223 protein-coding genes, 1 tRNA gene and 1 pseudogene (2 of these 225 only partly in view) are annotated in these 225,433 nt (G+C 70.5%); 100 read left to right on the forward strand and 125 right to left on the reverse strand.

Going from position 1 to position 225,433, the window contains the following annotated elements; translation table 11 throughout:
- The 3 genes in view from ASC58_RS02905 to rsgA are tightly spaced (each overlapping or abutting the next) and all read left to right on the forward strand, a layout consistent with a single transcriptional unit that may run on beyond the window.
- Positions 1-80 carry the end of a DoxX family protein gene (locus ASC58_RS02905; protein WP_056915299.1) on the forward strand. It extends 460 nt beyond the left edge of the window, so the window shows 80 of its 540 coding nt (coding positions 461-540); the start codon falls outside the window, past its left edge; its stop codon occupies positions 78-80.
- Positions 67-1,449: a 3-phosphoshikimate 1-carboxyvinyltransferase gene (gene aroA, locus ASC58_RS02910; RefSeq protein ID WP_082552863.1), complete on the forward strand. Its 1,383-nt coding sequence runs from the start codon at positions 67-69 to the stop codon at positions 1,447-1,449. Before ASC58_RS02905 ends, aroA begins: the two co-directional genes overlap by 14 nt.
- Positions 1,446-2,483: a ribosome small subunit-dependent GTPase A gene (gene rsgA / locus ASC58_RS02915; RefSeq protein ID WP_056915300.1), complete on the forward strand. Its 1,038-nt coding sequence runs from the start codon at positions 1,446-1,448 to the stop codon at positions 2,481-2,483. Before aroA ends, rsgA begins: the two co-directional genes overlap by 4 nt.
- A 141-nt stretch (positions 2,484-2,624) precedes the next feature.
- Here the strand turns inward: rsgA and ASC58_RS02920 are convergent, their stop codons facing one another.
- From ASC58_RS02920 to ASC58_RS02945, 6 genes are all read right to left on the reverse strand, one after another.
- Positions 2,625-3,668 carry an ABC transporter ATP-binding protein gene (locus ASC58_RS02920; RefSeq protein WP_056915301.1) on the reverse strand — a complete coding sequence of 348 codons (1,044 nt, stop codon included), beginning with the start codon at positions 3,666-3,668 and terminating at the stop codon, positions 2,625-2,627.
- Complete coding sequence (locus ASC58_RS02925) at positions 3,661-4,707, reverse strand: ABC transporter ATP-binding protein (protein WP_082552864.1); 1,047 nt, start codon at positions 4,705-4,707, stop codon at positions 3,661-3,663. Before ASC58_RS02925 ends, ASC58_RS02920 begins: the two co-directional genes overlap by 8 nt.
- Before the next feature lie 19 nt (positions 4,708-4,726).
- On the reverse strand, positions 4,727-5,659 hold the full coding sequence (locus ASC58_RS02930; protein ID WP_056915302.1) for an ABC transporter permease: 933 nt from the start codon (positions 5,657-5,659) through the stop codon (positions 4,727-4,729).
- Positions 5,652-6,578: an ABC transporter permease gene (locus ASC58_RS02935; protein ID WP_056915303.1), complete on the reverse strand. Its 927-nt coding sequence runs from the start codon at positions 6,576-6,578 to the stop codon at positions 5,652-5,654. The genes ASC58_RS02930 and ASC58_RS02935 overlap by 8 nt, the downstream gene beginning before the upstream one ends.
- 248 nt (positions 6,579-6,826) lie before the next feature.
- Positions 6,827-8,488: an ABC transporter substrate-binding protein gene (locus ASC58_RS02940; protein ID WP_056915304.1), complete on the reverse strand. Its 1,662-nt coding sequence runs from the start codon at positions 8,486-8,488 to the stop codon at positions 6,827-6,829.
- Between the two features lie 219 nt (positions 8,489-8,707).
- The gene (locus tag ASC58_RS02945; protein ID WP_056918281.1) at positions 8,708-9,181 is read right to left on the reverse strand and encodes a DUF2231 domain-containing protein; all 474 of its coding nucleotides are present in this window, start codon (positions 9,179-9,181) and stop codon (positions 8,708-8,710) included.
- A gap of 173 nt (positions 9,182-9,354) precedes the next feature.
- On the opposite strand from ASC58_RS02945, the gene hisN reads away from it, so the two are divergent.
- The gene (gene hisN, locus ASC58_RS02950; RefSeq protein WP_056915306.1) at positions 9,355-10,146 is read left to right on the forward strand and encodes a histidinol-phosphatase; all 792 of its coding nucleotides are present in this window, start codon (positions 9,355-9,357) and stop codon (positions 10,144-10,146) included.
- A 91-nt stretch (positions 10,147-10,237) separates the two neighbouring features.
- Here hisN and ASC58_RS02955 read toward each other — a convergent pair whose 3' ends face one another.
- The 12 genes from ASC58_RS02955 to ASC58_RS03010 form a co-directional block, all read right to left on the reverse strand.
- Positions 10,238-11,620: a pitrilysin family protein gene (locus ASC58_RS02955; RefSeq protein WP_056918282.1), complete on the reverse strand. Its 1,383-nt coding sequence runs from the start codon at positions 11,618-11,620 to the stop codon at positions 10,238-10,240.
- Positions 11,617-12,900 (reverse strand): pitrilysin family protein, encoded by a 1,284-nt coding sequence (locus tag ASC58_RS02960; RefSeq protein WP_056915308.1) that lies wholly within the window; start codon positions 12,898-12,900, stop codon positions 11,617-11,619. Before ASC58_RS02960 ends, ASC58_RS02955 begins: the two co-directional genes overlap by 4 nt.
- Positions 12,901-12,983: 83 nt before the next feature.
- A complete protein-coding gene (locus ASC58_RS02965; RefSeq protein ID WP_056918283.1) occupies positions 12,984-14,402 on the reverse strand; it encodes an NAD(P)/FAD-dependent oxidoreductase in 1,419 nt (472 codons plus the stop codon).
- 155 nt (positions 14,403-14,557) lie between these two features.
- Positions 14,558-15,760: a lytic murein transglycosylase gene (locus ASC58_RS21775; protein ID WP_056918284.1), complete on the reverse strand. Its 1,203-nt coding sequence runs from the start codon at positions 15,758-15,760 to the stop codon at positions 14,558-14,560.
- 184 nt (positions 15,761-15,944) lie between these two features.
- Positions 15,945-16,445 carry a methylated-DNA--[protein]-cysteine S-methyltransferase gene (locus ASC58_RS02975; protein ID WP_056918459.1) on the reverse strand — a complete coding sequence of 167 codons (501 nt, stop codon included), beginning with the start codon at positions 16,443-16,445 and terminating at the stop codon, positions 15,945-15,947.
- A 4-nt stretch (positions 16,446-16,449) separates the two neighbouring features.
- Complete coding sequence (locus ASC58_RS02980; RefSeq protein ID WP_082552865.1) at positions 16,450-16,872, reverse strand: HIT family protein; 423 nt, start codon at positions 16,870-16,872, stop codon at positions 16,450-16,452.
- A 66-nt stretch (positions 16,873-16,938) separates the two neighbouring features.
- On the reverse strand, positions 16,939-17,730 hold the full coding sequence (locus tag ASC58_RS02985) for a DUF1295 domain-containing protein (RefSeq protein ID WP_056918286.1): 792 nt from the start codon (positions 17,728-17,730) through the stop codon (positions 16,939-16,941).
- Positions 17,727-19,040 (reverse strand): cyclopropane-fatty-acyl-phospholipid synthase family protein, encoded by a 1,314-nt coding sequence (locus ASC58_RS02990; protein ID WP_056918287.1) that lies wholly within the window; start codon positions 19,038-19,040, stop codon positions 17,727-17,729. Before ASC58_RS02990 ends, ASC58_RS02985 begins: the two co-directional genes overlap by 4 nt.
- A complete protein-coding gene (locus ASC58_RS02995; protein ID WP_056918288.1) occupies positions 19,037-20,374 on the reverse strand; it encodes a cyclopropane-fatty-acyl-phospholipid synthase family protein in 1,338 nt (445 codons plus the stop codon). The genes ASC58_RS02990 and ASC58_RS02995 overlap by 4 nt, the downstream gene beginning before the upstream one ends.
- Positions 20,371-21,102 (reverse strand): DUF1365 domain-containing protein, encoded by a 732-nt coding sequence (locus ASC58_RS03000; protein WP_056915315.1) that lies wholly within the window; start codon positions 21,100-21,102, stop codon positions 20,371-20,373. Before ASC58_RS03000 ends, ASC58_RS02995 begins: the two co-directional genes overlap by 4 nt.
- Positions 21,099-22,415 (reverse strand): NAD(P)/FAD-dependent oxidoreductase, encoded by a 1,317-nt coding sequence (locus ASC58_RS03005; RefSeq protein WP_056915316.1) that lies wholly within the window; start codon positions 22,413-22,415, stop codon positions 21,099-21,101. Before ASC58_RS03005 ends, ASC58_RS03000 begins: the two co-directional genes overlap by 4 nt.
- Before the next feature lie 64 nt (positions 22,416-22,479).
- Entirely contained in the window at positions 22,480-23,697 is a 1,218-nt protein-coding gene (locus ASC58_RS03010; protein WP_056918289.1) for a heparan-alpha-glucosaminide N-acetyltransferase domain-containing protein, read from the reverse strand.
- 272 nt (positions 23,698-23,969) lie between these two features.
- On the opposite strand from ASC58_RS03010, the gene ASC58_RS03015 reads away from it, so the two are divergent.
- On the forward strand, positions 23,970-24,968 hold the full coding sequence (locus ASC58_RS03015; protein WP_056918290.1) for a MerR family transcriptional regulator: 999 nt from the start codon (positions 23,970-23,972) through the stop codon (positions 24,966-24,968).
- A 36-nt stretch (positions 24,969-25,004) separates the two neighbouring features.
- Here the strand turns inward: ASC58_RS03015 and ASC58_RS03020 are convergent, their stop codons facing one another.
- Positions 25,005-27,050: a DEAD/DEAH box helicase gene (locus ASC58_RS03020; RefSeq protein ID WP_082552867.1), complete on the reverse strand. Its 2,046-nt coding sequence runs from the start codon at positions 27,048-27,050 to the stop codon at positions 25,005-25,007.
- Between the two features lie 503 nt (positions 27,051-27,553).
- On the opposite strand from ASC58_RS03020, the gene ASC58_RS03025 reads away from it, so the two are divergent.
- Both ASC58_RS03025 and ASC58_RS03030 read left to right on the forward strand, forming a co-directional pair.
- The gene (locus tag ASC58_RS03025) at positions 27,554-28,363 is read left to right on the forward strand and encodes a PAS and ANTAR domain-containing protein (protein WP_056918291.1); all 810 of its coding nucleotides are present in this window, start codon (positions 27,554-27,556) and stop codon (positions 28,361-28,363) included.
- Between the two features lie 59 nt (positions 28,364-28,422).
- Complete coding sequence (locus ASC58_RS03030; RefSeq protein ID WP_082552868.1) at positions 28,423-29,340, forward strand: cation diffusion facilitator family transporter; 918 nt, start codon at positions 28,423-28,425, stop codon at positions 29,338-29,340.
- 18 nt (positions 29,341-29,358) lie between these two features.
- Here ASC58_RS03030 and ASC58_RS03035 read toward each other — a convergent pair whose 3' ends face one another.
- From ASC58_RS03035 to ASC58_RS03050, 4 genes are all read right to left on the reverse strand, one after another.
- Positions 29,359-29,877 carry a lipase chaperone gene (locus ASC58_RS03035; RefSeq protein ID WP_056915321.1) on the reverse strand — a complete coding sequence of 173 codons (519 nt, stop codon included), beginning with the start codon at positions 29,875-29,877 and terminating at the stop codon, positions 29,359-29,361.
- Positions 29,878-29,888: 11 nt separating this feature from the next.
- Entirely contained in the window at positions 29,889-30,521 is a 633-nt protein-coding gene (locus ASC58_RS03040; RefSeq protein WP_056918293.1) for a copper resistance CopC family protein, read from the reverse strand.
- The gene (locus tag ASC58_RS03045) at positions 30,518-31,252 is read right to left on the reverse strand and encodes a YcnI family protein (RefSeq protein WP_056918294.1); all 735 of its coding nucleotides are present in this window, start codon (positions 31,250-31,252) and stop codon (positions 30,518-30,520) included. Before ASC58_RS03045 ends, ASC58_RS03040 begins: the two co-directional genes overlap by 4 nt.
- A gap of 142 nt (positions 31,253-31,394) precedes the next feature.
- Positions 31,395-32,024, reverse strand: coding sequence for a hypothetical protein (locus ASC58_RS03050; RefSeq protein WP_056918295.1), 630 nt, complete (start codon positions 32,022-32,024; stop codon positions 31,395-31,397).
- Positions 32,025-32,365: 341 nt separating this feature from the next.
- Here ASC58_RS03050 and ASC58_RS03055 point away from each other — a divergent pair, with 341 nt between their 5' ends.
- Positions 32,366-34,066 carry a ribonuclease J gene (locus tag ASC58_RS03055; protein ID WP_056918296.1) on the forward strand — a complete coding sequence of 567 codons (1,701 nt, stop codon included), beginning with the start codon at positions 32,366-32,368 and terminating at the stop codon, positions 34,064-34,066.
- Positions 34,067-34,170: 104 nt separating this feature from the next.
- On the opposite strand, the gene ASC58_RS03060 is transcribed toward ASC58_RS03055, so the two are convergent.
- Entirely contained in the window at positions 34,171-36,912 is a 2,742-nt protein-coding gene (locus ASC58_RS03060) for an ATP-binding protein (protein WP_056918297.1), read from the reverse strand.
- A gap of 478 nt (positions 36,913-37,390) precedes the next feature.
- On the reverse strand, positions 37,391-38,662 hold the full coding sequence (locus ASC58_RS03065) for an ROK family transcriptional regulator (protein ID WP_056918298.1): 1,272 nt from the start codon (positions 38,660-38,662) through the stop codon (positions 37,391-37,393).
- A 146-nt stretch (positions 38,663-38,808) separates the two neighbouring features.
- Here ASC58_RS03065 and ASC58_RS03070 point away from each other — a divergent pair, with 146 nt between their 5' ends.
- The 8 genes from ASC58_RS03070 (at position 38,809) to ASC58_RS03105 (ending at position 47,680) form a co-directional block, all read left to right on the forward strand.
- Positions 38,809-39,663 (forward strand): sugar phosphate isomerase/epimerase, encoded by an 855-nt coding sequence (locus ASC58_RS03070; protein WP_056918299.1) that lies wholly within the window; start codon positions 38,809-38,811, stop codon positions 39,661-39,663.
- The gene (locus ASC58_RS03075) at positions 39,660-40,817 is read left to right on the forward strand and encodes a substrate-binding domain-containing protein (RefSeq protein WP_056918300.1); all 1,158 of its coding nucleotides are present in this window, start codon (positions 39,660-39,662) and stop codon (positions 40,815-40,817) included. The genes ASC58_RS03070 and ASC58_RS03075 overlap by 4 nt, the downstream gene beginning before the upstream one ends.
- 57 nt (positions 40,818-40,874) lie before the next feature.
- The gene (locus ASC58_RS03080; protein WP_056918301.1) at positions 40,875-42,389 is read left to right on the forward strand and encodes a sugar ABC transporter ATP-binding protein; all 1,515 of its coding nucleotides are present in this window, start codon (positions 40,875-40,877) and stop codon (positions 42,387-42,389) included.
- A 3-nt stretch (positions 42,390-42,392) separates the two neighbouring features.
- Positions 42,393-43,373, forward strand: coding sequence for an ABC transporter permease (locus tag ASC58_RS03085; RefSeq protein ID WP_056918302.1), 981 nt, complete (start codon positions 42,393-42,395; stop codon positions 43,371-43,373).
- 5 nt (positions 43,374-43,378) lie between these two features.
- Positions 43,379-44,473 carry a Gfo/Idh/MocA family protein gene (locus ASC58_RS03090; RefSeq protein ID WP_056918303.1) on the forward strand — a complete coding sequence of 365 codons (1,095 nt, stop codon included), beginning with the start codon at positions 43,379-43,381 and terminating at the stop codon, positions 44,471-44,473.
- A gap of 89 nt (positions 44,474-44,562) precedes the next feature.
- Positions 44,563-45,390, forward strand: a complete 828-nt coding sequence (locus tag ASC58_RS03095) for a sugar phosphate isomerase/epimerase (RefSeq protein WP_200947711.1) — start codon at positions 44,563-44,565, stop codon at positions 45,388-45,390.
- A 26-nt stretch (positions 45,391-45,416) separates the two neighbouring features.
- Complete coding sequence (locus ASC58_RS03100) at positions 45,417-46,046, forward strand: gluconate 2-dehydrogenase subunit 3 family protein (RefSeq protein ID WP_056918305.1); 630 nt, start codon at positions 45,417-45,419, stop codon at positions 46,044-46,046.
- Positions 46,043-47,680 carry a GMC family oxidoreductase gene (locus ASC58_RS03105; protein ID WP_056918306.1) on the forward strand — a complete coding sequence of 546 codons (1,638 nt, stop codon included), beginning with the start codon at positions 46,043-46,045 and terminating at the stop codon, positions 47,678-47,680. Before ASC58_RS03100 ends, ASC58_RS03105 begins: the two co-directional genes overlap by 4 nt.
- A gap of 305 nt (positions 47,681-47,985) precedes the next feature.
- Here ASC58_RS03105 and ASC58_RS03110 read toward each other — a convergent pair.
- Positions 47,986-48,062 (reverse strand) — tRNA-Met (locus ASC58_RS03110).
- A gap of 108 nt (positions 48,063-48,170) precedes the next feature.
- Positions 48,171-51,143, reverse strand: coding sequence for a UPF0182 family protein (locus ASC58_RS03115; RefSeq protein WP_235529063.1), 2,973 nt, complete (start codon positions 51,141-51,143; stop codon positions 48,171-48,173).
- A 299-nt stretch (positions 51,144-51,442) separates the two neighbouring features.
- Between ASC58_RS03115 and ASC58_RS03120 the strand changes: the two genes are divergently transcribed.
- On the forward strand, positions 51,443-51,997 hold the full coding sequence (locus ASC58_RS03120; protein ID WP_056918307.1) for a PPA1309 family protein: 555 nt from the start codon (positions 51,443-51,445) through the stop codon (positions 51,995-51,997).
- Between the two features lie 19 nt (positions 51,998-52,016).
- Here ASC58_RS03120 and ASC58_RS03125 read toward each other — a convergent pair whose 3' ends face one another.
- The 3 genes from ASC58_RS03125 to ASC58_RS03135 are packed head-to-tail and all read right to left on the reverse strand — an operon-like array spanning position 52,017 to position 54,693.
- Positions 52,017-53,126 carry a PDZ domain-containing protein gene (locus ASC58_RS03125; protein WP_235529064.1) on the reverse strand — a complete coding sequence of 370 codons (1,110 nt, stop codon included), beginning with the start codon at positions 53,124-53,126 and terminating at the stop codon, positions 52,017-52,019.
- An 11-nt stretch (positions 53,127-53,137) separates the two neighbouring features.
- Positions 53,138-53,602: a molybdenum cofactor biosynthesis protein MoaE gene (locus ASC58_RS03130; protein ID WP_056915329.1), complete on the reverse strand. Its 465-nt coding sequence runs from the start codon at positions 53,600-53,602 to the stop codon at positions 53,138-53,140.
- The gene (locus ASC58_RS03135) at positions 53,599-54,693 is read right to left on the reverse strand and encodes an NAD(P)H-binding protein (protein ID WP_056918309.1); all 1,095 of its coding nucleotides are present in this window, start codon (positions 54,691-54,693) and stop codon (positions 53,599-53,601) included. The genes ASC58_RS03130 and ASC58_RS03135 overlap by 4 nt, the downstream gene beginning before the upstream one ends.
- Positions 54,694-54,814: 121 nt before the next feature.
- Between ASC58_RS03135 and ASC58_RS03140 the strand changes: the two genes are divergently transcribed.
- Both ASC58_RS03140 and ASC58_RS03145 read left to right on the forward strand, forming a co-directional pair.
- Entirely contained in the window at positions 54,815-56,218 is a 1,404-nt protein-coding gene (locus tag ASC58_RS03140; protein WP_056918310.1) for a zinc-dependent metalloprotease, read from the forward strand.
- Positions 56,215-56,787 carry an NUDIX hydrolase gene (locus ASC58_RS03145; protein ID WP_235529065.1) on the forward strand — a complete coding sequence of 191 codons (573 nt, stop codon included), beginning with the start codon at positions 56,215-56,217 and terminating at the stop codon, positions 56,785-56,787. Before ASC58_RS03140 ends, ASC58_RS03145 begins: the two co-directional genes overlap by 4 nt.
- 17 nt (positions 56,788-56,804) lie before the next feature.
- Here ASC58_RS03145 and ASC58_RS03150 read toward each other — a convergent pair whose 3' ends face one another.
- Together ASC58_RS03150 and ASC58_RS03155 are read right to left on the reverse strand one after the other, a co-directional pair.
- On the reverse strand, positions 56,805-57,386 hold the full coding sequence (locus tag ASC58_RS03150) for a M48 family metallopeptidase (RefSeq protein WP_082552872.1): 582 nt from the start codon (positions 57,384-57,386) through the stop codon (positions 56,805-56,807).
- Positions 57,387-57,467: 81 nt separating this feature from the next.
- Entirely contained in the window at positions 57,468-58,292 is an 825-nt protein-coding gene (locus ASC58_RS03155) for an enoyl-CoA hydratase/isomerase family protein (protein WP_056918311.1), read from the reverse strand.
- Positions 58,293-58,423: 131 nt separating this feature from the next.
- On the opposite strand from ASC58_RS03155, the gene ASC58_RS21320 reads away from it, so the two are divergent.
- The 3 genes from ASC58_RS21320 (at position 58,424) to ASC58_RS03165 (ending at position 61,030) form a co-directional block, all read left to right on the forward strand.
- Complete coding sequence (locus ASC58_RS21320; protein ID WP_164488415.1) at positions 58,424-58,591, forward strand: DUF5679 domain-containing protein; 168 nt, start codon at positions 58,424-58,426, stop codon at positions 58,589-58,591.
- Between the two features lie 121 nt (positions 58,592-58,712).
- Entirely contained in the window at positions 58,713-59,696 is a 984-nt protein-coding gene (locus ASC58_RS03160; RefSeq protein WP_157598334.1) for a hypothetical protein, read from the forward strand.
- The gene (locus ASC58_RS03165; RefSeq protein WP_056918313.1) at positions 59,693-61,030 is read left to right on the forward strand and encodes an AarF/ABC1/UbiB kinase family protein; all 1,338 of its coding nucleotides are present in this window, start codon (positions 59,693-59,695) and stop codon (positions 61,028-61,030) included. The genes ASC58_RS03160 and ASC58_RS03165 overlap by 4 nt, the downstream gene beginning before the upstream one ends.
- A gap of 48 nt (positions 61,031-61,078) precedes the next feature.
- Here the strand turns inward: ASC58_RS03165 and ASC58_RS03170 are convergent, their stop codons facing one another.
- From ASC58_RS03170 to ASC58_RS03205, 9 genes are all read right to left on the reverse strand, one after another.
- Positions 61,079-61,255, reverse strand: a complete 177-nt coding sequence (locus ASC58_RS03170; protein ID WP_157598335.1) for a hypothetical protein — start codon at positions 61,253-61,255, stop codon at positions 61,079-61,081.
- Positions 61,256-61,257: 2 nt separating this feature from the next.
- Positions 61,258-61,854, reverse strand: a complete 597-nt coding sequence (locus ASC58_RS03175; protein WP_056918314.1) for an HhH-GPD-type base excision DNA repair protein — start codon at positions 61,852-61,854, stop codon at positions 61,258-61,260.
- A gap of 10 nt (positions 61,855-61,864) precedes the next feature.
- Positions 61,865-62,161, reverse strand: a complete 297-nt coding sequence (locus ASC58_RS03180; RefSeq protein ID WP_056915337.1) for a hypothetical protein — start codon at positions 62,159-62,161, stop codon at positions 61,865-61,867.
- A gap of 80 nt (positions 62,162-62,241) precedes the next feature.
- Complete coding sequence (locus ASC58_RS03185) at positions 62,242-63,723, reverse strand: alkaline phosphatase family protein (RefSeq protein ID WP_056918315.1); 1,482 nt, start codon at positions 63,721-63,723, stop codon at positions 62,242-62,244.
- Positions 63,724-63,860: 137 nt separating this feature from the next.
- Positions 63,861-63,992, reverse strand: a complete 132-nt coding sequence (locus ASC58_RS21780; protein ID WP_255353222.1) for a hypothetical protein — start codon at positions 63,990-63,992, stop codon at positions 63,861-63,863.
- 38 nt (positions 63,993-64,030) lie between these two features.
- Entirely contained in the window at positions 64,031-64,318 is a 288-nt protein-coding gene (locus ASC58_RS03190) for a WhiB family transcriptional regulator (RefSeq protein ID WP_056915339.1), read from the reverse strand.
- A gap of 251 nt (positions 64,319-64,569) precedes the next feature.
- Positions 64,570-64,824, reverse strand: a complete 255-nt coding sequence (locus ASC58_RS03195) for a hypothetical protein (RefSeq protein ID WP_056915340.1) — start codon at positions 64,822-64,824, stop codon at positions 64,570-64,572.
- A 137-nt stretch (positions 64,825-64,961) separates the two neighbouring features.
- Entirely contained in the window at positions 64,962-67,154 is a 2,193-nt protein-coding gene (locus ASC58_RS03200; RefSeq protein ID WP_056918316.1) for an ATP-dependent DNA helicase UvrD2, read from the reverse strand.
- Positions 67,155-67,208: 54 nt separating this feature from the next.
- Positions 67,209-67,655: a PPOX class F420-dependent oxidoreductase gene (locus tag ASC58_RS03205; RefSeq protein WP_056918317.1), complete on the reverse strand. Its 447-nt coding sequence runs from the start codon at positions 67,653-67,655 to the stop codon at positions 67,209-67,211.
- A gap of 97 nt (positions 67,656-67,752) precedes the next feature.
- Between ASC58_RS03205 and ASC58_RS03210 the strand changes: the two genes are divergently transcribed.
- Positions 67,753-68,016: a glutaredoxin domain-containing protein gene (locus tag ASC58_RS03210; RefSeq protein WP_056915343.1), complete on the forward strand. Its 264-nt coding sequence runs from the start codon at positions 67,753-67,755 to the stop codon at positions 68,014-68,016.
- 55 nt (positions 68,017-68,071) lie between these two features.
- Here the strand turns inward: ASC58_RS03210 and nudC are convergent, their stop codons facing one another.
- The gene (gene nudC, locus ASC58_RS03215) at positions 68,072-68,995 is read right to left on the reverse strand and encodes an NAD(+) diphosphatase (protein ID WP_056918318.1); all 924 of its coding nucleotides are present in this window, start codon (positions 68,993-68,995) and stop codon (positions 68,072-68,074) included.
- Positions 68,996-69,036: 41 nt separating this feature from the next.
- On the opposite strand from nudC, the gene ASC58_RS03220 reads away from it, so the two are divergent.
- Positions 69,037-70,470: a phosphotransferase gene (locus ASC58_RS03220; RefSeq protein ID WP_056918319.1), complete on the forward strand. Its 1,434-nt coding sequence runs from the start codon at positions 69,037-69,039 to the stop codon at positions 70,468-70,470.
- Position 70,471: 1 nt separating this feature from the next.
- Here the strand turns inward: ASC58_RS03220 and ASC58_RS03225 are convergent, their stop codons facing one another.
- The 4 genes from ASC58_RS03225 to moeB form a co-directional block, all read right to left on the reverse strand.
- Positions 70,472-73,825, reverse strand: coding sequence for an ATP-dependent DNA helicase (locus ASC58_RS03225; RefSeq protein ID WP_056918320.1), 3,354 nt, complete (start codon positions 73,823-73,825; stop codon positions 70,472-70,474).
- Entirely contained in the window at positions 73,822-77,013 is a 3,192-nt protein-coding gene (locus tag ASC58_RS03230) for an ATP-dependent DNA helicase (RefSeq protein WP_235529093.1), read from the reverse strand. The genes ASC58_RS03225 and ASC58_RS03230 overlap by 4 nt, the downstream gene beginning before the upstream one ends.
- A gap of 81 nt (positions 77,014-77,094) precedes the next feature.
- Entirely contained in the window at positions 77,095-77,442 is a 348-nt protein-coding gene (locus tag ASC58_RS03235) for an MGMT family protein (RefSeq protein WP_056915348.1), read from the reverse strand.
- Between the two features lie 11 nt (positions 77,443-77,453).
- Positions 77,454-78,668: a molybdopterin-synthase adenylyltransferase MoeB gene (moeB, locus tag ASC58_RS03240; RefSeq protein ID WP_056918322.1), complete on the reverse strand. Its 1,215-nt coding sequence runs from the start codon at positions 78,666-78,668 to the stop codon at positions 77,454-77,456.
- Positions 78,669-78,744: 76 nt separating this feature from the next.
- On the opposite strand from moeB, the gene ASC58_RS03245 reads away from it, so the two are divergent.
- From ASC58_RS03245 to ASC58_RS03255, 3 genes are all read left to right on the forward strand, one after another.
- Complete coding sequence (locus ASC58_RS03245) at positions 78,745-79,401, forward strand: TetR/AcrR family transcriptional regulator (protein ID WP_056915350.1); 657 nt, start codon at positions 78,745-78,747, stop codon at positions 79,399-79,401.
- Positions 79,402-79,477: 76 nt separating this feature from the next.
- Positions 79,478-79,702, forward strand: a complete 225-nt coding sequence (locus tag ASC58_RS03250; RefSeq protein ID WP_056917224.1) for a DUF3107 domain-containing protein — start codon at positions 79,478-79,480, stop codon at positions 79,700-79,702.
- Positions 79,703-79,954: 252 nt separating this feature from the next.
- Positions 79,955-80,224 (forward strand): GlsB/YeaQ/YmgE family stress response membrane protein, encoded by a 270-nt coding sequence (locus tag ASC58_RS03255; protein ID WP_056918323.1) that lies wholly within the window; start codon positions 79,955-79,957, stop codon positions 80,222-80,224.
- 95 nt (positions 80,225-80,319) lie between these two features.
- Here ASC58_RS03255 and ASC58_RS03260 read toward each other — a convergent pair whose 3' ends face one another.
- Positions 80,320-81,012 carry a ferritin-like fold-containing protein gene (locus ASC58_RS03260; RefSeq protein ID WP_056918324.1) on the reverse strand — a complete coding sequence of 231 codons (693 nt, stop codon included), beginning with the start codon at positions 81,010-81,012 and terminating at the stop codon, positions 80,320-80,322.
- Between the two features lie 238 nt (positions 81,013-81,250).
- Here ASC58_RS03260 and ASC58_RS03265 point away from each other — a divergent pair, with 238 nt between their 5' ends.
- Together ASC58_RS03265 and ASC58_RS03270 are read left to right on the forward strand one after the other, a co-directional pair.
- On the forward strand, positions 81,251-82,801 hold the full coding sequence (locus ASC58_RS03265; protein ID WP_056915353.1) for a DEAD/DEAH box helicase: 1,551 nt from the start codon (positions 81,251-81,253) through the stop codon (positions 82,799-82,801).
- 81 nt (positions 82,802-82,882) lie between these two features.
- A complete protein-coding gene (locus ASC58_RS03270; protein WP_056918325.1) occupies positions 82,883-84,418 on the forward strand; it encodes a hypothetical protein in 1,536 nt (511 codons plus the stop codon).
- Positions 84,419-84,465: 47 nt separating this feature from the next.
- On the opposite strand, the gene ASC58_RS03275 is transcribed toward ASC58_RS03270, so the two are convergent.
- From ASC58_RS03275 to ASC58_RS03285, 3 genes are all read right to left on the reverse strand, one after another.
- A complete protein-coding gene (locus tag ASC58_RS03275; protein WP_056915355.1) occupies positions 84,466-85,512 on the reverse strand; it encodes an NAD(P)-dependent alcohol dehydrogenase in 1,047 nt (348 codons plus the stop codon).
- A 131-nt stretch (positions 85,513-85,643) separates the two neighbouring features.
- Positions 85,644-85,886: a hypothetical protein gene (locus ASC58_RS03280; RefSeq protein WP_056915356.1), complete on the reverse strand. Its 243-nt coding sequence runs from the start codon at positions 85,884-85,886 to the stop codon at positions 85,644-85,646.
- A gap of 240 nt (positions 85,887-86,126) precedes the next feature.
- On the reverse strand, positions 86,127-86,915 hold the full coding sequence (locus ASC58_RS03285; protein ID WP_056915357.1) for a ParA family protein: 789 nt from the start codon (positions 86,913-86,915) through the stop codon (positions 86,127-86,129).
- Between the two features lie 196 nt (positions 86,916-87,111).
- On the opposite strand from ASC58_RS03285, the gene ASC58_RS03290 reads away from it, so the two are divergent.
- A complete protein-coding gene (locus ASC58_RS03290; protein WP_056915358.1) occupies positions 87,112-88,026 on the forward strand; it encodes a hypothetical protein in 915 nt (304 codons plus the stop codon).
- A 21-nt stretch (positions 88,027-88,047) separates the two neighbouring features.
- On the opposite strand, the gene ASC58_RS03295 is transcribed toward ASC58_RS03290, so the two are convergent.
- Genes ASC58_RS03295 through ASC58_RS03305 form a run of 3 tightly spaced genes read right to left on the reverse strand, consistent with a single transcriptional unit; the run spans position 88,048 to position 90,441 of the window.
- Positions 88,048-88,965 carry a PD-(D/E)XK nuclease family protein gene (locus ASC58_RS03295; RefSeq protein WP_235529066.1) on the reverse strand — a complete coding sequence of 306 codons (918 nt, stop codon included), beginning with the start codon at positions 88,963-88,965 and terminating at the stop codon, positions 88,048-88,050.
- Between the two features lie 10 nt (positions 88,966-88,975).
- Positions 88,976-89,593, reverse strand: a complete 618-nt coding sequence (locus tag ASC58_RS03300) for a MarC family protein (RefSeq protein WP_056915359.1) — start codon at positions 89,591-89,593, stop codon at positions 88,976-88,978.
- A complete protein-coding gene (locus ASC58_RS03305) occupies positions 89,590-90,441 on the reverse strand; it encodes a PHP domain-containing protein (protein WP_056918326.1) in 852 nt (283 codons plus the stop codon). Before ASC58_RS03305 ends, ASC58_RS03300 begins: the two co-directional genes overlap by 4 nt.
- Positions 90,442-90,547: 106 nt before the next feature.
- On the opposite strand from ASC58_RS03305, the gene ASC58_RS03310 reads away from it, so the two are divergent.
- Complete coding sequence (locus ASC58_RS03310; RefSeq protein WP_056918327.1) at positions 90,548-91,066, forward strand: SigE family RNA polymerase sigma factor; 519 nt, start codon at positions 90,548-90,550, stop codon at positions 91,064-91,066.
- A complete protein-coding gene (locus ASC58_RS03315; protein WP_056918328.1) occupies positions 91,063-92,181 on the forward strand; it encodes a hypothetical protein in 1,119 nt (372 codons plus the stop codon). Before ASC58_RS03310 ends, ASC58_RS03315 begins: the two co-directional genes overlap by 4 nt.
- A gap of 36 nt (positions 92,182-92,217) precedes the next feature.
- On the opposite strand, the gene ASC58_RS03320 is transcribed toward ASC58_RS03315, so the two are convergent.
- Positions 92,218-92,592 (reverse strand): YciI family protein, encoded by a 375-nt coding sequence (locus tag ASC58_RS03320; RefSeq protein ID WP_056915361.1) that lies wholly within the window; start codon positions 92,590-92,592, stop codon positions 92,218-92,220.
- Positions 92,593-92,777: 185 nt separating this feature from the next.
- On the opposite strand from ASC58_RS03320, the gene ASC58_RS03325 reads away from it, so the two are divergent.
- The 7 genes from ASC58_RS03325 to ASC58_RS03355 all read left to right on the forward strand — a co-directional run bounded on the left by ASC58_RS03325 (position 92,778) and on the right by ASC58_RS03355 (position 100,590).
- Positions 92,778-93,272, forward strand: a complete 495-nt coding sequence (locus ASC58_RS03325; RefSeq protein WP_056918329.1) for a SigE family RNA polymerase sigma factor — start codon at positions 92,778-92,780, stop codon at positions 93,270-93,272.
- Positions 93,262-93,918: a hypothetical protein gene (locus tag ASC58_RS03330; RefSeq protein WP_056918330.1), complete on the forward strand. Its 657-nt coding sequence runs from the start codon at positions 93,262-93,264 to the stop codon at positions 93,916-93,918. The genes ASC58_RS03325 and ASC58_RS03330 overlap by 11 nt, the downstream gene beginning before the upstream one ends.
- A 60-nt stretch (positions 93,919-93,978) precedes the next feature.
- A complete protein-coding gene (locus ASC58_RS03335; RefSeq protein WP_369796184.1) occupies positions 93,979-94,578 on the forward strand; it encodes a MaoC family dehydratase in 600 nt (199 codons plus the stop codon).
- 130 nt (positions 94,579-94,708) lie between these two features.
- Positions 94,709-96,232 (forward strand): glycerol kinase GlpK, encoded by a 1,524-nt coding sequence (glpK, locus tag ASC58_RS03340; protein WP_056915362.1) that lies wholly within the window; start codon positions 94,709-94,711, stop codon positions 96,230-96,232.
- Between the two features lie 4 nt (positions 96,233-96,236).
- Positions 96,237-97,979, forward strand: a complete 1,743-nt coding sequence (locus ASC58_RS03345) for a glycerol-3-phosphate dehydrogenase/oxidase (RefSeq protein ID WP_056918331.1) — start codon at positions 96,237-96,239, stop codon at positions 97,977-97,979.
- 63 nt (positions 97,980-98,042) lie between these two features.
- Positions 98,043-99,044 carry a DNA topoisomerase IB gene (locus ASC58_RS03350; RefSeq protein ID WP_056915364.1) on the forward strand — a complete coding sequence of 334 codons (1,002 nt, stop codon included), beginning with the start codon at positions 98,043-98,045 and terminating at the stop codon, positions 99,042-99,044.
- 52 nt (positions 99,045-99,096) lie between these two features.
- The gene (locus ASC58_RS03355) at positions 99,097-100,590 is read left to right on the forward strand and encodes an aminopeptidase P family protein (protein WP_056918332.1); all 1,494 of its coding nucleotides are present in this window, start codon (positions 99,097-99,099) and stop codon (positions 100,588-100,590) included.
- Positions 100,591-100,624: 34 nt separating this feature from the next.
- Here ASC58_RS03355 and ASC58_RS03360 read toward each other — a convergent pair whose 3' ends face one another.
- Both ASC58_RS03360 and ASC58_RS03365 read right to left on the reverse strand, forming a co-directional pair.
- Entirely contained in the window at positions 100,625-101,368 is a 744-nt protein-coding gene (locus ASC58_RS03360) for a PIG-L deacetylase family protein (RefSeq protein WP_056918465.1), read from the reverse strand.
- Positions 101,369-101,481: 113 nt separating this feature from the next.
- Positions 101,482-102,054, reverse strand: coding sequence for a general stress protein (locus ASC58_RS03365; protein WP_056918333.1), 573 nt, complete (start codon positions 102,052-102,054; stop codon positions 101,482-101,484).
- Between the two features lie 122 nt (positions 102,055-102,176).
- Between ASC58_RS03365 and ASC58_RS03370 the strand changes: the two genes are divergently transcribed.
- On the forward strand, positions 102,177-103,883 hold the full coding sequence (locus ASC58_RS03370; RefSeq protein ID WP_162246809.1) for a cell wall-binding repeat-containing protein: 1,707 nt from the start codon (positions 102,177-102,179) through the stop codon (positions 103,881-103,883).
- A 20-nt stretch (positions 103,884-103,903) separates the two neighbouring features.
- Here ASC58_RS03370 and ASC58_RS03375 read toward each other — a convergent pair whose 3' ends face one another.
- Positions 103,904-105,115, reverse strand: coding sequence for an acyl-CoA dehydrogenase family protein (locus ASC58_RS03375; RefSeq protein ID WP_056918335.1), 1,212 nt, complete (start codon positions 105,113-105,115; stop codon positions 103,904-103,906).
- 288 nt (positions 105,116-105,403) lie between these two features.
- Here ASC58_RS03375 and ASC58_RS03380 point away from each other — a divergent pair, with 288 nt between their 5' ends.
- Both ASC58_RS03380 and ASC58_RS03385 read left to right on the forward strand, forming a co-directional pair.
- Positions 105,404-106,258, forward strand: a complete 855-nt coding sequence (locus ASC58_RS03380) for a serine protein kinase RIO (protein WP_056915369.1) — start codon at positions 105,404-105,406, stop codon at positions 106,256-106,258.
- Positions 106,259-106,303: 45 nt separating this feature from the next.
- The gene (locus ASC58_RS03385; RefSeq protein WP_056918336.1) at positions 106,304-107,071 is read left to right on the forward strand and encodes an alpha/beta hydrolase family protein; all 768 of its coding nucleotides are present in this window, start codon (positions 106,304-106,306) and stop codon (positions 107,069-107,071) included.
- A gap of 10 nt (positions 107,072-107,081) precedes the next feature.
- Here ASC58_RS03385 and ASC58_RS20415 read toward each other — a convergent pair whose 3' ends face one another.
- The 3 genes from ASC58_RS20415 to ASC58_RS03400 form a co-directional block, all read right to left on the reverse strand.
- Positions 107,082-108,056, reverse strand: coding sequence for a L,D-transpeptidase family protein (locus ASC58_RS20415; protein WP_235529067.1), 975 nt, complete (start codon positions 108,054-108,056; stop codon positions 107,082-107,084).
- Between the two features lie 222 nt (positions 108,057-108,278).
- The gene (locus tag ASC58_RS03395) at positions 108,279-109,190 is read right to left on the reverse strand and encodes a CoA ester lyase (protein WP_056918337.1); all 912 of its coding nucleotides are present in this window, start codon (positions 109,188-109,190) and stop codon (positions 108,279-108,281) included.
- The gene (locus tag ASC58_RS03400) at positions 109,190-110,281 is read right to left on the reverse strand and encodes a CoA ester lyase (protein WP_056918338.1); all 1,092 of its coding nucleotides are present in this window, start codon (positions 110,279-110,281) and stop codon (positions 109,190-109,192) included. Before ASC58_RS03400 ends, ASC58_RS03395 begins: the two co-directional genes overlap by 1 nt.
- A gap of 51 nt (positions 110,282-110,332) precedes the next feature.
- Between ASC58_RS03400 and ASC58_RS03405 the strand changes: the two genes are divergently transcribed.
- Genes ASC58_RS03405 through ASC58_RS03420 form a run of 4 tightly spaced genes read left to right on the forward strand, consistent with a single transcriptional unit; the run spans position 110,333 to position 113,909 of the window.
- Positions 110,333-110,896, forward strand: a complete 564-nt coding sequence (locus tag ASC58_RS03405) for a hypothetical protein (RefSeq protein WP_235529068.1) — start codon at positions 110,333-110,335, stop codon at positions 110,894-110,896.
- A gap of 21 nt (positions 110,897-110,917) precedes the next feature.
- Positions 110,918-112,195: a magnesium transporter MgtE N-terminal domain-containing protein gene (locus tag ASC58_RS03410; RefSeq protein WP_056915373.1), complete on the forward strand. Its 1,278-nt coding sequence runs from the start codon at positions 110,918-110,920 to the stop codon at positions 112,193-112,195.
- Positions 112,188-112,754 (forward strand): DUF1003 domain-containing protein, encoded by a 567-nt coding sequence (locus ASC58_RS03415; protein WP_082552874.1) that lies wholly within the window; start codon positions 112,188-112,190, stop codon positions 112,752-112,754. The genes ASC58_RS03410 and ASC58_RS03415 overlap by 8 nt, the downstream gene beginning before the upstream one ends.
- A gap of 9 nt (positions 112,755-112,763) precedes the next feature.
- Positions 112,764-113,909: an Mrp/NBP35 family ATP-binding protein gene (locus tag ASC58_RS03420; protein ID WP_056915374.1), complete on the forward strand. Its 1,146-nt coding sequence runs from the start codon at positions 112,764-112,766 to the stop codon at positions 113,907-113,909.
- A 6-nt stretch (positions 113,910-113,915) separates the two neighbouring features.
- Here the strand turns inward: ASC58_RS03420 and ASC58_RS03425 are convergent, their stop codons facing one another.
- The 4 genes from ASC58_RS03425 to sigE all read right to left on the reverse strand — a co-directional run bounded on the left by ASC58_RS03425 (position 113,916) and on the right by sigE (position 117,401).
- Positions 113,916-114,260: a twin-arginine translocase TatA/TatE family subunit gene (locus tag ASC58_RS03425; protein WP_056915375.1), complete on the reverse strand. Its 345-nt coding sequence runs from the start codon at positions 114,258-114,260 to the stop codon at positions 113,916-113,918.
- Between the two features lie 11 nt (positions 114,261-114,271).
- The gene (locus ASC58_RS21495; protein ID WP_056918339.1) at positions 114,272-116,101 is read right to left on the reverse strand and encodes a trypsin-like peptidase domain-containing protein; all 1,830 of its coding nucleotides are present in this window, start codon (positions 116,099-116,101) and stop codon (positions 114,272-114,274) included.
- Positions 116,098-116,682: a hypothetical protein gene (locus ASC58_RS03435; RefSeq protein WP_056915377.1), complete on the reverse strand. Its 585-nt coding sequence runs from the start codon at positions 116,680-116,682 to the stop codon at positions 116,098-116,100. Before ASC58_RS03435 ends, ASC58_RS21495 begins: the two co-directional genes overlap by 4 nt.
- A 65-nt stretch (positions 116,683-116,747) precedes the next feature.
- Positions 116,748-117,401 (reverse strand): RNA polymerase sigma factor SigE, encoded by a 654-nt coding sequence (gene sigE, locus ASC58_RS03440; RefSeq protein WP_200947726.1) that lies wholly within the window; start codon positions 117,399-117,401, stop codon positions 116,748-116,750.
- A 168-nt stretch (positions 117,402-117,569) separates the two neighbouring features.
- On the opposite strand from sigE, the gene ASC58_RS03445 reads away from it, so the two are divergent.
- A complete protein-coding gene (locus tag ASC58_RS03445; RefSeq protein WP_056915379.1) occupies positions 117,570-118,202 on the forward strand; it encodes an O-methyltransferase in 633 nt (210 codons plus the stop codon).
- A 3-nt stretch (positions 118,203-118,205) separates the two neighbouring features.
- Here the strand turns inward: ASC58_RS03445 and ASC58_RS03450 are convergent, their stop codons facing one another.
- The 3 genes from ASC58_RS03450 to ASC58_RS20425 form a co-directional block, all read right to left on the reverse strand.
- On the reverse strand, positions 118,206-118,562 hold the full coding sequence (locus ASC58_RS03450) for a hypothetical protein (RefSeq protein WP_056915380.1): 357 nt from the start codon (positions 118,560-118,562) through the stop codon (positions 118,206-118,208).
- The gene (locus ASC58_RS03455; protein WP_056918341.1) at positions 118,559-120,079 is read right to left on the reverse strand and encodes a M17 family metallopeptidase; all 1,521 of its coding nucleotides are present in this window, start codon (positions 120,077-120,079) and stop codon (positions 118,559-118,561) included. Before ASC58_RS03455 ends, ASC58_RS03450 begins: the two co-directional genes overlap by 4 nt.
- Before the next feature lie 140 nt (positions 120,080-120,219).
- A complete protein-coding gene (locus ASC58_RS20425; RefSeq protein WP_082552876.1) occupies positions 120,220-120,393 on the reverse strand; it encodes a DUF3117 domain-containing protein in 174 nt (57 codons plus the stop codon).
- A gap of 178 nt (positions 120,394-120,571) precedes the next feature.
- On the opposite strand from ASC58_RS20425, the gene ASC58_RS03460 reads away from it, so the two are divergent.
- On the forward strand, positions 120,572-121,390 hold the full coding sequence (locus ASC58_RS03460; protein ID WP_369796186.1) for an enoyl-CoA hydratase/isomerase family protein: 819 nt from the start codon (positions 120,572-120,574) through the stop codon (positions 121,388-121,390).
- A 42-nt stretch (positions 121,391-121,432) separates the two neighbouring features.
- On the opposite strand, the gene ASC58_RS03465 is transcribed toward ASC58_RS03460, so the two are convergent.
- Genes ASC58_RS03465 through dapE form a run of 8 tightly spaced genes read right to left on the reverse strand, consistent with a single transcriptional unit; the run spans position 121,433 to position 127,590 of the window.
- On the reverse strand, positions 121,433-122,734 hold the full coding sequence (locus ASC58_RS03465) for a hypothetical protein (RefSeq protein ID WP_056918342.1): 1,302 nt from the start codon (positions 122,732-122,734) through the stop codon (positions 121,433-121,435).
- A complete protein-coding gene (locus ASC58_RS03470) occupies positions 122,731-123,942 on the reverse strand; it encodes a hypothetical protein (protein WP_056918343.1) in 1,212 nt (403 codons plus the stop codon). Before ASC58_RS03470 ends, ASC58_RS03465 begins: the two co-directional genes overlap by 4 nt.
- A complete protein-coding gene (locus ASC58_RS03475; protein ID WP_056918344.1) occupies positions 123,939-124,541 on the reverse strand; it encodes a DNA-3-methyladenine glycosylase I in 603 nt (200 codons plus the stop codon). The genes ASC58_RS03470 and ASC58_RS03475 overlap by 4 nt, the downstream gene beginning before the upstream one ends.
- Positions 124,538-125,026 carry an SRPBCC family protein gene (locus ASC58_RS03480; protein ID WP_056915385.1) on the reverse strand — a complete coding sequence of 163 codons (489 nt, stop codon included), beginning with the start codon at positions 125,024-125,026 and terminating at the stop codon, positions 124,538-124,540. Before ASC58_RS03480 ends, ASC58_RS03475 begins: the two co-directional genes overlap by 4 nt.
- A 4-nt stretch (positions 125,027-125,030) precedes the next feature.
- On the reverse strand, positions 125,031-125,330 hold the full coding sequence (locus tag ASC58_RS03485) for a DivIVA domain-containing protein (protein WP_056918345.1): 300 nt from the start codon (positions 125,328-125,330) through the stop codon (positions 125,031-125,033).
- A 38-nt stretch (positions 125,331-125,368) separates the two neighbouring features.
- A complete protein-coding gene (locus ASC58_RS03490) occupies positions 125,369-125,620 on the reverse strand; it encodes a hypothetical protein (RefSeq protein WP_056918346.1) in 252 nt (83 codons plus the stop codon).
- A gap of 56 nt (positions 125,621-125,676) precedes the next feature.
- Positions 125,677-126,456, reverse strand: a complete 780-nt coding sequence (locus ASC58_RS03495; RefSeq protein ID WP_235529069.1) for a TIGR00730 family Rossman fold protein — start codon at positions 126,454-126,456, stop codon at positions 125,677-125,679.
- A 9-nt stretch (positions 126,457-126,465) separates the two neighbouring features.
- Positions 126,466-127,590 (reverse strand): succinyl-diaminopimelate desuccinylase, encoded by a 1,125-nt coding sequence (dapE, locus tag ASC58_RS03500; RefSeq protein ID WP_082552937.1) that lies wholly within the window; start codon positions 127,588-127,590, stop codon positions 126,466-126,468.
- A gap of 57 nt (positions 127,591-127,647) precedes the next feature.
- Between dapE and dapD the strand changes: the two genes are divergently transcribed.
- The 3 genes from dapD (at position 127,648) to ASC58_RS03515 (ending at position 130,531) form a co-directional block, all read left to right on the forward strand.
- The gene (gene dapD / locus ASC58_RS03505; protein ID WP_056918347.1) at positions 127,648-128,580 is read left to right on the forward strand and encodes a 2,3,4,5-tetrahydropyridine-2,6-dicarboxylate N-succinyltransferase; all 933 of its coding nucleotides are present in this window, start codon (positions 127,648-127,650) and stop codon (positions 128,578-128,580) included.
- A gap of 2 nt (positions 128,581-128,582) precedes the next feature.
- Complete coding sequence (locus ASC58_RS03510) at positions 128,583-129,470, forward strand: hypothetical protein (protein WP_056915389.1); 888 nt, start codon at positions 128,583-128,585, stop codon at positions 129,468-129,470.
- A gap of 290 nt (positions 129,471-129,760) precedes the next feature.
- Complete coding sequence (locus tag ASC58_RS03515; RefSeq protein ID WP_162246810.1) at positions 129,761-130,531, forward strand: endonuclease domain-containing protein; 771 nt, start codon at positions 129,761-129,763, stop codon at positions 130,529-130,531.
- Positions 130,532-130,696: 165 nt separating this feature from the next.
- Here the strand turns inward: ASC58_RS03515 and ASC58_RS03520 are convergent, their stop codons facing one another.
- The 3 genes from ASC58_RS03520 to fdxA form a co-directional block, all read right to left on the reverse strand.
- Entirely contained in the window at positions 130,697-131,995 is a 1,299-nt protein-coding gene (locus tag ASC58_RS03520; protein WP_056918349.1) for a citrate synthase, read from the reverse strand.
- Between the two features lie 104 nt (positions 131,996-132,099).
- Positions 132,100-133,221 (reverse strand): succinyldiaminopimelate transaminase, encoded by a 1,122-nt coding sequence (gene dapC / locus ASC58_RS03525; protein ID WP_304438394.1) that lies wholly within the window; start codon positions 133,219-133,221, stop codon positions 132,100-132,102.
- Positions 133,218-133,544, reverse strand: a complete 327-nt coding sequence (gene fdxA, locus ASC58_RS03530; RefSeq protein WP_056917233.1) for a ferredoxin — start codon at positions 133,542-133,544, stop codon at positions 133,218-133,220. The genes dapC and fdxA overlap by 4 nt, the downstream gene beginning before the upstream one ends.
- 21 nt (positions 133,545-133,565) lie before the next feature.
- Here fdxA and ASC58_RS03535 point away from each other — a divergent pair, with 21 nt between their 5' ends.
- Positions 133,566-134,645, forward strand: a complete 1,080-nt coding sequence (locus tag ASC58_RS03535) for a GNAT family N-acetyltransferase (RefSeq protein ID WP_162246811.1) — start codon at positions 133,566-133,568, stop codon at positions 134,643-134,645.
- Positions 134,642-135,055, forward strand: a complete 414-nt coding sequence (locus tag ASC58_RS03540) for a VOC family protein (protein WP_056918351.1) — start codon at positions 134,642-134,644, stop codon at positions 135,053-135,055. The genes ASC58_RS03535 and ASC58_RS03540 overlap by 4 nt, the downstream gene beginning before the upstream one ends.
- Positions 135,056-135,067: 12 nt before the next feature.
- On the opposite strand, the gene ASC58_RS03545 is transcribed toward ASC58_RS03540, so the two are convergent.
- From ASC58_RS03545 to ASC58_RS03575, 7 genes are all read right to left on the reverse strand, one after another.
- On the reverse strand, positions 135,068-135,691 hold the full coding sequence (locus tag ASC58_RS03545; protein WP_056915392.1) for a hypothetical protein: 624 nt from the start codon (positions 135,689-135,691) through the stop codon (positions 135,068-135,070).
- A gap of 1,076 nt (positions 135,692-136,767) precedes the next feature.
- Positions 136,768-138,435 (reverse strand): VanW family protein, encoded by a 1,668-nt coding sequence (locus ASC58_RS03550; RefSeq protein WP_157598336.1) that lies wholly within the window; start codon positions 138,433-138,435, stop codon positions 136,768-136,770.
- 14 nt (positions 138,436-138,449) lie between these two features.
- Positions 138,450-138,953 (reverse strand): flavin reductase family protein, encoded by a 504-nt coding sequence (locus ASC58_RS03555; RefSeq protein WP_056915395.1) that lies wholly within the window; start codon positions 138,951-138,953, stop codon positions 138,450-138,452.
- On the reverse strand, positions 138,950-139,885 hold the full coding sequence (gene mshB, locus ASC58_RS03560) for an N-acetyl-1-D-myo-inositol-2-amino-2-deoxy-alpha-D-glucopyranoside deacetylase (protein WP_056915396.1): 936 nt from the start codon (positions 139,883-139,885) through the stop codon (positions 138,950-138,952). The genes ASC58_RS03555 and mshB overlap by 4 nt, the downstream gene beginning before the upstream one ends.
- A gap of 4 nt (positions 139,886-139,889) precedes the next feature.
- Entirely contained in the window at positions 139,890-141,653 is a 1,764-nt protein-coding gene (locus tag ASC58_RS03565) for an ABC transporter substrate-binding protein (RefSeq protein ID WP_235529070.1), read from the reverse strand.
- Between the two features lie 19 nt (positions 141,654-141,672).
- Positions 141,673-143,556 (reverse strand): translational GTPase TypA, encoded by a 1,884-nt coding sequence (gene typA / locus ASC58_RS03570; RefSeq protein WP_056918470.1) that lies wholly within the window; start codon positions 143,554-143,556, stop codon positions 141,673-141,675.
- A 191-nt stretch (positions 143,557-143,747) separates the two neighbouring features.
- Positions 143,748-144,182, reverse strand: a complete 435-nt coding sequence (locus ASC58_RS03575) for a (deoxy)nucleoside triphosphate pyrophosphohydrolase (RefSeq protein ID WP_056915398.1) — start codon at positions 144,180-144,182, stop codon at positions 143,748-143,750.
- Between the two features lie 185 nt (positions 144,183-144,367).
- Between ASC58_RS03575 and ASC58_RS03580 the strand changes: the two genes are divergently transcribed.
- The 12 genes from ASC58_RS03580 (at position 144,368) to ASC58_RS03635 (ending at position 155,311) form a co-directional block, all read left to right on the forward strand.
- The gene (locus ASC58_RS03580) at positions 144,368-146,041 is read left to right on the forward strand and encodes an ABC transporter substrate-binding protein (RefSeq protein WP_056915399.1); all 1,674 of its coding nucleotides are present in this window, start codon (positions 144,368-144,370) and stop codon (positions 146,039-146,041) included.
- 162 nt (positions 146,042-146,203) lie between these two features.
- Positions 146,204-147,214, forward strand: coding sequence for an ABC transporter permease (locus tag ASC58_RS03585; RefSeq protein WP_056915400.1), 1,011 nt, complete (start codon positions 146,204-146,206; stop codon positions 147,212-147,214).
- Positions 147,211-148,221: an ABC transporter permease gene (locus tag ASC58_RS03590; protein ID WP_056918354.1), complete on the forward strand. Its 1,011-nt coding sequence runs from the start codon at positions 147,211-147,213 to the stop codon at positions 148,219-148,221. The genes ASC58_RS03585 and ASC58_RS03590 overlap by 4 nt, the downstream gene beginning before the upstream one ends.
- A 7-nt stretch (positions 148,222-148,228) precedes the next feature.
- Positions 148,229-149,248 (forward strand): ABC transporter ATP-binding protein, encoded by a 1,020-nt coding sequence (locus ASC58_RS03595; RefSeq protein ID WP_056918355.1) that lies wholly within the window; start codon positions 148,229-148,231, stop codon positions 149,246-149,248.
- Complete coding sequence (locus ASC58_RS03600) at positions 149,245-150,369, forward strand: ABC transporter ATP-binding protein (protein ID WP_056915403.1); 1,125 nt, start codon at positions 149,245-149,247, stop codon at positions 150,367-150,369. The genes ASC58_RS03595 and ASC58_RS03600 overlap by 4 nt, the downstream gene beginning before the upstream one ends.
- 172 nt (positions 150,370-150,541) lie before the next feature.
- Positions 150,542-150,850 carry a 4a-hydroxytetrahydrobiopterin dehydratase gene (locus tag ASC58_RS03605; protein WP_056915404.1) on the forward strand — a complete coding sequence of 103 codons (309 nt, stop codon included), beginning with the start codon at positions 150,542-150,544 and terminating at the stop codon, positions 150,848-150,850.
- Positions 150,843-151,568: a VIT family protein gene (locus ASC58_RS03610; protein WP_369796189.1), complete on the forward strand. Its 726-nt coding sequence runs from the start codon at positions 150,843-150,845 to the stop codon at positions 151,566-151,568. Before ASC58_RS03605 ends, ASC58_RS03610 begins: the two co-directional genes overlap by 8 nt.
- Before the next feature lie 176 nt (positions 151,569-151,744).
- Positions 151,745-152,398, forward strand: coding sequence for a fasciclin domain-containing protein (locus tag ASC58_RS03615; RefSeq protein WP_056918357.1), 654 nt, complete (start codon positions 151,745-151,747; stop codon positions 152,396-152,398).
- Positions 152,399-152,441: 43 nt separating this feature from the next.
- Positions 152,442-153,254, forward strand: a complete 813-nt coding sequence (locus ASC58_RS03620) for a DUF4397 domain-containing protein (protein ID WP_056918358.1) — start codon at positions 152,442-152,444, stop codon at positions 153,252-153,254.
- 18 nt (positions 153,255-153,272) lie between these two features.
- On the forward strand, positions 153,273-153,968 hold the full coding sequence (locus tag ASC58_RS21500) for a class F sortase (RefSeq protein WP_235529072.1): 696 nt from the start codon (positions 153,273-153,275) through the stop codon (positions 153,966-153,968).
- Positions 153,969-153,993: 25 nt separating this feature from the next.
- Entirely contained in the window at positions 153,994-154,566 is a 573-nt protein-coding gene (locus ASC58_RS03630; protein ID WP_235529073.1) for an RNA polymerase sigma factor, read from the forward strand.
- Positions 154,550-155,311, forward strand: a complete 762-nt coding sequence (locus tag ASC58_RS03635) for an anti-sigma factor domain-containing protein (protein WP_056918359.1) — start codon at positions 154,550-154,552, stop codon at positions 155,309-155,311. The genes ASC58_RS03630 and ASC58_RS03635 overlap by 17 nt, the downstream gene beginning before the upstream one ends.
- 11 nt (positions 155,312-155,322) lie before the next feature.
- On the opposite strand, the gene ASC58_RS03640 is transcribed toward ASC58_RS03635, so the two are convergent.
- Positions 155,323-155,526, reverse strand: coding sequence for a hypothetical protein (locus tag ASC58_RS03640; RefSeq protein ID WP_056915410.1), 204 nt, complete (start codon positions 155,524-155,526; stop codon positions 155,323-155,325).
- A 94-nt stretch (positions 155,527-155,620) separates the two neighbouring features.
- A complete protein-coding gene (locus tag ASC58_RS03645) occupies positions 155,621-156,730 on the reverse strand; it encodes a DUF1524 domain-containing protein (RefSeq protein ID WP_082552881.1) in 1,110 nt (369 codons plus the stop codon).
- A 156-nt stretch (positions 156,731-156,886) separates the two neighbouring features.
- On the opposite strand from ASC58_RS03645, the gene ASC58_RS03650 reads away from it, so the two are divergent.
- Positions 156,887-157,120: a hypothetical protein gene (locus tag ASC58_RS03650; RefSeq protein ID WP_056915412.1), complete on the forward strand. Its 234-nt coding sequence runs from the start codon at positions 156,887-156,889 to the stop codon at positions 157,118-157,120.
- Here ASC58_RS03650 and ASC58_RS03655 read toward each other — a convergent pair.
- From ASC58_RS03655 to ASC58_RS03670, 4 genes are all read right to left on the reverse strand, one after another.
- Positions 157,117-157,761, reverse strand: a complete 645-nt coding sequence (locus ASC58_RS03655; protein ID WP_082552882.1) for a DUF1989 domain-containing protein — start codon at positions 157,759-157,761, stop codon at positions 157,117-157,119. The genes ASC58_RS03650 and ASC58_RS03655 overlap by 4 nt on opposite strands.
- Entirely contained in the window at positions 157,758-158,498 is a 741-nt protein-coding gene (gene gntA, locus ASC58_RS03660) for a guanitoxin biosynthesis heme-dependent pre-guanitoxin N-hydroxylase GntA (RefSeq protein ID WP_056918360.1), read from the reverse strand. Before gntA ends, ASC58_RS03655 begins: the two co-directional genes overlap by 4 nt.
- Positions 158,499-158,500: 2 nt before the next feature.
- A complete protein-coding gene (locus tag ASC58_RS03665; protein WP_056915415.1) occupies positions 158,501-158,998 on the reverse strand; it encodes a hemerythrin domain-containing protein in 498 nt (165 codons plus the stop codon).
- A gap of 433 nt (positions 158,999-159,431) precedes the next feature.
- The gene (locus ASC58_RS03670; RefSeq protein ID WP_056915416.1) at positions 159,432-159,725 is read right to left on the reverse strand and encodes a WhiB family transcriptional regulator; all 294 of its coding nucleotides are present in this window, start codon (positions 159,723-159,725) and stop codon (positions 159,432-159,434) included.
- A gap of 95 nt (positions 159,726-159,820) precedes the next feature.
- Between ASC58_RS03670 and ASC58_RS03675 the strand changes: the two genes are divergently transcribed.
- On the forward strand, positions 159,821-160,207 hold the full coding sequence (locus tag ASC58_RS03675) for a MerR family transcriptional regulator (RefSeq protein ID WP_056918361.1): 387 nt from the start codon (positions 159,821-159,823) through the stop codon (positions 160,205-160,207).
- On the opposite strand, the gene ASC58_RS03680 is transcribed toward ASC58_RS03675, so the two are convergent.
- Positions 160,110-161,099 carry an EamA family transporter gene (locus tag ASC58_RS03680; RefSeq protein WP_200947713.1) on the reverse strand — a complete coding sequence of 330 codons (990 nt, stop codon included), beginning with the start codon at positions 161,097-161,099 and terminating at the stop codon, positions 160,110-160,112. The genes ASC58_RS03675 and ASC58_RS03680 overlap by 98 nt on opposite strands.
- Positions 161,100-161,170: 71 nt before the next feature.
- Here ASC58_RS03680 and ASC58_RS03685 point away from each other — a divergent pair, with 71 nt between their 5' ends.
- Positions 161,171-162,067: a LysR family transcriptional regulator gene (locus ASC58_RS03685; protein ID WP_056918362.1), complete on the forward strand. Its 897-nt coding sequence runs from the start codon at positions 161,171-161,173 to the stop codon at positions 162,065-162,067.
- A 471-nt stretch (positions 162,068-162,538) separates the two neighbouring features.
- Here ASC58_RS03685 and ASC58_RS03690 read toward each other — a convergent pair whose 3' ends face one another.
- On the reverse strand, positions 162,539-163,270 hold the full coding sequence (locus ASC58_RS03690; protein ID WP_056918363.1) for a TetR/AcrR family transcriptional regulator: 732 nt from the start codon (positions 163,268-163,270) through the stop codon (positions 162,539-162,541).
- A 141-nt stretch (positions 163,271-163,411) separates the two neighbouring features.
- On the opposite strand from ASC58_RS03690, the gene ASC58_RS03695 reads away from it, so the two are divergent.
- Both ASC58_RS03695 and ASC58_RS03700 read left to right on the forward strand, forming a co-directional pair.
- Positions 163,412-164,269, forward strand: coding sequence for a hypothetical protein (locus ASC58_RS03695; RefSeq protein WP_082552883.1), 858 nt, complete (start codon positions 163,412-163,414; stop codon positions 164,267-164,269).
- Positions 164,270-164,390: 121 nt separating this feature from the next.
- A complete protein-coding gene (locus tag ASC58_RS03700) occupies positions 164,391-165,206 on the forward strand; it encodes a PRC and DUF2382 domain-containing protein (RefSeq protein ID WP_056918474.1) in 816 nt (271 codons plus the stop codon).
- A 549-nt stretch (positions 165,207-165,755) separates the two neighbouring features.
- Here the strand turns inward: ASC58_RS03700 and ASC58_RS03705 are convergent.
- Together ASC58_RS03705 and ASC58_RS20870 are read right to left on the reverse strand one after the other, a co-directional pair.
- Complete coding sequence (locus ASC58_RS03705; protein WP_157598337.1) at positions 165,756-166,124, reverse strand: ANTAR domain-containing protein; 369 nt, start codon at positions 166,122-166,124, stop codon at positions 165,756-165,758.
- 246 nt (positions 166,125-166,370) lie between these two features.
- Positions 166,371-166,526: a hypothetical protein gene (locus ASC58_RS20870; RefSeq protein WP_157598338.1), complete on the reverse strand. Its 156-nt coding sequence runs from the start codon at positions 166,524-166,526 to the stop codon at positions 166,371-166,373.
- A gap of 169 nt (positions 166,527-166,695) precedes the next feature.
- On the opposite strand from ASC58_RS20870, the gene ASC58_RS03710 reads away from it, so the two are divergent.
- The gene (locus ASC58_RS03710; RefSeq protein ID WP_056918365.1) at positions 166,696-167,160 is read left to right on the forward strand and encodes a hypothetical protein; all 465 of its coding nucleotides are present in this window, start codon (positions 166,696-166,698) and stop codon (positions 167,158-167,160) included.
- A gap of 473 nt (positions 167,161-167,633) precedes the next feature.
- On the opposite strand, the gene ASC58_RS21785 is transcribed toward ASC58_RS03710, so the two are convergent.
- From ASC58_RS21785 to ASC58_RS21885, 3 genes and pseudogenes are all read right to left on the reverse strand, one after another.
- Positions 167,634-167,882 (reverse strand): ANTAR domain-containing response regulator, encoded by a 249-nt coding sequence (locus ASC58_RS21785; RefSeq protein WP_255353233.1) that lies wholly within the window; start codon positions 167,880-167,882, stop codon positions 167,634-167,636.
- Between the two features lie 12 nt (positions 167,883-167,894).
- Positions 167,895-168,254: pseudogene (locus tag ASC58_RS21790) on the reverse strand (GAF domain-containing protein); the annotation flags it as partial.
- A gap of 280 nt (positions 168,255-168,534) precedes the next feature.
- Entirely contained in the window at positions 168,535-168,717 is a 183-nt protein-coding gene (locus tag ASC58_RS21885) for a DUF6328 family protein (RefSeq protein WP_056918367.1), read from the reverse strand.
- 388 nt (positions 168,718-169,105) lie between these two features.
- On the opposite strand from ASC58_RS21885, the gene ASC58_RS03725 reads away from it, so the two are divergent.
- A complete protein-coding gene (locus ASC58_RS03725; RefSeq protein ID WP_056918368.1) occupies positions 169,106-169,801 on the forward strand; it encodes a GAF and ANTAR domain-containing protein in 696 nt (231 codons plus the stop codon).
- 84 nt (positions 169,802-169,885) lie between these two features.
- Here ASC58_RS03725 and ASC58_RS03730 read toward each other — a convergent pair whose 3' ends face one another.
- The 8 genes from ASC58_RS03730 to ASC58_RS03770 form a co-directional block, all read right to left on the reverse strand.
- Positions 169,886-170,707, reverse strand: a complete 822-nt coding sequence (locus ASC58_RS03730) for a hypothetical protein (protein ID WP_157598339.1) — start codon at positions 170,705-170,707, stop codon at positions 169,886-169,888.
- A complete protein-coding gene (locus tag ASC58_RS03735) occupies positions 170,707-171,936 on the reverse strand; it encodes an Nramp family divalent metal transporter (RefSeq protein WP_056918370.1) in 1,230 nt (409 codons plus the stop codon). Before ASC58_RS03735 ends, ASC58_RS03730 begins: the two co-directional genes overlap by 1 nt.
- Positions 171,937-171,952: 16 nt before the next feature.
- The gene (locus ASC58_RS03740; protein WP_157598340.1) at positions 171,953-172,474 is read right to left on the reverse strand and encodes a hypothetical protein; all 522 of its coding nucleotides are present in this window, start codon (positions 172,472-172,474) and stop codon (positions 171,953-171,955) included.
- 436 nt (positions 172,475-172,910) lie between these two features.
- A complete protein-coding gene (locus tag ASC58_RS03745; protein WP_056918475.1) occupies positions 172,911-173,135 on the reverse strand; it encodes a DUF3263 domain-containing protein in 225 nt (74 codons plus the stop codon).
- A 161-nt stretch (positions 173,136-173,296) separates the two neighbouring features.
- The gene (locus tag ASC58_RS21890) at positions 173,297-173,695 is read right to left on the reverse strand and encodes a hypothetical protein (RefSeq protein ID WP_369796193.1); all 399 of its coding nucleotides are present in this window, start codon (positions 173,693-173,695) and stop codon (positions 173,297-173,299) included.
- 448 nt (positions 173,696-174,143) lie between these two features.
- Entirely contained in the window at positions 174,144-175,049 is a 906-nt protein-coding gene (locus ASC58_RS03755; protein ID WP_056918476.1) for an alpha/beta fold hydrolase, read from the reverse strand.
- 551 nt (positions 175,050-175,600) lie between these two features.
- Positions 175,601-176,068, reverse strand: a complete 468-nt coding sequence (locus tag ASC58_RS03760) for a nuclear transport factor 2 family protein (RefSeq protein WP_056918477.1) — start codon at positions 176,066-176,068, stop codon at positions 175,601-175,603.
- Between the two features lie 581 nt (positions 176,069-176,649).
- Positions 176,650-177,141, reverse strand: a complete 492-nt coding sequence (locus ASC58_RS03770; protein ID WP_056918374.1) for a MarR family winged helix-turn-helix transcriptional regulator — start codon at positions 177,139-177,141, stop codon at positions 176,650-176,652.
- A 460-nt stretch (positions 177,142-177,601) separates the two neighbouring features.
- Here ASC58_RS03770 and ASC58_RS21895 point away from each other — a divergent pair, with 460 nt between their 5' ends.
- The 11 genes from ASC58_RS21895 (at position 177,602) to ASC58_RS03815 (ending at position 192,100) form a co-directional block, all read left to right on the forward strand.
- Positions 177,602-178,600, forward strand: a complete 999-nt coding sequence (locus ASC58_RS21895; protein ID WP_369796194.1) for a molybdopterin-dependent oxidoreductase — start codon at positions 177,602-177,604, stop codon at positions 178,598-178,600.
- Complete coding sequence (locus ASC58_RS21900; RefSeq protein ID WP_369796195.1) at positions 178,507-179,523, forward strand: molybdopterin-dependent oxidoreductase; 1,017 nt, start codon at positions 178,507-178,509, stop codon at positions 179,521-179,523. The genes ASC58_RS21895 and ASC58_RS21900 overlap by 94 nt, the downstream gene beginning before the upstream one ends.
- Positions 179,405-180,013, forward strand: a complete 609-nt coding sequence (locus ASC58_RS21905; RefSeq protein WP_369796197.1) for a molybdopterin dinucleotide binding domain-containing protein — start codon at positions 179,405-179,407, stop codon at positions 180,011-180,013. The genes ASC58_RS21900 and ASC58_RS21905 overlap by 119 nt, the downstream gene beginning before the upstream one ends.
- Before the next feature lie 13 nt (positions 180,014-180,026).
- Complete coding sequence (locus ASC58_RS03780) at positions 180,027-180,533, forward strand: hypothetical protein (RefSeq protein ID WP_056918375.1); 507 nt, start codon at positions 180,027-180,029, stop codon at positions 180,531-180,533.
- 44 nt (positions 180,534-180,577) lie between these two features.
- Entirely contained in the window at positions 180,578-181,603 is a 1,026-nt protein-coding gene (locus tag ASC58_RS03785; protein ID WP_235529075.1) for a sodium:calcium antiporter, read from the forward strand.
- Between the two features lie 481 nt (positions 181,604-182,084).
- Complete coding sequence (locus ASC58_RS03790) at positions 182,085-184,232, forward strand: catalase (RefSeq protein WP_082552888.1); 2,148 nt, start codon at positions 182,085-182,087, stop codon at positions 184,230-184,232.
- Between the two features lie 327 nt (positions 184,233-184,559).
- A complete protein-coding gene (locus tag ASC58_RS03795) occupies positions 184,560-186,512 on the forward strand; it encodes an amino acid transporter (protein ID WP_200947728.1) in 1,953 nt (650 codons plus the stop codon).
- A gap of 282 nt (positions 186,513-186,794) precedes the next feature.
- A complete protein-coding gene (locus ASC58_RS03800; RefSeq protein ID WP_056918377.1) occupies positions 186,795-187,511 on the forward strand; it encodes a GAF and ANTAR domain-containing protein in 717 nt (238 codons plus the stop codon).
- Between the two features lie 1,254 nt (positions 187,512-188,765).
- Positions 188,766-189,809: a methylenetetrahydrofolate reductase C-terminal domain-containing protein gene (locus tag ASC58_RS03805; RefSeq protein WP_200947715.1), complete on the forward strand. Its 1,044-nt coding sequence runs from the start codon at positions 188,766-188,768 to the stop codon at positions 189,807-189,809.
- Complete coding sequence (locus ASC58_RS03810; protein WP_056918378.1) at positions 189,806-190,573, forward strand: class I SAM-dependent methyltransferase; 768 nt, start codon at positions 189,806-189,808, stop codon at positions 190,571-190,573. Before ASC58_RS03805 ends, ASC58_RS03810 begins: the two co-directional genes overlap by 4 nt.
- 1,164 nt (positions 190,574-191,737) lie before the next feature.
- Complete coding sequence (locus ASC58_RS03815) at positions 191,738-192,100, forward strand: ANTAR domain-containing protein (RefSeq protein WP_162246812.1); 363 nt, start codon at positions 191,738-191,740, stop codon at positions 192,098-192,100.
- A 187-nt stretch (positions 192,101-192,287) separates the two neighbouring features.
- On the opposite strand, the gene ASC58_RS03820 is transcribed toward ASC58_RS03815, so the two are convergent.
- The 4 genes from ASC58_RS03820 to ASC58_RS03830 all read right to left on the reverse strand — a co-directional run bounded on the left by ASC58_RS03820 (position 192,288) and on the right by ASC58_RS03830 (position 195,528).
- On the reverse strand, positions 192,288-192,449 hold the full coding sequence (locus ASC58_RS03820) for a hypothetical protein (RefSeq protein ID WP_157598341.1): 162 nt from the start codon (positions 192,447-192,449) through the stop codon (positions 192,288-192,290).
- 226 nt (positions 192,450-192,675) lie between these two features.
- Positions 192,676-192,945 carry a DUF2795 domain-containing protein gene (locus ASC58_RS21910; RefSeq protein ID WP_162246813.1) on the reverse strand — a complete coding sequence of 90 codons (270 nt, stop codon included), beginning with the start codon at positions 192,943-192,945 and terminating at the stop codon, positions 192,676-192,678.
- Positions 192,946-193,305: 360 nt separating this feature from the next.
- Entirely contained in the window at positions 193,306-194,367 is a 1,062-nt protein-coding gene (locus ASC58_RS03825) for a YihY/virulence factor BrkB family protein (protein WP_235529077.1), read from the reverse strand.
- A gap of 36 nt (positions 194,368-194,403) precedes the next feature.
- Positions 194,404-195,528 carry an AI-2E family transporter gene (locus ASC58_RS03830; RefSeq protein ID WP_082552889.1) on the reverse strand — a complete coding sequence of 375 codons (1,125 nt, stop codon included), beginning with the start codon at positions 195,526-195,528 and terminating at the stop codon, positions 194,404-194,406.
- Between the two features lie 295 nt (positions 195,529-195,823).
- Between ASC58_RS03830 and ASC58_RS03835 the strand changes: the two genes are divergently transcribed.
- A complete protein-coding gene (locus tag ASC58_RS03835) occupies positions 195,824-196,762 on the forward strand; it encodes an ATP-binding protein (RefSeq protein WP_056918383.1) in 939 nt (312 codons plus the stop codon).
- 360 nt (positions 196,763-197,122) lie between these two features.
- On the opposite strand, the gene ASC58_RS03840 is transcribed toward ASC58_RS03835, so the two are convergent.
- Entirely contained in the window at positions 197,123-197,317 is a 195-nt protein-coding gene (locus tag ASC58_RS03840; RefSeq protein ID WP_056918384.1) for a hypothetical protein, read from the reverse strand.
- 176 nt (positions 197,318-197,493) lie between these two features.
- A complete protein-coding gene (locus ASC58_RS21505) occupies positions 197,494-197,799 on the reverse strand; it encodes an AlpA family transcriptional regulator (RefSeq protein WP_235529078.1) in 306 nt (101 codons plus the stop codon).
- Between the two features lie 227 nt (positions 197,800-198,026).
- Here ASC58_RS21505 and ASC58_RS03850 point away from each other — a divergent pair, with 227 nt between their 5' ends.
- Positions 198,027-199,145 carry a site-specific integrase gene (locus tag ASC58_RS03850; RefSeq protein WP_056918385.1) on the forward strand — a complete coding sequence of 373 codons (1,119 nt, stop codon included), beginning with the start codon at positions 198,027-198,029 and terminating at the stop codon, positions 199,143-199,145.
- 20 nt (positions 199,146-199,165) lie between these two features.
- On the opposite strand, the gene ychF is transcribed toward ASC58_RS03850, so the two are convergent.
- From ychF to ASC58_RS21240, 3 genes are read right to left on the reverse strand one after another with little or no spacing between them, the layout of a single operon-like run.
- Positions 199,166-200,251 (reverse strand): redox-regulated ATPase YchF, encoded by a 1,086-nt coding sequence (gene ychF, locus ASC58_RS03855; protein ID WP_056918386.1) that lies wholly within the window; start codon positions 200,249-200,251, stop codon positions 199,166-199,168.
- Positions 200,252-200,263: 12 nt separating this feature from the next.
- Positions 200,264-201,115 (reverse strand): thioesterase family protein, encoded by an 852-nt coding sequence (locus ASC58_RS03860; RefSeq protein WP_200947716.1) that lies wholly within the window; start codon positions 201,113-201,115, stop codon positions 200,264-200,266.
- Positions 201,116-201,172: 57 nt separating this feature from the next.
- On the reverse strand, positions 201,173-202,084 hold the full coding sequence (locus ASC58_RS21240; RefSeq protein WP_082552890.1) for an NUDIX hydrolase: 912 nt from the start codon (positions 202,082-202,084) through the stop codon (positions 201,173-201,175).
- A gap of 64 nt (positions 202,085-202,148) precedes the next feature.
- On the opposite strand from ASC58_RS21240, the gene ASC58_RS03870 reads away from it, so the two are divergent.
- The gene (locus ASC58_RS03870) at positions 202,149-203,378 is read left to right on the forward strand and encodes a DNA recombination protein RmuC (RefSeq protein WP_056917238.1); all 1,230 of its coding nucleotides are present in this window, start codon (positions 202,149-202,151) and stop codon (positions 203,376-203,378) included.
- On the opposite strand, the gene ASC58_RS03875 is transcribed toward ASC58_RS03870, so the two are convergent.
- From ASC58_RS03875 to ASC58_RS03885, 3 genes are all read right to left on the reverse strand, one after another.
- Positions 203,282-204,595 (reverse strand): cytochrome P450, encoded by a 1,314-nt coding sequence (locus ASC58_RS03875; protein WP_157598342.1) that lies wholly within the window; start codon positions 204,593-204,595, stop codon positions 203,282-203,284. The two genes, ASC58_RS03870 and ASC58_RS03875, sit on opposite strands and share 97 nt — an antisense overlap.
- 68 nt (positions 204,596-204,663) lie before the next feature.
- Positions 204,664-205,689 (reverse strand): 4-hydroxy-3-methylbut-2-enyl diphosphate reductase, encoded by a 1,026-nt coding sequence (locus tag ASC58_RS03880; protein ID WP_056918388.1) that lies wholly within the window; start codon positions 205,687-205,689, stop codon positions 204,664-204,666.
- A 50-nt stretch (positions 205,690-205,739) separates the two neighbouring features.
- Entirely contained in the window at positions 205,740-206,111 is a 372-nt protein-coding gene (locus ASC58_RS03885) for a DoxX family protein (protein ID WP_056918389.1), read from the reverse strand.
- A 99-nt stretch (positions 206,112-206,210) separates the two neighbouring features.
- On the opposite strand from ASC58_RS03885, the gene ASC58_RS03890 reads away from it, so the two are divergent.
- The gene (locus ASC58_RS03890) at positions 206,211-206,915 is read left to right on the forward strand and encodes a TetR/AcrR family transcriptional regulator (RefSeq protein WP_200947717.1); all 705 of its coding nucleotides are present in this window, start codon (positions 206,211-206,213) and stop codon (positions 206,913-206,915) included.
- Here the strand turns inward: ASC58_RS03890 and ASC58_RS03895 are convergent.
- Entirely contained in the window at positions 206,903-207,274 is a 372-nt protein-coding gene (locus ASC58_RS03895) for a DoxX family protein (RefSeq protein WP_056915424.1), read from the reverse strand. The genes ASC58_RS03890 and ASC58_RS03895 overlap by 13 nt on opposite strands.
- A 79-nt stretch (positions 207,275-207,353) precedes the next feature.
- On the opposite strand from ASC58_RS03895, the gene xseA reads away from it, so the two are divergent.
- Both xseA and ASC58_RS03905 read left to right on the forward strand, forming a co-directional pair.
- Positions 207,354-208,628, forward strand: coding sequence for an exodeoxyribonuclease VII large subunit (xseA, locus tag ASC58_RS03900; RefSeq protein WP_056918391.1), 1,275 nt, complete (start codon positions 207,354-207,356; stop codon positions 208,626-208,628).
- A gap of 11 nt (positions 208,629-208,639) precedes the next feature.
- The gene (locus ASC58_RS03905) at positions 208,640-208,876 is read left to right on the forward strand and encodes an exodeoxyribonuclease VII small subunit (RefSeq protein ID WP_056915426.1); all 237 of its coding nucleotides are present in this window, start codon (positions 208,640-208,642) and stop codon (positions 208,874-208,876) included.
- A 23-nt stretch (positions 208,877-208,899) separates the two neighbouring features.
- Here ASC58_RS03905 and ASC58_RS03910 read toward each other — a convergent pair whose 3' ends face one another.
- Entirely contained in the window at positions 208,900-209,457 is a 558-nt protein-coding gene (locus ASC58_RS03910) for a DUF4245 domain-containing protein (RefSeq protein ID WP_056915427.1), read from the reverse strand.
- A 97-nt stretch (positions 209,458-209,554) separates the two neighbouring features.
- On the opposite strand from ASC58_RS03910, the gene glpX reads away from it, so the two are divergent.
- Genes glpX through ASC58_RS03930 form a run of 4 tightly spaced genes read left to right on the forward strand, consistent with a single transcriptional unit; the run spans position 209,555 to position 213,796 of the window.
- Positions 209,555-210,607: a class II fructose-bisphosphatase gene (glpX, locus tag ASC58_RS03915; RefSeq protein WP_056918392.1), complete on the forward strand. Its 1,053-nt coding sequence runs from the start codon at positions 209,555-209,557 to the stop codon at positions 210,605-210,607.
- Positions 210,604-211,521 carry a carbohydrate kinase gene (locus ASC58_RS03920; protein WP_056918393.1) on the forward strand — a complete coding sequence of 306 codons (918 nt, stop codon included), beginning with the start codon at positions 210,604-210,606 and terminating at the stop codon, positions 211,519-211,521. The genes glpX and ASC58_RS03920 overlap by 4 nt, the downstream gene beginning before the upstream one ends.
- Positions 211,522-211,577: 56 nt before the next feature.
- Complete coding sequence (locus ASC58_RS03925; protein ID WP_056918394.1) at positions 211,578-213,281, forward strand: fumarate hydratase; 1,704 nt, start codon at positions 211,578-211,580, stop codon at positions 213,279-213,281.
- Entirely contained in the window at positions 213,278-213,796 is a 519-nt protein-coding gene (locus ASC58_RS03930) for a carbonic anhydrase (protein ID WP_056915431.1), read from the forward strand. The genes ASC58_RS03925 and ASC58_RS03930 overlap by 4 nt, the downstream gene beginning before the upstream one ends.
- A 108-nt stretch (positions 213,797-213,904) precedes the next feature.
- Here the strand turns inward: ASC58_RS03930 and ASC58_RS03935 are convergent, their stop codons facing one another.
- A complete protein-coding gene (locus tag ASC58_RS03935) occupies positions 213,905-214,333 on the reverse strand; it encodes an Ohr family peroxiredoxin (RefSeq protein ID WP_056918395.1) in 429 nt (142 codons plus the stop codon).
- A 152-nt stretch (positions 214,334-214,485) separates the two neighbouring features.
- Between ASC58_RS03935 and lhgO the strand changes: the two genes are divergently transcribed.
- The 4 genes from lhgO to ASC58_RS03955 all read left to right on the forward strand — a co-directional run bounded on the left by lhgO (position 214,486) and on the right by ASC58_RS03955 (position 217,732).
- The gene (gene lhgO, locus ASC58_RS03940; protein ID WP_056918396.1) at positions 214,486-215,694 is read left to right on the forward strand and encodes an L-2-hydroxyglutarate oxidase; all 1,209 of its coding nucleotides are present in this window, start codon (positions 214,486-214,488) and stop codon (positions 215,692-215,694) included.
- Between the two features lie 90 nt (positions 215,695-215,784).
- Entirely contained in the window at positions 215,785-216,144 is a 360-nt protein-coding gene (locus ASC58_RS03945; protein WP_056918397.1) for a GntR family transcriptional regulator, read from the forward strand.
- The gene (locus tag ASC58_RS03950) at positions 216,141-217,043 is read left to right on the forward strand and encodes an ABC transporter ATP-binding protein (RefSeq protein WP_056918398.1); all 903 of its coding nucleotides are present in this window, start codon (positions 216,141-216,143) and stop codon (positions 217,041-217,043) included. The genes ASC58_RS03945 and ASC58_RS03950 overlap by 4 nt, the downstream gene beginning before the upstream one ends.
- Entirely contained in the window at positions 217,040-217,732 is a 693-nt protein-coding gene (locus tag ASC58_RS03955; RefSeq protein WP_056918399.1) for a hypothetical protein, read from the forward strand. The genes ASC58_RS03950 and ASC58_RS03955 overlap by 4 nt, the downstream gene beginning before the upstream one ends.
- Positions 217,733-217,822: 90 nt before the next feature.
- Here ASC58_RS03955 and glmM read toward each other — a convergent pair whose 3' ends face one another.
- The 3 genes from glmM to rplM form a co-directional block, all read right to left on the reverse strand.
- Positions 217,823-219,178: a phosphoglucosamine mutase gene (glmM, locus tag ASC58_RS03960; protein ID WP_056915433.1), complete on the reverse strand. Its 1,356-nt coding sequence runs from the start codon at positions 219,176-219,178 to the stop codon at positions 217,823-217,825.
- A gap of 236 nt (positions 219,179-219,414) precedes the next feature.
- Entirely contained in the window at positions 219,415-219,915 is a 501-nt protein-coding gene (gene rpsI, locus ASC58_RS03965; RefSeq protein ID WP_056915434.1) for a 30S ribosomal protein S9, read from the reverse strand.
- A gap of 42 nt (positions 219,916-219,957) precedes the next feature.
- The gene (gene rplM / locus ASC58_RS03970) at positions 219,958-220,401 is read right to left on the reverse strand and encodes a 50S ribosomal protein L13 (protein WP_056915435.1); all 444 of its coding nucleotides are present in this window, start codon (positions 220,399-220,401) and stop codon (positions 219,958-219,960) included.
- A gap of 235 nt (positions 220,402-220,636) precedes the next feature.
- On the opposite strand from rplM, the gene ASC58_RS03975 reads away from it, so the two are divergent.
- The 3 genes from ASC58_RS03975 to ASC58_RS03985 are packed head-to-tail and all read left to right on the forward strand — an operon-like array spanning position 220,637 to position 223,199.
- On the forward strand, positions 220,637-221,251 hold the full coding sequence (locus tag ASC58_RS03975; RefSeq protein ID WP_056915436.1) for a winged helix-turn-helix domain-containing protein: 615 nt from the start codon (positions 220,637-220,639) through the stop codon (positions 221,249-221,251).
- Positions 221,248-222,531: an MFS transporter gene (locus ASC58_RS03980; protein WP_056918400.1), complete on the forward strand. Its 1,284-nt coding sequence runs from the start codon at positions 221,248-221,250 to the stop codon at positions 222,529-222,531. The genes ASC58_RS03975 and ASC58_RS03980 overlap by 4 nt, the downstream gene beginning before the upstream one ends.
- A gap of 17 nt (positions 222,532-222,548) precedes the next feature.
- Positions 222,549-223,199, forward strand: coding sequence for an LmeA family phospholipid-binding protein (locus ASC58_RS03985; RefSeq protein WP_056915438.1), 651 nt, complete (start codon positions 222,549-222,551; stop codon positions 223,197-223,199).
- A gap of 69 nt (positions 223,200-223,268) precedes the next feature.
- Here ASC58_RS03985 and pulA read toward each other — a convergent pair whose 3' ends face one another.
- Positions 223,269-225,433, reverse strand: partial view of a pullulanase-type alpha-1,6-glucosidase gene (gene pulA / locus ASC58_RS03990; RefSeq protein ID WP_056918401.1) — the end only. The gene runs 3,643 nt beyond the window's last position; only the last 2,165 of its 5,808 coding nucleotides appear in the window; its start codon lies off the right edge, out of view — the gene reads right to left on this strand; its stop codon occupies positions 223,269-223,271.

Here is a 225,433-nt window from a genome sequence, read left to right on the forward strand (position 1 = left end):
GCGAGGCCAAGCACGCGGCGCGTGCCGCCCGTCGCGAGGCCAAGCTCGCCGCGTCGCAGGCCCACGATGCCCTCACCTGATCCCGTCCGACCCCCCACCCGCCCCTCGGACCCGTCGCTGAGCGCCACGTCCACGGCGCCTGCAGAGGGCGACTGGTCCGTGCCCGCGGCCCCGGGACCCGTCGACGCCGACGTCGTCCTCCCCGGGAGCAAGTCGCTCACCAACCGCTTCCTCGTCCTGGCCGCGCTGGCCAACGGCCCGTCCCGGCTGCGTCGCCCGTTGCGCTCGCGCGACACGTTGCTCATGGCCCAGGCGCTGCGGCAGCTGGGAGCCGGGATCGAGGACACGACCGCGCACTCCGGCGAGCTGCCGGACTGGGTCGTCACGCCGGCGACGCTGCGCGGCGGCGCCCGGGTGGACTGTGGGCTCGCCGGCACCGTCATGCGCTTCCTGCCCCCGGTCGCCGCCCTGGCTGCCGGGCCGGTGGCGTTCGACGGCGACCCGCAGGCGCGCGTGCGGCCGATGGGGCCGGTCCTCGACGCCCTGCGCGCCCTCGGCGCCGACCTCGACGACGGTGGCCGTGGCACGCTGCCCTTCACCGTCCGGGGCCGGGGCAGCCTCCCCGGTGGCGCGGTGACCCTGGACGCCTCGGCGTCGTCCCAGTTCATCTCGGCCCTGCTGCTCGCCGGCCCGAGGTACGACCGGGGCGTCACGATCCACCACGACGGGAAGCCGGTCCCTTCCGAGCCGCACATCGAGATGACCGTCGAGACCCTGCGCGACGCCGGTGCCCTCATCGACGACAGCGACCCGGACACCTGGCGCGTCGAGCCCTCGGAGATCAACGCCCTCGACGTGCAGGTCGAGCCGGACCTGTCCAACGCCGCACCGTTCCTCGCCGCAGGGCTGGTCACCGGCGGGCGGGTGACGGTCCCCGGCTGGCCGCACCACACCACCCAGGCCGGCGACGCCATCCGCGACATCCTCGACGCCATGGGTGCCGACGTGAACCTCAGCCGCGAGGGGCTGACGGTGTCGGGCACCGGCGAGGTGTCGGGGATCGACGTGGACCTGCACGACGCGTCCGAGCTGACGCCGGTCGTGGCGGCCGTGGCCGCGCTCGCCGACTCCCCCAGCGTGATCCGCGGCGTGGCCCACATCCGGGGCCACGAGACCGACCGCCTGGCAGCCCTCGCCCGCGAGCTCGGAGCCCTCGGCACCGTGGTCACCGAGACCGAGGACGGGCTGCGGATCGAGCCGAAACCGTTGCGGCCCAGCCTCTTCCACACCTACGCCGACCACCGCATGGTGATGGCCGGTGCGGTGCTGGGGCTCCGCTGCCCGGGCCTGGTCATCGAGGACGCAGGCACCGTCGCCAAGACGCTGCCCGAGTTCACCACGCTGTGGCACCGCCTCGTGTCGCCGGGCACCAGCGCAGCGGACGCATGAACCGCAAGGCCACCGACTACGACGAGAGCGACGTCCGGGTCCGCCCGAGCCGGAGGGGTTCGCGTCCGCGGTCGAAGGACCGCCCCGCCCACGAGGACGCGGTGCCGGGCTTCGTGGTGGCCGTGGACCGCGGCCGCTACACCGTGCTCATCCCCCGGGGCACCGGCCGCAAGGCGGCCCCCGAGCGGCTCGTGACGGCCATGAAGGCGCGCGAGCTCGGCCGCAAGGGCATCGTGGTCGGCGACGACGTCGGGCTGGTCGGCGACACCACCGGCAACCCCGACGGACTGGCCCGCATCGTCCGGCTGACCCCACGCCGTTCGGTGCTGCGGCGCAGCGCCGACGACACCGACCCCGTGGAGCGGGTCATCGTCTCGAACGCCGACCAGCTGGTCATCGTTTCCGCCCTGGCCAACCCCGAACCCCGGCCGCGCCTGATCGACCGCTGCCTCGTCGCCGCCTACGACGCCGGCCTGGAGCCCCTCCTCGTCCTCACCAAGGCCGACCTCAAGGACCCGTCGGAGTTCCTCGGGAGCTACGCCCCGCTCAACGTCCCCAACGTCGTCACCTCGACGGGCGAGTCCGGCTTCGACGGGCTGGAGGGCCTCACCGAGCGCCTCGTCGGCCGGGTGAGCGTCTTCGTCGGCCACTCCGGCGTCGGCAAGTCCACGCTGGTCAACGGCCTCGTGCCCGACGCACGACGGGCGGTGGGCATCGTCAACGACCACACCGGCCGTGGCCGCCACACCTCCTCCTCCGCGGTCGCCCTGCGCCTCCCGGACGGCGACGGGTGGGTCATCGACACCCCCGGTGTGCGCTCGTTCGGCCTGGCCCACGTCGACCTGGGCCGCATCATCCAGCACTTCCCCGACCTCGAGGCCGGCACCGGCCTGTGCCCCCGCGGCTGCACCCACGACGAGGACGAGTGCGCCCTCGACGCATGGGTCGAGTCGGGCCAGGCGGGTCCGGCAGGGGCGTCCCGGCTCGAGTCGCTCCGCAGGCTCCTGCGGGCCCGCTCGGGCGAGGCCGACTGAGTCCCGACGTGTTCCGGGCGCGGTCCCGCCCACGGCGACTCCTGCAGCGGGAGCCACCCTCACGGCATGGCAACCAACGACCGCGCCGCCCCCCGTCGAGGGGAGCGGCGCGGTCGTTCGTGCGTATGCCGTGCGGGGACGTCAGACGGCGTTGCCGGCACCCTGCTCGGTGAGGTCGATCGTCTCGATGATCTCGCGCGGCTGGGCGAAGTGGCAGGCCGACAGGTGCTCGCCGGCGCCGTCGGGGCGCAGCTCGAGCAGTGGGATGTCGGTCTTGCACTTGTCCTGCGCCTTGAAGCACCGCGTGTGGAACCGGCAGCCCGAGGGCGGGTTCGCCGGCGAGGGGACGTCGCCCTTGAGGACGATCTGCTCCTTCTTGTCGCGCAGCGTCGGGTCCGGCACCGGCACGGCCGACAGCAGGGCCTGGGTGTAGGGGTGGGTGGGACGACCGTAGATGTCGTCCTCCTCCCCCAGCTCTGCCATCTTGCCGAGGTACATCACGCCGACGCGGTCGGAGATGTGACGCACCACGGACAGGTCGTGGGCGATGAAGATGTAGGACAGCCCGAGCTCGTCCTGCAGCTTCTCCATGAGGTTGACGACCTGCGCCTGCACCGACACGTCGAGAGCCGAGACCGGCTCGTCGCAGATCAGCACCTTGGGGTTGAGCGCGATGCCCCGGGCGATGCCGATGCGCTGGCGCTGGCCACCGGAGAACTGGTGCGGGTAGCGGTTGATGTGCTCAGGGTTGAGGCCCACCAGGTCGAGCAGGTCCTGCACGGCCTTGCGGCGGCCCTTCTTCGGCACCACGTCGGGGTGGATGTCGAACGGCTCCCCGACGATGTCGCCGACCGTCTTGCGCGGGTTGAGCGACGTGTAGGGGTCCTGGAACACGATCTGGATGTCGCGACGCAGCTTGCGCATCGCGCGACCCTTCTGCGCGTACATGTCGACACCGTCGAACACCACGGAACCCGAGGTGGGCTCCTCCAGGCGCATCAGCAGGCGGCCCAGCGTGGACTTGCCACAGCCGGACTCACCGACGATGCCCAGCGTCTCGCCCTTGAGGAGCTCGAAGCTGACACCGTCGACGGCCTTGACGTGGCCGACGGTGCGGCGCAGGACGCCACCCTTGATCGGGTAGTGCTTGACCAGGTCGGTCGCGGTCAGGATGGCTTCAGCCATTGAGGACCTCCTCGGCGAAATGGCAGGCGGACTCACGGCCGGGAGCAACGAGCCGCAGCGCGGGACGGTCCTCACGGCAGACGTCCTGGGCGTACTTGCAGCGCGGGTTGAACGCACACCCTTCGGGGATGCGCATGAGGTTCGGCGGGAGACCGCCGATCGCCGCGAGCTGCTGGCCCTTCTGGTCCAGTCGGGGAATCGACTCGAGCAGGCCTTTGGTGTACGGGTGGGCGGGCTGGCGGTACAGGTCGTACACGTCCGCGCGCTCGACGATGCGGCCGGCATACATGACCGCGATCTTGTCGGCCACGTCGGCCACGACGCCCAGGTCGTGCGTGATGAGGATGAGCCCCATCTGGCGCTCCTCCTGGAGCTCCTGCAGCAGCGCCATGATCTGGGCCTGGACGGTCACGTCGAGCGCGGTGGTCGGCTCGTCCGCGATGAGCACGGCCGGGTCGAGCGCGATGGCCATGGCGATCATGATGCGCTGGCGCATCCCGCCGGAGAACTGGTGCGGGTAGGCCTTCACCCGCTCCTTGGCACCCGGGATCTGCACGCGCTGCATGAGCTTGATCGCCCGCTCGAGCGAGTCGGAGCGGTTCATGCCGCGGTGCACGCGGAACATCTCGGCGATCTGCCAGCCCACCGGGAAGACCGGGTTGAGCGAGGACAGCGCGTCCTGGAAGACCATCGAGATCTCCGGGCCACGGGTCTTGCGTCGCTTCTCCGCCTGCATGGTCAGCAGGTCCTCACCGCAGTAGCGGATCTGGCCCTTGGGGATCACGGCAGGCGGCACGTCCAGGATGCCCATGATGGCCTGCGCCGTCACGGACTTGCCGGATCCCGACTCGCCGAGGATGGCCAGCGTCTGGCCCTCGTACAGGTCGAAGTTGACGCCGTTGATGGCCCTGGCGATGCCGTCGGCGGTGTGGAACTCGACGTAGAGGTCCTCCACCTCGAGCAGCAGCCCGTCCTTGGCGTGGTACTCGGAGCCGGCCGCGGCCTTGCCGCGGCGCGTTCCGGTGTCAGTTGTCGTCATCTGTGTGTGTCTTTCCCGCTCAGCGCGACTTCGGGTCGAAGGCGTCGCGCACGGCGTCACCGAGCATGATGAAGGCCAGCACCGCAAGGGAGAGGAACAGGCTGGGGAACAGCAGGATGTGCGGGTAGGTCCGCACAGCCACGAGGGCGTCCGAGATCGCGACACCCCACGAGACGGCCGGCGGCGTGAGCCCGATCCCGAGGAAGCTCAAGGTGGCCTCCGCGGTGATGAACACACCGAGGTTGATCGTCGAGACCACGATGACCGGCGCGAGCGCGTTGGGCATGACGTGGGACCGGATGATCCGCCAGGGGCTGGCGCCGAGGGCCCGCGCCGCCTGCACGTAGTCGTTGGGCTTGACCTGCAGCACCGACGAACGCATCAGGCGGGCGATGCTCGGCCACCCGAAGACGGACAGCACCAGCACGACCTTGCCGACCACCACGAGGTAGGGCGTGTTCTGGTCGTTCGGGAAGGTGGACATGAACAGGATGCCGCCGAGGAGCAGCGGGATCGCGAAGAAGATGTCCGTCACGCGGGAGACCAGGGTGTCGAGGAAGCCGCCGTAGTACCCGGCGAGGACACCCATGACCAGGCCGATGACCACCGTGGCCAGCGTCGAGAAGACACCGACGAGGATCGACGCGCGGGCACCGTAGACGGTGCGCGAGTAGATGTCGTAGCCCTGGATGTCGCGACCGAACCACGCGTCGGCCCCTGGTTCCGCACGGGCCTCCTTGAGGACGGCTGCGCCGGGGTCGACGTTGGTGAACAGCTGCGGCACGAGTGCCATGACCACGAACAGGGTGATCAGGCTGACGGAGACCCAGAAGATCGGGTTCCCCTTGAGCTGGCGCCAGGCGTCGGACGCGAGCGAACGCCCCTCGTCCGCCTGGCCACCCACCGGCTGACCGGCCTCTGCGGAGACGGCGATGGTCGATGCCTCAGTCATGGCTGATCCTCGGGTCGAGCACGCCGTACAAGAGGTCGACGAGCAGGTTGGCGATGAGGAAGACGAGCACCAGGACGGTCACGGTGCCGACGACGCTCACGGGGTCGCGGTTGCGGATGCCGGTGAAGAGGAACCCACCGACGCCCTGGATGTTGAAGATGCGCTCGGTCACGATCGCGCCACCGAGCAGGCCGCCGAAGTCGGCGCCGATGAAGGTGACGACCGGGATGAGGGAGTTGCGCAGGGCGTGCACGCTCAGCGTGCGCCGGCGGGTCAGGCCCTTGGCGGTCGCGGTGCGCAGGTAGTCGGCCCGGAGGTTCTCGACGAGGTTGGTGCGCGTCAGGCGGGCCACGTAGGCGATCGAGGCAGAACCGAGGACGAAGGCCGGGAGCAGCAGCTTGTAGTACGTGACGTCGGAGCCCACGGTCGCCGGGAAGATCGGGTACTTGAGGCCGAAGTAGTACTGCAGCGTCACACCGATGACGAAGATCGGGATGGAGATGACGAAGAGCGTGCTCACCAGGACCAGGTTGTCGATGAACCGGCCCTTGCGGATGCCGGCCAGCACACCGGCGATGATGCCGATGACGGTCTCGAAGACGATCGCCATACCGGCCAGCTTGGCCGTGGTCGGGTAGCGGAGCTTGAGCTCGTCAACCACCGCGAGGTCGCGGAAGTTGGTGCCCAGGTCACCGTGGAGGAGGTTGCCCATGTACGTGAAGTACCGGACCAGGAACGGGTCGTTGAGGCCGTGCTTGTCACGGAACTCGGCCACGAAGGCAGCCGGGCACGGACGCTCGCCGCAGAGCCCGATGGTGGGGTCGCCGGGAAGGGCGTAGACCATGACGAAAATGATGAACGTGGCTCCAAGCAGCACCGGGATCATCTGAATCAGTCGCCGAAGGATGTACTTGTACACGTCACCTCCTTGGGTTTGACGCCAGCGGGATGGGGTGTTCCCGGCAGCGTGGCTGGACGAGCGGGGACGCTACCTCAGGTTGGCGTCGCTGCCCATCACAACATAGTCGTATAGGGGGTGCTGGGGGCATCAGGCGGGTCACGCCACGACTGTCCCCGGACAGGCCATCGGCCTGCCGACACTGGGCCGGCAGGCCGACGACCTGTCTGGATCCGCTCACCCGATCAGGGTGGGCGAACCGGGTCGACTTACTTCAGCGCGAGGCTGGAGAAGTCGATCGTGCCGAACGCGGTGATCTTCACGCCGGTGACCTTGTCGGACCAGCCGAAGGTCGCGGTGGAGTACCACATCGGGATGGCCGGCATGTCGTTGGCGAGCAGTGCCTCGGCCTCCTGGTACTTCTGGTTGGCCTGAGCAGCGTCCGTCGAGGCAGCAGCCTCGGTGAGGAGCTTGTCGAACTCAGGGTTGCTGTACTTGCCATCGTTCGAGGACGCGCCGGTCTTGAAGATCGGGGCGAGGAAGTTCTCGATCGACGGGTAGTCCATCTGCCAGCCGGTGCGGAACATGCCCTTCTGCTTGCCCGCCGCGATGTTGCCGCGGAAGGTGGAGAAGTCCACGACCGGGGTGGCGACACAGTCGACACCGAGGGCACCCTTGATGGAGTTGCAGGTCGCCTCGACCCACGCCTTGTGAGAAGCGTCAGCGTTGTAGGCGATCGTCATCTTGCCGCCCTTGAAGCCGCCGGCCTCGTCCAGCTTGGCCTTGGCCTTGGCAGCGTCGAAGGTGCAGTACTCGCCACAGGCGTTGGCCTTGTAGCCGTCGACGACCGGGGAGACCCAGCCGGTGGCGGGCTGACGGGTGTTGTTGAAGATCTGCTTGATGATCGTCGGACGGTCGATGGCCATCGAGATGGCCTGACGGATCTTCGGGTCGGCGTAGTTCGGGTCGACCTTGACCGGCGCGAACGTGATGGTCTGGATGACGCCAACGGCCTTCTGGGCGTTGCGGTCAGGCAGGTCCGTCTTGTACTTGTCGTCGATCATCGCCGAGGAGGGAACCTCGTCGGTCACGTCGAGGTTGTTGGCCTGGACGTCGGTGTAGGCAGCGTCAGCGTCCTGGTAGATCTTGAACGTGATCGCGTCGAGCTTGCCACCGAACTTGCCCGAGTAGTCAGCGAACTTGCTGAGCTTGATCTCGGTGTTCTTGGTCCAGGAGTCGAGCTTGTACGGGCCCGCGCCGACCGGCTTCTCGCCGTAGGCCTTCGGGTCGCTGAAGAAGGTGTCCGGCAGCGGCGAGAACGCCGAGTAGCCGAGACGGACCGGCATGTTGGAGACCTTCTCGGTGGTCTTGATCGTGAAGGTGTAGTCGTCCTTCACGGCGAGACCGGTGAGGGTCTTGGCCTTCGGCGTGAACCCCTTGCAGGGGTCCTCGGCGTCGGTGCCGGCGCACTGCATGTCACCGAAACCCTCGATGGGCTCCATGAAGTACCCGGAGGACTGGGCGTTCGGGCCGTAGGCGGCGTAGTTCCAGGCGTCGACGAAGTTCTTCGCCTTGACCTCGGTGCCGTCCTGGAACTTGTAACCCTTCTTGATCGTCACCGTGAAGTTCTGGTTGTCCGTGGTGTCGATCTTGTCCGCGATGTCGTTCTCCGGCGCACCGGTCTCGGGGTTGTAGTGGACGAGCTTCGCCGTGATGGCGTCGAGCACGTTTCCACCACAGGTCTCCGTGGTGTTGCTGGGAATGAGGGGGTTCTGGGGGTTGCACCCACGGACCGTGACAGCGCCGCCGGCCTTGCCGCCTGCACTGGAGCTGGTGGCCTTGTCGCCGCTACCGCCACCACAGGCAGCTGCGAGCAGCGCCACGGTGGAAATACCAGCAACCATGGTCACCGTGCGAGTAAGTCCTCGCATTGATGTCCTCCTACTTAGGGTCTGCCGTTCGAGTGAACGGTCGGTCCGGGCTGCACGCCGGTCGGAGTGCAGCCCTGTAACGCCCAGGGCGTCGTGTTGTGGCACCCATGAAAGAGCAAGGAGGGAGTAAAGGCGACGTTCTGAGCCAACCCGAGACAAAAACGTGATCGTCCCGCAGCCGACCTGAGAGCAGATCTTCGGCGTGAGTGGCTTTTCGACCTATTGGGACGTGTTCCTCACGATCTGCCCCCACACGGCCTCGGCGCCCGAATGACCCACCCGGATGGTCCACACGACCACGACCCCGGCGGCCGCCGTGACCAGCACGGACAGGGCCGTGCGCACCTGCTGACCGGTGGTGGCGGAGGCCGACACCCGGATGCGGTGGACCTGCACGAGGACCGCGGCCAGGAGCAGCGCACCGGCCATGAGGGGCAGTGGTCCGGCGAGGTGACCGTGCTCCACCGCGGCCTGGCCACCGAGCCGTCGCTGGAGCGCCTCCCCCGACTGCTTGGCCACGAAGGTCATGACCATGACGACGGCGTCGGCGGCGACGACGAGCCACCCGGCGGTCGCCCGTCCCGGTCGACGCCAGGCCCAGACCAGCGTGACGAGGGCCATCAGCGGCAGGAGCACCACGACGCCGTGCACCACGAGGGCGTGGACGGGGAGTCCGAGGACGGTGTCGAACACGGCAGGCTCCTGCGGGTCGGTCGGGTCCGGTGCGGACGGGCTGTCGGGACCTCAGGTCCGCCGACGCTAGCGGTGGACAGCTCGGGCCGACACCCCTTCGCGGCTGGGAGATTGCTGTGAGTGCACCCGTGGCGGTCCCTCGCCGCACCGGGGGGACGGGCTAGCGTGGCCGGGTGCCCTACGACGACGACCTGCGCCTCGCCCATGTCCTGGCGGACGCCGTCGAACGCATCACCATGGCGCGGTTCCGCGCCGAGGACCTCGTCGTCGAGTCGAAGCCGGACCTCACCCTGGTGAGCGATGCGGATCGCTCCGCCGAGGAGCTCGTGCGTTCGCAGCTCAAGCGCACCAGGCCCCGCGACGCCGTCGAGGGCGAGGAGTTCGAGACCACGGGTCACGGCCCGCGACGGTGGGTCATCGACCCGATCGACGGCACCCACAACTTCGTCCGTGGCGTCCCCGCGTGGGCGACGCTGATCTCCCTGGTCGACGAGGGGCAGCCGGTCCTCGGCCTCGTGGCCGCACCGGCGCTCGGCCGGCGGTGGTGGGCTGCAACGGGATCCGGCGCCTGGTCCGGTCGCAGCCTGACCGCCGCGAAGCGCATCCACGTGTCACGGGTGTCCCGGATCGAGGACGCCTCCCTGTCGTACTCGAGCCTGTCGGGATGGCGTGCCCTCGATCGGCACCAGCAGTTCCTCGACCTCACGGACGAGTGCTGGCGCACGCGCGCCTACGGAGACTTCTGGTCCTACATGCTCGTCGCCGAGGGGGCCGTCGACATCGCGGCGGAGCCCGAGCTCGCGGTCTACGACATGGCGGCGCTGGTCCCAATCGTCACCGAGGCCGGCGGCCGGTTCACGTCGCTGGCGGGCACCGTGGGTCCGTGGGGTGGCAACGCCGTGGCCACCAACGGGCTGCTGCACGACGAGGTCCTCGCCCGTCTGGGTACCGACGCGCGCGCCTGAACCGCTGACGAGGCACCTCGTTCGCGCCGCGCCGCGCCCCGGACGCCGGACAGCGCCCGACGGCCCGGCGCCATCCGGCGTCCGGCTCACGTCAGTTGGGGACGACGGTGACCTCGCCGACGCCCAGCTCGCGGATGGCGTCGGCATACGTCGAGGCGTCCCCGACCACGACGACGGTCCACTCCCCCTGCACCCACCGGCGGTAGGCCTCCTGGAGGTCCTTCGGACCGAGCTCGCGCATCTGCTCGAGGTTGCGGGTGGTGAACTCCGTCGTGAGCCCCTCCAGGGCCATGGTCGAGGCCTCGTCGGCGACCGCGTCGGCCGTCGCGTAGCGGCCGGGTGCGGTCTTGCTGACGAAGTCAACCCCGGAGCGCACCTCCTCCTCGCCGAAGCCTTCGCGACCGCTGCCGAGGATCTCGAGCAGGAGCTGCACGGACTCCACGGTGGCGTCGGCGCGGACCGACCCCGAGGTGAGGAACAAACCGCCGGAGCTGCGCGGCCGGAAGACCGAGCGGATGCCGTAGGTGTAGCCCTTCTCCTCACGGAGCACCGCGTCCACCCGTGCGTTGGGCGAGCCGCCGACCACGAACCCGAGGACGGGGTATGGCGCCCAGCCACCTTCGACGCGTCGGTCCGGGCCCGCGCAGCCCACGAGGACCTCGCTCTGCACCGAGCCCGGCCGGTCGACCAGCACGATCCGCGCGGCGTCGGCGGCGCGGAGGGCGGGGACCGCGTCCGGTACGGAGGCCTCGGCGGTCCAGGTGCCGAGGGTGCGCTCGACCATGCCGAACACGTCCAGGTCGGACAGGTCGCCGGCGACGACCGCCGTCATGCCCTGCGGGCCGACGTGCCTGGCGTGGAAGTCCACGACGTCCTGTCGCGTCAGCGCTGAGATCGACGTGGCCGTGCCGGCCGACGGCCGCGAGGCCCGGTCCTGCGCGTCGTAGAACGTCGCGACGAACGCGCGCGCGGCGCGCTGGGGCGCGAGGGCCCGCTCCTGCTCGATCTCGGCGAGCCTGGTGCGACGGATGCGGTCGACCTCGGTCTGCGGGAAGACCGGCTCGGAGAGTGCGAGCCGCAGGAGGTCGAGGGCCTCCTCGAGGCGTCGCTTGGGCACGTCGAGGTCGACCCCGACACCGGCCTCGTTGACCGAGGCCCCGAGCGCGATCCCCTTGCGCTCCAACAGCTCTGCGAACTCCTCGGGCGAGTGCTCGGCGGTCCCCTCGTCCAGCAGCCGTGCCATCACGGTGGCCACGCCCTCGACCTCGCGCGGCTCGGCGGACAGGGGAAGGGGCAGCGCCGTGCGCACCGAGATGACGTACTGCCCCGGGATGTCGTACGCCAGCACCTCGATGCCGTTGGAGAGGGTCTGCCGGGTGGGGACCGGGAAGCTCCACGGACCCGGCGGCGTGACCTCGGGGCGCGGGGCACCATCCTGCTGCGGGGTCTCGGGGGTGGTGTGTCCGGTGCTCATGCTGCGTCCTCCTGCGTCGCCACGAGGTGGCGCACGACCGCCCTGCTCTCGGGTGCCAGCCACGCCTGCGCCGCGGCGCGCACCTGGTCGGGGGTCACCTGGCCGATGCGGTCCAGGAACGTGTTGATGAACTGCGCGTCGCCGTGCAGGAGTGCGTGCTGGCTGATGAGGTCGGCCCGCTCCTCCTGTCCCGCGAGTGCGGACAGCCAGCTGCGCTCGGACTGCGCCATCGCGGACTCGGCCTCGACCTCGGTCGGGCCCTCCTTCGCGAACCGCTCGAGCTCCTCGACCACGGCAGCCTCGATGGCCTGCGGGTCCTGCCCCTCGGCGACGTCCACGACGAAGAACCCGAGGCTCACGCCGTCGACGAACCCCATCGCGTGGGCCTGCACTGCGTTGGCGACCTGCTCGCGGCGCACCAGGCGCTGCACGAGGCGCGAGGTCGACAGCCCACCCAGGGCGTCGATCGCGAGCGCCGCCGCGAAGAACTCCTCGGTGTTGTCGGCCGGCAGCCGGAACGCGATGTGCAGCCGGTCGTTCGGCACCGGTCCCGGCCGGTCGACGTGCACCGGCGCGGGCAGCGGCTCGAGCTGCGGGAGGTTGGCGCGTGGCGTCTCGGCACTGGCCGGCAGGTGACCGAAGTAGCGCTCGGCCGCGGCGAAGCCCTCCTCGGGGGTCAGGTCGCCGACGAGGGTGAGCACGGTGTTGTTCGGCCCGTAGTAGCGGCGGAAGAACTCGTGCACGTCCTCGACGCTGGCCGCGTCGAGGTCCTCCATCGACCCGATCGTCGGGTGGTGGTAGGGGTGCCCCTCGGGGAACACCGCGGCATACACCTCGATCAGGGCCTTGCCGTAGGGCACGTTGTCGTAGCGCTGGCGCTTCTCCTCCTTGACGACGTCCCGCTGGTTGTCGAGGTTCTCCTGGTTGACCGCGTCGAGGAGGTACCCGTGCCGGTCGGCCTCCATCCAGAGGGCCAGCTCGTACGCACCCTTGGGGACGGTCTCGAAGTAGTTGGTGCGGTCGAACCACGTCGTCGCGTTGAGGCGTCCGCCCTCGGCCATCAGCCGGGTGAAGTGCTCACCGCTGGCGATGTTGCGCGAGCCCTGGAACATCAGGTGCTCGAAGAGGTGCGCGAAGCCGGTGCGTCCGGCGACCTCGTGGCGCGAGCCGACGTTGACCCAGAGGTTGACCGTGACGTTCGGGACGCTGGTGTCGGGAGAGACCACGACACGCAGGCCGTTGGGCAGCGTGAACTCGTGGATCGGGTAGTCCAGGGGCATGGCTGCACCCTAGGCGAACGCCCGCCCGCGTGCCTGCGTGCGGCGAACTTCCTCCCCCGCCAACGCCGCCCGGACGGCCGGTCTCAGAGGACGCGGCTGCCCTGCTCGCGCGCCTGGGCCACGGACTGCGCCGGCGGCTTGCGGTCGGCTGGGACGCGCGGCAGGGACGGGGCGTAGCCGTCGCCGAGCTGTTCGATCGCCGTGCGGGCGAACACCTGCTGCTCGGTCACCGTGCGTTCGGACCGCCCACGGCCGACGAAGCTCACCGCCCAGTGCAGGAGCGTCGTCAGGCGGTGCTTGAACCCGATGATGTAGACGAGGTGCACGGCCAGCCACAGCAGCCACGCGACGAAGCCGCTGAAGTGGAGCCTGCCGATCGAGGTGACGGCGCTGAAGCGCGAGATCGTCGCCATCGATCCCTTGTCCTTGTAGACGAAGGGGCCGGCCGGCGCCTTGCCCGCGAGCCGTCGCTTGATCTGGTCAGCGGCGTAGCGCGAACCCTGGATCGCCACCTGCGCGACACCGGGATAGCCCTTGAGCGCGGCCATGTCACCGACGACGAACACCTCGGGGTGGCCCGGGAGGGTGAGGTCGTCGTTCACCTCGATGCGTCCGGCCCGGTCGAGGCTCGCGCCGGACTGGTCCGACAGCTGGGCGGTCAGCTCGGAGGCCTGGACCCCGGCGGCCCAGACCTTGGTGACGGACTCGATGCGACGCATGGAGCCGTCGGAGTCCTTGACGTCGATGCCTGTCGCGTCGACCCCGGTCACCATCGCACCGAGCTGGACCTCGACCCCGAGGCTGCGCAGCTTCTCGGCGGCCTTGGCGCCCAGGTGGTCACCGAACGCCCCCAGGACGGTCGGTGCAGCGTCGAGCAGCACGATGCGCGCGCGGGTGGGGTCGATGGACCGGAAGTCCCGACGCAACGTGCGCCGCGACAGCTCGGCGATCTGGCCGGCCATCTCCACCCCGGTCGGTCCCGCGCCGACGACGACGAACGTCATGAAGCGCTCGATCTCCTTGGGGGTGGTGGCCAGCTCCGCCCACTCGAACGCACCGAAGATGCGTCCGCGCAGCTCGAGCGCGTCGTCGATCGACTTCATGCCGGGCGCGTACTGGGCGAAGTGGTCGTTGCCGAAGTACGACTGGCCGGCCCCCGCCGCGACGAGCAGCGAGTCGTACTCGGTGACGGTCTCGCGGTCGAGGACGCGGGAGGTCACCGTCCTGGACTCCAGGTCGATGTGTGTGACGTTGCCCAGGAGCACGCGGGCGTTGTCCTGTCGGGCGAGCACCTCACGGGTGGCAGGCGCGATCTCGCCCTCGGACAGGATGCCCGTGGCCACCTGGTAGAGCAGGGGCTGGAACAGGTGGTGGGTGGTCTTGGCGATCAGGGTGATGTCGACGTCGGAGCGCTTGAGCGCCTGCGTGCCGAACAACCCACCGAACCCCGAACCGACCACGACGACGCGGTGACGTTGCTGGGTGTGGACCTCGTGCGACATACCGACACTCTCCTGTGAAAGACGAAGGACGGCCACCCCTGGTCGGGGGTGCCGTCCTCCATGACGCCTGCATCTGCGTCAACAACCCTATCGGCGCACGTATGCCGTGGCCTCACCTCGCTGCGTGGGCTGCGATGCGCATCACGTCGTCGGGTTCACCCCGTCGTGGGAGTCGACACGTCGCCCGACGGATCGGGCGGAGGGACCGTCGACGCCGGGTCGGGGGTCGAGGGCGTGGGGTCCGGGACCGGTGTGGTCGTGGAGGGATCGGGGGTCGTGGGCCCCGAGGTCGTCGGGTCGGGCACCGGCGTGGTCGGCACCGGTGTCGTCGGGGACGGAGTCGGCGTGGTCGTCACGGGACCCCGGTGCGGCGTCGTGGGTGACGCCTTGACCGGCTTCCTCACCGGCTTCTTCGCAGGCTTCTTGGCCGGCTTCTTCGCCTTCTCGGGCTCGGCGACCGCCAGGTCGCTGGCGCGACCGCCGGAACCCACCCGGAAGGCGACGTCGGTCATCGGGGCCAGCCCGTGCCGCGTGAAGAAGGTGACCCACTGCGAGACCGCGGCGACGTACTCCCCGGACCAGTTGTACGTGAGGATCGCCGAGCGCAGGTCACCGCTGCGGGACAGGTCGCGTCCGTCGCGGCACAGGTAGTCGGCGGTCGCCCGGGCGGCGTCGAAGACGTTCTGCGGGTCGCGGCGACCGTCGCCGTCACCGTCGCGCCCGGCCCAGCGCCAGGTGCCCGGCAGGAACTGGAGGGGACCCACGGCACGGTCGTAGTCGCCGGCCCCGTCGTAGGCACCCCCGTCGCTGTCGTGCACGACCGCGAAGGGTCCGCCGTCGAGCAGCGGGCCGTAGATCGCCGGGGTCACCCGGTGGTCGGCGTCGACCTGGCGACCACCGATCGAGCCGGACTCGACCTGGCCGATGGCAGCGAGGTGGGCCGGGCGGAGGTGGCAGGAGGCCGGGGCGGCGGCCGCGGCCCTGACGTAGGCGGCGGCGAGGACGGCCTGCGGTGTGCCCGCCCGCGGGAGCGCGCCCGAGGAGGCCCTGGTCGGGGGTTTCGGCGGCTTGGGCGGTGCGACGGTCCGGCGGACGGCCACGACGACCCGGCCGGCAGCACCGGCGGCCGGCGCGAACGCACCGTGCGCGTCGTCGAAGGACCACGCGTCGGGGACGGCAACCACGGGAGGCGTCAGCGCTGGCCCGACCGACAGGTCGACCGGCAGGACCGCCGGCGTGGTGGAGGCCTTCTCGGCGGACCCGGCCCCCGCGGTCAGCTCGTGGGCGGACGCCGTCTGGGCCACGACCGCCGTGACGAGGGCGGACAGCACCCCGAGCTTGACCAGCTGGACCCGCACCGACCTCTCCCTCCCGCGCGTGGAGCGGCCGGACCCGGCCGCAGCAGACCCGCCCACCCTGCCGGTCCGCGTCGCCGCCTACCTGGCCGCGCGGGGGGAACGGCACGAACGGACGAGGCGCAGACCGGACACAGGCCCCACGAGCCACAGGCGCCCCACGTCGTCCCAGGACGTGGACGGCCGGTCAGAACAACCGTGCGGCCCGGGTCTCCTCGGACTCCTCGAGGGCGAGGAGGAACCGCTTGCGGTCCAGGCCACCGGCATAGCCGACGAGGCTGCCGTCCGCGCCGATCACGCGGTGGCACGGGACGATGATGCCGAGCGGGTTGCGTCCGTTGGCGGCCCCGACCGCCTGGCTGAACCCGACGTCGCCCAGTGCCCTGGCCAGGTCGCCGTAGCTGCGGGTCTGGCCGTACGGGATCTCGCGGAGCAACGCCCACACCTTCTGCTCGAACGCGTTGCCCACCGGTGCCAGGGGCAGGTCGAAGGTGGTCCGCTCGCGGGCGAAGTACTCGCCGAGCTGCCTGGTGGCGGTGTCGAAGCCGCTGTCGTCCCGCTCCCCCAGCTCGGCCGTGGAGCCGGGTGCGTGCTTCGCCCGGTCCATGTGCAGCGCGACCAGGACGCCGTCCTCGGCGATGAGGGTGAGGTCGCCGATCGGCGAGGGCACGACGGTGTGGGTCCTCATGGCGTCACCGGGGTGCAGGCGCGAGCGCGGCAGCGACCCGCCCTGCATACTCCTGCGCCTCCTCGTCCGAGGCGTACTTCGTGCGGGGCCAGAAGAAGCCGCGCAGCCCGTCGCCCTTGGTGCGCGGCACGACGTGGACGTGCAGGTGCGGGACCGACTGCGAGACGACGTTGTTCACCGCCACGAACGACCCCTGCGCACCGAGCCCGGCGACGACGGCGCTCGCCGTGCGCTGGGCGGCGCCCATGAGGACCGGCAGGAGCTCGGCCGGGAGGTCGGGGAAGGTGTCGACGTGGATGCGGGGAACGAGAAGGACGTGCCCCTTGAACACGGGCCGGGTGTCGAGGAACCCGAGCACGAACGGCTCGTCGACGACCACGGTGGCGGGCACCGAGCCATCGATGATCTGGCAGAAGAGGCAGTCCACGCCAGCGACCCTAGCCGCCGTGTCCGACACGGGCGCGACGTCAGCCGCGGCAGTCGGGCGGGGGTCTCAGGCCTGCTTCGGCGGGCGGGGCAGGAAGTAGCTCGTGCGCCGACGGTACTCGGCGTACCCGGGGCGCTCGCCCATGTGCTTCTCGAGGAGCTTGGCCCCCGTGGCGAAGACGAGGAAGTAGGTCATGACGACGGGCGAGAGGACGGTGAGGACACCGGGCCACGCACTCGCGGCGACGAGGTAGATCCCCCACCAGACGCAGGAGTCCCCGAAGTAGTTGGGGTGGCGCGTCCACGACCAGAGGCCGCGGTCCATGACCTTGCCCTTGTTGGAGGCGTCGGCCTTGAACGCCTTGAGCTGGGCGTCACCGACCGCCTCGAACGTGAGGCCGACCGCCCACAGCAGCAGCCCGAGGACGGCGACCACGGTGATCCCGGGTCCGGACGCAGCGCTCACCTGGATCGGCAGGGACACGAACCAGACGGCCAGGCCCTGCACGAGGTAGACCTTCCGGATGGCGACCCACGTCGGGTTCCCGGGCTCCTTGTCGAGCATCTCCGCGTAGCGCGGGTCCTCGCCCTTGCCCGCGTTGCGTCGCGTCACGTGCCACGCCAGGCGCAGACCCCACAGCGCGACGACGACCACGAGGGCGAGGCGGCGCCACCCCGTGCCGTCACCGACGAGGGCGGCCACGACCGCCACGACCACGAACCCGAGGCCCCAGGTCGTGTCGACCACGCTGACGCGCCCCTGCCTCGCGCCGACGACCGCGGTCGCCGCCATGAGGACGACGACCGTGAGGAGCGAGAGACCGGTGACGGCCAGGAAGTTCGAGCTGTCGAAGGTCATGACCAGATCGTAGGGCGCTGCGGCGGGAGGCCGGACGAACCGTGGTCCGGGCGGACCGACAGGATCTGGTCGACGCCCATGCGACCGTCGCGGAAGGCCATCGAGCCACCGACCAGGTAGAGCCGCCACACGCGGGCGACCTCTTCACCGACCAGGGCGACGGCCCGGTCCCAGTTGGCCTCGAACGTGTCGTGCCAGGCGTCGACGGTGCGCACGTAGTGCTCGCGCAGCGCGTGCACGTCGCGCACCTCCAGCCCCGACTCCTCGATGAGGTCGACGGTCTGGCCGACGGGCCGCATCGTCATGTCGGGGGCGATGAACGACTCGATGAAGGGACCCCCACCCGGGTGCCGGCCACGCCGGGACATCTGCTGGATGAGCACCCGGCCACCGGGGCGTACGCGGTCGTGGAGGACCGAGGTGTAGGTGCGGTAGTTGCGCTCCCCCACGTGCTCACCCATCTCGAGGGAGACGACGGCGTCGAAGTCGCTGTCCGGCACGTCGCGGTAGTCCTGGAGCCGGATCTCGACCCGGTCCTGCAGTCCACGCTCGGCGATGCGTGCGTCGATGAACTTCTTCTGCTCGGCGGCGATGGTCACCCCGGTGACCTGCGCGCCGAAGTGCTCCGCGGCATACAGGCTCATCGATCCCCAGCCGCACCCGACGTCGAGCAGGCGCATGCCCGGCTGGAGGCCGAGCTTGCGGCACACCAGGTCGAGCTTGTCGCGCTGGGCGTCCTCGACCGTGTAGTCGGGGTCGTCGGAGGTCCAGTAGCCGCAGGAGTAGGCCATGTGCGGGTCGAGGATGAGCTCGTAGAACTCGTTCGACAGGTCGTAGTGGTGGTGGATGGCCTGCTTGTCGCGACCCAGGCTGTGCAGGCGCCCCTTGAGGACGGCCTGGCTCGCCGGCGGCCGGAGCGGGATCCCCAGTGCCCCAGCGCTCTTCGCAACCTTGACGATCGCGGCGATGGCCGCCGGAGTCGGGCGTATGGCGCCCAGGCCGCGTTCGTGCGCGACGGACCACACGTGCGTGAGGGCCGCGTCGAGGTCGCCCTCGACGTCGAGCTCGCCGGTGACGTAGGCCTGCGAGGCGCCGAGCTCACCCGGGTGGCGCAGCAGCCTGCGCAGGGCCCGCGGCGACCGGAGGACGACGTGGGGAGCGTCCTGCGGGCCGGCCGCGCTGCCGTCCCAGGCGGAGAGGTGCACCGGCAGGGCGCCGCCCACGAAGGGGGCGAGCGCCGCGGCGATCTCGGCGGCGACGCCCGGCTGGGTGGCCGTGGCGGTGCTGGGGGTGGTGTCTGTCGCGGTCATCGGCCGCCTTCCCTCTGGAGAACGAGCTGCTGGACATCGAGGTAGCCGGAGCGGAAACCCGCCCGCGAGTACTCGAGGTAGAAGTGCCACATCCGGTCGAAGACCTCGTCGAAACCGAGCTGGTGGACCCGCTCGAGCGCACCGAGGAACCGCTCGTCCCAGAGGCGCAGGGTCTCGCCGTAGTGCTGGCCGAAGGACAGCCGCTCCGAGACCCGCAACGAGGTCTGGGCACGGTTGACGTCCACGATGGCCTGGGTCGACGGCAGGAAGCCGCCGGGGAAGATGTACTTGTGGATCCACGTGTACGTGTAGCGCGTCGCGAGCATCCGGTCGTGCGGCATCGTGATCGCCTGGATGGCGACCTTGCCGCCGGCAGCGAGGACGCTGTCGATCTTGCGGAAGTACTCGCCCCAGTACTCGTGCCCCACGGCCTCGATCATCTCGACGGAGACGACGGCGTCGAACTTGCCCTCGACCAGGCGGTAGTCGAGCAGCTCCACGTCCACCTGCTCGGCGAACCCTGCTGCGGCGATGCGCTCGCGGGCCAGGGCCTGCTGCTCGGACGAGAGGGTGACCGACAGCACGGTCGCGCCCCGTCGGGCGGCGCGGATGGCGAGCTCGCCCCAGCCGGTACCGATCTCGAGGACGCGGCTGCCCTCACCCACCCCCGCGGAGTCGAGCATGCGCTCGACCTTGCGACCCTGCGCCTCGGCCAGGTCGTCCCAGGCCGGGGCGGACGCCGGACGGCTGACCGTGACGGCCTCCCCCGCCACCGGTCCGCCGCGCTGCTCGTCCCCGGCGAACAACGCCGACGAGTAGCTGAGGGTGCTGTCGAGGAACGTGGCGAACATGTCGTTGGACAGGTCGTAGTGCCTCGCGATGTTGTTGCGGGTGTTGGCCGTCGAGTTCTTCTCCGTGTGCGGCATGCGGGCGACGTAGACCGCGCGCAGCTTCTGCAGCGGCTCGGGGATGAGCGTGGCCATCTGGGCGGCGAACACCTCGAGCAGGCCGCCGAGGTCCTCGGCGTTCCAGTCGCCCGCCATGTAGGACTCACCGAAGCCGATGAGGCCGTTGGCACCGACGGCCTCGAAGAAGGCGTCCGGGCGCTCGATGACCATGAGGGGTGCGGTCGGGTCCACGGCCGCTCCGCCGACGATCGCCTCGCGGCCGAGCTGCACACGCACGGGCAGCCGCTTCACCGCGGACAGGAAGATGCGTCGGGCGAGGGCACCCTCGACGACCCGGCGCGCCCTGGCGCGGCGGGTGGTCAGGCCCGGCCAGCGGACGGGGTCGATGGCGGGGCTCATGGAGAGCCCGGCGGTGGCGGTGGTCACTGGACTGCCTCCTGGTGGTGGGACGGACGGGGTTGGACCGGCAGGCGACGCAGCCACAGCCAGATGCCGTGGAGTCGGATCCGTGCCGAGACGGAGAGAGGTTCGAGGGGCTGGGTCAGCGCCAGGCGCAGGACCGTGCGGGTCGTGACGGGGAGTGCGCGCCCGGTCATCCCGGCGACGAAGGCGGGGCGTCCGGGGCGTCGGAGGACGACCTGGACCGACACCCGGTCGTCGGGTTCGGGGACGGTGAGGCTGTAGGAGCCCGACACGTCGTTGAACGGGCTCACGTAGAGGGCCTTGTCGACCTCTGCCCGGCCGAACTCGTCGGCCTGCACGAGGTAGGCGTGCCGGTCGCCGTAGGTGTTGTGGACCTCGACCACGGTGCACGCGAGCGTGCCCTCGGGGTCGTGGCACCAGTAGACGCTGATGGGGTTGAAGACGGTTCCGAGCACCCGGGGCATGGCGAGCATCAGGATCCGCCCGCCGCGCAGGTCGACGCCCTTGGTGGCGAGGAAGGTGTCGAGGTTCTGGCGCAGGGTCCGCGCGGGGTCACCGAGGTGGTCGCGCGACTCGAAGCTCGCAAGGCGCTGCAGGCCACCCAGGCGCGGCAGGTCGTCGAGGTCGACGAGCCAGCTGTGGCTGCGTGTGCGGAACCGGTGGGCGACCGGCTCCTTGCGCGCGTGGTGGACCGACGTCGCGTAGATGCGCGTCGCGGGCGAGGTCCTCATCGGGCGACGACCTCCTCCGGCACTTCCTCGACGACCGCCTCGTCCCAGTCGACGCCGAGGGCAGCCGCAGCCTTGGCCCCGGAGAGCGCGCCGTCCTCGTGGAACCCCCACCCGTGGTAGGCGCCGGCGAAGGCGACCCGCGAGGTGTTGATCTCGGGAAGACGTCGTTGCGCTGCAACGGATTCCGGGGTGTAGAGGGGGTGCTCGTAGCTCATCGTGTCGATGACCTTGTCCTGGTCCACGCAGTCCACGCCGTTGAGTGTGACGAGGAACCGCCGTCCCGGCACGTCGAGGCGCTGCAGCCGCGTGAGGTCGTAGGTCACGAGGACACCGGTCCCACCGGCGCGCTCGGGGCGACGCCAGTAGTTCCACGAGGCCCGGGCACCTGTCGTGCGCGGCAGCACCGACTCGTCGGTGTGCAGCTGGGCCACGTTGCTGGAGTAAGGGATCGCGCCGAGGACGTCGCGCTGGAGGTCGGTGGGGGTGCTCAACATGGCGAGCGCCTGGTGCGGGTGGGCTGCGATGACGACGGAGTCGTACGTCTCGCTGTTCCCGCCGGCGTCGACCACCAGCACGCCGTCAGGTGTCTCGGTGACCGAGCTGACGGGGGTCGCGAGGCGGATGTCGTCGATGCCTGCGGCGAGGGCCTCGACGTAGCGCTTCGAGCCGCCGGTGACGGTGCGCCAGGTCGGCGACCCGAAGACGGTGAGCATGCCGTGGTGGTCGAGGAACTCGAACAGGTAGCGGGCGGGGTACTTCAGCGAGACGTCCGGGTCGCAGGACCACACGGCTGCCACGACCGGCTCGAGGAAGTGGCGGGTGAAGTACGCGCTGAAGCCGACCCGGCGGGCGAAGGCGCCCAGGGTCTCGTCGCGGTCGGTGTCTGAGGAGTCGCGGGCCAGCACGTCGCGGGCAGCACCGTGGAACTTCTTCACCTCCGTGAGCATGCGCAGGTAGGACGGGTTGGCGAGGTTGGCGACGCGGGGGAACAGCCCCTTGGCCTTCTTCGCGCCGGCGTACTCCAGGCCGGACTCGTCGTCCCGGACCGACATGCTCATGTCGGAGTCCTGGGTGGCCACACCGAGCTCGGCGAACAGGCGCAGCAGCGTCGGGTAGGTCCGGTCGTTGTGCACGATGAAGCCCGTGTCCACGCCGACCACGCGACCGTCCACCTCGACCTCGTGCGTGTCCGCGTGACCGCCGAGGCGGGCGTCGGCCTCGTACAGGGTCACGGGGCCGCGCGTGCTGAGCACGTGGGCGGCGGTGAGGCCTGCGACTCCGCTGCCGATGACGGCGCGGCGTGGTGCTGACATGGTGGTCCATCCGTTCAGGGGGTCGACGTGCAGGTCATTCGGCGTGCGGGGTGGGACGGATTGCCTATCGCGGGGCCGTGCCCGGCAGACGGGCAGGGGCTACGAGCCAGAGAGCCGCCCGCCGGGAGGTCACCGACACCACCGTCTCCAGCGGTCCCCGCAGGGGCACGAGCGCGAAGAACGCGCCGACGACACCGACCACGAGGACCTGGTCGCCGTAGTGGTCCGGCGACTCCCAGTCGGGCCACCAGCCCTGGGCCATCATCAGCACGTGCAGGGTGTACAGCGACAAGGTCATGGCGCCGGCCCCGAACACCGCCGCCCACACCCTCGGGTGGATCCGGGTGGCGAGCACGCAGAGCCCGGTCACGGCCATGGCGGTGCCGATCGTCTGGGCCAGGTCCAGCGGCGCGCCCGAGTGCGGGGCCACCACCGCCAGCCACCACCACGAACCGGTGGGCGTGGTCCCGCCCAGCCCGTGCGTCAACAGGGCGTCGAGGGCCCCGGGGTCCGTGGCGAGGGAGGGGTCGGGCGTCACCGTGTCGGGATAGGTCGCCGCGAGCGCCGCCCGCGCTCCCGGCTGCCCCAGCAGGAGCCGGGAGCTCGCGGTGGCCGCCACCGCGAGGACCACCCCGACGGCGAGCACCCGGGCCGCGACCACGGGCCGGGCCAGCGGGAGCCGGCCCAGCGCCATACCGGCGAGCAGGTAGGCGACCCACACGGCGGCTGGGTAGTAACCGGTGAGGAGCAGCTCGCTCAGGAGGTGGCCGGGGCGCAGGAGGTCCTCGGGTTCCGGGCTGCCGACCTCGTGAGGTGGGAGCAGGGGGCGCAGGAGGTGGGCGCCGACGGGGGCGAGGGCGACCCACGCCACCGCCCAGGCCGCCAACGAGCGGGGGCCCAGCCCGAGGAACGGCAGGCCGAGGAGGAAGAGCACTGCGTACGAGGCGAGGATGACCGCGATCACGGTGGGCACGGCACCGAGCGCCAGGCCGAGGGCGCCGATGAGCAGGGCACGGACGGCGAGCCGCACCGACGCGGCGCCGCGCTCACGGCCTCGCAGCGGCTCGGTCCGGCCGCTCGCGAGGGCGACGCTGACCCCGGCCAGCACCGCGAACAGGGCCGACGCGCGACCCCCGGCCACCTGTTGGGCCCAGGGCACGTCGTTCCCGATCCGACCGGGCAGGAGGTGGGTGGCCATCATTCCCGCGAGCGCGAACGCTCGGGCGACGTCGACGCCGACGACCCGCCCCGGCGCGATGTCCGGGAGGACGGGCTCGCTCATGCAGTCATCCTGTCAGCAGGCTTTTGGTTCCGCGCGCCCGTCGGCCCCGACGGGTGGACCCCGACGCGCCGGAGCAAGGTCTCGGCACGTCGGGGTCGGTCGGGTGGTCGGTCGAGCCGACAGCTCCGCGGCCGCCTCGCCCCTGGTCGAGGAGGCCAAGCAGGCCCAGACTCTGTGAACAATGTTTGTCCAAGGTTGCACCCTGGAGTGATCCTGCCCGCCGCAGGAGCTCTTGTCCATACTTTGACCAACGTCGGGGCTACGCTGCGCGGGTGTACACGATCAGCCACGCCGCGCGGCTGACCGGTGTTCCGGCCGCCACCCTGCGGGTCTGGGAGCGGCGGTACGCGCTGGTCGAGCCGCTGCGCACCGACGGTGGCTACCGCCTCTACGACGAGCGCGCCCTGCAGGTCGTGCGCGCGATGTCCTCGCTCGTGGCCGCCGGCTGGGCGCCGCGCCAGGCCGCCGACCACCTGCTGTCCGAACAGCCCGGCCGGGACACCGGGGGCACCGACACGACCGTGGCCCTCGAGACGATGACGGGCCTGCGGCCCGCACCGGGTTCGGCGCCGGGATCGGGTCGGGGCAGGAGTCCTGCACCGGTCGCGGCTCCCGCGCCGACGGAGGTGCCGGACGGGGACCCCCTGGCCGCGCTGGCGCGGGGGGCTGCCGCGATGGACCCGGGGGCGGTCTCCGCCGCGATGGTGGAGGCCTTCGCGGGCGGTGCCTTCGAGGACGTCGTCGACACCTGGCTCATGCCGTCCCTGCAGGTCGTGGGCGCCTGGTGGCGCGAGGGCCGGGTCGACGTCGCCGGCGAGCACGTCGTGAGCGCCACCGTGCACCGTCACCTCGGCGCCGCGATGGAGGCCTGCCCGCGCCAACCCGGCGGACCCCTGGTGGTGGTCGGCCTCGCCCGCGGATCGCACCACGAGCTCGGGGTGCTGGCGTTCTCGGTGGTGCTGCGCCGACGCGGGGTCCGGGTCGTCTACCTCGGCACCGACCTGCCGGCGCAGGACTGGGTGCAGGTCGTCCGTCGGCACTCCCCTGCGGCCGTGGTCGTCGGGGTGCCGATGCAGGCCGACGTCATCGCCGTCCGCGAGACCGCCGAGGCCCTGCACGCGCTCGACGCCGGGTTCCCGGTGTACGTCGGCGGGGCTGCCCAGGAGGACGTCGCCCACGGGACCCTACCCCTCGGGCACACCCTGCGGGACGCCGCGGACCTGATCGAGCTCGCGCTCGCCACGCACGGCTCGACGGTCCCCACGCGCTGACCGACGAGCCCGCCGGGCAGACGGCCGACCGTGCGGTCAGACGGTCAGACGGGCCTGGAGCGCGTCGGTGAGCAGCGCCACGAGGGCCTCGAGCTGGATGTCCTCGGAGGAGGACACGTCCTCGTCCGACCCGTCGAGAGCGCGCGCGGCCAGGCCGGCCTTGGCGTCGATGAGCTGGGCGACCTTGGAGTCGATGGTCTGGGCGGCGATGATGCGCCACGCAGTGACCGGCTCCTCCTGCCCGATCCGGTGCACCCGGTCGATGGCCTGGGTCTGCTCGGCGTCGGTCCACGAGAGCTCGGCGAGGACGACGTTCGAGGCCACCTGCAGGTTCAGGCCGACCCCGGCCGCACTCAGCGAGCACACGACGACCGCAACCTCGGGGTCGTTCACGAACGCGTCGATGTTGGCCTGGCGCTGCTTGGGCGTCTGGTCACCGCGGATCGAGGAGTAGCGCAGCCCCCGCTTGGCGAAGGTCTCCTCGGCGACGTCCATGACGTCGATGTGCTTGGCGAAGAAGACGACCTTGCCGACGCTGCGCGCGAGCTGGGCGGCGTAGTCGGCGGCGAGGCCGGCCTTGGCCTGCCCGATGCGCCGCATCACGCCGAACACGTTCTCCTCCGAGGCGGAGGAGTTGGTGTCCTCGCGCTCCCAGCGAGCCACCCTGCGGACCAGCTCGTGGTCGATGCCCTCGACGAGGACGCTCGAGCGGCGGTTCTCCAGCGCGGAGTCGTAGCGGGACACCAGGCGCCGGGCGAGGTCGCGCTCGGCGGCGCGGATCGACCGACCAGCCTCGTCGTCGAGCTCGACCGGGAGGTCGGCGATGCGCCGGGCCGGGATGTCGGACGCGACGTCGACCTTGCGGCGGCGCACGATGCCGAGGTCGATGACGCTCGTGCGCGCAGCCGTGTAGAAGCCCGGGTCGGCCGGCGTCAGCCCGGTCTCCTCGAGCGCGTGCATGAGCGGGGCCAACGGCTTCTTGTCGTCGATCCAGCCGAGGAACTGCCAGATGGCGCGGAAGTCCTCGATGTCGTTGATCAGGGGCGTCCCGGTGAGGGCCATGAGCAGCGGCCGCACGGTGCGCGAGCGGATGCGCTCGGAGAGCTGCAGGACGTGCTGCGAGCGCTGCGACGTCTTGTTCTTGATGAAGTGCGCCTCGTCGACGACCATGCCGCGGAACCCGAGGTTGCCGAGCCAGCCGACGTGGCGGTCCAGCACCTCGTAGTTGACGACGACGATGTCCGCGAACCCGTCGATGGTGTCGCCGTTGCCGTGGACCACGGTCGCGGTGCGGCGGGGGGTCCAGAGGGCCGCTTCCCGGGCCCAGTTCGTCTTGACGACGTTCGGGACGACGACGAGCAGCGGGTAGGCGCCTGCGGCCTCGGCGGCGAGCAGGGCCTGGGCGGTCTTGCCGAGACCGGGCTCGTCGGCGAGCAGAAAGGTGCGGTGGCCCGCTGCGGCCGCGCCGACGAGCTGGGCCTGGTGGTGCATGAGCTCGAGCCCGGCAGGGGCCTTGACGGGGGCGTCCTCCGGCAGCTCCATGCAGGACGACGCACCGCCGTACTCGAAGGAGCGGAACAGCGGACCGAGCAGCTCCCAGCTGCTGAGCCGGCCCGTGGGGCGCTTGTGCTCCACGGCGGAGAAGTCGGGGGCGAGGAACGGGTTGGCGAGCTGGCGGGCGACGACCGAGCGGGGCACGACCCGCCGCTCGGGGACCGGGGCTGCGGAGTCGTCGACGGGTTCGGGCTCCGGCTCGTCGGGCACCTCGAACCCTGCGGCCAGCTGCATCTCGCGCTTGAGCGTCGCAGCGTCGTCGGAGACCGGGGTGTCCTCGGGCAGCAGGACCAGCAGGGAGGTGTCCCGCGCCGCGGTCTTGGCGAGGATGGTGGCCACGCCGTCGAGCCGCTTGAGCTGCTCCGTGCGTTGCGCCTCGGTGCTCTCGGCGTCGCTGCGGATCCGCGCCCGCTCCTCGCGGACCAGGAGGGCGACGACCTGGAACTTCGTCCGGCCGGACGGGCGGACCTTTCCACGCTGGGCGGCGGCCTCGACCTCGCGCACGGCGCGGGCGAGGACCGGGATCATCCCCTCGTTGTCGAGGTCACGGACCCGTCGGGGCGACCGCTGACCCCCCTGGGCACCTCCGCGACGCGCTCCGCCCGAGCGGGCGGGACCACCACTGGCGGCACCACTGCGCGTGGCGCCGGGCTGGCGTTGGCCTCGAGCCAAGAACTTCTCCTCCGAAGGACCGCGGCGAGCGGACGGGCGGACCCGGCCTGGGACGACCGGGACGATCAGGCGACGGCAGGCGTCCCTCCCGGGACCCCTCGACGCGACCCGGACCCGCCGGTCGAGCGACCGGGGCGGGGACGGAGCAGCTGCCCCCGCGGTGGGACCGGGGACCCCGGGGTGCCGCGACCGCCGTGCACCGAGCTGAGTCGGTGCGAGAGGGACGGTATGGCGCCGGGGCCGGTACTGCGCCCATCCTACCGTCCGCGGCGCCCGTGCGGGCGGCGGCCCGCAAACCCCCGGCGGGCACCCCGGCTGTGGTACATCTTTCGCACCATCCTCCGAGGCGAGAGAGCACGATGAGCACCGTCACGCCCAGCTCCCCCGTCGACCGACCCCTCCGGACGGAGGGATCCTCCCCCGTCCCCGGTGAGGCCCTCGCAGGCGCGGTCCACAGCAAGCCGGTCAACGAGGCACCCACCCAGCCGGGCCGGGCCACGGGCACCGGTGCCGCGGCCTGGGACCCGCTGACCGCCCTGACCGCCGGCACCGCCGAGCCCGCCGCGCGCTTCCGCTACGACGTCCGCAGCGGTGACTGGTGGTGGTCACCGGGCATGTTCGACCTGCACGGGCTCACCGAGGGCGAGGTCGAACCCACCACCGAGCTGCTCATGAGCCACAAGCACCCCGAGGACCTGGTCGCGACGGAGCAGACGCTGCGCAGCGTCCTCTCGACGGGCGAGCCCTTCTGCTGCCGGCACCGCGTCCTCGACACCCACGGTCAGGTGCGCGAGGTGCTCTCGGTGGGCGAGGCCGTCTGTGACGCCGACGGACGGATCGCCACGGTGCAGGGCTACTTCGTCGACCTCACCTCGGCCTTCGCCGTGGCCACCTCGCAGGCCGCCGCCGAGGTCCTCATGGTCGAGGCGCGTCGCCCGGCGATCGATCCCGTCATCGAGCAGGCCAAGGGCGCCCTCATCGCCGCCTTCCGGCTCACGGCCGGCGCAGCACTCGAGCTGCTCACCTGGCGTTCGGAGGAGACGGGCACGGACCTGGCCATCGTGGCGCGCGGCCTCGTCACGGAGTTCCACTCCGTCCACGACGACGACCTCAGTGCAGCACGAAGGGCTTGCGCCTACCTCGGACTCACGGCCCTGGACGAGGACTGAGCCTCCGAGACCCCCCGGGTACGATCGGGACATGACCTCCACGGACGGTTCCTGACGCCGTGGGCGGCTCCCACTCCCACTCGCACGCGCCGATCCCCGGTCACGCGGGCGCGGCGCACCGGTGGCGACTGCGGACCGCATTCGCCCTCGTCGCAGGGTTCTTCGTCGTCGAGCTCGTCACGGGCATCGTGTCGGGGTCGCTGGCGCTGCTCTCGGATGCCGGGCACATGGCCGCGGACGTGGTGGCCCTCGGCGCCGCCCTCGTGGCGACCCGCATCGCCGCGCGGCCCGACACGACGGGAAGGCGCACCTTCGGCTCCTACCGCGCCGAGGTGTTCGCGTCAGGGCTCGCCGTCCTCCTCATGCTCGGCGTCTCGGTCTACATCGTCGTCGAGGCGCTGGGACGGATCGGGACGCCGGCCCAGGTCGCGGCGACACCGATGTTCGTCGTGGGCTTCCTCGGGCTCGTCGTCAACGTCGTCTGCCTCGTCCTCCTGCGCGAGGGCGCCTCGGAGTCCCTGAACGTCAAGGGCGCCTACCTCGAGGTCGTCGCCGACACCGTCGGGTCGCTCGGCGTCCTGGTGGCCGGGGTCCTCGTGGCCGCCACCGGCAACGCCTGGTGGGACACCGGCGTGGCCCTGGCCATCGCCGTCTTCGTCGCCGTCCGGGCCGTGGCCCTCGGTCGTGAGGTCCTCGTCGTCCTGGGTCAGCACGCCCCCGCGGGCATGGACCCCGACCAGGTCGCCAGCGCGCTCGGTGCCGTGGCGGGAGTGCGCGAGGTCCACGACCTGCACGTGTGGACGCTCACCTCCGGCATGAACGTCGCCACCGCCCACCTCGTCACCGCACAGAGCACCGACGCGCACGCCGTGCTGGACGACGCGCGCCAGGTGATGCGCAGCCGGTTCGGGGTCGAGCACGCGACCCTGCAGGTCGAGCCCGACACCCACACCGGCTGCGCCGAGGTCACCTGGTGATGCCGCCGTCCAGCTGGCTCACCGCACCTGCACCTTGAGCAGCCGCAGCGCCGGGTGGTGCGTCTCCACCTCGTAGGTCCCTGGCTGGTCCGTGACGAGGTCGAGGGTCGTCGCCGTGCCGGCCACGAGCTCGGCCTCCTTCTCGAAGCCGTGCGCGTGCAGCTCGTCCGCGTGGTCGCTCGTGACGGTCAGGCGCAACACCTGGCCGACCCGGAGCTCCACCACCCCTGGTGACGGCGAGACCTTCTTGCCGGTGACGGTGACCGACAGCTGCTTCGCTCCGGCCGGCAGGTCACCCGCGGACGAGGTCGTGGTGGTCGGCGGGCTCGTGGAGGAGGTGGACGACGTCGGGTCTCCACCGCTGGAGGCGGCGGACGTGCTCGTGGCCGCCGCCGTGGAGCTCGAGCCCCCGGTGGTGCTCGAGGACCCCGAGGTGCCGGACCCCGAGGAGCAGCCGGCGAGGGCGACGGCGATGGCGGCAATACCCACGGTGGCGCGAACGCCATGGGACGGGCGCGGGTGCTGGAAACGGGTCATGGGAGGGGCCTTCACTTTCGGAGATGACGGGTGGAGCGGGTGCGCGCGAGGGCGAGAACCCCCAGCGCCACGGCTACGAGGGCGGCGGCCAGGACCAGCCACCGGCTGGCCGTGCCGGAGGTGGCTTCGGGGGGTGTGGGGCGCGTGGTCGCCACAGTGGGGGCAGCGCCGGGTGTCGCGGAGGTCGTCGACGGCGCCGACGACGCCGACGACGACGACGCGGCACCGTCCCCAGCCACGGTGAAGGCGAACTCGTCCGAGACGGGGTGTCCGTCGTCGGAGGTCACCCGCCAGGCGACGTGGTACGCCCCCCGGGCGAGACCGTCCGCGAGGGTCTGGTGGACCTCGTCGTCCACCACCCGGACGGCACCGACGGAGACGACCCGACCGTCCGGCGCCTCCACGCGGACGACGGCGCCGACGCCGATGGGCGGCTCGTTGAACGTCAGGACGACCTCCTGCGGCGCGGTCGTGAGCGTGGCCCCCGCAGCCGGGACCGTGGAGCGGACGCGGGCATGGGCCTGCGCCGACGGCGCGAGCGCGAGCGCGAGGCCGACGGTGCCGGCGGCCACGAGGGCCACCAGCACCGCCCGCACCCCGGGGAGGGCGCGCCGGGTGCGCCCTCCCCGTCGCGGGCCGGTCACGCGAAGACCTCACGTCGTCGCCGTGCGAGCACCTGGCCGGCCAGGGCGGCCAGGGCCACGAGGAGCGCACCACCCGCCAGGAGGCGGCTGACGAGGTCGCCCTCGTTGCCGGAGGTCTGTTCCGCGTGCGCGGCCCGCCCGTCCCCCGCCCCGGCTGACACGCCAGCCGTGCCTCCCGCCGTGGCAGCCGTCACCTCGAACTGCGGCGCCGGGTGCTCAGGCTCCTCCTGCCCGGGAGCCAGGGCCGTGGCCCAGTCGACGACCTCGCCGTCCGAGTAGGTCTGGGTGACGGGCAGCACCAGGGTGCCGGGGGCGGGCAGCGGGCCCGCGCTGATCGCGAACTCCTGGTACTGGCCCGGGGCGATCGCCTGCCCACCCCCGGCCGTCCACGTGACAGTGCGAGCGGCCTTGGTGAGCGTGCTGCCGTCGAGCGTGACGGGTGTCGGGAGGGGGGCCTCGGTGACGGCTGCGGTCCACCCCGGGACCGGTCGCACCGAGACGTGGCGGAAGGGCGTGTCCCGGGGCAGCGTCAGGACCACCTTCGTCGTGGACGCGGTGTCGGACTCGTTCGGCACACGGAACGTGAGCCCGGAGTAGCTGCCAGAGACCGTCGAGTCGGGTTCGACCCTGACGTGGGCCGCGGCCGGCCCCGCTGACAGGGAGACTGCAGCAAGTCCGCCGAGGACGACGGTGGTGGTGCGCGCACGAAGGCGCGCCGGGAAGTGGTTCATCGATGAGGTTCCTTTGCGTGGGTACGCCGGAACGCCCCGAGGCGTTGCGGACGCAGGGAGTTCGGGGGGTGGTGGGCACCCGGCCCGTCCGCGCGCCATACGCCGTCGTCGCGTCGTCGACGCGATGGGGAGGTGCGGTCGCTCAGGAGGTGGCCGGGGTGTGGACCCACGGCGGGCCCCGGCGACCCACGCTGCCGGGCACGACGGGCTCGGCCACCGCGAGGAGCAGCCGGGGCAGGACGGTCAGCGGTCGGCGCGCCGCCGGCAGCTGCGCCGCAGCGGGCGGCGTCGGCCACACCAGACCGGCGAGGAACCACACCGCCGCCTCACCGCGCGCCAGCACGAGGGCGAGGAGGACGGCGGCGAGAACGTGGGCGGCGACCATGGCCGCTCCCGACGGCCCCTGGTGCGACATCGGGCCCATGCCGTTCATCCCGGCAGCGCTGCACACCGTGCTGGCGCCGTCGACGAGGTGACCGGCGTGGGCGTGCACCACGGTGACGCACGACCCAGCGGTCCCGGCGACCAGGAACGCCTGGTGCAGGAGGACCTGGGACAGCGCCAGCACCGAGACGAGCGCGACCCGGCCGAGTCGGCGGTGCGTGACGAGCACACAGGCCCACCAGGTCACGAACAGCAGCACGCCGGTGCCAGCCGGCGAAGGAGCACTGCCCCCGCCCACGAGGTGGGCGGCGAGCGAGAGTCCGTATGCCGCGACGGCCAGGCCGAGGGCACGGGTCAGGCGCAGAGCACCCGCGCCTGCCGAGACCATGCGGACCAGAGTACGCACCCGGGTGCCGGCGGCCCCTCCGGCAGCCTGCGTAGGACGCCCACCACCAGGGCTGCCACACCGCCACGAAACCGGTCGAGCCACCCACCGACACGGGTGGACGAGGGCCGCGCGGGCGCCCCCGGATGGTCGTCGGGGCCACCTGTGCGCACCATCCCGCCGCGGACAGAGGACACTGGCAGGTGACCGAACCGGTCGGGAGCCCAGCGGGCGCCCGGGTGGCTCACCCCGCAGCACCGTTCAACCCCATACCGAAGGACATCGATGAACACTCCCCAGCAGGCACGTCGTGCCTCGTCCACCACGATCCCCGGCGCGGCGCGATGAGCCGCCGCAGCTCCGGACGCGGTCGCCGGACCAAGGACACGCTCGCCCCCCTGCCGAAGGGTGGCCTGCGCGTCGTGCCGCTCGGCGGCCTGGGCGAGATCGGCCGCAACATGACCGTCTTCGAGCACGAGGGCCGCCTGATGATCGTCGACTGCGGCGTCCTCTTCCCCGAGGAGCACCAGCCCGGCGTCGACGTCATCCTCCCGGACTTCACCTGGATCCGGGACCGCCTCGACAAGATCGACGCCATCGTCCTCACGCACGGCCACGAGGACCACATCGGCGGTGTGCCGTACCTCCTGCGCGAGCGGGCGGACATCCCCGTCGTGGGGTCCCGGCTGACGCTGGCCTTCCTCGAGGCCAAGCTCAAGGAGCACCGCATCACCCCGAAGACCGTCGAGGTCAAGGAGGGTGACCGCCGCACGCTCGGGGCGTTCGACTGCGAGTTCATCGCCGTCAACCACTCCATCCCGGACGGCCTGGCCGTCGCCATCCGCACCGAGGCCGGTCTGGTCCTGCACACGGGCGACTTCAAGATGGACCAGTTCCCGCTCGACGGCCGGGTCACCGACCTGCGCGCGTTCGCCCGGCTCGGCGAGGAGGGGGTCGACCTGTTCCTGTCCGACTCGACCAACGCCGAGGTGCCCGGGTTCACGATCTCGGAGGGTGAGCTGTCCCCCGCCATCGACACCGTGTTCCGGACCACCAAGGGCCGGGTCATCGTGTCGAGCTTCGCCAGCCACGTGCACCGGATCCAACAGGTCCTCGACACCGCCCACGAGCACGGCCGCAAGGTCGCGTTCGTCGGCCGGTCGATGGTCCGCAACATGGGCATCGCGTCCGAGCTCGGCTACCTGAACATCCCGCAGGGACTGGTCGTCGACCTCAAGAAGCTCGAGAACCTCCCCGCGGACAAGATCGCGCTGATCTGCACCGGGTCGCAGGGTGAGCCGCTGGCCGCCCTGTCGCGCATGGCGAACCGTGACCACCCCATCGAGGTCACGGAGGGCGACACCGTCCTGCTGGCCAGCTCGCTCATCCCCGGCAACGAGAACGCGATCTACCGCGTGATCAACGAGCTCACCCGCTGGGGCGCCAACGTCGTGCACAAGGGCAACGCCAAGGTGCACGTCTCCGGCCACGCCAGCGCCGGCGAGCTGTCCTACTGCTACAACATCATCAAGCCGCGCAACGTGCTCCCGGTCCACGGCGAGTGGCGTCACCTGCGCGCGAACGCCGACATCGCGATCCGCACCGGTGTCGACCCCCGCAACGCCCTCATCGCCGAGGACGGCTCGGTCATCGACCTCGTCCGCGGCAAGGTGAGCATCACCGGCAAGGTGTCCGCCGGCATGGTCTACGTCGACGGCGGCCGGGTCGGTGGGGCGACCGAGGAGACCCTGCACATCCGCCGGACCCTCGCGGAGGAGGGCGTCCTCACGATCGTCTGCATCGTCGACCCCGACTCGGGCAAGCTCACCGAGGACCCCGACTACATGGTCCACGGCCTGGCCACCGACACGATCGACTTCACCGACGCCACGTCGGCAATCCAGCAGGCGCTCTTCAAGGCGTCCAAGGACGGCGTGGACGACCTCGACCAGATCGAGGAGCTCGTCCGCAAGGCCACCTCCACCTGGGTGCACCGCAAGCACCGCCGCAGCCCGCTGATCATCCCCGTGATCGTCGACGCCTGACCAACCCCCCCGGTATGGCGCGCGGGTCACCCGCACGCCGCCGCGAGCCCACCGCACACGTGACGACGCCCCACCCGAACCGATCGGGTGGGGCGTCGTCACGTTCAGGCCAGGGGCACGGTGAAGGTGAAGCGGGCCCCGCCACCCTCGGTGCCACCGGCGTGCATGTCGCCGCCGTGCAGGCGCACGATGTCGCGGGAGATGGCCAGGCCCAGGCCCGAGCCCTGGTGGGACCGGGTGTCGGTCGCGTCGACCTGCACGAACGGTTCGAAGATCTTCTCGACCATCTCCGCAGGGATGCCGCTGCCGTGGTCGCGCACCTCGAAGGTCGCCCAGTGGTCGTCGGCGCGGACGTCGAGGTCGATGGACGCGCCCTGGCTGGAGAACTTCGAGGCGTTGACGAGCAGGTTCGCGAGCACCTGGACGATGCGGTCGGAGTCCACCCGCACGGTCAGCGGGGTCGGCGTGTACTCCAGCGCGACGGCCGCCCGCTTGAGCGCGGCCGCGGCGTCGAGCGAGGCTGCCGAGACCAGGTCGTCGACGGGAACCTCCGCCGGGTGCAGCACGAGACGGCCCGTGCGCAGGCGTTCGGCGTCGAGGATGTCGCTGACGAGCCGGACCAGCCGGTCGGCGCTGGTCGTCGCGAGGGCCACCATCCGCGCGGCGGCTGGTGGCAGCTCGCCGGCCGCTCCCCCGCTCAGCAGCCCGAGCGACCCGCGCAACGACGTCAGCGGGGTGCGCAGCTCGTGGCTGACCATGGCGGTGAACTGGTCCTTCATCCGCTCGACCACCTGCACCTGGCCGATGTCCCGGACGATGACCACCGCTCCGGAGCGGGTGCGCATCGGTGACACGACCCACTCGGCGTCGAAGCTCGAACCGTCCGCCCTGACGTGGGTGCCGCGTTCGGGCAGGCCCGGCCTCACCTCTGGTGGCACGGCTCCGGCCGGTGTCGCCACCGCCCGCGCCGACCGCGTCGCCGGGACGCAGGCCAGGCTGAGGACCTCCACGTCGGTACGCCCCAGGATGCTCGTGCGCGGCAGCCGCACGAGGTCCTCCCCGGCGCGGTTGACGAAGGTGATGACCCCGTCACCGCCGACCCCGAAGATTCCCTCCTCCACCGAGTCGAGGACGGTACCCATCTGGTCGGTGAGCTCCTGGAGCGCCGTGGACTGCGACGCGAGGTCGTCCTCGGCATAGTGCCGCTCCACGCTGCGCCCGAGGTGGACACCGACCTGGCTCATCACCTCGGTGACGGCTGCGTCCTCCTCGACGACGGACCGGGAGAACATCTCCAGCACACCCACCGCGTTGTCGCGCACGCGGATCGGCAGGGCGACCGCCGTCCGCAGACCCACCGACTCCGCGGTGCGCAGCCAGGCCGCGCTGCTCCACTCCCGGGTGTCGCTCCACACCGGGACCCCTCGTTCCATGGCCAGGCCCACCACGGGGAGGTCGGTCAGCTCGGTGCTCTCGGTCTGGCTGCGGAACGAGTCGTCGTCCGGGCCCGCCGAGGTGGTCCACATGTGGGTCGACGCCGTCGCCGCCGACCGCGGGGCCAGCCACGCGTGCGCGACGTCCCACTCCCCGAACTCGCAGAGGGCGTCGAGCGTCTGCGCCACCGCAGCCTCCACACTGACGGCCGAGTTGGCTGCGGCGGCCACGGTGCCGAGCAGCTCGAGCACGCGCTGCTGCCTCTGCAGCGTGTCCGCCGCGGTGGCCAGCTCCCGCTGCAGCTGCCGCCCTGCCGTGACGTCGCGGAAGCTCCACACCCGTCCGACGACGCGGCCCTCGAGGCGTTGCGGCTGCGAGTAGCGCTCGAAGATCCGACCGTCCGTGAACAGGATCTCGTCGAAGCTCGTCGCCACCGTGTCCTCGTACAGAGCCGTCACCCCGGCCTGGAAGGCCGCCGGGTCCACGAGCTGCCCGAGGACCGAACCCATGACCGCTTCGTCGTCACCGGCCTCGAGCAGCCCCGGCGGCACCCGCCACATCGACGCGAACTTCTGGTTGTACCCGACCACGTGACCCGCCTGGTCGACGACCAGCAGCCCGTCCACCGTGGACTCGAGGGTCGCGGCGGCGAGGGCGGCCGCCCGCAGCGAGCGCGAGCGGTCGGCGAGCATGCGTTGCGCCTGCACCGTCGTGTCCGCCAGCCACGCCAGCGTGTCCTCGACGTCCGGCGAGGGCGCGGCCAGGATCGACGCCGCACCGGGGCCGTCGAGGCCGCAGTGGCGCACGTGGTCGACGGCCTCGTGCTCGGTGAGGATCGGGCCGGATGCCGCGAGCTCGTGGGCCACCGTGGTGTCCGCACCGACCGACACCCGGCAGTGGTGGGCCATGCACATCTCGCCGGCGGCCCGGACCAGCGGTTCGAGACAGTCCGCGAGCGGCGCCCCGGCGCTCACCTGCTCGACGAGGAGGCCGTGCGCGGCCACCTTGAGCTCGGACCGCCGCAGGGAGGTCACGTCGACGAAGACGCCGTCGAACACCGGCCCCTCGACGGGGTCCTCGACCACGTTCGCCTCGTCGAGCACCCACACCAGCCGGCCGTCCTCGCGGACGATCCGGTACTCCGAGACCAGCTCTCCGTTGCGGAAGCCGATCTCCTCCTGCTCCAGCGCTGCCGCCTGGTCGGCGGGGTGCAGGTGGCGGGACCAGTAGTCGTCGTCGGCGAGGATCCGGCTCGACGGCGCCCCGAGCACGTCCTTCACGCCACCGGCGACCGACAGGAACCGCCCCTGCTCGCCGGGCACCGCGCGGTAGGTGACCACGCGCCGTACGGGGGAGGTCACGACCGCGCCGGACGGGTCGAGCTGGCAGGCCACGCCGGTACGCGACTCCATCCGAACCCTCCCCTCCACCGTCCCAGCGATCCTCTCGCACGCCGATGGTAGAGGCGTGGGGTGCCCACCGGACGGAAGTCACACATTTGCCGGTGGCGGGGGCCAGCGAGCGACGAGCAGCCTCGGAGGGGCGTCCGCTGCGGCAGGGGGAGCGCCGCGCACAGCAGAAGGCCCGGACCAGTGGTCCGGGCCTTCTGTCGCTGACGCGTTGGTAGCGGGGGCAGGATTTGAACCTGCGACCTCCGGGTTATGAGCCACCCCAGCCAACGTCTCACACGTCCCGCAGCATCTCCCCCGCCGCACGAAATCTCGGCACTGTGTCCCCGGTGTTGCGCCGCGTCTCAAGCCGTCCCGCCTGCTCCCGGTTACACATTTGGCTACACCTCCACGGAGCGGACAGTGCCGGTCAGTGTCCGACGTGGCTCCCCGCCCGAGGATCCATTCACCGCCCTGCAAATCGCCCCCGGCGGGGGACGCATCACTGGGCGGCCAGCTCGGCGCGGCCTGCGGGAGTTCCTTGATCCAGCCATGTCGGGAGGATCTCAGGCGACAGCAGGGCGTCCATGACCATGTGAGCCGCGCCGCGCAGACCGGCCCGGTCGCTCAGGCCTGAGCGGACGATCTGGAGCGAGCGGGTCGCGAGGGGCAGCGACCGGCCGATCACGGTCTGCCGAACCTCCGCCAGATAGTAGTCGCCTGCCTCCGAGACCCCCCCTCCGACGAGGATGAGAGAGGGGTTGAAGAAGTTCACGATCCGCGCCAGGGTCTGCCCGACCAGTCGGGCGGAGGCTGCCAGGAGCTTGATCGCCACAGGGTCGCCGTGGATGGCGGCCTCGCTCACGGCGCGCGCATCGATCGTGTCCCCGCTCGCGAGCAGATCGGCGAGATAGGCACTGTCACCTTCCCGGGCGGCGGTCTCGCCGTCCCGGCCCAGCGCTGCGCCCCCAGCCAGCGCCTCGAGGCAGCCGAACTTGCCACACCGGCAGAGCACGGTGGATCCCTCCTCCACAATCACGTGCCCGATGTCGCCCGCGCAGCCCTGGGCCCCCCGGTGCAGGACGCCCTGGGAAACGAGTCCTGCGCCGATACCGGAACCGATCTTCACGTAGACGACGTCGCGCAGGCCCTTGGCCTGCCCGGAACGCAACTCCCCCAGCGCCATCACGTTGACGTCGTTGTCGACCCAGACCGGCGCCTGAAACCGTCCCGCGAAGAAAGCGCGCACGTCGAACCCGTCCCAGCCGGGCATGATGGGAGGCGCAACCGGCCGACCAGTCGCGAATTCGACGGGGCCCGGGAGGCCGATCCCCAAGCCCCAGATGGGCGCGCCGGCACCGAGCTGCTGCAGGAGCTCGTCAAAGACTTCGGCCACGCGGGTGAGCACCGTGACCGGCCCCATCGTCACGTCTGCGTCCTCTTCGTACTGGGCCAGAAGGGTCCCCTCCAGGTCGCTCACAGCGGCCCCGATGCTCGTCGCGCCAAGTTCGGCCACCAGCATCCGGCCTGCATCGGCGGGAAACCGCAGTGCACGCGGGGCGCGACCACCGGTCGACCGCAAGGGCGGACCCTCGACCAGCAGGCCCGAGTCCATCAGACGGGCCACCCGCTGGGTCACGACATTTCTGCCAAGACCCGTGGCCTGGGCGAGTTCCGGGCGTGTGCTGGCCCGGCCGGAGCGCACGGCATCCAGCACACGTACCAGGTCGACGACGTGATCGGGGGCAAGAGGCCCTTGAGTTCTGGCATCCATGTCAGCCACCTCCTTCTGTCTGTGACGTAAATATATCAGCACGTTTACTCTTGACTTTTGCACGGTACATGCAGAAGTATGCACCTCACAGGAAAAACCGGGCAGCGGCTGAGACACCCCACACTGCAGACAGAACGGACTCGACGATGAGGCTCGGTTACCACACCATCACCTGGGGTGGCGTCGTGGGCGACGCCACCGGCGTGACCAGCGTCAAGGACCTCTTCTACCGCGTGAATGGCCCCATGGACCGTGCCGTAGCGGACATCGCGAGCCTGGGGTACGAGGGCGTCGAGATGTTCGACGGCAACGTGGCGGACTACGCCAACCGGCCCGACGAGCTGGCGGACCTGCTGGCCAACGCAGGCGTGGTGCTGGCAGCCGTCTACACCGGGGGCAACTTCATCTACCCGGACATCCTGAGCGACGAGCTGCACCGGGTGCGTCAGGCGGCGGAACTGGCTGCCCGCTTCGGAGCCGACAACCTCGTCGTGGGCGGCGGCGCCCGCAGGGCGTCGGGTACCACAGACGGGGACTACTCCGCGCTGGGCGCTGCGCTCGACCAGGTCACCGACATCGCCGAGGAGCTCGGGTTGGTGGCCTGCTACCACCCGCACCTGACCACCATCGTCGAGAGCCCAGATGAGCTTGACCGGCTGATGGCGCTGACCCGGATCGGCTTCTGTCCCGACACCGCCCACCTGATCGCCGGTGGCGGTGACCCCGCGGAACTGATCCGCCGGTATGCAACACGCCTGCGTCACGTGCACCTCAAGGACGTGGACGTGGCGACCACCCAATTCCTCCCCTTGGGCCAGGGGGACGTCGACTTCGAGGACGTCATCGCGGCCGTCAACGAGGTCGGCTACGACGGCTGGATCGTCGTCGAGCTCGACTCATACGAAGGCGACCCTCGTGAAGCGGCCGCCACCAGCAAGAAGTACCTCGACACGCTGCTCGCAACCGCTGGCGGCACCATCCCCTCAGGAGAGATTCGATGAAGAAGAGCACCTACCGCCTGGCGGGCTTGGCGACCGCCATCGCCTTGGCCACGGCCGGCTGCAGTTCAGCCTCCAGCGCGACCACCGGCGTCGACGCCGGAGTGTCGTCCAAAGCCGATGATGCGCTGGCGAAGATCAAGGGCACCGTCCTCAGCAAGGGGCCCAACGGCGAAGAGCCCTCCCCTGCCTCGGCGGCAGCCCTCAGCGCCGAGGAGATCACGAAGGTCAAGGGAATGAAGGCCAAGGCGGCGATCGTCATGCACTACGGAGGCAACGACTGGGCCAACGCGCAGGTGGACGGCCTGAAGAGCGAGTTCGGCAAGCTGGGCATCGACGTCGTCGCTGTCACCGACGCCAACTTCAAGCCGGACAAGCAGGTCTCCGACCTTGAGACCGTGCTCAACCTCAAGCCCGACATCATCGTCTCGATCCCCACCGACCCGGTGGCCACGGCGTCCGCGTTCAAGAAGGCCGCCGCAGCAGGGGTGAAGCTCGTCTTCATGGACAACGTCCCCCAGGGCATGAAGGCCGGCACGGATTACGTCTCTGTCGTGTCCGCGGACAACTACGGCAACGGTGTCACCTCCGCCCACCTGATGGCCAAGGCCCTGGGCGGCAAGGGCGAGATCGGCCTGGTCTTCCACGAGGCCGACTTCTTCGTCACGAAGCAGCGCTACGACGGGTTCAAGTCCACCATCACCAAGGACTACCCCGACATCAAGATCGTGGAGGAGAAGGGAATCGCGGGCCCCGACTTCGCCGGCGACGCGCAAGGTGCGGCCAACGCGATGCTGAGCAAGCACCCCACCCTGGCCGGAATCTGGGGCGTCTGGGACGTTCCCGCCGAGGGCATCATGGCCGCGGCACGTGCCTCCGGTCGTGCGGACCTGAAGATCGCCACAGAGGACCTTGGCAAGAACGTCGCAATCGCCTTGGCGAAGAACCAGCTCGTGGTCGGTCTGGGCGCACAGCTGCCCTACGACCAGGGCGTGACCGAGGCCCTGCTGGGCGCAGGTGCCTTGCTGGGCAAGAAGGCCCCGCCCTACGTCGCCCTGAGCTCGCTGCCTGTCGACCACTCGAACATCCTCGAGGCGTGGAAGCAGGTCTATCACCAGGAGCCCCCGGCCGACCTGAAGAGCTCGTACAAGAAGTAGACATCCCGGCGGGGCGGACCAGCAGCGATCCGCCCCGCCACCAGAAGGGAGTACGCGATGGGCGAGCAGAGCAGTACCGCGACAGCGGTAGAGATGCACGGCATCACCAAGGCATTCGACGGGGTGGTCGTCCTGGACAACGTCGACTTCGAGGTCCGCCGCGGCGAGGTCCATGCGCTCGCGGGGGGCAACGGCGCAGGAAAGTCGACGCTCATGAAGATCCTCCAAGGGGTCTACCGGGCCGACGAAGGGGACATCCGCGTCGACGGCGAGCCCGTAGACATCAACTCCATCCAGAGCGCGCGAGCAGCGGGCATCGGCATGGTGTTCCAGGAGTTCAGCCTGGTGCCGACTCTGACGGTGGCACAAAACATCTATCTGGCCGACGAGCCCGCTGGAAGGTTCGGTCTCATTGACGACCGAGCTGCCGTCGCGAAAGCCGCGGAGGTCTTTGCCACCATGGAGGTCTCAGTCAACCCGAAGGCGATGGTTGCCAGCCTCGGAACTGCTTACTGGCAGCTCACCGAAATCGCCAAGGCGCTGGCCCAGAATGCCCAGATCCTCATCATGGACGAGCCCACGGCGAGCCTGGCCAAGCACGAGACCGAGGCGCTTTTCGACCTCATCGGCCGGATCAAAGAGCGCGGAATCTCGATCATCTACATCTCCCACCGGATGGACGAGATCTACCGAATCGCCGACCGCATCACCATTCTTCGCGATGGGAAGCGCCTCCTCACCGAGCCGCTGGCTGCGGTCACGCCCGAGCAGATCGTCGAGGGGATTGTCGGCAAGAAGATCGAAGGTCAGATGAACTACCGCGAACGGGAGGGTCTCGACCAGCGGGAGGCCCTGCTGGAAGTATCCGGGCTGACCAGTGGTCCCCTGGTGCAGGACGTCTCATTCACCGTCCACGCAGGCGAGATCATCGGGCTCGCCGGCCTCATGGGAAGTGGACGCACCGAGCTCGCCCGGACCCTCTTCGGGATCGACAAGGCCACGAGCGGAACCATCCGCCTGCGGGGCAGGGAGATCACCGTCAACGACCCCCGCGCCGCGATCGGTCACGGACTCGCGCTCATCCCGGAGGACCGTCGCGAGCAAGGACTGGTCCTGGACCATTCCGTACGCGAGAACCTGCTCCTCCCCCTGCTGGGGAAGCTCAAGAAGGGTCCGCTGCTCGACGGGAAGGCGGGAAAGGCCATGTCCTCCAGCCTCATTCAGCGGTTTGCCATCAAGGCAACCAACCCGAATCGGCCCATCCGTCTGCTCTCGGGCGGCAACCAACAGAAGGTCGTGATCGCCAAGTGGCTGGGCACCGAACCCGACGTCCTCATCCTTGACGAACCCACCGCGGGAGTGGACATCGGGACCAAGTCCGAGATTCTCGACATGGTCCGCGCCCTCGCTGATGTCGGCAAGGCCGTCATCCTCATCTCCTCGGAGTACCCCGAGCTCCTCGCGGTCAGCGACCGCATCCTCATCCTGCGTGACGGCTCTGTGACCCGCGATCTGCGGCGCAGCGAGATCGCCGACGAGGAATCCCTTCAACTGGCCGTTCAAGGAGTCTGACCCATGGTCACCATCGCACCGAACCAAGAGAACACCGCACTGGGCTCATTTCAGAGCCGCATGTCCACGATCGACTGGCGCCGCTACGTCATCTACATCGGCTTCCTGGTCGTCTTTGCCTTCTTCGCAGTCCTGTTGCGGGACCAAGGCTTTCTCTCCTCCAACAACCTGCTCAACATCTTCCGCCAGACCGCGACGATCACGGTCATCGCTGTGGGTATGACCTACGTGATCGCCTGTGCCGAGATCGACCTGTCCGTGGGCTCAGTGGCAGGACTGTCGAGCGTCGTGACCGCCATGGCTATTTCCAGCTGGGGTCTCATCCCGGGCGTCCTCGCCGGACTCGCGGTGGGCCTTGCCGTGGGCACGGTGAACGGTGCCCTGGTGAGCCTGCTCGGTATCCCGTCCTTCCTTGTGACGCTGGGCATGCTCGGCATCGCCGCAGGGGTGGCGCAATGGATAACCTCCTCGGCGCCGCAGCCCATCCTGAACGACACGTTCAACCTGATCTTCGGTGGTGGAAACTTCGGTCCAGTTCCCGGCCTGCTCGCGTGGAGCGCCATCTTCGTGACCATCGGCGCCATCGTGCTGGCCAAGACGCGCTTCGGCCGTCAGGTGCTCGCGACAGGCGGCAACCGCACCGCGGCTCAGTTCACTGGGGTGAACACACGCAGGATCAAGTTCCAGGTGCTGCTCCTCTCCGCCACGGTCGCCAGCTTTGCCGGAATGCTCTATGCGGGCCGGCTGCAGTCTGGACGGTTCCAGTGGGGCGCAGGCGACGAGCTGTCCGCCATCGCGGCGGTGATCCTCGGCGGCACCAGCCTCTTCGGGGGCGCAGGATCGGTGGTCGGCACGCTCGTCGGTGCGCTGCTCATCGGCCTGATCAACAACGGCCTGATTCTTGCCGGACTCGACAGCAGCCAGCAGCAGGTCGTCCGCGGCGTCATCATCATCCTGGCTGTCGCGCTCGCGCGGAAGAAGTGAGTCGCATGCCCGCACTGCGAGCTGGAATCATCGGCGCCGGCTTCATCGGCGGTGTGCACGCGTATGCCGTGCGAGCAAGCGGAGGAGTGGTGACGCAAGTCGCCGACCACTCCCCCGAGGCAGCCACCCACGCCGCGGTTCGGCTCGGAGCCAGGTCAGGCGCCGAGTCCCCCGAGGCACTCATCGCCTCCGACGACGTCGACGTCGTGCACATCTGCACACCGAATGACACGCACTACGACCTGGCGCTCGCCGCAATGCAGGCCGGGAAGGCGGTCATCTGCGAGAAGCCGCTGGCCACCTCGGTGGAGCGCGCCGCCCTGCTGGCCGAGACGGCCGAGTCCACGGGCGCGGTCACCGCAGTGCCGTTCATCTACCGCTTCTACCCCTCCGTCCGTGAGGCGAGGCACCGCATCTCCAGCGGACAGGCGGGAGACCTGTGGATGCTGCACGGCTCGTATCTCCAGGACTGGCTCTCCGGCTCACAGGAAACGAACTGGAGGGTGGACCCGGCCATCGGCGGTGGGTCGCGAGCCTTCGGCGACATCGGTGTCCACTGGTGCGACGTCATGGAGTTCACCACCGGACACCGCATCACACGTCTCGTGTCCCGGATGTCCCAGGCCCACGCCAGCCGGGCAGGCACCGACGGCAGTTCGGTGGTGGGCACCGAGGACGGCGCGACCGTGATGTTCGAGACCGACCGCGGCGCGACCGGCTCGGTGGTAGCCAGCCAGGTATCGCTGGGCCGCAAGAACCGGCTCTGGTTCTCCTTCGACGGGACCGAGGCGGCTTACGTCTTCGACCAGGAGCTCCCGGACTCTCTGTGGATCGGTGGGCGGTCCTCCAGCCAGATAGTCCCCCGTGGGCCGGATACGTTCACCGCCGGTGGCGGCGCCGACTACTCGCGCCTGCCTGCCGGGCACCCACAGGGGTACCAGGACAGCTTCACCGCGTTCATGGCGGATGCGTATGCCGCGGTGTCCGGCCCGCGGCCCGAGGGGCTTCCCAGTTTCAGCGACGGCCACCGGGCCGCCGTCATCACCGAGGCCGTCCTGGCCTCGGCTGCGAAGGACTCCTGGGTGGAGGTGCCCTCGTGAAACTCGGGTTCCTCACGGCCTGCCTTCCGGACCGGCCCCTCGAAGACATTGCCAGGTGGGCGGCGGAGCACGACTATGAGGCGCTGGAGGTGGCAGCTTGGCCGGCACTTGGTGATCGACCGTTCACAGCGAGCCACATCGTGGCTGAGTCGTTCACCGACGGCGACGCCGAGAAGATCCGTGCGCTGTTCGAACACCACGATCTCACCCTGTCGTCCCTTGCGTTCTACGACAACAACCTTCACCCTGACCTTAGGGAACGACAGGCGATCAACGACCACGTCATCGCGTGCATCGATGCTGCCGCTCTCCTCGATGTCCCTACCGTCGGGACGTTCATCGGCCGCCATCCTGGCCAGAGCGTGGCGGACAACCTTCGCGAGGCCGAGAGGATCTTCCCGCGACTCGTGGACCACGCCGGCCAGAAGGGCGTCAAGCTCGTCATCGAGAACTGCGTCATGGAGGGCTGGCACCCCGACGGTTATCCCGGAAACCTTGCGTACTCCCCTGAGCTCTGGGAGTGGATGTTCGGGCTGGGCCTCTACCTGAACTACGACCCGTCCCACCTGGTCTGGATGGGCATCGACCCTGTGGAGGCGCTGCGCCCCTACGTGGACCGCGTCGCGCACGCCCAGGCCAAGGACATCGAGCTGTTCCCGCACAAGCGGAACCGGTTCGGCTGGCCCGGGATCGCAGACAAGAGCGCGGACCCGTGGGACGTCGGTTGGTGGCGGTACCGCATCCCCGGTCGCGGTCAGGTCGACTGGAACGGCGTCGTGGACACGCTCTACGAGGGCGGGTTCGACGGCGTGCTGTCGGTGGAGCACGAGGACCCGGTCTGGGGCGGCAGCGAGGCCCGGATCGAAACCGGGCTGCTCGTCGCACATCACACCTTGCGACCACTCATCATCGCCTGACCCCCACGACTCGAACGGAGGCCCCCATGGCTGACATCTTCCTCGACGCCCACCAGCGGGAGACGACAGAGGCGGCAATGGCCCGGATCATCCCGACTGACGACACACCCGGCGCACGCGAGGCCGGCACGATCGACTTCCTCGACCGCTACCTGTCTGGCATCGACTACATCTACGCCCTTCCCGACGGGACCGGGTTCGAGACGCTCACTGGACTGCGCGCGCAGGCCTGGCAGCAACGGGTCGACCACGCGCGTGCGGTGTACGTCGCAGGGGTCGTCGAGCTCGACAAGCGTGCCAACGACGCCCACGGAAGGTCCTTCGTCAAGCTCGATGACGCCGAGCAGGACGACATCCTTCGCGGGCTCGAGCATGGCACGAGCGCTCCGACCATCAACTACGGGGGGCCCGAAGAGCCGGCGCTGCAGCAGACCAGCGCCGAGTCCGACCTCGACTTCTTCGGCCTGCTCGTGACGCACACCCGCCAGGGCTTCCTGGCAGATCCGATCTACGGCGGCAACCGTGGCCAGGTCGGCTGGCAGACCATCGGCTTCCCCGGGCCGAAGGATCTCGCGGAGGTGCACACCGGCCGCTACACCACCCACCAGTACTTCTCTGACAACCCGACCCACCGCAGCCTGGAGGAGTCCTCATGACCATCCCCGCGACCAAGCCCGAGAGAGTCGATGCCGTGATCATCGGCGCCGGCGCCTCCGGGGCAGCCGCGGCCAAGGTGCTCACCGAGGGTGGCATGCGCGTGGTCGCCCTCGAGAAGGGGCCCTGGCGCACCAAGGAGTCCTTCGGCGGAGACGAGCTGGCCAACGTCAACCGCTACAACCTCTGGCCCGATCCACTGCTGAACCCCCGCACATCGCGGCGCGACACCGAGAGCGAGGCGGAGGTCGACCTCTTCTGCCCGGTTCCGCAGATGGTCGGTGGCGGGACGGTCCACTGGCAGGGGTGGCTCCCCCGATTCACCGAGAACGACTTCCGCCTGCGCAGCATCGCGGGCGAACTGCCCGGGACCTCACTTGCCGACTGGCCGATCACGTACGCCGAGCTGGAGCCCTACTACGACAAGGTCGAGTGGGCCTTCGGAGTCTCGGGACAGGCCGGAGCGAACGCGTTCGAGTCCTTCCGTTCCCGGGGCTACCCCTGCCCGCCGATGCCCCAGTCCCGCTACGCCGAGAAGTTCCACCTCGGCTGCGAACAACTCGGCTGGAACTCCTTCCCGACTCCGCAGGCGGCCCTGTCTCAGCCGTTCAACGGGCGGCCCGCCACGGTCATCAGCGCCTTCGCGCAGCAGCACGGCGATCCCAGTGGCACCCGGTCCAGCGCACTGAACGTGTTCATCCCCGATGCTGTCGCCACGGGCCGGTACGACCTTCGGGCGGACTCCTACGTTCGCGAGCTCACGGTCGACTCTCAAGGTCGCATCCAGAGCGCCGTGTACGAGGACTCCGCGGGTCGACTCGTGGAGCAGGAGGCCGATGTCTTCATCCTTGCCTGCGGCGCCGTGGAGACCGCCCGGCTGATGTTGCTGTCGACCTCCTCGAGGTTCCCCAACGGACTCGCCAACGGCAACGACCTCGTGGGGCGCAACGTCACCTTCCATGAGTACAGCGCGTCGGTCGGCACCTTCGAGGACCCGATCAATGCCTGGGCCGGCGGCGGCTATGTCAGCGCGAGCAGCTTCCAGTTCTACGAGCACGACGACTCCAGGGGGTTCGTCAGTGGTGGGCACATTGCTGCCGCCGGAGTCGGCATACCACTGCCCATCAACTGGGGACTGCCGGGTCGACCCACCTGGGGCGCCGAGGCCAAGCAGAACGATCGCGACTACTTCAGCCACAGCATGGCGGTCGCCATGGTCCTGCACGACATGCCGCAGCACGACAACCGGGTCGACCTCGACCCCAACGTCAAGGATGCCTGGGGACTGCCCGTCGCCCGCATCACCCTTCAAACCCACCAGAACGACATCGACCAGGGCAGGTTCCTGGTCGACCGGTGCGGGGAGATCCTCGACGCTGCGGGGGCCAAGCAGGTCGACCGCGTCTACGCCGAGAAGGTGACAGGCAACTGTTCTCACCAGCACGGCACCGCCCGGATGGGTGACGACCCCGCATTGTCAGTACTGGACCGCAACTGCCGCGCCCACGAGGTCGACAACCTGTTCGTTGTCGACGGCTCTCCGTTCCCCACGGCAACAGGAGCGAACCCGACACTCACCATCATGGCCAACGCCTGGCGGGTCTGCGACCACATCTTGTCGAACCGAGCGAGCTAGTCAGAGACAGGAAGACTCCGACCGGGTACTGCACGTCACAGGAGCACCACCCAAGGAGAAAATCACCCAAGGCTCTGTGGCGGGCGCTGACTGGCGATCGCCCGGATATCGACCCGGCGACATCCCGAATTGGCGGCATCCGGCGTCCGGCCGGGCGTCTCATGCGTTTCTGCCTCGTCCCAGGTGTCCCAAGCGGTCCCGCTCGTCCCGGAGCCCTCGACGCCCGCTGGCTACGCATTTGGCTACAGGTGCCAACGCCAGAGGCCCTCTCCTCGAAAGGAAAGGGCCTCTGACCTGCTACTTCGTGGTAGCGGGGGCAGGATTTGAACCTGCGACCTCCGGGTTATGAGCCCGGCGAGCTACCGAGCTGCTCCACCCCGCGTCGGTAGACCCAACCTTACGGGACGGCCCGCGCCATCTCCAAATCGTCCCCGGCGGGTGCTGCGGGGCGGCCGCCGGAGGACTCGGGCGAGTCCCCCGGCAGCCCTCCTCACGGGGTCGTCGCGCTCGGAGCCGGCGTGGTCGTGGTCGCCGACGGGGACGGCGACACCGTCGCGCTGCCGCCCTTCGGTGACGCGGCCACGGCCCGCTTGATCGCGTCGTCGAGCTTCTTCTGCGCCTCGCCGTAGGCGGCGAAGTCGTTCTTGCGCAACGCTTCCTGACCCGCGGCATACGCGGCCTGGAGGTCGGAGAGCGCCTGGGCGAGCGCCGCCGGGTTGGCGACACCGGTGCTGCTCGGGCTGGGCGTCGGCGTGCTGCCGCCACCGGTGCCGCTCGGGCTCGGCGTGGGGGTGGGGGTCGTGGCCCCACCGGTGCCGGAGTCGCCCGCGGTCGCGCCCGAGTTGCCGCCGAAGAGGCCGTCGAGCGCCCCGTCGAGGGTGTCGGACCACGCCAGCTTGTTGCCGAACGCCACGACCGTGGCCCGTGAGAGCGGGAACGCCGTCGTGCTGCTGGCGCTGACGTAGATCGGCTGGACGTAGAGCAGTCCGCCACCGACCGGCAGGGTGAGCAGGTTGCCCAGCGTCACGCTGGAACCCGGCTGCCGCGCGTTGTTGAGGAACTGCGACAGCGTCAGGCTGAAGGCCGCCGAGGTCTGGTTGGACGACCCGATGTCGTTCTGGACCTGTCCGGGACCCTTGACCTGACTGTCCTTGGGCAGCTCCAGCAGCCGCAGCGTGCCGTAGTCGTTGCTGGGTTGACCCGCCGTCCGGCCGGCATCGGCGTCGACCGCGAGGAAGCCCGAGAGCACCTGCCGGTCACCGACCGGCTTGAAGGTCGTCGTCAGCGAGAACTTGGCGGCAGCCTGCTCCGGCATCTTCAGCGTCAGGTAGTACGGAGGCTGGTCGACGTTGCGCGCCTCCTGCGCCGGGTCCTCCGGGACCTCCCAGAAGTCCTGGCCGCCGTAGAAGGACGCTGCGTCGGTCACGTGGTACTTGGTGAGGATCTTGCGCTGCACCTTGAACAGGTCCTCGGGGTAGCGCAGGTGCGCCATGAGGTCGCTGCTGATCTGCGACATCGGCAGGACCGTGTTGCCGAAGGCCTTGCTCCACGCCTTGAGCACCGGGTCCTTGTCGTCCCACGAGTAGAGCTTGATCGAGCCGTCGTAGGCGTCGACCGTGGCCTTGACCGAGTTGCGGATGTAGTTGACCTTGCCCGCGCCGATCGCCTGCACCGCGCTGGAGCGCGCGGTGACCGAGTCGGACGTGGCCGTGTCGACCTCGGTGAGCTTGGAGTACGGGTAGTCGGCCGAGGTCGTGTAGCCGTCGATGATCCACTGGATCCGGCCGTCCACGACGGCGGGGTACGGGTTGCCGTCGGGGGTGAGCCAGGGGGCGACGCGCTCGACGCGCTCGAGCGGCTCGCGGTGGTCGAGGATCCGGCTGTTGTCGGTGACCGCGTCCGAGAGCAGGAGGTTGAGCTCGCGGTACTTGAGGGCGTAGGCCGCCTGGCGCGCGAACGAGCTCAGCGCCACACCACCCTTGCCCGCGTAGGTGTTGTTCTTCTGCCCCGCCGTGCTGTTGTCCGGGTAGTCGAACTCGCGCGGCGATGCACCCGAGGCTCCACCGACGATGGAGTACGACGGGGACTTCTCGCCGAAGTACACGCGCGGCTCGTAGTCGCCGAGCTTCCCGGTCGGGGGGATGTTGCGCTCGTAGAAGACCGGCTCGCCGTCCGCGGTGCGCTGGTTGCCGTAGGCCGCCACCACGCCGTAGCCGTGGGTGTAGACGGTGTGGTCGTTGAGCCAGTTGCGCTGGTTGAGGGGCACCCCGGCCAGGTCGAGCTCGCGCACGGCGACGACCGTGTCGCTGACCTTGCCGTCGACGTTGTAGCGGTCGACGTCGAGGGCGTCGGGGAAGGCGTAGTAGGACTTCACCGACTGGAGCTGCTTGAACGTCGGCGACACCACGATCGGGTCGACGAGGCGGATGCCGGGGATCGTCTCGGCGTCGTCACGCAGCTGGCCCTGGCTCGCCTCGGTGGTCGCCGTGTACGGCGTGGTCTTGACCGACTCGATCCCGAACGCTGCGCGGGTCGCCTTGATGCTGCGCTCGATGTATGGCTGCTCGAGGGACTTCTCCGAGGGCTTGACCTGGAAGCGCTGCACGAGCGCCGGGTAGATGTTGCCGACGACCAGGGACGTGATGACGAGCAGGGCGACACCGACGACCGGCAGGCGCCAGGAGCGCGTCCAGATCGAGGCGACGAAGATGCCCGCGACCATGACCGCCGCGACGGCGAGGATCGCCTTGGCCGGCAGGACGGCGTTGGCGTCGGTGTACCTGATGCCGGTCAGAAGCGTGGAGTCCTTGACGGACAACGAGTACCGGTCGAACCAGTAGGTCGCCGCGCGGACGAGGACGAGCACCGCGACGAGGATCGCCAGGTGGGTGCGGGTCGCCCGGGTGGTGCGCTCGGCGCGCGTCTGGATCTGCAGGCCGCCGTAGACGTAGTGCGTGAACGCGGCGGCGAGCAGGGCCATGACCAGCGCCATGGTGAAGAACCCGAGGAGGAACCGGATCCACGGCAGGGTGAAGACGAAGAAGGACAGGTCGAGGTTGAACTGCGGGTCCTTGGTGCCGAACGAGCTGCCGTTGCGCCACAGCAGGAAGGTCTGCCACTGGCCCGCGGCACCGGTGCCGGCGAGCAGCCCGAGCACCGCCGGGACCGCGAAGATCGCGATCTTGCGCAGCGGCTCGATTGCCTCGCGGTACTGGTCGAGGTTCTGCTGCTGCGCCGTGACGGGGGCGTAGATCGGCCGGGTCCGGTAGGCGATGAGCAGGCTGGAGGCGACGAGCGCCGCCGTGATGACGAACCCGATGACGAACAGGACGATCTTGGTCACGAGCTGCGTGGTGAACACGTTCTCGTAGCCGACCGACTTGAACCACAGCACCTCGGTCCACAGCGAGGACCCGATCGAGATGAGGAAGCCCAGCGCCACGAGGATGAGGATCGTCGGCACGAGCGGGCCTCGGCGCCTGCCGAAGCTCAGGGTCGGGGGTCGCCGACCGCCGGCCCCTGCCCCACCGGGGCGCGGGGCACCGTCGCCCCGACCCCCTTCGCCGCCCGGTCCGTCCTGCCCGAACCACTCTGAAGAACTCACTCCACGCCCGATCTGCCGCGCCGCCTCCCACGATGGGGGCCTGCTGGTAGTGGGACCAACTTACCGAGCGCGCCTGTGGTTCCCACGGCAACCTCGGTCACGCCTTGGCGTCGGCTGGCAACCCGCTGGGAATGCCGCGTGCGCGCCCCCGGTCGGCGATGCGGCACGATGGGCGCGTGAGCCAGACGTCCCGACCTGTCGCCGACCCGCTGTCCATCGCCGCCCTCGACACCGAGAAGCACGTCGCGGCGTCGGGCTGGGACCAGAACCCACGCCTGTTCGCCCTCGTGCCGACCTCGGACCTGGTCGCGCGCGAGCCGCACCTGCGGGCCCAGCTCAAGGGCGCCGACCTCGCCGAGGGCGCCCTGAGCGCCATCGAGCAGGAAGACCTCCCGAAGACCTCGAACCTCGAGTCGCTGCTCGGCGGCATCGCCTGGCCCGAGAGCGTCGTCGGGGCCGCCCTGGCCGTCGAGCGGATCGTCGTGCCCCCGGAGGCGGAGCGCGACCTCCCGGTCCACGCCGAGTCGGCCGTCGACGCCCTGGCCGCGCACCCGAAGCGGCAGGACGTGCGCCTCCTCGTCGCGGTGACCAGGGACGGGCAGAGCCGGTGCCTGCTGCGCCAGCGCGCCCATGACAGCGACGACCAGGTGGCGCTGGGCGAGGACATCGCACCCGGTCTGGTGCACGCGCTGCGCGCGACGCTCCAGGACTGACCGGGGCCGCCCGCCTCGCCTACTTGGTGCAGGTCGGCAGGCTGGACGCCTTGCCCGCGGCGATCGCCTCGACGGAGCTCCTCGCCTCGTCGAAGGTGCTGATCCTCACGACCGTCAGGCCGTCCGGGACGTGGCCGACGACCTCGTCGCAGTTCTGCGCCGGCGCGAGGAAGAACTTCGCGCCGCCGTCGCGGGCTCCCACGAGCTTCTGCCGGATGCCGCCGATGGGACCCACCGTCCCGGCCGCGTCGATCGTGCCGGTGCCGGCGATCTTCTTGCCACCGGTGAGCGCGCCGGGGGTGAGTCGGTCGTAGACACCGAGAGCGAACATCGTTCCGGCAGAAGGGCCGCCGACGTTCCCGGCGTCGATCTTCACGTCGAACGGGAACTCGAACTTGGTCCCGAGGAAGATCCCCACGGTCACGCGGCCGTCGGAGTCGCGCGTCTTGGCCGCGACGTCGACGGTGCTCCCGTCGCGCTGGAGCTTGAGGTCGACGGTCTCCCCCGCCTTGTGGGCGCTGACCGCCTTGCGGATCGAGTCGGGCCCGTCCACGGTCTTGCCGTCCACGGCGAGCACCTCGTCGCCGGCCTTGAGCAGGGCGGCCGACGGCGCGTCCTTGGCGACCTGCCCGATGACCGTGTGGGTCGTGACCTTCTGCCCGGTGGCCTTGAGCGCCACGGCGATCGCCTCCTGCTGGGAGTCGATCATCTCCGCGGTGCTCTCCTCCTCCACCTGCTTGTCGGTGACGCCCTTGGGGAAGTACAGCTCCTCGTCGACGACCTCCTCGCTGGGGTCGAGCTTGCCCTTGAGCACGTCCCAGATGGTGACGCGGAAACCGGGCCCACCGGAGACCCGCACGGTGGTGAAGTCCAGCGCACCCTCGGTCGGGTAGGTCTGGGCACCCGAGACGGTGATGAGGTCCTTGCCCGACAGCTGCCCGAGCGTGTTGGTGATCGGGCCGGGCTTCATGACGACGTAGGGCAGGCCCACGAGGGTCGACAACGCCCCGAGGGCGATCGCGAGGAACAGGGCGATGAGGCTCGCCGAGGAACGCCGCCCGAGGCGGTAGGGATCGGTCTGGCCGGGACCGCCGCGCTGGCCGGCCTCCACGATCGGGGACGGCGTCATGCCGGGAGTGGTCACGGGAGGCCCACCCACTCGTCGGACCCGTCGGTGAACTGCTGGTGCTTCCAGATCGGCACCGTGGACTTCAGGGTGTCGATGAGGTCGCGGCAGGCGTCGAAGGCCTGCCCCCGGTGCGGGGCGGACACGGCGGCCACGACCGCCATGTCGCCGATCTCGAGGTGCCCGACGCGGTGGACCGCCCCGAGCCGCGCGACGGGGTGGCGCTCGGCGACCTCGCGGCAGACCTTCGCCAGCGCGTCGACGACGGTCGGGTGCGCCGAGTAGTCCAGCGCGGTGACCGGGGCACCGTGGTCGTGGTCGCGGACGACGCCCACGAACAGCGCGATCCCGCCGCACTGCGGGTGCCGGACGACCCCGAGCACCTCGTCGACGCTCAGGGGCTCGTCCCGGACGTCGCACAGGACGACCTCGGCACTGGTCGACAGCTCGCTGGTCGACCCGGTGGTCGGCTCGGTCATCCGGTCGCACCCTTCCTGCGGCGACGCCGCATGATCGCCGCCGTGCCCACGAGGGCGACAGCGGCACTGGCCGCCCCGAGGGCGGCGTCCTTGCGGTCCAGGCGTCTCGCCGCGACCGCGTGTGAGCCCCGGATGGCGTCCAGGAGGACACCGAGGCACGTCTCATTGTCATGGACCGGCACCCAACCGCGACCCAGCAGGGTGTGGGAGGAGACCGCCCACGGGAAAGCCACGAAGGCCAGGTCGCTGGCGGGTGCCGGCAAGACACCAACGCGGTGGAGGCGGTCGGCAGTTCCCATCGCGGCGCCCAGGCTCAGCTCGACCTGCCGCATCCCGGTGAGGCGCTCGAGGTCCGCCTGGGTGAGGTGACCGGGGGCGCCTGCGGCCACCGCCCCCTCGATCCCGCGGGCGACCACGAGCGCCACCGCCGACCCGAGGTCGTCGACGTGGCAGAACTGCCAGGCGGGGGCGGCACCACGCACCGTGAGCAGCCGCGGCGCCTCGAAGTGCCTGGTCGCGACCGTGTCGACCCCGTCCCCGACGAGGGCCGCGGGGCGGACCACGGTCAGCTTCAGCCCGGGGTGCACGTCGCGGGCGACGGCCACGAGCTGCTCGACATCCATGAGGTCGCCGACCTGGCCCTCGTCGGCCGGCGCGCGCAGCGGGGCGTCGTCGGCGAGGGGCACCGGGTTGTCCGGCAGGGCGCCGTACACCTGTGCGCCGGTGACCACGACGAGGTGGCGCACCCCCGCAGCGGCTGCCGCGGTGATGACGGTCTGGGCGCGGCGCAGGTTGCGCTCGCGGCGCGGACGGGTGCCGAGGGCGAGGTCCTGCTCGAGGTCCGTGCTCGCCGCCACGTATGCCGCGGCGTGGACCCCCGTCAGCGCGCGCACCAGGGCGGGGTCGGCCGGGTCGGCGAGGCGGAACTCGACCCCACCGACGGCCGGGCGTTCGGTGTCCACGGCCACGACGCTGCCGATGCGCGACTCGGAGCCCGGCTCCCCCGGTGCCGCGTGGCCGCGGGCGGCGGCGGTGACGAGCGCGCGCAGCACGGCGTGGCTGGCGGCGTCGGCGGTACCCACGACGGCCACGTCGATGGCGCTACGCCGCGAGCGAACGCCGCCTGCTCCGGCGCGCGCAGGGGAACTCACCATGGCCTCCGCGTGGTTGTCTAGGGAAAGCCCATCCTCTCAGGACTGCCGAGGAGCCGTTGTGCCCGACCACCCCCAGACCCCCGACGAACCCACCGAGTCGGGTCTGCCGCCCGAGCTCGAGCAGATGATCGCCAGGATCACCGGCGGACCGATCGACCCCGAGATGGCGCGCACCCTCAAGGACATGGGGATCGACCAGGTGGACCCGGCGATGCTGCAGATGATGATGGGCCAGGTGCAGGCGATGTTCGCCAGCACCGACGAGGGACCGTTCAACGTCGCCCTCGCCACCGACACGGCACGCAAGACCGTCTCGGCCGCCGGCGACGCCAGCGTCAGCGAGGCGACGGCGCGCCAGGTCGCCCAGGCCGCCCAGGTCGCCGAGCTGTGGCTCGACGAGGTCACGGCGTTCGAGGCGCCCGGCATCACCACGCACGCCTGGAGCCGCGCCGAGTGGGTCGAGGCGACGATGCCCACGTGGCGCACCCTGGTGGAGCCGGTGGCCGAGGGTGTGGGGCGCGCCGTGGGCGACGCCATGCGCGCGCAGATGAAGGAGCTGGGCGACGGGGCCGCCCTGCCCGAGGGACTCCTGCCGGCGGGGATGGACCCGTCCGCGCTGATCGGCCAGATGGAGCCGATGATGGCCAAGATGAGCGGGTCGATGTTCGGCCTGCAGGTGGGTCAGGCGCTCGGCGCACTGGCCACCGAGACCGTCAGCGGCACCGAGGTCGGTCTCCCGCTGGTGGCGGACCGGTCCGTCGTCCTGCTGCCGGCGAACGTCGAGGCGTTCGCCGAGGGCCTGGGCGTCGACCTGGACCAGGTCCGGCTCTACCTCGCCGTGCGCGAGGCGGCCCGGGTCCGGCTGTTCTCCGAGGTGCCGTGGATCGGCCCGCAGCTGCTGGCGGCGGTGCGCGACTACGCCCGCGACATCAGCATCGACACCGACCGCATCGAGTCGGCCCTGACCTCGGTCGACACCAGCGACCCGACTGCCCTGCAGTCTGCGCTGCAGGACCAGCTCTTCCGCCCCGAGCCGAGCGCCAGCCAGCGTGCTGCCCTGGGACGACTGGAGACCTACCTCGCCCTCGTCGAGGGGTGGGTCGACGTCGTGGCCGACCGCGCCACCCGCGACCACCTGCCGCAGGCAGCCGCCCTGGGCGAGGCCGTCCGCCGTCGCCGGGCCATCGGTGGCCCGGCCGAGAAGGCGTTCTCCGGTCTCGTCGGACTGGAGCTGCGACCGCGTCGCCTCCGTGACGCGGCCAACCTCTGGGCCGCGCTGGAGGACCGCCACGGGCAGAAGGGCCGGGACGGCGCGTGGGGCCACCCCGACGTCGCGCCGACCGCTGCCGACCTCGACGACCCGCTCGGGTACGTCGACCGTGTCGGTGGGTCCAGCGACTCCGAAATGGACGCCGCGCTCGACCAGCTGCTCAGCGAGGGTGAGCAGGGCCCCGAGCAGTGACCGACCAGATCCCTCCCGGCTACCTCGTCCTGCGGGACGACGCCGTCCGGGTCCTGCAGGCCTGGGCCGCACCCGACGACCAGCAGGAGACGCTGCGGGTCGAGCTGCTCGAGCACTGCCGGTCCCATCCCGACGCGCTGTCGAAACAGGGTCCACCCGCCCACCTGACGGCCAGCGCCCTCGTGCTCAACGCCTCACTGGACAAGGTCCTGCTGACCCTGCACGCGAAGGCGGGCCTGTGGCTGCAGTTCGGCGGCCACTTCGAGCCCGGCGACCGGACCGTCCTCGGAGCCGCCACCCGCGAGGCCCGGGAGGAGTCGGGGATCGCCGGCCTCGAGCTGGCACCGGAGCTGGTGCACCTGGACCGGCACCGGCTGCTGGCCGCGGGGTTCGGCAGGTGCAGCGAGCACCTCGACCTCCGGTACGCCGGTGTCGCCCGCGACGAGAGCGCCTACGCCGTCAGTGACGAGTCGCTCGACGTCGCCTGGTGGCCGGTCGGTGCGCTGCCGCCCGAGAGCGCCCACGAGATCGGACCCCTCGCGCGCGCCGCCCGCAGGCAGCTGGGCTGACCGACGCGCGGGACGGGTCAGTCGGTGGCCACGACGTCGAGGGCGGCCTGCTCGGCATCCCCGTCGACGCCGTCCACGACCTCGTCGTCCTCGGACAGGTCGAGCCCTGCCGTGGCGGCGACACCCTCGAGGTAGCCGCGGGCGCGCTCGGTGCGCGGGTAGGCCTTCAGCAGGCGCCAGAAGTCCGGCCCGTGGCCGGGGGCCAGCAGGTGGGCGAGCTCGTGGAGGATGACGTAGTCGAGGACGTAGGCCGGCATGCCCTTGACCCGCGCCGAGATCCGGATCGTGCCGTCGGCGGGGGTGCACGAACCCCACCGGGAGTTCTGGTTGGTCACCCAGCGGATGCTCGACGGCTTCGCCAGGCCCCCGAGGTAGCGCTGGGAGAGGTCGGCCGCCCGCTTCTGGAGCTGGCTGTCACTCGGCCGGCGGCGCTGGTCGCCCTTGTCGAGCTTGTCGACCATGGTGGCGACCCACTGCTGCTCCTCGGCGCGCGTGAACCGCGCGGGGATGAGCACGATGGTGCGACCGTTCTCGCGGTAGGCGCTCACGGTGCGACGCCGGCGCCGGCTGCGCCTGACCTCGATGTCAGTACTCCCCATGTGACCACGATAGGTGACGGATCTGACATCGCCGGTGATCTGCGCCGCGACACCCGTGCAGGTCAGCGGGCCGGCGCCCCCCTACTTCCCCTGGAACCGCGGGGTGCGTCGCCCGGCCGCAGCGTCGATGCCCTCGTGGACGTCGTCGGTCGCCAGCGTCGTCGCCTGGGCCAGCGCCTCCCACTGCAACGCCGTCTCGAGGTCGGCGTGACCGCCCCCGCGAAGCGCCTGCAGCGTCAGCCGGGTCGCGACCGGGGCCGCAGCGGCGATGCGGTCCGCGGCCGCGAGCGCCTCGTCCAGGACGTCCGCGGCGGGCACGGACCGGGAGACCAGCCCCAGGCGAAAGGCCTCGTCGCCGTTGATGATCCGGCCCGTGAGCAGCAGGTCGCGGGCCACCGCCTGACCGGCGACGTCGGGCAGCGACCACGTCGTGGCCATGCCCGGGTGCAGCCCCAGGGAGGTGAACGGCACGCCCAGCTTCGCGTCAGCGGCGGCATACCTCAGGTCGCAGGCGAGGGCGATCGCGAACCCGGCCCCGATCGCCGACCCGTTGACGGCCGCGATGGTCGGCACCTCGAGGTCACGGATCGAGAGCCAGGAGCGGTAGAAGGCGAGCATCCGCGAGCGCAGGTCGGAGACGGCCGCGTCCGGTTCGGAGACGATCCAGGAGAGGTCGCCGCCGGCGCAGAACGCCGGAGGCGCACCGGTCACGACGACCGCTGCGAGGTCGGGGTCGAGGCGCAGCAGGCCCATGAGGTCGACCCACGACGCCGTCATGGCGGCGCTCATCGAGTTGCGGCGGTCCGGCAGGTCGAGGGTGACCACCGCGACCCGGCGTCCGGCGCTCTCACGGCTCGTGACCTGCAGATCTTCGAACGTCTCGTCCCGCCACTGTCGACCCGTCATGGCGCGAAGCCTAGGGGCGGAGCTGAGCACGAGGGACACACCCCCCTTGCGCGATTTTGTGCTCAGCATGGTCTACGGTGGCCGAAGTCCGACGGCGCAGCGTGCGCCGAGATCGACAAGGAGACATGGCGATGGCTGAAGAGACCCAAGAGACCTACAAGGGCGAGTTCTACTGCGTGAAGTGCAAGGAGAAGCGCGAGGCCGAGGGCCGTGTCGTGGAGACGAACGGCCGCCGCATGGCCAAGGGCGTCTGCCCCGTCTGCGGGACCAACCTCAACCGCATTCTCGGCAAGGCCTGATCCAGGCCGACCCCATCGCGAGGGGCGGGTCCGACCACACGGTCGGGTCCGCCCCTCGCGGCGTTTCGTCCCCTGTGGATGGCGCCCGGCGGCCGCCATCGGCTGTGCCACCCTGTCGCAGGTGACCCGCCGCCCCCTCCTGCGCACCGTGTGGCCGGCGCTGCGACGAGGCCCCGGACAGGTGCAGTTCGGCACCGCGGCCGAGCACGCGGTCGTCGTCGGTGGGCTGACCGAGCCCGAGGTCGTCTCGCTGGAGGAGCTCGACGGCACGCGTGACCTCCCGGTCGCCCTGACCAGCGGCACCGGCGCCACCCTCCTCGAGGAGCTCGTGGCCTGCGGACTCGTCGTCGAGGCCGCACCTGCCTCGACCGTGCCCCCGGTCGTGCGGGCCGTGCTCGCACCGGACGCGGACGCCCTCGTCCGGACGAGCTGCCCACCCGCCGCCGGGTATGCGGCGCTGTCCGCCCGCCGCGCGGCCCACGTCGTCGTCGCCGGCCGAGGGGACCTGCCGGCCGCCCTCACCGCCGCGCTCCGGCGGGCCGGGATCGGACGCGTGTCGCACGGTCCGCGCTCGGCCGACGACTGGGAGCACGTGGCCCTGCGCGAACGGCCGCCCGTGCCCCGACCGGACGTGGTGGTGCTGCCCGCCTCGGGCGCCCTCGAACCGGCTGCGGCGCACTCGTGGCGTCGTCGCGGCACACCCGTCCTGCCGGTCCTCATGCACGACGTGGAGGCGGTCGTCGGCCCCTTGGTCGTGGCGGGCGGGCCCTGCCTGCGCTGCCTCGACCTGACGCGGGCCGACCTCGACCCGGCCTGGCCGGCCCTGCTCGGCCAGCTCACCCGACCGGGTGTCGGCGCCGGGCACGACGTCGGCGGTGAGACGACGCTGGTCGGGATGGCCGCGGGCATGGCGGCGATGGTCGTGCTCGGGGTGGTCGACGGGCAGCCCCTCCCGGCGGGTCGATCCCTCGAGGTGGGCCTGCCGTGGCCCCGCGTCCGGCAGCGTGAATGGGCCGTCCACCCCCGCTGTTCGTGCGCCGTACAGGTGACCTACGACCCACCCGCCGACGCGAATCCTGCGAGACAGGTGAGAATGGCTGGATGAACGAGCTCCCACGCCGTGCTGTCACCCGCACGGCCCGTCTGGCCAGCCTGCCCCTCGGCTTCGCAGGTCGTACGGCGGTCGGGCTCGGCAAGCGCGTCGGGGGCAAGTCCGCAGAGGTCGTCGCGGCCGAGCTGCAGGCCAGGACCGCGGAGCAGCTGTTCAAGGTGCTCGGCGAGCTCAAGGGCGGCGCGATGAAGTTCGGCCAGGCCATGTCCGTCATGGAGGCCGCACTGCCGGAGGAGATGGCCGCGCCCTACCGCGCCACCCTCACCAAGCTGCAGGAGGCCGCTCCCCCGCTCCCCGCGGCGACGGTGCACGCCGTCCTGGCGGAGGAGCTCGGCCCGCGCTGGCGCACGGCGAAGTTCGAGTCGTTCAACGACACGCCGGCCGCCGCTGCCTCGATCGGGCAGGTCCACAAGGCCGTGTGGCGCGACGGCCGCGAGGTCGCCGTGAAGATCCAGTACCCGGGAGCCGGCAAGGCCCTGCTGTCCGACCTCAACCAGCTCGCCCGGGTCGCCCGGCTCGCCGGTGGCTGGATCCCCGGCATGGACATCAAGCCGATCACCGACGAGCTGAAGTCGCGCATGTCCGAGGAGCTCGACTACAACCTCGAGGCCGCCAGCCAGCGCCGCTTCGCCAAGATCTTCCGCGACGACGAGCGGTTCGCCGTGCCGGACGTGCTGGTCAACAGCGAGCACGTCATCGTCTCGGAGTGGATGGACGGCATCCCGCTGTCCACCATCGTCGCCAAGGGCACCCGCGCCCAGCGTGACGCCGCGGCCGAGCGCTACATGGAGTTCCTGCTCGTCGGTCCGGCCCGCGCAGGCCTGCTCCACGCCGACCCGCACCCGGGCAACTTCCGCCTCCTCGAGGACGGCCGCCTCGGGGTCATCGACTACGGCGCGGTCAACCGGCTCCCCCAGGGCCTGCCGCCCGCGATGGGTTCGCTCGCCGCCGCCGCGCTGTGCGGTGACGCCCGGGCCCTCGAGGCCGGGCTGCGCTCCGAGGGGTTCATCAAGCCCACGATGTCACTGGACGCCCAGGCCCTGCTGGACTACCTGCAGCCGTTCATCGACCCGCTGCTGCACGAGGAGTTCACCTTCAGCCGCGAGTGGCTGCGCAACGTGGCGGCCCACGTCAACGACGTGCGCCGGCCCGAGTTCCTCGTCGGCATGAAGCTCAACCTGCCGCCGTCGTACCTGCTGATCCACCGGGTCTGGCTGGGCGGCATCGGAGTGCTGTGCCAGCTGAACGGCACCATCCCGGCACGCGACATCGTCATCGAGCACATGCCCGGGCTCAAGCTGCACACCCTGCCGCCGCCCATCGACTGAGCTCCACCGCACCCACCCGCGCACGCACGTGCGGCCGCGGCGGTGAGGTCACCACCAGGCGCTGTCGAGCTTTCCCTCGATGCTGCGCAGGTGCTCGCGGCTGCACCGGTCGCAGGTCCAGACGTCCCGGCCGTTCTCGATGCCCCGGGTCCAGGTGATCGTGGCGAGCGCCGGGTCCGGAGCCGTGGCCCCGCAGGTGGCGCAGACGGGCGACTCGTCCGACACGCTCAGCCCTTGCTGCCCTTGCCAGCCGCCTTGGCCTTGGCCTCCGCCTTGGCGGCCTGCTTGAACTCGCGGACCTTGGCCAGCGACTGCGCATCGACGACGTCGGCCACCGAGCGGTAGCTGCCGTCCTCGGCATACGGGCCGACGGCCTCCTGCCACCCGGCAGGCCGGACGTCGAGCTGCTTGCCGACCAGGGCCGCGAAGATCCGTGCCTTCTGGTCGCCGAACCCGGGCAGCGCCCGCAGCCGAGCCAGCAGGTCCCGGGCGTCCTCGGCGTCCTGCCAGATCGACTCGGCCCGGCCGCCGTACTCGTCACGGACGACCACAGCGAGCTGTTGGACCCGCCCGGCCATCGAGCGGCCGTAACGGTGGATGGCCGGCGGCGTGGAGCACAGGTCGGCGAAGGCCTCTGGTTCGGCCTCCGCGATCGCTGACGGCGACAGCGTCCCGAACCGCTCGAGGATCTTCCACGGACCGCGGAACGCGTGCTCCATGGGGTACTGCTGGTCCAGCAGCATCCCCACGAGCAGGGCGAACGGGTCCGAGCTGAGCACCTCGTCGGCGGCGGCGTCCTGGGCGATCCGGATCTGCGTGGCCATGCCCACCAGCCTAGCCAGCCCTCGACCGGTCGGCCCGGGCCTTCGTGTCACGACGTTCGGCGTCCCTGCCGTCCAGTCGGCGTGCCCGGCCGAACGCGAAGACCTGGGCTCCGATCATGCAGACCCCGAACAGCAGGCCCGGGGCCGGGTCGCGACGGAGGTCGTACCACCCGAGCAGGTCCTCGACGAGGAGGATCACCACCAACAGCCCCACGTTGCTGACGAGGAGTCCGCGCCAGGTGCTCGGCTTCCAGGCCAGCGCCCGTCCCACGGGGGACCCGACCACCTTCACCCACCACTGCGCCATGGGATGAGTCTGTCTCGCCCGAGCGGGCGGCACCACGGCGATGCGTGACCACGCAACAGCCGGCCTCGCGCTGCGAGCGGTCAGAGGAGGTAGACGAACCCGGGGCCCTCGTCGCGGTAGGGGATGCCGAGCGACTCGAGGACCGGGGTCCACGAGCCGGTGACGTCAGGGTCGGCTGCCTCGAACCCATGGTCTGCCGTGAGCAGGAAGGTGACCTCGTCCAGGACACCCAGTCGCTCGAGGTGGTCCAGGAACGCCACCAGCCGCGCGTCGCTCTGCCGCAGCGAGTCCCTGGCCATCTCCGAGCGCGGTCCGCCGCCGTGGTGACCTGCGTCGGTGACGACGTTCGCCCACCAGGTCAGGGTGGGGGCGCTGTCGGCGTCCTCCCACAGCTGGAGCACCTGCTGGAGGCCCAGGTCGTCGACCTGCACGCCCCAGGAGAAGTAGGCGTCCTCCAGGTGCTCGGGGTGGGCAACGAACGGGGAGGCCGTGGGGTCCGGCAGCAGGTCGCCCAGGCCCGTGGTCGCCGCCTCGAACCCGCCCGCCTGACGCAGCAGTGCCATCGTTCCGTAGTCGGCCCCTCGGTCGATCGCCTCGTCCACGCTCGCCGTACGCGGCGAATCTCCTTGCTGCACATGCTCGTTCACCATCTCGAACACGGTCCGCACCGAGGGCCGCAACCACTCGGCGCTGCGGTGCCACGTCCCCGCGTCGTTGGGCACGACCTGGTCACCGGTCGAGCGGTCGTAGAAGACGTTGCCGAGCACGCCGTGCCTCCCGGGGCCGACCCCGGTGAGGATCGAGGTGTGGTTGGTGAGCGTGACGCTCGGGAACTCCGCCACCGCTCCCCCGTCCAGGGCGAGGCCTCGGTCGATGAGCCGTGCGACCCCGGGCAGCTCCCCCGACTCGGCCAGGGCGAGCAGCTCACCGCAGTGCGCCCCGTCCCAGAGGATCCCCACCACCCGTGGGCGGTGCCCGGAAGGAAGGTCCTCCAGGTATGCCGTCAGCGCGCGACCGTCCAGCGGTGCGCCGTGGGCGTCGACGAGGTCGGTGGGAGGCACCCCGGACAGGACGGCGAGCGTGGGACCCACGTCCACGAGCCGGGCGTGGTCGTCCACCCGGCCGAGTCGGCGTACACCCGGCCCGGACATGACGAGGGGCGCCCGCGACTGGATGACGTCCAGCGAGCCGTGCTCCCCTGCGTGCCCACCCTCGTCGGGGAAGTGGTGACGTGGCGTGTGGACCACAACGAGGTCGGGGCTGCGGTCGGGGTCGGCGAACAGCGAGAGGATGCGCTGCGCCGCATACGGGTAGGCGTTGTCGGTGGACACCAGCGGGCCCGGGGCCTGCAGCTCACGCTCGTAGGGCAGGAAGGCCATGGGACTGGTGTCGGGCACCGGGTCGATGCCGGACATGACCTCGTGGTGGCCGTCGGGGTGCAGCCGCACGCAACCCAGGTGGTTGGCCGCCATCGCCGCGCCGTCCTCCACCCACACGACCAGGTCGACGACGCGAGCGAGGTCCGGGACGGTCAGGGCGGCCACGACCTCGTCGAGCGACATGCGGCGAGCCTAGGGGGACGGCCGCCGCCGGGCAGGAGGTCGGGCCCGGACGCCACCGCGAGCACAGGCAGCGGGACAAGGAAGAACCCGCCGGGACCTCCCCAGAGCGGGGGTCCCGGCGGGTTCGCGGGCCGGGGTCACCGGGCCAGCATGCGAGGCATGGCGAGCAGCATGTCGTGCTGCGCCTGTGCCTCGAGCCGGCGCTGGTACTCCCGTTGGCGACGCTGTCGATGAGCGCGCGCCAGGTCGGCGTACAAGGCCTGGAACATGGTGGATCTCCTGGTGTGGTGACGAAGGAAGGTGGTGGTCATGCGGCCACCGGGTTCTTGCGCGGACGGCCACGCGGACGCTTGCGGGCGACGATCGCTCCCTGGACGAGGAGCTCACCACCCCAGACGCCCCACGGCTCGGCACGGTCGATGGCCCCTGCGAGGCAGGCCAACCGGGCTGGGCACGTGTGGCACAGCGACTTGGCGAACTCGACGTCGGCCGGGCTCTCGGCGAACCACATCTCGGCGTCGTTCTCTCGACACGGGATGCCGGCGCCTGAGGTCGCGGCCTGCTCGTTCAGGTCGTGGAGTGCGCTCAACTGCATCGGGTGTCACCTCCCTCTTCTCGTCCCGCCACGGTGGTGGCGAAGGTTTTCGTTGCGTTCTGGCCGGTTGGTCCCCGGTCGGGGGCCGGCCTGTTCTCTTCGGTGGTGTCGTGCTGCTTCATGTGGTGCTGCTTCTTCCTGCAGTGCGTGGAGCGTGCGTGGAGCGGAAGAAATCCGTGGGGACAAACAAAAAGGCCGCGGATCCCGGATGTCGGGTTCCGCGGCCTTGGAGGGGCCTGCTGGCTGGTGGCCTAGACAGGTGGCTCTCCGAAGGGACGGAACGCGAGATCCTTGGTGCTGGGGGTGGCGTCGAAACCGCCGATGTAGCCCACCGGGGCCTGGACATCGGCATTCGCGCGGACGGCGACGGACGCGGGCACAGCGATCCCCTGGAACTGGGAAACCCATCCACGCGTGCTGACGAGGAGCTGACGGCCGGCCTCGGGGCACACGGAACGGACGCGGGACATGTGCGTCGCGTCGATCGTCATCGTGATGTTCTCCATGGGGCCAACCTCCTTCGTCATGTCGTGGTGACCGGGTCGCTGTACCGCCCGGGCGTGCTCGTCAAGGGTAGGGCAGCGGTTGCGACGACAGCAACGGATTTAACGAGAAATTCGGGAACAGATTGGTGAACGACTGGCTATTCGTCGGAATCCGTTGCAGCAGAACGACTTTCGAGCACCTCATCCGCGGTGGCGCCGCCGAGGACAGCCAGCACCTGCTCGCCGTACAGCCCGAGCTTGCGGGCGCCGACCCCGGAGATCTGGGCCAGCTGCCCCTCGGACGTGGGGACCCGCTCGGCGATCGCGGTCAGGGTGGCGTCGGTGAAGACCACGTAGGCCGGCACGCTGCTCGCGCGGGACACGGCCAGCCGCCACTCGCGCAGGCGCTCGAAGGTGGCCTCGTCGTACGTGGGCGGACAGTCGTCGCAACGACCGGTCTTGCGCTGGGCCGCGGTGGTCAGCTCCGTGCCGCACGAACGGCAGTGCGCCGGCAGCACCGGCTTGCCTGCCTTGCCCCCGGAGCGGCGTCCTCCCGACGCGTTCTTGGGCTGGGACCGCGCCCCGTCCCCCAGGATGCTGGCCGCGCCGTCGAGGAAGCGGGAGGGCCGCCGGCTGGCCCGGGCACCTGGCGTGCGGGCCCCGGACCACGAGAGCCGCAGCTCCTTGCGGGCACGGGTGACGCCGACGTAGGCCAGGCGGCGCTCCTCCTCGATGGCCTCGGGGGTGTCTGCCATGGTGATCGGCAGGTACCCGTCCGAGACGCCGGCGAGGAACACGACGTCCCACTCGAGGCCCTTCGCCGCGTGCAGGGACGCGAGCGTGACGCCTTGGACCGCGGGAGCGTGCTGCGCTGCGGCGCGCTCGTCGAGCTCGCGGAGGAAGTCGGGCAGACGCGCCTCGGGACCGGCGGCCACGAGGTCGTCCGACAAGGCGGCGAGGGCGGCCAGGCTCTCCCACCGCTCCCGCGCGGCGCCTCCGGCGTTCGGGGCCTCGCGCGTCCACCCGGCTCCGAGCAGGACGTCGCGGACGAGCTCCGGCAGCGGGACCGAACCGTCGTCCGAGCGCGCCGCACCCCGCAGCAGGAGGATCGCGTCGCGCACCTCCTTGCGGGCGAAGAACCGTTCGCCACCGCGCACGAGGTAGGGGATCTCACGCTCGGACAGCGCCGACTCGAAGGCCTCGGACTGCCCGTTGGTGCGGAACAGCACCGCCATCTGGCCGGGCGACATGCCCTTGGCGACGCGGTCGGCGATCTCGGAGGCCACCGCGGCGGCCTCCGCCGGGTCGTCCGGGTGCGCCGTGAGGGACGGCGTCGGGCCGTCGCCGGCCTGGGCCTGGAGCTGGACCGCGTTGCTGCGCATCGCCCCGGACGGCCCTCGCACGATGAGGTTGGCGAGACCGACGATCTGGGGCGTCGAGCGGTAGTTGCGCACCAGTCGCACGACCTTGGCGGTCGGTCGCGCCGTCGGGAACTCCAGCAGGTGGCGGGGACTGGCGCCGGTGAACGAGTAGATGGTCTGGGCCGGGTCGCCGACCACGCACAGGTCGTCGCGCTCCCCCACCCACAGCTCGAGCAACCGCTGCTGCAGGGCGTTGACGTCCTGGTACTCGTCGACGACGAAGTGCCGGTACTGCGAACGCACGGCGCGGGCGATGTCGTCACGCTCCGCGAGGATGCCGACGGTGAGGAGCAGGACGTCCTCGAAGTCGATGACCCCGCGCTGGGTCTTGACCTGCTCGTAGGCCTCCAGCACCCGTGCCATCGCCGTCGCGTCGAGGCCGGGCGGCTCCCGGCGCGCGGCGCGGGCCCCGGCGGCATACGTCTCCGGGGTGAGCATGGAGACCTTGGCCCACTCCACCTCGGCGGCGAGGTCACGGATGGCGGTGCGGTCGCGGGCGAGGTCGAGGCGCAACGAGGCGGCGGCCTGGGCGACGGCGGCGGCCTTCTGCGCCATCACCTCCGGCGCGGCTCCGCCGATGGCCTGCGGCCAGAAGTAGTGGAGCTGGCGCAGTGCCGCCGCGTGGAACGTGCGGGCCTGCACCCCGACGGCGCCGAGGTCGCGCAGCCGCGTGCGCATCTCGCCCGCGGCCCGCGCCGTGAAGGTGACGGCCAGCACGCGCTGCGGCTGGTAGGCGCCGGAGTGGACGCCGTAGGCGATGCGGTGGGTGATCGCGCGGGTCTTGCCGGTGCCGGCACCGGCGAGCACGCACATCGGGCCGAGCGGGTGGGCCGCGACCTCGCGCTGCTCGGGGTCGAGCGCGGCGAGCACGTCGTCCGGGGAGGGAGCGACCGCACCGAACGGCGTCAGGGGCGAGGGGAGGTTGGGCATCGCCCGCGATCCTGTCAGACGCCGCCGACGCCGCCCACGTGAGGCGGGGCCGCGCTACTGCTGCAGCCCGTAGACGCGCGTCACCCGCAGGCGCAGGACCAGCCGACCGTCGGCCACCATCGCCGCGCGGTACTCGGCCCAGTCGGGGTGGTCCTCACCGCGGATGGTGCGGAAGAGCTCCACGAGCTCGTCCACCGTCGCGTCGTCCTCCGCGCGCGCGACCGGTGACAGCTCCGCGTCACCCTCGAGGACGGCATACGACCACCCGTCGGCCGAGGTGACCAGCAACGACGCCCTCGGGTCACGACGCAGGTTCGCGACCTTCGCCCGGCCGTCGACGACCGACACCCGCACGGTGGGGCCGCCGTCGGCAGCCGGGTCGAAGGCGTAGTTGACCATCGACAGCTGCGGGCGGCCGTCACGCTTGAGGGCGGCGAGCGCACCGAGGTGTCCGGCGGCGGCGAGGGCGAGGAGGTTCGGGTCGAGGGCTGTGGGGCTCATGGGTCATCATGGACACAGACCGGCGCGCGCGGAAGATTGTGCGGCCCGTCGGCGTTGGACCCTGCGACCACTCCCGATCGAGAGAGAGCACCTCCAGATGTCGTCCCTCAAGGCCCCGGCCCCCGGCTCCGTGACCATGTTCACCACCTCCTGGTGCGGTTACTGCAACCGTCTCAAGGCGCAGATGGGGCGCGAGAACATCCCGTTCACCGAGGTGAACATCGAGGAGGTCCCGGAGGCCGTGCAGTTCGTCATGGACGCGAACGACGGCAACCAGACCGTCCCGACGCTGCTCTTCCCGGACGGCACCGCCGCCACCAACCCCTCGATCAACGAGGTCAAGAAGCGCCTCGCCTCCTGATCCCCGGGCGGGCGCGACGTGCCGCCCCCACCGGACCGACCTTGCCGACGCGCCCCTAGGGGACGTCGGCGATCTCGTGCCCGAGCCAGTGCTCGACGATCCGCCGGGCGATCGACACCCGTGGCGACACCGTGAGCGAGCCGTCGGCGACCGCCGCCAGCAGCTGCTCGCGGGTGTACCAGCGCGCCTCGGCGATCTCCGACTCCTGCAGCGTGAGCTCGGCGGTGGTGGTCCTGGCCGTGAAGCCGACCATGAGCGAGCTGGGGAACGGCCAGGCCTGGTCGCCGAGGTACTCCACGGCGTGGACCTCGACCCCGACCTCCTCGCGCACCTCGCGCGCCACCGCCCCGGCCAGGCTCTCCCCCGGCTCGAGGAACCCCGCTAGCACCGAGAACCGCCCTTCGCCCCACCCGGCCCCACGGGCCAGGAGCAGGCGGTCGTCGGGGTCGACGACCGACATGATCACCGCGACGTCCGTGCGCGGGTAGTGCTCGCTGCCCTCGACCGTGCACCGCCGCAACCACCCCGCCGACGCCGCCTCGGTCGGAGCGCCGCACCGCGCGCAGAACGGGTGCGCCCGGTGCCAGTTGGCCAGTGCGAGCGCCGTGGTGAACAGCGCCGCGTCCCGCTCGCCGAGGAGTGCGCCGACCTGGCGCAGGGTGCGGCCGTCGTCCTCGTGGTCGCCCGCCTCGGGCGGCGGCTCGCTGACGACCGCGACGTATGCCGTCTCGTCGCCGTCCGCACCCAGGAACAGTCCCAGCCGGGTCAGGTCGTGCGGTGCCGGCGGGCGCAGCCGCAGGTGCAGGCCCGGACCGTCCTCGACCAGGTCGACCCGGTCACCGCGGAGCTCGAGGACCCGCGTCGACGGGTCCGCCAGGAGCTCACGGAGGAGGTTCTCGTCCGTGCGCCGGTCCGCAGCCCGGTCCAGACCGGGTCCGGCGAGCGCGAGATTCGGGAGAGTTTTCGCGTAGGAGCCCACGCCTCCACCCTAGGCGTGGCAGATCGGCATACGGTGGGCGCGTGGACCGCAGCCCCCTCTTCCTTGCCGCGCTGGCCAGTGCGGCCGTTCCGGGCCTCGACCCCGCCAGCGTCGAAGCCCTGCCCGGGGCACCCGACCACCAGTACGACGTCGCGTTCGTCCAGGACACCCAGCACCGTCGGTGGGTGATCCGCGTGCCCCGCAGCCAGACTGCGGCGGCGCAGATGGAGTCCACCTTCGCGTTGCTGGCGCTGCTGGCCCGACGCCTGCCGTTCAGCGTGCCGACGCCCAAGGGCTTCGCCGCCCTCAAGGAGGGCGGTCGCGCAGCGATCTACCCCTACCTGCCGGGTCGGAACCTCGACTTCGGGGCCCTGCCCGCCGGTCCCGGGCTGGCGGCCGAGCTCGGCCGGTCGATCGCGGCGTTGCACAACACCGACCACGGGCTGTTCGACGAGGCCGGCCTCCCGGCGTACGACGCGGACACCTACCGGACCCGCCGCCTGACCGAGCTGGACCGTGCAGCCGCCACCGGCCACGTGCCGACGGGACTGCTCACCCGGTGGGAGAAGCTCCTTGAGGACGTCGTGCTGTGGCGGTTCGCGCCCACGCCGACCCACGGTGACCTCACCGGGGACCAGGTCCTCGTGGTGTTCGACGACGACCAGGACGCCTCGACCGGCCGGGTCAAGGCCATCACGGGCTGGGAGGACGCCAAGGTCGCCGACCCCGCCGACGACTTCTCGGCCCTGGTGACCCAGGTGCCCGAGAGCGCACTCGAGACGCTCATGGAGGCCTACGCCCACGCGCGCTCCGAACGACCCGACCCCCACCTGCTCACCCGAGCCCGGCTCGCGTCCCAGATGCGTGCGCTCGGCGACCTCATGGTCGCCGTCGGCGGCGGCGACCGACTGCTCGTGGAACGCCACGCCGCCGGGCTGCGCCGCCTCGACGAGCAGCTGCACGCCGAGGACGAGGCCACGAACGACTACCGCCGCCAGGCCGAGGCCGCCGCCCGGCCTGTGAGCCCCGTCGTCGTTCCCCCGGTGGTCGAGGACGTGGACGAGGACGACGAGGACGTCGCCGTGATGTTCGCCCGCACCGCCGACGCAGACAGCGACACGAACGGTCCCGCGGCGGACGACGGTGCCGCGACGGACGACGACGCAGCGGTCGACCAGCAGCCGCCGACGGACGAGGCGTCCTCGGCTGACGAGGAGTCCCTGACCGACCAGCAGGCGGAGGACGACGTTCAGCCGGCGGACGACGATGAGGACACGGACGCGTTCGCCGTGCCGGTGGACGAGGACCCGACGGACGCCGACCCCGAACCGACCGACGCCGAATCCGCCGACCACCGCGGCGCGGCGACGACCGAGATCCCGGTGCGCACAGGCGGACCGGCCCAGCCGGACCTGCTCGAGTTCGACGAGGACGACCCGGGACCGGAGCACGAGCCCGGCTACACCAGCCGCTGACCTACTCGGGAACTGCCGACAGCAGCGTCGCGAGGTCCTGGTCGTCGGGCAGGTCCGGCCACACCGTCTCGCCGGTCCCGGCGTAGTAGAACGCGGCGTCGACCTCGTCGAGCTCCAGCCCGCGGAGCCGGGCGAAGGCGACCCGGTAGGCGGCCAGCTGCAGCGACCGCACCCGGGCCGCCTCGCCGCTCGGCTTCGCCCCGGTCTTCCAGTCCACGACGCTGAAGCCGCCGCCCTCGCGCGGGAAGACGGCGTCGATGCGGCCACGTACGGCGATCCCGTCGATCACCGTCTCGACCGCGATCTCGATCTCGCTGGGCACGCGCCCGGCCCACTCGCTGGCGAGGAAGTGCTCCTTCATCACCGGGAGCTCGGCGTCGTCACCGGGGTCGTCGTCGGCGCTGCCGGGGAGGTCGACGATGTCGACCATGGCGGCCTGGGCGTAGTGCTGCTCCACCCAGGCGTGGAAGGCGGTGCCCCGACGGGCGGCCAGCGCGGGTGGCTCGGGCATGGGTCGGCGCAGCGTCGACGCGAACCGGTCCGGGTCCTGGGCGAGGGCGACGACGGCCGAGGCCGACAGGTGGCGCGGCAGCAGGACCGTGACGTGGCTGCGCGCGCCCAGGCGGCGCCGCTCCTCGAGCAGCAGGTCCAGCTCCTCGAGCACGGTGAGCTCGGCCCCGGGGATCGGCAGCAGGCCCTGCTCGGACACGTCATCGGCGGGTGACCCGGCGGCATACTCGTCGATCGCGGCCTCCACGAGCCGGGCCCCCTCCGCGAGCGCCTCGCGGCGCGCCTCGAGGGGGTCGGCCGGCCACGGCACCGACACGGCGACCGCGGTGGCGGGGTTCTGGGTGGCCTCGGGGTCGAGGGGGTCGGGCAGGTCGACCCAGGCCAGGCGGCGGACCCGCAGGTCGAGGTCGTCCACGACCTCGGTGAGGAAGCGCGAGGTGACCTTCGGCGTCTTGCCGTCGGTCCACACCGGCGCCGTGAGCAACATGTGGGTCTTGGCGCGGGTGAAGGCGACGTAGGCGAGGCGGCGCTCCTCGGCCACCCCGTGCTCACCGCTGGCCAGCAGGAAGTCCTCGACGCGGGCGTCGATGTCCTTCCAGTCCTGCGCGCCCGGCCAGTCCAGGTGCGGGAGCCCGGACACGTCACCGCGGAGGGCGTACGGGATGCCGCCGTCCTGGAGCCCGGCGATCCACCCGCGCCCCTTGGGGGTGGACAGGGTCCACGTGCCGTCGTCGCCGACCCGGCTGGCGGCCGATGCCAGGGCCGGGAACGACCCCTCCACGAGCCCCGGGACGGCCACGGCCTCCCACTCCAGCCCCTTGGCCGCGTGGACCGTCAGGACCTGCACGGCATCGGTCGACGCCTCGATGTAGCCCTTGTCGAGCCCGCGCTCCTCCTTGAGGGCGGCGGTGAGCCAGGCGAGGAACCCTCCGAGGTTGGGGCGGTCAGCGCTCGTGGTGAAGGTGGCGGCGACGTCGGCGAAGGCGTCGAGGTGGGCCCGGGCCGCGGCCGGCGTGTACCCCTCACGGGCCAGCACCTCGATGTCGAGGCCGAGGGCGCGCTCGGCCTCGCCCACGAGGTCGGCCAGTGGCAGGCTGCTCAGCGAACGCAGCCGGCGGATGGCGTGCTGCAGGCCGACCAGCCGGTGCAGGGCGACCTCGCTGACCGCCTTGTCGTCCCGGCTGCGCCAGCCGAGCGGCGGCAGGTCGTCGACGGCTTCGACGATGCTCACGGTGTCGGCGCTGTCGGGCGACTGGTCGTGGACTGGTGCGGGGGCGCCGCTCGCCTCCCGGTGGCGGACGTCCTGCTGCTGCCGGACGTCCTGCTGGTGGCGAGTCCACGCCATCAGGCCGTCGAGGTCGGCCGCACCCAGGCGGCACAACGGCCCGGTCAGCAGGCGCATGAGCTGGTCGCCGCGGGTGGGGTCGTGGACCACGTGCAGCAGCGAGGTGATGTCCTGCACCTCGGCGGTGAGCAGGAGGCCGCCCAGGCCGACCACTTCGTAGGGGATGGTGCGCGCCTCGAGCGCGTCGATGACGGCGGCGAACTGGGACCGCTTGCGGCACAGCACCGCTGACGACTTCGCACCTGACGCGCGACGGTCACCCAGCCACTGCGCCACCATCGCAGCCTCGTCCGCAGCCGTGAGGACGCGTGCGACCTCGACCGTGCCGGGGCCCGCTCCCGGGCGGGCACCCAGCTGCTCGACCGGCACCGCGGACCTCTCGCGCAGGGGGGTGGCCACGGCGTTGGCCACGTCGAGGATCGTCGCGTCGTTGCGCCAGCTGGTGGCGAGCGGGCGGACCGGCGCAGGGTCCGAGCCGTCGCGGAACTGGTCACGGAAGGCGCTGAGCGTCGTGGCACTGGCGCCTCGCCAGCCGTAGATGGACTGGTGCGGGTCACCGACGGCCGTGACGGGCACGGGTTCCCCGGGAGCCACGAAAAGGGCGCGGAGCAGGTCGAGCTGCGCGGCGGAGGTGTCCTGGAACTCGTCCAGCAGCACGGCACCGAAACGCTGTCGTTCGATGGCACCGATGTCCGGGAAGGTCAGGGCGAGCTGGGCGGCGAGCGCCATCTGGTCGGCGAAGTCCATCGCGTCGCGCTGTCGCTTGAGGGCGAGGTAGCGCTCGACCATGGGCAGCACCCCCGCTCGCGCCCTGAGGGCCTCACGCATCTTCTTCGCCTCACCCGGGAGGTCCTTGGCCCTGCTGGCGCCGGGCGGCAGCGCCGCGAGGGCGGCCAGGACGGTCTCGATGTGCTCGCGCACCTGGGCGGGGGTGACGAGGTGCTCGGCCATCTCCCCGGCGAGGTCGACGACGGCTGCGGTGACGGTCGACTCCGCGTTGGGGACGTCGTCCATGGGCCCGTCGTAGGCCGCCACGACCTCGGAGGCGTACTGCCAGGCCGCGGCCTCCGACAGGAGCCGGGACTCGGACTCGAACCCGAGACGCAGTGCGTGCTCGCGCACCAGCCGTCCCGCGTAGGAGTGGTAGGTCGAGACCGTGGGCGTCCCGCCGAGCACCTCGGCGTCGCTCTCGCCGTCGTCGGGGCGCGGGGTCCAGATCTCGCGCTGCTGCAGCAGCCGCAGCCGGGAGCCGATGCGTTCGGACAGCTCGGTGGCAGCCTTGCGCGTGAAGGTCAGGCCCAGCACCTGGTCGGGCTCGACGAACCCGTTGGCCACGAGCCAGACGACCCGGCCGGTCATCGTCTCGGTCTTGCCCGAACCCGCTCCGGCCACGACCAGCAGCGGCGACATCGGGGCCTCGATGACGGCGACCTGCTGGGGTGTCGGCTCCGGCTGGCCGAGGGCCTCGGCGACCGCTCGCGCCGACCACCGCGGCGTCACAGGACCCTCCCCTCGGGCTGGGCCGGGCAGGAGGACCGCACCTGGCACTGCTTGCACCAGTCCCCCACGCTCGCGAGGAAGGTCGCACCGGCCATCCCCTCAGCGGTCCGCGCGACGAGGTCTGCGGCCCAGGTCGGGTCCTCGTCCGAGGCGAGCGGCTTCTGCTCCTGCAGGGTGGTCTTCACCAGCGCCGCCTTGCCCACCTGGAGCAGGGCGGCGCCGACGGAGGTCGAGCCGTGCTCGGGGAAGGCGCCCTGTTCGACCCCGAGCTGGTAGGCGCCGAGCTGGGGGTGCCGGTCGATCTCGTCGTTGCGGGGCTTGCTGCTGCCGGTCTTGTAGTCGACGACGCGCAACCCGGTCGGTCCCCCTCCGGGCACGGTGACCTCCTCGAGGCGGTCGACCTTGCCGCTGAGCACCGCCCGACCGAGCGTGACCTTCATGTCCAGCTCCGCGCCGAGGCGCACCCAGCCGTGGGACCGCGCCTCGTCGAAGTAGCGCGCCAGCCTGCGGACCATCTCGTGCGCCTCGACCCGCTTGCGGTCCGAGACCCAGCCCGACGGCATGCCGAGCCTGGCCCAGCGGGCGTCGACCTCCGCGACGAGCTCGTCGGCGGCGACGTCGCCCAGCTCGGCGGCGATGTCGTGCACGAGCGTGCCGATGTCTGCGGCCCCGACCGACGGCCCGTCGCCGCCGACGGAACCGAGCAGCCAGCGCAGGCCGCACTTCCCGAACGACTCCACCTTGCTCGGCGAGACCCGCACGAGCTGGTCAGCCGTGCGCAGGGGTCGCTCGTCGGACACCGAGCGCATCACCCACCACTGGCCGGGATCGGCGCCCGGCACCCGCTCGTGCGTGAGCCGGGCGAGGGCCGCGACCGCGGTGCGGCGCGTGCTGCCGTCCTCGGACAGCAGCTGGCGGCGCAGCTCGCCCACCAGGGTGGGCAAGGTCATCGTGCGGGCGACGTCGGCGAACGGCCGGTCGCCGAGCTCGGTGATGGTGTCGGGGTCGACGACGTCGAGGTAGACCGACGGCTGCTCGTCGTCGCTGCGGACTGCGGTCATGACGACCCGGTCGGTGGCCCGGGTCAGGGCCACCAGCAGCAGGCGGGTCTCGTCGTAGCGCACCGCCGCCTGGGCCGCCCGGAACGTCGAGGTGCGCCCCGCGACGACGTCGACGAGTCGCTCGGACCCCAGCAGCGAACCCCGCAGCCGCAGGTCTGGCCAGACCCCTTCCTGCACCCCGGTGACGAAGACCTGGGACCACTCCCGACCGGCGGCGGCCTGGGGGGTGGTGATGGTGACCGCCTCCCCGACGGGTGAGCGGGCCACGAGCGTGTCGCCCGGGATGTCCTGGCTGCCGATGTGGGCGAGGAAGGCCTCGGGGCCGGCCTGCGGCAGGCGGTCGACGAACTTGGCCGCAGCGTCGAAGAGCCCCACGACCGCGTCGAGGTCGCGGTCGGCCCGGGCCGCGGCCGGTCCGCCGGACAGCGCGGCGCTCTGCCACTCGGGTGCCAACCCGGTGGCCGACCACATCTCCCACATCACCGACTCGGCGCTCACGCCGGGCTCCCAGCGCCAGGTGCCTCCCTCGGCCCGGCCGCGCGCGGCCTTGACCCCGGCGGCGATGGTCCGGGCGACCCGTCTGGCAGGGCCTCCCTCCGGCCCGAGCTCGACGAGCGAACCCGGCACGGTCAGGGCCTCCGCGAGCAGCTCGTCGCTGGTGCGGCTGCCGCCCGCGGCCAGCTCGACGCGGCGCAGGGCACGACGCAGCCGGCGCAGTCCCACGGCATCGGCGCCACCGATCGGGGACAGCAGGGCGTCGACCGCCACCTGGGGGGCGATGCGGGGAACGGCGTCCTGGGCGAGGTCCACCCGCACGATGCCGAGGACCACCTTGAGCAGGGTCAGCAGCGGACGTACCGCCACCTCGTCGCGCACGGGGAGGTCGGTGGCGCTGCCGGCCACCGGCACGCCCGCCGACATGAGGACCCGGCGCAGGGTCGAGGTCCGCCCCTGACCGCGGACGACCACCGCCATCTGCGACCACGGGACCCCGTGCCGCAGGTGGGCCTCGCGAAGCTCGGCGGCGACGAAGCTCGCCTCCTGGCTCACCGCCCGCAGCAGCCGGACCTCGACCTGGCCTCCCGGCCGGCCGGGTACGGCGCCGCGCTGGCTGCCACCACCGAGGGCACCGATCTTGGGCGCCACCCGTGCGGCTGCGGCGTGGACGGCTTCCGGGAGGCGGTGGGCCGTGGGGAGGACGAGGGTCGGGCCCTCGCCGAGCGCGGTCCAGCCGTCGGCGAGGTAGCGCGGGTCGGCACCGCGGAACGTCTGCACGGCGCTGTCGGGGTCGCCGAGCAGGACGACGTCGATGCCTGGCGCGGCGACGGTGCGCAGGAGGCGGGTCGCCGCCGAGGTGAGCTCCTGGGCGTCGTCCACCACGACCAGGCGCAGTCCCCTGCGCAACCGGTCGAGGGCGTCGGGGTCCTCGACGAGCAGGTCCGCCGCGGCGCCGAGGATCCACGCGGGGTCGTAGGCGCCGGGCGCGGAGAAGGCGGTCACCTCGTCGTACTCGGCGAGCACGTCGGCGGCGGCCACCCACTCGGGGCGGTCGTGCTCCACACCGAGGCGGGCCAGATCGTCGGGCTCGAGGTCGAGCTCGACGGCCCGCATGAGCAGGTCGCGCAGCTCCGCCCTGAACCCACGGGTGCCCAGGGCCGCGTCGAGCGCGGTGGGCCACGACGGGGCCGGCGTCGCCCCGGCCACGAGCCCGGTCTCGGCCGCGGCGTGGCCGGCCAGCAGGTCGCGCAGGATGACGTCCTGCTCGGGTCCGCTGAGCAGCCGGGGAGCAGGGTCGCCGCGCAGCGCTGCGGCCTGCCGCAGGATCCCGAACCCGAAGGCCTGGTGCGTCCGGGCCAGCGGCTCGGTGGACGTGCGACCGAGCCGCGCGGTGACCCTCTCTCGCAGGCTGCCGGCACCGACGCGCGAGGAGGTCAGCACCAGGCACTGGTCCGGCGTCGCCTCCGACGCCTCGACCCGGGCCACGACCGTCTCGATCGCCACCGTCGTCTTCCCGGTGCCCGGGCCGCCCAGGACGCGCAGCACCCCGCCCCGGTGGGCGACCGCCGCTCGCTGGACCTCGTCGAGCGCGGGCGCGTCGACGACCAGGCTCGGGGCACGGCGGAGCATCAGCACGGGGCCGATTCCATCACCCCGGGCCGACATCGGCGGTCACGCCCCACCGGCGCGGGGCCGACGAACGCGATGCACTCACGCCGAGGGACGGCGGGCGTCCTTCCAGCGGGCGACGGACAGGTCCACCCGGCGGCCGTCCACCTGGCCGCGCACGAGCGGGGTTCCCTCCGACCGGTAGTGGGCGAGCGCCTCGTCCTCGAGCCCTTGGGGGAAGTACCCCCCGGAGCGCAGCACGCGCCACCAGGGGACGTCCGAGCCGTACCTCGCCATCACCGACCCGACCCCGCGCGCACCGCCGCGTCCGAGCACCTCGGCGATGTCGCCATACGTCATGACCATGCCCTCGGGGATCTGGTCGACCACCTCGAGGACGTCGTCGGCGAACTCGCTCGGCTGCCCGAATCCTGTTGCGTCCGTGACCAACTCGGTCCTCCTCAGTAGACGGGAAGAGACGGGTCGACGTCGCGCACCCACGCGAGCACCCCGCCGGTCAGGTTGCTGACGTCGTCGCGTCCGGTCGCGGCGAGCAGTCCCGCGGCTTCTGCCGACCGGGCTCCCGACTTGCAGTGCACGACCACCGGTATGTCGCGCGGGAGCTCGTTCGCGGCCGTCCCGGAACGGAACTCGTCGAGGTGCACGGCGCGGGCGCCGGGGATCGACACGATCGCGCGCTCGCCGGGTTCACGGACGTCGACGAGCTCGAACCTCGTCTCCCCCCGCTCGCGGGCGGCCAGCAGGTCGGCCAGCTCGGTCGCGGACACCTCCGCGAAGGCAGGCGTCGCCGCCCGCTCGGACGGTTCGCCCTCGACCACGACGGCGCCCGCCGTGCCGCAGAACTCCTCGTAGTCGACCAACGCGGTGATCGTCGGGGACTCGCCGCACACGGGGCAGTCGGGGTTGGCGCGGACCGTGAGCGAGTCCCACGTCTGGCGCATCGCATCGTGCACGAGCAGCCGGCCGACGAGGGTCTCGCCCCGACCGACGATGAGCTTGACCGCCTCGGCGACCTGCACCGAACCCACCGCCGCGCACAGCACCCCGAGCACGCCACCGGTCGCGCAGGAGGGCACGGCGTCGGGCGGGGGCGGCTCCGGGAACACGCAGCGGTAGCACGGGCCGTACCCCGCGAACCACACCGACACCTGCCCGTCGAACCGGTAGATCGACCCCCACACGTGCGGGAGCCCGAGCAGCACGCATGCGTCGTTGACGAGGTACCGGGTGGCGAAGTTGTCGGCGCCGTCGAGGACGACGTCGTAGTCGGCGAGGACCTCCAGCGCGTTCTCCGAGGTGAGCCGCAGGTCGTGGCGGACCACGGTCACCAGGGGGTTGATCGCCGCGACGGTCTCGGCGGCCGACTCGGTCTTGCGGCGCCCGACGTCGGCGACCCCGTGGACGACCTGGCGCTGGAGGTTCGAGGCGTCGACCACGTCGTCGTCGACGACGCCGATCGTGCCGACACCGGCCGCCGCGAGGTACATCAGCGCGGGCGACCCGAGCCCGCCCGCACCCACGACGAGCACGCGGGCGTTGGACAGTCGTTGCTGCCCCTCGAGGCCGATGTCGGGGAGCAGGATGTGCCGCGCGTACCGACCCTTCTGCTCGACCGTGAGCTCGGGACCGGGCGCAACCAGCGGTGGGATGGCCATGTGACTCACGTTACCCACCCGTACGATGTCCCCGACACCGCCGCCCGGCGGTGACCTCCCGACCTGAGAGGCACGCATGTCGCTTCGCGCCGACACCGGCACCGACGCCGCCCGCGGACAGCGGATGCCGCGGTCCGCACGCCGTGCCCAGCTCCTCGAGGCCGCGCAGGCGGCGTTCGTCGAGTCCGGCTACCACGCTGCCGCGATGGACGACATCGCCGAGCGCGCGGGCGTGTCCAAACCCGTCCTGTACCAGCACTTCCCCGGCAAGCTCGAGCTCTACCTCGCGCTGCTCGACAAGCACAGCGAGGCGCTCGAGATGCTCGTGCGCGAGGCGCTGGCCTCCACGCACGACAACAAGGAGCGCGTCTACGCCTCCATCGCCGCCTACTTCGACTTCGTGTCCCGGGACGGCGCCGCCTTCCGGTTGATCTTCGAGTCCGACCTCACGAACGAGTCGGCGGTCCGCAACCGCCTCGACGCCGTCGGCCTGGTCTGCGCGGAGGCGGTGGCCGAGGTGATCGCCGAGGACACCAGCCTCCCCGACGAGGACGCCTCGCTGCTCGGTATGGCGCTCACCGGGCTCGCCCAGGTCAGTGCCCGCCACTGGCTCGCCCAGGGGTCGGACGTGCCCAAGGACGAGGCCGCCCGCCTCGTCGGCACCCTCGCCTGGCGCGGTCTCGGCTCCTTCCCCAAGGTGGGCGGGGAAGGTTCCCCCGAGCACGCTGGTTAGCCTTACCGACAAGTCAGACCGACAGTCCGCACCGGCAGCTGTGCCGCGTGCTCCGTCCCACAGAAAGGCCATGACCGTGGAGGTCCGGATCGGCGTGCAGAACGTCTCCCGTGAGGTCGTCATCGAGTCCGCCCAGAGCCCCGACGAGGTCGCCAAGGCCGTGGCGGCCTCCATCGACAAGGGAGCTTCCCTGTCGCTCACCGACGACAAGGGCCGCGTCACCGTGGTCCCCGCCGGCGCCCTCGGCTACGTGCAGATCGGCGAGTCCGAGAAGCGCGGCGTCGGCTTCGGCAACAGCTGACCCACCGGTCGCCGGGGCCCGCCACGGGCGCCCGGCGACCACACCGGGCGACCACACCCGGCGGCGTCGGCCGGCGCCATACCGCAGGCCGCTGACCTGCGCAAACTCGGGAGAATCGTTCCCGGTCCGTAATCTTCCCGTCCCGCTCCCCAGGGTGCGATTCCGCCCATACCGGTGTTGAGTTGTCCCCGTGAGGGCCGCACACGCGGCCCAGCAACAGCACCGGTGAACCCGGTGCAGAAGGAGCGGGAAATGATCACTGGAATCATCGGCACCATCATCTTCGGTGCCATCATCGGGGTCTTGGCTCGCCTGGTCCTCCCGGGCCGCCAGAACATCAGCACTCTTGTCACCGTGATCCTCGGCATCCTCGGCGCCCTCGTGGGTTACTGGGTGTGGGGCGCTCCCAAGGACGACGGCAGCATCGACTGGCTGCGCTGGATCACCAGCATCGTCGTCGCCGCCGTATTCGTGGTCGTCTACGAGCGCGTCACCGGTCGCAAGGGCAGCCACCACGCCTGACGTCACCCCTGACGCCGAAAGGGCCCGGTCCAGCTGGACCGGGCCCTTTCGTGTGCTGTGGCCGAGCCGTCGGCCGGCTGGTTGGGTGGGCGGACTCAGGCAGCCAGGCCCAGGCGTCCCATCCGGCGGGTGTGCTCGTCGGTGAGCCGGGCGAACATCCGGCCGAGCTCGGCGAGGTCGGCACTCGGACGGTCGGGACCCCCCGCACCACCCACGAGCAGGGAGGCGAGCGCATCGCGCTCGACCGCCACCTGCTGGGCCTGCGACAGGGCCTCGCCCACGAGGCGACGACCCCACAGCGCGAGCCGCCCGGAGATGCGGGGGTCGGTGCGGATGGCCTCCCGGACGACCTTGACGACGAAGTCGGCCTGGCCGACGTCCTGCATCGCCGAGTGCACGAGCGCCTTGGTCGAGGGGTCCACGTACGCGGCGACCTCGCGGTAGAAGTCGGTGGCGATGCCGTCCCCGACGTAGGCCTTGACCAGGCCCTCGAGCCACGTGCTCGGACGGGTCCGCTCGTGGAAGGCGTCCACGGGGGCGATGAACGGGGCCATGGCCGTCTGGGGCGCCACCCCCATGTCGTCGAGGCGGGCGACGATCATCTCGTAGTGCCGGAACTCGGCGACGGCGAGCCCGGCGACGGCGGCCTTGAGGGGCTGGGTGGGCGAGAGCTCGGAGTCACCGGCCAGTCGGGTGAACGCGGTGAGCTCGCCGTAGGCAAGGGCACCGAGGAGGTCCGCGACCGCCTCGCGGTACTGCGGATCAGCCAGCCAGTCGTCCTGCGTCATGTCCGTCACCCTAACGGCGCGACCGCACCCACCGACGCCCGACGACCCACCGCCGGGGACCGACGATGAGGGGATGGGAGGGCCCCGGCGGTAGACTGGACGCGTCAAAGGTGCCCGGTCGGCACGAATCAGCCGCGGACGTGGTCCGCGCAACCGCTCGACGAGCATGGAAGACCTCCGATCGGCCCGCTGCGCGACGGCCTCCCCCGTGGGGAGCGCCCCCGATCGAGAGAACTTCATGACCGAGACCACCACGGACGCTGCTGCGCCCGCAGAGCCGACGTTCGCCGACTTCGACGTCCACCCCGACATCGTCGCCTCCCTGAGCGCCGCCGGCATCGTCACCCCCTTCCCCATCCAGGCGATGACCCTCCCGGTCGCCCTCGCCGGCCACGACATCATCGGCCAGGCGAAGACCGGCACCGGCAAGACGCTGGGCTTCGGCGTCCCGATGCTCAACCGCACGATCGCCCGCGTCGACGACGCCTGGGACGGCTTCAAGCACGCCGGCAAACCGCAGGCCTTGGCCGTGGCACCGACCCGCGAGCTCGCGGTCCAGGTCGCCGCCGACCTCGAGCGCGCCGGCAAGGGACGCGGCATCCGCGTCCTCACCGTCTACGGTGGCCGCGCGTACGAGCCGCAGGTCGAGGCGCTGCGCAACGGCGTCGAGGTCGTCGTCGGCACGCCCGGTCGCCTCATCGACCTGGCCAAGCAGGGCCACCTCGACCTGTCCCACGTGAAGTCCGTCGTCCTCGACGAGGCCGACGAGATGCTCGACCTCGGGTTCCTGCCCGACGTGGAGAAGCTCCTCGCCATGACGCCGCCGAACCGCCAGACCATGCTGTTCTCGGCGACCATGCCGGGCGCGGTCGTGGCGCTGGCCCGTCGCTACATGAAGCAGCCGACCCACATCCGGGCCATGGGCGACGACCAGGAGAACGCCCACACGGTCAAGGCCGTCGAGCAGTTCGTCTACCGCGCCCACGCGATGGACAAGGTCGAGATGCTGGCGCGCATGCTGCAGGCCGAGGGCCGTGGCCTGACCATCATCTTCAGCCGCACGAAGCGCACCGCCGCCAAGGTCGCCGACGAGCTCGTCGACCGCGGGTTCGCCGCCGCCGCGATCCACGGTGACCTCGGCCAGGGCGCCCGCGAGCAGGCGCTGCGCGCGTTCCGCAACGGCAAGGTCGACATCCTCGTCGCCACCGACGTCGCGGCCCGCGGCATCGACGTCGACAACGTCACCCACGTCATCAACTACCAGTGCCCCGAGGACGAGAAGACCTACCTGCACCGCATCGGCCGCACCGCCCGCGCCGGCAACACGGGTATCGCCGTCACCTTCGTCGACTGGGACGACATCCCCCGCTGGGGCCTGATCAACAAGACGCTGGACCTGGGCATCCCGGACCCGGAGGAGACCTACTCCTCCTCGGACCACCTCTACGAGCAGCTCGACATCCCGCGCACCGCCAAGGGCCGCCTGCCGAAGGCCGCCCAGAAGCTCGCGGGGCTCGACGCCGAGGTGCTCGAGGACCTCGGCGAGACCGGCAAGGCCAGCGGTCGGCGCCCCGCCGGCGGTGGCCGCAGTGGTCGTGACGGCGCCCGAGAGGGAAGCCGCGACGGTGGTCGTGGACGCGAGGGTTCGCGCGACGCCGGTCGCAGCGAGCGCCGCCCCGACTCGGCGCCCAAGGACGGTGACGCAGCCACCAAGCCGCGTCGCAACCGCAACCGGCGGCGCACCCGCGGCGGCACGGGCGACGCCGCCCCCGCCGGCCAGGAGGGCTGACCCCACTGCCGGGTACGGCGCCGCGTTGCGAATCGGTCACGTCGGCGCCATACCCGTGGGCACTGGTGCCATCCTCACGTCGTGGGGGACTTCATGCACCGTTCCGGGCGCCGGACCGTCGCGATCCTGCTGGTGGCCGCGGTCGCGGTCGTCGCGGTCGTGGTCGCGGTGCTGCGGCCGAGCGAGCAGGAGCGCTTCCGGTCCTGGTTGCGTGACCAGCCCGACATCGTGTCCGTCGACGAACCCGCCCGGGCCGTGGCCCTCGGCGTCGCCGGGGTGGCCGGCCGGGTGTTCGAACCCACCGACCGTGCCGTGGTGGCCGTGCCGCTCGACGTCGCGGTCGTCGACCGCCTGGCTCGCGCCATCGTCGCGTATGCCGCCACCCACCCGTCCCTGAGCGGTCCAGCCGTGGAGCTGCGGCAGGGCCGGGACGTGGTGCTCGTCGGTGCGCGCCCGGGTACCAATGCCACGACCCTGCGGGTGCTCGGCGCGATGCGTGACCTGCCTGGTGTCGTCGCGGTTCAGATCGCCGTGCGATCGGGGTCCGCGCCCTTCACCGCCACCGTGGAGACCGGCTCCGACCTGCCTGCCGCTGTGACGACCCTGGCCGGCGCCGTGCCGCACCCGGACGAGTCGTGGGTCAACGGACCCCCGTCCGTCGCGGTCCGCGACCCCGAGGGCCACGAGGTACGGATCCTCGACGGCGGCACCGTCAGTGCGTCGGACCGGCGGGCCTTCGCCCTGGCGGTGCGACTGGCCCCGGCCCGAGCAGTCACGCTCACGGTCTCCGGGACACCGAGCACGGACCGCCGGAGCGTGATCAGGCTCCCGGGCCCTGGTCTGGTGGCCGAGGACGTCGACGCCCTGCACCGGTCGGGTTTCGGCCTGAGCCGGTTCGGTGAGGTCGTCGAGGGCCCTGTCGGTCCGGTCACCATGGACGAGCAGGCGTGGGCCACCTCCGCGGCGGCCCAGCTGCGGCGGGACTCAGGAGCCGTGGCAGTCACCGTGGACCCCGGCACCTCCGACACCAGGCGTCCCGTCACCGCCGACCTGCGGGTCACTCCCGACGTCTCGTTCCCACGGGTCCTCGCGGCCCTGCCGGAGGCTGTCGAGCAGGTGGAGCTGCACACCTCACCCGCGCCTCCCGACTACGACCGCGACGACGCCCTCGCCCCCGACCCCGAGGTCGACTGCCCCGACGTGGGCCACGGCCTCAACCTCGCGTACACGGGCCCGCCCGGACGGCTCGGCAAGGCCGCCAACTACCTTGCCGCCCTGCGCGCGGGCGCGAGCGGTGCGACCTGCGTCCACTGGGCGGAGGCCGACGAGCACGGACGTCGCCCGACCACCCAGACCCTGCTCGTCCGGCTCCCCCTGCGCGAGGCGAGCTGGCGGCCCCTGCTGGACGTCGTCCGGGCCCGCCGGGCGGACCTGGGGTCGGCCCATCCCACCGTGCTCCTGCTCCTGCCGGTCCCCGGGACGTCGGTCACCGGGCTCGTCGACCTCGCCGAGGGCCAGGCGCCCTCGGTCAGCGCTCTGGACACGGACAGCCAGGGGCAGACCCGCGCGGTCCAGGACGCACTTCAGCCCCTGGTCCGGTACTGGGCCAGGGGCTGAAGGCTCGCCGTGCGGGAAGCGTGGCGCGCCGCGCGTCGGGCGGGGTGTCAGGCGCCGATGGTCGCCGTGTCGATGACGAAGCGGTAGCGCACGTCGGAGTTCACGACGCGGTCGTAGGCCTCGTTGACCTTGCTGGCGTCGATCGTCTCGATCTCGGCGGCGATGCCGTGCTCGGCCGCGAAGTCGAGCATCTCCTGGGTCTGCGGGATCCCGCCGATGTTGGAGCCGGCCAGTGCCTTGCTGCCACCGATGAGCGAGAACGCCACGAAGGTGCTCGGGTCGCTCGGGGCGCCCACGTTGACCATGGCGCCGTTCGCCTTGAGCAGCGACAGGTAGTCGTCGAACGGCAGGTTCGCGCTCACCGTGTTGAGGATGAGGTCGAACGAGCCGCGCAGCTTCTCGAAGGTCTCCGGGTCCTTGGTGGCGTAGTGGGCCACAGCGCCGAAGGCCTTGCTGTCGGCCTCCTTGGAGGTCGTCTGGCTCAGCACGGTGACCTCGGCGCCGAGGGCGGCGGCGAACTTCACGCCGAGGTGACCGAGGCCACCGAGTCCGACGACGGCGACCTTCTTGCCGGGCCCTGCGCCCCAGCGCTTGAGCGGGTTGAACGTCGTGATGCCGGCGCACAGGAGCGGTGCGGCGACGTCGAGCTCGAGGGCGTCGGGGATGCGGACGGCGAAGCGCTCGCTCACGACGACGGACTGCGCGTAGCCGCCCATGGTCTTCTCGCCGTCGTAGCCGGTGCCGTTGTACGTCATGACGGCACCCTTGAGGCAGAACTGCTCCTGGCCGTCCTTGCAGTACTCACACTCGCCACAGGAGTCGACCATGCAGCCGACGCCGACGCGGTCGCCGACCTTGTAACGGGTCACGCCGCCACCGACCTCGGAGACGACTCCGGCGATCTCGTGGCCGGGCACCATCGGGAAGATGGCGCTCCCCCACTCCTCACGGACCTGGTGGATGTCGCTGTGGCAGATTCCGGCAAATGCGATGTCGATGACGATGTCGTCATCGCGCAGCTCGCGGCGCTCGATCGTGGTCGCCTCGAGGGCGGCTCCGGCGGACGCGGCGGACAGTGCTGCAGTGCGGGACATGATTCTCCTTGGGGGGTCGGGGTCAGTCACCGTCAAGGGACAAGTCCCTCGCGGACGTGACTATTCCGAGCCCGCCGGCGGGGCTGGTGCGCGACCGCGCCGCGAACGCCGGGGAGAATGCTTCGGACGAGCTACCGCGACTGCCCGGAGACCCGGTATGCGGCGGGGACGGCGGACTGCGCCGACGTGGAGTTCCCGACCTGCTGGAGCTGGACCGCCGGGGCGCCCGAGCCCGTGGTGGCGTCGGAGGTGTCGTTGATGCCCACGGACCAGTAGAGGACGCACACGGCGATCGCCGCGAGGATGGTCTGCAGCGGTCCGGCGTGGGCGCCGGTCGAGCGGGTGGTGGATGTCGGCTGGGGGGTGGACGACATTGGGGGACTCCTCGGATCTGCGCCGCGCTCGACGACCAGCAGGGGGTCTGGTCGTGCTCCGTGGCGGATGCAGAGATCGTCGCAGCGCATCAACGAGCGGTCACGACCTCTTTGCCAGTTCCATAACTTCCGACACGCCGACGGCGCCGTTTCCGGCCCGATCGGCTCAGTAGGGGGTCGTCCGTTCGGTTGAGGTGCGGTAGCCGCGTCACAGGCGTCTCACAGGCAACGCACGCCACCTCAGAGCGTGGCGAGCTGCTTCGCGAGCGCCTTCGCGACCTCACGGTAGGCCTTGGCCCCCTTGGACGTGCGGGAGGTAGCCAGGATGCTGCGGCCCACCGCCGGCGCCTCCGCGAACCGCACCGTCTTCGGGATGGGCGGGCTCAGGACCGGCAGGTCGTAGCGCTGGCCGACGTCGGCGAGCACCTCCTGGGCGTGGTTGCTGCGGCCGTCGAACATCGTGGGCAGGATCCCGAGGACCCGCAGGTCCTTGTTGAGGATCTTCTGCACGTCGGCGACGGTGTCGAGCAGCTGGCCGACCCCGCGGTGGCTGAGCATCTCGCACGGCATCGGGATGACCAGCCCCTGGCTCGCGGTCAGGGCGTTCAGCGTGAGGACCCCCAGGCTGGGTGAGCAGTCGAGCAGGATGACGTCGTAGTCGCCGCGCACGTCCTCGAGGGCGGTGCGCAGCACGTACTCGCGTCCGGGTCGCGGGAGCAGCTGGGCCTCGGCGCCCGCGAGGTCGATCACGCTGGGCACCAGGTCGACACCGTCGTCGCAGGCGACCCGGACGTCGGCGATGGTCGCCTTGCCCAGGAGCACCTCGTTGACGGAGGCCTCGACCTCGTCGGGGTCCACACCGAGGCTGAACGTGAGGCACGCCTGGGCGTCGAGGTCGACCAGCAGCACGCGCTTGCCCTGCTCGGCGAACGCCGCCCCGAGGGAGGCGACCGACGTCGTCTTCGCGACGCCGCCCTTCTGGTTGGCCACCGAGACGATGGCTGCGGGCCGGGTGCGAGCTCTGGCCAACGGGAGGGCCCTTCCGTGCGAGGTGGGTGTGCCGGGGGCGCCAGTCTGTCAGGTACGAACGGTGACGATGCGGCGGCCGTACGGACAGGGATTGTCCGGTCCCCGCGCGAAGAGATAGTTGAACGCTTATCGTGTTGGGCGTAGCGCAGGGCTACGCAAAGGGCGGCGCGGACGTGCCGACAGGAGAGGTTTGGCTGTGGCGACGCCGCAACACCGGGGCCAGGGGGGCCCCCAGGGACTCGACGATGCCACCTTCCCTGCAGCCCTCCGCACGGCCGTCAAGCGCAGCGGCCGCAGCCTGGAGTCGTTGCGTCGCCGCCTCGACGAGCGCGGCACCCCCGTCAGCATCGCGACCCTCAGCTACTGGCAGTCCGGGCGCAGCCAGCCCCAGCGGGTCGGCTCGCTGGAAGCCGTCGCCCACCTCGAGGAGATCCTCGGGGTTCCGCGCGGCCACCTCCTGAGCAAGCTCGGCCCTCGACGCCGGCCCGGTCCGCCCCGCGAGCTGCCCCGCGCCGCCGACCTCCCGGTCGAGATCCCGCTCGCGACCCAGGCGATGGAGCAGCTGGGGTTCGGCGACACCCTCGAGCTCGTCGACCTCACGGTGCACGACACCCTCGACGTCGACGCCCACGGCGTTCAGCGCGTGCGGACCATCCGCAACGTCGTCCGTGCCATGCGCGACGGCGCCCAGCGCATCCCTGCCCTCCTCGCGACCGACCAGCCGAGCGGCGAACGGGCCGAGTTCCGGGCGGTCAGCGGCTGCCGCGTCGGGCGCACGATCTCCCACGACGCCGACGGCGTGTTCGCCGCCGAGATCATCCTCGACCGGCCCCTGCGCGTCGACGAGACGGCGGCAGCCGAGCACCAGGTCGTGCTCCCCCGCGACCTCGACCCCGAGCAGTCGATCGAGTACTTCCTCCTGCACCGGGTCACCGAGCTGATGATCTGGGTGCGGTTCCACCCGGCCAGGCTGCCCGTCACCGTCGAGACCTACAGCGTGCTCGACGGGATGACCACCTCGTCCCTGATCGACCTCGGCGACTCCACCAGCGTCCAGCACGTGGTGCACCGGGTCGGGCCCGGACGCGTCGGCATCCGCTGGAACTTCTGAGAGCCGCCCTCGACGAGGCGGTCAGGCGCCGGTGCGCGAGGACGGTGCCGCCGGTCGCGCGGGGTCCTCGAGGGCGGCCCAGCTCGACTTCTCCGGCCCGAACGCCTGGCCGGCCGGGCAGTGCGCCCTGAAGTCGCACCACTGGCACAGCGGCCCCACCGTGGCGGGGAACCGTCCCGAGTCGACGCCGAACTGCGCATAGTCGTCCTCGGCGCGACGGGCGTCGCGTGCGATGGACTCGGCCTCCGCGATCTTGCGCTGCAGCGACTCGCCGCTGTGCTCGTGCGTGGCCACTGCGCCGCTGGGCAGGTGGTGCAGCTCGACCCGGACGCAGCGGCGGCGGAACATCTTCCACGCCGCCGCGGCATACAGGGCGAGCGGGAGCGAGGTGCGCGCGTCGTCGTCGGTGGGCTCCCACCGGCTCGTCTTGTAGTCGACGACCGCCAGCTCGCTGCCGCGGTCGTCGAGCCGGTCGATGCGGCCCTGGAGGGCCAGCTCCTCGGTCTTGAGCGACACCGTGCGCTCGATGCCCAGCGGCTGGTCGACGGGGTCGACGTCGGAGAGGTAGGTGCGCACCTGCCCCTGCGCCCGCTGGCGCCACTCCAGCGACTGGTCGGCGTCGCGGAAGCCCGCCTCGATCCACGAGGTCCGCACGAGCTCGGCACCGGCCTCCGGGGTGCGCTGCTCCGGGGCGAGGTCCCACCAGTCGCGCAGGGCGTTGTGCACCGCCGTGCCCACCGAGGTGTGCGCCCGCTGGGGACGCTGGGGCGGGGAGGGTCGGTCGAGGTACTGCATGCGGTACCGGCGCGGGCAGTCGACCCACGCGAGCAGGCGGCTCGGGCTGGCGCGGAACAGGCGCCGCGGCATACCGCCGAACGACTCCTGCACGAACGCGGACCGGGCGGCCGACGCCGGCCCCGCGGGGCTCCCCTGCTGCATGCCCGCCACGTTAGGCGCTGCCACTGACGAAGGCCCGGATGCTATCCGCGACCATCTGGACGGCGATCGCGGACAGGAGCAGTCCTGCGATGCGCGTGATGAGGACCGTGCCACTGTCCTTGAGCACCCGGTGGACCTGCCCCGCGAACCGGAAGAACAGCCACACGACGAACATCGTGGCCATCAGGCCCAGCGCCACCGCGACGTACTGGCTGAGGCCGTCGGCACGCTTGACCTGGAGCATCGTGGCGACGATCGCCCCCGGTCCGGCGAGCAGCGGGGTGCCGAGCGGCACCAGGGCGACGTTCACGCCTGCGTCCGCGTGCTGCTCCTGCTCCGAACCGGTGAGCAGCTGCAGGGCCACGAGGAGCAGCAGCAGGCCACCGGCCCCCTGCAGCGCCGGCAGCGAGATGTGCAGGTAGGTGAGGATCTGCTGCCCGAACACCGCGAACAGCACGATGACGCCCAGCGCCACGAGCGAGGCGCGACGGGCGGCGGCGATCTTCTGCTTCTGCGTCAGGGTGCCGGTGAGGGCCAGGAAGATCGGCAGGGCGCCCGGCGGGTCCATGATCACGAGCAGGGTGACGAAGACCGAGCCCAGGACCTGCAGGTCGACGATGTCGTTCACGGCCTGACCGCCTCGATGTCGCTCCGTGCCTGGTCCTCGATCTCGGCGAGCACCAGGGGGTCCGTGGTGTTCTCGCCGAGCACGTTCTGCTTGCCGGTGCCGTGGTAGTCGCTCGAGCCGGTCGTGAATAGTCCCAGCTGCGCGGCGAGGTCGACGGCGTGCGCCTTCTCCCGCGGGGTGTGGTCACGGTGGTCGGCCTCGAGCCCACCCAGCCCGGCCCGGGCCATCGACTCGATGACCTCGTCGCCGACCGTCCAGCCGCGACCGTTGGCGAACGGGTGCGCCATGACCGGCACCCCGCCCGCCGCCCGGACGAGCTCGACGGCGCGCACCGGGTCGGGCGCGTAGTGCGAGGCGTAGTAGCGGCTTCCGTTGCGCAGCAGGTCCTCGAACGCCTCGTCGCGGGTGCGGATCACGCCGCTGTCGACGAGGGCGTCGGCGATGTGCGGCCGGCCCAGGGTGGCACCGTCACCGGCGAGCCCGCGCACCTGCTCGAGCGTGACCGGTATGCCGTCGGCCGCCATGGCGTGCACCATGCGTGCAACCCGGGTCTCGCGGGAGTCCTTGGCGTGGGCCAGCTCGGCGCGCAGCTCGGGGTGGTCCGGGTCGACGAGGTAGCCGAGCAGGTGGACGCTGATGCCCCGGTGCTGGCAGCTGATCTCCACGCCCCGGACCAGGCCGACCCCGACCTCGAGGGCGGCGTCGACGGCGGCCGGCCACCCGGCATACGTGTCGTGGTCGGTCAGGGCCACCACGTCCAGTCCGGCCAGTGCGGCCGACCGGACCACGTCGGCGGACGGCTGGGTGCCGTCACTCGCCGAGGAGTGGGTGTGGAGGTCGATGAGCACGCCCCAAGGGTAGGGGCAGGCCCGGCGTGTCCTCGCCGCCCTGCGCGCGGCAACCTTTCGGACGCTCCTGCCGTAGTGCAGGGTGTCGACCACGGGAGGGGTGAGCATGAGCAGGAGCGACAAGGCGGCACGCGATGCCGCCTTCGCCGACTTCGTGACGCGGTCCACACCGTCCCTGCTGCGCACTGCCTGGCTGCTGACCGGCTCGCACGATGCCGCCCACGAACTGGTCCAGGGCGCGCTGGTGAAGACCTACGTCGTCTGGTCCAGGGTCCACGAGGACGAGGCCCTCCCCTACGCGCGCAGGATCCTCATCAACCACCGCACGGACACGTGGCGCAAGACGAGGGGCGAGCACCCGGTGGCCGAGCCTCCCGAACGCCCCCACCACGACGGAACGACCGCCGACGACCGGGACCGCGTCGTGCGGATGCTCGCCGCACTGCCCGACCAGCAGCGACGGGTCGTCGTGCTGCGGTACTACAACGACCTGTCGGAGCACGCCGTGGCCGACCTGCTCGGCATCTCCGTCGGCTCGGTGAAGAGCGCCGCCTCACGAGGACTTGCCACCCTTCGGGCCTCCTACCCCACAAACGAGTCGACCACCGAGGGAAGCCTGCGATGACCAGCACCTTCGAGGACCGCGTCCGCGAGGACCTCCACGCGGCTGCCGGCGAGGTCGCCTTCGACCACCTCGACCCGGCCTCGGTGATCGGGCTCGGTCGGCGCGCCGCGAGACGACGTGGGCTGTCGCGTGCAGCGGCCGCGACCGCCGTGTCGCTCGCGGCCCTGGCGGTCGGGGTGGCGCTCGGCGACACCGCGCCGAGGCGGGCCGTCGCGCCCGTGGGCACGGCCACCTCCTCGACACCGTCGACTGCTTCGACAGCCACGGCACGGGTGAATGCGGGCGCGTTCGGGTCCCGCTCCGAGCTGCGGCCCGCCGGCTCGACCATGGCCTACACGGTCCGCGGCCTCGTCTCGGACGGGCATCGCTTCGCCGCCCTCGAGAACTCCGTCGAGGGGGTCCCCCGGACGGTGGCCGGGCTTCGCCTCGACCGGCCGGAACTCGCAGACGTGGCGTACACCGACGGGCCGCTCGCGATCCTGGTCACGCAAGGACCGGTGGACTCGATCCGGATGGGCTCGACGGGGTTCGCGCTCGACCACCTGGGGTCGGCCCCGGTGGCCGGGACCTCCCAGTGGCTGACGGTCGCGTCGATCCCCGCGTCGTGGACGAAGCCGTGGCAGGACCTGGCGTGGACCACGGGAACGGGGCAGCGAGGCGCCGCCCGGATGCCGGCGTCGTTCACGGCAACCATCCCCGCCAAGGGGGGCGGGGCAGGATGGTCCCCCCTTCCGGTGCGCTTCACCGCCCGGCCCACGCCCACCGGCACCGCCCTCGTGGAGGTGGAGAAGGCGGACTCCCCCACGCTGGGACTGCAGCACCTGGGCCTCCTCACGCTCGACCCGGGTCAGTCACAGGAGTTCGCCCGCGGCGACGGCGGCGCCTACGCCACCCTCTACGGGCTCACCCGTTCCAAGCCCGTATCCGTCGCGCCCCGGGGCGACACCGCTGCGCGCTTCGTCGACGGGTGGACCTTCACGACGGTCGAGGTCACGGGCGGCGTGTGGGCAACGGCGATCCAGCTGACGGGGATGGACGACAGCAGCCCCGACCCCGTCCCCTCCGTCAGCTGGACGGACGGAACCGGGGCCTCGCACTCTTTCGACCTGCCGTGAGTTCAGGGGGCGTCGCCCCTTCAGCGACGACCCCGCTCACTCTGCGACGGGGCGCAGCTCGACGGTCTCCCCGGGTCCTGCGAACTTCAGCACGACCTCCTCGGCCCGTGCGCGGTCGGCGACGTCGATGAGGAAGAACCCCGCGAAGTGCTCGGTCGTCTCGGCGTAGGGACCTTCGGTCACCTTGCGCCGGCCACCCTCGAACCGCACCAGGGTCGCCTCCCGCGGATCGCCCAGGGCCTGGCCGCCGACCAGCTCGCCGCGTTCGGACAGGTCCTGCATGACCGCCTCGAAGTCCGCGTTGAGCCGCTCCCGCTCGGCGGCCGGCATCGCCTGGTGCTCGGCCAGGAAGTCGGCCGTCGGGTGACCCCAGGGCTGGGGGTTGGAGTGGATGAGGATGACGTACTTCATGTGGGGCTCCCTGTCTGGGTGCTGGTGGCCGTGCGGCCCGGTCACCACCATGACGCCCGGAGCCCGGCGTGCTCGACATTTCGCTCAGGATCTTTTCCTCGCGGGTCAGGGCCGGGACTCAACCAATCAGGCACCCTCTCCGTTGGAGGGGTGCACGACCGGGCACACACCAAGGAGGGGGCGCTATGTCTGGGCAGGACGACGAGGAGTTCGTGGACTTCGTCCGCGGCGCCTCACCACGCCTGCTCAAGACCGTGTGGTTCATCTGCGGCGACCCGGTCCAGGCCGAGGAGCTCGTGCAGGCGGCCCTCGAACGCGTCTACGTCCGCTGGGCGCGCATCAGTGAGGGCGATCCGCTGGCCTACACCCGTCGGATCCTGCTCAACCTGCACATCGACGACCGCAGGCGCAGCAAGCGCGAGACGGTCGTCGAGGCGATGCCTGAGTCATCCACCCGCGACTCCGGGCCCGAGGACGCCGACCATGTGGTTCGCCTGCTCGGTCGCCTGCCGCTGCGCGAACGCCAGGTCGTCGTCATGCGGCACTACGCAGGCCTCCCCGAGGTCGAGGTCGCAGAGCTCCTCGGCATCAGCCTCGGTTCGGTCAAGTCCAGCGCCTCACGCGGGTTGGCCAAGCTGCGTGAATCCCTTGAGCGAGAGGAGAACTCCCATGTCCGTTGACCTCAACGAGGTTCTGGAAGGCACCAGCGCTCCCCCGATGGGCATCGACCCGTATGCCGTGGTGCATGGCGGCCGTCGCCGCGTCCGTCGCCGCCGCCTCACCGCCGTCGCCTCCGGCACGGCCGTGGTCGCGGCCATCGGCGTGGCCGCCGCGGTGGCGGACGGCCCCGGCACGGCACCCCTCACGCCGGTCGCCTCGGCCCGCACCTCCGCCTCGCCGGACGCCCTGCTCCGCGCGCCGTCCACCCTCGAGTTCACCCAAAGGGGCGCAGACGGGGTCGTGCGCAGCTACCGGGTCACGGTCAGCCCGGACCGGGGACTCGACCGCAACCAAGCGGTTCTCGAGGTTCTGGAGCCGGGCGGCGGCGCGACCCTCATCGGTGCCATCGCGATGACCCACCCCGAACGTGGGCCGGTGGCTGGAGAGGACGTGCCCGCCAGGGGCACCACCTGGTCGCTCGACCGGACCGCGTCCGGACACACGCGCATGAACACCGCACTCCAGGACGGCACCGAATTCTCGGTGCCGTTGCGGCACATCCCCGCCACACCGTTCACCGTCGCCGTGCTCGACGGGCTCAGCACCGTGCAGGTGGGCCAGACGATGTCCTCGAGCAACGACAACGGCATCCCGGCCCTGAGGTGACGGCGCTGTGAGGGAACCCACGCGGCATACCGGTGTCGCCGTCGGTCCCCGATCGGCAGGATGGCCACCATGCAATTCGGACGCAGCTACGAGGAGTTCGAGGTCGGCGCGGTCTACAAGCACTGGCCCGGCAAGACGGTGACCGAGTACGACGACCACCTGTTCTGCCTCTTGACCATGAACCACCACCCGCTCCACCTCGACTCGAACTACGCGGAGAACACGACGCAGTTCAAGAAGAACGTGGTGGTCGGCAACTACATCTACTCGTTGCTGCTCGGCATGTCCGTCCCAGACGTCTCGGGCAAGGCCATCGCCAACCTCGAGGTCGAGTCGCTGCGCCACGTCGCACCGACGTTCCACGGCGACACGATCTACGGCCAGACCGAGGTCCTGGACAAGTGGGAGAGCAGGTCCAAGGACGACCGCGGAGTGGTCCACGTCGAGACCAAGGGCTACAACCAGGACGGCACGCTGGTCTGCATCTTCCGCCGCAAGGTCATGGTGCCCAAGGAGAGCTATCTCGCCGCCCGCGGTGGTGAGCAGCCCGGCCGCCCCGAGCTGGTCGAGCCCGCGCCGACCCCCACCCCCGCGCCGACCCCCACCCCCGCGCCGACCCCCACCCCCGAGCCGGCCCCCACCCCCGCGCCCGAGGGCTGAGCCCTCCGTCACTCAGTGAGCACCAACTGTCGCAAAGGCCCAGCCTTGCCGACCGTTCGCGCTCACTGAGCGCGGATCGGGTCCCGAACAGCCCCCGTCGGGTCGGTCACTGCACCGCTAGGGTCTGGGCATGGCCGATTTCGTTGGCGCGGTGGACCAGGGGACGACGAGCACACGGTTCATGGTGTTCGACCACTCGGGGGCCGAGGTGGGCCGCCGTCAGCTCGAGCACGAGCAGATCATGCCGCGCGCCGGGTGGGTCGAGCACAGCCCGCTGGAGGTCTGGGAACGCACCCAGACCGTGATCGCGTCCGCCCTGGCCCACCTCGACCTGCAGGCCAGTGACCTGTCCGCCCTCGGCATCACCAATCAGCGCGAGACCACGGTCGTGTGGAACCGCCGCACCGGTCGCCCCCTGTACAACGCGATCGTCTGGCAGGACACCCGCACCGACAAGATCGCCCGGGCGCTCGACCAGTCGGGGAAGGGCGAGGTCATCCGCGAGCGCGCGGGCATCCCGCCGGCCGCCTACTTCGCCGCGGGCAAGGTCCAGTGGATCCTCGAGAACGTCGACGGCGCACGCAAGGCGGCCGACGACGGCGACGCGGTCTTCGGCACCATCGACACCTGGCTGCTGTGGAACCTCACTGGCGGCACCGACGGCGGCGTCCACGTCACCGACGTGACCAACGCCAGCCGCACCATGCTCATGGACCTGCGGACCCTCGACTGGGACGACGAGCTGCTGTCCTTCTTCGACATCCCGCGCTCGATGCTCCCCGAGATCCGGCCGAGCTCCGACCCGGCGTTCTACGGCACCACCCGCCCCGGTGGCCCCCTGGGTGGGGAAGTCCCGCTCGCCGGCGACCTCGGTGACCAGCACGCGGCCACCGTCGGCCAGGTCTGCTTCAGCCCCGGCGAGGCGAAGAACACCTACGGCACCGGCAACTTCATGCTGCTCAACACCGGTGAGGAGATCGTCCGCAGCGAGTCCGGGCTGCTGACGACGGTCGCCTACCAGTTCGGCGACGCCAAGCCGGTCTACGCGCTCGAGGGGTCCATCGCCGTCACCGGCTCGGCCGTCCAGTGGCTGCGCGACCAGCTCGGGATCATCTCCGGGGCCGGCGACGTCGAGCGCCTCGCCCGGTCCGTGCAGGACACCGGCGGCCTCTACTTCGTCCCTGCCTTCTCCGGCCTGTTCGCGCCCTACTGGCGCCCCGACGCCCGCGGCGCCATCGTCGGCATGTCCCGCTTCAACACCGGGGCCCACCTGGCCCGGGCCACCCTCGAGGCGATCTGCTACCAGAGCCGCGACGTCGCGGACGCGATGACCAAGGACTCCGGCGTCGAGCTCGAGGTGCTCAAGGTCGACGGCGGCGTCACCGCCAACGGCCTCTGCATGCAGCTGCAAGCGGACATTCTGGGCGTGCCCGTCTCACGCCCGGTGGTCGCCGAAACCACCGCCCTGGGTGCGGCCTACGCTGCAGGTCTGGCCACTGGCTTCTGGTCCGGCACCGAGGAGCTGCGCGCCAACTGGCAGGAGTCCCAGCGATGGTCGCCGACCTGGAGCGACGAGCAGCGCACCGACGGGTATGCCGGGTGGCGCAAGGCCGTGGAACGCACCCTGGACTGGGTGGACGTCGACGAGGGGTAGGGCAATGACCACGGTAACCGCCACCGGGACGACCGGGAACGCCCGGACCACAGGGCTCTCGCCGCAGTCCCGCCAGCGCGCCATCGAGGCCCTCAAGTCCGGCGAGGAGCTCGAGCTGCTCGTCATCGGCGGCGGGGTCGTCGGCAGCGGCACCGCCCTCGACGCCGTGACGCGGGGCCTGTCGACAGGCCTGATCGAGCAGCGCGACTTCGCCAGCGGCACGTCGTCACGGTCGAGCAAGCTCATCCACGGCGGCCTGCGCTACCTCGAGATGCTCGACTTCGCGCTGGTCCGGGAGGCCCTGCACGAACGCGGCCTGCTGCTCACCCGCCTCGCGCCGCACCTCGTGCGCCCGGTCCCGTTCCTCTACCCCCTCACCCACCACGGCTGGGAACGCGCCTACGTCGGCTCGGGCATCGCGCTCTACGACGCGATGGCCATGGCGGCCAGCGGCGGCGCCGGGCTGCCCCACCACCGCCACCTCACCCGCCGCCAGGCGCTGCGGCTCATGCCCAGCCTGCGCAACGACGCCCTCACCGGCGCCGTGCAGTACTACGACGCCCAGGTCGACGACGCCCGCCACACGATGGAGCTGGCCCGGACCGCCGCCCACTACGGCGCCCACGTCGCCAACCGTGTCGCCGCCATCGGGTTCCTGCGCCAGGGTGAGCGCGTCACCGGGGTCCGGGCGATCGACAAGCTCACCGACGAGGAGTTCGTCATCAACGCCCGGCAGATCGTCAACGCGACGGGTGTCTGGACCGACGACACCCAGGCGATGGTCGGCGAGCGCGGGCAGTTCCACGTGCGCGCGTCGAAGGGCATCCACCTCGTCGTGCCGCGCGACCGCATCCACTCCTCGACCGGCCTGATCCTGCGCACCGAGAAGTCCGTGCTCTTCGTCATCCCGTGGGGCCGGCACTGGATCATCGGCACCACCGACACCGACTGGGCACTCGACAAGGCGCACCCCGCGGCCACCCGTGCCGACATCGACTACATCCTCGACCACGTCAACCGCGTCCTCCAGACGCCGCTCACCCACGAGGACGTCGAGGGCGTGTACGCCGGGCTGCGCCCGCTGCTCGCCGGCGAGTCCGAGTCCACGAGCAAGCTGTCCCGCGAGCACGTGGTGGCCCACAGCGCCCCCGGGCTCGTCGTCGTCGCCGGAGGCAAGTACACGACCTACCGCGTGATGGCCAAGGACGCCGTGGACGAAGCGGCACAGGCGATCTCGCGACGAGTCCCCGCGTCCACGACCGACACGGTTCCGCTCGTGGGGGCCGTCGGCTACGCCGCGATCTGGAACCAGCGCCACTCCCTCGCCGCCGACGCCGGGCTGCACGTCGCCCGCGTGGAGCACCTGCTGCAGCGCTACGGCGTCCTCACCCAGGAGGTCCTCGCCCTCGTCGCCGAGCGCCCGGAGCTGGGACAACCCCTCGACGGCGCCGAGGACCACCTCCAGGCCGAGGTCGTGTACGCCGCGTCCCACGAGGGAGCGCTCCACCTCACCGACATCCTGACCCGCCGCACCCGCATCTCGATCGAGGCCTGGGACCGCGGGGTCTCGGCAGCACCCGTGGCAGCGGCCCTCGTCGCACCCGTGCTCGGCTGGGACGAGGCCCGCACGCAGGAGGAGATCGCGATCTACCTCGGCCGGGTCGAGGCCGAACGGGTCAGCCAGACCATGCCGGACGACGCCTCCGCCGACGAGGCCCGTCGCAGCGGGCCGGACAGCACCCTGTAGCGCGGCCGCGCCAGACGCCCTCTCCAAGGGGCCTGACCTGCGCTTTTGGCTTAGGGTCCCACCATGGCTCGCCTGCGCACCGTCTCCCCCGCCTCCCGTGGCTGGACCCGTCGCCGGGCCGGCAAGGGGTTCGTCTACCTCGACGCCGACGGCGCCCGTCTCCCCGCCGCCGACGTCGAACGCATCCGCGCCCTCGTCATCCCCCCAGCGTGGGAGAACGTCTGGATCTGCCCCGTCCCCAACGGCCACATCCAGGCCGTCGGGAGCGACGCGGCCGGCCGTCGGCAGTACCTGTACCACCCGGACTGGCGGATCAAGCGGGACGCCGCGAAGTTCGACCGCGTGCTGGGCGCCGCCGCCCGCCTGCCGGCCGCGCGCAAGCGGGTCCTCGCGGACCTCGCGCTGGAGGGTATGCCGCGCGGCCGGGCGTCCGCCGTGGCCGTCCGGCTGCTCGACCTGGGCTACTTCCGCATCGGCAGCGACGCGTACACCGAGGACAACGGGTCGTTCGGGCTGACGACCCTGGAGCGCCAGCACGTCACGCGCAAGGGTGACGTCATCGTGTTCTGCTTCGTGGGGAAGTCGGGGATCGAGCACTGCATCGAGATCGACGACACGGCCGCGATGGAGGCGCTCGACCGGCTGCGCAAGCGGCGCTCGGCGAGCAGGCGGCTGCTGGCCTACCAGGACGCGAAGCGGTGGTCCGACCTCGACGCCACCACGGTGAACGCCTACCTCGCCGAGCTGCTCGGCGGCGAGATGACCGCGAAGGACTTCCGGACGTGGCACGCGACGGTGCTGGCAGCGGTCGCCCTCCGCTCCAGCAACGAGCCCGGCGACACCAAGACCTCACGCAAGCGCGCCATCAAGGCCGCCGTCGAGGAGGTGGCCAGCTACCTCGGCAACACTCCCACCATCGCCAAGAACTCCTACATCGACCCGCGCGTCCTCGACAGCTACGAGTCGGGCACGACGATCGACGTCGACCCCAGCCGGTTCCGCAGCCCCGAACGCCGTCAGGCCGCCATCGAGAAGGCCGTGCTCGCGCTTCTCGCGCCGAGCTGAGGGCCCGCCCCGGGGGCTGCGACACGTCATACCTCCATGGCACGATGGCGCCGTGAGCAGCGAAGAGCAGACCAAGCCGGAGAACCGCGCCCGCCCGACGACCGACGAGTTCCGCGCGTTCGTCGCCGAGGACTGGGCACCGCGCACCCCGGGTGCCACCGGGCTGAGCGAGGCCGCCCGGTATGCCGCGGACCGGCGTGCCGCCGTGAGCGCCGCCTACGAGGGCGACCGCCTGGTCATCCCCGCCGGGGGCCTCAAGGTGCGCAGCAACGACACCGACTACGTGTTCCGGCCCCACACGGCGTTCGTCCACCTGACCGGCCTCGGCGGTGACCGGGAGCCGGACGCCGTCCTCGTCCTCGAGCCCCGCGACGACGGCTCGCACGAGTCCATCCTCTACTTCCGTCCCCTCGCGGGTCGTGACAGCGACGAGTTCTTCGCCGACTCCAGGTACGGCGAGTTCTGGGTCGGCGCACGCCCCACCATCGAGGACATCGAGACCGAGCTCGGCCTCACCGCCCGCCACATCGACGAGTTCGCCGATGCCGCGGTCAAGGACTCGGGCGAGGTGACCGTCCGCGTCGTGCGTGACGCCGACCGCGACCTCACCCGCCAGCTCGACGCCGCACGCGCCTCGGAGAACACCGATCAGGACGAGCTCACCGAGAGCGACGACGAGCTCGCCCACTTCCTCTCCCACCTGCGCCTGACCAAGGACGAGTGGGAGGTCGAAGAGATGCGCAAGGCCGTCGAGGCGACCCACCACGGGTTCGAGGCGGTCATCGCCGACCTGCCCGAGGCGCTGGCCAACGGCCGCGGCGAGCGCTGGGTCGAGGGCGTCTTCGGCCTCACCGCCCGGCACGAGGGCAACGGTGTCGGCTACGACTCCATCTGCGCCGCCGGCGACCACGCCACCACGCTGCACTGGATCAAGAACACCGGGGAGATCAACGACGGCGACCTCATCCTGCTCGACGCAGGGGTCGAGGTGGACTCCCTCTTCACCGCCGACATCACCCGCACGCTCCCCGTCAACGGCACCTTCTCCGACGCGCAGCGCGAGATCTACGACGCCGTGTATGCCGCGCAGGAGGCCGGCCTCGCAGCGGTCAAGCCCGGCAACAAGTTCTCCGACGTGCACGCCGCCGCGATCCGCGTGATCGCCGAGCACCTGCACTCCTGGGGTCTGCTGCCGGAGGGCGTCGACGTCGAGGGGACCCTCGACAAGGAGCACGGTCAGTACCACCGCCGCTGGATGGTGCACGGCACCAGCCACCACCTCGGCCTCGACGTGCACGACTGCGCGCTCGCGACGCGCGAGGAGTACATGGACGCCGAGCTCGTGCCCGGCATGGTCCTCACCGTCGAGCCGGGGCTCTACTTCAAGGCTGACGACCTCAAGGCACCCGAGCGGTTCCGTGGCATCGGGGTGCGCATCGAGGACGACGTCCTGGTGACCACCGACGGCCACGAGAACCTGTCCGCCGGCATGCCGCGCACGTCCCAGGACGTCGAGGCCTGGATCGCCGAGGTCCAGTCCCGCTGAGTCGCTGAGCGAGGCGCGACGTGTCGTGCCTCGTTCAGCGGCGGTCCACCACGTCGAGGGTCAGCGCCTTGTCGACGCCGGCCGCCTGACCACCCCACCCGAGGATCATGCCGATCAGCTCGGCCGGCTTGGGGAACGTGTCGGGCAGGGCCGCGTTGTAGGCCGCGTGGGCCTCGAGCGAGGCCACCGACTGCTCGACGTGGTCGGTGACGTCGACGAAGTGGGTGGGGGTGGGTGAGCCGCCGAAGCAGAGCCGCTTGACGTTCCAGGGTTCGAACCCCTCGTCGACCAGCTCGGGGAAGATCCAGCGGTTCCCGGCGTCGGCCACCGCGTCGACGCAGGCGAGCCCGACGGCCCGGTGGTCGGCCTGGTTGAGCATCCCCTGGACGAACCGGTCCCCGTAGTGACCGGTGACGACCACGTCCGGCTTGCGGCGCCGGATCTCGCGGGCGATGTCCCGGCGCAGTGGGAGCCCGTACTCGACGTTCCCGTCGCGGTGGTCGCCGAAGTCGACCTCGGTCACCCCCACGAGCGCGGCGCCGTCCCGTTCCTCCTGCTCGCGGACACCGGCCGCCTGGTCGGGGTGCATCGTGTCGATCCCCGCCTCGCCGCGGGTCAGCAGGAAGTAGGTGACGGTCTTGCCGGCCGCGGTCCACTTCGCCACGGCTGCCGCGGTGCCGTACTCGATGTCGTCCGGGTGCGCGACCACGCACAGGACGGAGGAGAAGTCGTCACCGAAGTCGACGAGGGCGGGTCGGTCACCGGCGGGCTCGCTCATCCCGGCAGCGTACGACCCGGCGTCCGTCCTGCCCATCCCCCGAGGTCACGCATCCAGGGACCGGCTGCGGGTGCGCCGCCGGGGACCGGCTGTGGGTGTGCCGGGTGGCTCCGTCAGGCGGGCGGGGGTTGCTGACCCGGGTGCGCCTGCTGCTGCCGAGCAGCCTCGAGGTTCGCCGGGGCCTGCGCCTGGGCAGCGGCCATCGGGTCCATCTGGGTGAGCAGCTCACGGGCCTGGGCGGCGAACTTGTGCTCGACGAGGACCTCGTACTGCGTGGCCACGACCTGCATGACCGAGGTGAAGTCCCTCGGGCCCCGGGCGATCTGGTAGCCGAGGAGGCTCCACACGACGCCGAACAAGGCGCCGAAGGCCACCGTCGCGAGGATGCCGGACAGGCCCTGGTTGTCGAACAGGGCGAAGGCCGCGCCGACGAACAGGCCGAGCCAGGCGCCGGAGATGAGCCCGCCGAGGGCAGCCCGTCCGCGGGTCAGGCGTCCGGTCACCCTCTCGAGCTGCTTGAGGTCGGTGCCGACGATGAGGACGTTCTGCACCGGGAACTCGTGGTCCGACAGGTAGTCGACCGCCCGCTGCGCCTTGTCGTAGGTGTCGTACCGGCCCAGGGACATCGGGTACTCCAGCGCGAGGACGGCGCGGGAGCGACTGAGGGCGGTGGGCTGCGTGCTCATGCCCCCAGTGTGTCAAAGCCCGCTGGACGTTGCCTGAACGGCCGGGGTCCGGTCCTCCCCTGTTCAGCCGTGACGGGGACACCACCCTCGCGCCCGTTCGGGGAAGGTGTCACTCTGGAGTGGTGTCCCCGGCCAGCACTCTCCGTCGCGCCAGGGCGGTCTCGGCCTGTGCCGCGATCGCCCTCCTCGCCGTCCCGGCAACGGCGCACGCGGCACCCAGGGCCGATCCCGACGCCCGCGCCGGCAAGGCCACCACCCGGGACGTCGGTCCCGACGCCGGCCCGGTGCCGTCTCCCGTCACCGCTGCCGCCGCCCCGACCACGGACCGCCTCGCGGGCGCCGACCGCTACGCCACCGCCGTCGCCGCCTCCCGGGCTGCCTTCCCGAGCGCGAACCCGGCGGGCCTGACCACCGTGTACCTCGCCTCCGGGGCCGACTACGCGGACGCCCTGGCTGCCGGCCCGACCGCGGTGGCCCGTGCCGGCGGGCTGCTCCTCACCCAGCCCGACCGACTCACCGCATCGACGGCGACCGAGCTGCGTCGCCTGGCGCCCGACCGTGTCGTGGTCGTCGGCGGCGCCGGGGCGGTCTCCGCCAAGGCGATGCGGGACGTCAGCGCCCTCGGCCTCCCCGTGAGCCGGATCTCGGGGGCCGATCGCTACGCCACCTCCGCGGCGGTCGCGCGGGAGGGCTTCCCGTCCGGCGCCCGCACCGCCTGGGTCGCCACCGGCCAGGGGTATGCCGACGCCCTCTCCGCCGGCCCCGCGGCCTCCGCCGCAGGCGGTCCCGTCGTCCTCGTCGACGGTCGTTCGCGCACAGTGCCCGCTGCGACCAGCCAGCTGCTCAAGGACCTCGGTGTGACGACGGTGCGGATCGCGGGCGGCAGCGGGGTGGTCTCCAGCGGCATCGAGTCGGGTCTGCGGTCCCTCGTCGGCTCCTCGGCGGTGACCCGCTCCGCCGGCGCCGACCGGTACACCACCACGATCGCCGTCAACAGCCGGGCGTTCCCGTCCCTCTCCCGGGGGGACGCCTACGTGGCCGCGGGGAACGGCTTCGCCGACGCCCTCGCCGTCGGGGTGCTCGCGGGGCGGTCCAAGCGACCCCTGTACCTCTCCTACGCCTACTGCGCCAACGGTTCCGTGCGCACAGAGCTGAGTCGTACGGCCATCTCGAGGGTTCGGCTCGTCGGCGGTCCGGCAGCGATCCGCGGGTACGTCGGGACGCTCGGAACCTGTGGGAGCCTGACGGCCGCGGACAGCCTGTGGGTGGTCGCCAACAAGCAGCGACGCCTCAGCCCCAAGAGCTATGCACCCAGCGGCCTCGTCCAGCCCGACGTCGCGACGATCAACGGCCACAAGCTCCGCAGGGACGCTGCCGCCGCGCTCAAGACGATGATCGACGCCGCTAGAGCCGAGGGCGCCGGTCGCATCGCGCTCCTCAGCGGCTACCGCTCCTACTCCTACCAGGTGCAGGTCTACAACGCCGAGGTCGCACTGCGGGGCGTGGCCGCCGCCGACAAGGTGGTCGCCCGGCCCGGCTACAGCGAGCACCAGACCGGACTCGGCATGGACCTGTCACCCGTGGGTGACCCCAGCTGCAACGACTACCGCTGCATCGGCAACACCCCGCAGGGCCGCTGGCTCGCGGCCAACGCCCCCCGGTTCGGATTCGTCCTGCGTTACGAGAGCGGGCGCACCCCGACCACGGGCTACAGCCCCGAGCCGTGGCACTTCCGCTACCTCGGCGCCGCGACGTCACGCGACTACAAGGCCGGTGGGTTCCACACCATCGAGGACTACTTCGGGTTGCCGGCAGCACCGAGGTACTGAGCCCGCTCCCGGGTGCGCTGCTACGTCTTGAGCGCGAAGTCCTCGAGCAGGCGCCGACCGATGATCATCTTCTGGATCTCGGCGGTGCCCTCGCCGATGAGGAGCATCGGGGCCTCGCGGTACAGCCGCTCGATCTCGTACTCCTTCGAGTACCCGTAGCCACCGTGGATGCGGAACGACTGCTCGACCACGTCCGCGCAGTTCTCGGAGGCGAGGTACTTGGCCATCCCTGCCTCGAGGTCGTTGCGCTTGCCGGCGTCCTTGAGCCGGGCGGCCTTCACCATCATCTGGTGGCTGGCCTCGACCTTGGTGGCCATGTCGGCAAGGCGGAAGAGGATGCCCTGGTGCTCGGCGATCTTCTTGCCGAACGTCTCGCGCTGCTGGGAGTAGGCGATCCCGAGCTCGAAGGCCCGCATCGAGACGCCGCAGGCGCGGGCCGCGACGTTGACGCGGCCCACCTCGACGCCGTCCATCATCTGGTAGAAGCCCTTGCCCGGCTCGCCACCGAGGATCTGCGCCGACGTGGTGCGGTGCCCGTCGAGGACGAGCTCGGTGGTGTCGACACCCTTGTAGCCCATCTTCTCGATCTTCCCGGGGATGGTGACGCCCTGCGCGGTCTCGCCGAAGCCGGGCTCCTTCTCGACGAGGAAGGTCGTCATGTTCTTGTAGACCGAGTCGGCGCCGAGGTCCGACTTCACCAGCACCGCAACGAGATTCGCGCTGCCGCCGTTCGTGAGCCACATCTTCTGGCCGGTCAGGGTCCACTCGGTCGCGTCGCCCTCGCCGCCGCCCTTGACGGCCTTGGACTTGATCGCCGAGACGTCCGACCCCAGACCCGGCTCGCTCATCGAGAACGCCCCTCGCACCTCACCGGTCGCCATCCGCGGCAGGTACCGCTGCTTCTGCTCCTCGGTGCCGTGCTGCAGCAGCATGTAGGCGACGATGAAGTGCGTGTTGATGATGCCGCTCACGGACATCCAGCCCCGGGCGATCTCCTCCACCACGAGCGCATAGGTCAGCAGGGACTCGCCGAGGCCGCCGTACTCCTCGGGGATCATCAACCCGAAGATCCCCATCTCCTTCATGCCCTCGACGATCTGCGTCGGGTACTCGTCGGCGTGCTCGAGCTCCTGCGCCACCGGGATGATCTGCTCGTCGACGAACTCCTTGACGAGCTTGACCAGCTCGACCTGCTCGTCGCTCAGTCCGTCGGTCTGCTGGAGTCGGGACATCCGGGGATCGCCACCTTGCGTTCGCGGGAAAGGAAACCTCCCGCGAGTATGCCGAGCGGCTCGGTCCCGGCACAGGTTCAGCTCGTGTGAGCCTCCCCACCCGCGGGGAGGTGCAGCGTCGGTAAATCGGTGGCGGGGCGGCATACCGGTCTGTCACGCTCTCACCGGAAGCGCTGGGCAGCCGAGCCCGCGCCCGAGCTCCACACCGGAAGAGACGGAGGGTCGAGATGTCCACGACGGTCCCGGGCACCACCTGTGCCCTCTCCCCTCTTCCCTTGGAGTTCACCCATGCAGTTCAAGGAGTCCGCGGCCCTTCCAGGGGCTGACCTCTTCTCGTTCGACAGCCTTCCCGACGACCCGCCCGAGGGCGAGCGCTGGTCGAGCTGGGACGGTGCCACGCACGGTCCGAAACCCCGACCCGACTGGGTCATCACCGCGCTCGGCGCCGTCGAGACCGACCTCGGCGTCCTCAAGACGGGCAAGGAGGCGGACGTCCACATCGTCCGTCGCTGGATCCCCGACGGCACGACCGAGCCGGCGGTCGACAGCTTCCTCGCCGCCAAGCGCTACCGCACCGGCGAGCACCGGATGTTCCACCGCGACGCCGGCTACCAGGAGGGACGCCGGGTCCGTCGCAGCCGCGAGATGCGAGCCATGGCACGACGCACCGAGTTCGGCAGGGAGCTGCTCTCCGGGCAGTGGGCCATCGCGGAGTTCGAGGCCCTGGGAACGTTGTGGGAGATGGGGATCCCCGTTCCCTACCCCGTGCAGCTCAGCGATCGCGAGATGCTCATGGAGTTCATCGGCGCCGACGGAGTGGCCGCACCGCGGCTGGCCCAGGCGCGACCGGAGGCGGCCCTGCTGCCCGAGCTCTTCGAGCAGCTGCGTTCGGTCATGGTCGTCCTGGCGGAGCGGGGCTGGACCCACGGCGACCTCTCGCCGTACAACGTCCTGCTCCACCACGACCGCCTCGTCGTCATCGACTGGCCCCAGATCGTCGACATCATCGGCAACCCGCGCGGGTTCGAGTTCCTGGAGCGCGACGTCACGAACATGTGCCGCTGGTTCACCACCCGGGGCCTGGCGGTCGACGAGGGCGAGCTCCTCGGTGACCTCGTCGCCGCCTCGACCGCCCGGTGGTGAGGCGCGGCGACCGAGCGCCCAGCGGGGCGCGGCTAGGCTCGCGGCATGTCCACGGTGAGCCGGCGCGGGGTGCTCCTCGGCGCAGCCGGAGCAGCTCTCGGCCTCGCGGGGTGCGGCGCCAGCGGCCCCCGGCGCCGGTCCGGGACCCTGCGCAGCCGTCACTGGCCGGACCACGACATCCGGTGGGAGATGGCCCTCCCCGACTCCGGGCGCGGCGCCAGCCCGCTCGTCGTCGTCCTGCACGGCAAGAGCGGCAGCGCGCGCTCGGCGTTCGACTCGCTGCACCTCGACGAGCACGTGGCGGCGACCGGGCTCACCATCGCCTCGGTCGACGGCGGCGACTCCTACTGGCACCGGCGCCGCAGCGGCGTGGACACGGGGGCCATGGTCGTCGACGACTTCCTGCCGCTCGCCCGCAACGAGGGCGGGTACGGCGGCCCGGTGGCCCTCCTCGGGTGGTCGATGGGCGGCTACGGGGCCCTGTTGCTGGCGTCACAGCTCGGTCGTGAGGGCGTGGGCGCCGTGGTCGCCGAGAGTGCGGCCCTCTGGACCGGCCCGGGCGCGAGCGCCTCGGGTGCGTTCGACGACCGGGAGGACTTCGTCGCGCACGACGTGTTCGACCGGGCCGACGTCCTCGCGGGCCTCCCCGTCCGGCTCGACTGCGGGGACCGCGACCCCTTCGTGGCGGCGAACCGTGCCTTCGCGAAGGTACTCCCGTCAGCGACCCTGACCGTCGACGCCGGAGGCCACACGAACACCTACTGGCGCGAGCACGCCCGGGGCCAGCTCGAGTGGATCGCCAAGCAGCTCTGAGCGATCCGCGTCAGTAGACGACGACGCGGCTACCGATCGGCATCAGGTTGTCGGCCCAGATCATGTTCATCGCCGGGTTGCTCACGCGGGCGCAGCCGTGCGACGCCGGGTATCCGGGGATCGACGCCGCCCCGTGGACGGCGATGCCACCGTTGAAGTACCGGGGGCGCCAGAGGTCGCCGAGCGGGCCCTTGTCGAGGTGGTCGACGGAGCGGAAGGTGCTGAACGTCCCGGCCGGGGTGTTCGCGACGTGCTGGCTGCCCCTCGAGGTGTACGTCTCGCCGCTCCCGGTGCTGGTGTTGAGGATCGTCGTGACGCGCCCACCGCGGACCACGAGCAGCAGCTGTCGGGCCTTGTCGATCTCGATGCCGGTGCCACCGATGCGCGACTGCGGGCGGGTCCCCGCCTGGAGGGCCTTCCGGGTCGAGGGCCCGTACACACCGTCACGGCCCAGGCCGGCGGCCTTCTGCAAGGCCATCACGGCCTGCGACGTCAGCAGGCCGAACTCGCCGTCCGCGGTGCCGTTCCAGTAGCCGAGCGATGAGAGCCGCTGCTGCACCGACTTCACGTACGGCCCCGAGTCGCCGACGTGGAGGGTGTCGCCCTCCGTCGGGACCGGCTGTGGCTTCGGCGCGGTCGGAGTGGGGGCGGGCTTGGTGGTCGGCTTCGGCGTGGTCGGCGCCGGAGCCGGCTTCGTGGCCGGCTTCGTCGTCGGCGTGGCCGTTGCCGTGTCGCTGGGGACGGCCGGCGTCGCCTCGGTGGGCTCGCTGGTCGTGGGGTCGGCGCTCGGGGTGTCCGCGGAGGGGGTGTCGGCGGACGGCTGGTCCGAGGAGGACGGTGCCGCTCCGGCGACCGGTCCGCTCGACGAGGCGCTCGCGCTCCCGACCGACACCATGCCGCACCCGCTGAGGGCCGTGGCGGCAACCATCAGGCCCGTGGCCAGGACCGTCGTCGAACGGCGTGGGTCGAGTCGGTGGTGGGTCATGGTGTCCCTCTCGTCGCTGCGCGGTGAGGCCGTACCTGCGGAACCTCACACAGGGTGACGCACCAGCACGCAAACCGGTTGTCCCGGATGCGTGTCGTTGCCGACTCGAGACCTGGCCCACCGGCCCCAGACATGGCGCGGTCGCCCTCCCCCCGAGGGCGACCGCACTCACCTAGACGCGGAGCGGGGGCCAAAGGTTGCCTGCCGATTCGAGTTGATTTCTCAACTTGTCGAGGTGGACCCCGAGACCGCTTCGTGCACCGTCAGCACCCGGCGGGCGGTGTCGACGTGGAGGCTCTCGATCATCCTGCCGCCGTAGGTCACGACCCCTGCTCCGGCCCCGTCCTCCCATGCGCGCAGGATGCCCTTGGCCTCCTCCACGGCTTCGGGGCTCGGCGCGAACACCGCGTTGCAGGGCTCGACCTGTCCGGGGTGCACCAGCGTCTTCCCGTCGAACCCCAGCTGCCTGGCCTGCAGGCACTCCGCAGCGAAGCCCTCTGCGTCACGGACGTCGTTGTAGACGCCGTCGAGGATGACCGTGCCCGTCGCGCGGGCTGCGAGCAGGCACAGCCCGAGCCCGGTGAGCAGCGGCTGCCGCCCGGGCACGTGCTCGGCCTGCAGCTCCTTGGCGAGGTCGTTGGTCCCCATCACGAGGACGGTCAGCCGCTCGGAGGCGGCCGCGATCTCCTCGCAGTGCAGCATCGCGGCGGGCGTCTCCACCATCGCCCACAGCGAGGTGCGTGCCGGGGCCCCGGCTGCCTCCATCGCGGCAACGAGGTCGCGCACCTCCTGCGCCGACCCGACCTTGGGGACGACGACCGCGTCGGGGCCTGCCGCGCACGCCGCCGCGAGGTCCTCCTCGTGCCACTGCGTCCCGCTGCCGTTGATGCGGATGGTCACCTCGCGCGGCCCGTACTCACCGGATCGTGCTGCAGCACAAGCGTTCTCGCGTGCCTGGACCTTCGCGTCGGGGGCCACCGCATCCTCGAGGTCGAGGATCAGCGCGTCCACGGGAAGCGTCTTGGCCTTCTCCAGGGCCCGCTCGTTGGACGCGGGCATGTAGAGGACCGAACGACGAGGCCGGTATGCCGCCTGCGCACCCTCGTCGCCTGCACCCGGTCCGAGGTCACCCATCAGGAACCCTCGCCCTCGAGAGAAGGCGACTTCACGGCATACGCCTGCGCGAGTGCGGGATCGGTCCTGGCGAGCCGCTCGGCGAGCTCGAGCACCACCTGGCACTGCTTGAGGCTCGCGTCGTCCTCCATCTTCCCGTCGAGCATCACCGCACCGGTGCCGTCACCCATGGCGTCCACCACGCGCCGGGCGTGGGCCACGTCCTCGGGCGACGGACTGAACACCCGCTTGGCGATCTCGACCTGCACCGGGTGCAGCGACCACGTGCCGACGCAGCCGAGCAGGAACGCGTTGCGGAACTGGTCCTCGCACGCGACGACGTCGGCGATGTCACCGAAGGGACCGTAGTAGGGGAAGATCCCGTGCATCGCGCAGGCGTCGACCATGCGCGCGATCGTGTAGTGCCACAGGTCCTGCTGGTAGGTGGCGCGCGCGGCGTGCACGGCGTCGTCGACGCCCTCGGGAGGGTCCTGGCGGACGAGGTACCCGGGGTGCCCACCACCGACGCGGGTCGTCTTCATCCGGCGGTCGGCCGCGAGGTCGGCCGGTCCGAGCGACATCCCCTGCATGCGCGGGCTGGCGCCGGCGATCTCCTCGACGTTCGCGACGCCGCGGGCGGTCTCCAGGATGGCGTGCACCAGGATCGGGCGGGTCAGCCCGGCCCTGGCCTCGAGCTGGGCGAGGAGGCGGTCGACGTAGTGGATGTCCTCCGGGCCCTGGACCTTCGGCACCATGATGACGTCGAGCTTGTCGCCGATCTCGGTGACCAGCGTCGTCAGGTCGTCCAGCACCCAGGGGCTGTCGAGGCTGTTGACGCGGGTCCACAGCTGGGTGGAGTCGCCGAAGTCGGTCGCCTTCGCGATCGCGACCAGGCCCTCGCGGGCGGCGACCTTGCGGTCGGCCTTCACGGCGTCCTCGAGGTTGCCGAGCAGGACGTCGACCGTGCCGACCATCGCCGGCACCTTGGCGGCCATCTTCTCGTTGCTCGGGTCGAAGAAGTGGATGACCCGGGAGGGCCTCGAGGGCACCTGCGTCAGGGGGGCCGGGGCACCCACGGCAAGGGGGGCGAAGTAGTCCTTGGGGCTGCGCACGCGGCGACGCTAGCAGCGACAGTCACGCGGGGGTTATGACAGAGTTCACGTGTGACCGAGACCGCTCCCGACCAGCCCGGGACGGCACCAGCGAGCCCGCCGCTGAACGTGACGGCGCTGTTCGCCGAGGCAGCCTCCAAGTCAGGCCTGATGTGGGTGCAACCCCCCGGCGACCGGGCCTGGCCCTTCTGGCACGCCTGGGCCGAGGACACGGTCTACGTCGTCTCCGGTCCGGGCGAGCAGACGTTGCCGTGGCTGCCGGAGGAGGTCACGCTCGTGGCCCGCAGCAAGGACACCGGCGGACGCCTCCTCACCGTGTCCGCGAGCGTGCGGGAGATCCGGCCCGACGAGGAGCGCTGGGCCGTGGCGACCGACGCCCTCAAGGCGGGCCGGCTCAACGCCGCCGCCGACGCGCTGGACCGCTGGGCCCGGGAGTGCACGGTCCGGGCGCTCACCCCCTACGGAGCACCGCTCGAGGCACCCGGCAGCTACGACACCGGGTCGGGCGCCGCACCGGTGCCGGTGTCCGAGGCGACGACCTCCACGTGGCGTCCGTGGCACTGGCGCGGACGGCCACGGCGCCGTCGCGGCAACCGCCTCCCTGACGGCGGCTGACCAGCCGGATAGCCTTGCGGCGTGAGCACTCCGTCGCGTGTCTTCGTGGGCCGCCTGACCAGCCTGAGCGTGTTCGACCCGCTCGGTGACCAGGTGGGTCGGGTGCGCGACGTCGTCGTCACCTTCGGGGCCTCACGGCGCCGACCACGCGTCATCGGCCTCGTCGTCGAGGTGCCCGGCCGACGTCGCGTCTTCGTGCCGATGACCCGCGTGACCTCGGTCGACGGCGGACAGGTCATCACGACCGGCCTGGTCAACATGCGCCGCTTCGAGCAGCGCACCAACGAGGTCCTCGTCATGGCCGAGATCCTCGAGCGCCCGGTCACGGTCGCCGACCCGGAGGGCGCGTACTCCGCGACCGTCGAGGACGTCGCCATCGAGCGCGAGCGCAGCCGCGACTGGTCGATCTCGAAGGTGTTCGTGCGCCAGGGCGGGAGCAGCCGGACCGCGATCGGGCCGTTCCGCCGACGCCGCGGCGCGACCGTGCTGGTCCCTGTCGAGGACGTCACCGGCATCCACCAGTCGTCGAGCAGCCAGTCCGCGGCCCTGCTGCTGGAGACCTACGACGACCTCAAGTCCGCCGACCTCGCCGACGTCATCCACGACCTGTCGCCCAAGCGCCGGGCCGAGGTCGCCGAGGCGATGGACGACGACAAGCTGGCCGACGTCCTCGAGGAGCTGCCCGAGGACGACCAGGTGGAGATCCTCGACTCGCTCCCGGTGGAGCGGGCCGCCGACGTCCTCGAGGCCATGGAGCCCGACGACGCGACCGACCTGCTGCACAACCTCACCACCGAGAAGCAGGAGGAGCTCCTGCAGCTCATGGAGCCCGACGAGGCCGCCGACCTGCGGCGCCTCCTCACGTACGACGAGGAGTCCGCCGGCGGCATGATGACCACCGAGCCGGTCATCCTCGGCCCTGAGGCGTCCATCGCCGAGGCCCTGGCCGTCGTGCGCCGGGTCGAGCTGTCCCCCGCCCTCGCCGCCACGATCTACGTCTGCCGCGCCCCGCACGAGACCCCGTCGGGCAAGTACCTCGGCATGGTCCACATCCAGCGCCTGCTGCGCGAACCCCCGCACGGCTCCATCGGCAGCATCCTCGACAAGGAGATCGAGCCCCTGACGGCCGAGGCGCCCCTGGGCCAGGTCACCCGGATGCTCGCGACGTACAACCTCGTCGGGGTGCCCGTGGTCGACGAGGACGGCCGCCTCGTCGGAGCGGTCACCGTGGACGACGTGCTCGACCACATCCTGCCCGACGACTGGCGCGAGGAGCGGCACGAGGTGACCCGTGGCTGAGCGCCAGAATCGCGCCCCCGCCCGCCTGGACCAGCCACGCGAGACCCGTCGCACGCTGCTGCCCCGGCCGTCGGTCAACCAGGAGACGTTCGGCGTCTGGAGCGAGCGCTTCGCCCGGTTCATGGGGACGCCGCGCTTCCTGATCTACATGACGTTGTTCGTCATCGCGTGGATCGGCTGGAACGCCTTCGGCCCGGTTGACCTGCGCTGGGACCCCTACGCCTTCATCTTCCTCACGCTCATGCTCAGCCTGCAGGCCTCGTATGCCGCGCCGCTCATCCTCCTCGCGCAGAACCGCCAGGCCGACCGCGACCGCGTGGCCCTCGAGCAGGACCGGGCCCGAGACGAGCGCAACCTCGCCGACACCGAGTTCCTCACCCGCGAGGTGGCGGCCCTGCGCCTGGCGATGCGCGACACCGCGACGCGCGACTTCGTGCGTTCCGAGCTGCGCAGCCTGCTCGAGGAGCTCGACGAGCGGGGGTTCGAGTCGCGCCGGCGTGAGGGAGATGACAGCCGCGGCGGCCCGACCGGTTCTTCGCGGGACGGGTCCTCGACCTAGCATGGGGGCATGCCCCACCCCGCAGCACCTGTGACCGACGAGGCCCTCCACCAAGCGCTGGCGACGGTCATCGACCCCGAGATCCGCAAGCCGGTGACCGAGCTCGGCATGGTCGAGAGCTGCACGGTCGACGAGAGCGGCCGGGTCGCCGTCACCATCCTCCTGACCGTGTCGGGCTGCCCGATGAAGGACACGCTGACCAAGGACACCACCGCCGCCCTGGCGAAGGTGCCCGGCGTGACGTCCGTCGACGTCACCCTCGGCGTCATGAGCGACGAGCAGCGCACCGCCCTGCGACAGCAGCTGCGCGGGGGCGTCGCCGAGCGCGAGATCCCGTTCGCCCGCCCCGGCTCCCTCACCCGTGTGTATGCCGTGGCCTCCGGCAAGGGCGGCGTCGGCAAGTCCTCGGTCACCGTCAACCTCGCGGCCTCCCTGGCCCAGAGCGGGTTGCGGGTCGGGGTCGTCGACGCAGACGTCTACGGGTTCTCGGTGCCGCGCATGCTCGGTGTCGAGCACCGCCCCACGCAGGTCGACGACATGATCCTGCCGCCCATCAGCCACGAGGTGAAGGTCATCTCGATCGGCATGTTCGTGCCCGGCAACCAGCCGGTCGTGTGGCGCGGCCCGATGCTCCACCGGGCCCTGCAGCAGTTCCTGGGCGACGTCTTCTGGGGCGACCTCGACGTCCTCCTGCTCGACCTGCCGCCGGGCACCGGCGACATCGCCATCTCGGTCGCCCAGCTCATCCCCGGTGCCGAGATCCTCGTCGTCACGACCCCGCAGCAGGCAGCCGCCGAGGTCGCCGAGCGTGCGGGCTCGATCGCCCTCCAGACGCACCAGCGCCTCGTCGGGGTCATCGAGAACATGTCGTGGCTCGAGCTGCCGGACGGCTCGCGGCAGGAGATCTTCGGCTCCGGTGGCGGTCAGCGCGTCGCCGACTCGCTCACCCGCGCCGTCGGGGCGGACGTGCCCCTGCTGGGCCAGATCCCCCTCGACACCAACCTGCGCGAGGGTGCTGACGAGGGTGTGCCGGTCGTCCTGCGCAACCCCGACTCGGCTGCCGCCGTGGCGCTTCGCGGGATCGCGCGCGGCCTGGGCACGCGCTCGCGCGGCCTCGCTGGTCGTTCGCTGGGCCTGTCGCCCGTCGGTCGCTGACGTCCCTCAGGTCGCGTCGACGTCGTACGGCGTGGCCCGTGACGGGTCGTGCGCGACGACGTCGGGGGCCGTGGAGCCGACGTGGTCGTCGTCCGCGTCCGGCTCCATCAGCGCCTCGCGCACGATGCGTCGCGGGTCGTACTGCCGCGGGTCGTACTGCTTCCAGTTGATGTCGTCGAACTCCGGGCCCATCTGCTCACGCAGCTGACCCTTGGCACCCTCGGCCATCGACCGCGCCTGGCGGACGAACTGGCCCAGCTTCGCGGCATACTCGGGCAGCCGCTCGGGGCCGAGGATGACCACGGCGAGAACGATCAGGGCGATGAACTCCCACCCGTTGATGTCCATCATGTGATGTCGTCCTAGCTGCCCGAGGTACCGGTCAGGGTGACCGTGACGCTGATCGTCTCACTCCCGCGGCGCACCTTCATCGGCACCTTGTCCCCGACGCTCTTGGCACGGATCGCCACGACGAGGTCGTCGGGGTCGGACACGGGCCGTCCGTCGAACTCGACGATGACGTCACCGGGCTTGATGCCCGCCTTGCCGGCGGGACCGTCGGGCGTGACGGGGTTGGCGCTGGCTCCGGACCCGGAGGCCAGGATCTTCACCCCGCTGCCGGTGTACTGGCGGTCCAGGATCACCCCGATGACGGGGTGCTCGGCCTTGCCGGTCTTGATCAGCTGGGCCGCGGTCTTGGCCACCTGGTCGCTCGGGATCGAGAAACCGACACCGATGTTGCCGGACTGCACGTCCGCGGCGCCGGGGATCCGGGCGATGGCGGAGTTGATGCCGATGACGTGGCCCTGCATGTCGAGCAGCGGACCGCCGCTGTTGCCGGGGTTGATCGCGGCGTCCGTCTGGATCGCGTTGATGAAGGACTGCTGGTCGCCGTCACCACCGGGGCTGACCGGCCGGTTCAGGGCGCTGACGATGCCCGAGGTGACGCTGGACTCCAGGCCGAGGGGGGCGCCGACGGCGATGACCTGGTCACCGACGACGACGTCCTTGGACGCCCCGATGACGAGCGGAACGAGGTCGGTCCGGCTGGTCTTGAGGACCGCGAGGTCGTAGGAGCTGTCGCGCCCCAGGATGGTCGCCTCGATCTCGGTGCCGTTGGACAGCTCCACCGCGATGGTGCCGCCTGCGGCGGCACTGGCGACCACGTGGTTGTTGGTGATGATGTGGCCGTCCCGGTCGAGCACGAAGCCCGACCCGGTCCCGGCACCGTCGGCGCCCTTGACCTTGATCGTCACGACGCTGGGCAGCGCCTTGGCCGCGATGTTGGCGATGCTGCCCTCGGGTCGGGCGGTCGCCCCGGCGCCGACCGTCGGGATCGAGGTACCGGTGCGGTCGAGGTTGCCAAAGCCGAGCCGGTCGGTCGCACCGAGCCAGCCACCGAACATCCCGCCGAGGGTCGCCGCGACGAGCGCGGCGACGGCCGCGACCCCGACGAGGGCACCCCAGCCCGGGCCCTTCTGGTGCGGGGCACTGGGGGCCAGCGGCTGACCGCCGACCCAGTGCCCCTGCTGGCCGCCGTACCCGGCATCGGCGCTCGTGGCCGAGATCGGGTCCCAGCCCCTGCCCTGGGCCGAGGGCGCAGGCGCATCCGCAGCGCCCAGGGTTGCCGCGCCGAGCGCGGGCGCGCCCGCACCGGCGGAGGCGTCGCCGGGCCCGTGCTCACGGTCGGCCTGGCTCGGCCAGCCGGTGGGCTCGCTCGCCCAGGCCTGCTCCCGGGCCGGAGCCTGGGCAGGAGTCTGGGCCGGGGTCTGGGCCGGGGTCTGGACCGGGTCCTCCGCCGACGCCGTGGAGCCGGAGAGCTCCTGGGTGTGCGAGAGGTCGACCGGCTGGGTGTGGTCGGGAGCCGAACCGGCGCCATACCCCTGCTGGGGCTGGGCCACCGGCTGGTCGTCGCGCGGCGGCGCCCAGAGGTCCCACGCGGGCTCCACGGGCGTGACGTCCCGCGGTGACGCGGGCTCGGGAACGCTGGCCCCGTCGGGGACAGGCCGGCCCGGGTGTGCTGGGGTCGCCTCGGACCACACCGGCTCCGGCGCCGGTTCGGGGGTGTCCGCGGGTTCAGGAGTGGGGTCGGGGGTGGCGACGGCCTCGGTCTCCTGCGTCTGGCCGTGGCCCTCGTGCTGGCCCGCCTCGTGACCGGGCTGGTCGCTGCTCGGGGGACGCTCGTCGCTCATGGGGTCGATTGTGCCGAACCCAGCCGCGCCGCGCCCACGTCGGGGGTGGACGAGGTGGGCTGCGTGCTGCGCGGCGGCGCCGCGGTCACCCTCGTCCCGAGGGACGGGACGGTGAACGCCGCGGTCGCGAAGCCCGGGGTGGCCGGACGGGCCCGCTGGACCGTGCCCGGTGTGACGGGCGTCGGCGCGGGAGAGGTGAGGCTCCCACCGGTGACGACCAGGCTCCACGCGGCGGCAGCCGTGGCACCGGCTGCGAGACCGGCGAACATCGTGGCCCGACGTGCGGACCGGTGCATCGCCGGGGCGCCCCGGTCCATCACCGGGACGGGAGCGGTCGGGACCGGCGGGACCATGGGCAGCGACCACGCCGAGCGGACGTCCGCGCCGGCGGCGGACGCGTCTTCGGCGCGGACGGGATCGTTCGCCATCGCGAGGAGCAGCCCCCGAAGGTCGCGCGAGACCTCCGGTGCCGACGGCGAGCGCAACGACGCGAGCACGCGCCGCTCGTCGTCGACGGCGGCGCGGCAGCAGGTGCAGGCCACCACGTGCCGGTCCCACTTGAGCAGGGTGGCGGCGTCCATCGCCCGATCCGCGTACGCGGTCAGGTCAGCGCCCAGGCACCGGGCGCCCGGCAGGCCCAGCCGGCTCACCGCGACCCCGGGACCGCGCGGCGGATCACCGGGAGACGCCGATGGGAGACGGGGGCGGGGGTGCGGTCGATGTCGAGCGCGGGGCGGTCGAGGGTCGGGTCGCGGTGGGCGAGGGCCTCACGCAGCTGGGCCCGGCCGCGGTGGATGCGCGAACGCACCGTCCCCAGCTTGACGCCCAGCGTCGTCGCGATCTCCTCGTACGACAGCCCCTCGATGTCGCACAGCACGACCGCTGCACGGAAGTCGGGTGAGAGGGCGTCCAGGGCGCGCTGGACGTCGTCGTCGAAGTGGGTGGCGTCGTAGGCGGCCTCGGGGCCGGCCTCGCGGGTGGGGAGGCGGGCCGCACTCTCGTCAGACAGCGCGTCGAACCGGATGCGCTGCTTGCGCCGCATCTTGTCGAGGAAGACGTTGGTCGTGATGCGGTGAAGCCAGCCCTCGAACGTCCCGGGCTGGTAGCTGTGCAGCGACCGGAAGACGCGGATGAACACGTCGTGGGTCAGGTCCTCGGCGTCGTGCGGGTTGCCGGTGAGACGGTAGGCCAGGCGGTAGACGCGCGCCGAGTGCTGCTCGACGATCTCCTCCCACGTCGGGGGCACCCAGGCGGGGGCCTCCTGGACGTCACTCTGGACATCCTGTCGGGCCGGGCCGATCGTGTCGGTCGCGGTCACGTCCCTCACCTCCGTCGGGCGCCGTTGCGGCGCTCACACCATGCATTCGGTCCAGACGACCGAGTGGCTTGCATGGTTCCCCAACAACCTGAGCGTTTCCTGTATGCCGCGGGGCCGGCGACGCGTGTTCGCGGCAGTAGGGTTTCCCGCATGAGTGCACAGAAGCCGGCCAGCTGGGCCTACGCCGAGGAGTTCGTCACCGAGAACGAGGTGATCGAGAACGCCCGCCGCCGCGGCGAGGAGCTCGGCGCGACCCCCGTCGGCAACGGTGCCGGAGTCCTGCTGCGCCTGCTGGCAGCAGCCGCCAAGGCGCGCTCCGTGGTGGAGATCGGCACCGGCGCCGGCACCTCGGGCCTGTGGATGCTCCAGGGGATGCCGGAGGACGGCATCCTCACGACGATCGACGTCGAGGCCGAGCACCAGGGCGTCGCCAAGAAGGCGTACGCCGAGGCGGGCGTCGCCCACCAGCGGACCCGCGTCATCACGGGACGGGCGCTGGACGTCCTTCCCCGCATGACCGACGGCGCCTACGACATGGTGGTCGTCGACGGGGACAAGGCCGAGTACCCGGAGTACGTCGACCACGCGATCCGGCTGCTGCGCTCCGGTGGCGTGCTGGTCCTGGACAACATGTTGTGGCACGACAAGGTGGCCGACCCGGCTGCCCGGGACGCCCAGACGACGGTGCTGCGCGACCTCGGCAAGAAGCTGCGCGACGACGACCGGCTCGTCCCGGCCCTGCTGCCCGTGGGCGACGGCGTCCTCGCGGCCGTCAAGCGCTGACCCTCAGGCGGTGCCGGGTCCCGGGCCCCGGCGGAAGCGCTCGGGTCCCTCGGCGATGGCCACGACCTCGAACGGCTCCATGAGGATCGGCGCCGAGCCGATGATCGCGCTGCCCGCGGACTCCGCGGCGGTCTCGGCGAACTCCTTGAGGAAGTCGTCGCGGTAGACCTGCTGGTCGAAGACGTACGTGCCCTCGAACCACTCCCCCTCGACCATCCGCCAGGTCTTGAACGCCAGCCCGTCGAGGAACATGAACTTCGCCATCGACGTGCCGACCACGTAGTCGCGCAACGACGTCGCGACGTCCTTCGGTGCGTCCTCGAGCGACCAGCGCACCGACAACCCGTATCCCGCGTTCATGCCATCTCCTCCAGCCAGGTGAGCAGCAGGCGGGCACCGAAGCCCGTCCCACCCTTGGTGAGGAGTCCGCGGTCGACGTCGGAACGACCCACCCCGGCGATGTCGAGGTGCGCCCAGCGTCGCTCGCCCACGAACTCGCGCAGGAACAATGCTGCCGTGATCGAGCCGGCGCCGACAGGAGTGCCCGCGATGTGGTTGACGTCGGCCACGACGCTGTCGAGGGCGAACCGGTAGTCCTCCACCAGGGGGAACGGCCACAGCAGCTCGCCGCTGGCCCGGCCGGCCGCCACCAGGGCGTCGCTCAGGGCGTCGTCGGTGGCGTACACCGGTGCCATGCTGCGGCCGAGGGCCACCCTCGCGGCCCCGGTGAGGGTGGCGATGTCGAGCAGGACGTCCGGCGCGAGGTGGGCGTCCGCGTAGGCCAGGGCGTCGGCCATGACGATGCGGCCCTCGGCGTCGGTGTTGCCGATCTCGACGGTGCGACCGCCGTACATCGTGATGACGTCGGAGGGCCGGTAGGCGCTGCCGCTCACCGCGTTCTCGGCGAGCGCGAGCAGTCCCGTGACCCGTACCGGGAGGTCGAGCGCGGCGCAGGCCGCCACGACGGCGAGCACGATGGCCGAGCCCGACATGTCCGTCTTCATGGCCAGCATGCCCTCGGCGGGCTTGATGTCGAGGCCACCGGTGTCGAAGGTGATCCCCTTGCCGACGAGGACGACGTGCGGGGTGCTCGAGGTGGCGCCGGCGGGTTCGTGTGACAGCTGCACCAGGCGCGGCGGCGTGGCCGATCCGCCCCCGACCGCGAGGAGCCCACCGAAGCCCTCGGACCTGAGGTCGCGCTCGGTCCAGACCTTGACGTCCAGCCCGGCCCGACGCCCGATGGTGCGCGCCTGGGCGGCCATCCACGCCGGGTTCTTGGTGTTGGAGGGGACGACCGCGAGGTTCCGGGCCACCATCGTGGCCCGGGCCCGGGTCACCGCACGTCGGCAGGTCACCTCGTCGAAGGTCCCGACCAGCGTCACCTCTGCCACCGGTGCGCTCGAGGGCGTGGCATCGGGACCACGCCAGCGCGGCGAGGTGTACCCACCCAGGGCGATGCCCTCCACGAGAGCTGCCTGGGCCTGCGCGTCGAGGCCCGTGACGGCGACCACGAGGTGGGCCCGGCCGCGTCCGGCCCGACCGAGGGCGGCGCCGGCGCTGCGCAGGTCCGCCGGACCCGCGTCACCCAGCCCGACCAGCAGCACCGTGCGGGCGGCGCGCTCCCCGGGCACCAGCGGCAGCCGGGTGACGGCGCCGGGTTCGCCGGAGGGCTCGTGGGCCGCCTGCACGTCCGTGGCGTCGAGACCGACCACCGGCAGCCACCCGGCCGCGTCCGAGTCCGCGCGCAGGCCGCCCCGGTGGACCGGGACGGCAAGGAGCAGGTCGGTCGGGTCGAGGTCGGCGAGGACGTCGGCGAGCGCGTCGGGCCGGACCGACCACGAGCTGGACGGGGGGTCGAGCAGTTCTGGAGCAGGCACGGCCCGACCCTACCCACCCGACCGGAGTCGGCGGCATACCCGTGGCCCTCGGTGGACCGGTCGACCCGTGCGGCCCCGCACAGGCGAGGACCCCCTCCGGCAGGCGCCGGAGGGGGTCCTCGAAAGCTGTGGAGGCAGGACTACTTGAGGCCCTCGCAGTTGTCGATGGCCTCGCCCAGTGCACGGACCTCGTCGGGGGTCATCTCGACGACGAGGCGCCCACCACCCTCGAGAGGCATGCGCAGCACGATGCCGCGACCTTCCTTGGTCACCTCGAGCGGGCCGTCGCCAGTCCTCGGCTTCATTGCCGCCATGGGTGTGTCCCTTCCGTATGGCGTGGTTTGCTGCTGGGCACGCGGGTCCACGCCAGTGCTTGAGTTCCGCCCGTGCGTGCCAGATTTGCTCCATTATCCCGTGAACCTGCTCACAGGCGAAATCCGGTCCGGGGTGCAGCCCCGGGCGACCCGGTGGCCGCAGGGCATGATGTCCGGCATGACCCAGAGTCCTGCAGCGCCGCAGCCCCCTCACCTGCCCGTCGTCGTCGAACGCGAGGGTGCGGTCGCCACCGTCAGGCTCAACCGGCCGGAGGCGATGAACTCCCTCGACAGCCCCACGAAGGAGGCCCTGCTCGCGGCCCTGACGGAGGTGGCCGCCGACCCCACGGTCCGGTGCGTCGTGCTCACCGGCAGCGGTCGCGCCTTCTGCGTCGGCCAGGACCTCAAGGAGCACATCCGGCTCCAGCAGTCGGACGACCCGTCCCTGTGGGAGACCGTCCCCAAGCACTACAACCCGATCGTCGAGCTGCTGACGACGATGAACAAGCCGGTCGTGGCCGCGGTCAACGGGGTCGCGGCAGGTGCCGGCGCCGCCTTCGCGATGGCGGCGGACTTCCGGGTGATGGTGGACACGGCAGGCTTCAACCTGGCGTTCGCCGGGATCGCACTGTCCTGCGACTCGGGTTCGTCCTGGAGCCTCCAGCGGCTCGTCGGCCCGGCCCGCGCCAAGGAGCTGCTCCTGCTGCCGCGCACGGTCCCCGCCGACGAGTGCCTCTCCCTCGGCCTGGTCACCCGGGTCGTCGCCGCGGCCGACCTCGACGCCGCCGTGCTGGAGCTGGCGACCACCCTGGCCGACGGCCCGACGCTGGCGTACGGCTCGATCCGCCAGGCCGTCGCGTTCGCCGCCGGCCACGGCCTGGGCGAGTCCCTCGAGCGGGAGGGCGAGTACATGGCGCTCACCGGTGCCAGTGCCGACCACAAGGCGGCGGTGGCTGCGTTCCTCGCGAAGGAGAAGCCGGTGTTCACCGGCGAGTGACCGGCTGACGGACCGGCGGGCGGCCAGCGACCGGCGACACGGTCAGGGCGGGGCTGCCGCCCACGGCGTGTACGTCAGCAGGGTGCAGGTGAACCAGAACATGCCCCCGAGCAGGACGAGGGCCACGACGGCGACCCGGCGCCGCCAGTGCGGCACCACCCGCTCCCCCGTCGAGGTCCGCATCGCCACGGACGCCACGAGCGCGGCGATGGGGAAGTCGAGCAGCAGGAACCGCCACATGCTCGTGATCGGCCGGACGACCGCCAGCAGGTAGAGCGGGTAGGCCAGGGCCCAGACCCGCAGCTCGATCGCCAGCCAGCGGCCGTGGCGGCCGACGATGAGGGCGATGTACGTCGCCACGAGGCCGACGAGGACCGCCACCCCGACGACGCCGTGGCCGTCCCACGCCCACGACAGCCACAGCACGAACGGCCCCGACTCCGGCCTCTGCCCCCAGGCGGCCTGCACGTCGAAGAACGCCATCGGCAGCCCGCTGGCGATCCCGACGACGACGGGCCAGGCGATGGAGGAGGCGGCCGTCGCCAGCAGCATCAGGGCCGCGGTCGTCCGCTGCCCGGTCAGCGGCCGGGTGCCCGCCGCCCGGTCCTCGCGCCAGCGCAGGGCGAGGTGCGCGATCGCGGCACAGGCGATCGCAGGGGCGGCGGCACGCGTGAACCCGAGCCCGATCGTGACCAGCGCGACGAGGGCGTACTGCCGCCGCATCAGCAGGAGCAGCGACCCGGCGATGAGCACGCCCGCGAGGGCCTCGGTGTACGGCATCACCAGCACCGAGGTCGCGGGGTAGAGGCACCAGAGGATGCCCGCGACGAGGGCCAGCCGCTCGCGGGCCGGCTGCGGGGCCGCGTGGAGGGCGAAGTTGAGGCACTTCCAGACGAGGATCGTGCAGACCGCACCGAGGACGAGGTTGAGCAGGACCGCGGACACCTCGAACGACATCCCCGTGACCATGAGGGCGCGGACGAGCATCGGGAACGCCGGGTAGAACGCCCATGCGCTGTAGGTCAGCAGCCCGGTGTCGGGGTCGGCAGGCAGTGGCACGGGGTAGCCGTCGACGGCCACCCGGCGGTACCAGACGCTGTCCCACCCACCGAGGACGTCACCGATCGTCGGGTGGAGGTGGCCCACCCCCGCAGGGGTCTGGAACCACGTCGCGGCGACCGCCATGGTGACGAACACGAGGACCCGCGTCACGGCATACCAGAGGAGCAGGAAGACGACGGGGCGGCGCAGGGCCCACCCGGCGGCGGCGCTGCGGCCGCTGGAGGTGAGCAGGGAGGAGGTCAGCAGGGACGGGACGCTGCGGACGCGGGCGACGGCGGTCACGGCGGGTAGTCCGCCGGCGCGTGGTAGACGAGCAGCTTCCAGATCCAGGCGACCTGGCCCACGATGCCCGCAGCCACGAGGAAGCCGACGCGGACGGTCAGGTGGCGCGCGGCCCGCTCGAGCCAGCCGCCGCCGAGCACCACGACGATCAGCGGGAAGAGTGGCAGGGCGTAGCGGAAGATGCTCGTGAAGGGGTCGAGGACGACCGCGAGGTAGGCGGGGTACGCCAGGCACCAGACCCTCAGCTCGGGGCCGAGCCTGGTCGCCCAGGGGCCGCACGTGAGCACGACGATCGTCGTCACCAGGGCGGCCAGCCCCACGGGGCCGTAGACGGCGGCACCGTCGAAGTCGCGGAAGGCCCACTGCGACATGCCCAGCCAGGGCTTGAGCGGGGTGATCTCACCTCCGGCGCGCCACGCGGCCATGGTGTCGGTGTATGCCGTGCGGGACCCGGTCACCTGCCAGGCGATGAGGGGCCACAGCACTGCGCCCACCGCGGTGGTGGCGAGCGCGGCCAGGGCCGAGACGAGCTCACCCCGGGTGACGTTCTGCTGGCGGCGCCTTCGCCACAGCAGGAGCACGGAGACACCGACCACGACGACCACCGGCACAGCGATGGGCCGGGTGAGGCCCAGCAGCAGCGAGAGCCCGGCCACCATCCCCCAGCTGCGTCGGACCAGCGCCCAGAGCAGGCCGCACAGGACGACCATCGCGAGCGACTCGGTGTACGCGAGCTGGAGGGACACCGCCGCAGGGAACGCGGCCCAGACGGCGACGGCGCCGAGGGCGACCCTGTCGCCCACCTTCTCGGCCAGCAGGCGGGCCATGAGGACGCTCGCGCCGAGCCCGGCGAGGAGGGCCAGGGTCGAGGCCACCACGGGGAACCCCAGACCCGTGGCCGACATGAGCATCCGCGCCAGGAGGGGAAAGAGCGGGTAGAACGCCCAGGCGTTCTGCGCGACGTGTCCGCTGGCCTGGTCGACGGGCAGCGGGTTGGGGTAGCCCTGCTCCGCCACGTTGCGGTACCAGCTGCCGTCCCAGAGGACGGTCATGTCGATCGGCTCGACGGTCGGGCCGGTCCAGTCCGGCATCACCGCCTGGTCCCGGCTGGCCAGCACGAGGAGCAGGCCCGACACGGCCCGCAGGGCGAGGTAGACCAGCGCTGTCCTGACGGTCAGCGACCTGAGGAGGACGGCGCCCCTGCTCATGCGGGGCCCTGGTCCGCCCCGGCACCGACCCCCGACCGGTGGCAGCCCACGACGTGGTCGTCCACGAGGCCGCACGCCTGCATGGCGGCATACATCGTCGTGGGGCCGACGAACACGAACCCCGCCTTCTTGAGGCCCTTGGCGAGGGCGACGCTCTCCGGGCTGGTCGACCGGAAGTCCTCGGCCGACCTCGGCGGTGCGTGGTCGGCCGGCGCGTGCGACCAGACGAGGGCGTCGAGCCCGCCGCGCTCCCGCAGCGCGAGCACGGCGGCGGCGTTGTGGATGGCGGCATCGACCTTGAGGCGGTTGCGGACGATGCCCACATCGGCCATCAGCCGGGCCCGATCGGCGTCGCCGAAGGTCGCGACCACCTCGGCGTCGAAGCCTGCGAACGCGGCGCGGAAGGCCTCGCGCTTGCGCAGGATGGTGATCCAGGACAGCCCGGACTGGAAGGCCTCGAGGGTGAGGCGTTCGTACAGCGCCTGCTCGCCGTGGACCGGCACACCCCACTCGGTGTCGTGGTAGGTGAGGTAGTCCGGGGTCGACCCGGCCCACGCGCAGCGCGCCAACCCGTCCGAGCCGACGAGGAGGCCGCTCACCGTCGGGACCCGGCGGCCCGCGCGAGCATGGCGTCGACGGCACGTCCGTAGAGCCACGTGCTGGCGCGGTCCAGCGCCGGCTCGAACAGGCGCTTGAACGGCAGTGGACGCACGACGACGTCCTCGACCCAGTCGAGCCGGGAACCCAGCACACCCGGGCTGCCGATGTGTGGTTCGGGGGTCACCGTCACCTCGGCCCACCCACCGAGCAGGCGTCCGGTCTTGACCACCCGGAACACCGCGGGGGCGGCGGGGTCGCTGTCGGGCGATGGTGGGTCCCACCGGGTGACGAGCATGGAGTCGGAGAAGACGAGCGGACCGGGCCCGCTGAGCCCAGCGAACCCCCAGCCGACCCGCGGCTCCCCCGCGTCCGTGGTCATCCGGGTCATCGGCATCCAGTCGCCGTAGCCCGCGAAGTCGGCGACGACGTCCCACACGGCGGCAGGACTCGCCGCGGTGTGCCGGGTGAGGTGGAGGGTGGCCATCTGCTCAGCGCACCGTGTCGCGGGGGCTCTCCGGCTCGGTGGCCGCGCGCGGACCCTCCAGCTCGGCGAGGCGGGACTGCAACCGGTCGAGGACGGCATCGACCTGGTCCATGCGGTAACCGCGCAGGGCGGTGTCGAAGCGCACGGCGGAGATCTCGTCGGACGCGAACCCGTCGGACAGGGCTGGTGAGCTCTGGGTGCTCGTCGCGTCCGCCATCGGGTCGTAGCCCAGCCGGCCCGTCACGAGCGCGGCGAAGCCGCCGATGAGCAGCACGGCGATGACGGTGAAGAAGACCCAGATCACGCAGGTGATCGTCGCACGAACTGCTGGGAGCGTCCTATTCAGCCTGCCGTGTCGAGGGCGCGGGCGTCCTCCCCCGACGCGGCGGGGGTCAGCGCACTCCGCGCGAGCATCTCCACGACCGCGGGGACGTCCTCGGCCAGGAGGCGGACCGTCGCCCTGCACACGGTGTCCTGCCAGATCGACAGCACCACCCGCCCGCTCTCCGGGTGACCGGAGATCCGCAGCGTCCGGCCGGCGACGTCGCGACCGACCACGACGTCACCCTGCCGTGGCAGCGGTGAGATGTTCACGGGTCCATCATCGCCCCCGGCCGGCCCCGGAGTCCATGGGTCGATCGGGCCGGACGTCACTCGGGACGCTTGGCGGCCACCGTCTGGTCGGTCGAGGTGACGATGCGGACGGCCTCGTCGACGTCGTCGGTGAGGTGCAGGAGGTCGATGTCCTTCTCGCTGACCGTGCCCGCATCGAGGACCGTGCCGCGCAACCAGTCCAGCAGCCCGCCCCAGTACTCGGTGCCCATCAGGACGATCGGGAAGGACGTGACCTTGCGGGTCTGCACGAGGGTGACGGCCTCGAACAGCTCGTCGAGGGTGCCGAACCCGCCCGGCAGGACGATGAACCCCTGCGCGTACTTGACGAACATCGTCTTGCGCGCGAAGAAGTAGCGGAAGTTCACCCCCAGGTTCACGTGCTCGTTCAGCCCCTGCTCGAACGGCAGCTCGATCCCCAGGCCGACCGAGGCCCCGCCCGCCTCACGGGCACCCTTGTTCGCCGCCTCCATGGCGCCGGGCCCGCCACCGGTGATCACGGCATACCCGGCCTCGACCAGGGCCCGCCCCACATGGGTGCCGAGCTCGTAGAAGGGCGTGCCGGGCTTCGTCCGGGCCGAACCGAACACGCTCACCGCCGGGCCGAGCTCGGCGAGCGCCCCGAACCCCTCGACGAACTCGCTCTGGATCCGCATCACCCGCCACGGGTCGGTGTGCAGCCACTCGCTGGAGCCGCGGCTGTCGAGCAGTCGCTGGTCGGTGGTTGTCCCGGGGACGCGCGAACCCCGCAGGGTCACCGGGCCGGTGTGGTACTCGTAGTCGCTCGCGCTGGTGATGTCCGTCGTCTCGTCACTCACGCGATCAACCTATGCGAGCCAACGCAGCAGGGCCGCCTCGGCGGACACGAGCTGCGAGACGGGACACCGCTCGTCGTCGTGGTGCGCGAGGTTGGGGTCACCGGGGCCGAAGTTCACCGCGGCGATGTCCATGGCCGAGAAGCGGGCGACGTCGGTCCAGCCCTCCTTGGCGATGACGGGCAGCCCGAGCGCCTCGACGAACGCCTTGGCGGCCGGGAGGTCCAGGCCGGGGCGGGCGCCGGGGGCGTTGTCGAGCTCGACGAGGTCATAGCCCTCGAACAGCTCGGCCACGTGGGCCAGCGCGACCTCCGGCGACTTGTCGGGGGCGTACCGGTAGTTGACCGTGACGACGCACTCGTCCGGGATGACGTTGCCCGCGATGCCGCCACGGATCCCCGTGGCGTTGAGTGCCTCGTGGTAGTCCAGGCCGTCGACCGTCACCGTGGCCGGCTCGTATGCCGTGAGGCGGTTCAGCAGGTCGGCGGCGGCGTGGATCGCGTTGCGCCCGTTCCACGGTCGGGCCGAGTGCGCCGCGACGCCACGGGCGGTCACGTCGACCCGCAGGGTGCCCTTGCAGCCACCTTCGACCTGGCTGGCGGTCGGCTCGAGGAGGACGGCGAAGTCGGCGTCGGCGATCAGCTCGGGGCGCTGCTGCTGGACGTGCAGGAGGCCGTTGTGCTCGCTGTCGATCTCCTCCCCCTCGTAGAAGACGAAGGTGAGGTCGCGGCTCGGCTCGGTGACCAGGGCGGCCTTGAGCTGGACGGCGACGCCGCCCTTCATGTCGACGGTGCCGCGGCCCACGAGGTCGTCGCCCTCGCGACGGGTCGGCAGGTTGGCGGGAGCCTTGGTCAGCGGGACCGTGTCGATGTGGCCGGCGAGGACGACGCGCTCGTCACGGCCGAGCTCGGTGCGCGCGACGAGGGTGTTGCCGATGCGGGTGACCGTGAGGTGCTCCAGCGGCACGAGCGCCGCCTCGATCGCGTCGCACACCCGTCGCTCGTCGAGGCTGACGGACTCGATGTCGCACAGCGCCGCGGTCAACGTCACGACGTCGGCGGACAGGTCCAGCGGGACGAGGTCGTGGGCGGTGTCCTGGGGGCTGTCCTGGGTGGTGTGCTGAGAAGGGTTCGCCATGCCCACGACCCTATCCAGCGTCCGGATCCTCAGCCTCGCTCCCCTAGGCTTGTCCACATGAGCAGTGAGCGCAGCGCTTGGGGTTTCGGACTGGCCACCACGACCGTCGACGGCGTGGTCCTCGACACCTGGTACCCCGAGCCGGCGCTCGGCGCACGCCCTGCCGGTGCGAGCGTCCCCGAGGAGCTGCGCGCCCTCGCCGGCGCCGACGAGCTCCGTCGGGTGCGACGCACCGTGGTGGACGTACAGGTCGACCTCGACGCGGCGCCGGCCGACCCCTCCGACGCGTACCTGCGCCTGCACCTGCTCTCGCACTGCCTGGTCGAGCCCAACAGCATCAACCTCGACGGCATCTTCGGGGTCCTCGCCAACGTCGTCTGGACGACCCAGGGCCCGTGCGCGGTCGACGGTTTCGAGATGACGCGCGCCCGGCTGCGCCTGCGCGGGACGGTCAACGTGCTGGGCATCGACAAGTTCCCCCGGATGGTCGACTACGTCGTCCCCACGGGCGTCCGCATCGCCGACGCCGACCGGGTTCGCCTGGGCGCGCACCTGGCGCCGGGCACCACGGTGATGCACGAGGGGTTCGTCAACTACAACGCCGGGACGCTCGGCAGCTCGATGGTCGAGGGCCGGATCTCCCAGGGTGTCGTCGTGGGCGACGGGTCCGACATCGGTGGCGGCGCCTCGACGATGGGCACCCTGTCGGGGGGCGGCACCGAGCGCGTGCGCGTCGGTGAGCGCTGCCTCCTCGGCGCCGAGGCCGGTCTCGGGATCGCCCTGGGTGACGACTGCGTGGTGGAGGCGGGCCTCTACCTCACGGCGGGTACCAAGGTCACCCTCGCGGACGGGCGGGTCGTCAAGGCCCGCGAGCTGTCCGGTCACGACAACCTCCTGTTCATCCGCAACTCGGTGACCGGCACCGTCGAGGCCAAGGCACGGGACGGGCACGGCATCGTGCTCAACTCCGCGCTGCACGCCAACGACTAGCCGTGCCCAGCACCAAGCGGGGCACCGTCCTCTCCGAGCACAGGCCCCCGTCGCGGACCCGGCGCCTCGTCACCCGGGTCGTGCTGCTGCTGTTCGTCGCGGGACTCGTGGGTGCCGGCTGGATCGGGCTGCGCGGCACCCTGCACAACCTGGGCGGCCCCCGGTGCCAGGCCACCGCGCTGGGCACCAGCGTGGACTTCGACCCCAGCCAGACCGCATACGCCGCAACGATCGTGGCCATCGCGGAGAAGCGCGGCCTGCCCGCCCGGGCCGGCACGATCGCCATCGCCACGGCGATCCAGGAGTCCAAGCTGCGCAACCTGACCTACGGCGACCGGGACTCGGTCGGGCTGTTCCAGCAGCGGCCGAGCCAGGGGTGGGGCACGGAGAAGCAGATCCTCGACCCGGTCTACGCCACGAACAAGTTCTACGACGCGCTCGTCAAGGTCGACGGGTACGAGCAGATGCGCATCACCGAGATCGCCCAGAAGGTGCAGCGCTCGGCCTACCCCGAGGCGTACGCCGACCACGAGCAGGAGGGCCGCCTCATGGCCTCGACGCTCAGCGGCCACTCCCCCGGCGGCCTCGGCTGCCGCCTCGACGACTCCACGGGTGGCCGGCCCGCCGACCTGAGGGCCGCGTTGTCGAAGGAGCTCGGGGTGAAGGGCTCGGTCAAGGGCAGCGTCCTCACCGTCAAGGCGGGCTCCGAGCGGCAGGCGTGGAGCACGGGGTCGTTCGCGGTCGCCAAGGCGGCGCAGTACGGCGCCACGAAGGTCCGGGTCGGCTCGAAGGAGTGGACCCGCACCCGCGACACCGACGGCTGGACGTGGAAGTCGGTCAAGGGCGGCGCCGGCACCACCGTGACCGTCACCTTCCCGACCACCAGCTAACCGTCCGCCGGCGCCCGCACCTGCCCACTCCTGCGCGTCCGCCGGCGTTGAGTGAGTGGGAAGTGTCGGTATGCCGTGCGGATGCCGACACTTCCTGCTCACCGAGTGGGGCTGTGGATGACGGGCGTCCGGCTCCGCCGCACTTCGCCACGATGGGTGTCGTGTCCCGCCCACCGTCACCCCTCCCGTCGCCGCTGAGCGGATCTGCGTTCCGTGTGGCCGACGCGCGCGGGCTCGGGGTGTCGGAGCAGCGGCTCCGACGGCCGGACCTGCGCCGACCGACTCGAGGCGTGCGAAGCCTGCGCGACGCGGTCGACGCCGACGACCACGCGCGTCAGGTCGCGCTCGTCCTGCCCGAGCCCTGGGCCTTCTCCCACCTGACCGCAGCCCGGTTGTACCGCCTTCCACTGCCCCGGCCCTGGACGCCCGACGAACCGTTGCACGTGATCCGCCCGACGGGTGCGGCACAGGTCCGACGAGCAGGCGTCGTCGGCTTCCGCGGGCTCGAGCGTCGCAACCTCCGTGACCTGCGCGGCCACCGCGTGACGACGGAAGCATGGACCTGGGCGGACCTGGCTTCGCTGGACGGCATGTCGCTCACGGACCTCGTCATCGCCGGAGATGCTTTCGTGGCCAGGGTCCCGTCCCTCCTCCCGGAGTTGCATGCCCTCGTCGCCGGACGGTCCGTCCGCCGCGGAGTGCGCACGCTCCGCCAGGCGGCGGGACTGATTCGTGTGGGTTCCGGCTCGCCGATGGAGACGCGCGCGCGACTGATCTTCGCCGAGGCTGATCTGGTCGAGCCGGAGCTCAACGCCGTGATCAGCGGGGAGGACGGGCAGTTCATCGCCAGGGCCGACTTCGCCTGGCGGGTGGCGAAGGTCGTGGTCGAGTACGAAGGCGACCAGCACCGGACCGACCGGCGCCAGTGGCAGGGCGACATCGCGCGGACCCGTCTGCTCGAGGCACTGGGGTGGCGGGTCATCCGCATCACCGCCGCCGACCTGCACGACGCCCGACTCCGCCGAGAGCTCCTCACTCTGCTGCGGTCGCTCGTCGGCTGAACTGGTGCGCCCCCTGAGTGAGCAGCATCTGTCGGAACCAGTGCGCCATACCGACAGATCGCGCTCACTGAACGCACGTGCCCCCGGCAGAGCAAGGACTGGTATGGCGCGAGGCCCGGTTCCGTGGGGAACCGGGCCTCGCGCCGTACCTGATGGCGGGGTGGGTCAGCGGGCGCTGAAGTCCACGTAGTCGCGCTCGGTGTGACCGGTGTAGATCTGGCGCGGGCGACCGATCTTGGTCTGCGGGTCCTCGATCATCTCGCGCCACTGGGCGATCCAGCCCGGCAGGCGACCGAGGGCGAACAGGACCGTGAACATCTTGGTCGGGAAGCCCATGGCCTTGTAGATCAGGCCGGTGTAGAAGTCGACGTTCGGGTAGAGCTTGCGCTCCACGAAGTAGTCGTCCTCGAGGGCGCGCTGCTCGAGCTGCAGCGCGATGTCGAGCAGCGGGTCCTTCACGCCGTCCTTGTTGATGATGGTGTCGGCGGTCTTCTTGATGATCGCCGCGCGCGGGTCGTAGTTCTTGTAGACCCGGTGGCCGAAGCCCATCAGCTTGACGCCGTCCTCCTTGTTCTTCACCTTGCGGACGAACGCATCGACGTCGCCACCGTCCTTGGCGATCCCGTCGAGCATCTCGAGGACGGCCGAGTTGGCGCCGCCGTGCAGCGGGCCGGACAGGGCGTGGATGCCGGCGGAGACCGAGTTGAACAGGTTGGCCTGGGCGGATCCGACGAGGCGGACCGTCGACGTCGAGCAGTTCTGCTCGTGGTCGGCGTGCAGGATGAGCAGGAGGTCCAGCGCCTTGACCATGTCGGGGTCGAGGTCGTACGGCTCGGCCGGGAAGCCGAACGTCATGCGCAGGAAGTTCTCGGTGACCGACAGGGAGTTGTCGGGGTAGAGGAACGGCTGACCGACCGACTTCTTGTAGGCGTAGGCCGCGATGGTCGGAAGCTTGGCCAGCAGGCGCACGGTCGAGATCTCGACCTGCTCCTTGTCGAACGGGTCCAGGCTGTCCTGGTAGAAGGTGCCGAGCGCGGACACGGCTGACGACAGCACCGGCATCGGGTGCGCATCACGCGGGAACCCACCGAAGAAGGCCTTGAGGTCCTCGTGCAGCAGCGTGTGGCGACGGATCTTGGAGTCGAAGTCGTCGAGCTCGGTCTGCGTCGGCAGCTCGCCGTAGATGAGCAGGTAGGAGACCTCGAGGAAGCTCGACTTCTCGGCGAGCTGCTCGATCGGGTACCCGCGGTAGCGCAGGATGCCCTGGTCGCCGTCGATGTAGGTCACCGCACTGTTGCAGGAGGCGGTGTTGACGAACCCGATGTCGAGGGTGGTGTTGCCGGTCTCCTTCATCAGCTTGCTGATGTCGTAGCCGTCGTTGCCCTCGGCTGCCTTGACCAGGGGGAGGTCGAGTTCCGTGGTGCCGGCCTTCAGCGTGGCGCCGGTGGATCCGTCATTGCTCATGCGTAACCATCCTCAAATGTCCCGGGGCGGGCACCCTTCACACGGCGTGCCTCGCGCACGCTCGACGCTACCCCAACCCACCGCACGGGCGGAAAACGGGCACCTCAGGCGAGGAGCCTGCCGACCGCGGCGTCGATGCGCTCGTCGGTCGCGGTCAGGGCGATCCGCACGTGCTCGCGCCCGGCGTGACCGTAGAAGGTGCCCGGTGCCACCAGGATCCCGCGCGAGGCCAGGGCGTCGACCGTCTGCCAGGCGTCCTCGCCCCGCGTCGCCCAGAGGTACAGGCCCGCGTCGGAGTGGTCCACGCGGAGGCCGAATGCCTCGACAGCTTCGCGCAGGGCGGCACGCCGCGCGCCATACCTGGCCTTCTGCTCGGCCACGTGGGTGTCGTCACCGAGCGCGGCCGTGAGGGCGGCCTGCACCGGCCACGGCACGATCATGCCGGCGTGCTTGCGGACCTCGAGCAGCTGACGAACGAGGGTCACGTCCCCCGCGACGAATGCGGCGCGGTACCCGGCGAGGTTGGACTGCTTGCTCAGCGAGTAGACGGCGAGCAGGCCCTCGTGGCTGCCGCCGCAGACCCGTGGGTCGAGGATGCTCGGGGTGGTCGGCTCGGTCGAGTCGCTGCGCCAGTCCAGCTCGGCGTAGCACTCGTCCGAGGCGACGACCACGCCGTGCTGGCGGGCCCAGGCCACGACCTTGGCGAGGTGGTCGATGCCGAGGACGCGACCGGTGGGGTTGCTGGGGGTGTTGAGCCACAACAGCTTCGGTGTCGTGGCGGCCGTCAGCGGCCCGAGCGCGTTGAGCCCGTCGACGACCTGGGGGGTCGCCCCGGCGAGGCGGGCGCCGACGTCGTAGGTCGGGTAGGCGATGCCGGGGAACCCCACGACGTCACCCGCGCCCAGGCCGAGCAGGGTCGGCAGCCACGCGACCAGCTCCTTGGACCCGACGGTCGGCAGGACACCGTCGGGGTCGAGGTCCGGGACCCCCCGGCGACGGGCGAACCACGTGGCGACCGCTTCACGCAGGGCCGGGGTGCCGTAGGTCTGCGGGTAGCCGGGAGCGTCGGCGGCAGCACGCAGCGCCTCCTGCACGACACCCGGCGTGGGGTCGACGGGGGTGCCCACCGACAGGTCGACGATCCCGCCCGGGACAGCGGAACTCGCCCGCTCCTTGTACGGAGCGAGCGAGTCCCAGGGAAAGTCGGGGAGCGAGCGGATGCTCACTCGTCGTGCTCCTGCGGGGGCAGGTCGGCGATGATCGGGTGGTCCTTGTTGATGATGCCGAGCTTGGCGGCACCGCCGGGGCTGCCGAGGTCGTCGAAGAACTCGACGTTCGCCTTGTAGTACTCGGCCCACTGCTCGGGCACGTCGTCCTCGTAGTAGATCGCCTCGACGGGGCACACCGGCTCGCAGGCGCCGCAGTCGACGCACTCGTCCGGGTGGATGTAGAGGGACCGCTCACCTTCGTAGATGCAGTCGACCGGGCATTCCTCGATGCAGGCCTTGTCCTTGAGGTCAACGCAAGGCTGGGCGATCACGTACGTCATGGCGGACATACTATGCGGCCTGTGCCAGCAGACGTGCGGAGGATCCCCCTCGGGTCCCGAGTGGTGGTCAGGTGGCGCCTCGACGCCCCCGACGAGGCCACCGGGGCGACCCTGACCGACAGCGTGGGAACCCTTGCGGAGCGCGACGCGCAGCACGTGGTCGTCGAGACCTCGCGCGGCCCCGTCACCATCGCGCTGGCGCGGGTGACCACCGCCAAGGAGGTCCCCCCGAAGCCGTCGCGCCGCGGCGCACCCCACCTGGCCCTGACCATCGAGGACCTCCAGCGCGTCATGGTGCCGGCCTGGGGCGCGGTCGAGCGCGGCGCCCTCGGTGACTGGCAGCTGCGCGCCTCGGCGGGGTACACCCAGCGCGGCAACTCGGTCGTCCCGGTGGGAAGCCCCGGGAGGCCCCTCGCCGCCGCGGTCGAGGAGGTGGAGCACTGGTATGCCGGGCGAGGTCTCCCAGCGAAGTTCGCCCTCGCGGGACCTCAGGGGTTCGAGCCCGCCGATGACTCGCTGGGGGCGGTGCTCCTGGCCCGTGGCTACACCGTCGGCAGCCGCACGCTGAACCTCACTGCCGCCCGGGAGACCATCGCCGCTGCCGACCCCGGCGGACCGGCGGTCACGATCGCGGACGACCTGTCCCCTTCGTGGCTGGAGGCCTACCACCGCACCCGGGCCACGGTGCCGGGCGCCACGGAGGCGGTCCTGGGCGGCAGCCCGCGCGTGCTGTTCGGCAGCATCACCCCCGGTGGCGGGCTCTCCCAGCAGTTGGGGCTCAGGGCTGGCGATGCGGCCGGTACCGCACCGATCGCCTTGGCACGACTGGGGATCGGCGCCGGGTGGGGCGGCCTGGGTGCGGTCTGGACCGACCCGGCATACCGGGGGCGTGGGCTGGCCGCGCACCTCACCGCGCGCCTCGCCGTCGCGCTCCGCGAGGAGGGCGTCTCGCTGCTCCACCTGCAGGTGGAGCACGACAACGAGACGGCAATCCGCCTGTACCGACGGCTGGGGTTCGTCGTGCACTCGTCCTACGCGTACCTCACGTCGCCGCAAACCGGTGGCGCACGGCAAGGGTCGGCGGGAAGAGTGGCGCCATGACGTCACGCATCTCGCACACCACGTTGGACTCCCGCGACGCCCACGCCCAGTCGGTCTGGTGGGCCTGGGTCCTCGGCTTCGGCGAGGACCCGCAGGACCCCAACCTGCCGGGGCACGAGGAGTGCATGATCTTCTCGCCCGACGGGCGTCAGCGGGTGCTGTTCATCGAGGTGCCCGAGGCGAAGACGGTCAAGAACCGCATCCACTTCGACCTCTGGCCCACCGACCGGACGATGGACGAAGAGGTCGAGCGCCTGCTCGGCGCCGGGGCCACGATGGTCCACGACCTGCGGGACCACCGTGGCCCGGGCACCGGCTGGGCGACGCTCGCCGACCCGGAGGGCAACGAGTTCTGCGTGCTGCGCAGCGAGTCCGAGCGACCGGACCCCTACGCCCACCTGGTGCGGTAGGGCACCCAGCCGTCAGGCTGCGGCGACCGTGGCGTCGGGGACGAGCGTGCCACCGGTCCGGACCACCTTGGGCTTGCCCGCCCAGTTGCCACCCATACCCATGACGCGGGAGACGTAGGCGGCGCCACCGGACACGGCGACGACCGGCACCGACTCCGGCGTGGCCGTGGCGCGGTTGGTCCACGTGTTCGTGATCAGTGCGGTGCCGCCCTGGACCATGATCAGCGCGGTGTCCTTCTGGTCCTTGAAGTCGGTGGGGCGGGCCATGCCGAAGTTGAGCTTGGTGTTCGTCAGCGAGACGCCGCCGCCCTTGACGACGATCAGGGCACCCATGGCGGGGTCGCCCGCGTTCTGGCCCTCGATGACGCAGTCACTGATGTCCAGGCCGCCCTGCTGGGAGGCCGGGCCCTCGACGAGGACCGCGCGGGAGCCACCGCGGGCCGTCAGGTAGAGGTGGCGCACCGCGGTCTTGGCCAGGTTGCTGAACCGCATGAGGTACTTGCCTCCGTTGGCGCCGGCCCAGCCGTAGTTCATGTCGCCGGCGACCCACAGGAAGTTGTCGGAGCCGCGCAGGGAGAACTGCGTGTCCTGCACCGCGACGCAGGTCCAGGAGCCCTTGGTGGTGACCAGCGTCATCGAGAACGGGTCGGCCGGGGTGCCCAGGACGTGCTTGAACCCGTAGAACGACAGACACCGCGACGCAGGTCCAGGAGCCCTTGGTGGTGACCAGCGTCATCGAGAACGGGTCGGCCGGGGTGCCCAGGACGTGCTTGAACCCGTAGAACGACAGGGTGTCGAAGGTGGCGGCGTAGCACGTCCCGGCACTGATCGGGTGGTGGTAGAACTGCGTCACGGCGTTCGAGGACTTGAACGTGATGCCGGCGACCATGACGTTGTACGTCGTGGCGGTTCCGACCAGCCACGACTTCGCGCCGTTGCCGCAGTTGAGCGTGACGGTGCACTGCGGGAGGCAGCCACTGGTTCCGGCGATCTCGGGGTTCTGCCAGCCGACGTTCGGGCCGAGGATCCGCAGGCCGGAGAACGTCGTTCGCGTCTGCGTGAACGTGTGGGCGCGGCCGGCGAGCCGGATGGCTCGACGGGGACTCGACGCCTTGGCGACCGCGAGGGCCTTGGTCAGCCTCTCGTCGTCGGTGCCGGTGAACGAGTCGAGCAGGATGTCGTCCTCGGCGACGGCGGCGGAGGCCGAGGAGGCTCCGACGACGGCCGCTCCGGAGGAGACGAGGGCTGCGGCACCGAGGTGCTTGAGGACGGTACGACGGGGGGTGGACATGCTTCTCCTTGCGCGCGGGGGGACGCTTGGGGGGACGCCCGACTCCCGCCGGAGCGGGCCTGAGGGGCGCCTGTCTGCCCCACGCAGGAGCGTGGGTCGCACGGAGCAGTGGTGCATCACGGCGGACGCGGTACCGGCAGGCCACCTCCCTGCAGGGGCGCTCCGGTCACTGTCTCCGGCTGCGTGGAACGGTTCCACGCGCAGACTCGAACAGGGCGAAACCGTAGCCCGACAGCTCCGGGTCGCGAAATCGAGGACACACGCAAACGACACGAAAATGGGTTCATATCGGGACAGAACCACCCAGCTCGAACTGGCGGGTTCCCGACGATCCGGACCACCCGACACCGGGTGTGGCGCCCTCCCGACACGGCCCGACCCCTGTCCCCGGATCGGGACGTTTCGGCTGGTCAGCCGTGCGTCACCCGCCGGTGCAGGTGACCTTGTCCTCGGGGATGTAGTGGGTGTTGAACTGCGACGTCCGCACCGTCTTGCCGGCCTTCTTGAAGATTCGCGTCACCGTGACGTCGAAGCCGGGCGTCGGGGTCTGCGTCACGCAGCCCTTGGAGTCGTCGACGATGGTCTTCGGCTGCACGACGTTGCGCCGATCCCCCTTGGAGGCCTCGACGTCCCAGACCTTGGTGCCGTGGAAGGTCACCGTCACCGAGCTGCCCGACACGTACGCCTGGATGAGGATGCCGTAGCCGCTGTCGTTGGTGAACCGGTTGTCGACGTCGGGCCAGGAGATCGTGGCCTCGCGTCCCTCGGGGTAGCGCGAGATGTAGAAGCTGTGGGGATGGTGCTCCTCGATCTTCACGCCCGAGAAGAACACCGCGTTGAACAGCGTGGTCGACAGCTGCGAGATGCCGCCGCCGTAGTCCTTGGTCAGTCGGCCGTTGACGATGACCGGCGCCGAGTTGTAGCCCTTGGCCGCCGTCCGCTGGCCGAGTCGCTGGTTGAGGCTGAACGTCTCCCCCGGCGCGACGTACGTGCCGTTGAGGGTCCGCGCAGCGATGGTGATGTTCTCGGTGCGCGGGGGGTTGAACGGGAAGACCGAGGTGAACGAGGAGATGATCTCCTTGGGCTTGATCTTGTTCGCCTGCGCGGTCGTGAGCTTGGGCTGGACGGCCTTCGCGGTGACGGTGGCCGTCCGCGACGGTGACGTCAGGGCCGGGACCACGGCGGCGACGACCGAGGCGTCGTCGAGGGTGGAGCCCGTGGCGGACGGTATGACGACGGGCTTGGTGCCGCTGAACGTGATCTTCGCGTCGCGGGCCTTGGTCTCCAGACCGGCGGCCGAGGCGGCCGCGCGGACGGCGGCCACGAGCTTGGTGTCGTCCACAACAGGGACGAGCTTGCCGTCCTGGACCTTCATCGACAGGGCCGGAGCGTAGTCGGCCGGCTTCACCGGGAACTTCTTGTCGGCGACCTCGACCGTGACGGGACCGGACATGGCCGGCGTCGCGAACTCCGTTGCGGCGCGCTGCACCTCGTCAGCCGACACGTCGGGCTCGACGGTGTCGAACTTGGCCCCGATCGGTCCCTTGGCGGGCCACCGGGCGGCCACCTCGTCAGCGGTGCCGGGCACCGAGAGGGTCGCGCCGGCCACCGGCTGCACCACCGCGGCCCTGCCATCGGGGAACGTGATGGCGCCCTGGACGACCTGGGTGTCGAGCGTCGACTCGATGCCCTTGACGGCCGCCTCGAGCTTCGCGCGGTCCACTGACGTCTTGAGCTGCTCCGCGTCCCCACCGGTGAGGTGGTTCCAGAGGTCGGAGGGTTTGAGGCTGAACCCTGTGAGCTCCCCCACCGTGCCCGGGAGGTCGAGCGCGAGGCCGGCGTCCGTGGGGCTCAGCTGGGCCGACTTCTCGCCGGCGGTGACGGTGATCGCGGCGTCCTGCCGGGCACCCAACGAGCGCGACAGGGTCCGCTCTGCGGCCGCCGGCGACATCCCGCCGATCGGCACGCCCGACACTGACGTGTTGGCGGGCACGTGCCGCCCGAGGAACCAGGCCGTGCCGAGGTAGGCGGCGAACAGGACCGCCAGCGCGACCCCGAACCTCAGACCGGCGGAGCCGCTCTCCTTCACGCCCTGCCCTCCCATCACTTCAGCGCCTGGTAGCGGCTGCGGTAGTACACCAGCGCGGCCGCGGGGTGCTCGTTGCTCGAGAGGGACACTACTTCGCCGACCACGATGCTGTGGTCACCGGCGGGGTGCACGTCCGTGGTTCGACACTCGATCGTTGCCATCGCGCCGTCCAGGAGGGCCACGCCCGTGGCCGCACCGCGGTGGTGGGGTATGCGGTCGAGCTGGCCGTGCAGGGGTCGGCCCTGGGTCGAGAGCCACTGCGCCACGGGCCGCTGCTCGGCCCCGAGGATGCTCACACCCCAGATGCCTGCGTCGGTGACGGCCTCGTGGAAGCGCGCGTCGACCTCGACGCACACGAGCACCAGCAGGGGGTCGATCGAGACGGAGGTGATGGCGTTGGCCGTCATCGCGTGGTCGTGCTCGCCGCTGCGGGTGGTCAGCACCGTCACACCGGTGGCGAACCGCCCCATCGCCAGGCGGAACTGGTCGGTGTCGACGGCCGGGAGGTCGGTGCTCACGCGGGAGCTCCTGTCAGGTCGGTGCGACGGGACCCCGGCGGGGCGCCCGTCCGGGAGTGGTCGACCGGGCGCAGGTCCGCGCCGGTGACGAGGTGTCCGGTCTCGGGGTCGAGCAGGGCGAAGCCCTCACGCCCCGACAGCCGGGCCGCGATGTCGTTGGACAGGGCGTAGGTCTCACCGTCCACGGTCACCTGGGTGGCGTGGGCGCGAAGCGCCCGGGCCTGGACCGGGACGAGGGTGGGCTCGACGACCTCGTGGGTCACGAGCTCGTCGGCCACCACCGACGGCGGGTACTCGCCGTCGGGGTCCGGCAGCGACCACGGGGAGTCGGGTGGGAGGTGCTCTGCCAGCCACTGCCGGTCCTCACGGGCCCACGAGCGCGGCGTCAGCACGGCATACAGGAGGGGGCGCTGCTCGCGGGGCAGGGAGGCCACGGCCGCACACGTGATGCGGTGGGTCTGGACGTGGTCCGGGTGGAGGTAGCCACCGTGCTCGTCGTAGGTGACGACGACGGCGGGCCGGACCCGTCGCAGGACGTCGACGACCAGGGACACGGCCTCCTCCGGGTCGGCGCGCACGAAGGTCCCGGGGCCGGGTGGCGAGTCCAACCCGGCCATCCCGGAGTCGCGGTAGGCGGACAGGCGGCTCTCGTCCTCCCCCAGCACCTCGTGGCTCACGCCGAGGGCGGCCATGGCGGCGCGCAGCTCCTCGCGGCGGTACGGCCCGAGGGCGTCGTCGTGGTGCACGTCGAGGTGCAGCAGCTCGGGCGGGATCACCTCGCCCTCCTCCCCCAGGGTGCAGGTGAGGACGTGGACCGGGTGCCCCTCCTGCGCATGACGGGCCATGGTGATGCCCGTCGTCAAGGTCTCGTCGTCCGGGTGCGCGTGGACGAACAGCAGGCGTGCCGCGGGCGCAGGGTCGGGGGTCGTCACCTGGCTATTCCACACCGATGGTCGCCAGGTCCACGAACCCACCCAGGGCCTCGTTGGCGCTGAGCCCGCTCACGGCGCTCCCGGCGATGAACAACGAACGGCGCTGCGCCAAGGCGATGTAGGCGCCACGCTTGGCCAGCGAGGTGTCGAGGTCGGCCCACGCCGCCGCCTGCGCCGCAGGGTCCTTCACCGTCGAGATCCGGGTGATCTCCTTGTCGACGCCGTCGTCCGCGAAGGCGCCCAGGTCGCGGCCGGTCCCGCTGTCCGAGAGGTTCAGGCGGCTGTCGAACAGCGGGGGGATCACCGTGGAGGCCGCCGGCCAGGCCGGCGCCCAGTTGGCCCAGAAGACATCGGTGTCGGCCGCGCGGCCGGGCCTGGACGCCGCCGAGAAGTAGTCCTTCTCGATGGGCTGCAGCGTGACCTGGAAACCGGCCCGCTCCCAGCCGTTGAGCAGCGCCGCCATCGCCTTGTCCGCGGTCGGGGTCGAGCGGTAGGCGACCGTGATCTTCACCGGGAGCGTCAGCCCCGACGCCTGGAGGGCCGCCCGGGCCCCGGCCGGGTCGCCCGACGGTGAGGCACCGAGCGGGTCGGTGTCGCGGTGACCGGCGATGGCGGGGCCCAGCAGGGTCGACGTGGGTTCGGCTGCGCTCGTTCCGCCCAGGGCGGTGACGTACCCGTCACGGTTGGTCGCCAGCGCCAGGGCCCGTCGCACGTCCGCGTTGCGCATGACCGGGGAGGCGAAGCTCGGCGCGAGGTAGTCGACGAACTGCGCGGTGGGGTTGATCGAACGGCGGGTCAACCCCTTGTCGGCGAGCACCTGCTGCTGCATCGCCGGCGGAGCCGAGTCGAGGGTGACGGCGCGTCGGCGGTCGCCCTCGTCGTTGATGACCTGCTGGACGGCCGTCTGGGACTCGGTGCCCTCGACGTACCGGATCGATTCAGGCGCGGCGCGGCGGATGGGGTCGGAACCCTTGTCCCACTTGGGGTTTCGCTCGAAGACCCCACCGGTGCTGGGATCCCACTCGCCCTTGAGCTGGTAGGGCCCGTTGGAGAACACGGCATACGTGGCGTCGGCCTTGCCGTCCCGGGACTTCTTGACGGGCGCGAAGGCGGGCAGCGCCACGACCTGGTTGAAGTCGACCATCGGTGTGCTGAGGCGGAAGGTGATCTTGGACCCGTCGCAGGTGACCGCCTTGTCGAACGCCGCCTGGCCCGAGCCGCCGAACGGTCCGGCGTAGGTCGACGTCCCGTCGGCCTTGCGCGGGATGTCGAGGTAGGCCAGGGGGTAGTTGAGGCCCTCGTCGGCCCACGGCTTCGCGAACGACCGTGAGACGCCGTAGCGAACGTCCTCGCAGGTGACCGGCGAACCGTCCTGCCACGTGGTCCCGCTGCGCAGCGTGAACGCCCAGACCTTCAGCGAGTCGTCGGGTCGGCCGGCATCGGTGGCGAGGTCGCCGACGACGTCCCGCTGGGCTGCCGCGTCGGTGCCCGCCGGGTGGGCCGTCAGGGTGCGGATGAAGGTCCGCCCCGCGAAGGCGACGTCCTGCGGCGTGGTCATGCGCTGGGGGTCCCAGCTCGCCACTGGGCCCAGGGACAGCACGGAGAGCTGCCCGGCCACACCCGTGTCCGGCGCCGAGGCGTCGCCGGCGGTGCACCCGGACACCATGAGGGCGACCGCCACGAGGGCGGTCACCACCCCGGGTCGCCGGAAGGGCCTGCACGGGGGCAGGCCCGACCGGCGTGATGGCAGCAGGCGTCGGTGGAGCACGCTCACCAGCCTGCCGCGATCAGGCGTTGCGCGCCCGGGACGCGGCGCGGGCGCGCAGGGTCTGGTCGAGCTCGACCTTGCGGATGCGCACGGCCTCCGGGGTCACCTCGACGCACTCGTCCTCGCGGCAGAACTCGAGCGACTGCTCGAGGCTCAGCTTGCGCGGGGGCACGATCTTCTCGAAGTTGTCCGAGGAGGAGGCGCGCACGTTGGTGAGCTTCTTCTCCTTGGTGATGTTGACGTCCATGTCGTCGGCGCGGGAGTTCTCGCCGATGATCATGCCCTCGTAGACCTCGGTCGTCGGGTCGACGAACAGCGTCCCGCGCTCCTGGAGGTTGACCATGGCGTAGGCCGTGACGACACCGGTGCGGTCGGAGACGAGCGAACCGCTGGTGCGGGTGACGATCGGGCCGAACCACGGCTCGTAGTCCTCGAACACGTGGTGGGCGATGCCCGTGCCGCGGGTCTCGGTGAGGAACTCGGTGCGAAAGCCGATGAGCCCGCGCGACGGCACGAGGAACTCCATGCGGATCCAGCCGGTGCCGTGGTTGGTCATCTGCTCCATGCGGCCCTTGCGGGCAGCCATGATCTGCGTGATCGGGCCGAGGAACTCCTCGGGGGTGTCGATCGTGAGGCGCTCGACCGGCTCGTGGGTCTTGCCGTCGATCTCGCGGGTGACCACCTGGGGCTTGCCGACCGTGAGCTCGTAGCCCTCACGCTTCATCTGCTCGACGAGGATGGCGAGCGCGAGCTCTCCACGGCCCTGGACCTCCCACGCGTCGGGACGCTCGGTCGTCAGGACGCGCAGCGACACGTTGCCGATGAGCTCCTTGTCGAGGCGGTCCTTGACCATGCGGGCGGTGACCTTCGAGCCACGGACACGGCCCACCATCGGGCTGGTGTTGGTGCCGATGGTCATGGAGATGGCCGGCTCGTCGACGGTGATGACCGGAAGCGGGATGGGGTTCTCCGCGTCGGCGAGGGTCTCGCCGATCATGATCTCGGGGATGCCGGCGATGGCGATGATGTCGCCGGGGCCGGCCGACTCGGCGGGCTTGCGCTCGAGGGCCTCGGTCATGAGGAGCTCGGTGATCTTCACGCGCTCGACGGTGCCGTCGACCTTGCACCAGGCGACGTGCTGGCCCTTCCTGATCGTGCCGTTGTGCACGCGCAGGAGGGCGAGGCGACCGAGGAAGTTGGAGGCGTCGAGGTTGGTGACGTGCGCCTGCAGGGGCGCCTCGTCGTCGTACGTCGGCGCGGGGATCGTCGACAGGATCGTCTCGAAGAGTGCCTCGAGGTCGTCGGCGTCCGGCAGGCCACCGTTCTCGGGACGGGTCATCGACGCGCGGCCGTTCTTGGCGGAGGCGTAGACGATCGGGAACTCGATCTGGTGCTCGTCGGCGTCGAGGTCCATGAACAGCTCGTAGACGTCGTCGACGACCTCGGCGATGCGCGAGTCGGGGCGGTCGACCTTGTTGATGCACAGGACGACGGGCATCTTGGCGGCGAGCGCCTTGCGTAGCACGAAGCGGGTCTGGGGCAGCGGGCCCTCGGACGCGTCGACGAGCAGGACGACACCGTCGACCATCGACAGGCCGCGCTCGACCTCGCCACCGAAGTCGGCGTGGCCGGGGGTGTCGATGATGTTGATCGTGGCGCCATCGGCGAGGCCGGCCTCTGCGGCGGCCTTGCCGGCGTAGTGGATCGCGGTGTTCTTCGCGAGGATGGTGATGCCCTTCTCGCGCTCGAGGTCACCGGAGTCCATCGCGCGCTCGTCGACGTGCTGGTGCTCGCCGAACGCGCCGGCCTCCCAGAGCATCTTGTCGACCAGGGTGGTCTTTCCGTGGTCGACGTGGGCAACGATGGCGACATTGCGGATGTCACCGCGGGTCTTCATGGGCATGAGCGCCATTGTCTCAGGCTTTCGAGCACGTCAGGACCACCCCGCCCGTACGTGGTGACCACCCCCACAAGCGGGGTGTGCGGCGGGCCCGCCCGCCGCCATACCTCCCGGTGGTGCCGGCTCACCACCGGACGGGTCCCTCAGCGCCCGGGAGGCGGCGCTGTCGGTTGTTTGGCTGCGGTTGGCGCGACTCAGCGCAGCCGGGTGGCGATCACGTCGACGATCGGGAGGTCGGCGGGCAGCCACGGCACGTCGTGGAGGTCGTCGGCGGTGAGCCACCGGAGGGCGTCGTGGTCCTCCAACGGGGCAGGTTCGCCCGACTCGACCACGGCCCACCACACCGTCATCGCGTACGCCTCCCCCAGCGGCCACCGGCCGTCCCGGGGCCCGCGGAGCACGGCTCCGAGGCGCACCGTCACCCCCAGCTCCTCGCGCAGCTCGCGGTGCAGGGCCTGCTCGTCGGTCTCGCCCGGGTCGACCTTGCCACCGGGGAACTCCCACCCGCCGGCCAGCGCCGGGGGCTCGGTCCGACGGGCGCTCAACAGGCGCGTCGGGTGGTCGAGGTCGTCGACGATCGCGGCGCCGACGACGGCGCGCACCAACGGGAACCGTGCTCTTTCCGGCATGTGTCTCACTTTTGTTAATTTCCGCGGCGGAGCGGTGCGGGCACCGCAGTTCTCGCTAGGGTCTCGCACCAACCGTAGAAGGTTTGCGCACGCATGCCCCTTCGGACCGCACCACCTGCACCACCCCTGCTCCACCCCTGGCGCCCGACCGGGTCGACCAAAGTTCGCACACAAGCGAGGTATTCATGAAGCTCACGCGAAGGACGACTCCGGTCGTCTTGGCGACGACGCTGGCCCTCACCCTGACGGCCTGCGCCCAGTCAGACCGCGGGTCTGGCAGCGGTTCCTCCAGCGGTGGTGACACCAAGGACACCATCACGTTCGGCGCGGCAGGCGCCCCCGAGCTCTTCGACCCCTTCTACGCCACCGACGGCGAGACGTTCCGCGTCACCCGCCAGATGATGGAGGGCCTGGTCGGCATCAAGCCGGGCACCGCCGACATCGAGCCCGAGCTCGCCACCAGCTGGGAGGCCTCGGCCGACGGCAAGGAGTGGACGTTCAAGCTCCGCGAGGGCGTCAAGTTCTGGGACGGCGAGGCCTTCAACGCCGCAGCCGTCTGCTACAACTTCGAGCGCATGTTCGACCAGAACGAGGTCGCCCAGGGCGGCCCCGCCGGCTACTGGGCCGACGTCATGGGTTCGTTCAAGACCGACGCGGCCAACGCCCTCTACCAGGGCTGCACGGCCAAGGACGACATGACCGCGGTCATCAAGATCCTGCGCCCGACGTCGAAGTTCCCGACGGCCCTGTCGCTCGACTCGTTCTCCATGCAGTCGCCGAAGGCGCTCAAGGACGGCGACGCGAACAACGTCACCAAGCAGGGTGAGGGCTTCGGCTACCCCGCGTACTCGAAGAACCCGGTCGGCACCGGCCCGTACAAGCTCGACAAGTACGACGAGGCCAACAAGACGGTCACGCTCGTGCGCAACGACGCCTACTGGGGCGAGAAGGCGAAGACGGCCAAGCTCGTCTTCAAGATCATCCCCGACGAGAGCACCCGTCGCCAGGAGCTCGAGGCCGGCAGCATCGACGGCTACGACCTCCCCAACCCGGCTGACTGGAAGGGCCTGAAGGACGCCGGCAACGACGTGCTCGTCCGCCCCGCGTTCAACATCCTCTACATGGGCCTCAACCCGGCCAAGAACCCGAAGCTGAAGGACCTCAAGGTCCGCCAGGCCCTCTACTACGCCCTCAACCGTGAGCAGCTGGTCAAGACCCAGCTGCCCGAGGGCGCGACCGTCGCCACGCAGTTCGTCCCCGAGACGATCAAGGGCTACAACAAGGACCTGCAGCCGTACGCGTACGACAAGGCCAAGGCCATGTCGCTCCTCAAGGAGGCCGGCGCCGAGGGCATGAGCCTGACGTTCGCCTACCCGTCCGAGGTGTCGCGTCCGTACATGCCGGACCCCCAGAAGATCTACGAGGCCCTGCGCACCGACCTCGAGGCCGTCGGCATCAAGGTCAACGTGGTCACCAAGCCGTGGAACGGTGGCTACCTCGACACCGTCGACAACGGTGGCTACGACGCGTGGCTGCTCGGCTGGACCGGTGACTACAACTCGCCCGACAACTTCATCGGCACCTTCTTCGGCAGCCTGAAGACCAACGACTTCCACACCAGTGCGACGTCGTACGGCGCCCAGCTGTCCAAGGACCTCGAGGCGGCCGACGCCATCGTGGACGAGGGCCAGCGCACCGCTGCCTACGAGAAGCTCAACAAGACGATCATGGAAGACGACCTGCCGGGTCTGGCGATCAGCCACTCCCCGCCGGCCCTGGTCGTGAGCAAGAAGCTCAAGGGCCTGGTCGCCAGCCCGCTGACCGCCGAGACGTTCTCCTCGGTGACGGTGAGCAAGTGATCTGAGGTAGACCTCGGACAGCACTTCCTAAGACTGTGGCCGTCCCAGCAGAATCGCTGGGACGGCCACAGTCGTGTATGAACGTTCGTCGAACATGCACTTCCCCCCGTGCGAACCCGTCCGTCGACGCCGATGGTCGACCGTGAAGGAGATTGAGCCCCTGTGCTGAGATTCATCCTGCGAAGACTGCTGCAGATGGTGGGGGTGGTCGTCGTCCTGTCCCTGCTGGTCTTCCTCTGGCTGCGTTCGCTGCCGGGCGGCACCGTGTCCGCCATCCTCGGCGAGAAGGCGACACCGGCCCGACGGGCCGCCCTGGAGAAGGCCCTCGGCCTCGACCAGCCCCTCTACGTCCAGTACTGGCAGTTCCTCAAGCGGGCCGTCCAGGGCCAGTTCGGGTCGAGCACCGGCGTGCAGCCGGGTGTCGACGCCATGCAGGTGTTCGTGCAGCGGTTCCCCGCGACCCTGGAGCTGAGCTTCTTCGCCCTGCTCTTCGCGATCGCCGCCGGCATTCCCCTCGGGTACATGGCCGCTCGGCGCCGCACGTCGTGGTTCGACAACCTGTCGGTGGTCGGCTCCCTCATCGGTGTCGCCGTCCCGGTCTTCTTCCTCGCCTTCCTGCTGAAGTACTGGTTCGCGATCAACCTGCACTGGCTGCCGGTGTCCGGTCGCCAGGACCCGAGCCTCGACGCGACCCGTGTCACCGGGTTCTTCGTCCTCGACGGGCTCCTCACGCGTGAGTACGACGCCGCCTGGGACGCGCTGAAGCACCTGATCCTGCCGAGCCTCGCGCTGGCGACCATCCCCTTCGCGGTGATCTTCCGCATCACCCGCGCGTCCGTCCTGGACGTCATGGACGAGGACTACGTGCGCACCGCGGAGTCGAAGGGCCTGACCAACAAGGTCATCCGCGGCCGGCACATCCTGCGCAACGCCCTCCTGCCCGTGGTCACGACGATCGGCCTGCAGACCGGTGGCCTGCTCGTCGGCGCGGTGCTGACCGAGCGGGTGTTCTCCTGGGGCGGGATCGGCGAGGCCGTGGCGGTGGCGTTCACCCGTCGCGACTACGCCGTCCTGCAGGTGTGCATCCTCATGGCGGCGATCACGTTCGTCGTCATCAACCTTCTCGTCGACATCGCGTATGCCGTGATCGACCCCCGAGTCCGGACGAGGTGACCCCGGTGTCCAATCCCCTCAACCCTGACAACCTGGACCCCAGGAACAAGAAGCAGCGCATCGACGAGCTCGCAGCCGGCTCCGGCGGCACCGCGACGCTCACCGTCGACGACGCCGGTCACATCGAGGAGAGCACCGGCGTCTCGCTCATCGCGAGCGCGTGGCGCCGGCTGCGGCGCAACCCGGTCTTCCTCCTCGGCGCCGGCATCACCCTCCTGTTCGTCCTGCTGGCGATCTTCGCCCCCCTCATCGCGCCGCACGACCCCACCAAGGGGCTGCTGCTCGACAAGGTCCGTCCGCAGAGCAACCCCGTCCCGGGTCCGGAAGCCGGCTTCCCCCTCGGCGCCGACACCTCAGGACGTGACGTCCTCTCCCGCCTCATCGTCGGGAGCCGCCAGACGCTGATCGTGGGTGTCTTCGCCACGCTCTTCGGCCTGGCGGGCGGCATGTCGCTCGGTGTCCTCGCCGGTGCCTTCAGCGGGTGGGTTGACTCCCTCGTCATGCGCATCGTGGACGTGATGCTCTCGATCCCGTCGCTGCTGCTCGCGGTGTCCATCGCGGCGCTGGCCTCGCGACCGAGCCAGTGGACGGTCATCATCGCCATCGCGACGGTCCAGGTCCCGATCTTCGCCCGACTGCTGCGCGGCTCGATGCTGGCGCAGCGTTCCAGCGACCACGTCCTCGCAGCGAGGGCGCTCGGCGTGAAGCGGTCGGCCATCGTGTTCCGGCACATGCTGCCCAACTCGCTCGGCCCGGTCATCGTCCAGGCGACGCTCGTCATCGCCGGAGCGATCATCGACGCCGCGGCGCTGTCCTTCCTCGGTCTCGGCAACCCCGACGACCGGCAGCCCGAGTGGGGCCAGATGCTGGGCAAGGCCCAGAACAACATCTTCGACAACCCGGCCCTGGCCATCTGGCCGGCGCTGTGCATCATCGTCGTGGCGCTCGGCTTCACCCTCATGGGTGAGTCATTGCGCGAGGCCCTCGACCCCAAGAGCAGGAGATGAGGGAGGCATGACCGAAACCATCGAGAACACCCGCACCCGAGGACACAGCGAGGAACCGCTGCTGTCGGTGCGCGACCTCACGGTCACCTTCACGCGGCAGGGCGAGAAGCCGTTCGTGGCCGTCGACGGCGTGAGCTTCGACGTCCGCCCCGGCCAGACCGTCGGCCTCGTCGGCGAGTCCGGCTGCGGCAAGTCCGTCACGTCCCTGGCGATCATGGGGCTGCTCCCCCAGCGCGGGGTCCGCGTCGAGGGCGAGGTCCTCTACGGCGGCACCAACCTGCTGACCCAGTCCAAAGAGCAGATGCGCGACCGCCGTGGACGCGACCTCGGCATGATCTTCCAGGACCCGTTGTCGTCGCTGAACCCCGTCGTGCCGATCGGCGTCCAGGTCACCGAGGTGCTGGAGCGCCACAAGGGCCTGTCCCGCAAGGCGGCCACGCCGCTGGCCCGCGAGATGCTCGACAAGGTCGGCATCCCCGACCCGAACCGCCGCCTCAAGGACTACCCGCACCAGCTCTCCGGCGGGATGCGCCAGCGCGCCCTCATCGCGATGGCGCTGGCGTGCGCCCCCAAGGTCCTCATCGCCGACGAGCCGACCACGGCCCTCGACGTGACGATCCAGGCCCAGATCCTCGCCCTGCTCAAGGAGCTGGTCGAGGACAGCGGCACGGCCCTGGTCATGATCACCCACGACCTCGGCGTCGTCGCCGGGCTGGTGGACCGGATCAACGTCCTCTACGCCGGTCGCATCGTCGAGCGCGGTGACCGCCACCCGCTCTTCGCGCAGCCGCGGCACCCGTACACGCACGGCCTGCTCAGCTCCATACCCCGGCTCGACGGGGAGCGGGGCACCAAGCTGACCCCGATCCCCGGCTCGGTGTCGGACAACCTGCCGTGGGCGAACGCGTGTGCGTTCGCGCCCCGGTGCTCGCAGCCCATCGACGTCTGCGTCGAGAAGACCCCTGAGTTCGTGGAGGACGGCCCGCGGGCGCTCCGCTGCCACAACCCCGTGGAGGTGTCCCGGTGACCGTCAGCGACGAGATCCTCGTCGACGTCAAGGACGTCAAGGTCCACTTCCCCATCAAGCGGGGGGTCATCTTCGACAAGACGATCGGCCACGTCTACGCCGTGGACGGCGTCGACCTGCAGATCCGCAAGGGAGAGACCTACGGCCTGGTCGGCGAGTCCGGCTGCGGGAAGTCGACCCTGGGGCGGGCCATCCTCAACCTCGAACCGCCCACCTCGGGCTCGGTCGAGTTCGACGGGATCGACATCGCCGCGCTCAAGGGCGAGGAGCTGCGGCACAAGCGCCAGGACATCCAGATGGTGTTCCAGGACCCGATGGGCAGCCTCGACCCGCGCCAGACCGTCGAGTCCCTGCTGCTCGAGGGCATGAAGGCGCACGGGCTGACCAAGGACGAGAAGCAGGCGGCCACACGGCTGCGGGACCTGCTCAAGGCCGTCGGCCTGCCGGTGGCGGCGCTGAAGAAGTACCCCCACGAGTTCTCCGGCGGCCAGCGCCAGCGCATCGGCATCGCCCGGGCCCTGTCGGTGAACCCCAAGCTCATCGTCGCCGACGAGCCCGTCTCGGCGCTCGACGTGTCGGTGCAGGCGCAGGTCATCAACCTCCTCGAGGAGCTCCAGGACGAGTTCGGGCTGACCTACCTCGTCGTGGCCCACGACCTCGCCGTCGTGCGCCACATCAGCGACCGCATCGGGGTCATGTACCTCGGGGCGATCGCGGAGGAGGCCGATGCGGAGGACCTCTACACGAAGCCGCTGCACCCGTACACGCGGGCGCTCATGTCCGCCGTGCCGGTCCCCGACCCGCTGATCGAGGACCGACGCGAGCGGATCCTGCTGCAGGGCGACCTGCCCTCCCCCGCCAACCCGCCCACCGGCTGCCGGTTCCACACGCGCTGCCCGTGGCGGCAGGACACGAAGTGCGACACCGAGCGCCCCCAGCTGCGCACCCTGCAGATCGCCGGTGTCCCCGACTCGCACCGGGTCGCCTGCCACTGGGCCGAGCAGATCGAGTCCGGCGAGGTCGCGATGCACACCGTCAAGGCCTCCCTGACGTCGCAGACGGACCACACCTCCGGTGGGGACGACTTCCTCGGGCCGGCCTCGGTCCAGGAGGCCCTCTGAGGAGCCACCGGGCCTGACCGGCCGACCGAAGACCGCGGGTATGCCGCGTGTGCACCTCGCGCACGCGGCACACCCGTCCCCGGGGGGGTGGTCGCCCGTCGGCCTGCGTCGGGTGGGTGAGGTGAGGCTGGGCTTCGGTGACAGAGGGGGCGTTCCTTGCCAGAGTGGGCGCATGTCCAGGTTGCTCACGCACGAGGAGATCGACCGCCAGCTGAACGACCTGCCCGGGTGGGCGGTCGACGGCACCCAGATCGTGGCGACGTTCGAGGCTCCCGACTTCCCCGCCGCGATCCGCCTCGTCGACGAGGTAGCCCTCGACGCCGAGTCGATGAACCACCACCCCGACATCGACATCCGTTGGCGCTCGGTGCGGTTCGTGCTCTCGACCCACGACCAGGGGGGCCTGACCCAGCTCGATGTCGAGCTCGCCCACCAGATCAACCAGGCCGCGGACCGGATCGGGGCGCAGCCGCGTGGCTGAGGTGGAGACCGACGTCGTCCCCCACGAGGGCGAGGAGCACGACCAAGGCATCGGCGCGAAGCTCAACTGGCTGCGGGCGGCCGTCCTCGGCGCCAACGACGGCATCGTCTCGACGGCCGGCATCGTGATCGGCGTGGCCGCCGCGACGACCGACCGCGGCGCCATCGTGACGGCCGGTGTCGCAGGCCTGGCTGCGGGTGCGATGAGCATGGCCGCGGGCGAGTACGTCTCGGTGAGCACCCAGCGGGACACCGAGAAGGCGTTGCTGGACAAGGAGACCCGAGAGCTGCGCGAGATGCCCGAGGAGGAGCTGCGCGAGCTCGCGGAGATCTACGAGGGCAAGGGTCTGTCGTCCGAGCTCGCCCACGAGGTAGCGGTGCAGCTGACGAAGCACGACGCCCTGGGCGCCCACGCCGAGGCCGAGCTCGGCATCGACCCGAACGAGCTGACCAACCCCTGGCACGCGGCGTGGGCCTCGATGTCTGCCTTCACGGGCGGGGCGCTGCTCCCCCTGGTCGCGATCCTCCTGCCGCCGCGGGGTGCCCGGGTCGTCGTCACGGCGCTGGCCGTCGTCGTCGCCCTCGCCGTCACCGGCGCGGTGAGCGCCGGCCTCGGGGGTGCACCGCGACAGCGCGCCGTCCTGCGCAACGTCGCGGGAGGCGTCCTCGCTATGGCGGTCACCTACGGCATCGGCGCCCTGGTGGGCACCCAGCTGTAAGGACGCGACGGACGCCACGCCCGTACCGAGGTACGGGTCGGGTCCCACGGTGGCACGGGCCCGGGAGCGGGTCGTCGACCAACTTCTCGCGCCCGAGTGCATCCCGGGACGGGGGTACGGCGGAAGTAGGGGCAGGCGGCCCACGACGGACCGCCCCGAGCCCTGGAGGTCCACCGATGTACCTGCGCCGCAGAGTCAGCTCCGTCCTCGCCACTGCCGCCCTCGCCACCGCGCTCGTCGCGCCAGCGGCGAGCGCGGCACCGACCACGACCGCGTCCACCGGGACGAGGAGCCTGGCCGCCGTGCTCACGGCGGACGGCAACACCTTCGACCGCAACTGGTACGACTACGACATCCTCACCGAGGCGGTCCTCGCCGTGCTCGCTGCCAAGCCGGACAGCCCGGTCGGGGTCCTCGCCGACGGCACCGTCCCCCTGACTGCGTTCCTGCCCAACGACCGCGCGTTCCAGGTCCTCGTCGCCGACCTCACCAGGTCGTGGCCGAGGACGGAGCAGAAGACGTTCAGCACGCTGGCGAGCACCGTGGGCATCGACGCGATCGAGAAGGTGCTGCTCTACCACGTCGTCCCGGGCGTGACGATCGACTCCCGGACGGCGCTGCGGTCCGACGGGGCCTCGCTCCCGACCGCCCTCCCGGGCGCGTCCTTCACCGTCGACGTCCTCTCCGCCCGCTTCAAGCTCGTGGTGCTGCGCGACAACGACAAGAACGACGTCAACCCGATCCTCAACCCCCGCGCCCTGGACATCAACAAGGGCAACCGGCAGATCGCCCACGGCATCGTCTTCGTCCTCCGACCTGTCGACCTCTGACCAGACCATTCCACCGAACCCTTCGAGAGCTGAGGAACCCCCCATGAAGATCACCCGCTTCCTCGCCGCCGCGCTCCTCGCGGTGGCAGCCACCGGGTCGGCCCTGCCGGCGCAGGCCGCCGGCGAAGCCACCGTCACCGTCGTCCACGGCATCCCCGGCGCCACGGTCGATGTCTACGCCAACGGTGACGCGTTGCTCACCGACTTCAAGCCCGGGACCGTCACCGACCCGGTGAAGCTCCCGGCCGGCACGTACGACCTCAAGGTCACCGCGGCCAACGCCGGTGCCGACGGCAAGGCCGTCGTCGAGGCCAAGGGTGTCGCCGTACCGGCCGGGGCCAACGTGTCCGTGGTCGCGCACCTCACGGCCGACGGCAAGCCCGTCCTCACCCCCTTCGTCAACGACGTCTCCAGGGTGGCGGCGGGGAAGGCCCGCCTGACGGTCCGGCACACGGCTGCCGCCCCGGCGGTGGACGTTCGGGCCAACGGTGCGGTGGCGTTCAAGGGTCTGACGAACCCCAAGGAGGCCAAGGCCGATCTCCCTGCCGGCACGATCAGCGCGGACGTGGTGCTCGCAGGCACCGACACGGTCGCGATCGGACCCGCCGACGTGACGCTGGCCGAGGGGAGCAACACGATCGTGTACGCCTACGGCAGCGCCACGGACGACACCCTCGCCCTGGCCGTCCAGACCATCTCCGGACTGCACTCCTCGCCCGGTGGCGTCCCTGCCGGCAACGGTGGGCAGGCGGCCGCGTCGGCGGACCTCTCTCGCGCCGCCCTGGTGGCCGCGGCAGCGGTCGTCGCCGGTGGCGTGGTGCTGCTGCGTCGTCGCCCCGCCGTCGCCCGCGGCTGAGGCGGGCCGACGGTGTTCGTGAGGGCCTCCCACAGGAGGGTGGCGGCCGCGGTGGTCGCCGCCCTCCTCGCGGGGGCCCTCACGGCCTGGCTGACGCGCGACGCCGGTGAGGACGACCCTCGGGCGCTCGCGCGCACGGCCTCGACGGGCACGACGGCCGCGCCGCTATACCGCCCGTTGCCCACGTCGTCGCCCACGCCGACACGCTCGGAGACGGGGCGCGACGCCATACCCGCCGCCGGAGTGGGCGCGACGGTCCGCTCCACACCTCCACCACCCACCCGCATCGTCGTCCCCCGGCTCGACGCGACCATGCGGGTGGCTCCCGTCGGGGTGGACCAGCGCGGCGACATGGTCATTCCCGCGGACCCGCGCGTGGCGGGGTGGTACCGGTTCGGGGCCGCACCGGGGAGCTCGTCCGGGGCGACCGTGATCGCGGCGCACGTCGACGACGCGCGCCACGGCATCGGTCCCCTGGCCCGCCTGGGGACCCTGCAGCGCGGCGACACCGTGACGCTGACCGCCGGAAGGGACGAGCTGCGCTACCGCGTCACCCGGGTGCTGCGTCTCGACAAGGGAAAGCTGGACACCGACGACCTGTTCGACCGGGACGGACCGGCTCGCCTGCACCTGGTCACCTGCGGTGGCGCGTTCGACCGAACCACCGGGCACTACGAGGACAACATCGTCGTCGTGGCGACACCGGTGGGCTGAGATCCCCATGACTACAGTGGAAGGCGTGTTGGCCCTGGACGAGCTGGTCGCGGAGCAGGACGACCTCGCCGCCCGGTTCGCCTCGGGTTCGCGCGAGGCTCTCGCCGAGGTCTACGAACGCTGGTCGGCACTCGTCTACACGGTGGCCTTGCGGGCCCTGGACGACGCGCACGACGCGGAGGACGTCACCCAGCAGGTCTTCGTGTCGGCGTGGGGAAGCCGCCACACCCTGCGGCCGAGCGAGGGCGCCATACCGGCCTGGCTCGTGGGCATCACCCGCCACAAGGTCGCCGACGTCCGCACCCAGCGCTACCGCAGGGCTCGCAACCTGGCCGCCGTCGCCTCCGTCACGCCCGAGGCCGGCTCCCCGCCACCCGAGCCCGACATCGCCCAGCGTCTGCTCGTCGCCCACGAGGTCGACCGCCTGGGCGAGCCACGGGCGTCGGTGCTGCGGCTGGCCTTCATCGAGGACCGGCCGCAGGAGGAGATCGCCGAGCGGCTCGGCTTGCCGCTGGGCACCGTGAAGAGCCACGTCCGCCGAGGACTGGTGCAGCTGCGATCACGACTGGAGGAGGTGGACGATGACTCACCCCGATGAGGAGACCCTGGCCGGGCTGGCCCTGGGTGACGCCGCAGGGGCGTCCGACGACCTCGCCCACGTGGCCACGTGCCCCTCCTGCAGCGCCACGGTGGCCGACCTCCGCCGCGTGGCCGACGCGGTGTCCGTGTCGCCCCGACGCCTCGACCTCGCTGCTCCCCCCGCCGGCCTGTTCGACCGCATCGAGGCCCAGATCGACGACGAGGAGCGGGACTCCGAGGTCCTCGACCAGGCTCACGCCGTCGCTCCGTCACCCGCCATCGCGCAGTCCCCTCCCACGCAACCGGTCGCAGCCCGGGCGAGACGCCGCTGGGGCCCGGTCGGGCGGGCGGCGGGCGCCGCTGCTGCCGGGATCGCCATCGGGTTGCTCGCGGGGTACGCGGTGTGGAACGAACCCGCACCCCCGGCACCCGTGGAGGTCGCGAGCACCCGGCTCGACACCCTCGACACCCGGCAGTGGCAGGGGATGGCCACGCTGTTGCGCGAGGACGACCAGGAGCTCCTCTCGGTCCGGACCGAGCGACTCGACGCCGGCTCCGGCTACCTCGAGGTGTGGCTGCTCAACCGCGACGGAAAGCGGATGGTGTCCCTCGGGGTGCTCCGGTCCGACGGCCGGTCGTCCTTCCCCGTCACCCAGCAGCTGATCGACGAGGGATACGTCATCGTCGACATCTCGCGGGAGGGGTTCGACGAGCGACCCGAGCACTCCGGCGACAGCCTGGTCCGGGGGACCCTGAAGAGCTGACCCCCACGTCGTCAGACGTCGAGCTTGCCCATGGCCGGCAGCGACAGGAGGGTCGAGACCGCGGCGACCCGGACCTGCGGCGGCGCGTGCACCGCCTCGATCGAGGAGCCGGTGCCGGTGACCGGCACGGACAGGGCTGCGGCGAGGACCGCGGCGGACGTGAGCCCGCGCGCGGTCAGGTGGGGGCGACGGAGGGTGGCTGCGGCGATGTTCATGGCACCACCGTGGTGGCAGGCGCTGGCGCGCGGGTGTGCCGCCACTGTGCCGTTCCTGTGAGGGGCGGACCACCGCGCGGGGCCCGCCTGCGCTTCAGCGTTCGCAGGCCAGCCCGTCGTGGTCACGGTCCTGGTACCAGTCGTACTCCGGGTCCACGCCCTGCCGGTAGGGGCCGTAGCCGGCGGCGTTCGCCTCCCGGCACGTCCCGAACCGCGGGTCGGTGTGGGAGGGCTTGGGGGTCGACGGCTTGGGGGTGCTCCGGCTGCGGGCCGGGGTCGGTGTCGGGGTGGGGGTGGCCCCGGTGGGTCCGCCACCGAGCGGGATCGCCCTGGCCGTCGGCAGCGCCTGGCCGGGGCACGCCCGGAGCACCCGGATGACCGCGTCGCGCTCGGCCGCCGTGACCCACAGGCCGTACCGGTGCTTGACCGCCACCTGTCGCGCGACGTAGGAGCAGCGACCGGCCTTGCGCGGAGGCAGCCAGGTGGCGGCGTCTCCGTCACCCTTGCCGGCGTTCGTGGGGCCGTCCACGGCAAGGAGGTTGAGCGGGTCGTTGGCGAACGCCGTTCGCTTGGCGGTCGACCACTGCTGGGCGCCCTTCTGCCACGCGTCCGAGAGTGCGACGACGTGGTCGATCTGGACGGCGTTGGAGGTACCCCGCCCACGGACGAAGTCGATCGCCGTGCCGGTGTAGGGATCCGCGAGGGTGCCGGCCAGGACCAGGCAACCGTTCGTGCCCGCCTTGAGGGTGAAGCGCGTGAGGTCGCGCCGGAGGATGTCGTTGCGGGTGTCGCAGCCGTTGCGATCGACGTCGGCCCAGGCCTGGCCGAACCGGTCGCGGTCGTAGCCCGTCCTGGGCGCCCGACCCTTGACCGGCAGGGTGGCCAACGTCGTCACGGCGGTGCCCGGTCGTACCGTCGCGGTCGCCGCGTCCGGGGCAGGGGTGGTCGAGGCGGCGGGACGGGAGGTGTCGGTCGTCGCCGAGCGCGCCGGGTTCGTCGTCGGCGTCGTGGTGGTGGTCGGCGCCGGGGCCGACGCCGGCTGCGCCTCCTCGCCTGGCGGCGTGGAGCCCGTGGAGCTCGTGGGGCCCGTGAGCGTCGAGAAGGCCGGGGAGTCCGCGTTCGCCGGCACGCAGCCCGAGACCGCGACGACGAGCAGGACCCAGCCTGCGGCCGCTGGCCAGCGGAGCTCGGGACGGCGAATCATGAGGAGGGACAGACACTTTCGATGGGGGACGGTTCACGCTACGTCCTCACCGACCCTCGTCCCTGCGAACCCGACAAGCCTGACCGAAGAGACGAGGATCGGATGGTCCGGCCGGTCCGCTCCCCCCGGCCACGCCCAGGCGCTACACATGACCTCATGACGGACAAGGTGCAGCTGCTCTGGGAACGCGCAGTGATCGGCGGTCTGGTATGGGCCGTGGGTGTGGCCGTGGTGGTGTGGGCGCTCGTCAGCGTCGGCGGGGGCTGGGGGGTGTTCTGGACGTTCGTCGGCCTCGTGATCGTCGTGGCGGGCGGCACGTTCGCCCTGATCGGCACGATCGCCCTCGGCGTGAAGCTCGGGCGCGAAGCCGCCGAGCTCGACGAGCCCTAGGACGCCCGGACCGAGTAGTCGATCGGCTTGCACGTCCCGCCGTTGGACTTCTCCGCCGAGCAGGCCGTCAGGCCCACGTGCAGGTCCATCTCGGCCCGGACCGTGAAGCGGTCCCCCGCGGACGACGTGGGAGGGTCGATGTGCAGCTCTCCCGAGGGCTCGGGCCAGACGTTCATGAAGATGTTGAGCGTCGTGGACACCATGTCGGAGGTGATCCCGAACGGCGACAGGCCGGTCACGAGGTTCTCCAGGCAGCTGGGGTGGTAGGCGCCCTCGAACTCGGGGTAGAGCAGGTCGAAGGTCTGCTGGCTGCACGGCGTGAGCAGGAAGTCGTGCCGGCCGCAGGTGTCCTCGACGACCGTGAGCATGGGAGTGCTCCGGTTGCTGTAGAGGGTGTGCCCGGTGGTCAGGAAGATCGTGTTGGCGAAGTCGATCGTCCGGCCGCTCGACAACCACTCGTCGTGGTCCTCGGCGTTGAAGCAGAAGAGGTCGCTGACCTGGCCGCCGGTCGGGTCGACCACCGTGAGCTGCTCCCCGGCGCGCAGCAGGAAGCCCGTGCCCGTCTGGGGCGCGAGTCGCTCGAGGCCGGTTCCCCCGTCCCGAGTCCCGGTGTCCTGGCCGTCGGTGTCGTGCGTGGTCACGGGCTCTCCTCGTCGAAGCTCACTGGGGCGGCCCAGTCGGTGGGGACCTCTCGGCCCGAGTACTGCCGGGCCTCCGAGCCGGCCCCGTGGTCGGCGACCATGGGGTTGACGTGGCCCTGCAGGGCGGTGTCCCGACGCCGGATGGTGTCACGCATGCGCTCGAACCGCTCGGACGCGCGAAGGTCCTCGAACTGCTGGTGCAGGTTGAACACCAGCGTGGGCAGCGGGGTCCGCCGGGCGATGCGCGAGGCGGCGGGGTGCAGACCGACGACGAAGTACGCGGTCCCCGCGACGCTGAACGCGAAGTGGGGGTTGGCCGGGTCGTCGGACACGTGCGGGCTCCACGGCTGCTGGTCGGCCTCGTGCAGCTGCTCGAGCTGACGCCACAGCAGCGACTCGAAGGCGGTCTCGCTGTCCACCACCGTGTCCGGGAAGACCGCCACGAGGGACGCGAACCCCGCCCCCTGGTCGGTGTCCCGGCCGAAGGCGCACAGGGCGCCGTACAACAGGGCCGTCGCGCCCTCGGTCGCCATCTCGCCGAGGGCGACGACGGTCGCCCGGTCGCGGTTGAAGACCGAACGAGCGCCCAGGCAGGGGTAGTCCGGGTGCAGCACCATCGTCTCGAGCGCGCCGGCCACCTCGTGCGGGCTGCGGCGGTCGGGGTCGAGGGCCAGCTCACGGGTGAGCTCGTCGAGGCCGGGCTCGCCGCCGTGGTTCGGGTGGAGTGCCTCGGTCACCGTCAGGAGACCACCGCGTCGACGACCTTCTTCAGCGCACTGGGCTGCGCCGGGGACCGGGGAGCGGTCTTCCTGGCCTCGAGGAGCCGCTCGCCGAGCTCGCTGAGCTGCTTGCGCCCCAGCCCTTCCCGGACCTTCGGGAACCAGTCGTTCTCCTCCTCGTCCATGTGGTGCCGCACGTTCTCGATGAGGACGGTGGTCTTGGCGTGGAACCGCTCGTCCGACGGCTTCATCGGCATGAGCTCCATGACCAGCACGTCCGCGACGTGGTGCTCCTCGTAGGACTCGAGGACGTCGTCCTCAAGGTCGGGCAGCAGGCGACGCACCTCGGGGTACATCACCTCGTTCTCGATGTAGGTGTGCATCGTCAGCAGCTCGATGCACTTCTTGACGATCGCCCCTTGGCGGGCAGGCGTCGTCGTCGACTTCTCGAACTCGCGGAAGAGCGCTCGGACCTCTTTGTGGTCGGCTCGCAGGATGGTGATGGCGTCGGTCGACATGGGGGCTCCAGACGTGAAGGGGTCGGGCCACGCGGCCCGACCCTGTGTCCTTACCCCCGCACCCCCACCCCAAACCCCCGGGTATGGCGCGGGGACCGGGACCTTGGCCCCTGCCGGTACGCGTGGTGGGCGTCGAGGCGGGGCCCCATGGCCTGCCGTGACGGGTAGCACCCTCCACGAGGTCGCCGGGCCGCGACCGAACGGCACGCGGGGGGTTTCCCTTCAGGAGCCCGCCCAGCGCCCCGCTCGTCGAGGCGGCGAAGCCGTGGTTCTACCGCCTCGTGGCCACGCCCCCGGCAAGCCCCTCGCCGCCTCCGCGGTCGCACGCGCACGGTCGGCACCGTCGCGCAGCACGGTTCACCGCCCGTGAGCGGCTGCGGCCCTGCCGGCCGGACAGCGCTGGCGCGCAGCCCGGACGCCTTCCCTCGAAGGGTCAGACGGCCTGGCGCGCGCTCTGGCCGAGGCGGATGAGCTCGCGCTCCTCCGGCGTCGTGCCGCCCCACACGCCATACGCCTCACGCACGGACATGGCGTGCTCGAAGCACTGCTTGACCACGGGGCACTCGCGGCACAGGGCCTTGGCCCGCTCGTCGCGGCTGAGGCGTCGGTTGCCGCGCTCGGCCTCCTCGGCGAAGAACTCGTTGGGGTCGGTGTCGCGGCACGCGCCCTCGACCTGCCATTCGTAGGAGCTCAACAGCGGTTGGGGCAGTCGCTTGATGCTGGCCATGTCTGAACTCTTCTCATGTGGCGGTGAAGTGGTTCACAACTTATGCAAAACCTATTCAACATGCAACCCGCCTGAACAAGTTCTACAGTCGAACCATGCCCAACGACGTCACCGCCTCCATCCCGGGGCAGGCACCCGGGCTCCGAATCGCCGGCTCGACACCGCTCCTCGTCCGCCCGCCACTGCTCGTGGTCCGCACCGACGACACGGCACCACCTGAGGTCGAGTGGTCGGTGGGCGCGGTCTCCGAGCAGTGCGGCATCCCGACGGCGACCCTGCGCAGCTGGGACCGCCGGTACGGCATCGGACCGTCGCAGCGCACCAGCGGCGGCCACCGCCGCTACACCGACCTGGACATCTGCCGGGTGCAGGTGGTGCAACAGCTCAGCGACCGCGGAGTGCCCACCCAGACCGCGGCACGCGTCGCCCTGTCGATGGACGCGGGCCGCCTCGCTCGCGAGACCGCCGCCCCCTCCGCCTGACAGCCGCCCCCGCCCCTCGCGCGCCGGACGCCCCGAGCAGGACCCCCGCGACCACGACCACCCCTCCGGCCACCTCGACGAGCGTGGGTCGCTCGTGCAGGACCAGCCCCGCGGTGGCCATCCCGACCACCGGGACGAGCATCGAGAACGGCCCGACGACGCCCGCAGGGTGCCGGGCGAGCAACCAGGTCCAGATCCCCGAGCCGACGACCGTCCCGACGAGCACGGTGTAGGCCAGCCCGGCCCAGGCGGGGGCTGCCTCGGCGGTGAACGAGGTGGACAGCGACCGCCCGATCGCCTCCGGACCCTCGAGGGCCAGGGACAGCGCGAGCATCGGCACGGGCACCACCACGGACATCCACAGCGTCAGGTGCAACGGGTTGGGTGGCGCCGCGAGCCGGCTGGACAGGTTGCCCAGCGCCCACCCGAGCGCACCGAGCAGCACCAGGACGTAGGGAACGAGCTGGGCGACGCCCGCTCGCGACACCCCCACGACGAGCATGCCGACCGCGGCCAGGGCCACCCCGAGCCACTGCCGTCGCCCCACCCCCTCCCCCAGCAGCAGGGCGCCCAGGACGAGGGTGAACGGGCCGGAGGCCTGCAGCACCAGCGACGCCAGACCGGACGGCATCCCCGCAGCCATCCCGGTGTACAGGAAGGTGAACTGGAGGACCCCGAACCCCAGGCCGTACCCCACCAGCCAGCGCGTGGGCACCTGCGGGCGAGGCACGAAGAGCAGGGTCGGGACCGCCAGCAGCGCGAAGCGCAGGGCCACGAGGAACAACGGCGGGAACTGCGCGAGCGACAGGTGGATCGCCAGGAAGTTCACGCCCCAGATGGCCGCGACCACGCAGGCCAGGACACGGTGCAGCGGTGGCAGTCCCTGGGTCATGACCCGAGCATGCGTGACGCGACGTCGTAGCACAATCACAGACTTCTGCAGAGACACTTAAGGTGCACTACATGGACGTTCGTCACCTGGACCTGCTGCGCGAGCTCGCCGACCGTGGCACCCTCACCGCCGTCGCCACCGCGACCCACCGGACCCCGTCCGCGGTGTCCCAGCAGCTGCGCGCGGCCGAGCGCGAGGCCGGTATGCCGCTCGTGGAGCCCCACGGGCGCGGCGTGCGGCTGACCCGGGCCGGGCTCCTGCTCTCCGAGGGTGCCGTCGACGTCGCCACTGCCCTCGCCCGGGTGCGCGCGCAGCTCGACACCCTGCGGGACGCCCCGGTCGGCACCGTCACGATCGGGGCCCTGCCCAGTGCCGCCGAGGTCCTGGTACCCGAGCTCCTCGCCCGCCTCGAGGGCAGCGGGCTGCTCGTCACGCTCGATGACTTCGACGTGGCGGAGTCGGACTTCGCGAGACTCGCGGCGGACCACGACATCGTCATCGGCCACACCATCACCGGCGACGCTCCCGAGGGCTCGGCCCACCTGCACCACCGCACCCTGGCCGAGGAGCCCCTCGACGTCGCCCTGCCCGTCGACCACCACCTCGCGCGGCGACGACACCTGACCCCTGAGCTCGTGGTCGGCGAACGCTGGGTCGGCGTGCCGGAGGGCTATCCATTCGACACGGTCCTCGTGGCGATGGAGAACGCCACCGGGCGCCGGATCGAACGGATCCAGCGCCTGCGGGACAACCGGGTGGTCGAGGCGATGGTGGCCCACGGCCTCGGGATCGCCCTGCTGCCCCGGTTCACCACGCGCCCCCGGGCCGGCGTGGTCAGCAAGCCGCTGGTCGGGGTTCGCGCCGCCCGACGGATCGTCGCCCTCTCGCGCCGGGACGTCGCCCAGCGAGTGGCCGTGCGAAGCGTCCTCGACCTGCTCGCCGACATCGGTGCGAGGGCGTCGCGCTGACCCGCCGCTGCCGGACGTCCTCGTCAGACGTTGAAGCGGAACGTTGACGCGCGCTACGAAGCATTGCGGTTTTTCGGCGTGCATGGCCTCTGACCTGCGGAAACAGTGCTGATTGGCCTCGCGTCCACTGTGGACGATCCCGGTTGATTCCGATGCTGGTGAGGGCAGATTGAGGGCACAGCGTTCCTCCCGCTTCGACTCTCGAGGAGGCCGGGCCAGCCCGACTCACTCGAGACGGCGGCCGCGCGGGAGTTGCTGCACACGGCCCCCTATGGGCGCCCCTCTTTGCCGTCCAATCGGAACCCCGCAGGGGTCGGAGCCGCTCGCGTAGGTGTGGGCGTCGTTAGCTGGCGCCCTGCGATATCTACCAATGTTGGTTGTTGATGCGGGGAGACGCGCAGGCGGGATGCGGAATCTTGCTGTGGGCGGACGAATGGGCGCTTCGCGACTGGCAACGGCGTCAGGCTTGGACTACTGGCTGAGTTCGAGATCCAACCGGTTGAGGAGGCCTTCGAGCGCTTCCTCGAACTCGATCTTGGTGCGGTCCTCGGAGAGAAGTGTCTGCATGCGTAGGACGGTCGGGAAACGTTCGATGGGCAGTTGAGCGGCCCCGTTCGAGATGTCCGCGCCCCCCTCGTCCAAGGGTTCCTCGACGGGTGACGTCTCGGCACCCGACGTGGCTGCTTCCAAGAGGAGATGTCCGAGCAAGAAGCTGGTGAACGATCGGTAGGCGCGGGCTGCTTGGACGTCGGTGAGGCCGCGTGCGGTCAGAGCGCGCAGGAACTCTTCGACGACTCGCAGGCTACGCAGGGGTGGTCGCAACCATGGGGCGGCGGGGTGCCTAGTCGCGATGAGCGGGAAGATCTTGGGGTGGGCCAGCGCGAGCTGGCGTACCTCGTGAGCCAGCAGCTGCATGACGGATTGCCAACCGCTGTGGGGGGGCTGGGTGGACTCGGGGGCTACTCGGATCTGGTCCACGAGCTGGTCGACCACGCCTTCCAGCAGATCTTCGCGGCCGTTGACATGGTGGTAGAGGGACATGGCCTCCACGCCGAGGGCTTCCCCCAGCCGTCGCATCGTCAGTCCCTGTGCTCCCTCTGCGTCCATGAGCTCGATCGCAGTACTCAAGATCAGTCGGCGCGAGAGTGGATGGCGGTCCTCCGTTCCGGGCGTGTCGCGCTTCGTCACTGCCTCGCGTGCCATCGGACCTCCCTGTTGACGATCCCTGATGTTTACCAGACCGACTCGACGGGCAGTACTGCAGTCAGGCGGCCATTCGGTTTGCACTTTCAGCCTTAGTCCATAAGTCTCTTATTGTCCGTTTACCTCATAAGGGAGACTTCAATGACCCAAGCACTCAACGATGCGCTACGGAGCGTCGCGCTTTTCGTGCCCAAGCTGGTGGCCTTCCTTGCCATCCTGATCATCGGCTACTTCATCGCCAAGCTCATCGGCAAGGCTGTCGACAAGCTCCTCGAGCGCGTCGGCTTCGACCGCGCCGTAGAGCGTGGCGGCGTCAAGAAGGCGCTGTCCAAGAGCAAGTACGACGCTTCTGACATCGTCGGCAAGCTCGTGTTCTACGCACTGCTTCTCTTCGTGCTGCAGATGGCGTTCGGGGTCTTCGGACCCAACCCCATCAGTGACCTGCTGACGGGCGTCATCGCCTTCCTGCCCAAGGTCATCGTGGCGATCGTGATCATCGTGGTCACTGCGGCGATCGCCACCGCGGTGCGCGAACTGATCTCCAACACGTTGGGCGGCCTGTCCTACGGCAAGACCTTGGCCAACATCGCCGCGTTCTTCATCATCGGTCTGGGTGTCATTGCTGCACTCAACCAGGTGGGCATCGCCACCACGGTCACCCTGCCTGTCCTGATCGCCGTTCTGGGCACCATCAGCGGAATCCTCATCGTCGGCGTGGGCGGCGGGCTCATCAAGCCCATGCAGTCACGTTGGGAGGGTTACCTCAACACGGCGGCCGCAGAGGCCGACACGATTCGCAACCAGGTCCGTCAGGCCCCGTCGGTGGGCCAGCAGGCACGAGCCGCAAAGGAACGCCTCGACGAGCAGGACCCCACCATGTCCCCCCAAGGTGGCACCGGTGACGCCTACATCGGCCACGACACGACCGTCTATGACCAGACCTCCGCCGGTGGCTCGACCCGCGCCGACGGCACCGGTGCGGGTTCGCCGCGCAACTGATACCGGCATCGAGCCCTCCCGCCGCTCAGGCTGAACGGTGGGAGACCGGGGCGGGGGTCCGCCTTCACAACTGACCCCCGCCCTCTGACCCCAACCCATCACAATGAAGTGGAGCTCGATCATGATCGCAGAGAACGACATCCAGCAGGTCACGGGGGCCGACGTCTACGACTCCGACGGCGACAAGATCGGTCGCGCCGGCCAGGTCTTCCTGGACGACGAGACCGGCCGCCCCGAGTGGATCACCGTCAACACGGGTCTGTTCGGGACCAACGAGAGCTTCATCCCGCTGGCCGGGGCAGAGCTCGGGGATCGGGGCCTGACCGTCCCGTTCGCCAAGGACGCCGTGAAGGACGCCCCGAACGTCGACACCGCCGACGACCACCTGTCACAGGACGAAGAGCGAGCCCTCTACGAGCACTACGGCCTCAAGTACTCAGAGCGTCGGTCCGACTCCGGCCTTGCGTCGGGACAGACGACCGACGCAGACCGTCACGGCGACACACGCGACCTCGCCTATGGCGACGGATCCGATGGGCACGACACCTCCGGACCCGACACGGATGACGCCATGACCCGGTCCGAGGAGCAGCTGAAGGTCGGGACCGAAACGCAGGAGGCCGGTAGGGCGCGCCTGCGCAAGTACGTCGTGACCGAGCAGCAGAGCGTCACCGTGCCTGTCACCCGGGAGGAGGTCCGCATCGAGCGTGAGCCGATCACCGAAGACAACCGCGGCGACGCTACCTCTGGCCCCGACATCTCTGAGGAGGAGCACGAGGTGACCCTCCACGAGGAGCGCCCCGTCGTCGAGACCGAGGCGGTACCCGTGGAACGAGTCAGGCTGTCCAAGGAGCAGGTCACCGAGCAGCAGACCGTCACCGGTGAGGTGCGCAAGGAACAGATCGACACCGACGGCGTCAACGACCGCAACAACTAGGAGCTACTGAGGTGCTGGGGCCGGTATTGCACCCGGCCCCAGCACCCAGCCAAAGGACCACAGCACGAGCAGCTCCCCGAGCGCTGATGAGGTCACGCCCACGTGCCGCGTCGTCGGGAGGCCAACGCCTAGATGGTGCAAGGCGCATGATGGCAGGAACCAGGGCCGGACTTAGCCCAGGTGAGTACCGGGGAGCTTTGCCAGACGTGTTGGCGAGTTGGACGGAGCCGATACGGGCGATCAGCACGATGCTGCGGTGTCCTCGCTAGGTGGGGACCAGTTCAGCTGCGATGGCGACCGGGTCCTTGCCGAAGCGGTGCGATCCGGTGGCTGGCGCCAATCGCAAACCCTGTCCCGGGCGAGTAGTACTAATTGGAGGACCCTCCGTCCGTCGGGTCCATAACGGCAGGGTCGCCCACTCCTGACGTGGTCCAGTCCTCATGTCCCCACATCTGGGGCCGAACCGCGGCTGTTGAAGATTTACCCTCAGTCGAGGTGACCCAAACGTCGGCGGCCCTGTTTGGAAGCACCGGAATGTGCGCCGACGTCCTACAGGTGCGGGAGGGCGCCCGCATCGCCCGACTGGACGACGTCGTCGGCGATGTCACGAAGCTTACGGTTCGTGTCTTGGCTGGCTTTGCACAGGACCGCGAAGGCGTCTGTCTCGCCCAACTTGCGTTCGGCCATGATGATGCCCATCGCGGCACCAATTCTTCTCGACGTACGCAGGGCGACCTGCAGCTGAGAAGCACGCTCCAGACCCAACGCTGCCTGAGCGTCGATCGCGGCGATCAGCTCCTGGTCCACGTCGACCCGGGTTCGCAAGGCCTCGATGTCTGCACGGTTGGCGTTCACCTTGGCGCTGAGTTCCTTGAAGCGCTGCTGTGACACCAGCTCGTCCTGCTTCTCGTCGCTCATGGGCACAGTATGTCTGCGCTCGTCGGATCAAATGGTGACCTTGGTCTGGTACCACGGCAAGGTCGATGCCGATACGTGAGGTCACGGAATCAGGGCTGCCCAACCCATCGGTTCTGGCCGGCCGTAGACGTCAACGCCCCCGCTCATCAGAGGATGAGCGGGGGCGCGGCCGCGGCGCAGGGGTGCCCGGCCCGACCAGCATGACAGCCTTCAATGGCTCGGAGGCACTGCTCTCTCAGGCGCTGCTCAGGGTCGCATTAATCGTTGACGCGCGAGCTCGGCCTTGAGGTGGTGGGCGTCGCGGACGAGGTGGATACGGAAGACGCGGCGGCCGTTGATGGTGGTCCATGTCCCAGCGGTGCTGGCCCAGGTGTGCCAGTCCTTCGCAATCGGCCCCCGCATCGACTGCGCCGACCACCGGGGGTCTCAACGTTGCCCAGTCCAATCCGAAGCCCCCGCGACGGCTGGCTTGCGCGGATGTGGCAGCGGCGGCTCGGCGTGCCAGGGCCCGGGCACGGGATTACGGTCAAGGGGTGGTCGGCACCCGGCCACCGGGACCAGGAGGTTCGAGATGGACACGAGCACCATCATCTGGATCATCGTCGCGGTTGTCGTCCTCGCCCTCCTCGTGGCGGTGGTCGCTCGCCGTGCGTCGGCCCGTCGGGTCGAGTCGCGACGGGCCGAGGCGGGCAGTCTCCGCGAGGAGGCGCGCGGACATGATCGTCAGCTGCGTGAGCGTGAGGCCCGCGCCGAGGAGATCGAGGCGCAGGCCCGTGCTGCTCGCGCTGAGGCCGACCGAAAGGCGGCGGAGGCGAAGCGGCTGGAGGCGGAGGCCGAGCGACGCGGGGAGAGCGCTGAGGAGGTCCGCGCCGAGCGTGACCAGCACCTGCGCCGGGCCGACGAGACCGATCCGGACGTCGAGACCGACGACAGCGGTCGGCGCGTTGACGACGTTGAGGCGGACGAAGGGGGGGGCATCCAAGACGGCAAGGTGGGCGGCCACGAGTCGCGGCGAGGCGAGTACCGACGGGACTGAGCGCTGCAGTCGGCGGGCTGGCAGCCGCGGTAGTGGACGACGGCAGACCGGTCGGGGCGGGGCAGCGCTTAGTCGGGTCGCCATCGCACGGCGTTACCGCCCGCCACTGGCTGCGAAGGAGGCCGAGTCCGCGGCCAACCATGTCCCACCGCAACTCCGCAAGGATCCCAAAGGAGTTGCCAGTGGTGTGTTCCTGCCAAGCCCTCGCACGGTCGGCGAGGACTGTGTACGCCGTGCCCGGGCATGGTTTGCTCCGGCGGGATGGGGGGACTTGGTTTCTCGGTGCCCACGAGTGATGAGCCGACACAGAGTTCCGCCGTCCTTCGTGCGGCGTCGGCGACGGTGTCCGACTCACGCCTGCAGTCGGCACCCTCAACCATCGCTCAACGTGCAGTCGTCGTCACTGCCCCGTTGTGGCGCGGACTGCCCTGTACTCCGATCTACCGCGATCCTGCTCCACTGGCTGGCGCCAATCAACCAGTTGGCAGACTTCCCTTGTTTCCCGCGTCCATGGTCGAGCGCACGATCGCGGAGGCCAGGTCCCGCAGCTTCTGGTTCCGGTTCTGCGATGCTCGGGACAAGATCGTGAATGCCGCGTCCGGACTGCAATGGTGGGCCGACATGAGGATGCCGAGCGCCATGTCGATCACTTTGCGCGACTCCAGCGCCTGGCGCAGGTTTTGCACCTCGTTGGTGGCCTCGGAGTGGGCGTCTGCGTTCATCACGGCAATGGCGACGTGCGCGCAGATCTCTTGTGCCACCTGGATCGACCGATCGTCGAAAGCGCCGGGGCGAGCCGAATAGTTGTTGAGGCCGCCGACGGTGGAACCTTGGAACGGCAGGGGTACGGACATCGAGCTGTGGACTCCCACCTCCGACACGACCCGCGGCGCGTACTGCGGCCACCGGTCGTCGTCCAAGAGGTTGTTGGCCACGAGGAGCATCCCGGTCCGACCCGCATCCAGGCACGGGCCGTGCCCGGTCTCGTACTGCAGGTCGTCTGCGTCCTGGGCTATGGCTCCCGAGCACGCCGCGGTCCAGGCGCGGTCACCGCGCACCAGTGTGATCGAGGACGCGTCCGCACCGGGCAGGCGGCGCGCGCGATCTCCGAGATCTCCTGCAGTACCTCACCCAAGGCGCGGTCGACTAGGACGACTGAAGACAGAGCAGCAAAAGGGTTGTCCATCGGGGTTCCTCCTCATCGTGGGACGGGCACCGCCCCGCCCGCGCTGTTGGAGAAGGACGGCCCCGCACCCGCTGCATACCCCGTGCGGCTTCGCCCAAGCCCTCTGATGGCCCCTGAATGCATTTCGTCGATGACGCGCGCGTCCTGCTTCACCGGGCCGCCTCCTCGGTGGCGGGCGTCGTCCTCGGTCACCTCGGCGGCAGGGCCGATAGGGAGTGCTCAGGAGCCACGCCAGGCGTGCCGACCGAGGCCATCAGGAACCCGAGGACGATCTGCAGACTTGTCTGCGTGACACGCAGGTACTGCAGAAGCTCGTCCAACTTGCGGTCAGACAATTGGGCGGGTTCCTCGTCCCGTTCAGGCGCGGGCATTGTTCACTCCGCCCCCAGATTGGGCCGTATCACCAGTGGACCCATGCCATCGTTTCGTACGCCACATCCCGAGGGCCGGTTTTGCGCACGGTCACCAAGTGCCCCGCAAGATAGCGGGCGCCGGATGCGATCCCCAGTGCGACGAGAGCGACCACAGTCCCTCGGCGGTGCCGCCCTGTCAACGTCGGACATGCTCGCCCCTGAAACGAATTCCTGCTGACTTGGGCGGCCGCACCCTTTCGTGTCACTGGTGGCTGGGGTGGGGCCGGACTGCTCGTCGGGGTCGCGGGCACGTACCACCTTCGCGTCTTTGTGGACTGCGTTGCGCTTGGGCCCTTTGTCGGGTAAGTCTGGTCGAAGTCGACTTCCCCGAAGGACTGGAAGAGGTATGGAGCCGATCCGCGAGACCCGTTTCGCATTGACCGAGATGTCCCGTTTCCGGGCTGACGATCTCACTGCTCGATTCACCGCGACGGCCAACAGGGTGGCGCTCATTGCCCCCGACTGCATGGGCATGACGTTGTCCTATGTGAAGGAGGGCCACGCCTTCACGTGGGCTGCGAGCAGCTTGGACGTCGCTGCCCTCGACGCGCTGCAGTACCTCGACGACGGACCTTGCCTTCAGGCGATGGACACCGGGGACATCGTGGCGGCTGCGAGCAACGATCCGCTCGATGAGGAAACGTGGCGGCTGTTCTCGCGGGCGGAGAATTCTGCCGGTGTGGAGAGCACGCTATCCATCCCGCTGTTCGCGGACGGAAGGGTGACCGGTGGAGTCAACTTCTATGGAAGAACTCCGGCCGCCTTCGACGGGCTGCACGAACAACTCGCTGCGGAGTGGGGCGGCTGGGCTCAGGGGGCGGTGACCAACGCCGATCTGTCATTGACAGGCGTTCGCCGAGCGAAGGAGACGCCTCAAAAGCTGTTGGACGGGTACGTGACCGACCAAGCCATCGGGATGCTCATGGCCGTTCATCACGTGCCTTCCGAGGCTGCGGCTCAACGGCTGAGCGACGCCGCACACAGGGCGGGCATCCACGAGGTTGAGCTAGCACGCCTCTTGGTCAAGAGCCGCATCATCTGAGCCACGCGCACAGCCGGCATGACTCGTGAGGTCAAGGCGGGCCTTGCGTGTGGGAACAACTGGATGCACCAGCAAACGGCCCCGCTAGTTGCCCGGGTCGCTGATGGCGAATGGGTGAGGTAACCCCTCGACCGGTGCCAGCGTCACGAGGCGTTGGTCCCACCTCACCGTGGCTATGTCGTTCCACTGCGCCTCACGGTCTCGACGGTGCCACCACCGGAAGGCCCGTGCCAGCAGCCACGGCCCTTGATCCTTCACGGTCGTGTAACCGAGCTCGCCGCCGAGGCGGTGCGGCCCGAACACCAAGCTCATCACCTGGAGCCGCCCAACTTCCAGACCCGTCTGCTCGAGGGGGCGCGCCCGAAGTTCGATGACGGTACCCAACGATCGGCCCGAACCGTCGACTACCGAACCCCCGAGCAGGTCGCTGAGCAGTTGCGTATTGGGCGGACGGGTGAGTTCATGGTGGCCCGCAGCTGAGGCCGAGATGGTCCCGGTCAGTCGGTCATCTCCACCACCCTTGGCTCCGGGTAGGGCTGAGATGACGTGACGTCGAAGCCACTGCTCAAGCCCACTGGTCTGCTGCAGAGCGCGCTCAGCGTAGTCACTGACCGTGATCGCCGACCCGATGTCACGCACGTGAGACATCGGCACCATCAGCGGTCTGGGGTCCTCGTCGGTGCTCAACCTCTTCCACACTGCCACGATCCATTCACCGAACAGACCGGGCTGGCGCGGGCCGAACCCGCCGGGTCCGGCGAGAAGGCCGACGACCGTGAGGGCTTGGTCGTCTTCGCGCAGGACGAGGTTGTCGACGTTGCCGAGGAGGGCGCCACTTGGACCGACGAGCTGGTGGTCCATCACGCGAAGGACCAGATCCAGGTTGCCGTTCTTGGTCTTGCTCATCACTGGCCAGCTTTCGTCATGACCATCAAGGGGATGGCGGCCACCGAGGCCACGATGACCAGCAGCATGTATAGCGTTCCGAGGAGGTTTGCCAGCCGTCCGTTGACGTGGTCACCCATGTAAGTCCGGTCGTTGGCCACGACCAAGATCGGGAAATAGGTCAGTGGCAACGCAATGGCGCTGAACACGACGGAGTACTCGGTGAGCATGACGGGGTCCACCGTCGTCAGCAGCAACGCCACACCGCCGATGCATGACAGGAGCAGGACGGTGTGGAACCGCGCGGCGCGTAAAGGTTCCACGAACTTGCCCCACTGCCAGCCCAGATACTGCGCGATGCTGTAGCCAACTGACAGGCCGGTCTCACACGCGGCTCCGAAGGTGGCTGCGAAGAATCCGAGCAGCACGAACGCGAGCCCCACCTTCCCGACTGCCACGACGACTGGCAAGCCGGTCTGACCGAGAGTGTCAACGGTGATGCCATGGGGCAGGAACACCAACGAGGTGCAGGCGGCGATGGCCAGCGAGAGGAGTCCGCCAAGTGGGAATCCGATAAAGACGTTGGCACGCATAGTGCCCAGGTCCTTTGGGGTCCATTTCTCCTCAACTCCGCCGGAGCTGAAGAAGAAGACTTCGTACGGGGTCATGGCGGCGCCGAACAGGGCGATGGCGTAGTAGAAGTACACCGTGTGGGACTCGTTGGGCGGAACGACCGGGTTGAGCGCGTGCTCGGCAAGTGAGCCCCAGTCCGGACCTAGCTTCCACACCGCCACGGCGAAGACGATCAGGGACAGCCCGGCCAGACCGAACGCATTTTCCAGCACGGCAAACTTGACCCACCACAGGACCAGCCACACAGCGGCACCAGCAACGGGCATCCACAAGAAGCGGTTGACGCTGGTGGCCAGTTCCAGAGCCAACGCGACGCCACCGATCTCAGCGGCGAGAGTCAGGAACGTCACCAACATCGAAGCGACCAAGTTGGTCAGCCCGACCCGCGGTCCCAAGCGCTCACGGATCAGGTCGAACGTCCCACGTCCGCTGACGGCGGCGACGCGACCACTCATCTCCGCGAAGACACAAATCCCCACCACGCCGACGACAACCACCCAGACGAGCGACAGCCCGAACCTTGATCCGACCAACGCGTTGGTGATCAGGTCGCCGATGTCCACGAACCCGCCGATGGCCGTCAGAATCCCCAGCGCGACCGCGAAGATTTTCTTCATGGCAGCGCCTCCCCGTTCATTTGAGGTCAGCCCTCGCGGACTCCAGGTCGGCACCCGCCTTTTCGAGCTCTTTGCGGGCCTCGGTCAGGTTGGAGGGGTCGCTCCGACGGATGGCGATACGGGCGTGGGACAGGGCGTCCTCCGCGTCACCGAGCAGAGTAAGAACCTGATCGCGCAAATGGTCCTGAGTTGGTGATGGCGGGTCGACCACGCCGAAGCTGGTCTGGATGCCGCCCATCGCATTTTCGCTGTCGGTGACAACGGTGTCGGCGTAGGCGTTCGTCGAGTTGCCGGACGCGAACACGTCCAGTGCGATCTGCGCGGTCGAAGTCTCGCTCGCGGCCGACTCCAGCGCGCTCTTGGCGTTCTGCTCGAATGCCCCGGAGTCCAGAGCCGGAGTAATGCATCCGCTCAGCGCCAGCACGGCGATGGCTACTGCGACCGGTCGTCCCCATGTCATGAGCGTCTCCGCAAAACGGTGATCGCCAGCGCAGCGAGCATCGCTAGGAAGATCATCCAGCCGATCCCCAGTGCCCATCCCTCGCTCATTGCGGATCACTTCCTCGTGTCGCAACCCGAACACAGTCCCTCACCATGAGGTTTAGCACATGCCGGACCCTCCACGCAGGACTCAAACGAGCGCGTGGTACTCATAGCCGACCGCTCCCCGACGAGTGAAGTGAGTAACCATCGGCGGGACGCTGGGTGGGTAGGCTGATCTGCTCGCGCACCGTCTGCTACGGGAGGCACGCCGCGACCATTGACGTGTTCGAAGAACCCCCGATGCCCCGGCGCCGACAAACCAATCATGCAGTCACGTCTGAGTCAGGGTTGCCTGCGCTCGAGACTCGCGGATTGGCTCACAGACATGGCATCTCTCACCACCTGACTCTGATCGGGAGTGACTCTCCCCACGGATACGACAGGACATCCCTACATTTCTGCAGCTCGCCCAAGCCTTTCGGGTGTGGTGACTAACAAACTCCCCGAAGGTCCGGACGAACGAGGCGTCTGCGAACGCGTCGCACTGTGGTCGCGTCGTAAAACAGCGCCTCGGGGCTCGCGGCGATCGCGAACAGACGGCGGTCGTACTCAGCCGCTTTAATTCCCCAGCGCTGAGCAACGTCATCGTCCTTCGCGCCAGCGTGGCGCCACCACTCACGCTCGAAGTCCAAGAACGCCATATCCATGTCGGTCATCGAGACCCCTTCCACTCAGACGGTCTACCACCGCGTTGCCTCATCCATACCCGCAAGGTGTCCTCATCAATCACAAGGCGGCGGCGGTTTCGAACAAGGGTGGGCCAGGTGCATCACCAAGGTGTAGATGCAGTTGCCTACCCGACTGTGTGGGCAGCATGTCAACAGGATCGCAGCGGTCTCAAACCTTCGCTCGAGGGACGGAGCCCTGGCGGTCTTGGCCGGTCCTGAGGGGCATCCGCTCGACACGTCGCCGAACCGGCTCGCTGGCCGACCAAGTGCCTTGCGTGGCCCAGCTCGCCCTGGCGGCCAGGCCTGCCAAACCGCTGCTGAGTTGTCCGGATGCTCGCACGACCTGGTCCGGCCTTTTCCCGGGGCCGCAGCCCGCGCCACACGGGATGTTGCAGCCGCCCTTCGCGCGTCCACTCCGTGAACCGGATATCACCGACCCGCTCTGGCATTCGAGTGTTGCGGGTAGCGGGTCGCCGATTTGACGCATGCTTGTTACTCGCATGAGCGTCAAGTACCCGAACCCCCCTGCGATGAGGGTTTGTCGCCACCGCCTTGCGTCGCAGACCAGTGTCGCCAACGGACCCGAACGCGGGGAGTCTGGGTACGTTGGCGAGGTGACTTCCCCTGCGACGATCGAGACCGTGTCCGCACGCCTGACCTCACCCTCTTGGTGGTTCCGCTCCTCGGACGGGCGGTTGACCCTGTGGCAGCCGCCGAACGCGGCGTTGTGCGTTTGGCTGATTACCTTGGGGCTAAGGAGGTTCGACCTGTCCCCCGCGCACGCGACGACAGTGGACGGCATAGGGCACGGGGCCCTTCTCGTGTGGGGACTCGACGAAGTCGTTCGGGGCGCGAGTCCGTTTCGGCGCGTGATTGGCGGGGTAGCGCTCACCGCTCAACTCGTGTCGCTCGTCCACGGCTGAACCGCGCGTCAAACTGCCGCGAGCAGAGCGGGTCCCGTGCATGGTTACCAGGGCAGTCCGGGTGAGTGGGCGGTCAATCTCGGTCGCGCGTCGGGCTGGTGGTGGAAGTCAAGAAGGCACTGAGGACTGTCGCGAGCTGCTCCGGGTTCTCCTCCGCCATGTGATGCCCGCTGTCGATCCGTGCCGTGTGTATCGGGGCATCGACCCAGCCTCTCCAGATCGCAGACGGGTCGCCGTACAGATCCTCCATGTCGTCATGGATGGACCAGGCAACCAAGGTGGGGCATGTGATTTTATGTCCGCGTTCGCGGTCGGCAAGGTCGTTGGCATTGTCCACCGACAGACCAGCTCTGTAATCCTCAAGCATTCCACGCACCGTGTGGGGATCCTGTAGCGCGGCTGCGACATAGGCGAAGTTCTCCGCTCCCATCGCGGCCCGTTTGTCGTCGTCCAATCCGTACCAAGCGAATGGATCGGCCGTGATGACTCGTTCGGCGTGAGGTGAGCCGGCGAAGAAGAACCAATGCCACCATTCGGTAGCGAACCTGGCGTCGGTCCGCTCGACCGCTTCTGCCATAGGCACCCCGTCCAGCACCACCAGGCCACGGACGAGCTCGGGATGGTCCAGGGCACAGCGATAGGCCGCTCCTTGGCCCCGGTCATGTCCGACCATCGCGAACTCGTCGTGTCCGAGTTGCTGCATCAGCGCCACCACGTCACTGGCCATCGATCGGTCGCTGTACGTCGTGTGGGCGGGATCGGGAGTCGGTTTCCCCGAGCGGCCGTAGCCACGCAGGTCAGGGCACACCACCGTGAAGCCTTGTTCGACCAGAAGAGGCGCGACGCGGTACCACGTCGTGTGAGCGCGGGGATGCCCGTGCAAGAGCAGCACCGGTGGGCCATAGCCACCCGACCGCCCGTGCACGCGGATCCCCGTGCGCAGCTCCTGGTCCCACTCATCGAAACCCGGGAAGAACATGCCCTCCACCCAAGCAGACTCCCGGGCGGACTGCGTGCCGGCCTGGCCAGGGCGCGGGCAGCTGATGCCGCTCCACGTCGCTCGCGGACCGCGGTCGCGTGCCACGTCCTACTGCCGCGAGGTCGGCGAGGGTGTCGCGGAATCGCAAGAGGCTGCTGGAATCTCGCGTCACATCAGCCCTCATTCGCTGCGGCACACCGCCTTCACCAACGCACTGCATGCCGGCGTACCGCTACGCGACGCGCACATTCTCGCCCGGCACGCCGACAAGGACCAAAGAGCACTACGACCGAGCCCGAGGCAACCTCGACTCGCGCGGCGTCCGTTCCCCACCACTTACGTCACCGGCGTCTGAGCCCCCCAGCCGACAGTCATGATCCAGGTGCGTGTCGCATCGCCGCTGGAGCTGTTGGCCACATTGTTGCGCTCGTTGTCACCCGGGGCGGCGGCGACAAGTTCCGTTGATGGGAAGGTACTTGGTCGCGCGAGGCCCCTCAAGGACCAGCTCTCGCTCATGGGGCCGAGTGCCGCGGCAATCCTTGCGTGGCGCCCTACTGAAGGGGGATTTCCCATTCGGGGGTGCGCTCCCCGTCGTGGCGGGGTCCCTGAAAGCGGCGCTCGTGCTCCTCGATGGCAACATCATTGATGGATGCCTCCCGACGGCGCATGAGACCGCGGTCATCGAACTCCCACAGCTCGTTGCCGTAGCTGCGGAACCACTGTCCCGACGTGTCGTGACACTCGTACTGGAAACGCACGGCGATCCGGTTGTTGTTGACGCTCCACAGGCTCTTGCGCAGCGCGTACTCAAGCTCGCGTTCCCACTTGGCGGTGAGGAATTCGACGATCTGCTCACGTCCGGTGACGAAGACATCACGGTTTCGCCAGATGGAGTCCGGCGTGTATGCGAGGCTGACGCGTTGAGGGTCGCAGGAGTTCCACGCATCCTCGGCAGCCTGCACCTTCTGTCGGGCGCTGTTCTCATCGAAGGGCGGGAACGGTGGGCGGTCTTCGGTCATCATTTCCAAACCTTTCTGGGGGTCGTGGATTCATGATCCTCCTCAGGCCTCGCCTCCGCCCGGCTCCCCCGGACCACCGGTGAGAAGTCGCGTCACTTCACTTACTTTGCATCACGTCCCGGTCTCGTGATGCGCCGCCTCGCAACGCTGGGAGGGAGCGCTCCGCCGGTGTCTCGAGTCCCACCGAAGACAACGCGAGGGCCCCGGCCCCCCGTCTGCGCCACAACGCGGACGCGGCAGCCCTGGCTGGACCTCCCCGCACCGCCAGACCCGGAGCCAGTGCTCGTGATGGCGGACACAGACCTGTCGCGTGAAGCCGCGCTACGAAGGCGGCACCGGCACGAACATCAGGGCGCGCTGCGCGAGGTGCTCGCGAATGCGCGCGGCCTCACCCTCGAGGAGACCCAGGCAGTCCGGGTGAGCGCTCTGGACGCCCGAGGGCTCGCAGTGCCACCCGGGCCTCGGCTGGAGGCTGCCGCGGTCGACTGATCAACGGCAACATCTGTGTCGTGAACGGTCCGGCCATGCGGGACGTCGGTCTGGAGCTCCCGCCACGCGGACCCAACCCACCTGGCGACGGCTCAGGTCGGCAGCCCCAGAACATAGGCATCCTCACCCTCGGACGGCTCCCCCGCGGCCTTCGCGAACGATTCCAGTGTCCGGGCCAGAGCACGACGGCTCGTGAGGCTCATGTTCCCCATCACCGCCAGAATCGACTCGCGGCGATAGGCCATCACGCGCTCAACCACGTCATGTCCGCCCTTGGAGAGCTCTAACGCGAGGTAACGACGATCCGCGGGGTCCTCGGTGCGCTCAAGGAGCCCTGCGACCACCAACCGTTCCACCGTGCGAGTCGCGTTGGACGGGTGGACACCCAGAGCCTCAGCGACCTGCCCGAGGTTCAGCCTTCCGCGACTGGCGACGAGGACCAGGACGCGCAGCTGCGGCAACGACACGACGTCCTCCACCTCGGCCACGGACCGTGCGATCACCCCTACCAGCACCCGCGCCGCACGCATGACCGCGTCGGCCTGCCGGTCTGGGTCGTTGACACTTGCCACCGAATCACTCATGACACGAGTATGACAGCCGTTGCGTTCAACCAATCGTTGCGCTTTAGGACTCATTCGGTCATGACTTCTGCAGGGTAATTGCATCTTCGCAGTCGTTGTTCCTAAGCACGAACCTGTCAGCAGCCTCCTGTGCTCGCGTCATGACCACCGCTCACCCAGCGCCTCGCATGGGATCGATCGCCTGGTGCGAGACGTCATTTCGCGGTTCGTTGGAGCGGAGCCTGTCTGCCGTGACCGCCGCAGTAGCCTCCCACCCAGCCGCGGAGGCCTACGTCGAGCATGGAACGAGTGGCGGCGCATACCGCCTCCGGCGCCACTGACTCCCTGCCGCACAAATTAGCATGCGCAATCGCATCTGTTGCGCCCGCGCACATAATTGGGCAGGCTGGATTCAGGCCTTCCGGGAGTGCATTTGCCCACCAGGCACGGGGCGGGTGACGACGACGACAAGGAGCGGACGATGACCGACTCGATCGATCGGATTGCGGACATCTGGGGCCCGCTGACCCCGCACGCGCGCGGAACGGCGTGGCCCGCTCGAGTCGATACTCACCTCGAGGAAGGCATCATCCCGGACTCCGTGGACCGTTGGGTCCAGTCGGCGTGCGTGCTGTGCAGCAACGGGTGCGGGTGTGACATCGCCGTCAAGGACGGCCGCATGGTCGGGGTGCGGGGGCGTGGCGGCGATGTCGTCAACCATGGGCGTCTGGGGCCAAAGGGCTTGTACGGCAGCACGCCGTGGGCATCGTCCCCAGATCGCCTGACCCGACCGATGGTGCGTCGGGACGGGGTCCTGGTGGAGACCGATTGGGCGACCGCAATGGGCGAGGTCGTCGAGGTGAGCAAGCGCCTGCTCGAAGAGAAGGGACCTCTGTCACTCGGCTTCTACACCTCGGGGCAGCTGTTCATCGAGGAGTACTACGCGCTGGCCGTCATCGGCAAGGCGTGTCTGGGGACACCGCACATGGACGGCAACACGCGGCTGTGCACGGCTACGGCTGCGGCGTCGTTCAAGGAGAGCTTCGGCGCCGACGGACAACCTGGCTCGTACACGGACATAGAGCACTGTGACGCCATCTTCCTGTTCGGCCACAACATGGCCGAGACGCAGACGGTCCTGTGGACGCGCATCCTGGACCGCACGCGTGGCCCGAACCCGCCGACCATCGTCTGCATCGACCCGCGTCGCACGCTGGTCGCCGACGAGGCCATCCGCACCGGTGGCGTCCACCTCGCGGCGAAGGTGGGCACCAACCTGGCGCTGATGAACGCGTTGACCCGTGAGCTGTTCGTCAACGACTGGGTCGACCACGAGTGGGTGCAGGCGCACACCGTCGGGCGCGAATCTTCGGTGAGAGCGACCGCGTGCTGTCCACGGTCCTTCAGGGCTTCTACCAGTCTCACCAGGCGACAGCGGCGTCGGTCGCGGTCAACAACCTGCACCTTCTACGCGGGCTGATCGGCAAGGTGGGGTCCGGTGTGCTGCAGATGAATGGCCAGCCCACGGCCCAGAACAACCGCGAGTGCGGGGCCGATGGCGACCTACCGGGCTTCCGCAACTGGGACAACGCTTCCCACGTGCAGGAACTCGCCGCCCTGTGGGACGTCGATGCGTCCGTCATACCTCACTGGGCTCCTCCAACGAACGCTATGGAGATCTTCGGCCACGCCGAGGAAGGCACCATCGGCATGCTGTGGGTGTCGGCGACCAACCCCGCGGTGTCCATGCCCGAGTCGGCCCGGATGCGCAAGATCCTCGGCGGTGAACAGTGCTTCGTCGTGGTGCAGGACCTCTTCCTGACCGAGACCGCGCAGATGGCCGACGTGGTGCTCCCGGCCGCGGGCTGGGGTGAGAAGACGGGGACCTTCACCAACGTCAACCGCACCGTGCACCTGTCGGAGAAGGCTGTCGAACCGCCGGAGCAGGCGAAGAGCGACCTCGAGATCTTCACGATGTATGCGGAGCTGATGGGCTTCACTGACCGCTCAGGTCGACCGTTGCCGTCGTTTCGTACCCCCGAGGAGGCATTCGAGGCCTGGAAGGAGGCGACGGCAGGACGCCCGGTCGACTACACCGGACTGAGCTATGAGAAGCTCCGGGGCCCCACCGGCATCCCCTGGCCGGTGAACGCGCGGACTGCACCCGACGGCACCGACCGTCTCTACACCGACGCTGTCTTCCCCACCCAGACGGACGAGTGCGAGACCTACGGACACGACCTGCTCACGGGAGGTGCCGTCACTGAGACCGAGCACCGTGCCCTTGCCCCAGCCGGCAGGGCCTTCCTCAAGGGGTGCGAGTGGACCCCCGCCCACGAGGTCCCGAGCGACGAATACCCGTTGCTGTTCACCACAGGTCGGACCGTCTACCAGTTCCGGTAGGGCGCGCAGGCTCAACGAGGCCGCACCCGATGCCTGGGTCGAGCTCAGCGCCGAGGATGCGGCCGGTCTCGGTGTCACCGAGGGCGACGTCGTGCGCGTCGAGTCACCCCGAGGCGCCATCGAGGTTCAGGCACGCGTGGGCCGCGTCATGAAGGGAGCGGTGTTCGCGCCCTTCCACTACGGCACCTGGGACCTCACCGACGCCGAGGTCGACAGCCCTTCACGGCAGGCCAACGAGCTGACCATGACCGTGTGGGACCCCGTGTCCAAGCAGCCGTACTTCAAGACGGCCGCCTGCCGAGTGGTCCCTCCCCTGCCCCCACCACGGCCGCCTCCGCACCCGCGGAGACCGACCTGCCACCGACCCGGGGAGGGACGCCCACATCCAGCGTCGTGCTCGACTCCATACCCGTCTATCCCAATGACCCTGCCCAGGCCCCCCGTCCTGGAAGCGGCACCCCTGCACCTGAAGGGGACGCCGGCACGTTGAACGAGGATCGGTCATGAGCACCCACCTCGCGACCTACGTCGCACTCATCCACGCCAGCGAAGCCACCTTGGCCGACTCCTTCGACACCATCGGCCAAGGACATGCGAACCATCCGGACGTGCTGTTCACCTGCCAGGCCCTGGCCCAGATGAGCCGGAGCCACGTGGCGAAGCTGCAACCAGTTGTGGCCAGGTACGGCGAAGCCTCCGACGTCGAAGAACCACAACACCTGCACGCTTCGGGGGTCGGCGAGGCTCGCAGCGGAGCCGTCGGCCTGCTCCGCGACCTGCAGGACCTCCACATGCTTGCCACCCTCGTCGACAGCACCTGGACGGTCATCGGACAAGGGGCGCAAGGACTTCGTGACCAGGAGCTCCTGTCCATCGAACAGGCCGCACGCAAGGACGTCTCGCGCCAGCTGGCGTGGCTGGTAACCCGGATGAAGTCTGCCGCTCCCCAGGCCCTGATCGTGGCTCCCCCGGTCGCCCCCGCGGCATCCGCCACCATCCGGAGGTCCTGAACGTGTTGCCACACCTACCCTTGTGGGCGGAGCTCTTGCTCTTCGTGGCCAGCGCAGCCGTGATCTGGGTCGCGGGCATCCCGCTGTCCAACTACACGGACATCTTGGCCGACCGGCTCCACCTCGGTCAGGCGCTCGGTGGTCTCATCCTCCTTGCTGTTGCCACCAACCTGCCTGAGATCGCCATCACCTACAGCGCAGCGGCCAGCGGGAAGCTGGACGTGGCCGTGAGCAACATCCTCGGCGGTATCGCGATCCAGACGGTGGTCCTCGTCGTGCTGGACGCCTTCGGTGTTCGAGAACGACGGCCGCTGACGTACCAGGCCGCGAGCCTCACCCTGGTCATCGAGGGCGCGATCGTCCTTGCAGTGCTCGTCGTCGTGGTGATGGGCACCCAGCTGCCCAAGGGCCTCGTTGTCGCCCGGCTGACGCCCGACGTCGTGCTCATCGCGCTGGTCTGGGTCGCGGGGCTCATGCTGACCCAACGAGCCGGGGGGACGCTGCCGTGGTCCAACAGCGGTGAAGCCCCCGACAGCCAGCCGAAGCCCCGTGGCCACTCAAAGACGACCCGCTCAGCCGAGGCGACCCGAAAGGGCGTCAGCACCACCCGCGTCGTCCTCATCTTCGGTGCCGCAGCGGTGGCGACCCTGGTTGCCGGGGCCGTCGCCGAGGAGAGTGGCGCGGCGGCGGCCGACCAGGTGGGCCTGTCCGGGGTGCTTTTCGGTGCGACTGTGCTGGCGGCTGCGACGTCGCTGCCGGAGCTCAGTACGGGCTTGAATGCGACCAGGCAGGGTGACTACAAGCTCGCGTTTGGTGACATCTTCGGTGGCAACGCTTTCCTGCCGGTGCTCTTCTTGCTGGCGGTCCTGGTCTCGGGCAAGGCCGTCCTGCCCAACGCCCACGCTGCCGACATCTACCTCACCGGCCTGGCTGCACTTCTGACAGTCATCTACATGGCCGGCCTGATCTTTCGTCCCGGGAAGCAGCACGCCCGTCTCGGCATCGACAGCATCGCCGTGCTGGGGTTCTACGTCGTCGGTGTCATGGGGCTGGTCGTCCTCCCGCAGTAGCACCCACGCCGCGCTTCCCGGCTCGTCCGCGGCACGGAGCGTCCCCGTCCCCCTTCGGACTCGTGAACCGAGTGCTTCGCCTACCCTCCATGGGCAGAACTTACTCAAACTTGGGAGCAGCTCTGCGAAAGCGACTGCGTGTGCGAAACGCGGGCATCCTCGACCCGAGGTGGATCGGGAGAGGAGCCGCGCTGCCGGTCATCTTGCTCCCGACCCCGCGGAAGGAGTCTGCGTGATCACTACGGGCGGTTCACCGGCGACACCTTCGTCATCCATATGACCGATGACAGGGAAGGATTCAACAGGTTCGAGTCCGCGTGCCGCGCTGGGGCTCGGGGCTGGGCGAACGCCTTGGTCAGCCCCGGTCTGGGCAGGACGACCGAACTTGTGGTCTCGTGCGATGCCTGGTCTCGGTATTTCACGGCTTGACCTCGAGTCCTGACTACGTTTGCGGACGGCTCGCGCTGGGCACTCTTCTGACATGGCGAAGAAGAGCACGAAGCAGGGTGCCGAAGGGGCGACCAAGACGCAGGCGGCCACCGCGGACGGTGCAGCTGGGCAGCCACGCGAGCAGCGGACTGCGGTGACCGGTTCGGGGGGTGAGCTGCACCAGTCCGTGGATGATGGCGACGTCCTTACGACGGCGCACGGCACCCCGCTGTCTGACAACCAGAACAGCCTCCGGGCGGGCCAGCGGGGTCCCACCCTGTTGGAGGACTTCGCCATGCGGGAGAAGATCTTCCACTTCGATCATGAGCGGATCCCTGAGCGCGTCGTTCATGCTCGCGGTTATGGGGCGCACGGTACCTTCGAGACCACTGCCGACCTGTCTGACATCACTCGAGCGGCGATCTTCGCCACACCCGGCGCCACGACTGAGGCCTTCGTGCGGTTCTCCACGGTCGCCGGCGCAAAGGGGTCCTTCGACCTCGCGCGTGACGTGCGCGGGTTCGCGGTAAAGCTGTACACGACCGAGGGCAACTGGGACCTCGTCGGCAACAACATCCCGGTCTTCTTCATCCAGGACGCCATCAAGTTTCCCGACCTGGTCCACGCCGTCAAGGAGGATCCGGACCGCGGTTTCCCGCAGGCGCAGTCCGCGCACGACACATTCTGGGACTTTGTGTCCTTCACGCCCGAGTCGATTCACATGACGTTGTGGCAGATGTCCGACCGCGCCATTCCCAGGTCTTTCCGCTTCATGGAGGGCTTCGGCGTCCACACGTTCCGCTTCGTCAACGCCGATGGCAAGTCGACCTTCGTCAAGTTCCATTGGCGGCCCCTGCAGGGCCTTCAGTCGGTGCTGTGGAACGAGGCAGTCAAGATCAACGGCGCCGACCCCGACTTCCACCGTCGAGACCTCTGGGACGCCATCACTGCCGGCGACCTACCGCAATGGGACCTGGCCGTCCAAGTGTTCGACGAAACCTTCGCAGACGAGTTCGACTTCGACGTGCTGGACGCGACCAAGCTCATCCCCGAGGAGCTCGTCCCGCTGCGGGTCGTCGGCCGCCTGACCCTGGACCGGGTAGTCGACAACGACTTCGCCGAGACGGAGCAGGTTGCCTTCCATACCGGCAACGTCCCGCCAGGGATCGACTTCTCGGACGACCCGCTCCTCCAGGGCCGCAACTTCTCCTACCTTGACACCCAGCTGTCGCGCCTCGGCACACCCAACTTCACGCAGCTACCAGTCAACGCTCCTCGCTGTCCGGTCGCGCACTTCCAGCGTGACGGACAGATGCAGACGAACGTGCCTATGGGGCAGGTCAACTACGAACCCAACGGCTTTGCCGGACCGCAACGCGGTCCCCGCGCTGATGCGCAAGCCGGGTTCCGGTCCTACGCACAGTCCCTTGACGGTGAGAAGGGCAGGGTTCGTTCGGCGACCTTCGCCGACCACTACAGCCAGGCGCGCCAGTTCTACGTGAGCCAGACCCCGGTCGAGCAGGACCACATCGTCAAGGCCTACACATTCGAGCTCAGCAAATGCGAGCTCCCGGAGGTGCGGTCGCGCATCCTTGCTCATCTGCTCAACGTCCACGAGGACCTGGCGAATGCTGTGGCTGCCGGACTCGGGATGCCACTGCCCGAGCCTGCGATCGCGGCAGTGGAGCCCCGCACCGACCTGGCCCCGTCGGACGCGCTCAGCATCCTCAAGAAGGGGCCGAAGAGCTTCGCCGGTCGCAAGCTGGGCGTCATGGTCACCGACGGCACCGACGCGGCCGTCCTGCAGGCCCTGCGCGAGGCGGTCACGCAGGCCGGCGCCGTCCTCGAGACGATCGCCCCGGTCGTGGGGGGCGTCGTGCTCAGCGACGGCTCCACGCTGCTGGCGGACCAGATGATCGATGGCGGCCCGTCGGTGCTGTATGACGCCGTGGCACTGCTTCCTTCGACCGCCGGAGCCAAGTGGCTGGCCGGCCGCAGCACCGCGAAGGACTTCGTCGCGGATGCCTTCGCTCACCACAAGTTCATCGGCTACACCACCAAGGCACAGCCCTTGCTCGCAGCCGCCGGTGTAGCCGACTCGATTGACGCCGGGTGCGTCAAGCTCACGAAGTCCTCGGCGGTGAAGTTCATCAAGACGTGTGGCGCCCTGCGGCACTGGGACCGGGAGGTCCAACCGTAAGCAGGTCCCACGGGAGCGCGGACAAGGCCGCACAGGCGCTCGTGCACGGTCGGGAGTGCCGCTGGACAGGGGCAGCACGAACCCGGAACGGGGTCAGGACAGGTCGTGCCAGTTGGCCTACGTCGCCCGTACGCGGAGCGACAACACGTTCGGACGCCGTGTTCTGTTCGCTCCACCGCTCGCCTCCTGCCGCGACCGTAGCGGTGGTCTTGCGTCCCGTAGGTGGGGCCGGTGGCGGCTGGCAGCGTCCCGGCCCGCCGACCGTAAGGTGGCCTCGCCCCACATTCAGAGTTGAGAGACACCGTGAACGCTTCTGACCCGCTGGTCATGCCCGCCCGAGTAGCCAGCCCTGCCAAGCGCGTCGATCCCACCAAGCCCGGCGCAAAGTGGTTGCTCGAGCACCGGGTGCAGCCCGTCGGTCCCGAGTCCGGCGAGGAGCACACGACGCCGCACGCGTGGTGGAAGGTGATGACCCTGACCGGGGTCGACTACTTCTCCACGTTGGCGTACCTGCCAGGTATCGCAGCCTTGGCCGCGGGGGCGTTGTCGCCGTTGGCGACGCTTCTCATCGTCCTGCTGACCCTGCTGGGGATGCTGCCGATGTACTCGCGGGTCGCCAGGGAGAGCCCGCACGGGCAGGGGTCGGTCGCGATGCTGGAGGACCTGCTGCCTTTTTGGCGCGGCAAGGTCTTCGTCCTGGTGCTGCTCGGCTTCGTGGCCACATCCTGGATCATCACCATCACTTTGTCCGCGGCGGACGCGTCGGTGCACGTGCTGGAGTCCCCGTTCTTTCCGTCCGGTCTGCACGGGCACGCGGTGGCCATCACGGTGTTCCTGCTGCTCGTGCTCGGCGGGGTGTTCCTGCTCGGATTCAGCGAGGCCGTCAGCGTGGCCATCCCGCTGGTGGCGGTGTTCCTGGCTCTGAACGCGGTCGTCGTGGTCAAGGGCCTGGTCGAGGTCTTCACTACCGACGGCGCCCTGTCCGCGTGGACGTCCGCCCTGTCCGATAGCGGTGGCGTGAGTGGTGCCATCGGGCCGGCAGTCATCGCCTTCCCGCTCCTGGTCCTGGGCCTGTCCGGGTTCGAGACCGGGGTGTCGATGATGCCGCTGGTCGCCGCAGAGGGTGAAAGCGCTGCCGAGAAGCTGGCCTCCCGGATCCGCAACACCCGCAAGCTCCTGGCCGGTGCGGCGCTGATCATGAGCGTGTACCTGCTGTCCACCAGCTTCGTCACCACCGTCCTCATCCCGACGAAGGAGTTCAAGGCCGGAGGGGCAGCCAATGGTCGCGCCCTGGCGTACCTGGCCCACGAGATGTTCGGCGACGGGTTCGGCACCGTCTACGACATCAGCACCATCCTCATCCTGTGGTTTGCGGGTGCCTCGGCGATGGCCGGCCTGATCAACATCGTGCCCCGGTACCTACCCGCGTACGGCATGGCACCGGAGTGGGCCCGCGCGGTGCGGCCGGTCGTGCTGGTCTACACCGTGATCTGCATCGTCATCACGTTCGCCTTCGGCGCCGACGTCAACGCCCAGGCCGGCGCGTACGCCACGGGGATCCTGGCGATGATGGTCTCGGGCGCGGTCGCGGTCACCATCTCCGCGTACCGGCACCGGCAAAGAGCCGCCGCGGCAGGGTTCGCCGTCCTGACCCTGATCCTGCTGTATGCCTTGGTGGAAAACATCCGCGAGAAGCCGGACGGTATCGCCATCTCCGGGCTGTTCATCCTCGGCATCGTCGTGGTCTCGCTGATCTCCCGCATCAGCCGCACCACCGAGCTGCGCGTCGAACACATCGAGTTCGACGAGGATGCCCGGCGCATCATCGAGGAGTCCGTCGCCCATGACGGGCTCCTGAACATCATCGCGAACAAGCGCCAAGCCGGCGACGAGGCCGAGTACGTCGCCAAGGAGGCCGAACAGCGATCGATGAATCCGGTTCCAGGACGGTCCGACGTGCTGTTCCTCGAGGTCGACATCGACGACCCCTCCGACTTCGCGGACGTCCTCCGAGTGCATGGGGTACAGGTGGGCGGGTACCGCATCCTGCGGGTGGCCAGCCCCGCCGCACCCAACGCCATCGCCGCAGTCCTTCTTGCCTTGCGGGACGCGACCGGACTGCACCCGCACTGCCATTTCGAGTGGGCCGAAGGGTCCCCGGTCGCCCACCTGCTGCGCTACCTGCTCCTGGGCCGCGGGGACACCCCACCCGTCGTGCGCGAGATCATCCGCAAGGTCGAGCCGGACCCGACGCAGCGCCCCAGCATCCACGTCAGCTGATCACTTCCCCGACGCAACGGACGACCCAACGTCCCGCTCAGACCACCGCAGCTCAGGTGTCACCTATCCGTGCAGGAGACCCCTCCATACCTCCAGGCGCCGGCCGTCCCGCCGAAGGCACCTCTACCCGCCAAGGTGGACGTGGTCTGGCCATGCCCGGCCGCTGTCTGACCTATCTCCGTTCACGGACAAGGTGACATCTCGGCATAGACCGAGTTGAATCGCGGCAGCGACCATGCGCGGTCGGCCACCCGCCCGCTTTGGGGCAGAGAGGGAGCCCTAATGCCCCGGGAGTTGGACGAGACCTGGCAGATGCTGGACGATTTCGCCGAAGTAGCGCGCCTCGCCCACATGCAGGACGACCACAAGCAGGCTCTCGCTGCACTGTGCGAGCTCGCCATGAAGGTAGTCGAGGGGGATCACGCGTCCATCACCACCGTGAATCGAGGCAAGTTCGCCCCTGTCGCGAGCACCAGCGACCTGCCGAACCAGGTCGACGGCATCCAGTACACGAGCGGTGAGGGACCCTGCCTCGACGCCGCGCAGATCGCTGACGGAGTCCGCATCAACGACCTGGCCACTGACACACGCTGGCCCACCTTCGGACACAAGACATCCAGCGAGCTCGGAATGCACAGCATGGTCGCCGCCGTGCGCCCCGTGAGTGAGGACGTCGTGAGCGCGGTCAACGTCTACGCCGCCCGCGTCGACGCGTTCACAGAGGAGCACGAGACGTTGCTGTCGATCTTCGCCTCTACCGCAGCGGGCACCTTGCGCGTCGCGCACCATGACGACAGGGCCAAGCACCTGGAACGGGCCCTGCACACCAGTCGCCGCATCGGAGTGGCGCTGGGGATCCTGATGAACAGCCGTCGCGTCAGCCTCGAGCAGGCCTGGGACCTGCTGTCCAAGGCGAGCCAGGATCAGAACATCAAGCTGTCCGTGCTCGCCGCGCAGGTCCTCGAGACAGGAAGCCTGGAGCCGCCTGCAGGTGACTGAGGGAGCCCGCTGTTCGACTCCCCCAGCCATCCGCGCCATACCCATCCGTTTTGTCGACATGCACCAACGGACACACAGGCAACGGCGATTCTCGCTTTCGCATGACCGGTCGCCGCCCTGCACCGCCCCAAGCGGTCCTTCCCCTGGCTCGAAGCGGACGGGCCTCGCAGAGTTTCACAGTCAGCCATTGACCCAGCGCGCAAGAAGAGGAGGACGTCCTGTCGAGTCGGCAGCCGAGGCTGCGACGCTCCTGTGCGGCAGGACTTCGATGAGACGCATCCGACGCCGCTGACGCCGGGAGTCAAGCTCCCCTGATCGGGCGCCCGCCGCCCTTTGCGTACGGCTACAGCGGTGCCGACAGCCAGCCCGGGGAGACACCCGCGAAGGGTGTCAAAGCAGGCAGGGCAGGGTAGAAACCCCCCATGCGTATAGGAAGAGTCAACGTCCAGCCCCTCGGGGGCGCAGCCGGGTGCCTCACGATGATCCTCGTGTCAGTGATTCTCTCGATCGTGCTGACCGTCGGACTCAACCTTCTCTTGCACTGATCTGCGAGGTGTCGGCGTTTTTAACCGCTGGATTCATCCGCGCCTCTCCGCCGACTCGTAGTTCGGGCATCGCGGCGCCCGCTGTGACTACGCCGCGTGTTCGACCGTGAGTTCTGTGATGTAGGCCCAGCATATCGCGCCTGTCACAAGCGATCGCACCTGATAGATCCGGCAATGCTCCGCCTGAAGGCAACGGTCGTGGGCATCCTCAACGACCTCAACGAGACCGGCGCAGGCGCCTACGCGATCGCACACTCGCGTGTGCGGAGTGAACCTGAGCGTCTGCATGTGTCCAGTATCAACGGCGGCGGTCGCCGCCGCCCATGGCTACTTTGAGTCGTTTGGCCCGTGATGCGGTCTACTCCAAGTGGACCAGGCGAAGGTGTACGCCTTCCGGCTCACGATGCACGTGTTCATACCGCCGTCAATTTGCACACTCGTTCAGGACCGTGGGTCAGTCGTAAAGGAACCGAGCGACGAGCGGGAAAGTCCGGCTTCACGCCCATCGCCCGGGATGGTCGAGTCGCGGCGGTGGCCGGCAGACCAAGCGGTCGTGCAGGCTGGCACTGCGCCACTGATGGCGTTGAGAGCCAGTCGCATGGCGACTATTTCACGCGCCTCCAGGGCAACGAGGGGCCCTGTAACCGCGCGCAACGCCCCAGCGGTTGTCTGGTTCGCGCGGTCGCTAGCGGCCTGACAGTCTTGAGATGTGCAGTTGTTGTCTCAGCAACGGGTCCCTGGTTGTCCCAAGCGGATGGTGTACGGCCCATGCGGTGGAGTTCGCGTCGACGGTGAATGCGAGATGATCCCGCATCCGTGTGTCTTCGACAGGTTAGCTGACCTTCCGGATCGCCTTCTCGGCGATGGCGAGGCACTGGCCGTCGATCGGCTCATGACGCCGTCTGCCCGGTGGCAACCACCGCTCGTCTTGACGGATCTGAGCGTGCCGCCGGCCGACGCTGCGACTCTGCGCTCCACGGCCCGCCTGCTGGCGCCGAGCTGTGACGCTGTCTTGGTAGGCGACCACCAGGACCGCGTTGACTTTCCGCCGAGCACGCTTGCCCGGCTGATTGCCGACGCTGACGCTGTTCCGTGGGTGACGCTGGCCTGCCGGGATCGCAACCGGGTCAGCCTCGAGCAGGAGCTGCACGCCCTTGCACTTGACCAGCTTGCAACAGTGCTGTGCGTCACCGGCGACGGCCGGGCTTACGACGTGCGCCCCGAGGTGAGCCAGGCTTTCGATCTCGACGGTACCCGGCTGGCCGCGCTGGCCGCGCGCTTAGGGCTGTCCGTGGCGGTGGTGGAGACTCCAACCGCGCGCCCGGTGGCCTTGCGGCCAAGGAGGTTGGTGCACAAGCAGCAGGTCGGCCAGGCTGGAGTGGGCGTGCTGAACCACGTGCCAAGCGCGGCCATGCTGGTCGAGTTCCTGGACACGGCCCGAGCGGCCGGGCTGCAGATTCCCGTGATCGCCTCGGTCGTGGTGTTCACCGACGAGCGTTCAGCGAAGGCGCTGGCTGCGCTGCCGGGTCTGGAGATCGCACCGGAGCGCCTGGAGACCGTGCTGACGGCCGACGACCCGGTCGCGGCCGGTATCGCGGCGGCGGTGGACGAGGCAGTCGAGCTGCTGGGCTTGTCCGGCGTGGCGGGGGTGAACTTGTCCGGGCTCGCGTCGGCCAGGGGCGTGCAAGCCGCCGCCGAGATCCAGGCCGAGATCGGCCACCGAATCCGAGCGGCGCGAGGTGTACGCCGGTGAGCGACTCCTTCGACGCGATGGACGCCGAGTTCGACACGGTCGCGGCCTGGACTGCGGAGGTCGTCGCTGGCCTGGCCCTACCCGATCGGATTCCGGCGGGATGCCGAGGCAGCGGTAGCCCTGGGGCGCTGCACTGGTTGCTCGACCACCTACAGCCGCAAGCCCAGGAGACGTTCCTGGACTGCGGCGGTGGCATCGGCGGACCTGCCGCATTCGCGGCACGAGAGACCGGCGTACGCCCCCTGTTGACCGACCCGGAGCGCGGGGCGTGTAAAGCCGCACGCTCCCTGTTCGGGCTGGCCGCGCTGCAAGCGGGGAGCCAGCTGCCGATTGCGACAGGGGCCATCGGAGCCGGGTGGAGCCTCGGAGTGCTGTGCACTGTGGACGACCAACCAGCGTACCTAGCCGAGATCCGGCGGGTGCTGCGGCCGGAGGCGCGCTTCGGCATGATTGTCTACTGCGCTGCTCACTCCGGAGACCTTCGATTGGAACCGCCTGAGGGCAACGCATTCCCGACCGTTGAGGCCTTGGAGAGGCTGCTCGCGGAAGCATCGCTGCGGGTGCTGAGCAGTGGCTGGACCGACCACTTCGCGGCGTTCCCAGCCAACTGGGAAGACGTCATGGCGACCGTCCAGGCGGAACTCGAGTGCCATCACAGGGACGATCCCCGGTGGAAGACGGCTGAGGAACAGTCGAGCAAGATGGGTGCGCTGCTTGGGGCCGGTGAGGTACGCGGGAAGATGCTCGTGCTCAGGCCGGTCTGACCGTCGGGTGGGGGTTGTGCTGCCACAACACGAACGCGACGACGGACGGCCTGCTACCGCAGGAATGAAGCAACGGACGCCCGTGCGTGCGGTTTGTCCTTCAGGGGAGGCACACGACTGGCCCTCGAGAGTGCTGACGGCGTACTAACGCCACGTGGGTGCCTTCGACGAAGGTCCTGGGGATCGGGGACGTTTCTTGCTGACGTCGCCTCCCTCGGATCCACGCGGCCTCTTCCGCTGATCGATCAGACAGTCTCGAGATGCGTCTGGCCACGAACCGAGTCATAGGGACAGCCGTGGGTGTCCTTGTGGAATGCCACCGACTCGAGCAGGCACCGCAGTCGACGTGTCGCCTCCGTCAGTAGTCGTACGAACCGAAGAGTGGGTGACGTCGCAGACGAACCGCTCCGCACCGGCAACCTGGCGACCCCCTCGAAAGGGTCGTGGGAGGGGATGTTGCGTCTAGTCCGCATTCACTGACGGCTCCGTAGCGGCGGCCCCAGCGTCGCCCTGACAGTCGGGACACATGACACGAACCTCATGACCACTGCCCATCGCGAAGTCCCAGCCCACCTGGCCTTCATAAGGGTGGCGGCACCCTTCGCAGCGCAAATCTCCGCTGGCCACCCGTCAAGGGTTCCAGCCCGTTCTCGCGAGCGCTATAGCCAGAGCGGGCCATACCAAATGAACCAAAGAGGGCATCGCCGCTTGACCCTTACCGGTCTCGCGCGGCAGCAAAGTTCGGCTGCGCACCGAGGGGATGTGCGACCCTCCAAGCCCCCTTGCTGAGGATCAGGTCGTTTGTTGAGGCCATGTGGCATTCTGGTGTTCGGTCAAGGAGCGGCCACCCCTTACACCGCGAACTCCTCGAGGGCGCCTGTCGGTAGGAGGTCTCCTCATGAGCCTTCCTCGAGTTGATGAGCCAACTCTGGCCTTCGAATACGACGTGCCGTCCGGGTGCTGGCGGTGGTCAAGTGGCCTGCGGGAACTTCATGGGCTGTCCCCCGATGATCAGCCTACGACGACGACCCTCCTTGACCTCATGGTCGAGGAGCACCGGGACGAGATGGTCCAGCATTCAAGGCGCACCTCGTCACGCCAGGTCCATACACCTGCGTCTATGACATGCGCGACCCCCACGGCCACCTGCACAGGCTCCGGTACGTGGGCCACGCCGAAGCGGACGAAGGACAGGTGACGCGCCTCTACGGTTTCGTCGTCGACATCACCGACATGCTGCGCGAGACGGCAGCTGCCGCTGTCGCCGGCGCACTGGAACATCGAGCGGTCATCGAGCAGGCCAAGGGCGCCCTCATGCTCAGTTTCGGCATCAATGACGAGGCTGCCTTTGAGTTGCTTCGCACCTACTCCAGTCGCTCCAACATCAAGCTCGCCGTCGTAGCCGAGCGCATTGCGCAAGGTCTGTCGGACCCGCAGTATTCGAGCCTGGAACCGGGCCGAAGCCTTCTCAACGTGCTCATGGCGCTCAACCCGCACCCCGACCAGCGAACTGGAACCGAGGGCTGAGCCCCCGTCCACGCGTGCGTAGAGCGCTCTGGCGGCATTGGCTGCCAAGAGGGAGTTACGGGCCACCGCCAGGCCGAGCGGTCGGCAATGGGGCTTGCAGGCCCGATCGGCGCGAGCCACCGTGTGACCGCATCTCCGAGGCCGGACCGTTCGCGTTGGGCAGACGCCTCCCGTTGCAACGACCTAGTCACATCGGGCCATTGTCGATGGCCAGGGAGAGGGTCACGATCAACAGGAAGGATGACTCTTCGGGAGGGCCTAGAAGCGTCAGCCCGCGCGACGCGGGGAAGATCGTCGCGAGGAGCCGCTCGCCACTCAACCAGGGGATCGTGGCGAGCGGCTCCCACACGTAGGAAGCGTCAAAAATCGCCCTCACCCTCCGTGAGGAGGATGAGGGCGCTGCCGGCCGCTCAGGGGATACAGCCAACGATTGAACCTTGACAGGTCAGGCGGTTGTCACCGTCTCGTTGACGACTGAGGTGCCGCCGCCTGATGGAACGCACCGCGGGTTGGCCTCTTTAGGCGTCACGCTCTCAACGGCATGCATCACTCGGAGTGCTGGTGCAGCTTCGGACTCAAATCGGCTCGGTGACAAAATCCGGGCACGTGCGTGCCTCTAGGTCGGCACAGACCTGGTCAACGCTGTCGTATCGGCGATGGGGCGCGAGACGCCCCAGCTCCCACAGCAGGGCCGTGGGAGCATGTCGACGTGCCAGCGCCGCCAAAAAGTGGTCACGTGTGCCTGGAAAATACCCCTCCGACAGGTGCTCCCGGAGATCGTTGTGATCTGGTGGCTCCGAAGTCCTGGGGGCCGAACGGTTCTCAGGTGTGTGGGTCGTGGTCACGATGGCTCCTCGCCGAACAGGTAGGCCCTACGCGCGCCCACGTGACAGACCAATTCCCCGGGAACGCCAGCAACAAACCATTTGCTCGGTCAACAGACGGTAAAAGCGGGCATCGCGGGTGGCACCGAGCGATCTGATCGCGGTGACGATCGAGCCGACCTCCTCGGCTAGTCGCCCCGACGTCTTTGCTCGCGCGAACGGTCTGTCGCAGCGCGGCGGGAGCTCTTGACGCTCCTGGCCCAAGCAGCCGACACGGCCGAGGCCGCCGAACGCATGTCTCTGTCCCCGCACACGAGCGGTTCGCCTCTTGGCCGAAGGCGCCCACGAGATCGGTTGTCATGGCGTTGGGGACGGGCCGCGTCATGCGGGAGGGTTGTTCGTGGGCCCGCTCTGGCGGGTCGCGTTCTGACCCTCGTTCTGGAAGCTGACGTCAACGGTCTCGAAGCCCTTGGCTCGCTGGGCCTTGGCAGCGTCGGTGTAGCTGCGGCGGTCGCCGTGGGTCAGGTTGACGTCATCGGTGAACGGCGTGAGTAGCGCGCGCGGCCACAGTCGCTTGGCCAGCACCACGTTGAGCTCGACGGACAAGGCGATGGTCAATGCCGTCGCGTACAGCCATGCCAAGAGCCCGAGCACGAGACCGAAGACCCCGTTGACAGCGGTGGCGTGCTTCAAGACGTTGCCGACGAGCAGGGCGCCGAAGACCTGCAGGACCTGCCAAGCCACAGCCGCGCTCAGAGCGCCCGGCGCTGAAAACCGCCAACTCACCTGCTGGGCCGTCGCGATCCGGAAGGCCAGCAGGAACACTCCGGCGTTGACCGCGACGGAGATGAGCAACAGGAGCGCCTTCACGCCCCACCCCAACGAGGTGGCTCCGAAGGATGCTGCGGTCGCCCCCAGCGCGGACAGGACCGTGGTGGTGATCACCGCGGCTCCCGCTGTCGCCAGCAGCAGCAGGCTGCGGACGCGAGCGGAGATCGGGTTGGGTCGCCGGTTGCGCGGCACCGCCCATGCCACGTTCATGAGGTTCTGCACGGCCTGGGCGACCCCCAGCGCGCCGTACAGAGAGCCCAGCAGGCCGACGATCACTCCCATCCCGCTCCCGCGCAGCCCGGTGCTGCGCAGCTGTGCTCCGATGACGGGGAACTGGCTCAGCGTCGAGGACAAGATGTCCAGCTGCAGGCGCGGGTTGCCTTGGAGGGCGAAGCCGAGCAGTGAGGACAAGAGCAGGAGGAGTGGAAACAGGGAAACCAAGCCGTAGTAGGCGATCAAGGCGGCCAGGTAGCTGCCTTGGTCGTCGAAGAACTTGTATGCCACCGCGATCGGCAGCGCGACCCAGCGCCTGCGCCGCTGAAAGCGGTCGACTCGATCCACGACCCTCATCGCTGGCTCCGGATGCGCCTCGCGCAACGCGTTCTGCTGCACGAGCGGCGTTCTTCCTTCAGTGTGGGCCGGGGCACGTCAATCCACGGCTTCGGTGGGTTGACGTGCCCCTGGAACGCTGCCGGCTCGTCGTCGCTCCCGTTCTTCCAACACCTCGACGATGATCACCTGGACAGAACCCGCGATCGGGATGGCGGCCAATGACCCCAGGATGCCGGCGACTTCGGTGCACAGGATGATCGCAATCAGGACCGCCAAGGCCGAGAGCTGCAGGGCCCGGCCGTAGATGAGTGGGCGAAGGGTGTGGCCCTCGATCAGGTGGTAGAGGAGCATGACGACGAAGACGATCGCGGCGGCGACCGGACTTTCGGTCAGTGCGACGAGGCTGAGCAGGATCGTGACGACCGCCGGCCCGATGTAGGGGACCAGCTCGAGGATGGCCGTGAACAGACCGAGCGGTAGGGCGTACGGGACACCGACGAGCAGCAGCGTCACCGTCGCCACGACCCCGGCAATGAAGCTCGCCAGCAAGTTGCCGGTGACGAATCCCCGGACGGACCGGTACACCCCGGCGCCGATGCGCTCAGCCGGGAGCATGTGGGTCTCAGGTATCAGGTCGGAGACACGTCGCCGCCATTCAGGACCCTCGAGGAGCATGAAGAGAGTCAGGAAGGCAATGATGACCGTGCCGGTGAAGGTTGTCGCCACGCCCTTGACGATGCCGAATGCGGGAGTGGCCGCCCCGCTCAACGTCCCGGAGGTCGGCTTTGTCGTCGCCTCCCGAACGCTTTCGACGACGTGGTACCTGCGCTCGAGGAACCCCAGCTGTCCGTGACCCTTGGTGAGGTCATCGACCAGCACCGGCAGGGCGGTGACGAGGTGCGAGACCTGCGTGACGAGCGGTGGGATGAAGACCAGACCCAGCAGCCCAAAGACGCCCACAGCCAGGCTGGAGACGATAGCGACGGCCACCCCGCGTCCCAGCCCACGATGCTGGAAGAACTCCACGGCGGGGTTGATGGCAATGGCCAGGAACAGTGCGATCGCAATCAGCGTCAGCCCCTTCTGTGCCCGCAGTACGAACTCGAGTGCGGCCAGTACGCCCAGAGCGATCCCCAGACCGATGAGTACGGTGCGAAGGCGGAGCGTCACTACCCGGACATTGCTGCCGGGGGCTGGTGGTCCGGGCGTGCCAGTCGACATACGCAGAGTCCTCTCGAGCGCGCCTTTGCTGAAGGGATTGAACCGACGCTAGTGCCCCACTGCGCAATCGGCAGCGTCGATCGCCTTCAGCGGCTAGTTACCCGGCAGTTGTCGCCGATGGTCCGCATCAGTTCACCCGAAGTGGCGCAGAGGTCCGAGGGGACCCACCTCCGTTTGTCAGTCCAGACCGTGCACGCATTGGCCTCCTGGCGGCCCCCTATAGCGCGCGGGCTGAGGCGCCGGCTGCTTCGTCGCGAGCCCGGCGAGTGCCGTCGGGGGCGGATATTCTGCGGATGTGGCGCATACGGTCGCAAGCAGGCCAGTCCCAGAGGGGGAGACGTGGGCGCGGTCCGCGCTCTCGCGACTGGCGGACGTCCCGGGGGTCCACCGGGCCGGTCTGGCACTGGCCGAGGGTGGCGGGCGACGGCTGCTGTTCACCGCCAGCGACCGCGACGACGGGCAGCGCGTCACCTGGTGTGAGATCGACGCGTACGACCATGTCCCACTGACCCACACCGTGCGGACCGGCGAGGCAGTACTCGGCTCGCTGGACGACCTGGCGGTCGGCTACCCAGCGTTTATCGACCACCAGGCCCCGCAGACGATGGCGCTGGCGTTCCTGCCCATCGTTGCAGCCGGTCACGTTCAGGGCGGGTACGCCCTGTTCTTCGACGCCCCCCAACCCTTCGACCAGGAACAACTGGCTGAGCTCGAGGACCTCGGAACGCAGTTGGGCGCGGACCTACGCCGCGTGCAGCGCACCACCACCCATGCGAGCAGGTCCCTGGACGCGGAGCCGGTACCGGACGGCGCACGAGCGGCGACGTACTCGGTCGCTCCGGACCCTCGAGCGGTCGCTCACGCCCGCCACTTCGCGCACACCACCCTGGCATCCTGGGACATCGACGAGGGCACCGTCAGCAACGCTGTCCTGTGCCTGAGCGAGCTGGTCACCAACGCACTGCTCCACACCGACGCCGGTTGTGAAGTCCGCGTCCTGCTCGACCAAGGTGTCATGACCGCGACCGTTCGTGACAGCGGTTCAACCGTCGTCGTCGACCCCAGCAGCGTCACTAAGGACCCCTTGGCTGCTCACGGTCGTGGACTGCAACTCGTGGACGCGTTCTCGACGAGGTGGGGCTCGCAGCTGGACGCGGCCGGGATGAGCGTCTGGTTCACGCTCGAGCCGGCGAACCTCCACGCTGGTCGAGCCCATGTCCCGGTGGACCGGTAGACGAGGTGCCCGGCGCGGCTGGCATGTGAGGCCTCCTGCCGAGTGGTGCCCTGCCGACGCGGCGCCCCGGCCCGCAACCGCGGCAGCGCCAGCTGTTCCAGGGCGTCATCAGTACCCACGAACAGGTCTCCGACGGCAGCGATGACCACCAACGGTTCGTCCAGGTCCGCACCTGACTGCGCTTCGTCCGCGATGCCCTGTCACAGCTGATCCGAGAGCTGGCCGGCCCGGTACCCGGAGCGACGTCGACAGCACGGAAACAGGCCGCCTTGTCGACGTCGTACCCCCCAACGAAAAGCCAAACCCCATGTCCCACACACCTCATGCATTGTCGGCGAGGTTATGGCGGACGAATCTCCTTCAACGGCGCCACAGGTAGCGCTCCCGCGGCCAACCTGCGGGCTGACGCAGGTGCTCCAGGTCGGTCAGGACGCTGCGCCACCTCGCGTCAACGAGGTCGCCGCGGGCGGCGCGGTCCCCCAGTTCCCGCAGCACCCGGCGGCAGGCGGCTGGAGAGCTGAGGACGGCCCGGACGTGGTCCTCGATCGAGACCACGGTGTCGATGTACCGGATGCCGATCGCTCCGCTGTCCGCCGCGCGTCGCTCCTCCGACGCTGCTCGGCGGCACTGCGGCGAACACCACCGCTTGGGTCGTCCGGGTCGAGGTGGCCACGCCTCCTGGATGACCCGGCCGCAGCGAGGGCACGAACGGGCTACGCGGCCATCTCGCGTCACTGCTGTTCCAGTCCGAGGGTCCAGGCGATCACGGTCGCTGCACGCCAGCGCAGGTGCTTCCCGATCCGGATCCCCTTGGGTCCATAGCCCGTGGTTCGCCACGAGTAGATCGTCTGCTTGGGCACCCCGAGGTAGTTGGCCAGGTCGTCGATGTCCCACAGTTCCTGGTACTCCATCGGCTTTGCCGGCCGGCGGGCCGGCAGTGGAGGTGCAGGCCGTGACGTGCGGCGACCCGCGTTCTGCGGGTCACCAGTGCTGTCCCACAGCCCTAGCTGCTCCTGGTTCTTCGCGTTCTGGTTCATGACGACGATCTCCTAGCGATGGTGGTGGGTTCGGCTTGTCACCGACGAATGCCGACGGGTCGTCGTCGGTGGTCACCGGCAGGAATGGCTGTCAGGTCCGGGCACAACCGTGAACGTCCGGAACGGGCCACCAGTCGCCCTCGACCGTCGTCGGAGGTCGCGGCTAACGTGGCGAACCTCGGAGAGGAATGGCATGGCGTTCATCGCGCAGCACCATGGAAATCTCGATGCCTGAGGGAGTCAGCCGTCGCGGTGAGTCCTGGCGCGCGCGGTACCGCAACCCCGAGACGGGTCGGCAGCACGAGCGGTCGTTCCCCAGGCAGGCCGACGCAGTCCGGTGGAGGCGTCAGCAGCTCGATGCCCTGGATCGGGGACGGTGGGTCGACCCCAAGGCAGGGAAGGTCTCCTTCGTCCGCTACTTCGAGGCGTGGGAACGCGACCAGGTCTGGACCGACGGCACCCGGCAGGCGATGTCACTGGCCGCCCGGTCGACCACCTTCGCCGACGTCGACCTGCGCCGCGTCCGCCCCAGCCACATCGAGGCGTGGGTCAAGTCGATGACCATCCCCACCCAGAAGCGACCACGACCCTTGGCGCCCGGCACGATCAAGACCCGGTTCGTCAACGTGCGATCGGTCTTCCGTGCTGCCGTCCGCGACGGGATGATCGCCGTCGACCCCACCCTCTCGGTCCGCCTCCCCCGCCTGCGCAAACGCGAAGCGGCGATGACGATCCCCGCCCCAGAGGTCGTTCGACGCATTCTCGACGCCTCCGACCCACGGTTCACGGCGTTCGTCGGGCTGTGCGCCTTCGCCGGCCTACGCCTTGGCGAAGCCGCAGCCCTGCGCGTCGAGGACGTCGACTTCTTGCGCCGCCAGGTTCAGGTCAGCCGACAGGTCCAGCGACTCACCGGCGGCGAGCTCGACATCCGGCTCCCGAAGTACAACTCCGAGCGCACCGTCCACATCCCCGACGCGCTCGCCCAGATGCTCGCCCGGCACGTCGAACTGGGCCTCTTCAACGGCTGGCTCTTCGCGGGCGTAGAGGGCCTTCCGCCCCACCAGAACACCGTCGGTTACCGGTGGCGGACCACCCTGTCCAGGGCCGGGATCGAGGGCGTCCGGCTGCACGACCTGCGGCACTTCTTCGCCTCCGGGCTCATCGCCTCTGGCTGCGACGTCGTGGTGGTCCAGCGGGCTCTGGGCCACGCCAAGTCGACCACCACTCTGACCACCTACGCCCACCTGTGGCCGTCGGCTGAAGACCGAGTCCGCGACGCGTCAGCCCGCCTCGTGGCCGAGGTCCTCGGATCTGGTGAGGGCACTGTGAGGGCAGATGACGCCTAAACAGGCCCTGACCTGCGGCTTTACACGTTGAAGCGGAACTCCACCACGTCGCCGTCGGCCATGACGTACTCCTTGCCCTCGATGCGGACCTTGCCGGCGGACTTGGCCGCCGCCATGGACCCCGCCTCGACGAGGTCGTCGAACGACACGATCTCGGCCTTGATGAACCCGCGCTGGAAGTCGGTGTGGATGACCCCGGCGGCCTGCGGGGCGGTCCAGCCCCGGCCGATCGTCCAGGCGCGCGACTCCTTGGGACCCGCGGTGAGGTAGGTCTGCAGGCCGAGAGTGTGGAACCCGGTGCGGGCGAGCTGGTCGAGCCCGGACTCGGTGGCACCGAACGACTCCAGCAGCTCCATCGCCTCGTCCGCCTCCATCTCCATGAGGTCCATCTCGAGCTTGGCGTTGAGGAACACCGCGTCCGCCGGCTCGACCAGCGAGCGCAGCGAGGCGTGGAGCTCGGCGTCGCCGAGCTGGTCCTCGTCGAGGTTGAACACGTAGATGAACGGCTTGGTCGTCAGCAGGCCGAGCTGACGCGCATCGGCGAGGTCGACCCCGGCGGCCGCCCCCGCGGCATACAGGGTGTGACCCTCCTCGAGGACCTTCTGGGCCGCCACGGCGTTCGCGTGGGAGGCCTTCTTCTCCTTCTGGATCCGCGACTCCTTCTCGAGGCGCGGCACGGCCTTCTCGAGGGTCTGCAGGTCGGCGAGGATGAGCTCGGTGTGGATCGTCTCGATGTCCGACGCCGGCGAGACCTTGCCGTCGACGTGGACGACGTCGCCGTCCTCGAACGCACGGACGACCTGGCAGATCGCGTCGGCCTCACGGATGTTGGCGAGGAACTTGTTGCCCAGCCCCTCCCCCTCGGAGGCGCCGCGGACGATCCCGGCGATGTCGACGAAGGACACCGTCGCCGGGAGGATCTTCTCGGAGGAGAAGATCTCGGCGAGCTTGCCCAGGCGGGCGTCCGGCAGGGGCACGACCCCGACGTTGGGCTCGATGGTCGCGAACGGGTAGTTCGCGGCGAGCACGTTGTTCTTGGTCAGGGCGTTGAACATCGTGGACTTGCCGACGTTGGGCAGACCGACGATTCCGATAGTGAGAGCCACAAGGCCGAGAGTCTACCGTCGCGGTGTGGCGGCCCTTGCCAGCTGGCGGGACAGGGCGACGAACCGTCCCCGGCTGTCCCAGACCTCGGCGTCCTCCTCGAGGTAGCCCCCCGACATGGTGCGGCTGGTGAGGTTGACGCGCAGCCAGCCCGGTGCCGGACGCGCGCGTACGTGGGCGGTGAGCTCGAGGGTCGGCGCCCACCCCGGCAGGCCCAGCTCGAACGCCACGGGCGGCAGCGCGTCGACGGCGAGCAGGAGCAGCAGCGGGTCGGGCTCACGGCCGTCGACCATCCGCAGCCAGCCGCGGATGACCCCGTTGCCCGAGGGCCTGCCCATCGCCCACCCGGTCGTGGCGGGGTCGAGCCGCAGGTCGAGCCGCTCGAGGAGGGAGGCGGCCTTGAGGAACTGCGGCGGCGCCTGCTCGGTCGTGAGGCACTCGTCCGGCGGCGGGAGCTCCGGCGGCGTGGCCGTCGTCGTCGCCTCGTCGTCCATGGTGGCGAGGTCACCGTAGGTGGCCAGCACCCGGATGCGTTCGACCTCACCGCCCGCGCCGTCGTCCTGGAGGAGGGACGCCTGGCCGTTCGACACAGCACGACCTCGGCGCAGGACCGAGGTGCGCACCGTGGCAGGGCCGGGGACGCCGGGAGTCAGGTAGTAGGCGCTGATCGCGAGGGGGTGCGGGTGGGGTGGCCGGTCGCCGTCGGAGGTGCCGAGCTCCGCGGCGAGCGCCCGACCGGCGATCGACAGCAGCATCCCGCCGTTCACGCCCCCACCGATGCGCCACCCGTCTCCGAGCGCGGCGTCGTAGGCTCCCTGCTCCTGCGCCCGTGCCACCACTGCTGAACCGTCGTCGAACTCGCTCACCCGCACAGTCTCACCCACGACCGCGGGTGCCGCGCGGCCGACGTGAAGAGGCTCACCTCAGAGGGCCGGCAGGCCGTCCTCGAGGTAGGCAGTGGGTCCGGTGTGCGTCGCGAGGAAGGCGAGCAGGCGTTGGTTGTATGGCGCGACGCGGTGTTCGAGGTCCTCCTCGCCAACCCAGTGCACGGCCAGGATCTCCCTCGGCTGCAACGTCGTCGAGGCGACGAAGTCGGCGTCCACGACCCCGAGGTCGAAGACGAACACGGTCGCGTCGGACCAGCCGCGCCACGGCGGGAGCCAGTTCACGGCGATCAGGCCGCGGACCTCGACCTCGACACCCAGCTCCTCACGCACCTCCCGGACGACGCAGTGGGCGGGTGACTCGTGCGGGTCCACGACACCACCGGGCAGGTCCCACTCCTGCTTGTAGACGAGCTCGCACAGCAGGACACGGTCCTGCCGGTCGCGCAGGACACCCTGGGCGATGGCCCGCTTGGTGGGCAGCGCCGAGTTGAGCTGGGCGATGAACCCCTCGCGGCTGTCCGGCGACGGGTCGTCGGCGAGCCCACCGAGGACCACCACGTCGCCCCTCCCTCCGGGCACGTTCTGGGAGCGGCTCACGCCCTCCTTGCGCAGCCCGGCCCGCATCGCGGCCCGCACCCCGTCGCGGTCCGCGTCCTGCACCCTCGCCTCGACGCGCAGCAGGCCGAGGTCGTCGAAGGCCCACCGCAGGACCAGCCGCAGGGCCCGCTCGACGATGCCGACGGCGCGGTACTCGGGGACGAACACCCAGATGACCTCGGCGTCCCCGGTCTCGCCGAGGAGCAGCTCGACCCGTCCGACCCGCTCGTCCTGCCAACGCACCTCGAAGGCGCGCAGGTCGGCGGGATCCACTCCGTCCTCGACCCCGCGCACCACGACGTCGCCATCAGCCAGGAGGGGTCGGCGGGAGTCGGCAGCGGTTTCGGACATGCCGGAACGCTACCCGCCGAGCGCCTCCCTCTCGCTGTCGGTGCGGTCTGCCACAGTCCTCGACATGGAACTCGTCCTCGCCCTCCTCGTCGGCCTCGCCCTCGGTGCCGTCGTGGCTGTCGCGGTGTGCCGCCAGCTCGGGACGGCCCGGGCGGCCGGCGTGAGCGCCGAGCGCGACCTGCTGCGCGAGCGCGTCATCGACCTCGAGGCCGCCCTGTCGGACGACGCCCAGACCGCCGCCGCGCTCGTCCCCCTGCGGGACGCACTGGGCCGCGTCGAGCAGCAGGTGGGCACGCTCGAGCGCGACCGGACCCACCAGTACGCAGCCCTCGAGCAGACGATCGCGCAGGTCCACGCCTCGACCTCGGCCCTGGGCCGTCAGACGCAGAGCCTGGCCGGGTCGCTCAACGCGTCCACCGTGCGAGGCGCCTGGGGCGAGGTCCAGCTGCGCCGCGTGCTGGAGCACGCCGGCCTGCTCTCCCGGTGCGACTTCGAGGAGCAGGTGCACCGCGTCAGCCGGCACGACCGGCAGGTGCGCCCCGACGTGGTGGTGCGACTCCCCGGGCAGAAGTTCCTCGTCGTGGACGCCAAGGCGCCGATGGTCTCGTTCCTCAAGGCCCAGGCCGACGACCTCCCCGCCGACGAGCGGGCCCGGCTGCTGCGCGAGCACGCGACGGCACTCCAGGGGCACGTCCGGGCCCTGGCGGCCAAGGACTACTGGTCGGCGTTCGAGACCTCACCCGAGATGGTGGTGTGCTTCGTGCCGAGCGAGGCGATGCTGTCCGCGGCACTCGCCGCCGACCCCAGCCTGCACGAGGACGCGATGGCACGACGCGTCGTCCTCGTCGGCCCGGGCGCGCTGATGGCCCTGCTGCGCACCGTGGCGTTCACGTGGCAGCAGGACGCCCTCACGGCCAACGCCCGCGAGCTGATGTCGGTGGGCCGCGAGCTCTACGCGAGGCTCGGCACCCTCGGTGCCCACACCGCCCGCATGGGTGGAGCGCTGCAGCGTTCGGTCGAGGCCTACAACCAGATGGTGGGGGCGCTCGAGTCGCGGGTCCTCGTCACGGCCCGGCGGATGCACGAGCTCCAGGTCGTCGAGGACGAGCTGCCCGTCGCCCGCCCCGTCGAGACCGGCCCACGGGTGCTCACCGCCGTGGAGCTGCTCGACGCGGCCACCGCCGAGGACGCCCGCCCTCAGCTGGACCTGTCGCCCGAGTCGCTGGGGCGGGCTCCTGAGGTGCTCGGCGACGACGGCACGCCCAGGTGGACCGGCAGGGAGTCGACCGCGTAGACGATCGACTGGTCGCGGAACCGCAGCGTCGACGGGTGGACCGCCAGCTGGAGGTCGGGGAACCGGCGGGCCAGCCGGGGAAAGGCCATCCGCAGCTCGAGGCGCGCGAGCTCCGCGCCGACGCACCGGTGGAACCCGTAGCCGAAGGCCAGGTGCGGTGACGGCGGGCGGAGCGGGTCGAAGGTGTCGAGGTTCGGCCCGATCCTGGCGTCCCGGTCACCGCGGGCGAGCTGGACGATGACGACGTCACCCTTGCGGACCTTGCGACCGAAGAGCTCGTGGTCCTCGAGGGCGAACCGGGGGAAGGCGATCTGGACCACGGACAGGTAGCGCAGCATCTCCTCCACCACCCGGTCGATCGCCGTGGGGTCGTCGCGGACGAGCTCGAAGTGGGGTCGGTCGCGCAGCAGGACCAGGGTTCCGAGGGCGAGCATGCTGGCCGTGGTCTCGTACCCGCCGGTGAAGACGCCGTCGGCGAGCCCCGCGATCTCCTCGTCACTCACCTCGTCGCCCGCCTCGGCGATGATCCTCCCCAGCAGGCCGTCCCCCGGGTCCCTGCGCTGGCGCCGCGTCGCCTCCAGGAGGAACTCCCTCGACGACGAGATCGCGCCGAAGGCCCCCGCGCCACCGGCGGACACGTCGAACCTCGCGTGCGACAGGGCCTGGAAGCGGGCGCGGTCCTCGGCCGGCAGCCCCAGGAGCTCGCAGATGACGAGGAACGGGATCGGGAAGGCGAAGTCCTCGACGATGTCGACGTCCGCGCCCTTGGCGGCCATCAGGTCGAGCTGGGTGTCGATGATCTGCTCGATCCGTGGGGTCAGCCGTTGGATCCGACGCATCGTGAACTCCGGCGTCAGCAGACCCCTCAGGCGGGTGTGCTCCGGCGGGTCGGTGAACCCCAGACCGCCGACGGCTCCGCCGCTGGCACCGACGTACGGCCGGACGTCGTTGCTGTAGCGCTTCTGGTCGGCCAGCACCGCCTTGCCCTCCGGGTGGCCGGAGACGAGCCAGATGTTCATCCCGAACATGTGCGCGAGGCGGTGGACCGGGTCACCGGACCCCGGCCCCGAGCGGCGCACCGGGTCCAGGCCGTCCCGGCGCAGCGGGCGCAGCAGCCGCCGCGGCACGGAGTCCAGCAGGGACAGGTCGACCACGGCGGGCCCGCGGGCGACGAGCCGCTGCAGGATGCGGCGCTTGGTCGCCGACAGGTCGATCATGGTCAGACCGTACCCGCGCGGGCGTCCAGATCCGTGCAGTGCCCGCGCACGGCGCCGCGCGGCATCCGTCAGTGCAGGGAGCCGGCTTCCTCGAACGCGCCGTCGTGACGCATCTTGTCGCTCAGCCCACGGGCCTTGAGGTCACGACGGATCTCGTTGGGCAGCGAGAAGAGCAGGCTCTCCTGGGCGGCCACCACCGGGGTGACGTCGGCGTACCCGCGCTCGGCCAGGTAGGTGAGGACGTCGCGCACGAGGACCTCGGGCACCGACGCACCGGAGGTCACCCCCACGGTGGAGACGCCCTCCAGCCAGGTGGGGTCGATCTCGTCGGCGTAGTCGACGAGGTGACCGGCGCGTGAGCCGTGCTCGAGAGCCACCTCGACGAGTCGGACCGAGTTGGACGAGTTGCGCGACCCGACGACGATCATGAGGTCGCAGTCGGGGGCCATCTGCTTGACGGCGAGCTGGCGGTTCTGGGTGGCGTAGCAGATGTCGTCGCTGGGCGGGTCCTGCAGCGACGGGAACCGCTCGCGCAGTCGGCGGACGGTCTCCATGGTCTCGTCGACGGACAGCGTGGTCTGGGACAGCCAGACCACCTTCTCCGGGTCGCGCACGGTGACGTTGGCGACGTCGTCGGGGCCGTCGACGAGGGTGATGTGCTCAGGCGCCTCCCCCGACGTCCCGACGACCTCCTCGTGGCCCTCGTGACCGATGAGCAGGATGTCGAAGTCGTCGCCGGCGAACCGGACCGCCTCACGGTGCACCTTGGTGACCAGCGGGCAGGTGGCGTCGATGGTCTTCAGGCTCAGCGCCTTGGCCTCCTCGTGGACGACGGGGGCCACACCGTGGGCGCTGAAGATGACCGTCGCACCCTCGGGGACCTCGTCGGTCTCCTCCACGAAGATCGCCCCGCGCTTCTCGAGCGTGGTGACGACGTGCTTGTTGTGGACGATCTCCTTGCGGACGTAGACCGGCGGACCGTAGAGCTCGAGGGCCTTCTCCACCGTCACGACGGCGCGGTCGACGCCGGCGCAGTAGCCGCGGGGCGCGGCGAGGAGCACGCGCTGGGTGGGCTGTCCGATGGTGTCAGTCATGACTCCATCGTAGGTTGCCGCGCCGGGGCACCCCAATCGCCCACCACCGCTCAGAACGCCTGCGGCCCGAAGCGCTGCCACGCCACGAAGGCTGCGACGAGCAGGACCGGCACGTTGATCGCCAGCGCCTGGGTCTCGCCACGGCGCAGGTGGGTCACCGCGGCGAGGGCCATGACGACGGCGAGGCCGACAGCGGCGAGCGGGGTCAGGACCACGGCGATCCCGGTGGCTGCCGGGAGGACCAGCCCGATGGCGCCGAGGAGCTCCACGGCGCCGATGAACCGGACCGTCCCCGCCGAGAAGTCCTCCACCCAGGGGAGTCGGGCGCGCAGCTTCTCCTTGGGCTGGCTCAGCTTGGTCACCCCGGCCATGGCGAAGAAGAAGGCGAGCACGATCTGCAGGATCCAGAGCACGGTGTTCATCGGTCGACGTCCTTCGAGTCATCAAGTGGAGGCCATCCTCCACTCTGTCGGGAGGCACAACGCAAGAAGTGGAGGACCTATTCCGGTTAGTGTGTGGACGTGACCACCCCACCCCCGTTGCGCGTCGATGCCGAGGCCAACCGGGCCCGCATCGTCCAGGCCGCGCAGGCGGTGTTCGCCGAGCAGGGCGTGTCCGCTCCACTGACCGAGGTCGCCGCACGGGCGGGTGTCGGGATCGCGACGCTGTACCGCCGCTTCCCCGACCGTGCCGACCTCGTGGCCGAGGCGTTCGACGACGCCCTCCGGCAGTACGAGGCCAGTGCCGACCTGGCGCTCACGGACGACGACCCGTGGGCCGGATTCGTGGGCCTGGTCGAACGGATGGCGGCCCTGCAGGCCGAGAACCGCGGGTTCACCCACCTCATCCAGTCCGTCCCGCTGGGGCGTGGTTCGTCGACGGCGGCGCGTGGTTCGTCCGGGCGTCGCGAGCTCGGCTCGTCCGGACGTCGCGAGCGTGGCTACCGCACCGTCGTGGAGGTCATCGACCGGGCCAAGTCGTCCGGCGTCCTGCGGGCCGACTTCAGCCCGGAGGACCTCCCCGTCCTCACGTTCGCCGTCGCGGGCGTGATCGAGACGACCCGTGACGACCTCCCGGAAGCGTGGCGGCGGCACGTCGCGCTGTTCCTCGACGCGTGTCGCCCGATCGCGGCCACCCCGCTCCCACCGGCGCCCGAGCCGATCGCCCTGCAGCGCGCGATGCTGCGGGCCGCCCGCCGGCGCCAGACCCGCGGTCAGAGCGGGTAGGACCCGAACCGCGCCCAGGCCACCACGAGCGCGAGGACGGCCAGGACGACGTTGCCGGCGACCATGGGCCACTCGCGCAACCGCAGGTGGGTCGCGATGGCGCCCACCATCACCAGCACCAGGCCGCTGGCAGCCAGCGGCGTGAGCCACGTCAGCACGTCCAGCCACCCGGGGAGCACCAGGCCCAGCGCGCCCAGGACCTCGGCCAGCCCGATCCCGCGGATCGTGTCCTGGGAGAAGCCGTCGACCCAGCGCATCTGCTCGCGCAGCTTCTCCTTCGGCTGGACGAGCTTGAGGGCGCCCGTGGCCAGGAACACCAGCGCCAGCACGACCTGGAGGATCCACACGAAGGTGTTCATGGGCCGATCCTGCGCCCAGGGCGACCGGCAGGGGCGTCGACACGCGAGGCCGTCGGTGCCGTCTCCTAGAGTGAGCCCCGTGACCGGCCCCGAGCAGCGCCCGACCCTGCCCGAGCGGGCCGGCGACACGACGGCCGAGTCGCCCTGGCCGGTGCGGCTGCTGAGCATGAAGATCGCCGAGTACGTCGAGAAGATGTCGGTCCTGTGGGTCGAGGGCCAGGTCGTGCAGCTCACCCGCCGACCGGGGTCCCGGACGGCCTACCTCACCCTGCGCGACCCGGACGTCGACATGTCCCTGTCGGTCGCGATCTCGACCAACGCCCTCGACGCGATGCCGGTCCCGGTCGCCCAGGGGGCCCGGGTCGTCCTGCAGGCGAAGCCCGTCTTCTGGACCCAGCGCGGTTCGCTGATGCTCGACGCCCGGCAGATCCGACCGGTCGGGGTCGGCGAGCTGCTCGCGCGGGTCGAGCACCTCAAGCGCACGCTCGCCTCCGAGGGCCTGTTCGACCCCGACCGCAAGAAGCCGCTGCCCTTCCTCCCGCGGACCGTCGGCCTCGTCTGCGGGCGGGCGAGCGCGGCGGAGAAGGACGTCGTCGAGAACGCCCGGCGGCGCTGGCCCACCGTCCGCTTCGAGATCCGTGAGGTCGCCGTCCAGGGGCCGCAGGCCGTGCAGGAGGTGATGGCCGCGCTCGCCGAGCTCGACGCCGTCGCCGGGGTCGACGTCATCGTCATCGCCCGCGGTGGGGGTTCGGTCGAGGACCTCCTGCCGTTCAGCAACGAGGCGCTCCTGCGCGCCGTCGCCGCCGCCCGCACCCCTGTCGTCTCGGCCATCGGCCACGACGTGGACACCCCGCTGCTGGACCACGTCGCCGACTGGCGCGCCTCCACCCCCACCGACGCCGGCAAGCGGGTGGTGCCGGACGCGCAGGAGGAGCGGCACGGCATACGCCAGTCGCGTGAGCGGGCCCGACGGGCCCTCGCGGGTCACGTCGCGAGCGAGCGACGTCACCTCGTGGCGCTGCGTTCGCGGCCCGTCGTCGCCAACCCTGCCGCGATGATCGACGCGCGGCGGGCCGAGCTCGATGCGCTCACCGCACGCTCGCAGCGCCGCGTCCTCGCCTCCGTCCACCGGGCCACCGACCACATCGGCCACCTCCGTGCACAGGTCCGCACCCTCTCGCCGTTGTCCACCCTCGAGCGTGGGTATGCCGTGGTGCAGCACCGCGACGGCCGCGTGGTCATGGACCAGGACGACGTCGCCCCCGACGAGCTCCTTCGGGTCCGGGTGGCCCGCGGTGACTTCGCGACCCGCGTCGTGGGCCTGCCGGCGGGCCAGCCGGCCGAGGCCGGTTAGGCTCCTGCCCCATGGCCAAGGGAGCAGAGCAGACCTCGTCCACCGACCAGTTCCCCGACGTGGCGGAGCTGTCCTACGAGGCGGCTCGCGACGAGCTCATCGGCATCGTCGCCCAGCTCGAGGGGGGCCAGGTGGGTCTCGAGGAGAGCATGCGGCTCTGGAAGCGCGGCGAGGCGCTCGCGGCCCACTGCAGCACCTGGCTCGACGACGCCGAGGCAGCCCTCACCGAGGACGTCGACGGCTCCTGAGCCGGCGGGGCACCGCGGCGGCGTCAGCCTGCGGGAGCCTTCTGCAGGGTCCCGGCGAAGGCGCTCAGCTCGTCGAGCGTGCCGGTCCCGGTGATGATCGTCGTCAGCTCGTCACCCGCACCCGCCTCGTGGACGAGGCTGTTCTGGACCTTGCCGCTGCGGACGTACGTCGTCCACGTGCGGCCACCGGCCTCGACCGTGCCCTTCGCCGCGGCGCGGTTGGTCTGCGCCTCGATCCACTTCGCGGTGGCGTCCTTCGTCTGCTCGATCGCGACGTAGTTCCCCGTGGGCGACTGGTAGCCGGCGTGCCAGACCATCAGGCCGTCGGTGGAGCGTTCGTACCGCACGCTCGTCGCCCGCCACCCGTCGGGCAGGTTCGTCGGCACCTCGATAGGCCAGCCGCTCTCGCGCGCGACCTCCACGGACGCGCCAGCGACGTCGACCGGCGGCTGGGTGACGTTGTTGACGCGAGGCACCACCGCCACGAGGACCGCGACCAGGGCACCGATCACGAGCAGGGACCGGATCATGTTGGGCACGGAGCCGTTGGCGTAGGAACTGCGGGGTGCCTGGGTGCTCACGCCACCATCGTCCCTGACGCGGACCGCTGGGCGCCAACTGCCCCTGCCACCGATAGTCTCGGGGCACTCACCCGCCGCCGCGTGAAGGATCTGATGCATGTCCGAGCAGCACCTCCCCTCATCCCTTCGCGTCGGCAGGGAGGCCCCTGACCGCAACCTCGCGCTCGAGCTCGTCCGCGTCACCGAGGCCGCCGCCATGGCCGGTGGCCGTTGGGTCGGGCGGGGTGACAAGAACGGCGCGGACGGTGCAGCGGTCGAGGCCATGCGGACCCTCATCTCGACGGTCTCGATGCAGGGCGTCGTCGTCATCGGCGAGGGCGAGAAGGACGACGCGCCCATGCTCTACAACGGCGAGGAGGTCGGCGACGGCAACGGTCCCGAGTGCGACGTCGCGGTCGACCCCATCGACGGGACGACGCTGACGGCCAAGGGTCAGTCCAACGCCGTCGCGGTGCTGGCCGTGGCTGACCGGGGCAGCATGTACGACCCCTCTGCGGTGTTCTACATGGACAAGCTCGTCACCGGCCCCGAGGCCGCCGACGCCGTCGACATCCGCCTCCCCGTCGCCGAGAACATCCGCCGGGTCGCCAAGGCCAAGCGCGAGACCGTGGAGGACGTCACGGTGGTCATGCTCGACCGCCCGCGCCACGACAAGCTGGCCGCCGAGGTCCGCGAGGCGGGGGCGCGCCTGCGCCTCATCTCCGACGGCGACGTCGCCGGGGCGATCATGGCCGCCCGCGACGAGACCGGCATCGACCTGCTGCTCGGTGTCGGCGGCACCCCCGAGGGGATCATCGCCGCGTGTGCCATCAAGTGCATGGGTGGCGTCATCCAGGGACGCCTCGCGCCCAAGGACGACGAGGAGCGCCAGCGCGCCATCGACGCCGGTCACGACCTCGACCGCGTGCTGTCGACGAACGACCTGGTCAGCGGCGAGAACTGCTTCTTCGTCGCCACCGGGATCACCGACGGCGAGCTCCTCCGCGGGGTCCGCTACCGAGCCGGCGGCGTGACGACGCACTCCCTCGTCATGCGCAGCAAGTCCGGCACGATCCGGCTGATCGAGGGCCACCACCAGCTCGCCAAGCTGCGGGCCTACAGCTCCATCGACTTCGACCACGCCACCCCCCACCTCCAGGACGCCCCATGAGCCAGCGCCTGCTCGTCGTCGGCGAGGCACTCGTCGACATCGTCACCGATGCCAACGGCGAGTCCGCAGAGCACATCGGCGGCAGCCCGGCCAACGTCGCCGTCGGCCTGGCCCGGCTCGACCACCGGGTCGACTTCGCGACCTGGCTGGGCGACGACGAACGCGGCTCCCGCATCGCCGGTCACCTCAAGCGGCACGGCGTGCACGTGCTGCCGGCGAGCCTGGGCGCGGCCCGCACCTCCGTCGCCGCGGCGACCCTGGACCAGGGTGGCGCAGCGAGCTACGACTTCGACCTCCTCTGGGAGCTGCCGGAGGTCGTCCTCGAGCCGGGCACGAGCCACGTCCACACCGGCTCGATCGCCACGGTGCTCCAGCCGGGGGCGCAGAGCGTCACCGCGGCCCTGCGCGCGGTCCGCGAGGTCGGCACCGTGTCCTACGACCCCAACATCCGCCCGAGCATCATGGGCGACCTCGACGCCGTCCGCGACCGCGTGGAGGAGCTGGTCGGTCTGTCCGACGTCGTCAAGGCGAGCGAGGACGACCTCGACCTGCTCTACCCCGACCGCTCCCCCGAGCAGGTCATGGCCCTGTGGGTCGAGCTCGGCGCAGGCATGACCCTGGTGACGCTCGGCGGTGAGGGCGTGGTCTACCGCGTGGCCGCCGGTGAGCAGGTCGTGACCGAGCCCGCGCGGGCGGACCGGGTCGTCGACACCGTCGGTGCCGGCGACTCCTTCATGGCCGGACTCGTGTCCGGGCTCGTCGTCGCCGGGCTGCTGGGTGACCCGGGTGCACGCGAGCGGCTGCGGAGCGCGACACTGGAGGACGTCAGCCCCGCCGTCGACCGCGGGCTGGCCACGAGTGGAGTCACCGTCGGGAAGGCCGGGGCCTACGCCCCCAGCCTCGACGAGCTCTAGTCACGAGCGGTAGTCACGAGCTGTTGTCGCTGCGGCGACCTGAGGACAGGAGCACCATGCCGGACACGCCGGAGAACCCGCCGGAGCCCGAGTTCCCCTACGAGGACCTGCTGCCGATCGGTCCCGACCAGACGGGGTACCGCCTGCTGACGACCGAGGGCGTCCGGACGGTCGAGGGGCCCGGGGGTCGCACCTTCCTCGAGGTGGCGCCCGAGGCGCTGCGGCTGCTCACCGACACGGCGATGCACGACATCGCCCACTACCTGCGGCCGGCCCACCTGACACAGCTGCGGCGCATCCTCGACGACCCGGAGGCGAGCAACAACGACAAGTTCGTCGCCCTCGACCTGCTCAAGAACGCCAACATCGCCGCCGGTGGCGTGCTGCCGATGTGCCAGGACACCGGCACCGCGATCGTCATGGGCAAGCGCGGCCAGCACGTCCTCACCGAGGGCACCGACGAGCGCGCGATCGCCCGCGGTGTCAGCGACGCGTACACCCGCCTCAACCTGCGCTACTCGCAGATGGCGCCGCTGACGACGTGGGAGGAGAAGAACACCGGCTCCAACCTCCCCGCGCAGATCGAGCTCTACGCCGACACCGCCGAGGGCCACGAGAACACCTACAAGTTCCTCTTCATGGCCAAGGGTGGCGGCAGCGCCAACAAGTCCTTCCTCTACCAGGAGACCAAGGCGATCCTGAACCCCGGGCGCATGCTCGCGTTCCTGGACGAGAAGCTGCGTTCCCTCGGCACGGCCGCCTGCCCGCCCTACCACCTGGCCATCGTCATCGGCGGCACGAGTGCCGAGTTCGCCCTGAAGACAGCCAAGTACGCGAGCGCGAAGTACCTCGACGACCTCCCACGCGAGGGGGCGATGACCGCCCGCGGGTTCCGTGACACCGAGCTCGAGGAGCAGGTGCTCGAGCTGACCCGCAACTTCGGGATCGGGGCGCAGTTCGGCGGCAAGTACTTCTGCCACGACGTCCGCGTCGTCCGCCTCCCCCGCCACGGGGCCTCCCTCCCGGTCGCCATCGCGGTGTCCTGCTCCGCGGACCGCCAGGCCCTCGGCAAGATCACTCCCGAGGGCGTCTTCATCGAGGTCCTCGAGACGGACCCGGCCCGCTTCCTCCCGGAGACGACCGACGAGCACCTCGAGGGCGAGGACGACGTCGTGCGCATCGACCTCAACCGCCCGATGGACGACATCCGTGCCGAGCTGACGAAATACCCTGTCAAGACACGGCTCTCGCTCAGCGGCCCCCTCGTCGTCGCGCGCGACATCGCGCACGCCAAGATCAAGGAACGCCTCGACGCCGGCGACGGCATGCCGCAGTACCTCAAGGACCACGCGGTCTACTACGCAGGTCCGGCCAAGACGCCCGAGGGCTACGCCAGCGGCTCGTTCGGCCCGACGACCGCCGGCCGGATGGACTCCTACGTCGACCAGTTCCAGGCCGCCGGCGGGTCGATGGTCATGCTGGCCAAGGGCAACCGCTCCAAGCAGGTGACCGACGCGTGCGATGCCCACGGCGGCTTCTACCTCGGGTCGATCGGCGGCCCGGCGGCCCGCCTCGCGCAGGACTGCATCAAGTCGGTCGAGGTCCTCGAGTACGCCGAGCTCGGCATGGAGGCGGTCTGGAAGATCGAGGTCGAGGACTTCCCCGCCTTCATCGTGGTCGACGACAAGGGCAACGACTTCTTTGCCTCCACCACCAAGCCGATGGCCATGTCCATCCCTAAGAGACCGGGGCTGCTGTGAGCGAATCACCCATCAGTGCACAAGGATTCGACGACCTGATCGAGGCGAACAAGCGTTACGCCGAGACCGAGTTCTCGACCGGCGGGTTCGACGGCATCGCGCACGCAGGTGTCGCGATCGTCACCTGCATGGACTCGCGGATCGACCCGCTGCGACTCGTCGGCCTCCAGCCCGGCGACGCCAAGATCTTCCGCAACCCCGGCGGGCGGGTGACCTCCAACGCCCTCGAGGCGCTGGTCCTCGGCGTCCACCTGCTCGGCGTCGAACGCATCCTCATCGTGCCCCACACCCGGTGCGCCATGGCCTCGAACAGCGAGCAGGAGCTGCGGGCGAAGATCGGCGAGTCGTCCGGGCAGGACGCCTCCTGGCAGGGCTTCCACGTGGTCACCGACCAGCGGGCCGCGCTCGGTGCGGACGTCGCCGCGGTCCGCAGCCACCCGCTCATCCCCGGCACGGTCTCCGTCGGCGGTTTCCTCTACGACGTCGACAGCGGCCTGCTCGACCAGCTGTTCTGACCGTCGGTCCCCACGACGGGACCCTGGGACGGAGGCACACACAGAGGCGGGGTATGGCGCGTGGTGACCACGCGCCATACCCCGCCTGTGTGCTGCTGGGGACCGGGGTCAGATGCCCTTGGCCGAGATGGTGACGTCGATGTTGCCGCGCGTCGCCTTGGAGTAGGGGCAGAACTCGTGGGCGAGCTCGGCGAGGCGCTGGGCCGTCGCGTCATCGACCCCGGGGACCTCCGAGACGAGGGTGACCGCGAGGCCGAAGCCCGTGTCGGTCTTGCCGAAGGTCACGTCGGCGGTGGTGGTGGACGCGCTGGCGTCGACACCCTCACGGCCGGCGACGGCTGCGAGCGCGCCGTTGAAGCACGAGGCGTAGCCGGACGCGAACAGCGTCTCCGGGTTGGCCTTGGGGTTGCTCTTGCTGCCCGGCTTGCCCAGGGGCAGGTCGACCACGCCGTCCTCACTCTGCACGCGGCCCTCACGTCCACCCTGGGCGGAGGCGGCGATGGTGTAGAGGGTCTCGTTGACTGCTTCGAAAGGCATGGCTGTCCTGTCTGTCGGTGTACGGGTACGTCTGCGGCAACTCGTGGGGAGGTGGGGCAATTCCCGGTGGTCCACGTCCCGAGACGTGTGCCTGCACACACCGGTCGGCCACGCCCGAGGCCCTGCCCCCTGCCGCTCGCTAGGTTGGTGGCATGTCCCCACCAGTCCGCGTCGTCGTCATCGGTGGCGGGATCCTGGGCCTCGCGGTCGCCGAGCGGTTGCTGCGCACGCGGCCGGGCACCGAGGTCACGGTGGTCGAGAAGGAGCAGGGCTGGGCGCGGCACCAGACGGGGCGCAACAGCGGCGTCATCCACTCCGGCCTGTACTACCCGCCCGGGTCGGCCAAGGCGAGGATGTGCCGGGCCGGATCCGCCTCCATGGTCGCCCTCGCCCGCGAGGACGGCATCGCGCACGAGGTGTGCGGCAAGCTCGTGGTGGCCACCCGTGAGGACGAGCTCGCCGGCCTGCGCCGCCTGCACGAACGCGGCCTCGCCAACGGGCTGCAGGTCCGTGAGCTCGGCCCCGAGGAGGCCCGCGAGCACGAGCCACACGTCGCGGCGCTGGCTGCCCTGCACGTGGCCGAGACGGGGATCATCGACTACGGCGCGGTCTGCGCGGCGCTCGTGCATCGCCTCGAGTCCGGCGGTGCCGAGCTGCTGCTCGGCACCGAGGTGCTCGGCGCCCACGAGACCGTCACCGGTGGGACGGTCGTCCGCACCACCCGAGGCGACCTGCCTGCAGACCTCGTGGTCGCCTGTGCCGGGCTGCACGCCGATGCCGTCGCCCGGCGCCTGGGGCACGAGCCCTCGGCGCGGATCGTGCCCTTCCGCGGGGAGTACTACGAGCTGTCCCCCTCGGCCACCCCGCTCGTCCGGGGCCTGGTCTACCCCGTCCCCGACCCCGACTTCCCGTTCCTCGGCGTGCACCTCACCCGCGGCATCGACGGTCACGTCCACGCCGGGCCCAACGCGGTGCTGGCGTTCGCGCGTGAGGGGTACGACTGGCGCACCGCCTCCTGGGAGGACCTGCGCGGCACCCTGACCTTCCCCGGGTTCTGGCGGCTCGCGGGTCGGCACTACCGGGCCGGCGCCCGCGAGGTGGCCCGGTCGGCGTCCCGGCACCTCTTCGCCGACAGCCTGCGCCGGCTGGTCCCGGAGATCCACGACGACGACCTGGTGCCGGCGACGGCCGGGGTCCGCGCCCAGGCCGTGCGGGACGACGGCACGTTGGTCGACGACTTCCTCGTGGAGCGGGTCGGCAAGGTGGTGCACGTCCTCAACGCCCCCTCGCCGGCCGCGACGAGCGCCCTGGAGATCGCGCGCCACATCGTCGACGACCTCGTGGGACCGCACGAGCGCTGACGCGGGACCGAGGTCTTGACAGCGCGGCTCGCTGGGTTGCATGGTTAGTTACATGAGTAATGAACCGGCTAACCGAGGGTCCGTCCGGTGATGGACGACGGTCGGCCGATCTTCCTCCAGATCGCCGAACAGATCGAGAACTCGATCGTCGACGGCTCGATCGACGAGGAGAGCCAGGTCCCCTCGACCAACGAGCTCGCCGCCTTCCACCGGATCAACCCGGCCACGGCGGCCAAGGGCGTGGCCCAGCTCGCGACCGACGGGGTCATCTACAAGAAGCGGGGGATCGGGATGTTCGTCGCCAGCGGGGCACGCTCGCGCCTGCTCGAACGGCGCCGGGAGGACTTCGCCCGGCAGTTCGTCGAGCCGCTCATGACCGAGGCACGCAAGCTCGGCATCGAGCCCGACTACGTGAGGAAGCTGATCGACGTGTGGGAGGAAGACCAGTGAGCATCATCGAGCTCGACCACGTCAGCAAGCGGTTCGGAGACGTCACCGCGCTGGACGACGTCACGGTCCGCTTGGAGGAGAACGCCATCCACGGCCTCCTCGGACGCAACGGCGCCGGCAAGACCACCCTGATGCAGATCCTCACGGCCCAGGCCTTCGCGACCTCGGGCCGGGTGCGGGCCTTCGGGGAGGACCCGTGGGAGAACACCAGCGTCCTCGATCGGACCTGCTTCATCCGTGAGGGGCAGCGCTACCCCGACGCCTTCACGGTGCGCCACGTCCTCGCGGCCGGGCGGATCTCCTTCGCACAGTGGGACGACGACCTCGCGACCGAGCTGGTCGACCAGTTCCGGCTCAGGACGAACCAGCGGGTCAAGAAGCTGTCACGCGGCCAGCTGTCCGCGGTCGGTGTGGTCCTGGGGCTCGCCTCGCGCGCCCCGCTGACGATCTTCGACGAGCCCTACCTGGGGCTCGACGCGGTCGCGCGGCAGCTGTTCTACGACCGCCTGCTGGCCGACTTCGCCGAGCACCCGCGCACCATCGTGCTCTCGACCCACCTCATCGACGAGGTGGGCGACCTGCTCGACCACGTCGTGGTGCTCGACCAGGGGCGGGTGGTCGTCGACGAGGACACCGAGGCGCTGCGCGGGAGCCTCGTCGTGGTGAGCGGCCCGAGCGCGGCGGTCGACGACTTCGCCGCCGGTCTCGACGTCGTGCACCGCGAGAACCTCGGCGGCTTCACGCGGGCGACCGTCCGCCACGCCCCGACCGGCGACGCCGAGCGGCACGGGCTCCGGCTGGAGCCCGTCTCGCTCCAGCAGCTCGTCGTGCGCACCACGACCGGCCCAGCCCTGCCACCCGACACCGTCATCCGCCACGAGGAGGTCCACCTCTCATGACCGCCGCCCTGAAGGTCCTGCGCATCCACCTGCTCCCGGGGCCGATGGCCCTGTTCTGGCCGTGGCTCATCCTGGCCATCTCGTTCTTCGTGAACCTCGCCATCTTCGGCCTCACGGACGTCCCCGTGGCCGACCGGCAGACCGGCGGCATCGCCTCGCTCTACGGCGTGGCGATCTTCGCGAACCTCTCGCTGTGGACCCAGGTCTTCCCGCTCGCGATCGGGCTGAGCTCCACCCGTCGCAGCTTCTTCCACGGGACGTGCCTGTACGTCCTGGGGCAGTCCGTGCTCGCGGGGGTCGTCCTCACCGTCCTCCACGCGCTGGAGGGGGCGACGAACGGCTGGGGCGTCCACATGCGGTTCTTCACCCCGGGATTCCTGGAGGGGGGCAACCCCGCCGAGCTGTTCCTCACCTACTCGGTGCCGTTCGTGTGCGTCTCGGCGCTGGGGATGCTCATGGGCACCGTCTTCAAGCGGTGGGGGCAGACCGGGATGTACTCCCTGTCGACAGCCAGCCTCCTGCTGGGGTGCGGTGCGGCCGTGCTCGTCACGTGGCGTCACGCCTGGGGCGCCGTCGGGCGGTTCTTCACCGACACCGACCCGTTGGCCCTGACCAGCGGCTACCCGCTCGTGCTCGCCGTGGCCCTCGGCGCGGCGGCCTGGGTCGTGCTGCGACCCGTCACGCCCTGACGCCGGGGCCGAACGGCCCGCTGCGCTACCGGGCCGGGCCGGCCGGCCGGCCCGGCCCGAGCCAGCACGGTAGCCCGGCTGACCGGTGGCTCAGAGCGAGAGGCGCGCCGTGACGACGTCGACGAGGCGACCGGCGACGGCGTGCGCCTCGGCCTCGTCTGCGGCCTCCACCATGACGCGCACGACCGGCTCGGTGCCGGACTTGCGCAGCAGCACGCGGCCCGTACCGGCCAGGGCCGCCTCCTCCTTGGCCACGGCCTCCTGGAGTTCCACGTCGCTCTCGACACGGGACTTGTCGACACCCTTGACGTTGATCAGCACCTGCGGCAGCCGGCGCATCACGGTGGCGAGGTCGGCGAGTGAACGCCCGGTGGCGCAGACGCGGGCCGCCAGCATGAGGCCGGTGAGGACCCCGTCCCCGGTGGTGCCGTGGTCGAGGAAGATCACGTGGCCGCTCTGCTCGCCGCCCAGGGACAGGTTGGAGGACCGCATCTCCTCCAGGACGTAGCGGTCGCCGACGCCGGTCTGGCGGACGGCGACGCCCTCACGCTCCATCGCCTGGATGAGCCCGAGGTTGCTCATCACCGTGGCGACGAGGGTGTCCTGGGCGAGCGCGCCGCGCTCCTTCATGTCGACCGCGAGGATGGCCATGATCTGGTCGCCGTCCACCTCGTTGCCGTCGGCGTCGACGGCCAGGCAGCGGTCGGCGTCACCGTCGTGGGCGATGCCGAGGTCGGCCCCCTTGGCCTTGACGGCGGCCTTGATGTGGTCGAGGTGCGTCGAGCCGTACCCGTCGTTGATGTTGAGCCCGTCCGGCTCGGTGCCGATCTCGTGCACCGTGGCGCCGGCGAGGCGGAACACCTCGGGCGAGACCGAGCTCGCGGCCCCGTGCGCGCCGTCGATGACCACGGTGATCCCGTCGAGCCGGTTCGGCAGGACGGCGAGCAGGTGGGAGATGTAGCGCGTGTGGCCGTCGGGCATGGTCACGACCCGGCCCACGTCTGCGCCGGTCGGGCGGTCCCACTCCTGGTCGAGCAGCGCCGCGATCTCGTCCTCGACGGCGTCGTCGAGCTTGTGCCCACCGGTGGCGAAGAACTTGATGCCGTTGTCCGGCATGGCGTTGTGCGAGGCGGACAACATCACGCCGAAGTCGGCGTGGGTGTCTGCGGTGAGGAACGCGATCGCCGGGGTCGGCAGGACGTTGGCGTGGTAGACGTCGACCCCTGCTGAGGCGAGGCCGGCGATGACCGCGGCCGAGAGGAACTCGCCGGACGCCCGGGGGTCGCGACCGACGACGGCCTTGGGGCGGCGGCCGTTCCTGCGGGCCCCGTCCCCGAGGACGTGGGCCGCGGCGACGCTCAGCTTCAGGGCGAGCTCGGCGGTGATGTCGACGTTGGCGAGGCCGCGGACCCCGTCGGTCCCGAACAGTCGTGCCGGAGTGGCCATGGGTGGTGAACCTTTCGGTGGTCAGGCGCCCACGCGGCATACGGGAGGACCGCAACCGGGGTGGGCGCCCGCGAACACGGGCATCTCGAGGAACCTACTCCCCCGAACGCCGCGATGGCGGCACCCGACGTGCGGGTGCCGCCATCGCGGTGGTGAAACGGCAGGCGCCGAAGCGACGCCCACGCTGATCTGTCAGCGCGGAGGAGCCAAGCGGGTGAGCCTGGCGCCAGCCAGGATCAGCGCTTGGAGTACTGCGGAGCCTTGCGGGCCTTCTTGAGACCAGCCTTCTTGCGCTCCGGGACGCGGGAGTCGCGCTTGAGGAAGCCGGCCTTCTTGAGTGCGGGACGGTTCAGCTCCTCGTCGATCCCGTTCAGCGAGCGGGCGACGCCGAGGCGCACCGCGCCGGCCTGGCCGGAGGGGCCACCGCCGTGGACGCGCACGAGCACGTCGTAGGCACCGTCGAGCTCGAGCAGCGTGAGCGGCTCGTTGACGATCTGCTGGTGGACCTTGTTCGGGAAGTAGTGCTCGAGCGTGCGCCCGTTGATCTTCCACTCGCCGGTGCCGGGGACGATGCGCACGCGGGCGATGGCCTGCTTGCGTCGGCCGGTGGCCGCGCCGGGCGCCGTGGCGCTCGCACGCCGCGTGGGCTCGTCGGAGACGGGACCCTCGGACTCGGAGGTGTACTCGGTGAGCTCGACCTCGTCGGTCGAGTCGATGTTCTCGGTGGTGTCAGCCACGTGATGTCCTCAATTCGCTTTCTTGCACAGGTCCTTGCGGACTTACTGCGCGACCTGTGAGATCTCGAAGGGCTTCGGCTGCTGGGCCGCGTGGGGGTGCTCGCCGCCGGCGTAGACCTTGAGGTGAGTCAGCTGCTCGCGCCCGAGGGTCGTGTGGGGAAGCATGCCGCGGACGGCCTTCTCCACAGCCTTCTCGGGGCTCTTGGCGAGGAGCTCGGTGTAGGAGGTGCTCCGCAGGCCGCCCGGGAAACCGGAGTGGCGGTACGCCTTCTTCTGCTCGAGCTTGGCGCCGGTGAGGGCGACCTTGTCGGCGTTGATGATGATGACGAAGTCACCACCGTCGACGTGCGGCGCGAAGGTGGTCTTGTGCTTGCCGCGCAGGAGGATCGCGGTCTGGCTCGCCAGGCGACCCAGGACGACGTCCGTGGCGTCGATGACGTGCCAGGTCCGAGTGACCTCGGCCGGCTTCGGGGTAAAAGTGCGCAATGTACTGGCCCTTTGCTTGCTGGGAAGGATCCGTGTGCCGTGGGCGCCCGAGGCGCTGATGTGTCGCCTTGCGAGGGCGCACGGCACAACAGTGCTCAAGTTTACGGGTGGGGTGCGGTGGACCCAAATCGTCCCCGGGGCAGCCGGGAATGGCACCTGACCTGCGAGAACACGCTTTCGGAGCACCCGTGCACAGATCTTGTGCAAACAGAGTGTGCACATGTATTGTGCACGCATGGCTCCCGATGAACCCTCCACGAGTGCCGGCCTGACCGGCTTCCGGCTCGATGCGACCTCACTGAAGGTCCTCGCCCATCCCCTGCGCTCGCGCCTGCTCTCGCGCCTGCGGATCGGGGGTCCGGCCACGGCGACCGACCTGGCGACCCAGCTCGGCACCAACTCCGGCGCCACCTCGTACCACCTGCGCAAGCTGGAGTCGGTGGGCCTCGTGAGCGACACCGGTGACGGTGAGGGCAAGCGGCGGCTGTGGCAGGCGGCCACCGAGAGCCACCAGTTCGAGCCGAGCGACTTCGCCGGCGACGAGGACTCCGAGACGGCGCTCAACTGGCTGGTCCGCGACTACGCGCGGCACTTCTCCGAGCGGTTCGAGAAGTGGCTCGACGTCGAGGCCGACTGGCCCATGGAGTGGCGCGACGCCGTGGGGCTCAACGACTCCTTCATCGTCGCCACGGCCGCCCAGGTGGAGGAGCTCAAGGTGGAGATCGACGAGCTCATCGCCCGCTACCGGCGGGTGGGACAGGGCAACCCCAACGCGCGTCGCCTTGCCGTCTACACCGCCACCTACCCGCTGGACCTCGACCGGGTCCCCCGGGGGACGGACCAGTCATGACCGCCTCCCCCGTGACCGCCCTGCAGGCCCGCCGGGTCCTGCTGCTGCTCACCTTCACCCGGTGGTTCCCGGTGGGACTCACCATCGGTGTCACGACACTGCTCGTCCTCGAGCGCGGCATGAGCCTGGCCCAGCTCGGTGTCATCTTCTCGATGCAGGGCTTCGTCGTCCTCGGCCTCGAGCTGCCGACGGGCGGGTTCGCCGACGCGCTGGGCCGCCGCCCGGTGCTCGTGGCCTCGGCCGTGGTCGCCCTCGTCTCGGGCCTCGTGTTCATCACCTCCCACACCTTCACGGGGTTCGTCGTGGCGCTGCTGCTGCAGGGCGTGTTCCGTGCGCTGGACTCCGGGCCGCTGGAGTCCTGGTACGTCGACACCGCCCACGCCGAGGACCCGGCCATCCCGGTCGAGGACGGGCTCTCCCGCGCGGGCACGGTCCTCGGGCTGGCCATCGCCTCCGGCGCGCTGGTCTCCGGCGGCCTCATCGCCTGGCACCCGGTGCGGGCGCTGACGGCCCTGGAGTTCCCGTACTGGTGCGCGATCGGCTTCTACGTCGTCCACCTCACCGCCGTGTCGGTGCTCGTGCGCGAGCCCGTGACCCACGTCGACTCCACCGGGTTCCACCGCGCCCTGGCCTCGGCCAGGCAGGCACCGACCGTCGTCGTCGACGGCCTGCGCACGCTCCGCACATCACGCGTGCTGCTGGCGCTCGTGCTCGTGGAGGTGTTCTGGTCGGTCGGCATGATCGCGTTCGAGACGTTCATGCCGGTGCGGCTGGCCGAGCTCGCCGGGGGCGAGACGGAGGCGGGCGCGCTCATGGGGCCGGTGTCGGCCGCCGCCTGGGGCCTGTTCGCCGTCGGCTCGGCTGCAGCGGGGCTCGCGAGCCGCCGCATCGGCGTCGCCTGGACCGCGGTCCTCGCCCGCGTGCTCAACGGCGCCTTCATCGTCGTCATGGGCCTGATGCTCGGGACGGTCGGCCTGATCACCGCCTTCCTCGTCACCTACACGTTGCACGGTTCCGGGGGCCCGGTGCACAGCACCCTGCTGCACCGCCAGGCCGAGGCCCGCAACCGCACCACGGTCCTGTCGATGAACTCGATGATCGCCGGCGGCGCATTCAGCCTCGGGATGCTCGTCCTCGGCCCGTTCGCCGAGAGCACCAGCACGGCGATGGCCATCATCGTGGCGGGAGCCTTCAGCATCATCGGCGCCGCCCTGTACCTCCCCGCCATCCGCCAGGAACGTCACCAGGACCGGTCCGTCACCGAGCCAGCCCCCGCCTGAGCCCACAGACTGGGGACATGCGTTCCTTCCTCGCCGGAGTCCTCACCACCCTCGTGGCCCTCGCCGTGGCGGCCGTGGTCGTCGTGGGCACGCTGCCCGTCGCCGACCCGGCTCCAGCGACGTCGTCGCCCTCCCCCGCCCCCTCGGGGGCACCGGCGAGCGTCGCGGAGGGTGAGACCTGGCTCAGCGACGTCGACCTCACCAGCAGCACGGTCCTGACCTCCGACGGCCCCCTCACCGACGTGCGGGCGACCGGCGCCGGAGTGCGCCTCACCGCCGACGGGCTGAGGGCCCAGCGGCTCGACCTCGGGGCGGTCCTCCCGTTCGCCACCGCCGCGCGCCAGATCGGTGACGTCGAGCTGTATGCCGCCGGCAACGGCCGGGCGGGCGTCCGCCGGACTGCGAGCATCCTGGGGCGCGACCTCTCCGTCCGCGCCACGGGAACGGTGCGAGCCGTCGACGGCCAGCTGGTCATCGAGCCCGAGAGCGTCGACCTGGGCGGCCCCGGCCTGGTCGACACGGCCCTGTCCGCCGCCGCCCGGCGGTTCGTGACGATCCGCCACACGGTGACCGGGCTGCCCGCCGGCATGCGTCTGACCGGGGTCTCGGTGCAGCAGAACGGGTTCCGGGCCACGCTGTCCGGCACCGACGTGGTCCTCACCCAGTAGGCAGCGGCCCGTCGCACGACCGAGGCCCCCTGAGCGCGCTCGCTCAGGGGGCCTCGGTGGTGTCGTCGGTCAGCGCTGGACGAACACCGCGACGGTGCGCGGCGGGACCGTCGCCGTGCCGGCCGTCGCGTTCCACGACGAGGACTTGACGACCGGGTCGGCTCCGGACGCCTGCACCGGGGACAGCGCCAGGGAGGCACCGGCCAGGCCGGGCACCTTCTGGGTCACGGCCATCGGCGAGGCGTTGATGACGACGACCAGGCCCTTGAGCCGCGGGTCGACGTCGGCGCCGACGGTGTCGTCGATCCGCATGGCGATCACGCCGGACACCGCGTCGGCCGTGCCGCTCGCCGGGTAGGAGACCTTGGCCCGGATCGCGTCGGCGTTGCCGAGCCGGAACAGCGGGGTGGAGAACCGCAGCCGGAGCAGCTCCTGCGCCTGGGCGCTGGCGGACTGCACGTCGTTCGCCGTCGGCTTGAGCGCCGGGTCGGCGAGCAGCGGCTTCATGTACGGCCACTTCGCCTCGTTGTCGCCCTTGAGCGGCAAACCGTGCCCGAAGCCGTTGTCGGCACCGGTCCAGTCGAGGGTGTTGAACCAGTCACCGCTGTCGTAGCTGTTGCGGTCGAGCGACTTGCTGCGCAGCAGGTCGGCGCCCGCGTGCCAGAACGACGGCGTCTGCGCGAGGGCCGTCGTGGCCAACGAGACCGAGTTCATCCGCACCCGGTCCTTCATCGTCGTGGCCTGCGGCAGCTTGAAGGCCAGGCTGTCGAACAACGTCTCGTTGTCGTGGGCGTCGACGTAGCTGATGACCTCGTCGGGCTGGTCGGCGTACCCCGCCGGCGCGCCGTTGTAGTCGACGTCCTTGCCCTGGGCGACCTTGCCGTTCTCGTTGAGCCGGAAGGCGAACGAACGCAGGTTGCCCGCCATACCGAGCTGGACGAGGTCGGTGTCGTGCTTGAGTCGCGTTGCGGCAGAAGGGTTTGCCCCACTGTCACCGTTGGGGTCGGTCGCTTCCCCGCTGCCGAAGCCCTGGGTGCGCGGGTCGTCGTCGAACGGCCCACCGCCACGGACGGCGTCCCTCAGGCGGTCGGAGAACGTCCCGATGCCGGTGCCCCCGAGCTGTCCCTGGGTGGCCTGCACGAAGCGCGCGTTGTCGGCGACCTCGCCGAAGTTCCAGCCCTCGCCGTAGAGGTAGACCTTCTTCCCGTCCACCCCGTCCCGGGCCAGGGTCAGCTTGTCGAGGGCGCCCCGGATCGCGAGCATGTTCGCCTTGCTGTGGTGACCCATGAGGTCGAAGCGGAACCCGTCGACCTTGTAGTCCTTGGCCCACAGGACGACGGCGTCGACCATGGCCTTCTGGGCCATGGCGTGCTCGGTGGCGACGTTCTGGCAGCAGGTCGACGTCTCGACGCCGCCCGTGGCGTTCAGTCGCTGGTAGTACCCGGGGACGACCTTGTCGAGGACGCTGGTCGGCGCCTGGCCCGAGCTGGGCGTGTGGTTGAAGACCTGGTCGAGGACGACCCGCAGCCCGTCGCGGTGCAGCGCACCGACCATGGTGCGGAACTCGGCGACGCGGGTGCCACCGTCGGCCTTGGCCGGGGTGGAGGCGTACGAGCCCTCGGGCGCCATCCAGTGCCACGGGTCGTAGCCCCAGTTGAAGGCGTCGCCCGAGCGGGTGGGCTCGATGCAGGCCTGCTGCTGCTCGCTGTCCGGGGCGTACGACTTCAGGTTGCACGCGGGCTTGGCCTGCTTGGCCGGGTCCTCCTCGATCGAGGCGATGTCGAAGGTCGGCAGCAGGTGCACCGTGTTGAGTCCGGCGGCCGCGAGCGCCTTGAGGTGCTTGGTGCCGTTGCCGTTCTCCGCGAACGCGAGGTAGGAGCCGCGGTTCTCGGCGCTCACCGTCGTGTCGTTGACGGAGAAGTCGCGCACGTGCAGCTCGTAGATGGTCGAGTCGACGTCCTGCTTCAGCGCGGGCGCCTTCGTCGTCGACCACAGGGCCGGACGGTACGCCGGGTCCCGCAGGTCCACGGCGACCGACCGGGTCGAGTTGAGCGTCAGGGCCACCGAGTAGGGGTCGGTGACCTGGCTGGTCTCGACCTTGCCCGTGGAGGGCACCCAGACGGTCACCTCGTACAGGTAGCGCGCGTTGCGCCATCCGGCCATGGCCGACCACGACCCGTCGTCCGCCCGGGTCATCGCGGTGCGCTTGGCAGCACTGGTCGGGGCGTTCGCCT

This window comes from Phycicoccus sp. Root101, assembly GCF_001426245.1.
Classification (GTDB): domain Bacteria; phylum Actinomycetota; class Actinomycetes; order Actinomycetales; family Dermatophilaceae; genus Pedococcus.

What these genes read in the sequence shown, in the direction of transcription:
- ASC58_RS03150 (WP_082552872.1), bottom strand. Translation starts at nt 57,386, where the DNA reads ATGGGGAGTACTGACATCGAGGTCAGGCGCAGCCGGCGCCGGCGTCGC.
- ASC58_RS03955 (WP_056918399.1), top strand. Translation starts at nt 217,040, where the DNA reads ATGACCGCCGCCCTGAAGGTCCTGCGCATCCACCTGCTCCCGGGGCCG.
- ASC58_RS03695 (WP_082552883.1), top strand. Translation starts at nt 163,412, where the DNA reads ATGACCCAAGCACTCAACGATGCGCTACGGAGCGTCGCGCTTTTCGTG.
- ASC58_RS03520 (WP_056918349.1), bottom strand. Translation starts at nt 131,995, where the DNA reads ATGAGCAATGACGGATCCACCGGCGCCACGCTGAAGGCCGGCACCACG.
- ASC58_RS03480 (WP_056915385.1), bottom strand. Translation starts at nt 125,026, where the DNA reads ATGGCCACCCTCCACCTCACCCGGCACACCGCGGCGAGTCCTGCCGCC.
- ASC58_RS03920 (WP_056918393.1), top strand. Translation starts at nt 210,604, where the DNA reads ATGAGCCAGCGCCTGCTCGTCGTCGGCGAGGCACTCGTCGACATCGTC.
- ASC58_RS03395 (WP_056918337.1), bottom strand. Translation starts at nt 109,190, where the DNA reads ATGGGTGACCTCGGACCGGGTGCAGGCGACGAGGGTGCGCAGGCGGCA.
- ASC58_RS03120 (WP_056918307.1), top strand. Translation starts at nt 51,443, where the DNA reads ATGCGGCACGATGGGCGCGTGAGCCAGACGTCCCGACCTGTCGCCGAC.
- ASC58_RS03580 (WP_056915399.1), top strand. Translation starts at nt 144,368, where the DNA reads ATGAAGCTCACGCGAAGGACGACTCCGGTCGTCTTGGCGACGACGCTG.
- ASC58_RS03870 (WP_056917238.1), top strand. Translation starts at nt 202,149, where the DNA reads ATGGAACTCGTCCTCGCCCTCCTCGTCGGCCTCGCCCTCGGTGCCGTC.
- ASC58_RS03325 (WP_056918329.1), top strand. Translation starts at nt 92,778, where the DNA reads ATGTCTGGGCAGGACGACGAGGAGTTCGTGGACTTCGTCCGCGGCGCC.
- ASC58_RS03005 (WP_056915316.1), bottom strand. Translation starts at nt 22,415, where the DNA reads ATGTCAGCACCACGCCGCGCCGTCATCGGCAGCGGAGTCGCAGGCCTC.
- ASC58_RS03190 (WP_056915339.1), bottom strand. Translation starts at nt 64,318, where the DNA reads ATGCAGTTGAGCGCACTCCACGACCTGAACGAGCAGGCCGCGACCTCA.
- glmM (WP_056915433.1), bottom strand. Translation starts at nt 219,178, where the DNA reads ATGGCCACTCCGGCACGACTGTTCGGGACCGACGGGGTCCGCGGCCTC.
- ASC58_RS03650 (WP_056915412.1), top strand. Translation starts at nt 156,887, where the DNA reads ATGACGGACAAGGTGCAGCTGCTCTGGGAACGCGCAGTGATCGGCGGT.
- ASC58_RS03690 (WP_056918363.1), bottom strand. Translation starts at nt 163,270, where the DNA reads ATGGCACGCGAGGCAGTGACGAAGCGCGACACGCCCGGAACGGAGGAC.
- ASC58_RS03830 (WP_082552889.1), bottom strand. Translation starts at nt 195,528, where the DNA reads ATGTCGACTGGCACGCCCGGACCACCAGCCCCCGGCAGCAATGTCCGG.
- glpK (WP_056915362.1), top strand. Translation starts at nt 94,709, where the DNA reads ATGGCCGATTTCGTTGGCGCGGTGGACCAGGGGACGACGAGCACACGG.
- ASC58_RS03375 (WP_056918335.1), bottom strand. Translation starts at nt 105,115, where the DNA reads ATGTCCCGACTCCAGCAGACCGACGGACTGAGCGACGAGCAGGTCGAG.
- ASC58_RS03010 (WP_056918289.1), bottom strand. Translation starts at nt 23,697, where the DNA reads ATGAGCGAGCCCGTCCTCCCGGACATCGCGCCGGGGCGGGTCGTCGGC.
- ASC58_RS03905 (WP_056915426.1), top strand. Translation starts at nt 208,640, where the DNA reads ATGGCCAAGGGAGCAGAGCAGACCTCGTCCACCGACCAGTTCCCCGAC.
- ASC58_RS03685 (WP_056918362.1), top strand. Translation starts at nt 161,171, where the DNA reads ATGGACGTTCGTCACCTGGACCTGCTGCGCGAGCTCGCCGACCGTGGC.
- ASC58_RS03445 (WP_056915379.1), top strand. Translation starts at nt 117,570, where the DNA reads ATGAGTGCACAGAAGCCGGCCAGCTGGGCCTACGCCGAGGAGTTCGTC.
- ASC58_RS21505 (WP_235529078.1), bottom strand. Translation starts at nt 197,799, where the DNA reads ATGAACCAGAACGCGAAGAACCAGGAGCAGCTAGGGCTGTGGGACAGC.
- moeB (WP_056918322.1), bottom strand. Translation starts at nt 78,668, where the DNA reads ATGGCCATCCCACCGCTGGTTGCGCCCGGTCCCGAGCTCACGGTCGAG.
- ASC58_RS03065 (WP_056918298.1), bottom strand. Translation starts at nt 38,662, where the DNA reads ATGGATGCCAGAACTCAAGGGCCTCTTGCCCCCGATCACGTCGTCGAC.
- ASC58_RS03385 (WP_056918336.1), top strand. Translation starts at nt 106,304, where the DNA reads ATGTCCACGGTGAGCCGGCGCGGGGTGCTCCTCGGCGCAGCCGGAGCA.
- ASC58_RS03735 (WP_056918370.1), bottom strand. Translation starts at nt 171,936, where the DNA reads ATGAAGAAAATCTTCGCGGTCGCGCTGGGGATTCTGACGGCCATCGGC.
- ASC58_RS03075 (WP_056918300.1), top strand. Translation starts at nt 39,660, where the DNA reads ATGAAGAAGAGCACCTACCGCCTGGCGGGCTTGGCGACCGCCATCGCC.
- ASC58_RS03255 (WP_056918323.1), top strand. Translation starts at nt 79,955, where the DNA reads ATGATCACTGGAATCATCGGCACCATCATCTTCGGTGCCATCATCGGG.
- ASC58_RS03595 (WP_056918355.1), top strand. Translation starts at nt 148,229, where the DNA reads ATGACCGAAACCATCGAGAACACCCGCACCCGAGGACACAGCGAGGAA.
- ASC58_RS02975 (WP_056918459.1), bottom strand. Translation starts at nt 16,445, where the DNA reads ATGAGGACCCACACCGTCGTGCCCTCGCCGATCGGCGACCTCACCCTC.
- ASC58_RS03800 (WP_056918377.1), top strand. Translation starts at nt 186,795, where the DNA reads ATGCCCCGGGAGTTGGACGAGACCTGGCAGATGCTGGACGATTTCGCC.
- ASC58_RS03180 (WP_056915337.1), bottom strand. Translation starts at nt 62,161, where the DNA reads ATGGCGCAGTGGTGGGTGAAGGTGGTCGGGTCCCCCGTGGGACGGGCG.
- ASC58_RS03165 (WP_056918313.1), top strand. Translation starts at nt 59,693, where the DNA reads ATGAACGAGCTCCCACGCCGTGCTGTCACCCGCACGGCCCGTCTGGCC.
- ASC58_RS21785 (WP_255353233.1), bottom strand. Translation starts at nt 167,882, where the DNA reads ATGAACGCAGACGCCCACTCCGAGGCCACCAACGAGGTGCAAAACCTG.
- ASC58_RS20415 (WP_235529067.1), bottom strand. Translation starts at nt 108,056, where the DNA reads ATGACCCACCACCGACTCGACCCACGCCGTTCGACGACGGTCCTGGCC.
- ASC58_RS03975 (WP_056915436.1), top strand. Translation starts at nt 220,637, where the DNA reads ATGGCTCCCGATGAACCCTCCACGAGTGCCGGCCTGACCGGCTTCCGG.
- ASC58_RS21495 (WP_056918339.1), bottom strand. Translation starts at nt 116,101, where the DNA reads ATGAGCGACGAGCGTCCCCCGAGCAGCGACCAGCCCGGTCACGAGGCG.
- ASC58_RS03380 (WP_056915369.1), top strand. Translation starts at nt 105,404, where the DNA reads ATGCAGTTCAAGGAGTCCGCGGCCCTTCCAGGGGCTGACCTCTTCTCG.
- ASC58_RS03365 (WP_056918333.1), bottom strand. Translation starts at nt 102,054, where the DNA reads ATGAGCACGCAGCCCACCGCCCTCAGTCGCTCCCGCGCCGTCCTCGCG.
- ASC58_RS03450 (WP_056915380.1), bottom strand. Translation starts at nt 118,562, where the DNA reads ATGAACGCGGGATACGGGTTGTCGGTGCGCTGGTCGCTCGAGGACGCA.
- ASC58_RS03675 (WP_056918361.1), top strand. Translation starts at nt 159,821, where the DNA reads ATGCCCAACGACGTCACCGCCTCCATCCCGGGGCAGGCACCCGGGCTC.
- ASC58_RS03420 (WP_056915374.1), top strand. Translation starts at nt 112,764, where the DNA reads ATGCCCCACCCCGCAGCACCTGTGACCGACGAGGCCCTCCACCAAGCG.
- ASC58_RS02925 (WP_082552864.1), bottom strand. Translation starts at nt 4,707, where the DNA reads ATGACGACAACTGACACCGGAACGCGCCGCGGCAAGGCCGCGGCCGGC.
- ASC58_RS03435 (WP_056915377.1), bottom strand. Translation starts at nt 116,682, where the DNA reads ATGGACGCCGCCACCCTGCTCAAGTGGGACCGGCACGTGGTGGCCTGC.
- ASC58_RS03885 (WP_056918389.1), bottom strand. Translation starts at nt 206,111, where the DNA reads ATGAACACCGTGCTCTGGATCCTGCAGATCGTGCTCGCCTTCTTCTTC.
- ASC58_RS03155 (WP_056918311.1), bottom strand. Translation starts at nt 58,292, where the DNA reads ATGACGGGTCGACAGTGGCGGGACGAGACGTTCGAAGATCTGCAGGTC.
- ASC58_RS03175 (WP_056918314.1), bottom strand. Translation starts at nt 61,854, where the DNA reads ATGGCCACGCAGATCCGGATCGCCCAGGACGCCGCCGCCGACGAGGTG.
- ASC58_RS03795 (WP_200947728.1), top strand. Translation starts at nt 184,560, where the DNA reads ATGCCCGCCCGAGTAGCCAGCCCTGCCAAGCGCGTCGATCCCACCAAG.
- ASC58_RS03200 (WP_056918316.1), bottom strand. Translation starts at nt 67,154, where the DNA reads ATGCCCAACCTCCCCTCGCCCCTGACGCCGTTCGGTGCGGTCGCTCCC.
- ASC58_RS03665 (WP_056915415.1), bottom strand. Translation starts at nt 158,998, where the DNA reads ATGTCGACCGACGCCATCACCATCCTGCGAGCCGACCACAAAGAGGTC.
- ASC58_RS21320 (WP_164488415.1), top strand. Translation starts at nt 58,424, where the DNA reads ATGGCTGAAGAGACCCAAGAGACCTACAAGGGCGAGTTCTACTGCGTG.
- ASC58_RS03875 (WP_157598342.1), bottom strand. Translation starts at nt 204,595, where the DNA reads ATGATCGACCTGTCGGCGACCAAGCGCCGCATCCTGCAGCGGCTCGTC.
- ASC58_RS03050 (WP_056918295.1), bottom strand. Translation starts at nt 32,024, where the DNA reads ATGGTCTCGGCAGGCGCGGGTGCTCTGCGCCTGACCCGTGCCCTCGGC.
- ASC58_RS21240 (WP_082552890.1), bottom strand. Translation starts at nt 202,084, where the DNA reads ATGTCCGAAACCGCTGCCGACTCCCGCCGACCCCTCCTGGCTGATGGC.
- ASC58_RS03315 (WP_056918328.1), top strand. Translation starts at nt 91,063, where the DNA reads ATGACCAGCACCTTCGAGGACCGCGTCCGCGAGGACCTCCACGCGGCT.
- ASC58_RS03100 (WP_056918305.1), top strand. Translation starts at nt 45,417, where the DNA reads ATGGCTGACATCTTCCTCGACGCCCACCAGCGGGAGACGACAGAGGCG.
- dapE (WP_082552937.1), bottom strand. Translation starts at nt 127,590, where the DNA reads ATGGCGAACCCTTCTCAGCACACCACCCAGGACAGCCCCCAGGACACC.
- ASC58_RS03925 (WP_056918394.1), top strand. Translation starts at nt 211,578, where the DNA reads ATGCCGGACACGCCGGAGAACCCGCCGGAGCCCGAGTTCCCCTACGAG.
- ASC58_RS03000 (WP_056915315.1), bottom strand. Translation starts at nt 21,102, where the DNA reads ATGAGGACCTCGCCCGCGACGCGCATCTACGCGACGTCGGTCCACCAC.
- ASC58_RS03635 (WP_056918359.1), top strand. Translation starts at nt 154,550, where the DNA reads ATGACTCACCCCGATGAGGAGACCCTGGCCGGGCTGGCCCTGGGTGAC.
- ASC58_RS03985 (WP_056915438.1), top strand. Translation starts at nt 222,549, where the DNA reads ATGCGTTCCTTCCTCGCCGGAGTCCTCACCACCCTCGTGGCCCTCGCC.
- ASC58_RS03205 (WP_056918317.1), bottom strand. Translation starts at nt 67,655, where the DNA reads ATGAGCCCCACAGCCCTCGACCCGAACCTCCTCGCCCTCGCCGCCGCC.
- ASC58_RS03335 (WP_369796184.1), top strand. Translation starts at nt 93,979, where the DNA reads ATGGCCACCATGCAATTCGGACGCAGCTACGAGGAGTTCGAGGTCGGC.
- ASC58_RS03295 (WP_235529066.1), bottom strand. Translation starts at nt 88,965, where the DNA reads ATGCAGCAGGGGAGCCCCGCGGGGCCGGCGTCGGCCGCCCGGTCCGCG.
- ASC58_RS02985 (WP_056918286.1), bottom strand. Translation starts at nt 17,730, where the DNA reads ATGACCTTCGACAGCTCGAACTTCCTGGCCGTCACCGGTCTCTCGCTC.
- ASC58_RS21780 (WP_255353222.1), bottom strand. Translation starts at nt 63,992, where the DNA reads ATGTTCCAGGCCTTGTACGCCGACCTGGCGCGCGCTCATCGACAGCGT.
- ASC58_RS03790 (WP_082552888.1), top strand. Translation starts at nt 182,085, where the DNA reads ATGGCGAAGAAGAGCACGAAGCAGGGTGCCGAAGGGGCGACCAAGACG.
- ASC58_RS20425 (WP_082552876.1), bottom strand. Translation starts at nt 120,393, where the DNA reads ATGGCGGCAATGAAGCCGAGGACTGGCGACGGCCCGCTCGAGGTGACC.
- rsgA (WP_056915300.1), top strand. Translation starts at nt 1,446, where the DNA reads ATGAACCGCAAGGCCACCGACTACGACGAGAGCGACGTCCGGGTCCGC.
- ASC58_RS02955 (WP_056918282.1), bottom strand. Translation starts at nt 11,620, where the DNA reads ATGAGCACCGGACACACCACCCCCGAGACCCCGCAGCAGGATGGTGCC.
- fdxA (WP_056917233.1), bottom strand. Translation starts at nt 133,544, where the DNA reads ATGACGTACGTGATCGCCCAGCCTTGCGTTGACCTCAAGGACAAGGCC.
- ASC58_RS03125 (WP_235529064.1), bottom strand. Translation starts at nt 53,126, where the DNA reads ATGACGCCGTCCCCGATCGTGGAGGCCGGCCAGCGCGGCGGTCCCGGC.
- ASC58_RS03730 (WP_157598339.1), bottom strand. Translation starts at nt 170,707, where the DNA reads ATGAGCAAGACCAAGAACGGCAACCTGGATCTGGTCCTTCGCGTGATG.
- ASC58_RS03770 (WP_056918374.1), bottom strand. Translation starts at nt 177,141, where the DNA reads ATGAGTGATTCGGTGGCAAGTGTCAACGACCCAGACCGGCAGGCCGAC.
- ASC58_RS03350 (WP_056915364.1), top strand. Translation starts at nt 98,043, where the DNA reads ATGGCTCGCCTGCGCACCGTCTCCCCCGCCTCCCGTGGCTGGACCCGT.
- ASC58_RS03745 (WP_056918475.1), bottom strand. Translation starts at nt 173,135, where the DNA reads ATGACCGACATGGATATGGCGTTCTTGGACTTCGAGCGTGAGTGGTGG.
- glpX (WP_056918392.1), top strand. Translation starts at nt 209,555, where the DNA reads ATGTCCGAGCAGCACCTCCCCTCATCCCTTCGCGTCGGCAGGGAGGCC.
- ASC58_RS03360 (WP_056918465.1), bottom strand. Translation starts at nt 101,368, where the DNA reads ATGAGCGAGCCCGCCGGTGACCGACCCGCCCTCGTCGACTTCGGTGAC.
- ASC58_RS03070 (WP_056918299.1), top strand. Translation starts at nt 38,809, where the DNA reads ATGAGGCTCGGTTACCACACCATCACCTGGGGTGGCGTCGTGGGCGAC.
- ASC58_RS03260 (WP_056918324.1), bottom strand. Translation starts at nt 81,012, where the DNA reads ATGACGCAGGACGACTGGCTGGCTGATCCGCAGTACCGCGAGGCGGTC.
- ASC58_RS03320 (WP_056915361.1), bottom strand. Translation starts at nt 92,592, where the DNA reads ATGAAGTACGTCATCCTCATCCACTCCAACCCCCAGCCCTGGGGTCAC.
- ASC58_RS03935 (WP_056918395.1), bottom strand. Translation starts at nt 214,333, where the DNA reads ATGCCTTTCGAAGCAGTCAACGAGACCCTCTACACCATCGCCGCCTCC.
- typA (WP_056918470.1), bottom strand. Translation starts at nt 143,556, where the DNA reads ATGCCCATGAAGACCCGCGGTGACATCCGCAATGTCGCCATCGTTGCC.
- ASC58_RS03710 (WP_056918365.1), top strand. Translation starts at nt 166,696, where the DNA reads ATGGACACGAGCACCATCATCTGGATCATCGTCGCGGTTGTCGTCCTC.
- ASC58_RS03620 (WP_056918358.1), top strand. Translation starts at nt 152,442, where the DNA reads ATGAAGATCACCCGCTTCCTCGCCGCCGCGCTCCTCGCGGTGGCAGCC.
- ASC58_RS03980 (WP_056918400.1), top strand. Translation starts at nt 221,248, where the DNA reads ATGACCGCCTCCCCCGTGACCGCCCTGCAGGCCCGCCGGGTCCTGCTG.
- ASC58_RS03725 (WP_056918368.1), top strand. Translation starts at nt 169,106, where the DNA reads ATGGAGCCGATCCGCGAGACCCGTTTCGCATTGACCGAGATGTCCCGT.
- ASC58_RS03780 (WP_056918375.1), top strand. Translation starts at nt 180,027, where the DNA reads ATGAGCACCCACCTCGCGACCTACGTCGCACTCATCCACGCCAGCGAA.
- aroA (WP_082552863.1), top strand. Translation starts at nt 67, where the DNA reads ATGCCCTCACCTGATCCCGTCCGACCCCCCACCCGCCCCTCGGACCCG.
- ASC58_RS03210 (WP_056915343.1), top strand. Translation starts at nt 67,753, where the DNA reads ATGTCGTCCCTCAAGGCCCCGGCCCCCGGCTCCGTGACCATGTTCACC.
- ASC58_RS03540 (WP_056918351.1), top strand. Translation starts at nt 134,642, where the DNA reads ATGACGTCACGCATCTCGCACACCACGTTGGACTCCCGCGACGCCCAC.
- ASC58_RS03020 (WP_082552867.1), bottom strand. Translation starts at nt 27,050, where the DNA reads ATGATCCCGGTCCTCGCCCGCGCCGTGCGCGAGGTCGAGGCCGCCGCC.
- ASC58_RS03230 (WP_235529093.1), bottom strand. Translation starts at nt 77,013, where the DNA reads ATGCTCCGCCGTGCCCCGAGCCTGGTCGTCGACGCGCCCGCGCTCGAC.
- ASC58_RS03245 (WP_056915350.1), top strand. Translation starts at nt 78,745, where the DNA reads ATGTCGCTTCGCGCCGACACCGGCACCGACGCCGCCCGCGGACAGCGG.
- ASC58_RS03880 (WP_056918388.1), bottom strand. Translation starts at nt 205,689, where the DNA reads ATGACTGACACCATCGGACAGCCCACCCAGCGCGTGCTCCTCGCCGCG.
- ASC58_RS03025 (WP_056918291.1), top strand. Translation starts at nt 27,554, where the DNA reads ATGAGCACCGTCACGCCCAGCTCCCCCGTCGACCGACCCCTCCGGACG.
- ASC58_RS03275 (WP_056915355.1), bottom strand. Translation starts at nt 85,512, where the DNA reads ATGTCCCGCACTGCAGCACTGTCCGCCGCGTCCGCCGGAGCCGCCCTC.
- ASC58_RS02920 (WP_056915301.1), bottom strand. Translation starts at nt 3,668, where the DNA reads ATGGCTGAAGCCATCCTGACCGCGACCGACCTGGTCAAGCACTACCCG.
- ASC58_RS03615 (WP_056918357.1), top strand. Translation starts at nt 151,745, where the DNA reads ATGTACCTGCGCCGCAGAGTCAGCTCCGTCCTCGCCACTGCCGCCCTC.
- ASC58_RS03680 (WP_200947713.1), bottom strand. Translation starts at nt 161,099, where the DNA reads ATGACCCAGGGACTGCCACCGCTGCACCGTGTCCTGGCCTGCGTGGTC.
- ASC58_RS21885 (WP_056918367.1), bottom strand. Translation starts at nt 168,717, where the DNA reads ATGCCCGCGCCTGAACGGGACGAGGAACCCGCCCAATTGTCTGACCGC.
- ASC58_RS03060 (WP_056918297.1), bottom strand. Translation starts at nt 36,912, where the DNA reads ATGGAGTCGCGTACCGGCGTGGCCTGCCAGCTCGACCCGTCCGGCGCG.
- ASC58_RS03035 (WP_056915321.1), bottom strand. Translation starts at nt 29,877, where the DNA reads ATGACCCGTTTCCAGCACCCGCGCCCGTCCCATGGCGTTCGCGCCACC.
- ASC58_RS03640 (WP_056915410.1), bottom strand. Translation starts at nt 155,526, where the DNA reads ATGAACATCGCCGCAGCCACCCTCCGTCGCCCCCACCTGACCGCGCGC.
- ASC58_RS03080 (WP_056918301.1), top strand. Translation starts at nt 40,875, where the DNA reads ATGGGCGAGCAGAGCAGTACCGCGACAGCGGTAGAGATGCACGGCATC.
- dapD (WP_056918347.1), top strand. Translation starts at nt 127,648, where the DNA reads ATGAGCAGTGAGCGCAGCGCTTGGGGTTTCGGACTGGCCACCACGACC.
- ASC58_RS03425 (WP_056915375.1), bottom strand. Translation starts at nt 114,260, where the DNA reads ATGATGGACATCAACGGGTGGGAGTTCATCGCCCTGATCGTTCTCGCC.
- ASC58_RS03575 (WP_056915398.1), bottom strand. Translation starts at nt 144,182, where the DNA reads ATGCCGGAAAGAGCACGGTTCCCGTTGGTGCGCGCCGTCGTCGGCGCC.
- ASC58_RS03265 (WP_056915353.1), top strand. Translation starts at nt 81,251, where the DNA reads ATGACCGAGACCACCACGGACGCTGCTGCGCCCGCAGAGCCGACGTTC.
- ASC58_RS02940 (WP_056915304.1), bottom strand. Translation starts at nt 8,488, where the DNA reads ATGCGAGGACTTACTCGCACGGTGACCATGGTTGCTGGTATTTCCACC.
- ASC58_RS03330 (WP_056918330.1), top strand. Translation starts at nt 93,262, where the DNA reads ATGTCCGTTGACCTCAACGAGGTTCTGGAAGGCACCAGCGCTCCCCCG.
- ASC58_RS03670 (WP_056915416.1), bottom strand. Translation starts at nt 159,725, where the DNA reads ATGGCCAGCATCAAGCGACTGCCCCAACCGCTGTTGAGCTCCTACGAA.
- ASC58_RS03085 (WP_056918302.1), top strand. Translation starts at nt 42,393, where the DNA reads ATGGTCACCATCGCACCGAACCAAGAGAACACCGCACTGGGCTCATTT.
- ASC58_RS03605 (WP_056915404.1), top strand. Translation starts at nt 150,542, where the DNA reads ATGTCCAGGTTGCTCACGCACGAGGAGATCGACCGCCAGCTGAACGAC.
- ASC58_RS03310 (WP_056918327.1), top strand. Translation starts at nt 90,548, where the DNA reads ATGAGCAGGAGCGACAAGGCGGCACGCGATGCCGCCTTCGCCGACTTC.
- ASC58_RS03760 (WP_056918477.1), bottom strand. Translation starts at nt 176,068, where the DNA reads ATGACCGAAGACCGCCCACCGTTCCCGCCCTTCGATGAGAACAGCGCC.
- ASC58_RS03280 (WP_056915356.1), bottom strand. Translation starts at nt 85,886, where the DNA reads ATGTCGTCCACCCCCCAGCCGACATCCACCACCCGCTCGACCGGCGCC.
- ASC58_RS03195 (WP_056915340.1), bottom strand. Translation starts at nt 64,824, where the DNA reads ATGGAGAACATCACGATGACGATCGACGCGACGCACATGTCCCGCGTC.
- ASC58_RS03470 (WP_056918343.1), bottom strand. Translation starts at nt 123,942, where the DNA reads ATGAGCAGGGGCGCCGTCCTCCTCAGGTCGCTGACCGTCAGGACAGCG.
- ASC58_RS03090 (WP_056918303.1), top strand. Translation starts at nt 43,379, where the DNA reads ATGCCCGCACTGCGAGCTGGAATCATCGGCGCCGGCTTCATCGGCGGT.
- ASC58_RS03460 (WP_369796186.1), top strand. Translation starts at nt 120,572, where the DNA reads ATGACCCAGAGTCCTGCAGCGCCGCAGCCCCCTCACCTGCCCGTCGTC.
- ASC58_RS03705 (WP_157598337.1), bottom strand. Translation starts at nt 166,124, where the DNA reads ATGAGCGACGAGAAGCAGGACGAGCTGGTGTCACAGCAGCGCTTCAAG.
- ASC58_RS03055 (WP_056918296.1), top strand. Translation starts at nt 32,366, where the DNA reads ATGAGCCGCCGCAGCTCCGGACGCGGTCGCCGGACCAAGGACACGCTC.
- ASC58_RS20870 (WP_157598338.1), bottom strand. Translation starts at nt 166,526, where the DNA reads ATGCGGGGGCCGATTGCGAAGGACTGGCACACCTGGGCCAGCACCGCT.
- ASC58_RS03700 (WP_056918474.1), top strand. Translation starts at nt 164,391, where the DNA reads ATGATCGCAGAGAACGACATCCAGCAGGTCACGGGGGCCGACGTCTAC.
- ASC58_RS02960 (WP_056915308.1), bottom strand. Translation starts at nt 12,900, where the DNA reads ATGCCCCTGGACTACCCGATCCACGAGTTCACGCTGCCCAACGGCCTG.
- lhgO (WP_056918396.1), top strand. Translation starts at nt 214,486, where the DNA reads ATGTCCCCACCAGTCCGCGTCGTCGTCATCGGTGGCGGGATCCTGGGC.
- ASC58_RS03755 (WP_056918476.1), bottom strand. Translation starts at nt 175,049, where the DNA reads ATGTTCTTCCCGGGTTTCGATGAGTGGGACCAGGAGCTGCGCACGGGG.
- ASC58_RS03185 (WP_056918315.1), bottom strand. Translation starts at nt 63,723, where the DNA reads ATGTCGCTCGACGAGGTCGTGGCCGCCCTGACCGTCCCGGACCTCGCT.
- ASC58_RS03850 (WP_056918385.1), top strand. Translation starts at nt 198,027, where the DNA reads ATGCCTGAGGGAGTCAGCCGTCGCGGTGAGTCCTGGCGCGCGCGGTAC.
- ASC58_RS03045 (WP_056918294.1), bottom strand. Translation starts at nt 31,252, where the DNA reads ATGAACCACTTCCCGGCGCGCCTTCGTGCGCGCACCACCACCGTCGTC.
- ASC58_RS03945 (WP_056918397.1), top strand. Translation starts at nt 215,785, where the DNA reads ATGGACGACGGTCGGCCGATCTTCCTCCAGATCGCCGAACAGATCGAG.
- ASC58_RS02990 (WP_056918287.1), bottom strand. Translation starts at nt 19,040, where the DNA reads ATGACCGCGACAGACACCACCCCCAGCACCGCCACGGCCACCCAGCCG.
- ASC58_RS03740 (WP_157598340.1), bottom strand. Translation starts at nt 172,474, where the DNA reads ATGGGCACTGGGGATCGGCTGGATGATCTTCCTAGCGATGCTCGCTGC.
- ASC58_RS03895 (WP_056915424.1), bottom strand. Translation starts at nt 207,274, where the DNA reads ATGAACACCTTCGTGTGGATCCTCCAGGTCGTGCTGGCGCTGGTGTTC.
- ASC58_RS02965 (WP_056918283.1), bottom strand. Translation starts at nt 14,402, where the DNA reads ATGTCGCACGAGGTCCACACCCAGCAACGTCACCGCGTCGTCGTGGTC.
- ASC58_RS03645 (WP_082552881.1), bottom strand. Translation starts at nt 156,730, where the DNA reads ATGATTCGCCGTCCCGAGCTCCGCTGGCCAGCGGCCGCAGGCTGGGTC.
- ASC58_RS03105 (WP_056918306.1), top strand. Translation starts at nt 46,043, where the DNA reads ATGACCATCCCCGCGACCAAGCCCGAGAGAGTCGATGCCGTGATCATC.
- ASC58_RS03545 (WP_056915392.1), bottom strand. Translation starts at nt 135,691, where the DNA reads ATGACGCTGGTCACCACCAAGGGCTCCTGGACCTGCGTCGCGGTGCAG.
- ASC58_RS02930 (WP_056915302.1), bottom strand. Translation starts at nt 5,659, where the DNA reads ATGACTGAGGCATCGACCATCGCCGTCTCCGCAGAGGCCGGTCAGCCG.
- ASC58_RS21895 (WP_369796194.1), top strand. Translation starts at nt 177,602, where the DNA reads ATGACCGACTCGATCGATCGGATTGCGGACATCTGGGGCCCGCTGACC.
- ASC58_RS03130 (WP_056915329.1), bottom strand. Translation starts at nt 53,602, where the DNA reads ATGACCGAGCCGACCACCGGGTCGACCAGCGAGCTGTCGACCAGTGCC.
- ASC58_RS03345 (WP_056918331.1), top strand. Translation starts at nt 96,237, where the DNA reads ATGACCACGGTAACCGCCACCGGGACGACCGGGAACGCCCGGACCACA.